This is a genomic window from Vibrio ostreicida (genome assembly GCF_013074385.2).
Lineage (GTDB): Bacteria > Pseudomonadota > Gammaproteobacteria > Enterobacterales > Vibrionaceae > Vibrio > Vibrio ostreicida.
In genome coordinates, this window is sequence record NZ_JABEYA020000001.1 from 57,672 (window position 1) to 288,357 (window position 230,686).

Below are 230,686 nucleotides of genomic sequence, written 5' to 3' on the forward strand. Positions count from 1 at the left end.
AAGTGGCCGCCGCCGTTGCGCTTACTCGTCGATTTGCTGTGATCTCGGGAGGTCCGGGAACCGGAAAAACCACGACAGTGACCAAGTTGCTTGCGGCATTGATTGCTCAGGCTACACAGAGTGGGAAGGTACCCGTGATCAAACTGGTCGCTCCAACAGGTAAAGCGGCCGCTCGGCTAACCGAGTCGATAGGCAAAGCGATTTCTGAACTGGCCGTCTCTCCGGAACAAAAAGTCAATATCCCGACCGATGCGAGCACACTTCATCGCTTGCTTGGCGCCTTGCCTAATAGTGTGGAGTTCCGTCATAACTCCGCCAATCCTTTGCATTTAGACATACTGGTCGTTGATGAGGCTTCTATGGTCGATCTTCCGATGATGTATAAGTTGGTGGATGCACTGCCTAAACAGGCAAGGTTGATATTGTTAGGAGACAAAGACCAGCTCGCCTCGGTTGAAGCGGGTGCTGTGTTGGGGGATATTTGTTCATTTAGCCATCTTGGGTACAGTTCGGCTCAGGCAGCTCAATTAATTCAGCTGACTGGCTATCAAACCTTTACACAACAATTAAATACGGGCCCAACACTTGCCGATAGTTTATGTATGTTGCAAAAAAGCTATCGTTTTGATGCCCGCTCTGGCATTGGGCAACTTGCCAAAGCCGTTAATTCAGGTTTGATCGATCAAGTGGATTGGGTGTGGCAAAAAGATTTTGCTGATATCGCGACATTTCCTGTCGACGGCCAGCATTATAATGCGATGATTCAGCTTCTCGTGGGTGAATATTGCCACTACCTCAAGCGCCTCACTGAGTTGAAGGTAGACTTAAAGACTCAGGAACCAGAACCGATTCAACACAGAGCGAAAGCGGCACTTGATCTGTTTGCCCGTTGCCGATTACTTTGTGCGCTTAGGGAGGGCGATTTTGGCTTAACAGAGCTCAATGTGCGCATTGAACGGGCCTTGAGTAAGCGTAAACTTATTCAGCTAAAGGAAGAGACTTGGTATCATGGTCGACCCGTTATGGTTGTACGCAATGACTATGCACTTGGACTGTACAATGGTGACATCGGATTATGCATAAGGGATGATTCTGTTGGTGAAAACAGGCTACGGGTATTTTTTGAGTTGCCTGACGGCTCGGTCAAATCCTTTTTGCCCAGTCGAGTTCCCGAACATGAAACCGCCTACGCGATGACCATTCACAAAGCTCAGGGAAGCGAGTTTGAGCATACCTTGATGATCTTACCACCTGACTTTACACCACTGTTGACGCGTGAATTAATCTACACGGGGATCACCCGAGCGAAACGACGTTTAAGCCTTTACACGAATAGAGAAGTGATGGTCCGAGGGGTAAGAAGCACGACCGCTAGAGCCAGTGGCCTCGTTCAACGGTTAGGGTAACGCAGATGTTAGGGGTGGGCAGCGTTCAACAACCATCCTTGGTTATTGACAGCGATTACTGAATGGCTTGGCTGAAAGAAATACTTCGGATGCGGTATTTCTCCTGATAGTTGAGTATAAATGCCTTTAACCCGTTATTGACAGGGAAAACGCAATGTACATCTAGCCCTTCAAGCAGTTCGTTATCTGCCATATCCCAGAAACTCTGTATCGAGTTGCAGATGATGGTTTTCATTGGTTATTTGCTCTAAGTAATGTTGTGATATACCTCAAGCAATCCATGCGACTTAATCAGAAAGCGCTCTGATCAAGCTGAAGACGAGTCCAATTAAGAGCGAATTTTAACCAGTTGAGCGCGCAAAATAAAGTGAAAAAATAGCAAGACCATACTTTTGTTGCCAATATCCCATATCGATAGGGTTGGTAGAGTTAAAATTCTAAAGTTCAATCGCCAGTACCTTTGATTTTCTTTGGTAATTATACAGGTTTTGTTTTTTTGACGGTAAGAAGTCGACGTCCATTTCATTAAAACCTTGTTCTCGGAACCAATGCAGGCTCCGCGTGGTTAAAACAAAAATATGTTTTATCCCTTGGGCTTTGGACTGAAGTTTTATGTGGTTGAGGAGCAAGACACCTCGGTTTCCATCTCTATATTCTGGGCGTATTGCCACGCAAGCCATCTCGGCCATTCTTTCGCTTGAGTAGGGGTAAAGGGCTGCGCAGCCAATGATAAGGCCGTCTTTCTCTATGATGGTGAATTGATGTATTTCTTGCTCGAGTTGCTCTCTTGAGCGCCTGACCAATACGCGTTGTTCTTCTAGAGGTCGAATTAAATCAAAAATTCCACCGATATCATCGATACCGGCCTGCCTGACTTGTTCGGCGCTGGCTTTCACGATTTGTGTCCCGATACCATCCAGAGAAAAAAGTTCCTGAAGTAAGGCTCCATCAACTTTGTAGCTCACCAGATGGCTGCGTGGTACGCCAGCCCGACACGCCGCGGTTGCCGCTCGCAAAAATCGTAGTGTGCCAGAAGAATGTTCAGGTGTTACCGAGTTGTGCTGTTGTAATTTTTCGATAAATTGGTCGGCTTCACGTGGAAAGAGTTCGGCGACGGCATTGCCATGTTCATCGATGACCCCTTGCTCTGAACAGAAACCAATCAGCTTGTCAGCACCTAACTTAATGGCCACTTGAGTTGCGAGTTCTTCAGAGAGTAAATTGAACGATTCTCCCGTGACAGAGCTCGCTATTGGGCCTAACAAAACGATCGACCCTTGTTCTAACATACGGTCAATACCGGCAACATCAATGCGCCTTATTTTCCCACTGTGGCAATAATCTACGCCCTCGTCGATCCCGAGTGGCTGGGCAATGACAAAGTTCCCACTCACCACATTCAACTGCTTACCGGCCATCGGTGTGTTGCCCAAGCTCATTGATAATTGCGCAGTGATGGCCAGTTGCAGTTGTCCCGCAGCTTGCATGACCATATCAAGCGCGACTTCATCGGTGATACGAATACCCTTGTGATAAGGCGTCTCGTGCAGGTTCAGCTGAAGCTGACGATTAATTTGCGGGCGTGCGCCGTGAACAAGAACGACTTTCACCCCTAGACTGTGAAGCAGTGCCAAATCACTGATGATATGAGAAAAATTATTGTCAGCCAGTGCTTCGCCACCCAGCATCATCACCATGGTTTTCCCTCTATGAGCGTTGACATAGGGAGCCGATTGACGAAATCCTTTGACTAATTCAGTATTACGTAACTTCACATTACACCCAAATTTGAATTTATATCTAAAAATAATGCAATTTTATTCCAATGTGAGCAAGTGTTTTTTTTTGAACAATTATCAAATAATCGAATTCTAGAGTAGATAGATGCGTTAATGCATGTTAATGATATTCTTAGTATCTAGGCTAATTACTAGTAAAGTTAGATATTTAAGTTAATAATTATAATAGTAGTCACTAGGCTTGGTTACTGAATTGTCAACTACAACATAGGCATATCTCTATTCATGAAGAATAAAATCATAGAGCGTGGTTTGCTCATGCTCGCTGTCACTCTTGTTATTGCGTTGCTTGTTGTGAGCAAAGTTTTGTATGACATTTATCAAGATGGACAGCACCCCAATTCTATGGTTTATGGCACTTGGGTCGAGCAAAACGTTGCGCCATACTCGGCTGACAGGTTTGTACTTGGTGAGAAAGGCGTGATCATTGATAGTGGTATTGTGGATACCCAATTTACATTCAATGGTGATCATGTCGAGTTCAACGTGGGTGATGAAAAACGTCGTTACAAGCTCCTCAATCAACAATTTACCGAAATGAGGATGATCTCCTCCCTAGAATACCAACCTGTCTATCGATTGTTAGAAAAGTACAAAAATAACCTTCGTTAACGTCTATCTGATTGCGCTTATCGTTCGAGTTTGTCATCCTCTATTTAAGGCTCGAAAGGAATAAAATCAGTGTTCAAAAAATATCTCCCTATTATGCTCGCAAGCACATTATTTGGGTGCGCACAACCTCAGGAGCGCGCTCAGCAATATCTTGATGGCGAATTTAACTCTGTACTCAATAAAACCAATCGTTTGGTCTCTGACAAACCTCGGGATTTCACCGAGTTTCATAAACAAGCTCAACAGGTGGTTGAAAATTCGCCCTCTATGGCCAATATTTATCAGCCGTTGTACGAGCGCCTTAATGAATGGGTTATTGAAAGTGGTGATCCTGCCCAACTGAACGACTTTGGCGTTCAGACCGCACAACTTGGAGGCGGTGATAAGAAAGGTAACGTTTTGTTCACTGGTTATTTTTCGCCAGTGATGGAATTACGCCATGAGTCAGACGATGTGTTTAAGTATCCCGTCTACGCAAAACCGGAGTGTGATTCTGATTGCCCGACACGCGCCCAAATCTATGATGGGGCGCTTAATGGATTGGGACTTGAACTCGGCTACGCAAAAAATAGGATTGATCCTTTTCTAATGGAGGTACAGGGAAGTGGTTTTGTCCACTTTGAGGACGATACTCTTGAATATTTTGCTTATGGTGGCAAAAACAACAAGGCCTACATTAGTATTGGCAAAGTTCTGATAGAACAAAATCAAGTACCGCGAGAAAAAATGTCCATGAAAGCCATTAAGCAGTGGGTCACGTCGAATGACGAGGCGACGGTTCGTCAATTGCTTGAGCAAAACCCCTCTTTTGTCTTCTTTGAACCGCGAGCGGATGCGCCAGTGACCGGAACCGCGGGTATTCCTTTACTTCCAATGGCATCAGTTGCTGGCGATCGCTCCATTTTCCCCATGGGGACCCCTATTTTAGCGGAGGTACCCTTGCTGAACGCCGATGGCACTTGGAGTGGATCACATCAATTGCGGTTGCTGATTGTTCTTGATACCGGAGGGGCGGTGAAACAAAACCACCTCGATCTTTACCATGGTATGGGAGCAAGAGCTGGAATTGAGGCGGGTCATTACAAGCACTTTGGACGGGTCTGGAAATTGGGTCTAGAGAACTCACTGACTAAAGCGCCTTGGGCATTGCCACCAGAAAAGTTACAATAGTTTTTACCGCCCATTTTGAGGGGCTCTAAACTAGACTTTTCAATAAAGAGTGCGTATAAATCGCACTCTTTATTTTTGTACCACCATTAGGCAGAAGAACAGTACCATGCGTGACCTCGATACACCGGCTTCAGATAATTACGATCAACGTTTTGGCGGAACCCGACGTTTGTACGGAAAAAACGAAGTGGAAATCCTTCGCGCAGCACATGTTTGTGTGATCGGAGTGGGTGGCGTTGGTTCTTGGGCGATCGAGGCTTTAGCTCGGACAGGAGTCGGTGAACTGACTTTGATCGATATGGACGATGTCTGTGTCTCTAACATCAATCGCCAGATTCACGCTATGACAGGTACAATAGGGCAAAGCAAAATTGAAGTGATGGCTGAGCGCGTTAAGTTGATCAATCCAGAATGCCGAATTAATCTGATTGACGACTTTATTACACCAGAGAATCAACAAGACTATTTAAGCAAGTCCTATGATTATGTGCTGGATGCGATTGATAGCGTCAAAGCGAAAGCCTCATTACTTGCCTTTTGCCGAAGTAATAAAATTAAAGTGATTACGACAGGTGGTGCGGGTGGTCAGGTTGATCCAACGCAAATCAAAGTGGCGGATTTGACAAAAACGATCCAAGACCCGCTGGCAAAAAAAATCAAAGATACACTACGTCGGCATCATAACTTTCCAACTAATCCCGCTCGCAAGTTTGGCATTGACTGTGTGTTTTCCACTGAGCAACTCAAATACCCTCAGCCTGATGGGAGTGTTTGTGGTGTTAAAGGAACCTCAGAAGGGCCGAAGCGAATGGATTGTGCGAGCGGTTTTGGGGCAGCCACCGTGGTGACAGCATCATTTGGTTTTGTAGCGGTTGCTCGTATTGTCGAAAAACTGATTCAAAAGCACAGAAAATCCTAACCACAGATAAGCGATAAACGTTGCGGAGTAGCCATGATCGTATTACCTAGTTGCCCATTTGGCGATGACATTACTGCCGAAGATATTGTTCAAACAATGCAAGAATTGAAAGGCTGGGAAGACCGTTATCGTCAAGTGATACAATGGGGGAAAACGTTGCCAGTGATGCCGCAAGGCTTAAAATCACAGCAGGTTACGGTGTCCGGTTGTGAAAGCTTGGTGTGGCTTGTGAGCCAAAAAACGGATCAGCGTTGGTATTTTTGCGCAGATTCTGATGCTCGGATTGTACGTGGGCTGATCGCGATAGTGATGGCCGCATACAACGGAAAAACGACTTGCGAAATTGAGGCGTTTGAGATTGATGATTACTTTAGCAAGCTTGGTTTAATCGCGCATCTTAGCCCATCACGTGGTAATGGATTATGGTCAATAGTTACTCATATTAAACACTTATCTCAGCCGACAAAATAAGATGGACAGTCTTCGCTGAAGCAAAACAGATCCATGATGCTTTCACTCTTTTACCACCTTAAGTTGGTATTGTTTTGTCGGCTGTTAAAATTTAACCATCCAGTTATTAATGCGTTATAGAATACAGGGTGTTAGAACGCTTGTTGTCACTGAATAAAGGCTGTACAATTCGCGCCCTTAATTGATGTTACGTCGCTTGTGAGGCTACATGACCACTGCAAAAATCAATCTACTGGACTTTGATCGCAAAGGTATGCGTAAGTTTTTCGCCGAAGAGTTGGGCGAAAAAGCGTTTCGTGCTGATCAGGTGATGAAGTGGATCTACCATTTCGGTGTCGATAACGTCGAAAACATGACCAACATTAACAAAAAGCTTCGTGAGAAATTACTCAGTCGTTGTGAGATAAAGGCACCTTATGTCGCCGATGCTCAGCATTCATCTGATGGCACAATTAAATGGGCGATGAAGGTCGGTGATCAAGATGTAGAAACCGTCTATATACCCGAAGATGATCGTGCGACTCTCTGTGTTTCATCACAAGTCGGCTGCGCACTCGAATGTAAATTTTGTTCGACAGCTCAGCAAGGTTTTAACCGTAACCTAAAAGTCTCGGAAATCATCGGTCAAGTCTGGCGAGCGGCACGAGAAGTCGGCCTAGAGAAAGAAACAGGTCGTCGCCCAATCACCAATGTCGTTATGATGGGGATGGGTGAACCACTATTGAATATGAAAAACTTGATCCCAGCTCTCGAAATTATGCTCGATGATCTCGGCTTTGGTTTATCTAAACGCCGTGTGACCGTATCAACCTCAGGCGTAGTGTCAGGTCTTGATCAAATGACAGGGCAGATTGACGTCGCGCTGGCGATCTCTTTGCATGCCCCTAATGACCAACTTCGTAGTGAAATCATGCCGATTAACGACCGATGGGATATTCAGGACTTTCTGGCTTCGGTTCGTCGTTATATTGCTTCTTCGAACGCCAATCGGGGGAAAGTGACCGTTGAGTATGTATTGCTTGACCATGTTAACGACGATATGGATCATGCTCGTCAACTGGCTCAGTTAATGAAAGACACACCTTGTAAGATTAACTTGATTCCATTTAACCCTTATCCTGGCTCGCCATATAAGAAACCAAGCAATTCTCGTATTGATCGGTTTCAGAAAACATTGATGCAGTATGATCTTACTGTTACTGTGCGTAAAACTCGTGGTGATGATATTGATGCGGCATGTGGTCAGTTGGTCGGAGAGGTGATCGATCGAACAAAACGCACAGCTGCGATTCGAGCGGCGAAGGGTGAAACAATAGACGTTAAGGCCGTCTAGAGACCATTTTTATTAGAAAGCCAGAGATAAACTCTGGCTTTTTTGTAAGTATAAATTACTCAATTTAAGAAAAATGCTGAAAAACCTTGAACTGCTTGTAATTTATGAGCCTTTCGTATGTTGTTTCATCTCTGATATCTATTAGAATTAAACATTAGTGCTTTAGAGTTTTAAACTCTGCAATTTTAGTGGAGCGCTTTTAGGCAAATTGGTGAGGGCTTATCCTCAAAATACAGAACTCTGAACGAAATCAGCACAACCAATGAATAACAACAAACGTGCTATTGCTCAGCCCCCAGAAAGAGACGTTAATGAATTATGAGTGTTGAACTAGAAATACCTCAGGTGCAGGAAGAAAATAAAGTCGAAGCTGGTACGATTTTAATGCAAAAACGCAAAGAGCTTGGCCTAAGTCAGCAGCAGATTGCTGACAGATTGCGCCTACGTCGTTCCATTATTGAAAATATTGAATCGAACCAGTTTGAAAGTGAACAGGTTGCCACCTTTACTCGAGGATATTTAAGATCTTATGCCCGAGTGGTTGGCATTGATGAATCGGTGGTGTTATGTGCACTAGATGATTGTGGAGAGGCACAACATCAAGAGCATGAAATGCAGAGCTTTTCTCACAAAACTAACAAGCAGAAGCATGATAGCCGCCTGATGAGCTTGACCTGGGGCATTGGCGCGATTGTAGTCGGTATTTCCGTCTTCTTGTGGTGGCAAAATCAAGAAAAGAGCGTACTGGAACTCACTACGTTAACGCTGCAAGAAGAACAGGTTGAACAAGAATTGGCCGACAATCAAGCCTTAGATTTTTCAGCGCTCGAGCCGAACACGAATCATGACGCTGTTGATCCCGACACATTGATAGAACAACCCCTTGAAGAAGTGACGTCCACGGTCATGCCATCACAACCTCAATCGGCGGAGAAAGCGATCAGTGATGCTGCTACGATGACTGAGCCTCAAGCCCCCCAGGCAGCCTCGATACCAGTGAGTGCAACACCGACGGTTGAGGCTGTTGCACAGCCAGAGCAACCACCGCGCAATGTTTCCGAAGTGACAACCAATGAGTCTGTTGAAACCTCGGCTGCCGAGGTTGTGGCCAGTTTGCTTGAAATGACGTTTAGCGATGATTGCTGGGTTCAGGTTAAAGATGCGACGGGAAAAACACTCGCGACAGGAATAAAAAAAGCAGGACAAGATCTAAAACTGAGTGGTGAAGCGCCCTATAACGTGATTCTAGGTGCTCCGGAAAGTGTTTCGATCATATTATCAAGTGAACCTGTCGACCTTTCTGGGTATACTTCAGGCAAAGTCGCAAGATTCACCTTACCTTAGAAAGAAATATGCAACACGAATCTCCTATTAAGCGCCGAGCATCGACACGTATATATGTCGGTGATGTCCCGATTGGTGACGGCGCACCGATTGCTGTGCAATCGATGACAAATACCAGAACCACAGATGTTGAAGCGACTGTGGCGCAAATTCAGTCACTGGAAAAGGTCGGAGCTGATATTGTTCGCGTTTCGGTGCCTACGATGGATGCCGCTGAAGCGTTCAAACAAATTAAGCAGCGTGTCAATATCCCACTGGTTGCCGATATACATTTTGATTACCGAATCGCCCTCAAAGTTGCAGAGTATGGCGTAGACTGCCTGCGTATAAATCCAGGTAATATTGGCAATGAAGAGCGTATTCGATCGGTTGTCGACTGTGCACGTGATAAAAACATCCCGATTCGAATCGGTGTTAACGGCGGCTCTCTGGAGAAAGAGATCCAGATGAAGTATACGGAGCCAACTCCGGAAGCCTTGTTTGAATCAGCGATGCGCCATGTGGACATTCTTGACCGTCTAAATTTTGATCAATTTAAAGTGAGTGTCAAAGCCTCGGATGTTTTTTTGGCCGTAGGGTCTTATAGATTGTTAGCGAAAAACATTGATCAACCACTTCACCTTGGCATCACAGAAGCTGGTGGAGCGCGGGCCGGTGCGGTTAAATCAGCGGTTGGACTTGGGATGCTTCTGTCTGAGGGAATCGGAGATACATTGCGTATTTCACTGGCCGCTGATCCCGTTGAAGAAATCAAAGTGGGTTTTGATATTCTTAAATCACTGCGCATTCGCTCGCGAGGGATTAATTTTATTGCTTGTCCAAGCTGCTCTCGCCAGGAATTTGATGTTATTAACACAGTGAATGCTCTTGAAGAGCGCCTTGAAGACATCATCACTCCGATGGACGTGTCCATTATTGGTTGTGTGGTAAACGGACCGGGTGAGGCTGAAGTCTCGCACTTAGGGCTGGCAGGCAGTAATAAAAAGAGCGCCTTTTATCAAGACGGAAAACGTCAGAAGGAGCGTTTTGACAACGATGATCTAGTCCGTCAACTAGAAGCAAAAATACGAGCTAAGGCTTCGGTGATGGATCAACAAAACCGCATCGATGTAAAAATAAAAGAGTAACCCTAACGCTAAGGTCGTTAGGGGAACAATAACTTTACGGTAAATATTGTGGCAAAAACAATTCAAGCAATTCGAGGCATGAACGATTGCCTCCCAAGCCAATCGCCTTTGTGGCAGAAGGTAGAAAATACAGTAAAAAATGTCATCAGTGCCTATGGGTATAATGAAGTCCGTATGCCGCTTGTTGAGTCAACGCATCTGTTTAGTCGTGCGATTGGTGAGGTGACAGACGTTGTTGAAAAAGAGATGTACACGTTTGAAGACCGCAATGGCGATAGTTTGACCCTGCGTCCCGAGGGCACAGCAGGCTGCGTGCGTGCGGGTATTGAAAACGGACTGCTTTATAATCAGGAACAGCGCCTTTGGTATATGGGGCCAATGTTTCGTCATGAACGCCCACAAAAAGGGCGCTATCGTCAATTTCACCAGTGTGGGGTTGAAGTTTTTGGCTTAGGTGGCCCTGATGTCGACGCAGAATTGATTATGATGACTGCACGACTCTGGCGTCAACTGGGTATCGATAAACATGTTCGTTTGGAACTCAACTCCATTGGCTCACTTGACGCACGTGCCGACTACCGAAGCGCATTGGTTGGTTTTCTAGAAAAGCATATTGATGTTCTAGATGACGATTGTAAACGCCGTATGAAGACGAACCCACTTCGCGTTCTTGACACGAAAAACCCACAAGTTCAGGCCATTCTCGGCGACGCACCTAGACTGTCTGAGTACATTGACCAAGAGTCTCAACAACATTTTTCTGATCTGTGTGAACTTCTTGACGCGGCTGGTATCGAATACACGGTGAACGAACGCTTAGTTCGCGGCTTAGATTACTATAACCGCACCGTATTTGAGTGGATAACGGAAAGTTTGGGTGCTCAAGGTACGATTTGCGGCGGAGGCCGTTATGACGGTTTAGTCGAACAGCTCGGAGGCAAACCGACATTTGGCGTCGGGTTTGCGATGGGACTGGAGCGTCTGGTGTTGCTGTTAGAGACGCTTGAACTGACGTCTGTTCGTCGCGATGTCGATGTTTACATGGTAACCGCAGGCGAAGGAACGATGATGGCAGGCATGAAACTGGCTGAATCCTTACGTGAGCAGGTTCCTGGCCTGAGAGTGATGAATCACTTTGGTGGTGGAAATTTCAAGAAACAGTTTAAGCGCGCAGATAAAGTGGGTGCTGCAGTTGCTCTGGTTCTTGGCGAAAATGAAGTGATAGACAATTCAGTGGTTTTAAAAGATTTAATTGGCGGTACGCAAGAAACCTATACCCAGACAGAAATTGCAAGCAAGCTGGCAAGTTTGGTTTAGATAGATGGTCATTTGAAAGGAGCGATGATATCGCTCCTTTAGAAATTTATGAGGACAGGAAGTGGAACTCTACGATACTGAAGAACAACAAGTAGACGCAATTAAAGATTGGTTTAGAGAGAACGGTAAAGTTGTCATTGTGGGTGCAGTGTTAGGCTTAGGTGGCTTGTTTGGTTGGCGCTATTATCAAGACGCACAGATCGCCGCTCAAGAAATGGCATCGGATAGCTACACTAACGTTGTCCAGATTTTGGCAGAGCAAGGCGCGCAGGGTGAGTCGGCCGTACAAGAATTTATTGAGTCGAACCAAGAGACACAGTACGCCGTTTTAGCGGCGCTTCAATTGGCGAAAGTTCAGGTAGAGGCGGGTGATCTTGATGCCGCTCTTGCTCAGCTAGATTGGGCTCAATCGGCGACGACCGATCAAGCTTTGGTGTCAGTGATTGCTTTTCGTATGGCGCGTGTGAATGCTGAGCAGGGCGAATTTGATACTGCGATTTCTAACTTATCTTCCATCAGTGATGAAAGTTGGGCAGGACGGGTTGCTGAGCTGAAAGGTGACATATTACTTCGTAAAGGCGATACAGAGGGTGCCTACGCGGCTTACACTGAAGCTCAACAAGCCGATGATGCCAGCCAGACATTACAAATGAAACTGGATGATTTGGCTAAATAAGGTGTAATGCGTGAATAAAATGCTGAAAAGGGCCCTGTCTACTGTGGCTATACTGAGTGTCCTAGCTGGGTGCGCCAGTGAAGAAGACACAGTGATCATGTCCCCAGTACCTCAGGTTAAAAGTGAATTCACACCGAAAAGTGAATGGAGTACGAGCGTAGGCAGTGGCGTTTCTAATTACTTCTCGAAACTCTCCCCAGCCTATGCTTATGACAAAGTATTTGTTGCAAGCCGTGATGGTATTGTTAAAGCGCTGAATCCAGAAAATGGTCAGACACTTTGGCAACAAGACCTTGAGCAAGAAGTGTCCGCTCGTCTTTCTGGAGGCATTACTACCGGTTATCGTCAAGTCTTTATCGGCAGTGAAAATGGTCAGGTTATTGCCCTCAATGAAGAAAACGGTGAGGTCAATTGGCGTGTTGATGTCGATGGTGAAGTACTTACGGCCCCTGCGACAGACAGCAATTTAGTGCTGGTGCATACCGCCAAGGGCATGCTAATTTCACTCGATCAGGCGACTGGCGATCTTAAGTGGTCGATAAGTACAGAAGTACCGACTCTGACTTTACGTGGTAATAGTGCTCCCATTACTGTATCTGGCGGTGTGTTTTGGGGAACGGCGGGTGGTCGTTTAGCTGCGGCTATCGTCGAACGTGGTCAGTTAATTTGGCAACAGCCAATTGGCACACCACAAGGGTCAACGGAAATTGATCGTATGGTTGATGTTGATGCTAAGCCGCTCGTACTGGGAAGTACGTTATATACGGTAGGGTACAATGGTCAGTTAACCGCCATTGACTTACGTTCAGGAAAAGTGGTTTGGAAACGTAAATATTCTTCTGCGACAGACTTAGCCAGTGATGGTGGGCGTTTGTATCTGGTGACGGATAAAGATGATCTTATCTCAGTGGATGCACGCAGTGGTACTGAACTTTGGAGCAATGATCAACTGGAACACCGCTTATTAACGGCCCCAGTGATTATCGACGGTTACCTCGTTGTGGGAGATAGCGAAGGTTACTTGCACTGGCTCGACCGAGAGTCGGGAGAGTTTGTTGCCCAACAACATGTTAGCAGCAGTGGTTTTGCTGTTGAGCCAATTCGTGTTCCAGGTGGCTACGTTACTGTGACGCGTAATGGTGATGTAAATAAACTCACGCTCAACTAGGTGAGTTGATCTGTCGAAAAAATTGAGTTCGAAAGGTCAACACCTTCGAATAATCGTGTGATATAATTCACACTAGGCTCCTGGCTGTTTTCAGTCTGGAGCCATTTTATTGAATAGAACATAAGAAATTCTGTAGTTATAGGTAAGAACTGGCCCTGCGAACAGTCATTACCTATAACTGCATGAGTCAGTATATTGTAGAGGTTGTTATGATACCTGTTGTTGCTCTGGTAGGGCGTCCGAACGTTGGTAAATCAACGTTGTTTAATCGATTAACACGAACTCGTGACGCTTTAGTTGCCGATTTCCCCGGGTTAACTCGTGATCGTAAGTATGGTCAAGCTAAGCTGGGTGAACATGAATTCATTGTGATTGATACTGGTGGTATTGATGGCACTGAAGAAGGCGTGGAAACCAAAATGGCGGAGCAATCTCTGGCAGCGATCGATGAAGCTGACGTTGTCCTGTTTATGGTAGACGGTCGCGCTGGTTTAACCGTCGCCGATGAAGCGATCGCCCAGCACCTGCGCAAGATTGAAAAGCCTGCGATGCTGGTTGTTAACAAAGTCGATGGTATTGATGCCGATGCCGCCAGCGCTGAGTTCTGGCAACTTGGTGTTGAAAAAATGTACCAAATTGCGGCTGCTCATGGCCGTGGCGTAAGCGCATTGATTGATCGCGCGCTCAACCCCTTTGCTGAAAAGATGATCGAAGACGCTCAAGGTGAAATCGAAGATCTGACAGGCTTGATCGATGCGGAAGAAGAAAAATTAGACTTCAGTGAAGAAGAAGCCGAAGAAGAATTTAAGCGTCTTCAAGATCAGCCGATAAAACTGGCGATCATCGGTCGGCCGAATGTAGGCAAATCGACCTTGACGAACCGAATTCTTGGTGAAGAACGTGTTGTGGTTTATGACATGCCCGGAACCACTCGTGATTCTATTTATATTCCTATGCAACGCGACGAGCGAGAGTATGTTCTGATTGATACGGCAGGCGTTCGTCGTCGTAAGCGTATCAATGAAACCGTTGAAAAGTTTTCAGTCGTCAAAACGTTAAAGGCGGTAGAAGATGCCAATGTTGTCTTGCTGGTGATTGATGCCCGTGAAAATATTTCTGATCAAGATTTGAGCTTACTTGGTTTTGCGCTCAATGCTGGTCGTTCAATCGTTTTGGCTGTTAATAAATGGGATGGTCTGGATAGTGATGTGAAAGATCATGTCAAAAAGGAGTTGGACCGCCGCCTAGGGTTTGTTGACTTCGCCCGCATACATTTTATTTCTGCACTGCATGGCACTGGTGTCGGTCACTTATTCGAATCGGTTCAGGAAGCGTACAAATCGGCTACGACAAGAGTCGGGACTTCTGTCTTGACCCGTATAATGAAGACGGCGACGGAAGATCACCAGCCGCCTATGGTTCGCGGTCGACGAGTGAAACTGAAATACGCACATGCTGGAGGGTATAACCCTCCCATTGTTGTGATTCATGGTAATCAGGTCAATGAGTTGCCAGATTCTTATAAACGTTATCTGATGAATTATTACCGAAAATCATTAGAGATTATGGGCACGCCCATTCGTATTCAATTCCAAAGTAGTGATAATCCCTTTGAAGGGAAGTCAAATAAAATGACGTTGTCTCAGGAGCGAAAACGAAAACGCCTAATGAGTATGATGAAAAACAGAAAAAAATAAAATAGGCGCCTGACGGGCGCTTTTTTCTTTCCTGAATATATTATTTTCATCATGGTAACCATGTCAGCAAGGCTTAGAGTGATCACGAGATATATAAAACTGGCTGAAAATTATAATTGAAACCTATAGACTTCAACCCTCTAATCTTACCCTTTGGCGGTTTGAAAAGCCCATCGTCATTTAAGTTATTCAACCTTACTGATTAAGCCCGACAGTGATGGCTTGTTACCGAGACGACCAGCTAAACGAGCGTTTAGTTGAGCACTGAACATCGTCCCAAGACACGCTTTTATACCATGCGCGACAGATTGATCAAGTCAGTGAATATGTTGGTCATTGGTCGAATGCCTTTGTCAGCAAAGAAGTGGAACCTGTCGCCTGAAGGTAGCCAATTGCAATAAAATGTTCAGTCGATGGGGGATTGGGCAAATCCAAGAGCGGTTGGCCTAAATCGGTAGTGTGTTGGACAACACTGAAGTGCCATACAGCAAACGACCGTATCATAAGGTTAAAAACCAGATTCAATCGATATTTTTTGGAGAGTTTACAATATGTACGATTTTAGCCCCACCATTACTTTGTTCTGCCATCAGATATGGAAAGTAGACGCTAAAATACTGCTATTGCAGAGTTCTGACGAAACGATGGATGTCGTAACCCACCAAACGCCTTTTCACCCAGTCAGCCATATTTGGCCAGATCACCCTGCAGATAAAGGCACTCTTAATGGTTGTCCAGTGTTGGATTGTAAGACAGGTGCTATAGAGCAGAGCAGAGCAGTGGCAAGCTTTATGTGGGTGAGGCGATTCCCGTGAAGCGAGACCAAGCCGGTTGGGTGTTTGTGGTCGTTCATTGTATGGCGAAAGAACACAATCAGTTTGTCGTCGGAGAAACCGTTATGTTGGCCGTTGATAAGCCTTACCAGCTCTCACTCAGCCGTGGACATAGCGCAGGGCACCTCGCTGCCTTGGCGTTAAATAAGGTATTAGACACACATGGTTATTGGCGTAAAGTTGCAGATCGAACCGACTGTCATGGGTATTATGACTTCAACAGTTATGCACAAGAATCGAGTTTTGTAAAACCGGACCAATGTCTTGATACCTATCGTTTAGGTAAAACATTACGAAAACGAGGTTTAAACAGTGCCGATGTGCTTGAGGATTTGGTTGCGATAGAAGCACTCGTTAACCAACAAGTTAAACAGTGGCTTAGTCTAGGCTCAGATATCGACATAATATGCTGTGGTAGGGGGTTAACCGATTCGCGCTACTGGAGGTGTGATCTTGGAGAAGAAAGAGTTGCACAAATGCCATGTGGTGGTACGCACGCCAAAAACTTGAACGAATACAAGGGTATTTCTGTGATATTAAGACAAATTGACGTTCAAAACATTGAGATGGTGACTCACGCAACAGCGGAAAAATGACATTACGATCTTTTTATTAAATTCCAATAAATTGATTAATTTAACCTAATATTGGTTTTTAATTCCACTTTAAATTCAAATGCAGAATATGTAACTTATGCTTTCGGTGAGTGGTGATATAAATATTCTTTTTTGGGGTGATCGCTGATCAACATGGGTTTCGCCGATGATCGGGATAGGATCTTGGATCAAGACCTTTCGCCGGATCACTTTAAAGACTCTTTCTGATTCCCACACGCTCCGTCGTATTTCTAGGTGAGATTATTGGTCGTAGTGCTCCCATTGATGCCGAGGGCATCACGTTGATGTTTTGTTTTCATGGATACGCAGAGATTAGAGAGCGATTTTCAGCGTCTTGATTGAACGTTGCGGTATAGCGGGTCACTCTGAACACCTCTATCAGTGAGAGTGGTGTATGCCTGATAGGAAAGACGATGATTTTTGTGGGGAAATGACTGGCGAGGAGAGCGGTGTATGACAATGGGGTAATTAGTGCATTCGGTCATGCTAAATTATTTGACGATAGAGTAGATTTCCCCATCAGATAAACGCGTGATGATTGTGTTACCCGATGAGGCCTCTGCGGCACGGGAGATCACTTTGCCCTGAGTATCTTGAGTAATAGAATACCCGCGTTTAAGAGTGGCCAAAGGGCTGACGGTATCGAGCTTTTCGGCTGCGAGTGCCAGCTGATGACTTTGATTGAGAAGCTTACGTTCCATGGCATCACGCAGCTTGTGTTCACTCCTGAGTAACGCAGATCTTTGCGCATTAACATCCAACAGTGGTGAATGAAGTTGAAGCTTGTAAGACTGGCGCTCAACCTTTTGTTTCAGTGATGAAAAATAGCGTTCTAAAGCTCGCTTAAGGCGCAGTTCTAAATCATCAAGTTGTTGACTTTGACGTTGAAGCTGATAAGTCGGGTGCTGGCGCTCTAGTCTGTGTAGTAAAGAAGAGATCGTTTGTTGACGTTGAGCGAAAAAATGGCGTAGCTCACTGTGCAATTTTTGTTGACGAGCGCTCAGAGCCTGCATTTTATGGCTGTTGTCACGACTGACAATTTCAGCGGCGGCTGAAGGCGTTGGAGCGCGCATATCTGCGACAAAATCGGCAATGGTGACATCAATTTCATGACCGACGGCACTGATGATAGGGATTTGGCTGGCCGCAATGGTACGAGCAACAATCTCATCATTAAATGACCATAAATCTTCCAGTGAACCACCACCTCGACCTAGGATCAATACATCACATTCGTTGCGGCTGTTAGCGCACCCGATCGCCTGAGCAATTTGAATCGCAGCCTCTTCACCTTGTACTAGAGTCGGGTAAACGATAACAGGAAGAGAAGGATCCCGCCGCTTCAAAACATCGAGAATATCAAACAAAGCGGCGCCCGTTTTAGACGTAATAACCCCAACACATCGCGGATTTTCAGGAAGCGGCTGCTTATTGGTCTGAGCAAATAGGCCTTCACTCGCCAGTTTTACTTTTAGCGCTTCAAATTGCTGCTGAAGGCGGCCATCCCCTTCGGGTTGCATGCTTTCAATGATCAATTGATAGTCGCCACGCGGTTCGTAGAGAGAAAGGCGCGCTTTCACCAACACTTGATTACCGTTGACAGGTTTGAAACTTACTCGGCGATTATTCCCACGAAACATGGCGCATTTGACCTGCGCGCGCGAATCTTTGAGCGTTAGGTACCAATGACCGGAGACAGGTGAAGAGAAATTAGAAATCTCCCCGACTAACCAAACAATACCCATTTCATTTTCCAGTAATAGGCGCACTTCAGCATTGAGACGAGAGACAGTGAAGATATTTTGATTAGTTAGAGATGACACGGCTAATTCTCGTAGGCGTGGGTATGGAAGTTAGCGGCAATATAATACATATCAAGGGGGTAAATGCAAGAAAAAAAATAAAAAATTTGTGGCCAAGCGATTGCGTTAGCCGTATAATCCGTCCGCAATATCTAATCCAAACGCAACTCAGTTTATCCAACGTGTTGCCCTCATTATGCGAAACGATGAGAACGGATTACTCTTTTACTCCTCTACTTGTGAGATATTGCAAATGCTAAGAATTGCCAAAGAAGCGCTGACATTCGATGATGTATTGCTAGTGCCAGCACACTCCACCGTTCTCCCAAACACAGCTGATCTTCGCACTCAGTTGACGAAAAATATCGCACTGAATATTCCGATGATTTCGGCGTCAATGGACACAGTGACCGAAGCGCGTTTAGCCATTGCCTTAGCTCAAGAAGGTGGCATCGGCTTTATTCATAAAAACATGTCGATTGAGCAGCAAGCGAACATGGTTCATCAGGTGAAAATCTTTGAAGCAGGTGTTGTTACACACCCTGTTACGGTTAATCCTGATGCCAGTATTGCTGATGTGGTTGCCCTGACTCAAAAACATGGCTTTGCCGGTTTCCCTGTTGTTACTGAGACCAACGAATTGGTAGGCATTATCACAGGGCGTGATGTGCGCTTTGTGACTGACCTTTCCAAAAAAGTCGATGCAGTTATGACACCAAAAGAGCGGCTGGCGTCGGTTAAAGAAGGCGCGACACGAGCAGAAGTGCAAGAGAAAATGCACGAAGCGCGCGTTGAAAAAGTCCTAGTGGTGAACGACGAATTTCAGTTGACCGGTATGATCACCGCTAAAGATTTCCATAAAGCTGAGCGCAAGCCTAATGCCTGTAAAGATGACCGTGGACGATTACGCGTGGGTGCCGCAGTCGGCGCAGGTGCGGGTAATGAAGAGCGAGTTGCTGCATTGGTTGAGGCGGGGATCGACGTTTTACTTATCGACTCATCGCATGGTCATTCGGAAGGGGTGCTAAACCGCATCAGAGAAACACGTGCAGCTTACCCAGATTTGGACATTATCGGTGGCAATGTGGCGACGGGGGCAGGCGCAAAAGCTTTGATTGACGCTGGAGTCAGTGCCGTTAAAGTCGGCATCGGCCCAGGTTCTATCTGTACAACGCGCATTGTTACTGGCGTCGGGGTTCCTCAAGTCACGGCCATTGCTGATGCGACTGAAGTTGCGAATCAACATGGTATACCTGTCATCGCTGATGGCGGCATCCGTTTTTCAGGTGATATTTGTAAAGCCATTGTTGCTGGGGCCTCTTGTGTCATGGTGGGTTCAATGTTTGCTGGGACCGAAGAGGCACCGGGCGATGTGATTCTTTACAATGGCCGTTCTTATAAAGCCTATCGTGGAATGGGCTCGCTTGGGGCGATGTCTCAAGGCTCTTCAGACCGTTACTTTCAGTCAGATAATGCGGCAGACAAATTAGTGCCAGAAGGTATTGAAGGGCGCATTGCTTATAAAGGCCGTCTGAAAGAAATTGTTCACCAACAAATGGGTGGGCTCCGTTCAAGCATGGGCTTAACCGGCAGCGCAACGATTGAAGACATGCGTACAACCGCTGAATTCGTGCGTATCTCGGGAGCGGGAATGAAAGAATCTCATGTCCATGACGTGCAAATTACCGAGGAAGCCCCAAACTACCGTCTGGGTTAATTCTAATCTCGATGAAACCTCACTGATAAGGTTTGTGTTTCTTTGCATGACAGATAAAGGGGCGACGTTGTACTTCGCCTCTATGTTAAAAACTATGATCTTGACTTTTAGCTAACGAGTTTCTCAGCTTTGACTTGAGTTAAGATCAACAATAAGACTGCGCAAAATGACTAAAAATATCCATGACCAACGTATTCTGATCCTCGATTTCGGCTCTCAATATACTCAGCTTGTTGCACGCCGTGTTCGTGAAATTGGTGTGTACTGCGAACTTTGGAGCTGGGATGTACAAGAAGAGGATATTCGTCAATTCAATCCAGATGGCATTATTCTCTCCGGTGGCCCTGAAAGTGTTACCGAGCAAAACTCGCCTAGCGCGCCTCAGTATGTTTTCGACTCAGGTGTACCAGTATTCGGTGTTTGTTACGGAATGCAGACGATGGCAGAGCAATTGGGGGGCAAAGTGGCAGGCTCAACCGAACGTGAATTTGGATATGCCCAAGTTCAGGTGTCAGGTGAGTCGGCACTATTCAACGATCTTGAAGCGACACAAGATGTCTGGATGAGCCATGGCGATAAAGTGGTCGAAATTCCGGCAGGCTTTGTCAAGGTCGGTGAGACCGAGAGCTGCCCTTATGCGGCGATGGCCAACGAAGAGAAGAAATACTACGGAGTACAATTCCACCCAGAAGTCACGCATACCAAACAAGGTTTACAAATGCTGGAGAATTTCGTTCTCGGTGTATGTGGTTGTGAGCGTTTGTGGACATCGGAATCGATTATTGAAGATGCAATCGCTCGCATCAAAGAACAAGTCGGTGATGACGAAGTTATCCTTGGTTTGTCTGGTGGTGTGGACTCATCGGTGGTTGCTATGCTGGTTCACCGTGCCATCGGCGACAAGTTAACCTGTGTATTTGTTGACAACGGTCTCCTTCGGCTGAATGAAGGTCAGCAAGTCATGGATATGTTTGGGGACAAATTCGGCCTAAACATTATTAAAGTTTCAGCGGAAGAGCGCTTTTTAGCTGCTCTGGAAGGTCAGTCTGATCCAGAAGAAAAACGTAAAACGATAGGCCACGTATTCGTTGATGTTTTTGATGAAGAATCGAAGAAACTTAAGAATGCAAAATGGCTAGCCCAAGGTACGATTTATCCCGATGTGATTGAGTCGGCAGCCTCTAAAACAGGTAAGGCACACGTGATCAAATCGCATCATAACGTGGGCGGGCTACCTGACGATATGGAAATGGGTCTTGTAGAACCACTACGTGAGCTATTTAAAGACGAAGTGCGTAAGATTGGCCTAGATCTCGGGCTTCCATATAATATGCTGTACCGCCATCCATTCCCAGGTCCAGGGCTAGGGGTTCGTGTTCTTGGTGAAATCAAGAAAGAATACTGTGACTTGTTACGCCGTGCAGACGCTATCTTCATTGAAGAGCTGCATGCCGCAGACTTATACAATAAAGTCTCTCAAGCATTTACCGTGTTTTTGCCAGTGCGTTCGGTTGGCGTGATGGGGGATGGACGTAAGTACGATTGGGTTGTCTCGCTTCGTGCTGTTGAAACCATCGACTTTATGACCGCACACTGGGCACATCTACCATACGACTTCCTCGGTAAGGTTTCTAACCGCATTATCAACGAAGTTGAGGGCATTTCTCGGGTTGTTTATGATATTTCAGGTAAGCCGCCTGCAACCATTGAGTGGGAATAGTCAGGGTACACGAATATAATTCGTGAGTAAGTTGTTGAAAGCGTTAAAAGCCAATGGTTGATTCTGTTGGCTTTTTTAGTTTTAGAGGTAGTTAGGAACGTTGGTAGAGACATTTGCATCGATGACTTACGACATAAATATTACTTCATTCATGATTCTGTTTGGAAGAAGCGTGAATAACCCAGTCAGAGCCAACCCTAAAACGTAAAGCCGCTTCATCATTTTTTGATGTTTTGAAATCTGGTGTTGTCTGGCTGCCTTAATCGCCTCATATAATGTCCAAATTGTAAATAATGACAATAGATGTATTGGACTGAAGAGCCCGATGAGTTTTATTGAATGAATCCAAAAGCTACTAATACTCACATAGAGCATAAGCAGAACCCACAAATAACCGACATACTTATGAGACTGATTTCCTTTCTTTGTGAAAAGCTGCCAAGCGCCTAAGACGATGGCAAAAAACGCAGCGATGGCATGTAGCGGTATTGGGGGGGGGGAACCAATAGATGTTGTATATTCATAAACTCTCGCTTTTATATCAAACCATGTGAATGGTTATGTATAGGAAGTCGTTCAATCGTTGCGTTGGCACTTCTACGGAAAGGGGAATGAGAATTGGGCTGGCTTTTTCATTCTTTTACGTGCCCAGGTGCCCACATTGTACGAATATCCAGCCTAAAACTTACTGGTGAAGCACGTTTTTGCGAGAGACTCTTCATTTTCTTATATTTTCTTGTTTCACACTCTGATAATAAACCAAGGTGACTCGCAAAATTCTCTCTTGTACTTCATCGGCTCATGCAAGGTAAACGCCTTTTTTCTACTCTTTTTTCATGACTAAAAAAAAGGAAAAAATGATGCAGAGCTTTGGCTATATGGCAGCGATAACCACTTTGAGTCTTACTTTACCCGTCGCTGCGGAGATTAATATACAGCCTGATCCCAATAACCCCGTCGGTTATATTGTGGCTCGCGACGACATTAATGAAGATGAGGCAAGAAAAACCGCCGATCCTATGTATCATATTTGGTCACAAGCATTGAGGACCGTGCCGAACAGTCTGGTTGCTGATATTGCTCACGGACGTGGAGATAATCCGGACAACGTTAAACGTGCTGAGAGGGTATTTTCGCAAACCGAATGGGTATTCCTTACCCAGATGGCGGCCCCGGAATATACCTATGACCGTTTTCTAAAAGCGATCGGAAAATTTCCAGCCTTCTGCGCTGAGTATACTGATGGTCGGAACTCAGAGGCTATTTGCAAGCGCTCTATTGTGACTGCATTTGCGCATTTTGCTCAGGAGACCGGAGGGCATATTGCCAAAGATAATGTGTCTGACAACCCATTGGGGTTGGAAGAATGGCAGCAGGCCTTAGTTCATGTTAGAGAAATGGGGTGGGATGAAGGTCAGGTTGGTTATACGACAGGGTGTGGTCAGGATGACTGGCAGAATCGTAAATGGCCATGTGCAGCCGTTGAGGGCTATTTTGGTCGGGGTGCCAAGCAGCTTTCGTATCATTTTAACTACGGTGCTTTTTCTGAGGCGATGTTTGATGGGGACGCGACTCAGTTGCTAAACAGTCCACGCCAAGTTGCAGATACTTGGCTAAACCTCGCATCAGCAATCTGGTTTTTTCTTACGCCACAAGCCCCCAAACCGGCAATGCTGCACGTCATCGACAGGACTTGGTCGCCGTCTCAGCGTGAAATTGATGCAGGGATTGGTTACGGGTTTGGCACAACGATAAACATCATTAATGGTGGAATTGAATGTGGCGAGCAAAATAGAGATAAAGGCCAACCTGTCAATCGAATACGATATTGGCAAGGTCTCGCTGCTCATTACCAGATTCCGATTGAGGCGGATGAAAAAGACACTTGTTGGCAGCAAACTCCCTACGGCAGCCTCAACCTTAACGGAGCGAAGGATGTGCTTTATACCAACTGGGATGCAAATTGGAAATACTACCCTGATCGTCCGGAGGGGCATTCGTTTGAGTGCGAATTGGTTGGGTTTCAGACCGCATACTCAGCATTGGTCGCAGGCGATTATGAAAAGTGCGTGACGAACTTTTACCAATCACACACAAATTGGCCAGAGGTTCGTGTGGTTGGTCAATTAGAACCCACCGATCCCAAGGCAGATAAAGTATGGAATGCAAGCAAGGTTTATCTGGCGGGTGATGCTGTGATCCATCAAGAGATGGCTTATAAAGCAAAATGGTGGACGCAGGGAGATAACCCCAAATTAGGAGGACCTTGGGAAGCGTTCTAAATAAGTGATTAACGACAACAGCATCATGGATTTAATCAGTCAAATCATGAAATGCAGGTTTGTTCCATCTTCCAACGCTGTTGTCTTCTATTTTTGTGCGCTTTTTTTGGAATCTAAGATTGCAACGACTGTGGCTGTGTTTTTGACGTCACGCGATTACACTTCGCGCGAATTTTTATTTACGTTTAAGGTGCGAGATGTCAACACAATTGGCTAACCCGGCCCCGCTGGGCTTGATGGGGTTTGGTATGACAACCATCCTGCTTAATATCCACAATGCAGGTTTTTTTCCCATTGACTCCATGATTTTGGCGATGGGGATTTTTTACGGTGGTCTCAGCCAAGTACTGGTTGGTATGATGTGTTTTAAACGTGGAGATACGTTTGGCACAACCGCATTTACTTCCTATGGTCTCTTTTGGTTAACCTTAGTCGGTCTGATCGTTATGCCGTATATGGGGCTTCCCGCGAGTCCAGCGGGCTTTATGGGATGGTACCTATTGCTCTGGGGTGTCTTTACTGGTTTTATGTTTATTGGCTCTCTGTGTTACCCAACCGCAAAACAAGTTGTGTTTGGATCTTTGACCGTTTTGTTCTTTTTATTAGCGCTGCGTGATTTTACAGGTAATCATGTCATTGGCATGATTGCAGGTTTTGAAGGTCTCTTTTGTGGTGCCAGTGCTATTTACTTCGCCATGGCACAAGTACTTAATAACGAATTTGGACGAACGGTTTTACCTGTCGGAAAACCAAGAATTCAACGTAAGGCACTCAAACTGGCGCAAGCGTAAATGATATGAATTGAACAACAAGCGTTGTTATCGACCAAGATGAAAGGGGTTAGCCATTGGCTAACCCCTTTTATTACCACTACTTTTTTCTTAGATTTCCAAATTTAAGTTGAAGGTTGTTCAACCGGCTTGGATTCGATTTCTGCTGTTGGTTCTTTGCCTGTCTTGCGACGGTATTTATCTTCCCAGTAATCTGCCCCTGTTATGCCAAGCTTGACAGGGTTGAAAGTGTAATCTGTTACGCCTTGTTTCTGCTGCTCTTCATAGTCATGGAGTGCTTTTAGTGCAGGCTTAGACATAAAGAAAATTAATACAATACCGACGATATTTAGCCAGGCCATCAGACCCACACCCACATCGCCCATCGCCCATGCAAGATTAGCTGTCTTAACTGTACCGTAGAACACAACTGCGATGAGTGCCAATTTTAGTACGAACATCAGGCCGTTAACTTTGATATGACGACGGATATAGGCCACATTTGTCTCTGCAATGTAGTAATACGCCAAAATAGTGGTGAAAGCGAAGAAGAACAGGGCAATAGCGATAAATGGCTTACCGATACCAGGAAGCGTACTTTCGATCGCCATCTGTGTAAATACTGGCCCGTTTGCCGCAATATCGGTGGCTATATTTTGGACGAGAAAGCCTTCTGCACCATGAACATTGTAAGCACCAGTAATAATGATCATAAAAGCGGTCGCAGAACAAACCAGTAACGTATCAATGTAAATCGAGAACGATTGCACCAAACCTTGTTGCGCTGGGTGATCGACGCTGGCGGCAGCTGCGGCATGAGGCCCGGTTCCCTGACCTGCTTCATTTGAGTACACGCCTCGTTTTACTCCCCAACCGATGGCAGCACCGAATCCAGCCATTGGAGTAAATGCATCGCCAATAATCATGGAGAATACGCGAGGTACTTCGCCAATATTAAGCAGGATGATAATGAAGGCTGTGATGATGTACGCCAAGGCCATAAACGGTACAACGATCTGGGTGAAGTTGGCGATACGCTTGACTCCCCCAAAAATGATGAAAGCAAGAATAACCGAGACAATGGTCCCTGTTAATATTTTGGCAAAGCTAAATGTTCCTATGGCTGTTTCAATCATCGCTCCGGAGCCAAAGGCCGCTTCTACTGCATTACCGATACTGTTCGATTGAACACCCGGCAGCAGGAATCCACAGGCAAAAATGGTTGCAATCGCAAAGATCCATGCGTACCACGTCTGCCCCATAGCTTTTTCGATATAGTAGGCTGGACCACCGCGAAATTCGCCGTTGTCTTCTTCTTTATATATTTGTGCCAATGTTGATTCTGCATAAGCGGTAGCGGCACCAAAAAAGGCCACGACCCACATCCAGAATACTGCTCCTGGCCCACCGAAACCGATAGCGGCCGCGACACCGGCAATATTGCCGGTGCCGACACGGCCAGAAAGTGAGACGGCAAGCGCCTGAAAAGAAGAGATGCCTTTAGATGAGCTTTTGCCTGAAAGAAGCAGGCGCCACATTTCGCTGAAGTGACGGATTTGGACAAATCGCGTCATGATTGAATAGAACAAACCTGCGCCGAGACACAAATAGATTAGTGCCGGACTCCAGATGATCCCATTCAGAAAATCAACAAATGACTGCATAAGTATTTTCCTGTTTAGTGTTGTTATGGTTGTTTTCTGAACAGGATATTAACCTTTTTGTAACTCAAATGTTAATAGATTTATTCTATAAAGTTGTTTAGCGTGAACTTAGACACAAAAATCCAAATTGATTATATAAATTAGTGTTCTACAAGAAAATATTTATTGAAATGCAAATTATTGTGTTCTTTTTGTTCAGTTTTTTGGTTGTGTTTACAAACGAATGACAGGCTTATTTATATTTATGTTGTTTGACCTTCGCAGAGGGGTCAAAGGTAAAACAGTCCCATAGGTTAAGGCATTCACCCATAACGAGCGAGGCTGAGCTCTTGATATTGGGTTTGCTTTTTCTGGGTTATGATCTGAGTAAGTATGTCAGCTGAACCGCAAGCCATTGTCCAACCTAGCGTTCCGTGCCCAGTATTTGTGAACAAATTACCGAATGGTGTTTGACCAATAATAGGTGTACCGTCGGGAGTCATCGGACGAAACCCTGACCAGTACTGTGCTTGTGATAAGTCAGTACCTTCAGGAAACATCTGGCTGACGACATGGTTAAGCGTTGACAGTCGTTTATTTGGCAAAGTGGTATCAAATCCAGATAATTCCGCAGTTCCTGCTACACGAATTCGTTGGTCAAATCGCGTGACCGCAACCTTATACTTTTCATCCATAATGGTCGAACGGGGAGCACTGGCCTCATTAACGATAGGCAGTGTTAGTGAATAGCCTTTGACAGGATAAAGTGGCACTTTGATCCCAATGGTGTTGAGTAGGGATTTAGAGTAGCAACCCATGGCGACCACAAAGTTATCAGCCTCGATATGACCGTCAGAAGTCGTGACAGCGGCGATGCGACGGTTTTCGGTCTTGAACCCCGTAACTTCAGTATTAAATAAGAAGGAAACACCAGCGGTTTCAGCCATCGCTTGTAACTGCTGACAAAACAGATAACAGTCTCCAGTCTCATCTTGCGGTAGGTAAAGTCCACCAGCAAGGTGGCCTTTTACATTGGCCAGCCCAGGTTCCTGAGTCAGGCAGCCTTTTGCATCCAGCAGTTGGTAACGGGTGCCGCTTTCTTCGAGTAGGGTAATATCTTTTTCGATGGCCTTGAGCTGTTGCGTGTGTCGAAAAATTTGCAGTGTGCCTTGAGTTCGTCCCTGATAGTTGAGGTTATGCTCTCGGTTTAATTGGGCTAAACAGGTCCGGCTATGATTAGCGATCCCTAACATACGGGCTTTATTGATACGGTACTTATCCCATCGGCATTGATACAGCATTTGAGTTGCCCATTGCAACCAATCTGGTTTAAAGCTGGGCTTTATTTTTAAAGGTGCGTGTGGAGCTAGCAGCCATTTAAGTGCCTTGGCTGGCACCCCTGGGGCAGCCCAAGGCGATGAGTATCCATAAGAAATCTGCCCAGCGTTAGCAAAGCTGGTCTCCTCTGCGCTACGAGGTTGGCGATCAAGTACGGTGACTTCGCAGCCTGCCTGAGAAAGATACCACGCACTGGTTAATCCAATGACCCCGCTTCCTAAAATCACGACTTTCACAATCTACTCCACACTTTATCCTTTTGTTTAGGGTGGTCGATTTACATTACATTTACTATGCATAAAAATTAACACTACCCTTTAAAATTATTAAACGCTCATGAAATCTGTGTTTCTAAATGGCATTAATTTGGTGTGTCTTGTCTCGAAACACCAAAGCCTTACCAGTGCCGCCCGACAACTCAACCTTACAACGGGTGCCGTCAGCCAGCAGTTGCAGGCAATCGAGCAACGGCTGGGTTTTTGTGTTTTTGAGCGTCATGCGAGAGGTATCCGCCTGACGGTGCGAGGACGAGTATTGATTGACGCGGTGATGCCGCATTTGGAGGCGATTGAAGAGCATGTCGTTCAGCTGATGCAAGTGATCGACACGAAGCAAATCCGTTTAAAGTTGACCCCATCGTTAGCATTCAAGTGGTTGGTGCCCAGACTAGAAAATTTCCAAAAACGTTACCCACAAATCCAGATCCATACCTTTGCAGAAGGGGCGTTAGTGGATAGTGATATTCACGACTATGATCTGGCGATTGATTATGGCCCTTTGCCTTATCAGCGCAATGATGCTGAGTTGTTAATGGAAGAATCACTGCTTCCCGTAATGAGTCCAGACTATTTCAATCATTGCTCTCATTTAACCGCTGGTGCATCAGACCATCATTGGCAACAAGTCACTTTATTACACGACGCAATGCCATGGCTAGGGGCGGCCAAAGATGGTGAGTGGCGTTACTGGGCGTCTGCTCACCAGCTTCATTTTGATACGCAACAAGGCCATTTTTTTAACCGGACAGACATGGCGATGTCGGCGGCTGAAGCGGGAGTTGGTGTCGCGCTGGCAAGAGTCGCTCTGCTTGGTGATGCGCTCAAACAGAAAAAGCTGGTGGCCCCCTTTCCTCCTATTGCCGCCAATGCGGGGTACTTTCTTATCACTCAGCGTGATAATTCTGATACACGACGGTTTAAGCATTGGTTAAAACAACAGATTATTGACGATCATTAGGTAAATTAATCTGGCGAGCGCAGGGCTTCACACTACACTTAGGTGTGTGCCGTAACTCTTGAATTTACTGGTGTATTTGGGGCAGCGTATATGGAATCAACGCAAAATCAATGCCGCTATCAAAACCCTGATGGTTGGTGTTGCGATCAGCAGTGTGGGGAATCTGGATTATGTTATTGGCACGATCCAGACGTCGATAAAAGCAAAGACGATATAAAAGATAAATTGGAACAGTGGGCTGCAGAAGGAAAGCCGCTCGATGGATTTCAATTAGCAAAAACGCATTTGGCGGATATCAACCTCGTCAATCGTGGATCCAAACAAGGGTATTCCTGTCGAAATGCAGACTTTTACCGTGCCGATTTGTCGGACGCACATTTTTTTGGCCTTGACCTGAGCGGTTCTTCACTGATGAAATCGAGGATGATGGGCGCCAATTTGCATTGTGCTAATCTTGATGGCTGCAACTTGCTTGGGGCGGATCTAGGCCGAGCGAAACTGGAAAATGTTGAATGGGGTCGTCGCTTAAAGCAAGAAGTCGAGGCGAAGCAAGCGCGCAAAAAGCGGCAATATCAGCAATCCAGAGCGCTTTATCAGGAAGCTGAAGAGGTGTGTAGAAATATTCGTAAACAAAGTGAAAAGCAAGGGTTGTTTGAAATGGCGGGGGATTTTTTCAAGCGCGAAATGCGTTTCCGGCGTTATCAGCTACCTAGATTAAGTTTAAAGCGCATGGTTTCAAAAGTGGTCGATCTCTTTTGTGGCTATGGGGAAGATCCCATGAGAGTGGTGTTGTTTTCTATCTTCCTGATTTTGGTGTGTGCGTTAGCCTACTTTTTTCTTGATACTGCGGGAGCACACCCCATCTATGAGGACCTGAGCGGCTGGCAGTTTTATCTGTTTGAATTTTTAAATTCGCTCTACTTTAGTGTCGTGACCTTTACCACACTTGGTTATGGTGATATATCACCGATAGGTTTTGCTCGTTTTATCGCCGCCTTTGAGGCCTTTCTCGGCAGTTTTACGATGGCACTTTTTGTGGTGGTGTTTGTGAAAAAAATGACGCGCTAGAAACGGCAATAGTCCGATTAAAGGTCAAGGAGAGTGGGTTTATCTTTTACGCACGATGCTGACATCTGAAGTTGGGTAACTGCAGCAGGGCAAAATATAACCCTGTTCAATATCTTGATCAGAAATGCCACCCTTGGCACACATGCTGATAGCACCGCCCAGTTTTTTTATTTTGCATATACCGCAACATCCAATGCCACATCCTCTCGGAAGAAGATAACCTTCTTGCTCAAGTGTGGCGAGAAGCGAGGTGTTTTCATTGGCATTTTGTGAAACCACCTCGCCATCAATGGTGATGGTAAACTTAGTCATTTGGTGTCATTTGTTTTTCTAAATATTGGTGAGCTACCCCTTCGAGAATTTTTCCGGTCAGGTATAAGGTGGTTCTCGCAACTTGCTTGACACTTTCACGTTCCTCATCACTCGATACCCAATCCAAAATAGCATTCTCTACATCCAAAGCATGTTGCACATCAATGTCGGCATGAGCGATAAAAAAAGTCATTTGATTATCGCTCAGGCCGAGGTTTGTTTTGCATACCTCCAAAAGGGGTTTCAATTGCTCATAGCTGTCTTCGGCCCAGAAACTGTACCCCAATCTGGCTATGGTGCCTTGTTTCATCGCGACACTATCCAGATAGCCACTCAAGGCTTCGGTGGCTGGTAGGGGAGGTGAAAGTAAAACCGTTTCCTCAACGCCAATCGATTTGAGGTCGTGCACGACCATATTTTCATGGCCTAACTCTTCAATGGCATGTTTAAGTGCAAAATGAATCAGGCCAACTTTTTTGTTGTCTTCTTGAAAAACAGCACTGGCCTGATTGATGGCGTTGTACTTGGTGTAATGATAAATCTGGATCAACGTCAATATGTAGAGTTCGGGGTCTTTCATTTCCATCGCAAGTTTAAAGAAGGTGCCGTTTTTTATTTCATCCCATTCCTTATTACATAACGCCTTGAGTTCTAATATAAAGTCAGACATGTTTTTCCCTTTTATAGCTTAAAGATACGTTTGATTAAGAACATAAATACTGACATCGCACTCAAACCTTCGACAGAGTCCCAGTGTTCCTTGATTTTATTTTGACTAATTTCATAGATATCGATGGCTTTATATTCAAGCTTCATCCCTAGAAATTGCGTCCAGTGTTTGGCGTAAACAAAAACATAGTTATCGTTTGCATGTATTTTTTCGATTGAGGCAGAGCCTTTGGGAAACTTGTGGTTATAGTGTTGAAAATAATCGATAAACCCTTGTCTACCGTTATCCACAAAATTGCTGTTGTTGATGTAGCCTTCATCCATATACTGTTCACAGTTTGAAAGGTTTCTGTTGATGAAAACATCGGTGTAAAAATCGGTGACTAACGTGATGTTGTTTTCCATGTCATTAGATACTCTGCTGATTGTCTATTCTCTGAGAGATAAAATCGATAACCTCTTGCGGATTGGTGATCTCAAGTTTGAGTCGTTTGATGATGTCATCAATGATATTGACCTTGAATAAATGGTAGGTTTGCGCCCTTTCCTCGATGAAAAAATCGATATTCTCATTACTAAAATTGATATTCTTACGCTTCATTCGGGGTTTGGTGTAAGTAATGGCACGTTGGATCCCCATTGGAATAAGGATCGAAGTTGAAGAGATCACGGCCAGACAATGCGCGACCATTCGACTGCTTAATCCGTGGACGTTGTCGACAATAAGTCTTGAATATTCGATGTAATTATCCTTGAAATCCTCGCCGAGAAATGAAGTGAGCTTTGGCTCTTCAATGTAGTGACAGACTTCAAATGGAAACATGCGTATTCTTTGGCTTGCGACCATTTTTCCATTAAAAAAGAAGGCAAAAATATAGGCATCGAAATCGTCTTTTTCTAATAGCAGGTTGTCTTGATAGCAAGAAATAATCGATTCATTTTTCTGCGAATAGACCTTACCTCTGAGTGCGGATAATTGGTTTAATTCCTCTTCAGAGGAGATCAGTTTTACCGCAACGTCTTTTTCTACAAACTGGTTTTTGACCATATAGCTTAACTGGTGGCATTTCTGTTCGATGCGCTTAAACCCATTATCTTTTTTGACGGTGCTGACATTCGATTCGATAACCATGGCTATTGACCCTTATAACTTTATGCGAAACTGATTGCATAATTAGGCTAGTTTGCTTCAGTGATAAGTCAAATAAGGTGTGTCATTATTGTTATTAATCCGGCAACGGAAAGAAAAATGATATGAAATTTATATAATAATCATTGGTTTGACGTCACCGTCTGCGAATAAATAACGCTTACCTTGAGACTCAGCGCTACCGTAAAGTGGCTGTTCAATCGCACAAACATCGATGTTTGTCTCAATAATTGAGTCGCGTCGCCGATACATTGCTGACCAACGTCAGAGTCTTCAGTTGGAAGTTGTCGAGAATAGTTTCGATAAGACAGGCATTTAATCGTCCGAACTCGACGTTAATCTTGCAATTTGTTGTGCAATTTATCAACGGTGAAGGAAAGTTCACAATTCGGGGTTATACTAGGTAAGGACAAGCATCTTATATTGAACTTGGTTTTTATTATCAGGGTGTTTAATTTTTTTGGCATATTTATTGTTAAATGAGATAGTTTTACATTCGCTTAGGTTATAAACTAAAACCTGAATACCTCGAGGCGACAGATGATAGGTCGCTACGCAATACGGAATCCGGTTTGCGTAAATGTCATTGATACCGGGAATGAGTAAAATCGAATATGAGCGCTTCAAGCAGTACAATTCTTACAGAAAGTGGTACCAACGAACTTGAAATCATTGAGTTCCATCTCGTTAAGAAGATGCCAGACGGTTCTAAGAAAACCTGTTATTACGGTATCAATGTCGCCAAGGTGCGTGAAGTGATTCAGGTGCCTGAAACGACCGATTATCCGAACGCGCAGCCACATATGATAGGGGTGTTTTCATCTCGAGATGTGTTGACACCCTTGGTTGATCTTGCTGGATGGTTGGGTGTGCCGACCAGTCAGGAAATCGATAAAAAATTTGTGATTGTGACCGATTTCAACCGAATGACAAACGGCTTTCTCATCGATAGTATCAGTCGTATTCACCGTATTTCTTGGAACGATGTTGAATCGCCGAGTCAGTTCCTTGAGGCGGGTGAGCAAGATTGTGTCGTTGCTGTGGTCCGTAAAGATAGCAATCTGATCATGATTCTGGATTTCGAAAAAATCATTGCTGACATCAATCCGGAACTGAGTATGGGTAAATACGATGTGACGGCGGATAAGAGTGTTGATTTGAATCAGAAAATGATTGCAAAACGGAACTCTAAGACGGTGATGGTGGTGGATGATTCGGCCTTTATTCGCAGCATGATTCAAGATACCTTAAGTTCAGCGGGTTTTAATATCATCGCCTGTAAAGACGGTGGTGAAGCGCACGAGAAGTTGGTAGAAATTGCTGAGGTGGCGAAGAAAGACGGGATAGAGGTAACGGATATGGTCAATGCGGTGGTGACTGATGTTGAAATGCCACGTATGGACGGCCTGCACTTGGTCAAACGTCTTCGCGAAGCTGATGCCTATAAAAATCTGCCGATCGTCATGTTCTCATCGCTAATGAGTGAAGACAACCGCGCCAAAGCTCTGGCATTGGGTGCGAATGACACCATTACTAAACCAGAGATTGGACGCATGGTTACTCTAATGGATCAGTTTATCTTTGCTTAAGATGTTGTTCCTCGTTTAGCGGTGAACAGGTTTGAGCTTCGAGCTGGGCGACTTGATTGTCCAGCTCTTTTATTTTTTCCGCCATCAAGGTATGGCATAGAGCCGCTAATTTGCGTGCTTCTTCAATTTTATAGCCAGAGACATCAATAGGCTCCAACATTTCGGTGATCACGATACCATTGTGACGGCGGTTTAAATCTATTTTGTTATGGATGGTACTGACACACATTGGAGTAATTGGCACGCCAGCTTCGATGGCCATTCGAAAAGCCCCCGTTTTAAAAGGCAATAAACCACGTCCATTGCTGCGTGTTCCCTCTGGATAAACCCAAATTGATAAATCCCGTTTCTTAATCGCTTCGGCAACTTGTTTGATGGTTCCCCGTGCCTGCGATTTGTTCTCTCGATTAATCATGATGTTGCCAGTAATCCAGTAAAGTTGGCCAAAGAATGGGATCCAAAGCAAGTCCTTTTTACCTAATGTCACCGTACGTGGGCGCAGCATTCCGGGAGAAGTCACAAAGTCATAGACGTTTTGGTGATTAGAAATATAGACACTGTTGCTGGAGGTTGGCGCATTTTCCAGACCTCGCTGAATTAAGTTCAAACCAACAAGCTTGTGTAATTGGTGAAACCAACGACAGAAAAAATACACATGTTTTGGGTCCCTTGGGCTAAAAAGACAGCACACCAGAGCCGATAGAGTAGTCACGACAATAAATACCGCAGCCAAAATCAGACGAATAATACCAAGCACAGCAGGTTCTCCTTCTTAGATGAGTCGTCTACTCAACCCATACTAGCCATTCAATGGCTCGGAGTTTTAACTCTATTTACATAAAATGCAACCGTTTTCTAGACACCTCTCCATAGGGCTAGCTTTTTATAACCCCTTCGGGGTATTGGGGGGTGGCTGAATCTTCACATCAATGAAATGAGGTTCTGGTCACCGCCATCTTGAATTTCTGGTGAGGGAGATACTGTCTCGGGCAGATCAGGTGACGATTTTGTGGATATGGTGTGCGTTATATAAATGTATCGAGAATGCTGGTTTTTTACTCCCTTGCGGTTAAATATTGGCCAGCAGAATATCTTGCTATTATATTGAGGTTTAACACTGTTATTGTTGGTTATTTATATTGATTTCGCTTATTACTCTCTGGAATTTTTATTCATTTTCATATTTGTGTCTAACTTAAATATTTATAATTACCAGTGGTTTAAGTTATGAAGTCAGATGCATTATTCCAATTTTTGATTGTTTGGGGTAGAATATTTACTCAGTATTTGTGATTTAACATTCAAATTATACTATTAACTGTTTGCTTTTTAAGGGCTTTTATTGTCAGTTTAATGTTAACTTTCCATGTTGTTTAATAGATTACATGCCAGTTTGTGAAGGTTTTATTTTATAAAAATTTGGGTATTTAATAATCACCCCTTATAGCTGTGAGTCTCATTGGCCGTTCAGGAACGTGACTGTTAATGGGAAAATAATGAATAAAATGGCTCAAAAAGGAATAGAGCATATGCACAACATCATAAATAAAACCAAAGGGATATTTGCCCTTTCATCAATAGCAGTGGCCATGATCAATGTGACATCTGTTCACGCGACATCGGCAATGGCGATCAACGAGGCTGATCTCCCAACCAAGTATATCGTCAAATTTAAACCGCAGACCCCAGCCCCTTTTTCAATGTCCCGTTCTTTGGTCTCTCCGGTTAAAACCAGCGAAGCGGTTCTCGATCAGGTTAAAGCTCGCAACGTTGAAAAACTCGACAATCAATCGCTTTACAGTGTCGAAGTGGATAGCGAAAAGCTGAGCACATTGCGCGCAAGCAGTCAGGTTGAGTACGTAGAAATCGATCCCCCTCGGTATTTACTCAGTGAAACAACGCCCTGGGGATTTAATACGGTCAACGCTCAGGTATTAAGTGACGCGAATGCGGGCAATCGTACTGTGTGTATCATCGATTCTGGTTACGATATCAGTCACAATGACTTAAGTGGTAACCGTGTTAGTGGCACCAACGACAGCGGGACCGGATCATGGAGCGCTCCGGGAAATAATAACGCTCATGGTACCCATGTTGCGGGGACGATTGCAGCCATCGCCAATAGCCAAGGCGTTAAAGGTGTAATGCCCAATCAAAACGTTAATCTGCATATCGTCAAGGTGTTTAATGAGTCAGGCTGGGGATATTCTTCCAGTTTGGTTAAAGCTATTCAAACTTGTGCTGATAATGGGGCAAATGTGGTCAACATGAGTCTAGGGGGCAGCCAGTCGAGCAGAACCGAACAAAATGCGCTTCAGTCACTGTATGATCAAGGTGTTCTCCTGATTGCGGCTGCCGGGAATGATGGTAACACCGCCCACAGTTATCCAGCGTCTTACGATGCGGTAATGTCGGTGGCGGCGGTGGATAACAACAACCAACATGCTGCTTTTTCGCAAGCGACATCTCAGGTCGATATTGCTGCACCAGGGGTAGCGGTGTTGTCGACAGTGACGGTAGGGGAAGGGATTCTTTCTGATATAACGGTTAATGGCGCCAGCAGCTTTGAGCGTGGTGTGGTACCACACAACCGCAAGGTGCTGGAGTTAGGCGATTACATCTCTGCTCCTATTGCTGGGGCGGTGAGTGCGCCGATTGCGACCTGTGATATTTCCTCGGGCAGTTACAATTGTGGTGATATGGCGAATAAGATCTGTTTGACTGAGCGTCTTGAAAATCAGGCTACGGGGTTTCGTCCTGAAATCAACGCGGTAAAAGCGTGTTACAACGCAGGTGCCAAAGCCGCGATTGTCTACAGCAATCAGTCACTTCAAGGTCTACAAAGTCCGTTTGTACTTGATGACAACGACCGCTACCATATGGTTTCTGTGTCGATTGACCGAGATTTTGGATTAGAGTTGGCAGACAAAGCGGGCCAAACTGTGACGGTCTCAACCACAAAAGGCAAAGATTACCAGTATTACAATGGGACATCGATGGCAACACCGCATGTCACTGGCGTCGCAGGTTTGGTATGGAGCTATCACCCTAACTGCAGCGCTCAACAGATCCGTAAAGCTTTGGTTGCCACTGCGACGGATATCGATGTCGCAGGCCGTGATAATCGCACAGGTCACGGCATGATCAATGCTGAGGCAGCAAAAAGCTACTTGGATGCAGGCTGCAATGGTAATGTGAATCCTGTTTTGGATAATGGTGTGGCGAAAACGTCTCTGTTTGGAGACAGTAAATCAAGCATGATCTATACATTTGATGTGCCTGCCGAGGCGACGCAAGCCAGTTTTACTCTAAGTGGTGGAAATGGTGATGCAGATTTGTATGTGCGTCTCAATGGCGAACCAAGCGAGAGCATCAATGATTGTCATTCTGAAACATCAACCAACAACGAAAGTTGTACGGTTAATGTGACCTCTTCAGGCACCTATCAGGTATTGGTCTTCGGTTTTACGGCCTACAGTGGCGCTTCTCTTGTTGCAACACATAACGGGGCGAACAGTGGTGAAATGCCGACGACTTATACCAGTACAGAAAAGGTTGCGATTCCGGATAACCAGCCGACGGGGGCAATCAGCGAGTTGGCGGTGATCCGTTCTGGTGATGCAGGAATGGTCAATGTTACTCTTAATATCAATCATACCTACATAGGGGACTTACTTGTCACTTTGACATCCCCATCGGGTGAAAATTTTGTGCTCCATGGCAATACAGGCGGCACCGAAGATAACATCAACCAAACTTATCAAGCCGATTTTACGGGGGTGGAGTCCAAAGGAACATGGACACTCAGCGCTGTCGATAGTGGCTTTAGGGACTCAGGTAGCCTTACAGGTTGGGCCCTCGCATTTAAGTAAGGAGTCATTATGAAGAAGCGAACGCGACTAGGATTCTATTGTGCCGGAGGTATCAGCCTACTGATCACCTTAATCCCCTTGAGCAGCTGGGCAGACAACCCTGGATTTCCCCCTGTGGATAACCGGCCTGAACAAGCGGCTGAGCAAACAAGGTTTTTTGTTAAGTATCATCAGGGTACAGAGCAACAGGTGCGGGACCTTCTTCGATCCCATGATATTGATGTTGTTGAACAGCTCAGCGCGCAAAGCGTGCTGGTCATATCAGCCAAAAAAGAGAGCATCGAAAAGATCAGTACGGATAAGCGCGTCGATTATGTTGAACCAGAGCCCATTCGGCGTCTGTACTCTCAGTAGATTTTTCTATTGTTCCATGAACATCACGCTCGATTCGGGCGTGATTTTTTTGTATATCAGGTGCTTGAGATAAGTGTCATAAAGCGTTTTGTTAAAAATAGTATTGCTCATGTCATTGCCAAACCGCCGAGGTGACTGTGACTGGTTACTCATTCTTTTGTGAAAAGTCGGTGCCATCATAGACAGCTACTCGTCGCATAGGCACTCTGAAACGAAACGTTCTGATTTACCGTACATTTCATGAAAAAAACGACGCATTTACCCTCCCGACTGTACATGTTTGTTGCTGCGGCGATCGCAGTCTGGGTGACCTTGCTTCCTCAATTCAGTGTTTATCAGATTGCAGGTCTGACTCACTGGGTCATCACCCAATTTGATGATCAGGTGATTGTATTTTCGACATTGGTGTTTTTAATCTGTGTGGGCTTAAGCTTATCTCCACTGGGCAAAGTCCGTTTGGGAAATGAGGCCCCTGAGTTTGGTTTTATTTCTTGGGTGGCGATGCTGTTTACCACAGGTATGGGATCTGGCCTGATATTTTGGGGGGTGGCCGAGCCCGTTTTTCATCTGGCTTATCTGCCACCAGTGACGCAAATAAATGACGAAAAAGACACCGCGCTTGCGCTGACTTATTTTCATTGGGGCGTCCATGCTTGGAGCCTTTACGCCCTTGCCGGCTTGCTAATGGGCTGGCTAGCCTACGTTAAACAAAAGCCGATGCGAGTGAGTGCCACTTTTTCTGCGCGTCATTCCACTTGGCTGGGTGTGGTCGATTTAATCGCGGTGCTGGCTATTTTATTTGGTATTGCAGGTGTACTGGCGAATACGATGGCACTGGTAGAACAAGGCATTAAAAGCTTGACGGGGACCCGCGCTGATCTGACTAACCTAAGAATTGGCTTAACACTGGTGATGGGAGCGTTATTTACCTTGTCCAGCACACTGGGACTGGAGAAAGGGATTAAACGCTTAAGTCATTTTAATATTGCTCTGATGCTCGCCTTGCTGAGTTTTGTTTTGGTCAATGTTAATCTCACTGGTGTGGTAGAACGCCTGTTTAGCTCAGTTCAGTCCTATGCCTTATTACTCCCTGAGTTGTCGTTGTCCGCTCTGCAAGGAGGAGAAAAATGGAGTCAGGATTGGACAGTCATCTACCTAATTTGGTGGATTGCTTGGGCGCCTTTCGTTGGCCCCTTTATCGCCAGAATTAGCCGTGGCCGCAGCGTACGCCAGTTCTTGCTGTGTACGGTGATGATCCCAACGATGGCATCCATCATTTGGTTTTCTTCTTTTGCTGGTGCGGTGTTTGAAAGCCATTACCTTGATGATGTAATGAGGGCGGTTAAACAAGACTACACCCAAGGCCTGTTTCAATTTTTTAAATACCTACCTTTTACTGAGATCTTATCGGCCACAGCCTTGCTGTTGTTACTCACTTTTGTTATTTCGAGTTCGGATTCGGCCATCTATGCCGCTGGTATGTTGACGGGAGATGAGCGTACTAGCAGCAAAATTAGTTGGTCGGCAATTGTGGTGACAATGGGAGTGGCGTTAGTCGTGATTAACGATGTTGACCTGAATAAGCAGGTAGCCATTGCTGGGGCAATTCCTTTTACTCTAGTGATGCTGTGCCAGCTTTTGGTTGTCGTGTCCGACAAAATCGTGGCCTTATTTAAAGGGAGTCGTGCGGCTCATTAACATATCTAGCGGGTGTGACCTTCTCCTTAGCGTACCCTATGTACCGAGTTGTTGCCTTGGTTTTACTCATATTCCTTTTAATCTGGCCTTTGGGCTTGGCGAGCAAAAAGTGACCATCTCAGAAGCGGATGGTCACTGAATTAAACGTTACTTATCGTTGCTCTGCACGACATTCTGGGCAATGAGTCAGGCGAGTCCAAATCTTGCGATGGCGAGGGAAAACGTGTTGGCAGTCTTGCTGAGTTCGATAATTGGTAATTTCACCGTTATCTATCCGGCGCAAATAACTTGTTACTTCTCGCTTGACTAAAGGAGCGTAAAAATACAGACCAAGGACATTGGGTACCGCAATCAAAAATACCAGAGCATCCGAGAACTGTAAGACAGCATCAAGATGAATCATACTACCCAAAGCGGCGAAACTGCAGAACATCAGCTTAAATAGTGACTTTGTGGAGGGTTTCTCACCGAACAAGTATGTCCAGCCCTTTAACCCATAATATGACCACGCGATGGTGGTCGAAAATGCAAACAATAGGGCTGCAATTGCCAGTGGGTAAGGCGCCCAAGTGATGTGATGAGCAAAGACTGCTGAGGTCAACTCTATCCCTACTAAGTCACCGTTAATTAACCCAGTTGGGTAAGCGGTAGCGATCACGACGAGCGCACTCAAACTGCAAATAAAGACAGTATCAATCAGTGGTTCAAATAAGGAAACCAATCCCTCAGAGGCGGGCTCATCAGTTTGTACGGCAGAATGTGCAATCGACGAGGACCCTATACCAGCCTCATTGGAAAAGACGGCTCTCTGGAATCCGACAATAAGCGCACCGACTGCTCCGCCACTCGCACTTTCAAGGCTAAATGCACTTGAGAAAATTAAGGCAAATGCAGCAGGTAAGTGGTCGACACTCATGGTCAAGATCACGCAGGCAGAAACAACATATAGTAAAGCCATGATGGGCACTAATTTGGCGGTCACTTTCGCAATTGCGCTAATGCCGCCCAGAATCACCATCCCGACGAGTCCAGCCATCATGAGGCCGAACAGCCATCCTTTGTCTGAAAAAAAACTTTCAGTGCCTCCGGTGACAGCCAGCAGTTGTGCATAAGCCTGATTAGACTGAAACATATTGCCAATCCCTAGGCAGCCAACCACCAGAGCGAGTGCATAAAAGCCGCCAAGGCATTTACCCAACTTCGGATAGTGACGAGATTTGAGATAGTGCTCAAGGTAGTACATTGGACCACCAGAAATGCTGCCATCCGGGTTAACTTTCCGATACTTGACACCGAGTGTGCATTCGACAAGTTTAGTCGACATACTAAGAAAGCCAGCCACGACCAGCCAGAAGGTTGCTCCCGGGCCACCAAGGCTAATAGCGACCGCCACTCCACCGATATTGCCGATCCCAACGGTACCGGAAATGGCGGTAGCAACAGCCTGAAAATGGGAAATTTCACCCGTCGCATTTGGGTTGGTATAGTCTCCACGGATCAGGCGGAATGCCGTGGGTAGCCCCCTGAGATTGATAAAACTCAGATACAGGGTAAAAAATACCGCTGCAAGGCTAAGCCACATAACAATGATTGGGACGGGGTACCCCAAAAGGTTGATTTTATAAAACACGAACGATGAGAGCTGTTCGGCAATGGGGGCAATGGTGGTATTTACGATTTGGTCAAAATGGAGGGAGGGCTCAGAACTGTTGGCAAAAGAGGGGAAAGAAAAAATAATCAGGAAAAGCCAAAGTAAAAACCGAGTATGGTGATTGGGTGGGTGTACTTGCATGATTCAAATCCTACCAATTTGAGAAACGTAAGATTTCATCATATTGAAAAGGTCGGATGACTTTTAGAGCCAGAAGTGTGTTAGAAATGGTGACAATAAGTTAATAAACTATTGATAATTATAATAAAATGAAACATTTATTTTACATGAAGTTCGGTCGGGGAACCAGCCTACAAACGCAGATCAAAGACATGATCATTGCGACAATTCTTGATGGACATATTGTCGCAGGAGAGGCTTTGCCCTCGTGCCGAGAACTGGCGAAAGCACTTGGTGTTTCGCGAAATACCGTTGTCTTAGCCTATGAAAAATTGATCGAAGAAGGCTATGTTGTTTCTCTCGAGAGGAAAGGTTTTTTTGTTCACAATACCTATTGCGAAACCTCGGTGGCACCAGCTGTTGTGCCCGCCTCAGACCAAGGCAGTGTTGACTGGAGTACTAAGTTCAGGCAACGCCCTTCTGACCAGCCGCATTTACATAAACCTGATATGTGGAAGCAATGTAAATACCCGTTTATTTATGGTCAACCGGATCCGGAGTTCTTTCCTATTAGAGAGTGGCGAGAATGCACCCAACGTGCCACCCAGAGCTTACAGGCCAGAGACTGGTTAAAAGATGGTGTTGATGAAGATGACCCGCTATTAATTGAGCAGTTGAGGACACGAATTTTGGCACGCAGAGGGGTCCGTTGTCATAAGAGTGAGATTCTGTTAACAGTCGGAACACAGCACTCTTTGTATTTACTCAGCCAATTGTTGGGAGGGCAAGGGGTAACATTAGGGGTGGAGAACCCAGGGTATCCAGATGTCCGTCATATTTTTGAACTGAATCAAACGCAGATGTGCGATCTGGAAGTGGATGATCATGGTCTGAAGGTGAATGCGTCTTTAAATGAATGTGATTACGTATTTGTAACGCCGAGTCATCAATCTCCCACCACAGTCACTTTGCCACTTGAACGTCGTCTTAGCCTTCTAGAGCAAGCGGCTGAGCATGATTTAGTGATTATTGAAGATGATTACGAATGTGAACTGAACTTTTATTCAACCCCGACGCCAGCGTTGAAGAGCCTTGATAAAGAAGGGCGAGTGATTTACGTAGGCAGCTTATCAAAAACGTTGGCACCAGGTTTACGGGTTGGGTATCTCGTGGCACCGACCGCATTGATCGATGAGGCTCGGGCGTTGCGACGCCTCATGATGCGTCATACACCTGCAAATAATCAAAGGACACTGGCGTTCTTTCTTGCTGGCGGGCACCATGACACTTTGATTCACCGCCTGAGACAGCGATATACCGAGAGGGCTAACATTCTCACCTTGTCTTTGCAGGAGTACTTACCCACGGTAGAAGTGACTCCGTCATTAGGGGGAAGTGCAATGTGGCTCAAAGGACCTGTGGGGCTCGATTGCGCTTATTTGCAGCAAGAAGCGCTCAAACTTGGAGTTTACATTGAAACGGGCATCCAACATTTTGAAGTCAGTGCTATAAATGATGAGTCGCGGCGACATTTCCGTCTCGGTTTTTCATTGATTAAAACGGACCGCATCAGAGAAGGGGTCCGTTTATTGGCTCGGGTGATGGAAACGGCATGCGCCGCTCCCACGGTTATGCCACAGGCATAAGCATTTTTTCTTCGACTTCTGTCAGAGCCTTATCTATGCTTTGCGCGATTAGGTCGAGTTCGTGTTGCTGAGTGATCAAAGCAGGGCTCAAGCAAAGCGTATTATTGAGAGTACTAAATGAACGGTTAGTTCGGCCGATAATCACGCCTTGTTTTAGGCAATTGGCCACCACAGCAGCGCTGATGCTTTCATCGACGGGTTGCTTGGTTTCTCTGTCGATCACCAGTTCAAGGCCGACGAACAAGCCTTTACCGCGTACATCTCCAATAAGGGAATGCTTGTTCTTCAGTTCAAGCATTTTTGTTTTGAGGTACTCACCCTGAATACGTGCATTGTCGACTAAATTTTCCCGCTCTATGATTTCCAAGTTGGCCAGTGCTGCGACAGGACCGGCGGTACATCCACCAAAGGTTGATATGTCTCGGAAATAATCCATGCGGCTGCTGGTGTCATCATCATGGATCATCTGATAGACACGTTCAGTGGTGACGGTACAAGAGATGGCGGCGTAGCCTGATGCGACACCTTTGGCCATGGTCACAATGTCAGGCTGGATGTCATAATGTTGGTAGCCAAACCATGTCCCAGTACGGCCCAAACCACAAACGACTTCATCAATGTGCAGTAAAACATCATATTGACGACAGATTTCTTGAACCCGTGTCCAATAACCGGCTGGTGGCTCAATCACGCCACCTCCTGCGGTGATCGGTTCTAGACAAATAGCGCCGACGGTTTCAGGTCCCTCGCGCAGAATCACTTGCTCGATTTCATTGGCAACCCGCAGGCCATAATCGTCGATGTCACCCCACTGTGAACGGTATTCACAGCAATGCGGGACGCTAACAAAACCGGGGGTAAAAGGTCCATACTGTTCGCGTCTTTCTTCCTGTCCAGTGGCACTCAAGCAACTGATGGTGGTGCCATGGTAGTCTCGATCGCGGTAAAGAATTTTGTGTTTTTTCCCACCGTATTTTTTCGCCGCAATTTGTCTGACCAGTTTAAAGGCTTTCTCGTTCGCCTCAGAACCAGAGTTAGAATAGTAAACTCGACTGAGACCTGGCATTTTCTCCAGTAATTTCTCGGCAAAGCGAGTCGCGGGGATATTGCCAGCCGTTTGCGCAAAATAGTTCATTTTAACCAGTTGATCTCTCACCGCGTTGGCGATGTCTTCTCGTCCGTAGCCCACATTAACTGACCAGACTCCACCAGAGACGGCATCCAGATACTGCTTACCATGGATGTCCCAGACATACATGCCTTCGCCCCGTTCGACCATCATAGGTTTGGCTTGATCTGGTTTCATATGGTGCCAGACGTGGTCAGTATTACTGTCTATCAGTGATTGAATCTCGATGTCTTTCATCATCAGTCCCTTATGGTGGTCACTTATTGGCGCTCAAAGGCATTGCCTGTTGTTCATTCAGCAGTGACTTTAGCCGTGAAGTTCGAGTTTACTGAGTTGGCGACGGACAATACTAGAGCCAGATAACCGCAGGATTTAAGTCCAGTTCTGGTACTAAAAAAACACCCAGACTGGCTCTACGCCGACTAAGAGGTCTCGCCTAAAGTAGCCTTTCTGTTAATGGTTAAGCTGGACATTATGGATATCATCTCGCTATCGACTACCACAATGATACTTGCGACTATCGTGGTGGTTATTGCCTCTTTACTCTCTAGCCTTACAGGAAGTGCGGGCGGCATATTGATGTTTTCAGGGATGAGTGTCTTTATCCCTCTTAGGCCACTTATTGCTATCCATGCGTCGATTCAGGTGGTCAGCAATGGTATTCGTGCTTGGCTACTGCGTCGCGATATTCGCTGGGCTATGTGTGTGCCTTTTTTTATTGGAGCATCATTAGGCGCAGCGCTGACCACCCGTTTGCTGGTCGAGTTGGTCAGTGATGTTTTTGCTTTATACCTGCTTCTAGGCTTGATCGGCTATACCTTGTTCAAACCCAAAAGATTGCCCGCCCTCAATATCAAGGATAAGCAGTTTTTCTGGGTGGGGTTAGCTGCAGGTAGCCTCGGAATTATCGCTGGGGCAGTAGACCCTTTACTTACGGCGTTTTTTCTGCGCGATGATTTATCTAAAGAGTCGATTGTCGCTAATAAGTCACTGATGCAGTTATGGGTGCATCTCACCAAAATACCCGCGTTTCTTTACTTGGGTTTTTCATTTGTTGATAACGCGGGCCTGATCGTTATTTTTTCATTGGCGGCCTTACTGGCGACCAAATTAGGGGTTTTTCTACTGAGAAAAGTCAATACTGGGCTGTTTTTACGATTGATGTGGTGGGCTCTATTCGTCTCCGGCGCGCAATTGGTCTACCAAATTACCTCAATACACCTTCATTAATATAGGAGAGATTTATGACATCGGCTTATCAGGTAAAAAATCCTTACACTCAAGAGTGCATTGGTCAGTATCAATTTAATACTAAAGAAGAGATTGAAACCAGCCTGTCACTGCTCAAGAAAGGGCGTAAGACTCAGTCGGAGTTGCGAGCATTTCAACGTGCTGACATATTACGCAAACTGGCTGGTTTGTTAGAAACACATGCTGAGTCTTTGGCCAGAATGATCACTGAAGAAACGGGAAAAACGATTGCCGATAGTCGAGTAGAGCTGACCCGAGCGATCAATACAGCAATTGCCAGTAGCGAAGAAGCGAGGCAGATTCAAGGAGAAGTGCTGGATTCGGATGCGTATGCACCAGCTAGGCGTCGCACGGGTATCGTACGTTTTGTCCCTATTGGAACGGTGTTGTGTATCACTCCATTTAACTTTCCGATTAATATCGCCATGCACAAAATTGGCCCTGCTTTCGCAGCGGGTAATCGTATTGTATTAAAACCAGCACCAATTAATCGGGCTTCAGCAGAGAAGCTCGTCGTACTTTGCTACGAAGCGGGTATCCCACAAGATGTTCTTCAGTTGGTGGTCCCCGATATTGAAGAAATGGCTGGCTTAGTTAGCCACCCTGATATTGATGCGATTAATTTTACTGGTGGTCACCCAGCGGCAGAGGCAATTGCCGCTCACGCAGGCTACAAGAAAATGTTGTTTGAATTGGGGGGAAGCGATCCGCTTATCGTCATGCCTGATGGGGATCTCGATGCTGCGGTTAATGCGGCTATTCATCAACGATTTGCAACAGCAGGGCAACGCTGTACCGCGGCAAAGCGTTTATTTGTTCATCAAGATGTCTACTCACAATTTCGTGATCTTCTGGTGAAAGCCAGTAGTGAGCTTGTGGTGGGAGATCCTGCTTTGGACGATACTTTTGTTGGGCCGCTGGTCAATGAAATGTCGGCCAATCATATTCACTCTGTGATAGAGCAGTCGATAAAAATGGGTGCGAGTGTTGCTTTGGGTGGCCATCGTGAAGGCAATATTATTTTTCCGACTATTTTGGAAAACTTACCAGACGATTGTCCAGTGATGACAGAAGAAGTCTTTGGTCCAGTGATCCCACTGCGTGCATTTGAGTCGCTTGATGAGATCATTCCTGTGATCAATAGCAGTGATTACGGCTTGCAAGCGGGTGTGTTTACGCATGATCTTAAAGTGATTGATCGCCTGTTTGACGAATTGGATGTTGGAACGTTGGCCACTAATGATGGACCGGGTTTCCGAGCTGAGCATTTTCCTTTCGGTGGGGTGAAAAAAAGCGGTATTGGTCGTGAGGGGATCAAATACGCGATCAGAGAAATGTCGGTGACTAAAACGTTAGTTTTGTAATTCCATTTTTGTCGTCGTTAAGCACATTGTCTCCTTTGGAATCGGGAAGTCGGCTTTTTTACAAGCCGGCTTTGTGCGAGAGAGCGATGGTGTTACCTTGAAATCTTATTAATAGGATAGATAATAAAAGCTATAAATTTCATTAACTTAGGTTTGTATATTTAATTTCAATGCGTTTAACGTGAAGTATCACAAAATAAAATATTAAACCTGTTTTATATGTGCGTTGTGAGGTAACTTGCCGCCAGTTTTCAAGAGGACTTAAATAATGAAAAAGAAAATAGCGCTCATTTGTTTTGTTACTTGCCTAAGTGCCCAGACTCAAGCTGAAAATAACCCAGAGATCTTCGATGCTACGCCAGAGGGAGTCTTGACTAAATTCGAGTCAATGCATCAGGTGCGTGACCGTATGAAACAAGACGGTTACACACAACACCGTTGCGGTATTCAGTCTATCAAACAAGGGACGCCAGCTCAGCAGCAAGCTGAAACACCTCATAGTCAGATTCAATGTTTTTACTCTAAGCCAGGGGCACTGCCGAGCGAGGAATCCGAATTGGCTTACTGGCACTTAAACATTGCGTATAATTCACAAAGCAAACTGTACAAAGCAGGCAATGAGTTTACCGACTATTATCAAACACACATTTATACTCATGAACCGCTTTATCTGTTGGACGCTGGACCACATTATTACAGTGAGCGTGCTCGTTTACAGGCGATGGGGATGACAATTGGAGAGTGCAATCTTCAGCAAATTTATTACTTTATGAAGCCTACGGAAAGTACATATCTATCCCATGTAGCATCTTGCCCTGTTTATCAGGCTGAGGGAGAGTTGTCTGGTCATATTAAGGTTGAGATCGACTACACCTCAGACAACATGGGTTATAGCGAAAAGTCAGTGAATTTTGTCTCACTCTAGCTGGGATTTAATCGCGAAAAATACGGGGGCTTAGAAGCCCCCGTATTACTATGTTACTCGTCATATCAAACAAGGAAGACCAGCGGAGTTATATTCTCTCAGCTGAAGGTGCGTTGCTTGTCTCATCACATTTTTTGAACATGAGTCCATAGCGGTGGGTCAGCTTACCATCAATAGTATCTAGGGTGATTAAACCACTTTTGTCACGGGCACGACGATTATCGACTTTAATTTCTGTTTTAATCACAACGGGTTCAGTGGCATTGCAGGATGACCAAACCAAGCTTTCTAGACCAATACGGTCACTGAGTTGGTAGTTGTCTGAAATTGGACCAACAAACTCAGTACGAAGGGTGGCTTCTTGACGTGCACCAGCAAAGAAGTAAGAAGAGGTTTGTTTAGCGCTGACTTGGGCGTCCAAATCTGCGTAACCGCGGTAGTTCACGTCGGCTAGAGTAAATGAGAACCCATTTGGAATGCCTAGTACTGCTGTCACCTGACAGGTCTTTCTGTTTTCGCGTCTTGAGATATCAGGGCCGGCTTCAGCAATATATTCATCAAAGCCGAGGACAAAAGACTTACCATCTGGGGCAATGGTTGAAGAGACGGTTCCAAAAGGACAACCACTCCCTGAACTTTGTAAACTTTGAATATTGACTTCCACTGAATCAAAGTGGACGATTTCAACCTGAGCAGAGGCCTGTGAGATCATCACAGCGTTTGATGCTGCTAGTAGCGTCACAAAAGAGAATTTCTTGTTCAATTTTAACTCCTTTTAATTGAGGGTGCTATTGCTAAAAGTCATTTTAATTCAATGGCTTGTATTTATTTTAGAGCCTAATCTATATTTCTTTAATTGTCTCATTCTCGCGTAACTAAAAAGTAACGAGATTGAGAATTTGAGGTTAGATACTCAGTTTTGGGCTCAGCAATTTATGCACCTTCTTGATTACAAAAAAGGGAGAGATTACGAAGGAAATTCGTCACTTTTCGATGGAACGGCCTCAAGCGTCAGGGTAAACGTCATGCCTGCCTTCGTGTTATTTTTCGCCCAAACGTGTCCCTGCATTTCTTTAAGATGGTTGGCGGTGATCGCTAAGCCCAAACCCAGACCTTCTCCCACTTTTTTGTTGGTCTGGAAGGGTTCAAAGATATGTGGAAGTCTGCTTGGATCCACCCCACACCCATTATCGATGACCTCAACGTTGACCTGCTGATTTTGACGGTGTGCGTTGATCGTAATATGGGGTAAGGTTTGGTCTTTTATTGCATCAATGGCGTTACTGATGAGGTTTCCTATGACCTGTCTTAACAGCCCTTCGTCTCCCATCACTTGAGCGCATTCAGGCTTAATCCTCAATCGGACTTCAATGGTGTTAAGAGCGTCTTGTTCCAATAGTAAGACCTCTTCCACAACCTGAATCAATGAAATGGGTTGATTGTAATCAAGGCGTTTAAAGGCAAACGATTTGAGTTGAGACGTCATACTGACCATACGGTCGATCAGTGTTTGCACCAGCTTCATATTGGCATTGAGCTTTGCGGTTTCGCCTCTTTCCAATAGGAGTTGGTTACTGGACAATAAGGTTTTTAGCCCCGTTAGAGGTTGGTTGAACTCATGAGTGATTGCGCTCGACATTTTACCTAAAGCGGCCAGCTTACTGGCTTCAATTAGGTCTTCTTGTGCTTGTTTGAGTGCTTGGGTCCGCTCTTCAACTCGTTTCTGTAATTGCTGATTCGCGGATTCCAGCGCGACTTCTGCTTGTTTTCTCTTACTGATATCAATAACAGTGCATAAGTAGTAGTACGATGAATACCAAGCAAATGGGCTGATTGAAAAGAGCACTGGGAAGTGGCTGCCATCGCTTCGCTGTGCCATGGTTTCGACTCGGCTTACTTCTGCCAGTTCACCATGCTGGGCTAGATTGTGCAGTAATTGTAGCGCGGTCGAGTTCGGGTTCCCTGTATCAAAAAGCTGCCAAGCTTCAAGATAAGGGAGCATTCCATCGGAGAGATTAAAATCGCGTTTTGCCATTGGGTTAAGGGTTTGGATGGCACCATGCTGATCGAGGAGCAGTAGACTGACGTGCGTTTTATTGATCATGCCACTTAGGCGTTTTTCTGATTGCTCAATTAATGCCTGCATATGGATGGCATGGATTTTTTTCTGGTGCCCTTGATAGCGTATTACGAACAACAACAGAATAAATAAACACATCAGTGCACTGAGCCAGCCCACCCAACGAACCGTTTGATCTAAAGAGGCGATTGACTTGAGGTAGGTTAATTGCCAACCGAGATCATCCAGCGTGACGGACTGACTGAGGTATTTCTGCTGGTTCAGCTGCCAAAGAGTGATCTGAGTTTGATTGTGGAGGGTGACAATCTCAGAGGTTTTTTTGTGAAATGAACGATTAAGCCATCTGTAGTTCAATGATTTACTAAAAGGTAGAAAAAACTGTGCTCGTGAGTTTTGGAACCAGACCATGTCTTTATTGGTGACCCATTGATCATGGAGCAAGCTCAGATCAACTTTGATAGCGGCGATGCCAGCCACCTCTAAGCCCAGGTAAACGGGCGCGGCTAAGAAATACTCGGGGGTTTCCCCCCGACTTTTCGTCACAATCGATACGTGATCGCGCTCTTGACTAATTTTCGCCGCAATAGCGTGGGAATCGGAGTGGCTAATTGAACTGTTTTCCTTGCTTGATACCATAACCTCTCCTTGTTTAGAAAGCAGATACCAACCTTTCGTATTTGCTGCTTTGTCGAGTTGAATCAGTTGTTTTTCAACCTGTGGGCGCAACGTTGTATTGCCCCTCAGGTATCGTTGGCTGAGTGTGTCATGGGCAATCAAGTAGGGTAGGGGGGAAAACCGTTTTAAAGAGCGGCGGACCTCAATAATATAATTGAGCAGATTTTGCCCTACTTCTTGTCTGAATTGCTCTAACTGCCATTGGGTGGCGGCTTCTTCACCGGCCCATTTGGCCAGTCCCATCAATAAACTGGCGACGAGTAAAAACCAGCCGCGATGTTGTCCCATCATTCTATCGTTCCTTATACTGGGAGGAGAAAGACGATAGGGTAGGGTAAATTTCAAATGGATCTCTGTACTGTATATTTTGTTGGGTGACTTGTTGTTTTAATTGAGATAATGATCCTTTTCGTTGGTACGATTTTTTCATACCGTGTCCGAAAAGAGACCAGAGAGACGCAAATATGGAAGTTAGCACTTCACCGAGTATCGCGTTAGTTGAAGATGATCACATTGTTCGTGTGGCCACGAGTCAATGGCTGCAACTGGCGGGTTTCGACGTTACAACTTTTGAATGCGGACAGGGCTTACTCGATCGGGTCAATGAATGTCAATTTGATACCATTATCAGTGACGTTCGGTTACCCGATATTGATGGCGTCGCACTGCTCTCAATGAGCAAAAAATTGCAGCCGGACGTCCCGTTCATCCTCATTACGGGCCATGGTGATGTCGCCTTGGCGGTAAAAGCCCTCCAACAGGGGGCCTATGACTTCATTGAAAAGCCTTTTGACCCAACTCGTTTGTCAGAAACCGTGGCTGAGGCGGTTGGGATCTACCAACATGGGCGAGAGCGGCAGGAACGTGCGTCTTATCTCAGCAATATGGCGGGGATTGAGCAGGTTTTGATTGGCCGCAGCCGAGTAATGTGCGACTTGCGCGAACAAATCGCGAAGGTGGCGGAGATTGATACCAATGTGATTATTTATGGTGAGACTGGGTGCGGTAAAGAATTGGTTGCGACGTGTTTGCACCAGTTTAGTCACCGTCATCGTCATCAATTTGTTCCACTTAATTGTGGGGCAATCCCTGAGAACCTTCTTGAAAGTGAGTTATTTGGTCATGAAATCGGGGCGTTCACTGGGGCGGCAAAACGCCGAATTGGTAAGTTTGAATATGCAGACAAAGGCACGGTATTTCTTGATGAAATTGAAAGTATGCCATTAGCTATGCAAGTGAAAGTCTTACGCTCATTGCAAGATAATGTGGTTGAGCGTGTGGGAGGAAATCGACAAGTGACGGTCGATGTGCGCGTGATCTCAGCGGCAAAACACGATTTGTTGAATCACCCAAAATTTCGTCAGGATTTATTTTATCGCCTGAATGTGGCGCAATTGCATTTACCAGCACTGCATGAACGGGAAAAGGATACGTTGTTATTGTTTGATTATTTTACCCAGCAAGCAAATTCAAACACTCGACAAGCCAGTGAAGCCGATAGGCAGGCCTTACTTTCTTACCGCTGGCCCGGAAATGTGCGAGAGCTACGCAATATTGCAATTCGTTTTGCTTTGGATCACTCGCTTACGGTGGGCGATATCCTAGCTTGTCGGCCCATAACGTTGTCTGAGTTACCCACAGCTGGGGTCCCGCTGTCGGTTCAAGTACAAAGTTTTGAGCGTAAAGTTCTTCATGATGCGTTGGTGCGTCATCAGGGTAAGATTCACGATGTCATGCAGGAACTGTCATTACCACGGCGAACTCTGAATCAGAAAATGGTGCGCTATGCTCTCAATCGTAGTGACTATGTTGGCCAATAAGCAATAAATTGCCTATTGATTTCTGGGGCAATGATAGGGGTAGGTCACACTATCGACCTGTCTGAGCAATCTCGCTCCTCTGTGGCTCATTTTTACGTTTTTCTATCAGCCATTTTTTGCTCATGGCTGCCATCCAATATAAGAAAAAAACAGCTCATCTGAGCTGTTTTTTTAACTTTATTTATTAAAAATCAACATCTTAATTTTTGGCATCCGATTTGCTCTATACCGATGTGATTAAAATAGAACAGATATTGATTGGATAGGGAGACATCACATGAAACCGAGCACATTTACTAAAGCCTTGTTGTTAACCGTGAGCTTACTTGGCGTAGGGGCCAAGGCGTTGGCTAACGAACGCAGTTACATACTTGCCACTGCCTCTACCGGTGGGACCTACTACCCTGTTGGTGTTGCTCTGGCGACCCTGAGTAAAGTCAAACTAGCTCCGCAGCATCGTTTTTCTCTGTCTGCGATAAGCTCTGCTGGATCGGGGGAAAATATTAAGTTACTTAACGATAATGAAGCGCAATTCGCCATTCTACAAGGTTTATACGGGGCGTGGGCTTGGTCGGGGCAGGGGCCTTATCAGAACCAAGGGCGTCAGGATAAGTTGCGCTCGGTTTCTATGTTATGGCAAAACGTTGAGCATTTTATTGTTCGCTCTGAGCTGACGAAAACTGGGACGGTCAGTGATTTGAATAATTTTGATGGCAAAAAGTTTTCCATCGGCAAAAAGAACTCTGGGACTGAAAACTCAGGTCGCCAAATCATGAAGGAGCTGTCGGTCAACCCTGAGTCGTTTAACTTCGCCTACATGGGTTATGGCAGCAGTGCCAGTGCTCTGCAAAATGGCACGATTGATGGTATGAATACACCTGCGGGGGTGCCGGTTGGCGCGGTTACTCAGGCTTTCTCTGCGCTTGGACAAGACATTAAAATTTTATCATTTACTGAGGCTCAGATCGCACAGGTCAACAGAAAATATAATTTGTGGACCAAGTATGAAATACCGGCCAATACTTACCCTGGCGTAGAAAAAGCAGTGACGACAATAGCTCAGCCAAATTTTCTAGCAGTTCGTGGTGATATTTCGGAAGACGATATTTATCAGTTGACGAAAACTATATACGAAAATCTACCGTTCCTTCAGGGAATTCATAAAGCGACCAAAGCAATGGCGATTGAAAAAGCTCTGGATGGTTTACCCGTGCCGCTTCATCCGGGGGCCATGCGTTATTACAAAGAAGTTGGGGTCTCTATTCCACCACGACTGATGGTCAACTAAGTTCTCCGAATCTGACTTTCTTAGTGCGCTTACATCAGGGCACATTTTCAATTTATGATGATCGATACTCCGAGCGTTAGGCCGGAGTGCGAAGGACTTTGTTATGAATGCTTCATTACAACAAGAACTAAAACAGTTCGAACTGCCGACTAGGACTGATTTCCCTTGGGTGACTCGGCTTATCACTGTATTGGGCGTGGCTTTATCATTGCTTCATATTTGGTTCAATACGCTATCGACATTGCCTGAGTTATGGGTATCGGCAACACATTTTACCGGTTTTGCCGTGATTTGTGTGTTGTGGTATCCGGCTCATATGTCTTTAAAGGCGAGTAAATTCGCTTTAGCGGTGGATATGGGGATTGCACTCGCGGCATTGGCTTGTCTTATTTATATCCCGTTTGCTGAGGACGCGCTTTATCAACGTGGGGTGAAGTTTGTTGCCAGTGATTGGGTGTTTGCGTTGCTTGCTATTGCCATTGTTGTTGAATTAATTCGACGTACCATGGGTTGGTTTATCCCAATATTGATTCTCGTTTGTCTGAGCTATGTCGTGTGGTGGGGGCAATTGGCGAGTGGTATTTTCCACTTCCCTGGGTTGAGTTTGGAAACCCTGCTTTATCGCAGTTTTTATTCCTCAGAAGGGATGTTTGGTGCTATTTCCCGAATCAGTTGGTCTTTTGTCTTCATGTTTATTCTCTTTGGTGCTTTCTTGGTGCGTTCTGGGGTAGGAGACTACATTACTGACGTGGCGAGGGCGGCAGCAGGTAAGGTGGTTGGTGGTCCCGGATTTATTGCTGTATTAAGTTCGGGTCTGATGGGGTCTGTGTCTGGTTCGAGTGTGGCCAATACGGTTTCAACCGGAGTGATCAGTATTCCTTTGATGCAAAAGGCGGGCTTTCCTCCTCGATTTGCTGCTGGCGTTGAAGCTGCCGCCTCGACGGGGGGGCAGTTGATGCCACCTGTCATGGGGGCAGGGGCTTTTATTATGGCCTCGTATACTCAAATTCCTTACGTGGATATTATCACGCTTTCTTTTGTTCCAGCGCTGGTGTATTTCTTGTCGGTGGCATTTTTTGTGCGTATCGAAGCCAAACGAAGTGGGGTACAAAAGGTCATCACAGGCGATCAATCGTTAGTTCGAGTTCTGGTGGCGGGGTGGCCTAACCTGATTCCACTGATGGTGCTTGTCGCCTTATTGGTTCAAGGTTTTACACCGACTTATGCGGCAGGCTTGTCGACTATCTCTGTGGTGGTTGCGTCTTGGTTTTCTAAGAACCACAAAATGGGTGTGACAGCGATCATTGAAGCCTTGGCTCAAGGGGCAAAAAATATGGCGACCACGGCAGTGTTGTTGGTCGGTATAGGTCTTGTTGTTAATGTGATCAGTACTACGGGTATCGGTAATACTTTTTCGCTGATGATCGGTGGCTGGGCGAATGGCGATTTGTTTCTCATGATTGCTTTGATTGCACTGGCGTCTTTAGTACTCGGGGTCGGATTGCCAGTGACGGCGGCTTACATTGTCTTGGGAACTTTGTCCGCTCCGGCTTTATATCAGTTGCTGGCACAGCATCAATTGCTTGACCTATTGGTGGCGGGGCAGTTACCTGAACAGGCGAAAGCTATCTTTATGCTGGCGGCCCCTGATAAAATGGCGTTACTCAACTCGCCTATGAGCCTTGAAACAGCCAAGCAAATGGTGGCTTTGGTGCCTGCTGATTTTATGGAAACCTTACTGGAACAAAGTTTGGGAGTCGAAACAGTGGCTCTTGCGCTCTTGTCCGCTCACCTGATCATTTTTTGGTTATCTCAGGACAGTAATGTCACTCCGCCCGTGTGTTTGACGGCGTTCGCAGCAGCGACCATTGCCAAAACACCACCCATGCGGACAGGTCTTACTGCATGGAAAATTGCCAAGGGACTATATTTGGTCCCCTTGTTGATCGCTTACACCAATCTGGTGAGCTGGGATGTGACGACCGTCCTAATCACAGGTGGGTTTGCCATTGTGGGGACTTACGCGTTTGTCGCTGCAATGGAAGGTTATCTTGAAGGTAAGATCAACGGATTGACCCGTATCGTATTAGTGATTGTGGGATTGTTACAAGTTTGGCCGGAGGTGTCTGATTGGTGGCGTTTGGTTGGTAGTGCATTGTTCATTGCTATCTTCGTATTCAGTGGCCGCCAACTTATTCCCAAATCTACCACCACTGAGACAACGGCATCCACTAATGCGGTAAACAATGATGAGTTGAAGCCGTCGACCTAACCGACGGCTTAACCATAAAAGCGGGTAGGCTATGGATTGCTGCTTTCTAATTGCTTAACCCGCTGTTCTAATTCTTTGATTGATTCTATCAGGATAGGAATCATGCCTTTGTAATCGACTTTGAGATAACCAGAATTTAGATCCATATGAACCAGTTCTGGGTAGATGGTTTGCAGTTCTTGGGCAATAACCCCTATCTCTGGTGAGTGGTCTCCCTCAACAAATGAATACTTGTACGCCTTTATTTGGGTGACGTCAGACAGCGTATTTTCGATTCTTTCAAGGTTTTTTTTGAGATTCTCATCACTGAAGCGCAAGAATACGTGGTCATGGATATTGTGGTAAGAACGCTTTCCTGGCGCAAAATAAGAACGGCTACTATTGCTGACATGGAAGACTTTCCAAGTTGAGAAATGACTTTCTGCGGGTTGTGGCACTGTCCCGATCGGGCACTCATCCTTAAGTAAGCGGTAGGTGCTTTCGGATACATTGACGTAGTTGAAATAGGCGTTCTCAATTGGGATTTCGAGGCTCATAAGCGGCCAGTTATAGACCTGTTCATTCTCAGCCCATTGCCATTCATCATTACCTTGATCGTAACAGAAAACCTTAAAATCTCGTGCAAAGCTTGGCAGTGAAAGGGCGGCAATGGTTATAAAAAGTAACGGCTTAAATACTTTCATAGTAGTCATCCATGTGTGAAAAGAGGTCGGAATTATACTTGCGAGATATTAATATGAAATTAATTTCATATTAATAATGTGTGGTTTGACCACTGGTTTGAGCAATAACAAAGAAAACAGTGATTTTATTGTGTCAGCGGTTATTTATCTGATGACCCATCTGTGGATATCGATCTAGACGGTATTTTGTTTTCTCCTATGAGGCGACAATGAAAATGTCCCTGATTTCTATCGGAGTAGGACGGGAGCGCCAATTTACTCTGCATTCGGGGTTCGCCGCCTTCAATCAAGCAACGCGATCAAACGGTTAGCACGTTTTATTCATCACCAGAATTTGGTCAAGATAAAAAGTGGTACACGAGCGTGTGTACCACTGGAAACGACGGTGTATATTTTCCAAAGCAAGGAAAAGCCTGTACTTGTCGCTGATATCACTACGTTAATACGAATCGATACGCACTAAAGAATAGGCAGAAGCTATTAACCTATTTCATGAAAAAACGTCAATATAATCAAGCAATCGAGTTTCACTATAGCGTTAAAAACCAGTCGAAATAATGGGTAACTTTAGTATTGTTTGGATCGCAATATCATTGCTAATATGAAGGGTTGGAAACGGTCACTGAATCACTAGGATCGATGCCCTAATGATCAAGGTCGTCAAATCACATGAGAGCCGTCGTCAGTCATCATACGCCTAATTGAGCATTTTATGCCTGATAATATACTTGGATGGTACATAGTGGTCCCACCCTTGTACTTTGCAATAGTCGACAGCTTGCGATTGTGAATACACACCAAGCTTATCTTTAATATTGTCTAGATACTTTCTTACCGTGTTGACTTGGAGAGTGAGTCGAGAGGCAATAGATTTTAAACTATCCCCTTTGAGCATAAAGAATAACACTTCCCACTCTCTGTCCGTGAGAGTTGAAGTCGGGGGGTTCAGAATGATCGAAGCCGGTTTACTGCCAAAGGTTGTGTAGATATCGGTGTCTAGTTTTTTCGCGGGCTCTGCCCAAAAAAAAATGCCTTCCACTTGGCCATTTTTTAGAAACGGCTTTTTATGAAAAATCCATCCTTCGAGTATTTTGTTTTTCCCAAAAGGGTGAATCTCAATTGAGCTTTTTGTTTTATTCGTTTCCAATACCAATTGGTCATGCTTTTGAAAGTCGTCTTGATATTCGTGTGTTTCAGTCGGCAGCTCGCCGTCGTAGCGGCCTGCTATGTCAAAGGACTTGGCTAAGTTCTGCATACACCGATAGGCTGGATTGATGTAAATAAATCGAGAATGGGTATCCTTTAGCCCACAAGGCCAATCGAAGCTCTCCCAAAAAGCGATAAGATCTGAAGATAATTGCATAGTGACCCCCTTTTTGGTGTTGAATGGTAGTGATATAAATTAAGTTGCACAATGGGTCTGCGGTTTTTTTACGTCAGTATGTTTGCTCAGTTTCATTTAGCAGTGATTACAATGATTTTTTTATCAATTTTTTGTGCCGACCACTCGGAAGTTGATGACTGATAGGTGAGCCTAACTTTTTATAGCGGCGGATGATTTTGCGCCCAATCCCTATTTTGCATTCGACCTAATTCATCTGTTAATCTTCGGTGGTATAACACCTAATGTAATAATAAATAAAGGTAAACGATGGATATCACTCAGTTGGATACACCCGCTTTAATTGTCGATTTGGATCTGATGGAACGTAACCTGATCACTATGCAAAAACGTGTTGAGCAGTTGGGTTTGACATTGAGGCCGCACACCAAGGCTCACAAAAATCCGGCTATCGCTCGTAAGCAGATTGATTTAGGTGCGTGTGGCATCTGTACGGCGAAGCTCGGTGAGGCGGAGATCATGGCAGAGGGGGGAATTAGCGATATTTTGATCACCACCCCAATAGCCGGAGAACAAAAGATTCGGCGTTTGATTAAATTGCATCAAACGTACCCATCTTATCGATTTATTCAGGTGATTGATCACCGTCAACATGTTATCGATATCTCCCAAGCGGCAAGGGAGGCAGGTGTGTGTGTTCCTGTCATGATTGAAGTTGAAAGTGGGCAGCAGCGTTGTGGTGTGGAAGTCGGGGATGCGCTACTCACATTGATTGAAATGATCAACGAGACTGAAGGAGTAAGCTACGCAGGTTTACAGGCGTATAGCGGGCATTTACAGCACGTAAAGGGCTATGAAGATAGGCAAGCTAAAGCGCGTTCAGTAGTCGAAGGTTTATTTGATTATATTGAGAATGTACTGACACCCAGAGGTTTAGCCCCTGAAATTGTTAGTGGTGGTGGAACGGGCACTTACGCTGCTTATGATGGGCTTGGTTTTACTGAGATTCAAGCGGGATCGTATTTGTTTATGGATACGGCCTATCAGGCAATTGGGGACGAAAGTTGCCATGAGAAAAACAACCAATTTGGTGTTTCTCTTAAAGTACTGAGCACCGTAGTGAGCCACCCTACGTCACAAAGAGCTGTGATTGATGCCGGCATGAAATGCCTCTCAATTGACTTGGGTATGCCAAAAGTGGAAGGCAACAGCCAGCTTACCTATCAAACGGGTGGCGATGAGCATGGTATTATTCACATAGACGAAGGCCATGAACCACTGATGATTGGACAGCGGATCACTCTACTGCCCAGCCACTGTGATACAACATTAAATAACTTTAACACCTTATACGCAATCAGATCTGGGGTCGTTGTTGAGCAGTTCCCAATCCTAGGGCGTGGTCGTTCCGATTGATTTTCTTTTTCCGGAAAAAAGGCGATAACTCAGTGAGTTACCGCCCTTGCCAAACGTTTGGTGGAGCTGGCGGAAAGTGCTGCCAAAGTCTTTTATTTTTCTTTATTTTCAATATCTTACTTGGAATTGATTTTTTTGTTTTGTGTCAGTTTAGTACTGAAAATATGGATTGATTACTTTGAAATGTCAACTGGGTTCAGCTCCTGCTTAGGGAGTTGAACTGACGTTCGATAAAGAAGTAGATAATCACAAAGAGCAATAGCTCTTTGTGCCTTCTATTATTGGTTAGCTCAGGTTTAGATTAATACCAATTCTTGTTTTTGGTGTGCTCTACTGCATGAGTTTTGAGCTGAGTGCTCAATAAAACACATCAAGCTCTATCTTCTCGATCTCATTCTTGCTCAAATTTAATTTGTTAGGCATAGCAATAGAGTTATCAAAGATAGCTTCGGTTATGTGTTTTGGGAAACCTTCAGGTAATCGGGCAGCGAGGCGCTCAATTGCTTTAGGTAATTCAGTTTGCATGTTATCCAATATGCTTTGCATGTCCATCAATAGCGCCTATAGCCCATTGGAAAACTTGAAACTTCATGAAGTTATATCTGTCTTCCAGTGCATTTGATGAGCCTTCAAGTAGCTTCATAATATCGGCTATTCCTGGTCCCCCATCACTTTCGTACTTTATAGATGAAGGGATCCCTTTAGCTTGACAGATATCTTCCTGAGGAAGGCGCAGTAGTTGTGTACGATCCTTAATCCAACGTCTATCAAAGCGCTCAACAGCAATGGCTTTATAATTATGGGTTGTGATGATCTCGACTTTCGGAACATCAAACCCTAGCTCTCTAGCTAACTCAATACAGATGAACTCATTCTCGACACTTTCAGTCAGATCTAAAATAGAGGTGGGCTGTTTAATCTCACCAATAGGTAGCTTAATGATATGGCTTGTAGGTGTGTTCCCTTTAGGCAAACACCAAGCTCCATTCAACCTTAGCAATGCGGTTTTTTCTTGAGCGCCAGCAACCGATATTCGGAAGTCATCTTCTTCCTTAATCATACCTAATGGAATATCGGAATGATGGGCAGCTAAGATTTTTTCAAGCCGAGATTCATCAAGAAGTTCGTATGACAGTTTGTTTTCGATATATGGTTGACTTGGTGGGAGCAGAGCAATGGCACCTACGCTGTCTTTACCAATTTCCTTTAGAAGATCAAAAGGCTGATTTGAAGCTGTTTGATAGCGAGCAACAATCCTATTACGTATAGCAATATTGTCTGGTAGTAGGTTGTCGAAGTAGTTGATAACGGCATCAGAAGTTATCGTAGGTACTTGTAGCTTAAGAGATAAAGATAATGGGCGAGATTTGTCGTTACTTAGCCAAGACTCATTATATTGAAATTCATGAGAGCCATTGTTTTGTTAGAGTACCGACTAACTCACCATTCATGTAGGCATTAAGTTGCTGCATTACCAATCTTCCTCATCAACAGTACTTTGACTGTTTTTTGCATCTTTTGTTTCGATTTTAAGAGTGAGATCTAATGCTTGGATGAGCTTGAACATTGTTGAAATAGTTGCCTTTTCTGGTCTATTTTCAAAGTTCGAAATGGTTGCTTGTTTTATCCCTACTTTTTTTGCCAGTTCAGACTGAGTCCACTTATTTTTTTGGCGTATTAGCAGTAAAGTATTGGCTAATTGTTGTGGGCTATAAATCACAAGTTGTCACTCCTTACAATGAAGTTTTATCCGCACTAGAGGGTATGGGCTATACTATCCCAACAAAAGGATATATGCAGTATTATACCTTGAGGGGGATAAAGTAGGGGTGTCAAAGCCTTTAGCTTTGACTTATCTATATTACAGGGTGATATTTAGCATGGATGAGCTTGAGTCAGTAAATCAAAGATAATCCTAAGAGGACAAAACCTATTAAATTGTCCTTTTGATGGGGTATTTGATAATGAAAACAATAGTACAAATAATGCACGAATTGTTTATGAGTTTACTAAGTATCTAAAGGAAGCCAAGCGCTTAGATGACTCGACTATTGATGCAGGGCGGGATCGCACTTTGTTAGCCACTATGATCTAATAGGCTCAAACCCACAAATCGGTACCACCTTTGAGCCTCATAGAACACCTTTCGGTTGTCGAAGGTACGCGGTCATCCATCAATCAAAAGCATGATTTCGTTGACATTATTTTCCTTGTCATTAGCGCCATAACTGCTGGTAGCGAGGGCTGGCAAGATATTGAAACCTATGGTGAACACAAACTTGAATGGCTTAGAAAATATCGACCATTCGCTCACGGTATCCCTCGTCGGCACACTATCGCAAGAAAAGATTACTAAGATCGCCGCCGCCGTCAGTCTGAAGGAATAAAGAAAGCCAAAGAGGACGGTGAATACAGAGGACGCCAAGCAGACTCAGAGCTACACGAAAAAATCTATCAGCTACGAGTTATCAACAAGCTGAGTATTAGTGATACCGCCAAACTCACCAATGTTTCGGATCGTACAGTAATACGGGTAGCGAAGAAGTTAGCAATTCGTTCATTGGGATAATGAAGCTTAGCGTACGTTTTCGTTCCATTGGGCTTCAAACCCCATAATAGGTACACCAGATTGATACACTAATTGCAGTGTACCTTTGGGTGTACCTAAAAAGCAAAGAAGCAGTAGGAAGACAAAAGACTCTCAAGACGCTAAATCATTGATTTTACTGTATTTCAGACAAAAAAAGACGCCCTAGGACGTCTTTAAATGTAGAATTGGTGGAGCTGGCGGGAGTTGAACCCGCGTCCAAAAACCATTCATCATTGGTACTACATGCTTAGTCGATCTTTAATTTCACCAGCAACCTGCGAACCGACACGCTAGTTAAAGGCTAACCTGAATTATAATTCGCGCTTTTCCTCTCAGGTGGGAGAATCCGCGCTAGCTAGTTTGGGTTTGATCTCTTATTGGTCCCCGTCTTACGAGCGGAAGCTAGGGTAAGAGAGCTCTGAGCAGGTTATTAAGCTGCTAGTGCGTAGTTTTCGTCGTTTGCGACTATTTTTTTGCGGCTTTTAACGTGGCCAACCGCCCCACGGCATGCACCTCAGACTTCAAAATTCCTGTCGAATCCTAAATCAGCCCCAAGTGTTATTTGCATAGTACCAGAAAAGCATTGCCTGTCTAGCACTGTGCGTTTAAGTGCTTAAAATTAGCGCAAATTACTCTTCATAATCCGTGCTTTATCTCTCGCCCAATCTTTTTCTTTCATATCAGTACGTTTATCGTGCAGCTTTTTACCTTTCGCTACGCCAACTTTAATCTTCGCCCAAGAGCGAGACCAGTAAAGTGCAGTTGCGACAAGTGTCATGCCTTCACGGTTAATACGACCGATAAGGTTGTCGAGCTCTTTTCTCGACATGAGTAGTTTTCGGATACGTGTTGGGTTCGCCACGATATGAGTACTCGCCTGAGTGAGCGGAGTGATCGTCATACCACTGATGAATGCTTCGCCATCTCGGATGTAGACGTAGCTTTCTGCAATATTGGTTTTGCCTTCACGCAGGGATTTTACTTCCCAGCCTTGTAGCTCAAGCCCCGCTTCTATTTCATCATCGATAAAATATTCGTGGCGAGCTTTCTTATTAAGCGCAATGGTATTACTACCGGCTTTTGATTTTGATTTTTTCTTTACCATAATCCCTGCATTATACGGCCAGACCGCTCGTTATGAAATCCCTTTGTTTACGCTCAGGTCAAATAAAAGTAAAATCAAGTTATACCTGTTGTAAAGGTGTGTGCTACGAGGAGTCTTTATGAAGCAAGTCAGTCGTTCCGCTTTGGTGTCTTTTAGCGCTGAGCAGATGTTTAAGCTGGTTAATGATGTCGCCAGTTATCCTGACTTTCTGCCCGGATGTTCAGGCTCTAGGGTGATTGAGTCCCACGATTCGGCAATGGTGGCCGCCGTCGATGTCTCTAAGGCTGGAATAAGTAAAACCTTTATTACGTCCAATCAGTTAGTATTGGATGAGGCTATTTTGATGAATCTGGTCGATGGCCCTTTTAAAACGCTTAAAGGGGGATGGTTTTTCACCGCACTCGATGATCAAGCGTGTAAGGTCGAGCTTAAATTGGAATTTGAGTTTTCCAGCAAAATGATCGAGCTGGCGTTTGGTAAAGTTTTTAATGAACTGACCAGTAACATGGTGAATGCGTTTACGCAACGCGCCAAACAGGTGTATTCGTGCTATGAGTATTGAGTCTGACATGATTCATGTTGAGGTGGTTTTTGCTCTTCCAGAGCAGCAGCGTGTATTTACTTTAGTGGTCAATAAAACCATGACTGTGGCAGAGATAATTCAGCAATCTGGCGTGTTAGAGCAATACCCGCAGATTGATTTGAGTAAAAATAAAGTGGGTGTGTTTAGCCGCAACGTGAAACTAGATGCCACTGTGAGGGATAAAGATCGGATTGAAATATACCGCCCTCTATTGGCTGACCCAAAAGAAATTCGCCGAAAACGAGCAGAGCAGGCGAAAGGCTAGCTGTTTTTTGCCCGATTATATATTCCCCTATTGTTGCTAAAAACTTAGTCAGGGCTGGTATGTTAATGCCAACCCTGACTAAGTTTGTTAGTTGATACTTTCAAAGAAATCAGGGCTAGCTGTGTAGTCACCATCGACTTTAACCAGTTGGCCTTTCGGATTAAAGTTGACGATTAGATTTTTCTGAACCGACTCCTGATGGCCTTCTGTATGATGATAGATATAGTACCAAGTATCAGGGTAGCCATTCTCAATCAGCATCGGCGAACCCATAACGAAACGCACCTGTTCTTTGGTCATGCCAAATTTTAATTGTTCTACGGCTTGCTGTTCAACGTAGTTTCCCTGATTTATGTCAATTCGATACACTAGCTTTTCTAGTACAGAGCAGCCAGTCAGGAATGTCATAGAGAGTGGTAACGCGATCAGCCACTTTTTCAATTGCATATGAATAAATTCTTGTAGACGAAGTGTGTTAAATTGAGCCGATAATAAACAAGCTAAGCGCTAATGTAAAAAGCTCATATGACTTTGGACTATTTAAGACCTCGATTTTTGAATTTAGTTGCAAACTCAGACCAAATTTTAATGAATTAGACAACTTGGTCTGTGCTGAGATGCTCACTTTTATGCGGCAACAAGCAATTCTTTGGCGTTGGCCAAGGTTGATTGCGTTATCTGACTTCCTCCGAGTAGGCGGGCGAGTTCAGAAATACGTTGTTCTTTATCGAGAGAGTGCATCAAGGTTTCTGTTTTACCTGCTTTCGTTTGCTTGGCCACAAATAACTGTTGGTGACCGCATCCTGCGACCTGAGGTAGGTGCGTTACACACAGTACTTGAGTGGATTCGCCCAGTTTACGCAGCATTTTACCGACAACGGCCGCCGTTGGGCCGCTGATCCCCACATCTACTTCATCGAAAATCAGACTGGGCGTATCGACTTTCTGAGCGGTAATCACTTGGATGGCCAATGAAATCCGTGACAATTCACCTCCAGAGGCGACTTTAGCAATAGGTTGCATTGGTTGCCCAGGGTTAGTGGTGACGACAAAACAAATGTTGTCCATGCCTAAAGGGGAAGGGTGAGTCCCATGATTATCGATCTCAATTGAGAATTGAGCTTTTTCCATACTCAGTTCATGCATGCTGGCAGTGATGAGTTTATTGAGTTCTTTAGCGTAGCGGCGGCGTGATTTATGTAATTTTTCGGCAGCGGTGACAAATAAAAGGTACTTTTCTTCGACGTCTTGACCAAGTAGGGTGAGTTTGTCATCAGAGCAGTCGAGCGCCTCTATCTGTGCCAAAAGATCTTGATGATGTGCATAAAGGCCTTCAGGGAGGACGTGATGCTTGCGGGCTATCGACAAAACTTTGGAAAAACGTTGCTCTACGCGAGCTATTTGAGCCGGATCGACCTCAATTGTGTCAAGATAAGAACGAATTTCGCTGTTCGCTTCTTCTATCTGTATAATGGCTTCAGACAACATCGTTGGTAATTCGGCCAATGTGGGATCCAGCTCGGCCAATTGGATCAGGGAGAGATTGGCTGATTGGAGAATACCAAGCGCATTAACCTCGTTGCCTTCGTCAATAAGTTCGATGGCTTGTTGGCATGTGGTGGCCAATTCTCCACTATTGGAGAGTCTTTTGTGTTCTTGCTCAAGTTGCTCATATTCTTCCTCGCCAAGAGAGAGTTCGTCAAGTTCCTTAATTTGGTACTCAAGCAGTTGTTTTTGAGCCAAATTAGCCACACTGTTTTCTTTTAGTTGTTTGAGTTTGTTGTCGGCTTGACGCCAGTTTTGATAGGTGTCACGTGTGTTTTTTAATCGACTACTGTGGCCTGCATATTGGTCGAGCATGGCCATTTGGTGATCGCCTTTCATTAACTGATGGTGAGCATGTTGCCCGTGAATATTAATCAGCATTTGGCCAAGAGTTTTGAGTTGCGAAAGCGGAACTGGGCTGCCATTAATAAAGGCTCTTGAACGGCCTTCTTTGCTAATGATACGGCGTAAAATACAATCGCTGCCTTCTCTTAGGTCATTGTCTTCTAACCAGCGTGTTGCGCGGAGATTGTTTTCAAGAGTAAATGCGGCGCTGACCTCAGTTTTTTCTTCACCTTGGCGCACCATACTGCCTTCTGCCCGACCACCTAGACAAAGTCCCAACGCGTCAATGGCGATAGATTTACCTGCTCCGGTTTCACCTGTGATGGTGGTCATGCCGTGAGATAGTTCCAGCTGAAGAGATTTTACAATAGCGAAATTATTAACACTTAGATGAGCCAGCATTTTGTTTACCTTGTTTAAATGAACAGTACTGTATAAATAAGCAGTATATACTGTTTCTTTATACAGTAAAGGTGAGTGTTAACATTTTTGTGAGCAACATTAACACGGCGTCATTTATCTATGGGTATACGGCCATAACAAGGCTGACTCAGTGGGTCAACCTAGGGATGCCCTCAGTTTGATGGGTGATCAGGGTTTGCGTGGCTAAGGTAGGAACTCAGAACAGTTTGCTCGACCAACCGAGTTTATTGCGCAAAACATGGTAATAACTATAGTCTTTCGGATGGATTAACTGAAGAATATTTGGGCTTTGATAAATATGTACTTCATCGCCTGGGGAGACAGGCAGTGAAACCTGACCATCACAACTGACTTCCTGAGTACCGCGGTTATCTGGCGAAACCAAGAGTTTTATCCGTCGCTTGCCATCGACGACTAAGGGGCGACTTGATAGCGTATGTGGAAACATAGGAACCAAAGAAATGGCATTGAGGCTAGGAGACAAAATAGGCCCTCCGCCGGAAAGAGAATAGGCGGTTGAGCCTGTTGGGGTCGAAATGATTAGACCGTCAGCGCGCAGAGAAAAGGCAAAACTGTCATCGATGTAAACTTCGAATTCGATCATATGGGCGATTTGACCGGGGTGAAGAACGGCTTCATTGAGGGCCGCATTATGACTTTTCACTTGACCGTGTCGGTGGACCTCTGCTTCGAGAAGGAAGCGTTCTTCTTTAATAAAATCGCCATCGATGACGCTTTTCAGTGCAGTCTGAAAGTTTTCTGGATCCAGATCGGTTAAGAAACCCAGATTACCTCTATTTACCCCGATGACGGAAATATCAAATCGTGAGAGGACGCGTGCGGCACCGAGCATATTGCCGTCACCCCCGACGACGATTGCCAGATCGGCGGCTTGTCCTAGTTCGATCAGACTCGCAAAGTGCTCATTGGGGATATCATTCAAGATATCAGCCAATCTATCATCGATAAAGACTTGATATCCCTCTGATTTCAGCCAGATATACAGTTCTCGATGAGTCTGAATAGCTTGCTGATCTCTTGGTTTTCCAATGATGGCGATCACTTCAAATGGCTTTTTCATAGGTTTTCCGCACTAAATGGGCTTGATTCGACAATCTTCATCCCCATAATAATGGCAAGTTAGCGATTTGTGCGAATTTTTATGTATCTGAAAGCGAGAAACGTGAGGCTTTAGATACAGATGGCATTGAGTTCTGGAGATATCATGAGTAACGAAGAAAATAAGATTAACGAAGAAGAGCTAGTGCAGCAGGAGACTGAGCAAGAGGTTGAGGCTCAAGTGGTTGGTACAGAGGCTGATATTGAATGGAATGAAGATATTCAGCACGATGAGCAAGAGTCAAAAGTGGCTCAGCTTGAAGCTGCACTTCTAGCCAGCGAAGCGAAAGTTAAGGATCAACAAGATGCGGTGCTTCGAGCGAAAGCGGAAGTGGACAATATGCGTCGCCGTACTGAGGGCGAAATCGATAAAGCTCGTAAATACGCGCTAAACAAGTTTGCAGAAGAGCTGTTGCCTGTTATCGACAACTTGGAACGTGCTATTCAGGCTGCGGATGCTGAGAATGAAGCCGTGAAGCCAGTAATAGAAGGCGTCGAGCTGACTCACAAAACCTTCGTTGATACAGTGGCTAAATTTGGCCTTAGAGAAATCAATCCAGAAGGGGAAACCTTCAATCCTGAAATGCATCAGGCGATGTCGATACAGGAAAGTGCGGATCATGAATCGAACACAGTGATGTTTGTTATGCAGAAAGGCTATGAGTTGAACGGACGAGTCATTCGCCCTGCCATGGTCATGGTTGCCAAATAAGCGCGGGGGGAACCCCAATCTATAAAAAGAGAGGCTCAGTCCTCTCTTTTTTTATTCTAGCGGCTGAAAAATTAAGCCTTTGATTAAACGAATTGTTCTTTGGTCTAATGTAGATTGGAAATTTAATTTCCGATTTGAAACTTGTAACATTATCGTAAACAAACCCTTTATCTTGTAACGTTTGTGTGTATTATGTGCGAGCTTCGCCTCGAATTTGGGCGAAATAAACTATAAAACCATAAAAATACAAACACAACATTCTGGAGATAAAGGATGGATAAATCTCTTTCGAGTAAGATTTTTATTGGCTTGTTCGCAGGCCTGCTGATCGGTACTGCGATTCAGTATCTATTTAAGGATATTGCGGTCTTTGATGTCTATATGTTAGGGGCTGCGGAAGGTGCTGGCGGGATGTTCGTCTCACTGATTAAACTTCTTGTTGTTCCGCTGGTTTACGTTTCGATTGTCTGCGGTATCGTTGACCTGAAAGATATTACCGCGTTTGGTCGCTTAGGCGGAAAAACATTTGCCCTTTATATCGTCAATACGATTATTGCGATTACTGCAGCGCTGACTGTCGGTTTGATATTCCAACCGGGTGCAGATGCCAATTTGGCAGGAACCATCTCAGAGACGGTCAAGCTCACTGCAACTGAAACACCGGACATTTTTTCACTGGTCGTGAATATTGTCCCAAGTAACCCCGTTCAGGCATTTGCCAACGGTGATATGTTACAAATCATCTTTATGGCAATTTTGACAGGTCTTGCCATTCAAGCTCTCGATTCACGCGGTGGCCCCGCGATTCGTACTTTTAAGATGGCTAACGAGATCATGATGAAGCTGGTAGGCTTGGTGATGAGTTTAGCGCCTTATGGTGTGTTCGCGTTGATGATTCAATTGGGCGCGACGCTAGATGCCAATACGTTGATGTCGGTGGCAGGGTATGTGGCGCTTGTCGTTGCGATGCTGGTATTCTGGATTTTTGTCTTCTACCCTATGGCGGTAAGCATTGCGACTGGAACCTCACCAAAAACGTTCCTACGTGCTACCCGTGAGCAGATTTTGTTCTCTCTATCGACAGCCAGCTCAAACGCGACCATTCCAGTGACAATGCGTACCTTAACCGAGAAACTCAATGTTTCTAAGTCAGTGGCGGGTTTTGGCGTTCCTCTGGGTGCAACGATGAATATGTCTGGGGTATCAATTTACATCGCACTAGCAACCATTTTTGTTGCTAATGCCTTTGGTCAACCAATCAATACAGCTGATATATTCACGCTTGGTCTTACCATTCTTCTTCTGTCTATTGGTGCTGGTGGAGTACCTGGTGGTGGTGTTGTCATGGTTGGCGTATTATTGCATCAGCTGGGGCTACCACCAGAAGGTCTTGCTATTGTCGCTGCCGTTGACCGTATCAATGATATGTTCTGTACCTCTTCAAATGTTGTCGGTGATACTGCGGTTAACACGATCGTCGCCAAATCTGAAGGTGAAATCGGTCAACAACAAGAAGCAAACGTTGATGCAAAACCCGCTCAAACAAATGCATAACGCTTATTGATTGAATGAAAAAGCGAGGCCAAGTGCCTCGTTTTTTATTTTTGGGCATCGATTGGACGAAAGGTGATGAATGAAGGCTAAAAAATTGTAATTTTTTTTACTCTATACCTTGAAATATCAATTCTAGCCCTTATCTATTGTGCATAAGTAAACAATCATCATTATTTTAGTTTGTGAATAAGGGTTGAAACCCTATTCTCCATCCCCACATAGGGGATATAGCAAAGTCAAAATAGAATTTATTCGGAGATAGCCTGATGGGTAAAATCATTGGTATTGATTTAGGTACTACTAACTCTTGTGTTGCTGTATTAGACGGTGACAAGCCACGTGTAATTGAAAATGCTGAAGGCGAGCGTACAACCGCTTCTGTCATCGCTTACACCGATGGCGAGACGCTTGTAGGTCAGCCTGCAAAACGTCAAGCAGTTACAAACCCAGAAAATACGCTATTCGCAATTAAGCGTCTTATTGGTCGTCGTTTCGAAGACGAAGAAGTTCAGCGTGATATCGAGATCATGCCTTATAAGATCGTTAAGGCTGATAATGGTGATGCTTGGGTTGAAGCTCAAGGCGAAAAAATGGCAGCACCTCAAGTTTCTGCTGAAGTTTTGAAAAAAATGAAGAAAACCGCTGAAGATTTCCTTGGTGAGGAAGTCACTGGCGCTGTTATCACAGTTCCTGCTTACTTTAACGATTCACAGCGTCAAGCAACAAAAGATGCTGGCCGTATTGCAGGTCTAGAAGTAAAACGTATCATCAACGAACCGACGGCTGCAGCGCTTGCTTACGGTTTGGACAAGCAGGGCGGTGATCGCACTATCGCTGTTTACGACTTAGGTGGTGGTACATTTGATATCTCTATCATCGAAATTGATGAAGTGGAAGGCGAAAAAACCTTTGAAGTGTTAGCGACAAATGGTGATACACACCTCGGTGGTGAAGATTTCGATAATCGCATGATTAACTATTTGGTTGATGAGTTTAAGAAAGAGCAAGGCATTGATCTAAAAGCTGATCCACTGGCAATGCAACGTGTTAAAGAAGCGGCAGAAAAAGCGAAAATTGAGCTTTCTTCAACGACTCAAACTGATGTTAACCTTCCGTACGTGACAGCTGATGCGACCGGTCCCAAGCACATGAATGTTAAAGTAACACGTGCGAAACTAGAATCTCTAGTTGAAGACTTGGTACAACGTTCTCTTGAGCCCCTAAAAGTGGCACTAGCAGACTCAGATCTCTCTGTTGGTGAGATTACTGACGTCATCCTAGTGGGTGGTCAGACACGCATGCCTATGGTTCAAGCTAAAGTCACTGAATTCTTCGGTAAAGAGCCACGTAAAGACGTGAACCCTGATGAAGCGGTTGCAATGGGCGCTGCTGTTCAAGGTGGTGTACTAGCTGGTGACGTTAAAGACGTTCTACTACTAGACGTTACTCCTCTATCTTTCGGTATCGAAACGATGGGCGGCGTGATGACTAAGCTGGTTGAGAAGAATACAACCATTCCAACGAAAGCTGATCAAGTTTTCTCTACAGCTGAAGACAACCAAAACGCCGTAACTATCCACGTTCTTCAAGGTGAGCGTAAGCAAGCGACTTACAACAAGTCTCTTGGTCAGTTCAACCTAGAAGGTATTCAACCAGCACCACGTGGCATGCCACAAATCGAAGTAACATTCGATCTAGATGCTGATGGTATCCTGAACGTATCTGCTAAAGATAAAGCGACGGGTAAAGAGCAGAAGATCACTATCCAAGCATCAGGCGGCCTGTCTGAGGAAGAGATCGAAGCAATGGTACAAGAAGCAGAAGCGAACAAAGAAGCGGACAAAAAGTTCGAAGAGCTAGTCACTGCACGTAACCAAGCGGACCAAATGATTCACGGTACTCGTAAGCAAGTCGAAGAGGCTGGTGAAGCTCTACCTGCAGACGAGAAAGAGAAGATCGAAGCAGCTATCACGGCACTAGAAGAAGTTAAGTCTGGTAACGACAAAGAAGCTATCGACGCTAAAGTTCAAGAACTTATGCAAGCAGCTCAAAAGCTAATGGAAATCGCTCAGCAGCAAGCTCAACAAGCTGGCGCGGAAGCGGGTGAAGAACCTAAGCAAGAAGACGATGTCGTTGATGCTGAGTTTGAAGAAGTTAAGGAAGACGGCAAGAAGTAATTCTTGAACCATCTGACTTAATTTGTATGCGGGCGTTTGAGGTAACTCATACGCCCGTCTGTTTGTAATTAAATGTCTTTCCAGATAAGCACTTTTCCACAAAGCCTTTATCTAGAACGATACAAACACCGAGCGACAATCAGTCGTTTGCAGTAATAAATTGGTGACGAAGAACATGTCAAAACGTGATTTCTACGAAGTATTAGGCGTCGGCCGTGATGCATCAGAGCGAGATATTAAAAAGGCGTATAAACGCCTTGCAATGAAATTCCACCCAGATCGTAATCAGGGGGATGAGTCAGCGCCGGAAAAATTTAAAGAAGTGAAAGAAGCATACGAAATCCTTCTCGATCCACAAAAAAAAGCCGCTTACGATCAATATGGTCATGCAGCTTTTGAACAAGGTGGCATGGGAGGTGGTTACGGTGGTGGCGGCAACGCAGACTTTGGTGATATTTTTGGTGACGTCTTTGGCGATATCTTCGGTGGTGGTCGCCGCGGTGGTGGCGGTCAGCAACGTGCTCAGCGAGGCGCTGACTTGCGTTATAATATGGAGTTGTCGCTTGAAGAAGCCGTTCGTGGGGTATCAAAAGAGATTGAAGTACCCACGTTAGCGAATTGCGATAGCTGTGAAGGAAGCGGTGCTAAAAAAGGCTCAGTGCCTGAAACTTGTGGTACTTGTCATGGTCATGGCCAAGTCCAGATGCGTCAAGGCTTCTTTGCCGTTCAGCAAACCTGTCCTACGTGTCATGGTCGCGGTAAGATCATAAAAGATCCGTGCACTAGCTGTCATGGCCAAGGGCGTGTTCAAAAGACTAAGACCCTGAATGTGAAAATTCCGGCGGGAGTGGATACTGGGGATCGCATTCGTTTGTCCGGCGAAGGTGAAGCCGGAGAAATGGGAGCACCCGCAGGTGATCTGTATGTACAGGTACATGTAAAAGAGCATCGCATTTTTGAAAGAGACGGTAACAACCTTTATTGTGAAGTGCCGGTGAGCTTTGCTATGGCCGCCTTGGGTGGTGAACTTGAAGTGCCGACACTCGACGGACGTGTTAACTTGAAAGTGCCTTCGGAAACGCAAACAGGTCGCATGTTCCGTATGCGTGGCAAAGGTGTCAAGGGAGTTCGCGGTGGCGGTATCGGTGATCTGATTGTTAAGTTAGCCGTTGAAACACCCGTCAACCTGAGCACCCGCCAAAAAGATCTTCTGAAGGAGTTTGAAGAATCTTGTGGTGGTGAGGCAGCGATTAGGCATAAGCCTAAGTCAGAAGGCTTCTTTGATGGTGTTAAAAAGTTTTTTGATGATTTAACCAGCTAGTACCTCGACTTAATGACGTTAAGCCTGCATCTAATGCAGGCTTTTTTATTTGTACTCTATCGCCAGCATGGTGCAGGAAAGATCGTATTTTGTGCGTCTACGCTGAGGTACTCTACCCCGTGCTGACTTAAGCAAGGATCTTTATTTTGCTGTGCGAAAGGTTGAGCAATTGCTTTTATCGTATAAGCAACGTGCGCTGAACTGATGATGGAAAATGTAAAGCGTTGTGGCTCCGATTGGCAAACCAGACAAACCCCTTGCGAAATGAGTTCTCCCCAGTGATAACTGCCGTTATAACTGGTTTCTAATTCGAGTTGAAGCATCGTCAGATCTGTGATGGCGGTGTAACGGTGGGACTGACGTATCACCTCCTGATAGTTGGGGTAGGCCACCATAACCAGAACGCTTATCAACATAATCACAATCAGTAATTCGAGTAATGTCATTGCGATTAAACCTTGCCTAACTAAGTTACAACCTTCTCTTTGATTCATGCCGAATTGTCTCTGGTTTCTGCCTCTTCACATTGTTTTATGATGTTAGTATTTCGACAAGTATGGTTCTTATTGCCGATTGTGTTTCATAAGGAATTGAGGAATGTCTCGGGGCTTTACATTTTTTGAGTTGATTATCACCTTGTTGCTCATAAGCTTGATGGTGTTGGAAGTGAGTGGGCGTTTAAACTCACTGTCTCCTTCGTTAAAAATGGCCAGACTCGCCACAGAATTAAAAGGATTCATATTGCTGGCAAAGTCTCAGGCGATTATGCGACAGCAATCTGTGTGGATACATCTGGAATGGCCAGAAGTCGGACCCTATTGGCAACTAACACTGACAGATAGCGCCAAATTAAATGAAGGCGTGGTTATCTTACGTTTGTCCGGTAAACCTTTTTCAGGGCTGAAATTGAAGAGTAATTACAGCGATAACCAAATCAGTTTTGATCCGTTTCATGGTCGACCCAAAAACGGCCGCCTGACTTTTTATTCCGTGCAAGCACCACAAGAATCGCTTCAAGTCAGGACGTACTATCGGTCAGCAATGGTCAGGGTTTGTGCAAGTACAGAAAAGTACCTTGATTATGAGACGTGTTAGATGCCGAAAAAACGGCGTCAAAAAGGAAGCGGTCTCGTTAGTTTTTTGATAGCTTCCTCCTTGAGTGTCATAGTGACAGCATTAGCCATCAGTCTATTGTTTTCTAGCTTGAAGAGGACTTCACTAAGACATCAGGAGCTCAGCTTATTACAAAGCATGCACAGTGTTTTATCTATGATGAAACGGGATTTACTGCGTGCAGGGTATTCTGGTAGCGACCTTGGTGTTACGAAGCTAGAGGGGGCTTCCCAAACTTATTTCATTCTCCAAGATCAGCACCGTACCTTAATTGCCGTCGCCTACGCGTCCACAACGACCAACTCAAGGAGGATTTACACTAACGTCGTTTACCAACGTAACGACAAGCACCCGCAAAAGTTAAGAATTTGTGCAAAACAATTACCTAGAGTTATCACGGTAAATGAAGCGAGTAACTTTAACGCCCACTTTGGTCATACGTGCAATACACTGTTTGATGCCGAGCATATTATAGTGACTCATTTTGAGATCCGCCAATATGACTCATTGTCCCGCACTCATCTGCCAAGCATGCTTAGAATTACTCTTGAAATAGCGGTACGTGCCTCCCCATGGATAAAAAAATCATCGTCGTTTGTTGTTAAACAGAGGAATGTGTAAGTGCTAGCTTACAGAGGGGCTGCCACAATGATGTTAGTCACTTTACTTGTGATAGCGACCTCCATTATCGTCATGGGTAGCGCACGCGCTTTGTTCTACCAAATCCAGCAAAGTCACAATGAGGTGGCGGCTAGGCAAGCTCATTGGCAGATAGAAGGAGGGCTGGAATGTGTTTATAGCCAAGTTCAGATATTAGATGATCCATTTGCTTTGAAGGGGTTATCTCAATGTCAGGCCGCCATGCAGTTGGATTCGCTCTCTGTTGAAGTCGGCATACCCATAGTGGTTCGTGCCACCCGTGGTTTTATGACACATCAGAAATCATTCAGATTGCCGCAGCTGACAATCAAAAGCCCCATTACGGCTGTCTCAGATCTGATCATTAATGGCGCAATCACGGTCTCTCCGGAGCCAGGCAACCGAGTGGCGCCGCATCGATGGGCCTGCGTATCCGTTCGATACCAGAATCGATTCTTTGCCACCAGTTATAGTACGCTGCATCCTTACCTGACTGCAAAGTCTTCACGGTACTTCCCTCAAAGTAACGCTCAAGGTCAACATCAATGTGCCCCGGAGTCTTACACGGATTTTACGTGGCAGTTATCGTCAACGAGTAATGATTTTGTTCAGGTTCATAAGATTGATGCGTTCCACGAGGTATTTAATGTGCCGCGCACACGTTGGTTGACCGTGATGAAAGATGAGTCAACGTTTGGCTACATCCCCAGCGGGCTGATGAAGCTCTCAGTGAAGCAGGCGAGCGATTTACCCGTGGCACAGTTTATTTCCGATTGTGGGGAAGCGATCGTGAAGCAAATTCAAAATAATAAAAATGCTCTCTGGTTATATGGGAGCTGCGAGCTTGAGCCGAAAGATTTAAGGAATATCAATGCAGCGATACGTTCCTATTTTAAGGGGAGTGGTATTTTACTTGTGATTCACAATGGTATTTTATCAATCAGTGGAGATCTGGCTTTGAATGGGCTGGTCTATCAGCTGATTACCGATGAGTTTTGGGCTTATGATAAGACCGCGCGTCTTGTGGATTGGTCTAAGACAAAAAATGATGATCGTATAGCAAGCACTATTGACGAGATACATGCATTCTCTTTGCCAATCGTTAGGGGCGAACAGTCAGTGAGTTACTTTCAAAATGGGGCTTTTTTTCCAACCGGTGGATTGATATTGGATGCACCAAATACGTATGCTGTTGTGAACACATCATTGAATACTCAGTACCAGAAACAGATCACTGAGCGGCTAGCTCGCAAGTGGCATGGTCGCCAGTGGGTTAGTGGGTCGTGGAATGATCAATAGCTCTAAAGGAGGGAGTCTAATTGAAGTGTTGATCGCCTCTGTGTTATTAGCGATCAGTGCCTTGTCGCTGCTCAAACTACAGATTTATATTGAATCCAATGCAAAGGCTTCTGAACGAAAAATGACAGCACTGTCTATTGCAGAGTCAGTATTGGAGCGATATACCATGCCAGATGAGTTCTTTAATCAGAGCCACGATTTTTTGACACTCAGCCCGTTTGCTTGCCAAGCCTCCCCGTCTTGTCAGGCACCGACAACAGAGCAATATCAAACCCATTGTCAAGTAAGTGCTGTTGTGAATATGGGGACCCCTTTTTATCGAGTGGATGTTGAAGTCTGTTGGTGGGATCGCCACGGAAACAAGCAGTCGGTCAATCTATCGACTGGCGTGTCGAAATGACGTGAAATAGACTGACTAATAGCTAAGTTGCAATAGAAATTCGATTAACATGGTTTTAATAATGTGACTACGGCTAGGCCATGACACTAAGGAACACATAGGTTTAGTGATTATGCTTATCTGTGGCAATTTTATAAACGATGGCGACCATTTTTCGTTATTTTATGTATTTTAGCTGAGTTTTTCAGTCTGTAACCTTATGCCAAGATGCAAAAAAGTTGACTCCGTCTGCTAAAGCCATACACTTTTTATCTTTGACGCCTAAAAAATAGGATTCAGTTTTGTCACATCAACAATTTACACCCCAAGATCAATATTTTATGCGTCAAGCTATCGCGCTTGCCGAACAAGCAGAATCTGAGGGAGAGGTCCCTGTCGGCGCTGTATTGGTGAAGGATGGTGAGATTATTGCAAAGGGGTGGAACCAATCTATTGGTCATCATGATGCTACCGCGCATGCCGAGATGCAGGCTTTGCGACAGGCGGGCCAAACCTTGATGAACTACCGACTAATCGATACCACGTTATACGTGACCCTAGAGCCCTGCCCAATGTGTGCGGGTGCGTTGCTCCATAGCCGGGTCAAGCGTGTGGTGTTTGGTGCGCCTGACCTAAAAGCGGGTGCGGCGGGGACGGTACTCAATCTTTTTGAACATCAAGCGGCCTATCACTATGCGGAAGTGGAAGGTGGCTTAATGGAGCATGAGTGCCGTGAACAGCTTCAAGCGTTTTTTAAGCGTCGTCGAAAAGAGAAAAAAGAGCAGAAAAAGCGGGAAGGCTAGGGGGTTTAAGCAAACACCCGATTCAGGTGTTTGCCAAGACAATTCAGGCACAGATAAGTTGCATAAACGCACGATGACGAGCGATCACTTTCTTCTTGTTATTGCTGATCATTCTTTTACGTCGATTTGCCGAAACGGTTTTATTAATGCGTTTGGATCGCATTGTACGTCTCATAAGTTCTCTCCTATTCACTGTAAATTAAGATAGCAGGCCTTCTTTTACCAGCCGATTGTTACCGTTTAAATAATATCGCTTTTCATTTTCTATCTGCCTTATGTATGGGGCAAGATTCATTAATTCAAGGGCGTACAATGAGGTAAATGGTACGCACTGAAATTCAACGATGTTAATTGGTTTCGATTGGTCTTAGGTCAAGAGCACTTGATACTGAGTTTCGTGGTGCCTCAATCACGGTAAGATCGTCGAGGCTCAAATCACTATTATCAGAAGACTTTTGGGCCAAGTGCCCGATGATGCTTTGATAATAACGTCGGATGTTTTCTACATAGTTTTTAGCTTCATCTCCCCGTGCGTAGCCATAGCGTGTCTGGCTGAAGTACTTTCTTTGTCGCAATAAGGGTAGACGATCTTTCACATCGGCCCATGAATCAGGGTTCCCTCCTTGACGTTTGGTTAGACGTCTCGCATCCATCAGATGGCCGTAGCCGACGTTATAAGACGCTAAAGCAAACCACATTTTCTCGTGATGCTCGATGGAATCGGGAATACGATCCACCATTCTACGTAAGTATTCCACGCCGCCACGAACAGACTGTTGGGGATCGAGTCGATTGGTTACGCCGACACTTTTTGCGGTCGGAAGGGTCAACATCATCATGCCACGAACCCCAGTTGGAGATTTGGCCAAAGGATTCCAATGTGACTCCTGATAGGCTAAAGCGGCAACCAATCGCCAGTCAAATTCATCAGAATACTCCTTAAACAACGGAGACCATTGAGGAAGCGTTGAATCAAGAGCTCGAATAAAGGCTCGGGTATCAACATAGTCAAAGGTACCAATATGACCAATGTACTTTTCTTCCAAAGACGCCAAATGACCGGATTGCTTGATATAACCGAAGAATTCAATCATTAAGGCGTATAGGCTTTCATCTTCAGAGCGTCTTACAAACCACGAGATAGGTTGATCTTCTGTTAATTCAAAGGCAAGAGCGATATCTGGGTAGATACGTTGTGACAGAGAAACTTCAACTGAATCTGCAACTGTGAACATCAGCTCGCCGTTGGAGACTTGCTTGAGTAAGTCGCTGACTTCCGCTTCGGGGTCGACTTCAAAAGGAAAGTCAGGATGTTGTTCCTCTCTGATGGCACTTAATGTTTGCTTGATGTGGGAATCACTGATGACCTTTAACATGGGGGTCTTGTCATCAGGATCACGTCGCTGAGGTTGTCGATTAATCAGTTGAGCGAGGTTGCGTGGCCTCCACTGGCCCTTTTTATACACCACCTGTTGGCTGACATAGTAGTACGCAGGGCCAGGGCGAAAGTTAGCCACTCGCTCGGGAGATTGAGTCAGACCTGCAGCAATCATATCAATTTCGCCATTCTTTAGTGCGGGGTACAGTGAGGAAATCCGGTACGCAGGTTTCATTTCCAATTGAACACCCAGTTCATTGGCAAATTCTCGGGCAAGCTCGTAATCCAATCCCGCGGGGCCATCTGGACCAATATAGTAGGATAATTGGTTATTTAAGGTCCCGACTCTTAACACGCCGCGTTCGCGAATTTGGTCTAAATCATTTTTTGGCTCTGATTCAATTTGGCATCCAGAGAGCATCAAGACGGAAAAAAGTAAGGTAATGATTGATGTCCATCGGGTCAAATAAGGCTTTTCCATTGAGCAGTCTCTCAAGCTTAAAGTAGAGCATTTATATCAAAGTAGGAAAACAAGGCAAGTCAATCAGACCGAGTTCGAGGCAAATATTCGCAAATAGGAGACCTGCGGCAATTCAAACTTGACAAAAAAAATGACGCAAACGGTTGCTTTTGGTGTTACATCACAAAAATAATTCCTTTATAATGCGCCCGCATGAGGAGGTGAAATCGGCATAAGTTCGTACTGCATTGACTGTTGGAATCTATGCCAATATCACCTTAATCAATTGTATAAGAGACCTAAGCACATGAAAATTTTGCGTGGCTCCCCAGCTCTTTCTGAGTTTCGTGTTACCAAACTGTTGGAACTTTGCCGTGAACAAGCTCTACCTGTAACAGGCGTTTACGCAGAGTTTATGCACTTTGCTGAACTGACTGCAGAGCTGAATACTTCTGAAGCAGATAAACTGGAAAAGTTGCTGACTTACGGCCCAAGCATTGAGGAACATGAGCCTCAAGGTCTTCTTTTCCTTGTCACGCCTCGTCCAGGAACCATCTCACCTTGGTCTTCTAAATCGACCGATATAGCCATCAACTGTGGTCTTAAACAAGTTAAGCGTCTTGAACGTGGTACTGCTTACTATTTGACAACCACATCACCACTGACATTGGCGCACACCGAACAACTGAAAGCGCTGATTCACGATCGTATGGTGGAATCGGTATTTACTCAGTTTGAAGATGCCTCTGAATTGTTTACTGAGGCAAAACCAAAGCCTGTACTGGATGTTGACGTCTTATCAGGCGGTCGTTCTGCGTTGGTCGAAGCAAACGTTTCCCTAGGTTTAGCACTGGCTGAAGATGAGATTGACTATTTGGTCGAGAGCTTTCTCAAATTAGGGCGTAATCCGAACGACATTGAACTTATGATGTTTGCTCAGGCAAATTCTGAGCACTGTCGCCACAAAATCTTTAACGCTGATTGGACAATTGATGGGGTCGATCAAAGTAAATCATTGTTTAAAATGATTAAAAACACTTATGAAACCACGCCAGAAAACGTCTTATCGGCCTACAAAGATAATGCAGCAGTAATGACAGGCTCAATGGCTGGCCGATTTTTTCCTGACCCGACATCTCGCCAATACCAATATCATCAAGAAAATACTCATATTCTGATGAAGGTAGAGACACACAATCACCCTACCGCCATTTCGCCTTGGCCTGGTGCCTCAACTGGTTCTGGTGGTGAGATCCGTGATGAAGGGGCTACGGGAATTGGTGGTAAGCCTAAAGCAGGCTTGGTTGGGTTCACAACATCGAACTTGCGAATCCCCGGTTTTGAACAACCTTGGGAAACAGATTTCGGCAAGCCAAACCGTATTGTCAATGCGCTGGATATTATGCTGCAAGGGCCTTTAGGCGGGGCTGCATTCAATAACGAATTTGGTCGGCCTAACCTGCTTGGCTATTTCCGCACTTATGAAGAAAAAGTCACCTCTCATGCGGGGGAAGAAGTTCGCGGTTATCATAAGCCAATCATGATTGCTGGTGGCATGGGCAATATCCGTGACGGTCATGTCCAGAAGAAGGCGATCCCTGTCGGCGCGAGTCTTATTGTTCTAGGGGGGCCGGCAATGAACATCGGCCTTGGCGGCGGTGCGGCATCCTCTATGGCTTCTGGTCAATCCGCTGAAGATTTGGATTTTGCCTCTGTCCAACGTGAAAACCCGGAGATGGAGCGCCGATGTCAGGAAGTGATAGATCGTTGCTGGCAGCTGGGTGAAGACAACCCGATAGCGTTTATCCACGATGTTGGGGCTGGTGGTATCTCAAATGCTTTGCCTGAATTGGTTGACGATGGCCAGCGTGGGGGGCGCTTTCAGCTCCGTCAAGTCCCTAATGATGAGCCTGGAATGAGCCCGTTGGAAATTTGGTGTAACGAATCACAGGAACGTTATGTGATGGCTGTTGCACCTGAAAATATGGCGACATTTGAAGCCATTTGTCGACGCGAACGTGCACCTTACGCTGTGGTTGGGGTGGCAACAGAAGAACGCCACCTGACGTTGGACGACGCGTACTTCGATAATACGCCCATCGATATGCCGATGGATATCTTGTTGGGGAAAGCACCCAAGATGCATCGCGATGCGGCTACGTTAAAAGTGGAGAGTCCGGCAATGGACCTCCAAGCTGTTGAGCTTAACGAGGCGGTAGACCGGGTACTTCGCCTCCCAGCCGTTGCGGAAAAAACCTTCCTTATTACGATTGGTGATCGCTCCGTGACTGGGTTAGTGGCGCGAGACCAAATGGTGGGACCGTGGCAGGTGCCAGTTGCTAACTGTGCCGTTACAGCTGCAAGTTATGATACATACCATGGTGAAGCGATGTCGATGGGAGAGCGGACACCAGCAGCATTGCTTGATTTTGGCGCTTCTGCACGTTTGGCGGTCGGGGAGTCTTTAACCAATATTGCAGCCACTGATATTGGTGATATTAAACGTATTAAGTTGTCTGCGAACTGGATGTCCCCCGCGGGTCACCCCGGCGAAGATGCGGGGTTATACGAAGCGGTAAAAGCTGTCGGTGAAGAATTATGTCCGGCGTTGGGACTGACTATTCCTGTCGGTAAGGATTCGATGTCAATGAAGACCCAGTGGGATGAACAGGGTGAACACAAAGAAGTCACCTCACCGCTGTCATTGGTGATCACTGCCTTTGGTCGAGTTGAAGACGTGCGCAAGACGATTACCCCTCAGTTGCGGACGCCATCGACGCTAAAAGGCTTGGGCGAGACGTCCCTCATGCTGATTGATTTGGGTAATGGCAAAAACAGACTTGGTGCAACAGCGTTGGCGCAGGTATACAAGCAGTTGGGCGATAAGCCCGCTGATGTCGATAGCCCCGAGCAGTTAAAAGGTTTCTTTGATGCCATGCAGTCTCTTGTTCGTCAGGAAAAGGTCGTCGCTTATCACGACAAAGGTGACGGTGGTTTATTTGTTACTTTGGCTGAAATGGCTTTTGCGGGTCATTGTGGCCTGAATGTTGACATGACAACGTTGATTACCGAGGGAAATATTTTAGCGACTTTGTTTAATGAAGAACTTGGCGCGGTTATTCAGATCAAAAATGAACATTTGGATTCCGTTCAGTCTATCCTCGCTGCTCATGGTCTTGCGACGTGTTCACATATTATTGGCTGTGTCGAAGACTCAGATCGTATCACTATTTCGTGCTGTGATTCATTAATCCTAGATCGATCTCGCACGGAATTACGTGCTATCTGGGCTGAGACGACGCATAAGATGCAAGCTTTGCGTGATAACCCTGATTGTGCAGACCAAGAGTTCTTAGCGAAGAAAGACAATGATGACCCTGGCCTGAATGTCACGTTGAGCTTCGATGTCAATGAAGATATTGCGGCGCCAAGTATTGCCGCTGCAATGGTCAATACCGGTGCTAAGCCTAAGATGGCGATTCTACGAGAGCAAGGTGTTAACTCTCATGTAGAAATGGCCGCAGCATTTGATCGTGCCGGTTTTGAGGCGACGGATATCCACATGAGTGACATCCTCACCGGCCAAGCCGTGCTTGAACAGTATCAAGGTCTGGTCGCTTGTGGTGGCTTCTCATACGGTGATGTCTTAGGTGCAGGGGAAGGTTGGGCGAAGTCAATTTTGTTTAACTTACAGGCTCGTGAGCAATTTGAACGTTTCTTTGCCCGTCAGGATAGTTTCTCATTAGGGGTGTGTAATGGTTGTCAGATGCTGTCCAATCTCAAGGAGCTGATTCCGGGATCTGAGTTGTGGCCACGTTTTGTTAGAAATGAATCTGAGCGTTTTGAAGCGCGTTTCAGTTTAGTCGAAGTACAAAAGTCGGATTCCGTCTTTTTGGAAGGAATGGCAGGGTCCCGCATACCGATTGCGGTCTCTCATGGGGAAGGGCGAGTTGAAGTCCGAGATGCCAATCACCTTAATTCGATTGAAGCTTCTGGAACCGTTGCTTTGCGTTACGTTGATAACCATGGGCAACCGACTCAGCAGTATCCGAATAATCCGAATGGGTCGCCTAATGCCATCACAGGGCTGACGACGACTGATGGTCGAGTCACGATTATGATGCCGCATCCAGAGCGTGTATTCCGTACTGTTGCCAATTCTTGGGCACCGCAAGATTGGGGTGAAAACGGCGCATGGATGAGAATGTTCCAAAATGCGCGTAAGCTTATTGGTTAAGTTCTGTGTCCTCTTAGACTCGAAAGAATGTCGATCGTTTGAGGCACTTGAACGAACTTGAGGCGGTATAAGCATCCCCACTAACTTTGTTCGTGGGGATTTTTATGTTTGCTCAAGAGTTGGTGCTGGCCTGCACAAAAAGCCGTTTGGCTGGGACTACAACGTAATCAATCGACTAAGGAAGTGTGTCGTTCTTTTGACCTAGCTCTTCAACCCGAACAAACATAAACCCTACTATCAATGGCGCTTAGTCGGCCTGATGGCTACCGAGCAAACTCTAGCAAACTCTAGCAAAGGCGAGAAAGCATAAGTCACTGCATTTTGCCGGATAAAAGAAAGAACCGAACGTTTCCACACTCAGTCCTTTTTGCCCCTACAGATACCCGGTTAGATATAAACATTGGTGCTTATCAGAGCGGCATTAGAGCGAGAGGCCGGCATTTTTTGTCAGCTAACGGATGAAATAGGGAGTGAAGACTGGTCAATAAGAAAGTGAATTTTTACAGCAAACTCGTCTTTTTTGTGCTCTAATACCCGGCTTACCGAGGGTGGTGTTAAACAGTCGAGCTTAAATGGCGTTGTCAAATTGACCGAGTCCCTGATTTATCCCTTAGGAAATAAAAGTAATGTCTAAAAGTAAAAAATTCGCTATCCGTGTGACTGAAAAACGTGAAGGTTGGTGCGCCGAAATTACGCGTCAGGTGACGTCTCGTAAAACCGTTGTTTCAAAGCGTGAAATGGGTTTTGAAACTCAAGAGCTTGCCCAAGCATGGGGTGAAAAAGAGCTGGCTGATTTCATTAAAAATCAAACAGAGCGCAACGCACGTAAATCAGCACAAAGGAAAGCCCGAAAAGCGGATTAATTGACTCGCTTTCCCGATAGGTAAAGGATGACTTTTGTAACAAAAAGGTTGGCTTAAACGCCAACCTTTTTGTTCTTTAATCCGTCAAAAAGATGTTTGAATTGAAAGCGATGGCTGTGTGGGTAGGTTGGATAACTACTGGGTACGACTTTGGCGCGAACAGCAGTGAAAATGTTGCCTTCTGATGAACGAGGAATAATCTCAGTCATTTCTTGCGTTTTGAATTGGACTGATTAGGTGAAAAGCGATTATGGCAGAGAGATATGATGTCATACTTGCCTGATAATAAAAGATGTTGAGGATAAATTATGAGTTTAGAGCGTTTCGAGGCAATGGATACGTTTATTTTGTTAAGCATGGTCAATATGAAGCTAAGAGATGAGTTTAGTGATATTGATAGCCTAGTTAAATTTTATGATATTGATAAAGAAAAACTCGTGAATAAGCTGGCACAGGCAGGCTTTGAGTACCTAGAAGATACTGGTCAGTTTCGTTAGTCGCTAGATAGCTCATCGTCCCTGAGCCGAAAAGTTTTAAATACTGGCATGCTTTTTCCCAATGAGCCAAGCAACACCTTCACCCCGAATCAGGCGGTCTCTATATTACTCCTCAATTTCATTCCATCGCAGACTGTGTTCGCAACAAAGCAGAGCTAACAATGAAAACGCAGAGCTAATACTGAAATTGGCAATTGGCTTCGGTACTTAACGAGAGTTGAGTGACCTTAAACCCTTTTTTCGCTAGAAGTTGTAGGAGGCTTTGCTCACCTAACAAATGCAGAGTTCCGACGACTAAAATATAGTCACCAGTGCTCTTTTTTGTCCAGATAGGCTGGGCAAGCTTATCAGCCCAGTCATTATTCCGACGAGTGATAAGGGCTTTTTCTAATTCCGGCGACATCTCTGAAAGTTCAGCAAATTCATTGAGTTTTTTTACGTCGCCCGCTTTCCAACTTTTAATTAAACAGTGGGTGGTATCTTCGGAGTGATCAAACTCTTCAATGGTGCTGATCAGCAGCTCTTTGCCCGATTGCTCCAGTTTGGTAAGAAGATCAATTTGAAACTGGATGGATTCGAGACCAATGATGGGAAGGCTACTTTGCTCTGCTTGTGCAATTAACTTTCTATCGACACCATCTGAAGCTTGGTAACCAAGATATTCAATTTGACGCATTTGAAGAGCTAGAGCTGTAGCCCAAGGGGGGGATAATAATAACTCTTGTGTGTTGAGGTTTAGCAGGTTTGCTAACCCCTTGAGTTCGTCTTTCTGTTGGGGGGCTAGAACATCTTGGCTTTGTATTCGCGTGGGTGGGTACTTGACCTCAGTGGTCTCTCTGATATCACTCTCAATGATTAAACCATCACTGGACACCAATTTATCGGTCAACGTTTTGGGTAATGGATACATGCTCTCATTACCGATATGCACTGACCCGATGATCAAATAATTTAACTTCCCCTTTTGTGCTTTCCAATAGAGCGGCTCCGCCATTGTGCTTGTGCAAGAAATAAGGGTTAAGCTAATGAATAATAATTGCCTCATGTTGTCCAGTCACCTTCAGGAAAAATTGTTGATTTGGATCTTTTAACGTTGATTAACGTTGGATATACGAGTTGTTAATCACAAATTAGTCTTTTATTTAAATGTGAAATGATTTTAACCCATTCAGAGTTGTGAACCAAAACTTAATAATATCTTAAGTATGATAAATTTTTGAGACCTTTCTCTCAGTAAGGGTGTTAAATTGATTGTGTCGCTTTTGACGTTTATGTTAAGTATATGTTAATTAAGGCTTTTGCGTTCAACTCTGTCTAATGCATTGAATTAGATCACGATTGTGGTTTCATGATTTTACGTTTTTTGATCATCAATCTATCGTTTACTGATATTAAATCTATCACCCTGTTAAGTGGGCTCGGTTTATTTTGTAGAGGTAAATATGATGTTGAAATACAGTTTTTTTGCACTTTCTATGCTCGCTTCATCTGTGAGTGGTGCCACGTCTCAAGTATCCCAACAGTATGTGGTTGATACCCTTGCAGAGCAACTCAATATTGATTATGAAATCATCACAAACCATGGCGCTGCGAATGGGCTTGCATGTCAGGATCTTGGAGCTGAATGGGCATCGTGTAACCAAGTTAATATGACATTAGTGAATCAAGGTCGAGCGGTTGATTCTAAAGATTGGGAGATTTATTTTCACAGTATTCGTTTGATTCTGGATGTCGACAATGAGCAGTTCAAGATCACCCATCTAACGGGTGATTTGCATAAGCTAGAGCCTACAGAACAATTTGATGGCTTTGCTTCTGGTGAAGAGGTAGTACTTCCTTTAATTGGTGAGTATTGGCAGCTTTTTGAAACAGATTTTATTCCCGGGGCGTTTGTTTCCTCACCAAACAGTAAGCCGAAGAGAATCGTTTCTTTAGATACGGAAGACGTTGGTTCATTTGTGTCTGGATTGGAAGGTGAAAACCTTAAGCGTACTCCGGACGATAATAATGTGTTTAGTGATGCGATTTCTCGTTTCAATCACAACAGGGGGCTTGCAAAAAAAGAGGTGACGGCTGCACTACTGCCAACCCCCAAACACATTCGTTCCAGAGGATGGCCAATTGATATTTCCGATGGGCTTGCTTTACCTGCAACGCCATTTTCAGAGGACGAATTCAATGCAATTCGTGCTCGTGCTGAGGTAATTGGCGTTGATCTTAATGGCAACTTTCCTATTCGTATTGTTATTGCTCCCGCGAGTTTCTCTGCTGAACTTTCAAAATCTGGCGCTTATAAAATGCGGATTAAGCGCAATGGGGTTTCAATCAAAGCGTTTGACCAAGCAGGTGCTTTCTACGCAATGCAGTCCATTTTTGGATTGATTGACATCCAACGTCCTCGTTACTTACCGCAAGTCGTGATTAAAGATGCGCCGCGATTTGCTTATCGGGGGCTGATGGTTGATGTGGCGCGCAATTTCCATTCCAAACAATCGATTTTGGCGACGCTTGACCAAATGGCGGCGTATAAAATGAATAAACTTCATCTCCATCTGACTGATGATGAGGGGTGGAGGTTAGAGATACCTGGGCTGCCTGAGCTGACCAGCATTGGTGCTCAGCGATGTTTTGATTTGGAGGAAACGCAGTGCTTGCTTCCTCAATTGGGTTCAGGTCCATCAACGGATAATTTTGGTAGTGGTTATTTTAATCGAGCGGATTACATAGAAATCGTTGAATATGCTAAGGCTCGCCATATTGAAGTGATTCCAGAGATAGATATGCCCGCTCATGCGCGTGCAGCCGTGATATCAATGGAAGCTCGTTATGAGCGCCTTCGGCTGAAAGGTGATGAACATGGCGCCAAGGAATTCCGCCTGATGGATCCTCAAGATTCATCGAACGTGACGACGGTACAGTTCTACAACAAACAAAGTTTTATCAACCCGTGTTTAGACTCTTCACATCGCTTTGTAAATAAAGTGATGTCTGAGGTTGCTGATATGCATAACGAAGCGGGTATGCCATTGACCACATGGCATTTTGGTGGTGATGAAGCGAAGAATATAAAGCTGGGGTCTGGTTTTCAGGACATCAACGCCGAGGACAAGGTCAGTTGGAAAGGGAATATTGATCTCTCTATTCAAGACAAACCTTTCGAGCAGTCACCACAATGTCAAAAGTTGATTGAAGATGGGACCGTTATAGATTTCAGTCATCTACCCAGTTATTTCGCGCAGAAAGTCTCTGAAATGGTTGCTGAAAAAGATCTTCCTAGTTTCCAAGCTTGGCAGGATGGTTTGAAGTACAGCGAGGGTGCTAACGCCTTTGCAACCAAAAATACTCGGGTGAATTTCTGGGATGTGCTTTATTGGGGCGGATCGACCTCTGTATACGAGTGGGCTCAAAAGGGGTACGACGTGATCGTATCTAGCCCAGATTATCTCTATATGGATATGCCGTATGAAGTGGATCCAAAAGAGCGTGGTTATTATTGGGCGACCAGAGCCACGGATACTCGTAAAATGTTTGGATTTGCCCCTGAAAACATGCCACAAAACGCAGAAACATCGCTTGACCGAGATGGCAATGGCTTTGTTGGCAAGGGAGAGATTGAAGCGGCGCCATTTTATGGACTATCTGCTCAATTGTGGTCTGAAACGGTGCGCAATGATGAGCAGTATGAGTACATGGTCTTCCCTCGAGTACTCGCTGCTGCGGAACGGGCTTGGCATCGAGCTGAATGGGAGAATACGTATCAAGTCGGTGTGGAATATTCGCAGGAAACCAATCATGTTAACAAGAGAGCATTGAAGCGAGATTACAACCGCTTCGCCAACATTCTTGGTCAACGAGAGTTAGCAAAGCTAGAAAAATCGGGTATCGATTATCGATTACCTGTGCCTGGAGCTAAAGTGAAAAAAGGTAAGCTTATGATGAATGTCCAGTTTCCTGGGGTGGAGCTCCAGTATTCTACCGATGGGGAGCAATGGAAAACGTACTCAGATTACGCTCGCCCATGGGTGAAAGGAAAAGTGTTCATTCGCTCGGTCTCAGTTTCAGGTCAACGTTCAAGCCGTGTCACTAGTATTGAATGAAGGTTTGATTGAGATTGACGCTCTCTTTTTGGAGACGAGCACGCTTGATGGCAACTGAAGTCTTTGAAGATAACGGAGGTCTGATGTGCAGCGCCGTTCAATTACATCGGCTTTGCGAAGTGGTACTATTGAAGTAGAGATGCATGTGTTGGGCTGAAAAATGAAACAATGGTATTTACTTTACTGCAAGCGTGGTGAACAGCAAAGAGCTAAGTTACATTTGGAAAATCAAGGGGTTGAATGTTATTACCCGAAAACGCAAATTGAAAAAATTGTTAGGGGTAAAAGACAATTAAGAGCGGAGCCTTTGTTTCCCTCTTATGTATTTGTACGCTTTGATTCAGAAGTGGGCCCCACCTTTACTACTTTGCGTTCAACTCGAGGTGTAGTTGATTTTGTTCGACAAGGTGTTAGACCTCAAATTCTTCAAGGGGATTTGATCTATACAATGAAACAAGCCGAACAATCTCAGCAAGAAACCTTTCAAACTTTAATTCCCGCGCTTGGTGAGCGTGTGCGTATTGGTAAGGGAGAGTTTGCTGGGTTCGAGGCGATTTATCAGCAGCCTGATGGCGAGATGCGTTCGATTTTGTTGGTGGAGCTCCTCAGTACTTTGGTGCCAGTCAGCATCGACAATATCTATCTCGAGATCTAGGAGGAAGAGGCACCTAAATGTGCCTCTTTTGTTCAGTCTCAATAGGCGTCATTATGGACGTTGGCAACGGCTCGTCCAGATGGGTCAACGCAGTTTTTGAAAGACTCATCCCATTCTATTGCTTTTGCCGACGAGCAAGCTACTGATGGCCCGCTTGGAACACATTCAGCAGCAGAAGGGAGAGGGAAAAGCTCCTCGAAAATCTCGCGATAGACATAACCTTCTTTTGTTGTTGGTGTGTTATAGGGGAAACGGAAGTTCGCCGCTTCCATTTGTTGGTCGGTGATTTTTGCTTCAGCCACTTCTTTTAGTGTATCAATCCAACTATAGCCAACCCCATCAGAAAACTGTTCTTTTTGACGCCATGCAATTGAATCAGGTAAGTAATCCTCGAAGCACTCGCGCAGAATGTGTTTTTCCATTTTACCGTTACCGCACATTTTATCTTTGGGGTTCAGGCGCATCGCAACATCGATAAATTCCTTGTCTAAAAAGGGAACCCTTCCTTCGACGCCCCATGCTGCTAGAGACTTGTTTGCTCGCGCGCAGTCGAACATGTTGAGTGCGAGTAATTTACGTACGGTTTCTTCATGGAATTCTTTTGCGTTGGGCGCTTTGTGGAAATACAGGTAGCCACCAAAAATTTCATCGGCGCCTTCACCTGAAAGTACCATCTTGATGCCCATCGCTTTTATCTTTCTTCCCATCAAGTACATAGGGGTTGATGCACGTATCGTCGTCACATCGTAAGTTTCAATGTGGTAGATGACATCGCGAATGGCGTCCAAACCTTCTTGAATGGTATACGTCATTTCGTGATGCACCGTTCCGATTTTGTCTGCGACTTCTCGCGCCGCTTTTAAATCCGGAGCATCTTCAAGCCCAACTGCAAATGAATGAAGTTGAGGCCACCAAGCTTCAGACTTTCCATCATCTTCAATACGCATCGCCGCATAACGTTTCGCGACTGCAGAAGTAATCGAGGAATCCAATCCTCCTGAAAGCAACACCCCGTAAGGGACATCAGTCATAAGTTGTCGCTTTACCGCCGCCTCTAGGGCTTGAGTTAGCTCCTCTTTGCTGGTGGTGTTACCTTCAACGGCAGCATAATCATTCCAGTCGCGTTTATAATAACGTTGAGGCGCGGTTTCGCGGCTGGTGTAAAAACTGCCGGGAGGAAACTCACTGACGGTTCGACAAACTGGCACTAGGGCCTTCATTTCCGAGGCGATGTAATAGTGGCCATGCTCATCATACCCCTGGTAAAGTGGGATGATACCGATGTGATCGCGTCCAACAAGATAGTGATCTTTTTCTTCGTCATACAGCACGAATGCAAAAATACCATTCAGTTCTTCAAGCAATGACTCACCCATGTCTTGATACAATGCTAGGATGACCTCGCAGTCAGAATCTGTCTGAAAGTCATATTGACCTTCATAACGGGCACGCAACTCTTTGTGGTTATAGATTTCACCATTGACGGCAAGTATGTGTTTTTTGTCAGCGCTATACAGGGGTTGTGCCCCACTATTTAGACCAACGATGGCAAGACGTTCATGGGCTAGAATGGCTTTGTCCGATGCATAGATCCCAGACCAGTCTGGGCCGCGATGACGAAGCGTTTTGGACATCTCTAATGCAATCGGACGCAAAGCCTGAGCATCACTCTTTATATCTAAAATACCAAAGATAGAACACATACCAATTCCTTTTTTAATCAATTTTATCTGCTGGCTCCAATTTGCCATTCTGATTAAATAAATCAATACTTATCGATTAAATGGTTTAACTACATGGCTATTGATTAGATATTTTCTATAAAAAATGGGATAAAAGTAAATCTTATCCATATTGAGGTTGATTTGTGACCAGTTTGAAAGGTGTCAAAGGATAGGCAGTGAGTGTCACTGCCTAAGTCGACTGACTTTATAGCGTGTTAAACTTAGGTTTGAGCTGTTTGCAAACATTACGAGCAAAACCACTTCCTGCTTCGCAGTAGAGACTAAACGCAGCGTCGGCACCACTTTCAAGTAGGTTCTCTAATTGATCTGGGTAATCAGCAATAGCCGCAATTTGTCCCTTAAATCCTTTCTTTTTTAGTTGTTCGAGAGCTGTTTGATTACCTTGATGGTGGGGCATTGCCAGCAGGACCAGTTTTACTTGGGCGGTATCCAAGATACGTTCCCAAAAGTCAGGGTCAGTCGCATCACCTTGGATAACATTGCGGTGCTCTGACTGATGTTCGAGCGCCGCGTCTTCTTTTATTTCGATACCAAGACAAACGTTACCGTAATGACACAGAAGCTCATCGTAAGCACCGGTGCCTATTCTGCCCATACCTAAAATGAGTACTTGTGCATTTCCAGGATTAATTAGTTGATCTCGAGAGTGGAGTCTTTCTGCGGCGTGTTCTTTGAGCCAGTGTCCACAGCGCCGATACAGTTCATGCCCTTTGCGGTTGAGCGGAGAAGCGATAATAAACGACATCGACACTGACATTGCGAGCGCAACTAAGACATCCGACTCCATCCACCCCATCTTAAAGGCAAGCCCGCCAACAATTAAACCAAATTCGCTGAAGTTAAAGAGACTCAACGTCGCGAGTAGCGACGTTCGAACTCGAAACTTGAAGGCATTGAGTACCAGAAAATACAATCCGCCTTTGAGTGGGAGGAGGAGGAGGAATAAAATGGCGAGCGCAAAACCGGATAAGTTCGGTTGCGCAGCGAGACCAATATTGAGAAAAAAGCAGACGAGAAAAAGCTCTTTAAGATTAAAAAGAGATTTTGACAGTTCTGAGGCTTTGTGATGCCCTGCGAGCAGCATTCCTAGGATTAAGGCGCCAAGGTCAGGCTTCATTCCCACGAATTTGAAAAGGCCCGCACCTACGACCAACGCAAAGAAAATGCCAGAGAGAACTAGCATTTCACTATGGCCGACCCAATCGAGAATTTTATAGAAAGCAGGACGAAGCAAAGGCAAAGCAAACAATGCAATCGCATACCACTGTGGCAACTTCCCTGTTGAAGCGGTGAGAAAGACAACGGCAAAGATATCTTGCATGACCAAAATACCAATAGCGAGCGTGCCGTAGGTTGCGTTCATTTCTCCTTTTTCTTGTAACGATTTAACCGCAAATACGGTGCTGGAAAAAGAAAGAGCGAAACTCAGTAGGACGACCTGTTCGATCGACATGTGGACCAAAGTGCTAACACCGGCGAATTTAAAACACAGAAGGACGAGACTAAACAAGGCGGTAGAGAACAGGTTTTGTATCGTCGCACCAGCCCATATTTCTTTTGAAAGCAGTATCTTAACGTCCAGTTTTAGGCCAATGGTAAACAGAAGCAGGGTCACACCGAGATCGGCGAGTGTGATGATGGTTTGATTGGTTTGAAAACCAGCGGCGTGAAGCCCAAATCCAGCCAGAAGAAAGCCCACGAGAGGAGGCAAGTGACATTTAAGGGCGACAAAACCGGCGATAAATGCAACGGAAATTAAAATGAGTTCCATATAGGTCTTATTCTTATTAAAAAAATGGGTTACTTAATACTGTAACCCATTATTTTAGAGTCAACTGATTGTTTAGTCGATCAATCTTCGAGAAGCTTTTGCAGAAGAATACCATTAAGCATAGCGCGTTTGATCATTGCAAAAGCACCGATGGTCGGGTACTTATCGATTTCAGAGGCGACAATCGGCAGATCTTTATGGAAAGTAGGGAGGGATTGATTTTCGACATTGCGTCTGATAGCTGGAAAAATAATATCTTGACAGCGAGTAATTTCGCCAGCGATAACAATCTTTTGTGGATTAAACAAGTTGATCGTCATAGCAATGGCTTTACCCAACTGATTACCGACTCGAGTTAAACTTTGAGCAGACAGTTCATCGCCCATGTTGGCATGGTCACAAACCTCTTTGATGGTAATAGAATCTAAGCCTGAAAGACTCGACCCATACCCTTGTTTGATCAGTTTTTGGACCCGTGTGATGATGGCGGGGTTGGCTGCGACGGTCTCCAGACAGCCAAAGTTACCGCACTGGCATTGCTCACCTAACGGATCAATTTGAATATGACCGATTTCTCCAACGTTGTGGTTAAAGCCAAGAAAAACGTTTCCATTGACGATGATACCAGCACCTGTTCCTCGGTGAACACTGACCAAAATAGAATCCTGACAGTCTTGGCTGGCACCAAAATAGTGTTCCGCTAATGCCATTCCTCGGACATCGTTGCCGACAAAACACCTTACATGGAACTTGTGTTCCATTAGCTCTGCTAGCGCTAAATTATCAATGGAAATATTTGGCATGTATTCTACCACGCCCGTTTCTGGGTTGACTAAACCTGGTAATACTATGCCTATTGAAATCAAGTGGTTAATGACCATCTGATTAGATTTTACAAATTGCTTGAGGTGGGAGGTTAGGCCTTCAACCAAATCTTCCTGATTGGAATAGAAAAACTCCTGATAGTCAGAAATGAGCTCTTGACCACCGAGATTGTATAAACTGAATTGAAGATAATCTCGGCCCAACCGCACAGCGATTGAGTGAAAGGGGTCGACCTCGGTGGTCAGAGAAATAGCCCTTCTTCCTCCCGTTGAGGCTTGCTGCGCCACTTCTTTTATAAGACCCCGTTCTAACAGTTGACGAGTGATTTTTGTTACGCTTGCGGGTGCTAACTGACTGACGTCAGCGACCTGAATACGAGAGATGGGGCCTTGTTGGTCAATGAGCCTGTATACGGCTGCACTGTTGAGTTGTTTAACGAGATCTACGTTTCCTATTTGTCCGCCATTCATGCTTCATTTTGCTCATATTGTCCATTCACTATGGTCGCCTGAACCTTAAAGTCACGGTCAAATATCGCCAGGTTTGCCACCATGCCTTGTTCAATCTGGCCTAGTTGGTCGTCGACGCCTATTGCCTTTGCAGGATACAAAGTAGCCATGCGGAGTGCTTCATTCAGAGCGATACCGACTTGCTCAACGGTATTTTTTATTGCTTCGATCATGGTCAGCGCTGAGCCGCCTAGTGTGCCGTTTTCATCCACACATTGACCATCACGGTAATATACTTTCTTACCAACAAAAATAAAGTAATCCATGTCAGCACCTGCAGGAGCTGTGGCATCCGTCACTAATACCAACCTTTCCCCCATTATTTTGTGGGCAATACGAATGTTGGCATAATCGACGTGGAAACCATCGGCAATGACACCAGCGTAGACTTCTGGTGTGTCGTAGATAGCACCAACGACTCCTGGTTCTCTGCCCGTCATTGGTGTCATCGCATTAAATAAATGAGTCGCAAATGTAATTCCGTCATCAAAGCTTGCACGTGCTTGAGCATATGTGGCGTCAGTATGGCCGATGGAAACAACAATTCCTGCACGTTTCAAACGCATAATATGCTCGGGGTCATTGTGCTCCGGAGCGAGTGTTACCTTGGCGATAATGTCCGCGTTGTCACAGATAAAATTGATCATGCTGTCGTTGGACGGGCGAATATGGTCAATGTTATGGATGCCTTTCCTCTTCTTGTTGAGAAAGGGGCCTTCCAAGTGCAGCCCGAGTGACTGGTTTTTATATTGGTTGTGATAGTGGCGAGCCGCTTTTACAGCCTCTCGGATGTCTTGATCAGATGACGTGATCAGTGTAGGAAGAAAGCTAGTACAGCCGGACCTGAGGTTAGCGTTATGCATTGTTTCCATGGTCTTTGAACTGATGTCGTTATTAAGCATCACCCCACCACAACCGTTTAACTGTAAATCAATAAACCCAGGACTGAGGCGGGCACCATTTAAGTTCTTAATCTCGATACCTTCGGGGAGATCAGTGATTGGGCACACTGATTCAATCGATTGATCTTTGATGACAACAGCATGATCAACCAGAATGTCGTTGCCAGTGAAGATGGTACAGTGAGTTAGCGCATACATGGTTACCCAATCCTTATCGATTTGAATTTTTTAGTTATTATTTGTGTCTGACTATACTGGTTGTCAGAGAAAATGTACGTTATTGGTGAACTTCAATTAGGCTGAAAAATATGTTTATCAATTGGTTTCGTATTGTATATGAAAGTATCAGCAATCACATTCAAAAGCTTGTCCTGCATAGGTCACAAGGCCGAGCTCTAGCCTGATTTTTCTTTGTGCCCAGAATTTAGTTGGGGAGAAAGGAGGCAAGATTAACGTTACTTTTGGCGAAACATTATCATTTTTTATATTGTAAAATAAGTTTTATGATCTCGCTAGCAAAACACTCGGATTGACGGCAGTGGAAGTGATAGAAATCACAAATAATAAGGTTTTAATTTGCGAGGTAAAATTAATTCCATAAACTGAACGGTACTAAATTGAGTGGCTAAAAAAAGTTGTTCAGATAAGAAATTATAAATCCTTTAGGGGGAACTCAATGTGAATGTTTTCGGATATTTCCAACAAGTAGGTAAAGCGCTAATGGTACCCGTTGCCACGCTGCCTGCTGCAGCAATATTGATGGGACTTGGCTACTGGTTCGACCCAACTGGGTGGGGAGCGAACAATGCATTGGCAGGTTTCCTTATTAAAGCGGGTAGCGCCATTATCGATAACATGTCTTGGCTGTTTGCTGTCGGTGTGGCGTATGGTATGTCAAAAGATAAAGATGGTGCTGCCGCTTTAGCTGGCTTGGTGATGATGTTTGTTGTTACCAAATTGCTCTCGCCGGATGCAGTGGCACAAATTCGATCCATAGACGTAAGCTCGGTCCCCGATGCATTTGCTAAAATTGAAAATCAGTTTGTCGGTATCGTCGTAGGGATTATTTCAGCGGAAATCTATAATCGATGTTCTCACGTCGAGCTGCCTAAAGCGCTAGCGTTTTTTTCCGGTAAGCGCTTGGTGCCTATTCTCACTTCCTTCGCAGGGATCCTTCTTTCATTCCTCCTTATGTATCTGTGGCCGACCATGTATGGCGAGTTGGTGAGTTTTGGTAAGAGTATTCAAGGCATGGGTGAAGTGGGGGCTGGTATTTATGCGTTCTTCAACCGCTTGCTGATTCCTGTTGGATTGCATCATGCATTAAATTCTGTGTTTTGGTTCGATGTTGCGGGCATTAATGATATTCCCAATTTCTTGGGGGGAGCCCAATCCATCGCTTCTGGTACAGCAACGGTTGGCGTGACAGGTATGTATCAAGCGGGTTTCTTCCCGATAATGATGTTTGGTCTTCCTGGCGCAGCATTGGCGATTTATCATACTTCCACAGCTAAAAACAAACATAAAGTTGCGTCAATAATGATGGCGGCAGGCTTTGCTTCCTTCTTTACCGGAGTGACAGAACCGCTAGAATTTTCGTTTATGTTTTTAGCGCCTCTGCTGTTTTTGTTGCACGCGGTATTAACTGGAATTTCTGTCTTTATTGCTGCAAGTATGCACTGGATTGCGGGTTTCGGTTTTTCTGCCGGGCTAGTGGATATGGTTTTGTCAACTCGTAATCCTTTAGCCGTCAACTGGTATATGTTGATTGTTCAAGGTTTGGTATTCTTCGCCATCTACTACGTCGTGTTTCGAACAGTGATTGTGAAATTTGATCTTAAAACACCGGGTCGCGAGGACGATAGTGATGAAGGTGCTGTCATCACTGACAATTCCTCTGAATTGGCGAGACAGTATTTGAAAGCCTTGGGCGGACATGAAAACCTGACTGGAATCGATGCGTGTATCACTCGTTTGCGCCTTACCATAAAAGACGCTAGCGTCATCAATGAAAAAACCTTAAAAGCACTTGGTGCGTTGGGGGTGGTTAAGCTAGGGGCTAACAATCTTCAGGTGATATTAGGGCCTTTGGCTGAAATCATTGCTGGTGAGATGAAAGCGATCAGTGTCAGTGATGATTTAGCGGATATTACGTTGCCTCAATAGAATAGAGACAACCAAATACCGAAAGCCTTCCCTGTGGAAGGCTTTTTTTATGGTGTTTTTTTGGCGGTTTCATGACCTAAAGTGCGCCAGAAAAGACTAATTTGATGAATATTTGCCAATAAACGTTGGGTTATAGTTGTGTATTAACGAAGAATTGTGGATCATGGCAGCCTAGATACTTGGAGCCACAATTAAGTGGTTTCTCGTGACCACTTTCTCTGACAATACTAAAATAATTGAGGTGCTATAGATGAGTGAAGCTGAGGCTCGTCCATCGAACTTCATTCGCCAAATTATCGATAAAGATTTGGCGGATGGTAAACACACTAGCGTGCATACTCGTTTTCCACCGGAACCGAATGGTTATCTTCACATTGGTCATGCTAAGTCAATTTGTTTAAACTTTGGTATTGCTCAGGACTATCAGGGTCAATGCAATTTGCGCTTTGATGATACGAACCCTGAAAAAGAAGACGTCGAATACGTTGAGTCGATTAAGAATGATGTGAGCTGGTTAGGCTTTGAGTGGGAAGGTGAGGTTTGTTACTCTTCGAACTACTTTGACAAGCTATATCAGTACGCGGTTGAATTAATTAACAAAGGCTTAGCGTATGTTGAAGAGCTGAGTCCTGAGCAAATTCGTGAATACCGTGGAACCCTAACCAAATCAGGTCAGCACAGCCCGTACCGTGAACGCAGTGTTGAGGAGAACCTTGAACTGTTTGAGAAAATGCGAGCGGGCGGTTTTGAGGAAGGTCAGGCTTGTCTGCGAGCGAAAATTGATATGAGTTCATCCTTCATGGTGATGCGCGATCCTGTGCTTTACCGAGTTCGATTTGCTGATCATCATCAGACGGGTGATAAGTGGTGCATTTATCCCATGTATGACTTCACTCATTGTATTTCCGACGCCATAGAGGGGATTACTCATTCTTTATGTACTTTGGAGTTTCAGGACAACCGCCGTCTGTACGATTGGGTTTTAGATAATATTACCATCGAATGTCAGCCACATCAGTATGAGTTTAGTCGACTGAATCTTGAGTATACAGTGATGTCGAAACGCAAGCTCAATCAACTGGTCATTGAAAAGTTAGTCAGTGGTTGGGATGATCCCCGTATGCCAACCATTTCTGGGTTGCGCCGTCGTGGTTTTACCGCAGGCTCTATCCGTGAGTTTTGTAAACGTATTGGTGTTACTAAGCAGGACAATATGATTGAGATGGGTTCTCTTGAATCCTGTATTCGTGATGATCTTAATGAAAACGCCCCACGAGCAATGGCGGTTTTGGACCCAGTCAAAGTTATTATAGAAAACGTTGATGAATTAGGCGGAGAGTCATTGACTATCGCTAACCACCCAAATAAACCAGAGATGGGCGAGCGGCAAGTTCCATTTACCCGAGAAGTCTGGATAGAACGCGAAGACTTTCGTGAGGAAGCCAACAAGAAATACAAACGTCTTGTATTGGGTAAAGAAGTTCGATTACGCGGTGCTTACGTCATAAAAGCAGAACGTGTAGAGAAAGATGCTGAGGGTATGATTACCACCATCTTCTGTAGTTACGATAAGGATACCTTGGGTAAAAACCCTGCTGATGGAAGAAAGGTGAAAGGGGTTATCCATTGGGTATCCGCTGAACAAGCGCTACCTGCTGAGATACGTTTATACGACCGCCTATTTACGGTTCCAAACCCTGCAGCGGCAGATAATTTCACCGAGACTATTAATCCGGATTCTCTTGTGACCGTTAATGGTTTCGTAGAGCCTAGCCTTGCAGGTGCAACGGCAGAGACAGGCTACCAATTTGAGCGAATGGGTTATTTTTGCGCGGATGAAAAAGAGTCTAAATCAGACGCCTTAGTTTTCAACCGAACAGTGGGTCTGCGCGACACTTGGGCTAAAATCGAAGCACAGTAAATGTTAGAAGCATAAAAAATGCCAGTCGTGTGACTGGCATTTTTATTTGTCTCAGAATGATAACTCGACGCTCACCTTTTTGCTTTGTGAGCATCAGGGTTAGTTTTACAGCTACCATCGATGCATTTACCGTACAGATATAAGCTATGATTTGTTAATATCACATTGTACTTGTTGGCAATCTCTTTTTGGCGCTCTTCAATCAAATCATCTGAAAACTCAATGACTTCTCCGCAGTCTAGGCAGACAAGGTGGTCATGGTGATGTTGTGTAGACAGTTCGAAAACTGATTTACCACCCTCAAAATGATGGCGAGTAACAATGCCTGCATCATCAAATTGGTTCAGCACCCGATAGACCGTTGCCAAGCCAATCTCTTCACCAAGATCAATGAGCTTTTTATACAGTTCTTCAGCACTGATATGTTGGCAGTCTGGCTTTTGCAGCACTTCTAGAATCTTCAGCCTCGGGAGGGTAACTTTGAGACCGGCATCTTTCAGTGCTTGGTTGTTGTCTGACATAAACTTTCCTGTTGATGATCTGCGGTAACGTACAGAGTGCAATATTCCCGTTATTATAGGTTAGTACAAGGTAACAATAAACCACGAACTTCAAAGGGTTACTAATGTTTTTTTTGTAATTTAGGTAGATATCACTGATAAATCAGGTTGGACCAGTTACAATTATTTAACCTAACGTTTTTGGCACTGCATTTAGGAATATTAAGCATGAATCAATTACTGGCTAAACTATACAAGCCGAGAATCGTTAAGTTAGCCCTTAACATCTGGCCTCCTTTCTGGGGTGCGGGCATCAGGATTATTTCGATCAGTGAGGATTTTCGCCAAGTACAAATAAAACTTAAGCTGCGCTGGTGGAATAAGAATGCCAATCGGACCCAGTATGGCGGTAGTATCTTCTCTTTGACAGACCCTGTGTACTCTTTGATGTTGATGGGGATCTTAGGCCCTCAGTATTATGTATGGGATAAAGAAGCCAGCATCAATTTTATTAAACCCGGAAGCAGCGATCTCTACGCTGATTTTCATGTATCACAAGATTTGTTAGATGAAATTTTAAACAAGACGGCGAATGGTGAAAAGTGTTTCCCTGAATTTGTGATTTTTGTAAAAGATAAGCGAGGGGATGTCGTGTCTGAAGTACAACGTAAACTGTACGTGCGGAAAAAGCCCGAATACAGGGAAGAGGAGCAAGAAAAAAAGCAAGCAGCATAAAAAAACCTCCAATTTGGAGGTTTTTGAATTTAGCCTTCTAGTTCGGCTAAGCACATTTCTTCGTGTATTTGTTTACACCAATTGGTGACGCGGTCATCGGTTAGTTCAGGCTGACGGTCTTCATCGATACAAAGGCCGACAAACAGACTATCGTCGTCAGAAACTAAACCTTTAGATGCTTCAAACTCATAGCTTTCTGCTGAAGTATGACCAAGAATAGTCCCACCTTTTGCTTCCACAATGTCACGAACTGTCCCCATGGCATCACAAAAATATTCTGCGTAATCCTCCTGATCACCGCAACCAAAGATGGCCACCAGTTTGGTCGAGAAATCAATTTGTTCAAGCTCTGGGAAAAAGTCATCCCAATCGCACTGTGCTTCACCGTAGTACCATGTTGGGATACCCAATAACAGCAGGTCGAAGTTATCAATATCTTCTTTACTGCTTTTGGCGATATCTTGCACATGAATCAGTTGTTTACCTAGTTGCTTTTGAATCATTTTCGCAACCGCTTCAGTGTTACCTGTGTCACTACCAAAGAAGATACCTACACTTGCCATAGATTCATTACCTTTACTATTTGCTGTTGTGGCTAATCAAAGAAAGCTTAACCTAATCCCGTGCCTTCCCAACTTAGCTGGATGAGGCCTTTGGCAACAAACCCAGCGCAGCCAAGGAAAAGAACGAGCCACACAATACGACGACCAAAAGGGGGGACATTACCCGCTTTCAGGACATCTTTAATTGCCATACCAATCAGAAAGAAGATAGACGCAAAAAGAAGGTCGAGTCCAATCGACTCGAGCATGTTCATATAGTCGTAAAGCATGGAGCCTCTATATGCCAGAATAATTGCGCAGAACTATACCATTGTTAAAAGATAAAGTTAACGGTCAGTATACTTTGGATCTCTCTCATTCTGCTTTTATTCAATAAACTTTCGAATTGCACGTAGTACTTCTTTTGGTTTTTCGGCATGCAACCAGTGTCCGGTATTGCCAATGACATGTGCTCTCGCATTAATGAACTGTTTTTTTACGTCATTCTGGTGTTCTTCGGTTAAGTAATCTGAGTTGCCACCCTTAATAAAAAGGGTAGGGTTGGTGATGGTATCTATTGGGTCCCAAGCGAGAATCTCATGATAGTTTTGCCAGAGGCTGGCGACGTTAAATCTCCAATCCAAATGCAGGCCATTATTGTAAAGAGATTTACTAAGGAACTGCCTTACGCCTTCGAGTTCGATATGTTCGGCTAGAATGTCTAATGCTTCCTTACGTGACGTTGGCTTACTTCCTATAACGGCATGTAACCCAGCAAACACATTATCATGGCGACGTTGGCTATAACCCACGGGCGCCATATCCAGAACCACCAACTTACTCACCTTTTGTTGCGTGAGTTCAGCAAGCTTCATGGCGACCTTTCCACCCATTGAGTGTCCAATTAAGCTATATTTGTCCAGTTTTAGACTGCTGAGTAAGCGATCAACGTCTTGAGCCATCGCGGCGTAGTTATGGTTCAAAGATTGAAACGAAGCACCGTGATTGCGTAGATCGACGCTGATGACTTGAAAATCTTTGCGAAGATCACGGGCGAGGAGACCGAGATTATCAAGGTTTCCAAATAACCCATGGATCATAACGACGGTGTGACCCTCGCCTTCTATTTTGTAGTTAATCAGTTGTGACATTTTATTTTATTCGTGACCAGTTTAACGTTGAACCTCATTCCGCTTAAGATACCAAATCTGAAACTCGCATCTTGAGGGGACTTGGGTATATAATCCTTCAGAGTTTAATCATAGAGATTGTGAAAAGCGAATGAAAACAATAGAGGTTGATGAAGATCTATACCGTTACATCGCAGGTCAAACCAAACATATCGGTGAAAGTGCGTCCGATATCTTGCGTCGCCTTTTAGGTGTTGACGAGCAGACACAACCCTCAGTTTCAGCGGCCACTCATCTGCAACCTAAGGGACTTGTAGTCAGTCGTGATGCTGGGAATGAAGATAAAGTGGATAGCGTTAGAGCAATGCGAACATTGCTTATCTCCGACGATTTTGCCGATCTTAAAAAAGCCATTGATCGTTTTATGCTCGTGCTTTCTACGTTAAACCGTATTGACCCGAAAGGATTCTTGGAAGCGACTCAAGTTAAAGGTCGTAAGCGAGTATACTTTGCCGATAATGAGCAGACTCTTCTGCAAAGTGGGACAACGACGAAACCAAAAGCCATTCCGGATTCTCCATTTTGGGTGATTACAAATAACAATACCAGCCGCAAAAGGCAGATGGTTGACCAACTCATGGCGAGAATGAACTTTCCTGCTGATATGATTGAGAAAGTGACAAACTCAATATAAAAAATTCCGATTTCAACCTCATAATGTTCATGTTCCTATGAGTATTATGGGGTTTTTTGATGCTTATGATTTTAGAAAGGATATCAAATGGCAATGCACCCGCGTGCTGGGAAAAAAGCGTTACAGCAGGATTTGCACAATATCCCTGCGCTTGTCTCAAATTATTACCTTCTCGAACCGGACCCTAGTAACCCTGAGCATCATGTTAATTTTGGCACTTCAGGCCATAGAGGAACTTCAGACAAAGCTACGTTTAACCAAAATCATATCTTAGCGATCACTCAGGCGATTGTTGAGTTACGAGTAGAATATGGGGCGACAGGGCCATTATTTGTAGGCAAGGATACTCACGCGCTATCGGAACCCGCATTTGCCAGTGTTGTTGAGGTACTGGTGTCAAATGGCGTCACGGTTGTGGTGCAACAAGACAACGGTTTTACGCCGACGCCGGCGGTATCACACGCCATACTGGCCCATAATCTCACTCACCAACACCAGAAAGCGGACGGTATTGTGATCACCCCTTCTCATAACCCACCTCAAGATGGGGGGATTAAATATAACCCAACTCATGGCGGCCCTGCTGAAGATACGCTGACTGTGGCTATTCAAGACAGAGCGAACGCTTTGATTAGAAATGGTCTCTCTGGTGTCAAACGGATGCCACTCATACGGGCACGTAACTCATTTCTATTTGAAGAGCGTGACCTGATTACGCCTTATGTTGATGACTTAGTCAATGTTATCGATATGGAGGCCATCCAGCGAGCAAAGCTTAAGATAGGCGTTGACCCCCTTGGAGGCAGTGGCATTGACTATTGGCGCCAGATCGCTACCACCTATCAACTTGATCTCAGTCTGGTGAGTGATGCTATTGACCCCTCGTTCCAGTTTATGTCTTTGGACAAAGACGGGGTGATTCGTATGGATTGCTCCTCACCATATGCAATGGCTGGACTCCTAAATCTGAAAGACGACTACGATTTGGCTTTCGGTAATGACCCAGATTATGATCGTCATGGAATTGTTACCCCAAAAGGATTAATGAATCCAAACCATTTTCTTGCCGTTTGTATTGATTATCTCTATCGCCATCGTGATGGTTGGCGTCAAGATGTGGCTGTGGGTAAGACGCTTGTTTCAAGCGCATTAATTGACCGTGTGGTGGCTGATTTGGAGAGAGAATTGTGCGAAGTCCCAGTCGGTTTTAAGTGGTTTGTGGAGGGCTTACATCAGGGGAGACTGGGATTTGGCGGAGAGGAAAGCGCAGGCGCCTCTTTTTTGAGAAAAGATGGTACCCCGTGGTCGACAGATAAAGACGGTATTCTCCTATGTTTGCTCGCCGCCGAAATTACAGTTGTAACAGGGAAGGACCCTCAGCAATATTATGAAGTGTTAGCAGCGAAACATGGGGTATCTGAATACACCCGAGTTCAGGCGAGCGCAAATGGGAAACAGAAAGAAGTGTTAAAGACGCTTTCTGCTGAAATGGTCGCCGCAGATACCCTTGCTGGTGACCCCATTACGGCGCGATTAACGCATGCACCGGGTAATGGTGCCCCAATAGGGGGGCTAAAAGTCACAACCGACAGTGGTTGGTTTGCTGCCCGTCCTTCTGGGACGGAGGATATTTATAAAATTTATTGTGAAAGCTTTAAGGGGAAGGCGCACCTTAAGCAAATAGAGCAAGAGGCTCAAGAGATCGTCAATCAAGTTTTTGTTAGATCCGGACTATAGACTGCGATAAGCAGGCTGTTAAGCCGCTAGGTTTCAGGGTGGTGTCTTCCATCACCCTATGAGTCATCAGGCCAATGATCAGGGACGACGAACCAGAACTGCCCACCTCTAGTTTGAGCGTGAATGAAGCGACTGCTGGGTTTGGCGATCGGATGTTTATAGTCTTGTCTACCTGTTGCCCAAAAAGCTTTATCTAAGTCGTACAGAGGTTCGTTTATTAACGCCCATTGACTTTGGTAGCACCACTTTCCGGTGATTTGTTTGGAGTCAAGTGTCCATCCCAAACATTCAGTGGGCACCTTTTCCTCTGAGAAAGGGTTGATGTAGAGGCGCCCCTGCATTAGAAGATGTTCGGATACGTGTTCAAATTCAGGGTGTTGAGACAGAAACTCTTTAGTAGAACTCATTTTGAGTTGGTGATTCAGCATGCGTGCAAGCTTAATATCCAGTTGATCATGGGCATTGGGGCCATACCAAGTGCCCTGATGAAGCAAATAGAATTTTATCGCGACTTCCCAATGCTCGCGTCGGTTGTTTTGATGGTTATGCAAGATCAAATCGATAGCACCGAGCGTTTTTCCACTGGCATGGTTAATTTGCAGTTCTTCGAGTTCAACAGAGTACCGTGTGCAGTGAGAGAGTAATTCCGTGCATAAGTGCTGGTAAAGAAACCCCAACCTTGGATTCCCCTCATAATTGGCCAGCTGAAAAGGCTCGATATCCAATTCCTGTAGGTTTGCAAATGGCCCTACCGTCTTAAAAAGAGGAGGTGTCGACGCTATCCAGTCATAAAAACGTTGGTGCTGATTCATCGTGTAACCCTAGTGATGAGAATGAAGGCTATTGTATCCAGAGGCTAGCATCACTGCCATGGTTGGAATACACTTTGTCACAGTCGAATTGAGAGTAATGAGCGAAAGTAAGCATGAATAACCTGCAGTTGGAAAAATTACTAAATAAAAAATTGTCCCCTCAGCTTTTTAAAGATTATGCACCAAATGGTTTGCAAGTGGAGGGTAAGCAAGAAGTGCGACGTGTGGTCACGGGAGTAACGGCTTCACAGGCACTTATTGATAGAGCTGTAGAATTAGGCGCTGATGCCTTACTGGTTCATCATGGCTATTTTTGGAAAGGAGAGCCGCAACCAATTCGTGGAATGAAAGGCAAGCGCATTCGAACGTTAATTAAAAATGATATCAACCTTTTTGGTTATCACCTTCCATTGGATGTCCACGCGGAACTCGGAAATAATGCAGAGCTTGCTCGCTTGCTCGACATTGATGTTGAAGGTGGGTTAGAAGGGCACGCTCAGTCTGTCGCCATGTTTGGTCGACTAAAAAAAATCATGACAGGCGATGAATTCTCAAAACGAATCGCTCAGGTCCTTAATCGTTCGCCCTTGCATATTGCTCCTGAAAATGCGGCCAAAAGAATTGAAACCGTCGGTTGGTGCACGGGAGGGGGACAAGACTTTATCGAATTGGCTGCCAATCATCGGCTTGATGCATTTATTTCTGGAGAAGTTTCCGAACGCACTACCTATACGGCGCGAGAAATGGATATCCATTATTTTGCGGCAGGCCATCATGCAACAGAGCGTTATGGTGTAAAAGCGTTAGGTGAATGGCTTACTGCTGAACATGGTTTGGATGTCGAGTTTGTTGATATTGATAATCCAGTATAGACCAATAAAAAACAAACAAGGTTGGTTCTAATGAACCAACCTTTGGCTATAAAGATAGCTAACTAGCGGTCATGAATCGGAGCGAAATCACGCTGAGTTTGACCTGTGTACAATTGTCGAGGACGACCAATGCGATTAAGCGGATCGCTGTGCATCTCATTCCAATGCGCAATCCAACCAATTGTTCGTGAAAGAGCAAAAATTACCGTAAACATAGAGACAGGTATTCCTACGGCTTTCAATATGATACCTGAGTAAAAATCGACGTTCGGATAAAGCTTCTTCGACACGAAATAATCATCAGACAAGGCAATACGTTCAAGCTCCATCGCAACGTCCAACAATGGGTCATCGATATTCAGTTCTTTGAGTACATCGTGACACGTTTCACGCATGACGGTTGCTCGAGGATCGTAGTTCTTGTAAACACGATGACCAAAACCCATAAGACGGAACGGGTCATCTTTATCTTTGGCTCGTGCAACGTAATCAGGGATGTTGTCGACGCTGCCTATTTCTTCTAACATTTTCAAGCAAGCTTCATTTGCACCACCGTGTGCAGGTCCCCAAAGTGAAGCAATACCCGCGGCAATACAAGCAAATGGGTTTGCACCTGAAGAGCCAGCAAGACGTACGGTGGACGTTGAGGCATTTTGCTCATGGTCAGCATGTAAGGTGAAGATTTTATCCATTGCACGCGCAACTACAGGGTTGACGTCATATTCTTCACAAGGGTTTGCGAACATCATATGCAGGAAATTTTCCGCATAGTTAAGGTCGTTGCGTGGATAGATGAATGGCTGGCCAATTGAATACTTGTAACACATGGCAGCCAAGGTCGGCATCTTAGAAAGAAGGCGGTAGGCTGTAATCTCACGGTGCTCATCGTTATTGATATCAAGAGAATCGTGATAGAAAGCGGCCAAAGCACCGACAACGCCACACATAACGGCCATCGGATGCGCATCGCGACGGAAACCATGGAAGAAGCTCGCGATTTGTTCGTGAACCATCGTATGTCGCGTGACCGTCTTCTTGAATTGCTCGTATTGATCTCGTGTAGGGGCTTCGCCGTAAAGCAGGATGTAACAGACTTCTAGGTAATCCGCATTATTGGCCAACTGATCGATTGGGTATCCGCGGTGTAAAAGAATCCCCTGATCACCATCAATGTAAGTGATTTGAGATTCACAAGATGCAGTGGCAAGAAAACCCGGGTCAAAAGTAAAGTATCCGTTTGCTCCGAGTTTGCGAACATCTATTACAGGTGTGCCTAAAGCACCTTCCATAATAGGCAGTTCGATAGGCGCTTGACCTTCTACGTGAAGGGTCGCTTTCTTATCCGCCATAACAATCTCCTTTGTTTATTATTAATCCGTCCAGGATATTTGTGTGACAATTTTGTACGTGTGTTCGTTATTAAAGTCAATTTTTCTCCTCCGATGTGTGCACTTGTTTTGATTTTTTACACGTATAAAGTTAAAAATCTGTTCTGTGTAGCAAAAATTGTTACACCAATTGTGCTAAAATATGTGCAGCCGTATAGTGGCGCCGCAAAATTTGGTGGAAACCTTATAAATCCGAGCTTTTAAACTAATGTGAGGTGATGTTTTAAAGCTTTATGTTAACAAATATTTTACAAGTTATTGCGGTTTTTTACCGGTTAGTTGTTAAATAAGTGTTAGATTTTGTAGGTTTGCAATCAAATTTCGTTCATAACAATAAATGCTTCAATGGAGCTGAGTGAGCAAGCCCGTGAAAGAAAGAAAGTCAAGACCTGTTAATTTAGATTTACAGACCATAAGCTTTCCGATCACAGCAATCGCATCTATTCTGCATCGGGTTTCCGGTGTAATTACGTTTGTCGCGATCGGGATTCTTCTTTGGTTACTATCCATTTCCCTGTCCTCCCCGATAGGTTACGCGCAAGCTGTCGATATTGTAGACGGTTTCTTTGTCAAATTTATTCTGTGGGGTATTTTAACGGCTTTGTCCTACCATATAGCAGGTGGCGTGCGTCATTTGCTGATGGATATGGGGCATTTTGAAGAGCTGGAATCTGGTGCATTGAGTGCCAAGGTTGCCTTTGCAGCGACGGCCGTTCTGTCTGTACTCGCGGGGATTCTAGTATGGTAAAACACATTTCATCTTTTGGCCGCAACGGGGTACATGATTACTTGTTGATTCGTGCCTCTGCGATCATTATGACGCTTTATACGATTTATCTGGTGAGCTTTTGTGCTTTCTCAGACATCTCTTACGTCTCATGGACCCAGTTTTTCGGTGGTACTTTTACGAAAGTGTTTACCATGCTGGCGCTCGTATCTGTCTTAATCCACGCTTGGATTGGTCTATGGCAGGTACTTACCGACTATATTAAGTGTGCCAAGCTTCGTGGTGGCTTGCAGCTCGGCGTTATCGCTGTGTTGTTTGGTTACTTCTTTTCTGGTCTTTTTGTTCTGTGGGGTGCGTAAGTGACTATTCCAGTTCGCGAATTTGATGCCGTTGTTGTCGGCGCTGGTGGTGCAGGCATGCGCGCTGCACTGCAAATATCTGAGCAGGGCCTTTCTTGTGCTTTGCTCTCTAAAGTGTTTCCTACTCGTTCCCATACTGTGTCTGCACAGGGTGGTATTACTGTGGCGTTAGGTAACGCTCACCAAGACCATTGGGAACAGCACATGTACGATACCGTTAAAGGATCCGACTATATCGGTGATCAAGACGCGATCGAATACATGTGTAAAAATGGGCCTGAATCCGTCATTGAGCTCGAAAAGATGGGATTGCCTTTTTCACGTTTCGATAATGGTACGATTTATCAACGACCATTTGGCGGGCAATCTAAAAACTTTGGAGGAGAGCAAGCTGCGCGCACTGCTGCGGCAGCAGACCGAACCGGTCACGCTCTTTTGCATACCTTGTATCAGCAGAATATAAAACACAAGACAACGGTTTTCTCTGAGTGGTACGCGCTCGATATGGTCAAGAACGAAGATGGTGTCGTTTTAGGCTGTACTGCTCTTTGTATGGAATCTGGCGAGATATGTTACTTCAAAGCCAAGGCCACCATTTTGGCTACGGGCGGCGCAGGTCGCATCTATGCATCTACAACGAATGCTCATATTAATACCGGTGATGGTGTCGGTATGGCATTGCGTGCCGGTGTTCCAATGCAGGATATGGAAATGTGGCAGTTCCACCCTACGGGCATTGCAGGTGCAGGTGTGCTAGTGACCGAAGGATGTCGTGGCGAAGGCGGCTACCTGTTGAATAAAGACGGTGAGCGCTTTATGGAGCGTTATGCGCCAAATGCAAAAGATCTCGCTGGTCGAGATGTGGTCGCCCGTTCTATGATGATCGAAATCCGTGAAGGGCGAGGCTGTGATGGCCCTTGGGGACCGCATATTAAACTGAAACTCGATCATCTGGGTAAAGAAACGTTGGAATCTAGGTTGCCGGGTGTATGTGAATTATCTCGTACTTTTGCCCACGTTGATCCGGTCAAAGAGCCGATTCCAGTGATTCCAACCTGTCACTATATGATGGGCGGTGTACCTACCCAAGTTTCTGGGCAAGCTATCAAGCAAGATGCTGCTGGAAATGATGTCGAAGTCCAAGGGTTGTTTGCCTGCGGCGAAATTGCTTCTGTATCTGTTCACGGTGCTAACCGCCTTGGTGGTAACTCTTTGTTAGACTTGGTCGTGTTTGGCCGAGCGACAGGGTTGCATCTTGGTGAAACATTGGCGAAACAAGCTGAGGCTAAACCGGCGACCGACGCTGATATTGAACGTTCTTTGGAACGCTACAATCGTTGGGAAAACAGTACGGGCGGCGAAGATCCAGCGCAAATACGTAAAGATCTTCAGCAATGTATGCAAAATAACTTTTCAGTCTTCCGTGAAGGAGATGCGATGGCCAATGGCTTGGAAGAGCTTAAAGTCATTCGTGAACGGCTTAAGAATGCACACCTTGCTGATAAATCAACGGAATTCAACACTCAGCGAATCGAATGTCTTGAGCTAGAAAACCTAATGGAAACAGCATTTGCTACTGCAGTTGCGGCTAACTACCGAACAGAGAGTCGTGGCGCCCACGCTCGTTTTGATTTTCCGGATCGCAATGATGAGCAATGGCTATGCCATTCTATCTATAATCCTGAAACTGAAGCAATGTCTCAGCGCGATGTCAACATGGAACCTGTTCACCGTGAAGCATTTCCGCCAAAAGCTCGTACATACTAAGAGGAGGACACGATGATGAAACTGAAATTCTCTTTGTACCGTTATAACCCAGATGTTGATACAAAGCCGTACATGAAGGACTACACTCTTGAGGTAGAGGAAGGATCGGACATGATGCTGTTGGATGCGCTTATTCTTTTAAAAGAGCAAGATCCTAGCATCTCTTTCCGTCGTTCATGTCGTGAGGGTGTATGTGGTTCAGATGGGCTAAACATGAATGGTAAAAATGGTTTAGCCTGTATCACGCCACTGTCTGCATTGAAAGGCAGCAAAATAGTGATTCGCCCTTTACCTGGATTGCCTGTTGTCCGAGATTTAATTGTCGATATGACCCAGTTTTACGATAATTACACTAAGGTCAAACCGTTTCTTGTTGATGATGGTGCTTTGCCACCTTCTCGTGAGAATTTGCAAAGCCCAGAGGACCGTGCTCACCTCGATGGATTGTACGAATGTATTATGTGTGCCTGTTGTACGACGTCGTGTCCATCATTCTGGTGGAACCCCGACAAGTTCATTGGCCCCGCGGGTCTTTTAGCCGCGTATCGGTGGCTGATTGACAGCCGTGACACAGCGACAGATGAACGTCTGTCAAATCTTGATGATGCATTTAGCGTTTTCCGTTGCCATGGCATCATGAATTGTGTAAGTGTTTGTCCTAAGGGATTAAACCCAACGAAAGCTATCGGTCACATAAAGTCGATGCTGGTGAATCGTTCGGTATAAGTATTGCCTTTAAGTCGTTAGGCCCGCTGTGGGTGACAACCTTAGCGAAGACTAACGACTTGGGGCAAAGATTACAAAAATTGCCAGTTGCATTTAGTAACTGGCTTTTAATAGCTCGGCACAGACCGCAGCAAACGTGAAAACTACTGGTTAAGGGAAAATATGCACAACGGCGTGATGAAGGCGTGGCTCGAGTCTTCACACTTGGCTGGCGCCAATGCAACGTATGTAGAAGACCTCTACGAACTGTATCTTAGCGACCCCGACTTGGTTAGTGAGGAATGGAAACGTATTTTTGATGACTTACCCAAGTCACAAGAAGAAGTGGTTGAACAACCACATTCGCGTGTCCGTGATTACTTCCGACGACTCGCTCAAGAGACAAAGCATTACAGTGTTCAGGTGAGTGACCCAGATGTCGATGCTAAGCAAGTAAAAGTACTCCAGCTGATCAATGCGTACCGCTTCCGCGGTCACGAAGCCGCTCAGCTTGACCCTCTGGGTCTCTGGCAACGCCCCACTGTGGCGGAACTGGACCCTAAATTCCATAATCTTACCCAAGAAAACCTTGAAGATTCCTTCAATGTCGGTTCATTCGCTGTTGGTCAAGACACCATGCAGTTGAAAGACATCTATTCTGCGCTTAACAAAATTTACTGTGGTTCAGTTGGCGCTGAATACATGCATATGACAGACACTGAACAAAAGCGTTGGATTCAACAACGTCTCGAATCAGTGGGCGGGTTACCTGCATTCAGCAAAGAAGAAAAGCATACTTTTCTTGAAGAGTTGACTGCTGCAGAGGGCCTAGAGCGTTACTTAGGTGCAAAATTCCCAGGCGCAAAGCGCTTTTCGTTAGAGGGGGGTGATGCACTCATTCCCATGACAAAAGAGTTGATACGTCACGCGGGTAAGAATGGCATGCGTGAGGTAGTGGTGGGTATGGCTCACCGTGGTCGTCTCAACATGTTGGTCAATGTTCTGGGCAAAAAGCCTCAAGACTTGTTTGATGAATTTGCCGGTAAGCACGATGATACTTGGGGGACAGGTGATGTTAAGTATCATCAGGGTTTCTCTGCTGACTTTGCTACCCCTGGTGGCGATGTGCATCTGGCTTTGGCGTTTAACCCTTCTCACTTAGAGATAGTTAACCCTGTGGTTATTGGCTCTGTAAGAGCACGTCAAGACAGACTTGGCGACTCTGATGGCAGCACTGTTCTGCCAATTACAATCCACGGTGACTCGGCTGTTGCAGGCCAGGGTGTTGTAGCTGAAACATTTAACATGTCATTGTCTCGCGGTTTCCATGTTGGTGGAACGGTCCGGATTGTGGTGAATAACCAAGTGGGTTTCACCACATCAAACCCACGTGATACTCGCTCGACCATGTATTGTACCGATATCGCGAAGATGGTTCAGGCACCTATTTTTCACGTAAACGCTGATGACCCAGAAGCCGTGGCATTCGTTACCCGCATCGCTTTAGATTACCGTAACGAATTTAAACGCGATGTTGTGATTGATTTGGTTTGTTATCGTCGTCATGGTCACAACGAAGCAGACGAGCCTAATGCAACTCAGCCTTTGATGTACCAAAAGATAAAGAAACACCCAACGCCTCGCAAACTCTATGCTGATGTACTGACCGATCGCAATGAATGCGACTTGGAAAAGGCCACTGAGCTGGTTAATGAGTATCGTGATGCACTAGATCATGGTGAAGTCGTCGTTAAAGAGTGGCGTCCAATGGTTCTGCATTCTGTCGACTGGTCGCCCTATATTGGCCACGACTGGGATACTGAATGGACGAGTCAGGTTGGTACGCAAAGATTAGTCGAGTTGGGTCAGCGCGTGTGCTCTTATCCTGACAGTCATAAGTTGCAAAGTCGCGTGAACAAACTTTACAACGATCGTAAAGCGATGATCTCAGGAGAGAAAGCGATTGACTGGGGTATGGCAGAAACGTTGGCTTACGCTACTCTTGTTGATGAAGGCAAACGCATTCGTATTTCAGGACAGGATTCGGGACGAGGAACCTTCTTCCATCGACATTCTGTACTTCACAACCAGACTGATGCCAGTACCTTTGTTCCGTTATCGAATATTCATGATAAACAAGGGCCATTTCAGGTTTTTGACTCAGTTTTGTCTGAAGAGGCGGTTCTGGCGTTTGAATACGGTTATGCAACCGCAGAACCCGGCGGTTTGACCCTTTGGGAAGCTCAATTTGGTGATTTTGCAAATGGTGCCCAAGTTGTTGTCGACCAGTTTATCTCCTCTGGAGAGCAGAAGTGGGCCCGCTTGTGTGGTCTGACAATGTTGCTGCCTCATGGGTATGAGGGGCAAGGGCCGGAGCACTCGTCGGCGCGTTTGGAACGTTACCTGCAGTTATGTGCTGAACAAAACATGCAAGTTGTTGTGCCGTCAACACCCGCACAGGTTTACCACATGATTCGCCGTCAGGTCGTCAGACCGATGCGTCGGCCTTTGATTGTGATGTCGCCTAAGTCTTTGTTACGTCATCCTTTATGTACCTCAACGATTGAGGATTTGGCAGACGGAACATTCCAGGCTGCTATCGGCGAAATTGATAAACTTGATCCTTCGAAAGTAAAACGTGTGGTGTTCTGTTCCGGTAAAGTTTATTTCGATTTGTTGGAACAACGTCGTAATAATGAACAAGAAGATGTTGCCATTGTTCGTATTGAGCAACTTTACCCGTTCCCAATGGATGAAGTGAAAGCAGCGATAGCCCCATACACAAATGTCGAGGATTTTGTTTGGTGTCAGGAAGAGCCACAGAATCAGGGCGCTTGGTATTCGAGCCAGCATAACTTTAGAGCGGCTACTCCAAAGGGTACTGACCTGAAATATGCTGGTCGACCAGCCTCAGCTTCACCAGCTGTCGGCTATATGTCAGTACACTTGAAACAACAGAAAGCGTTGGTTGAAGACGCACTTAACGTGAATACAAAAACTTCGGATTAAGAACTAGAAGTGAAAGGAAGAAACAGACATGACAATTGAAATTCTGGTTCCAGATTTACCTGAATCTGTCGCTGATGCAACAGTAGCAACATGGCACAAACAACCAGGCGATTTCGTAGAGCGTGACGAAGTCTTGGTTGATATTGAAACTGACAAAGTCGTACTAGAAGTCCCTGCTCCAGAATCTGGTGTTCTTGAGGCGATTATCGAAGAAGAGGGTGCCACGGTACTTTCTAAGCAGTTAATCGCTAAGATCAAGGAAGGTGCGATCGCGGGTGAACCAACCGGAGACAACACCGAGAAATCTGAAGCGTCGCCTGATAAACGTCACAAAGCGTCCTTAACCGAAGAGAGTAATGATGCATTAAGTCCAGCAGTGCGTCGTTTACTGGCAGAACATAATCTTGATGCGAGTCAAGTTAAAGGTTCGGGTGTCGGTGGTCGTATTACGCGAGAAGATATTGAAGCGCACTTAGCCAACGCAAAAGCCGCGCCTAAAGTGGATACTCCTGCAGCGGTAGAAGTACCTGCCGCAGCACGAAGCCAGAAACGTGTTCCTATGACACGCTTGCGCAAAACTGTGGCAAACAGACTGCTTGAGGCTAAGAACAGTACAGCAATGTTAACGACGTTCAACGAAGTTAACATGAAGCCAATCATGGATCTGCGTAAGCAATATAAAGATCAGTTCGAAGAGCGTCATGGTATTCGCCTTGGTTTTATGTCTTTTTATGTTAAAGCCGTAACGGAAGCGTTAAAACGTTTCCCTGAAGTGAATGCGTCGATAGACGGCGAAGATATTGTTTATCACAACTACTTTGACATTAGTATGGCAGTGTCGACTCCTCGTGGTTTGGTTACACCCGTTCTTAAAGATTGCGATACATTAGGGTTCGCTGGTATCGAAAAAGGCATTAAAGAATTGGCTCTTAAAGGACGTGATGGCAAGTTGACCGTTGATGAGCTCATCGGTGGCAACTTTACGATTACTAATGGCGGTGTGTTCGGCTCTTTGATGTCAACACCAATTATTAATCCACCACAATCGGCTATCCTTGGAATGCACAAAATTCAAGACCGCCCAATGGCGGTAGATGGTAAGGTGGAAATATTGCCAATGATGTATCTGGCTTTGTCTTACGATCATCGTTTAATTGATGGCCGAGAGTCAGTGGGATTCTTAGTGACGATTAAAGAGTTGCTAGAAGATCCAGCACGTCTTCTATTGGACGTCTGATATCAAGGTAAGACCTTTTGGCTGGATATGCATAGCATCCAGCCTTCAGTAAATCGTTAACATCATATTCGTTGTGACGATTAAATTGAGAAGACCCTACAGACGTCAAAAAGGCGTCATGGACATAATAATCCCTTAAGGGAAAATAAACGGAATATCAAAATGAATTTGCATGAATATCAAGCCAAACAGCTGTTTGCAGAATTCGGTTTGCCTGTACCGGAAGGCTTCGCCTGTGATACACCTCAAGAAGCGTTTGATGCTGCTGGTCGTATATCGACAGAAAAGAAAGTCGTTAAATGTCAGGTACACGCTGGTGGACGTGGTAAAGCAGGTGGTGTCGAACTTCACGATACTAAAGAAGGTGTTAAAGAGTTCGCTCAAAAGTGGTTAGGCAAAAACCTAGTCACTTATCAAACAGATGCGAATGGCCAGCCAGTAACCAAGATTTTGGTTGAAGAAGCGTCAAATATCGCCAATGAATTGTATTTAGGTGCCGTTGTTGATCGTGCGACTCGTAAAATCGTTTTTATGGCGTCGACGGAAGGTGGTGTCGAAATCGAAAAAGTTGCCGAAGAAACGCCGGAACTTATTCATAAAGCGGCGATCGATCCGTTAGTGGGGCCTCAAGCTTATCAGGGTCGTGAACTGGCATTTAAGTTGGGTCTGTCAGGCAATCAAATTAAGCAGTTCGTGAAAATTTTCATGGGTCTTGGTGACATGTTTGCCCAGTACGATCTGGCTTTGCTTGAAATCAACCCGCTTGTTATTACTGGTGACGGTGATTTACTGTGTTTGGATGGAAAAATTAACATTGACTCGAACGCGATGTATCGTCAGCCAAAGCTTCGTGAAATGCATGATCCTTCTCAGGAAGATGAGCGTGAAGCGCATGCGGCACAATGGGAGCTTAACTACGTAGCTCTTGATGGCAACGTCGGTTGTATGGTGAATGGTGCAGGGCTTGCAATGGGGACGATGGATATCGTTAATCTCCATGGTGGTAAACCTGCTAACTTCCTTGATGTTGGGGGCGGTGCGACCAAAGAGCGCGTTGCAGAAGCATTCAAAATTATCCTTTCTGATGACAATGTGAAAGCGGTACTCGTTAATATATTTGGGGGTATTGTGCGTTGTGACATGATCGCTGAAGGTATTATCGGGGCAGTGAAAGAGGTGGGTGTAAGCGTGCCTGTTGTTGTGCGTCTAGAAGGAACAAACGCGGATCTTGGCCGTGACGTTCTTGCTAATTCTGATGTTGATATCATTGCTGCTGAGTCACTTGCTGACGCAGCTCAGAAAGTTGTTGCTGCTGCGGAGGCGAAATAATGTCTGTATTAATTAACAAAGACACCAAAGTAATTTGTCAGGGTTTTACCGGTGGGCAAGGTACTTTCCACTCTGATCAAGCCATTGCTTATGGTACGCAGATGGTCGGCGGCGTTTCTCCTGGTAAAGGTGGTCAAACTCATCTAGATCTACCAGTTTTCAATACCGTTCGTGAAGCGGTAGAAGCGACGGGTGCGACTGCAACCGTTATTTATGTGCCAGCTCCTTTCTGCAAAGACGCTATTCTAGAAGCGATAGACGCTGGGATTGAGCTTATTGTGACGATCACGGAGGGCATTCCAACCACCGATATGATCGATGTCAAAGTAAAGCTAGAAGAAACCGGCGTTCGTATGATTGGACCTAACTGTCCAGGCCTAATCACGCCAAACGAATGTAAGATCGGCATCATGCCAGGTCATATCCATAAAAAAGGTAAAGTGGGTATCGTCTCTCGTTCAGGGACTTTGACTTACGAAGCCGTCAAGCAAACCACAGATGAAGGCTTCGGTCAGTCTACATGTGTGGGTATTGGTGGAGACCCTATTCCAGGTTCAAACTTCATTGATATTCTTAAGTTGTTCCAAGAAGATCCTGAAACTGAAGCGATTGTAATGATTGGTGAAATCGGTGGAACTGCGGAAGAAGAAGCTGCTGCATTCATAAAAGAAAATGTTACTAAGCCAGTGGTTTCTTACATTGCTGGTGTGACGGCTCCTCCGGGCAAGCGCATGGGACACGCAGGTGCTATTATCTCAGGTGGTAAAGGTACAGCTGAAGATAAGTTTGCCGCGCTTGAAGCTGCAGGAGTTAAAACGGTTAAGTCCTTAGCTGATATCGGTAAAGGTTTACGCGAGATCACTGGATGGTAATCCTAGCGGATTATCTGTAAGTTGTTTAGTAAGGCTTGGCATGGTGCCAAGCCTTTTTTATTACTGGTGGACATTGAAGGTATGAGTGCGGTTCAATTGGATAAGTATAGAGCGACAGTCAGATTGGCAGTGAGATAATATTGTTTGTATCCTCCATTTGCTTTTATTCGCGTTGGCGTTGTTTTTCCAATTGTTCGACTCTAGCGATTAAATCAGCGACTTGGTTCTCTAATTTTTCAATTTTGTTGTTGTCATTGATGGTTTGTGCGGCAATTTCCACTTTGGGTACTCGATTCGATTGTTTCCAACTTTTTATCGCAGCAATTAAGGCAGGGATAGGGACAGGGCGACTTAGTCGTGCTTTCACCAGTGCGATCGTGGCTTCTTTTTTTTCTTCGCGGAGTTGCGTTAATATGTCTTTCAACTCCTGACTGATATCTTGTGTCAACATTTGACCTCCCTTGTTGATGTAACCTCATAATACTCAGATAACCCTTTGAAAGCGAATGGGGAATCGTTTGTTATGTTGTGAGAGATCACTTACATTCATTGTAAGAGAAAATACCGTCTTGTTTCTGTTATTCGCTTGATTTCTATCTATTCTATTGATTTATATAGATAATTAAGTCCGGCTTGCTTTTTGGTCATAGAGGTGATGTTGGTAATATGTTGAGTCTTTTTACAGGTCAGGTAAATTAAGCCTGTCGCAAGGATAGTGACCTTCTACAAGCAGTAAATGTGCTATTGGCAAACATAAATAATGCACACTTTCGGTGGACATTCGCTATCCGTGTGATGAGGATATAGCGGCTACAGTAACTAACGGTAGTACTTGTTATAGAAAGTTTTTCTTTCCCTTTTATAAGTAAACGTATTCATCCAATACCGATTTATTACGTTTTTGTACTCTGGTCGTCTCCTCACTAACAACGACAAAAATAACAACTTAAATCAAAAATATAAAGTATCAGTTGGTATGGCTTTGTTTCACTGTGTGAAACCTCGAAATTGCCCCCTGCATTGTAGGGGGCAATTTTGTAGTAAATCGTTAGAATGATATCTGGGAGATATGGCTATTTCGTTGCCTACCGATATTTGATATTGCACTGGCCGAACTTCTGATATGTCTTTTATTGCTCCCAATTGATCTTATTCAGTTTTCGACGATTCCTTCGTTTTATATACGGTGGGGAGGGAGGTCTATACGCATCAATTGAAAGCCTTGCATGACGACTTTTCCTTCATAGCAGTCATCCCCAAGCGCTGAAAATTCAAATTGATAGATAGAATGCCAGCGCCAGAGGCCATCAGGTGTTTTGAGTTTATGGCATTTGAGAGCAACACTGATGAACTGCAGGTCTAGTTGATTGCATTTGGAGATAGCAATCGTCTTAGCGAGTTCAGCTTGTCGTCTTTGCTGCCAAAATAGCGAGCAAACAAATACCAGCAGTACAATTGTGATAAGATCTCCAACCATTGTTAGCCTTTCGTTTCCGTTTGCAAATGAATCAGCGCTTGAGCGAGCTCCTGTGAAGGCGCGGAATGAAGAAGTGGCAGCAATACCATTCTGAGCTCAGGCAACATTACCAAATCTGCAAACAATTGATTGAAAAGGTCTTGGTTTCCTGTTTTTGCCAGACTGAGCAGAAACTGTTCCGCGTATTTAGTGTTGGCTAATAGGTGCCAGTTGCGTCCGGCAATGCCAATCAGTACCTCTTGATGACTCAGGCGTGCAGAGGCTAAAATTCTTTCCAGTAATGGGGCGGAGTACTTTTCTTTAGCACCCGACAATGCGCGGGTTAAAGCTCCAATTAAGAAAATGTCTGGATCTTTTTGTTCGATTTCTTTGCAAGTGATTTCTTGCAAACGCTCTGCTAATTTATCGGATAGTAAAGTATGTTCGAGAGCGCCGAGAACGGCATAAAGAGGTTCATTTGGCAGGTGTCTGAGAGCTTTACGCAGGTTAACACCATTCTGCTGTTGATCAAGACGAGCGCAAATATCCGTCACGCCCTGAAGGCCGATGGTCTGCCAATTTTCCCAGCCCAAACCCCCGGAGAAATACTGCTGAGCATGCTCATAATATTGACTGCACGGTAGATCAAGTTTAGCGCTAATCTGGCTATTGAAAACCGCCATTTTGTCTTCTGCTGGTTTGAAAGTATAGGGATTTTTAGACAGTTTTTGTTGTTGTTCTTGTGTCATTTCCTGACTTAGGCGGGTCCCCATTGCTTCGACGACGAATTTGATAAAGTGACCAACGTCGGCTTGTTTGAGAAGACCTCGTTCATCAAGTTCGAACTTAAGGAACCAAATCCATGGCTGTTTATGCTGGTTCCAATAGGCAATGGCTAAATGGGCTTTGCGTTGTAAAGGGTAGGGATAAGGTTGGAGTCCTCTTTCAGCATTAGAAAATGTAGTGTTGTCTATATGTTTTATCCGGCGTCCCAGATCATAGACCTGATATTGGCATTGGCTATTGGCTAATAGCTTGCTAAGAGTATGAATTGTTTCCATTGCTGAATAGTCCTAACTTTCTTTACCCTATAGATGGTATTCTTATGGCCAATTTCAAGGCCACTAGATTAGGTTTATGATAAAAGAACAGCGAGTACTGTCGCTTTTAGAACAATTACCCGCGAGAATGCAGGAACTTGGCTTGTGGCAACAAGAGTGTCCAGCGATTGATGTATTACAGAGCATAGAACCATTTTCGATGGACAAGCTTAAACCCGAGGAGTGGCTTCAGTGGGTATTTTCCCCAAGAATTCTGGACATGATTGATAAAAAGAAGCCGCTGCCGCAAGGGTTTTCTATTGCCCCTTATTTTGAGGAATGCTGGAAGGACAAGGCGGAAGTGACCGTTATTCTTGGTTTATTGAAAGCAATTGATGAGGCATGTGCTTGATGCTTGACATTATTTTTCAAGATGATTATTTCGTCGCAGTTAATAAACCTGCAGGTATGTTGGTTCATCGCAGTTGGTTAGATCGGCATGAAACTCAGTTTGTCATGCAGACTTTACGCGATCAGATAGGGCAGCATGTTTTCCCTCTTCACCGATTAGATAAGCCCACGTCAGGTGTGTTGATTTTTGCTCTATCAAGTGACGTTGCTGCGCAAGCGATGCCAATGTTCGCCAATCATCAAATGAAGAAAACGTATCACGCGATTGTGCGAGGTTGGATAGAGGAACCGGGCAGGCTGGACTATGGACTCAAAGTTGAACTCGATAAAATTGCTGACAAGCACGCTAGTCAGGAAAAAGAGATACAAGAAGCGGTGACTGAATATAGCCCGCTTGCAAAAGTTGAAGTGCCTCATTCTACTGGGCAATTTCCCACAACCCGTTACAGTTTAGTCGAACTGCAACCCCTTACAGGAAGAAAGCACCAGTTGCGACGGCATATGGCTCACCTCCGCCATCCTATTGTCGGCGATACAACGCATGGGGATGGCAAGCATAATAGACTATTTCGAGAGGTGTATGCAGCGCACAGGCTTTTGTTGCACGCATCAAGTTTGGAGTTTATTCATCCCTATAGTAAAGAAACGCTGAAGATAAACGCGAGCGTTGATGAGACTTGGCGAAACCTTATCAAAGAGTTTGCTTGGGAGCTGGCCTAGCCATGCACTGAAAACAAAAAAGCCCTCAGTTAAGGGCTTTTATTTGCTGTTTGATATAACCGCTGGTTATTTTTCTAGGTAGTTGCGTATGGCTTTCTCAATACCTTGAGCATCTAGACCCAGTTCGGTATGCAGTTCCTCCTGAGTCCCTTGAGCAATAAATTGGTCAGGTAGCCCTAGATTAAGGACTGGTTTAACCATTTTCTCTTGCATCATAAACTCGATAACACCAGCACCAGCACCACCAGCAACGACGTTCTCTTCCACGGTGACAATGATGTCGTGGTCGGAGACAAGCTGCTTTATCAGCGTGTGGTCAAGGGGTTTAACAAAGCGCATATCTGCCACGGTGGCGTTGAGATTTTCTGCAGCCTTGAGAGCACTTTCTAAGAAGGTACCAAAGTTGAGTATCGCAATTTTTTCGCCTTGACGAACAGATCGTCCTTTACCGATATCAAGCAGAGTAAACTCTTGTTCAATGGCCGTGCCTATGCCAGTTCCTCGTGGGTAGCGAACCGCACTTGGCCCTTGGTATTTATAACCAGTATACAACATTTGACGGCACTCATTTTCATCACTTGGTGCCATGATGACCATGTTAGGAATACAGCGCATAAAGCTAAGATCGAAGGCGCCCTGATGTGTTTGTCCATCCGCCCCCACAAGACCTGCTCGGTCGATGGCAAACATAACAGGCAGTTCCATAATGGCAACATCATGGATTAATTGGTCGTAACCTCGTTGTAAGAAAGTAGAGTATATCGCGACGATAGGTTTATTGCCTGCAATGGCCATCCCTGTTGCTAAGGTTACTGCGTGTTGTTCCGCGATGGCGACATCAAAATATTGCTCAGGATATTCCTTAGAGAAGCGCACCATGCCAGACCCTTCACGCATGGCGGGGGTGATCGCCATAAGCTTTGGATCTTGTGCCGCCATATCGCAAAGGAAATCACCAAAAATTTTGGAAAAGGTTGGTTTGCTGCCGTTACTTTTGGGCAAAAATGAGTGATTTGGGTCGAACTTGGGTACGGCATGGTAGCCAATTGGGTCTTTTTCTGCGGGTTCGTAACCTTTCCCTTTTTTGGTCATTATGTGTAAGAATTGAGGTCCTTTGAGCTCCCTCATGTTCTTTAATGTTTTAATTAACTCATTGACGTCATGGCCATCAACAGGGCCAATATAATTAAAACCTAATTCTTCAAATAGTGTTCCTGGCACCACCATACCTTTGAGGTGTTCTTCGGTACGACGAACTAACTCTTTAATCGGCGGGAAGCCAGATAAGACTTTCTTACCTCCTTCACGAATGGAAGTGTAGAGGCTTCCGGATAAAGCTTGAGCCAAGTGATTGTTCAGGGCGCCTACATTTTCAGATATGGACATTTCATTGTCGTTAAGAATCACCAGCATATCTGAGTGTACATCGCCAGCGTGATTCATGGCTTCAAATGCCATGCCTGCCGTGATGGCTCCATCACCAATGACACTGACTATTTTACGGTTTTTCCCCTCTTTCCCCGCACTGATAGCCATGCCTAAAGCCGCACTGATTGAAGTCGAAGAATGCCCAACAGACAAGGTGTCGTATTGGCTTTCGTTTCGCCAAGGGAAAGGGTGAAGACCGCCCTTCTGACGGATGGTTGACATCTGGTCACGACGACCGGTTAGAATTTTATGCGGGTAAGCTTGATGACCGACATCCCAAACCAACTGATCAAATGGTGTGTTGTAGATATAATGCAATGCAACGGTTAACTCAACGGTTCCTAAACCCGAAGCCAAATGTCCACTCGACTGGCTGATGGAGTTGAGTAAATAGGTACGAAGTTCATCGCACAACTTGGGTAGCGCTTCTTTTGGAAGACTACGCAGTTCTTCTGGCGTATTGGCCAGAGCCAGTGTCGGATATTTCGAAATATCAAGAGTCATAATAATGCGCGCTTATAGTCTTAGTTCTTGCGCTCGACGACGTATCGGGCGAACTCTTCGAGAAACTCGGTATTGTATGGGATAGCATTCAAAGCTTGAAGCGCTTCATGTAAAAGATTGTCAGCTTTATTAATAGCGCCGTTCAAGCCCAACAGTGAGGGATAAGTACTTTTATCCAATTGTTGATCAGAGCCTTGAGGTTTACCTAAGGTTTCTGTATCACTAATGATATCCAGTATGTCGTCTTGCACTTGGAAGGCAAGGCCGACAGCATCAGCGTATCGATCTAAAAGTGGGAGAATATCTCTACCCTGACTTCCTGCTGCGAGGGCACCGAGACGAACCGCACACTTCATGAGTGCACCAGTTTTGTTACGGTGGATAGTTTCCAACGCTTCCAAAGAGACCTGTTGGCCTTCTGCGTCTAGGTCTAATGCCTGTCCCAAGCACATCCCTCCAGCACCAGAGGCTTCGGCCAAGACTTTTATCATGTTTATACGATGCGGTTCTGCGTTTGGATTCAATCTACCATCAGCCAAAATACTAAAGGCTAAAGTTTGTAGCGCATCTCCTGTTAAAATAGCGGTCGCTTCATCGAATTTGATATGGCACGTTAGTTGGCCACGACGTAAATCATCGTTGTCCATAGCGGGAAGATCATCATGGATCAATGAGTAAGCATGAATACACTCGACCGCACAAGCGGCAGTGTCTAAGTCTTCGAGCTTACAGCCAAGCATTTGACCTGTGATATACACTAGGAAAGGGCGTGCGCGCTTTCCGCCTAAAAGGAGGCCGTAACGCATGGCTTCAATTAGAGTGTGATTCTGGTGAGGTAACTGACTCAGCCATTGCTCTAACTGGTGATTATTTCGTTGTTGTAGAGAGGTTAACGCCTCGTGCATAGGGGCAATCTTCTGTGGTAATTATTCTGGCTGAGAAGTGAATGCTGACAGCGGGGTTTCATCATCGTTTTGCAGCAGTATACTGACGCGCTGTTCAGCATCATTTAGCTTACTCTGACCTTCTCGAGCGAGTGCAATGCCTCGTTCAAACTTTCTCAGGGCATCATCAAGAGCCAGATCGCCATGTTCTAGGTGCTCAACAATGGAATCTAATTCTTCAATCGCTGCCTCAAAGGACATGTTTTCTGGTTTCTTAGTTGCCATAATGTTTCTAAGTTTGAAAAGATGGACGAAAGTTACCTTAGCCAGTAATAATGGTCAAATTTAACCGAAGAAAATTGTTAGAAAAATCGATCTTATTCAGTCAATATTATCTTTAAAGTTAACGTGACTCGGTTTGCTTGGTTTACTATGCGGTTAAAACATCTATATTAGTGTGAGTAACATACCAATAAAACACTAAAGATCTTAAGATGTTGCCGATATAGTCTTAGTACGTTTTGGATAGCATGAGGAGTGTTCTGTGGATTTAGCGACGCTGGTAGGGCTTATTGGCGGTTTTGCTTTCGTGATCATGGCGATGATCCTTGGCGGAAGTATTATGATGTTCATCGATGTTACCTCAATACTGATTGTCGTAGGTGGCTCGACCTTCGTTGTCCTAATGAAATATACCATGGGGCAATTTTTTGGTGCGGCAAAAATTGCTGGCAAAGCGTTCATGTTCAAAGTGGATGAACCTGAAGACTTGATTGCTAAAGTTGTTGAGATGGCTGACGCGGCAAGAAAAGGGGGGTTTCTTGCTTTGGAAGAAATGGAGATTACCAACAATTTCATGCAAAAAGGCATCGACTTGTTAGTGGATGGACATGATGCAGATGTCGTGCGTGCGGCATTGCAAAAAGATATTGTCTTAACGGATGAACGTCATGACTTTGGTTGCAGTGTGTTCAGAGCTTTCGGTGATGTGGCTCCGGCAATGGGAATGATCGGGACGTTGGTCGGTTTAGTCGCGATGCTTTCAAACATGGATGACCCAAAATCGATCGGTCCAGCAATGGCCGTCGCTCTGTTGACCACATTATACGGCGCAATTTTGTCCAATATGGTTTTTTTCCCTATTGCGGATAAGCTGTCACTTCGACGTGAGCAAGAAAAGCTGAATCGTAGATTGATCATGGATGGCGTTCTTGCTATCCAAGATGGGCAAAACCCACGTGTTATCGATAGCTATCTCAAGAATTATCTCAATGAAGGTAAACGCATTCTCGATGTAGATAACGAGTAAGGAAGCCGCTATGGAAGAAGAAGAGTGCAAATGTCCACCTCCCGGTTTACCTCTGTGGATGGGTACGTTTGCTGACTTGATGTCTCTTTTGATGTGTTTCTTCGTACTTTTACTTTCGTTTTCTGAAATGGATGTGCTTAAGTTTAAGCAGATAGCGGGTTCAATGAAGTTTGCTTTTGGTGTTCAAAATCGGCTGGAAGTGAAAGATATCCCAAAGGGAACCAGTATTATTGCTCAGGAGTTTAGGCCTGGTCGCCCTGAGCCCACTCCTATCGATGTCATCATGCAGCAAACAATTGATATTACTCAACAAACTCTCGAATTTCAGGAAGGGGAATCCGACCGAGCTGGAGGAACTCAGCGTGACCAAGGTAAATTGACAGGCGGTCAGTCTCCTGAAACATCAACACAGACCAACCAAAATACTGAGTCAGACAGTCAACAGCAGCAAGAACAACAAGCAGAGTTGTCTCAGGAACTTGAAACTGTCATGGAAAGCATTAAAAAAGCGCTCGAACGAGAAATAGAGCAGGGGGCCATCGAAGTGGAAAACCTCGGTCAACAAATTGATATTCGTATTCGTGAAAAAGGGGCCTTTCCGGAAGGTTCTGCGTTTTTGCAGCCTAAGTTTCGTCCTTTAGTCAGACAGATTGCCGACTTAGTCAAAGACGTCCCCGGTGTTGTGAGGGTCTCAGGACATACAGACAATCAAAGGTTGGATTCTGAACTGTATCGTTCCAATTGGGATTTGTCGGCGCAGCGTGCGGTGTCTGTGGCACAAGAGATGGAAAAAGTAAGAGGTTTTGACCACCAAAGACTTCAAGTTAGGGGAATGGCAGATACGCAGCCACTGGGCCCAAATGATACTGAAGCTCAGCGGTCGAGAAATCGTAGAGTTGAGATCAGTATCTTGCAGGGAGAGCCTCTTTACAGTGAGGAAGTGCCCTCTTTACCTAATTCTAATTAATACTAAGGCGAGCGAAATGCTCGCCTTTTTTCTGATCTTTCATTCATGTATACTCTTGCGCCCTGAGTGTACAGAGCGCGTAACTAATACGTGGATATCTGAAAAAGCGCCATTGTTCGAATTTGTTAACTTGTGAAGTGATTTATGAAATTTATCGTTAAGCCCCATCCAGAAATTTTTGTAAAAAGTGAGTCGGTCCGTAAACGCTTCACAAAGATCCTTGAGTGTAACATTCGTAATATTATAAAAAGCCGGACAGAATCTGTTGCCGTCTTCAATCGTCGTGATCATATTGAAGTTACCTCGGATTCGGATGCTTATCGCAGCGAAACCATTGAGATCCTCACACAAACGCCTGGGATTCATCATGTATTAGAAGTGCAGCAGTCGGATTTTAAAGATCTGCATGACATTTTTGAACAAGTGTTGGCCCTAAATGGTGCAAACATCAAAGGAAAAACCTTCTCAGTTCGCGCAAAGCGTCGTGGTCAACATGATTTTACCTCGATAGAACTTGAACGTTATGTTGGTGGTGGTCTTAACCAGGCCGTCGAGAGCGCAAAAGTAAAGTTGAGCAAGCCTGATGTGACGGTGAACGTTGAAGTTTCTGGAGATAAGCTGAATCAAGTCCTTACTCGTTATAAAGGGTTGGGAGGATTCCCTCTTGGAACACAGGAAGATGTCCTCAGCCTTATCTCTGGAGGTTTTGACTCTGGTGTTTCCAGTTATCTGCATATTAAGCGCGGTTCGAAAGTCCACTATTGCTTCTTTAACTTAGGTGGACCAGCCCACGAAATTGGTGTTAAGCAAGTATCGTATTATTTATGGAATAAATACGGTTCGTCTGCGAAAGTTCGTTTTATTTCGGTAGATTTTGAGCCCGTGGTGGCTGAAATTTTGGAGAAAGTAGAAAACGGGCAGATGGGTGTGGTGCTCAAACGTATGTTTATGCGCGTAGCGGGCAAGATCGCAGATAAGTTTGGTATTCAAGCATTGGTCACCGGTGAAGCCATCGGTCAAGTTTCCAGCCAGACGTTGACGAACCTTCGCCATATTGATGGTGTGACAGATTCATTAATTCTTCGACCACTGATCAATTGGGATAAGGAAGACATTATTAATCTCGCTCGTGATATTGGTACGGAAGATTTCGCTAAAACCATGCCTGAATATTGTGGCGTTATCTCGAACAAACCCACGGTTAAAGCAGTACAAGCCAAACTTGAAGCAGAAGAAGAAAAGTTCAACTTCTCTCTTTTGGATCAAGTGATAGATAATGCTCGCCTAACAGACATACGTGATATTGCCAAGCAAGCGGAAGAATCGGCTCCCGAAGTCGAACAGGTTGAAGCCGTTGAACAGCATGCCATTATTGTTGATGTCCGCAGCCCCGAAGAAGAAGACGCTCAGCCTCTAGAGATTGATGGGGTTGAAGTGAAGCATATCCCATTCTATAAACTCGGTAGTCAATTTGGGGAATTGGATCAATCGAAGACTTATCTTCTCTATTGTGAAAGAGGAGTGATGAGTCGTCTCCAAGCCCTTTACCTGCAAGAGAAGGGATTCTTTAACGTTAAAGTCTATCGCCCCTGATATCCACATTGGCTGAGAATGAGAGACGCAAATCGCTATTGATTTGCGTTTTTTATATCCGCTTAGAAAAGTGGACAGGGTTTGGTCTTTTTTAGATAAAAAAACACCGCCCATAAGGCGGTGCTAAATAATTTGACAGACAGGTCAAAATAAATACAGGAAGTACAGCTTTCGGCACCCGAGGGCGACAAAAACTTGGTAGAAACCTACCTAACTCGAAATACGAGCTTGCAAACACAACATCGCAACAATATGCCAATTGATTCTCGAAGAGAATCAAGCCGTTCAGGCTCTTGCTGCGATAGGGAATATAGAATTTCTCTGGCCGTCAGGCAATGGACATTTTATAATGTTTCAGATTAAAAAAACTAATCCACTTTATGGAAGAGCGCTATGTCTAGAAGATTGCCACCTTTGAACTCTCTAAAAGTATTTGAAGCCGCTGCTCGTCATTTGAGTTTCACTCGATCAGCGGAAGAGTTATTTGTGACTCAAGCCGCAGTTAGTCACCAAATCAAAGCATTAGAAGAGTTTTTGGGCTTAAAACTATTTAGGCGACGTAATCGTTCATTGTTGTTGACTGAAGAGGGGCAAAGTTACTTTTTAGACATCAAAGATATTTTCACTGCCATTGCTGAAGCAACAGATAAAGTATTAGAGCGCAGTGAGAAAGGAGCATTGACTATTAGTTTACCGCCTAGCTTTGCGATTCAATGGCTTGTTCCTCGGCTAGCGGATTTTAATCAGCAAGAGCCGGACATTGACGTCCGAATTAAAGCGGTCGACATGGATGAAGGTTCCCTGACCGATGATGTCGATGTGGCAATTTACTATGGACGAGGCAATTGGCCAGGAATGCGAGCAGACAAATTGTATCAGGAGTTCCTTATACCGCTGTGTTCGCCTTCGTTATTAATGAGCAATAAACCATTAGAAAGACTAACGGATCTGCAGCAGCACACGCTTTTGCATGACACTTCTAGGAAGGACTGGAAACAGTTTGTTAAACAGCATGGGGTTGAGGGGATTAACGTCAATCATGGGCCTATATTCAGTCATTCAACTATGGTGCTTCAGGCGGCGGCTCATGGTCAAGGCATCGCATTAGGCAATAATGTTTTGGCCCAGCCAGAAATCGATGCGGGTCGTTTGATCGCGCCATTTGACCAAGTATTGGTGTCTAAAAATGCTTTTTATGTTGTATGCCATGAGCAACAAGCTGACATGGGGCGGATCGCGACGTTTCGCGACTGGATGCTAGCCAAGGCGCAAAGCGAGCAAGAGGAGCTATTTGATGACTGAGTACCTGATTGATGGTGAACAAGACCATCCGACCTTTATTTTCTCCCATGGTGCAGGTGCAGGCATGGAACACAGTTTTATGTCTTCTGTGGCTAAAAGTCTGTCTCAAAAGGGAATACAAGTTGTTCGCTTTAATTTTCCTTACATGACAAAGCGTAATCAAGATGGAAAGAAACGCCCTCCCGATCGTGCGCCTAAGTTACTTGAAGCCTATAAGGCTGTCATTGATGATTTGAACTTAACTGGGCCCGTTGTCATAGGTGGTAAGTCTATGGGGGGCCGTATGGCAAGTTTACTTTCTGATCATAACAAGGTTGCTGCTGTGGCGTGTTTAGGTTTTCCGTTTCACCCACCCGGTAAGCCGGATAAATTTAAGGGCGATCATCTTGCCGTTATGTCTAAACCATGCTTGATTTTGCAAGGTGAAAGAGACACGTTTGGTCATCGAGAAGCGTTGTCAACATACCTTTTATCTGATGCGATAACCGTAGAGTTTATTCCTGATGGTGATCATAGCTTTAAGCCTAGAAAGCGTTCAGGCCATACGGAGTCTGGCAACATTGCTCTTGCTGTTGAGAGTTTAGCCAATTTCATCTTCGAGGTTTATGATGAAAAGTAAGTATTTACTAGCCTTAGGTGGCCTACTTTCCGGAGGTGCAGTGGTTTTGGGCGCTTTTGCTGCACATGGTTTAAAGCATATTCTGTCATCGGTTATGCTCGATGTTTTTGCCACGGGGGTTCAGTATCAGTTGATTCATGCACTCGCGATTTTATTGTGTGGCATCTTACTCCAGCTAAAATTGTCTCCGCGGTCACAAAAATATTTCGCCCTTGCGACAATTTGCTTTATTATCGGCATCTTTTGTTTTAGCGGCAGCCTTTATGCAATCTCTTTAACAGGACTCACTTGGTTTGGTCCCATCACCCCATTGGGAGGGATAGCTTTTGTGTTAGGTTGGGGGTTGTTCGTTTATGCATCACTACAGATTAAAGAGGTGGATCAGTGAAACAATTAATGCTCTATTGCCGCAGTGGTTTTGAGAAAGAGTGTGCGGGTGAAATACAAGATCGTGCCACTAAGCTAGAAGTGTTCGGTTTTCCTCGTCTTAAAAAGAATACGGGTTTTGTGCTTTTTGAGTGCTACCAAGAGGCCGATGCTCAGAAACTGGTTAAAGAGCTGGATTTTAAGGCGTTGATTTTTGCTCGTCAGATCTTTGCGGTCGCGACCGAAATTATCGATTTGCCGCGAGAAGACCGAATTTCCCCTATTTTGGAACAACTGTCGGCGATAGAAGGCCTGCCTCGTTGTGGTGATCTTCGCATCGAGACACCTGACACAAATGAAGCCAAAGAATTGCTTAAGTTTTGTCGAAAGTTTACCGTACCCATGCGCCAAGCTATGCGAGGGAAAGGTATCTTATTGGCGAAAGACAGTCCCAATAAGCCTGTACTGCATTTGTGCTTTGTGGCGTCAGGGCACTGCTTCATCGGTTATTCTCTACCAAACAATAACTCTCAATTTTTTATGGGGATCCCGCGTTTAAAGTTTCCCTCTGATGCTCCAAGCCGTTCAACTTTGAAGTTAGAAGAGGCGTTCCATGTATTTATACCTCGTGAAGAGTGGGATGAACGCCTCGCTTCGGGTATGTGGGGGGTTGATTTAGGGGCGTGCCCAGGTGGATGGACTTACCAGTTAGTGAAACGTTCGATGTTTGTCCATTCAGTCGACAATGGCATGATGGCGGATAGCTTGATGGAAACTGGGCAGGTGAAACATCATCAGGAAGACGGTTTTAAGTTTGAGCCTGCGCGTAAGAACATCACGTGGTTGGTCTGCGATATGATTGAAAAACCTTCCCGTGTTGCACAGTTGATGGGGGAGTGGATTATCAGCGGTTGGGCTAAGGAAGCCATTTTCAACCTCAAGCTGCCGATGAAAGGACGTTATGATGAAGTGTTAGAGGACATCGATAACCTGAAAATCTTTCTGAGTGAAAATGGTGTTAAATTTAAGCTTCAAGCCAAGCATCTTTATCATGATCGTGAAGAAATTACGGTGCATGTCCAGTGCCTCTCAAACATTTCCCCAAGATAGCATCACCAATACGCCACTGTTGTCCTGACCGATTGAGGTAGGACAATAGGGGCACGCTAGAGTGTATTCTATGGTGAAAGGGAGGTCAGGGTTTGTTTCCTCCCTTAGCATGAAAGCGCAGGTCTTGAAGATTAAAGCCAAGTTCAATATCACTTTTAAGTGCGGATATTTGTCGGCATTTCCTTGCTAAGTGGATATGCTCAGCCAGTTTTTTTCTGTATTTTATGGTCAGTGTCTCACTGGAGAATGCTTGCTCTATGGTGTCATACTGAGTCAAAATGTCTTTGGCCGCTTTTGGGCCAATACCCGGCACACCAGACAATTGGCTCGAGTTAATTCCAGTGAGTCCCCAGTAGTCAGCAAGTTGCCATGGTTGTACACCAAATTCCTTTTCAACAAATGGGGCGTCTAACCAGCGGTGCTGAAAATAATCGCGTATCTGCAGGCTTGGTGAGAGTAATTGGCAGTAACCTTTATCGGTTGATATAATTGTGACCGTTTGGTTGTGGCTGGCCACTTTCGTCGCCAATGTTGCGATAAGATCATCAGCTTCATCGCCGTCTGATAGCAAAGAGTCGATGCCGAGTTCCCACCAAGCTTGCTGAATCGTATCAAGGCCGCTAAGTAAAGGGGCTGGCATTGGTTTTCGATTTTGTTTGTATTCAGGTAAGAGTTCTGCCCGCCACCCTCTATCTTGCAAATGGTGGTCAAACACGGCGACAATGTGAGTGGGTGTGGTTTCACTAAGAATTCTATTCAGTGTTTTACCTGTTGTAGCAATGGTTCTTGGAATATCGTTGGGGTCAGGTTGTGCTGAGTGGACCCGGCGAATCAGGTTCAGAGCATCAATGATAACAAGGTGAATAGACATAGAAATCAAAAAATAAGGGCAATTAAGCCCTTATTGTATCGGATGGTTGCCAGATTACCAGTCGCTAACTAGCCGCAAGTCTTAATTTGGTAGCAAGGTTCGTAAGCGGTATTGCCCGGTAGTTTCATGCGATCCTGACTGACAAAATCTTGCAGCAACTTGTCCATCTTTTTCATGAGCGCTTCATCGCCATCTAGAACAAATGGACCATGTTGTTCAATTTCCCGTATGCCCTCTGCCTTCACATTCCCCGCGACTATCCCTGAAAATGCTCGCCTTAAGGCGGCAGCCAGATTTTCAGGTTGCTGATTAAGGTGAAGATCGAGACTTGCCATATTCTCGTGAGTGGGTTCAAATGGCAATTGGAACTCGGGGGCAATTTTCAGTGACCAATTGAAACTGTATGCATCACCAATATCTTTGCGGTGCTGGCGTACATCAGTCATTCCTTGTTTCATAGCCCTAGCGACTCTTGCTGGGTCATCAACAATAATCTGATAGTGTTTTTGAGCTTCACTACCGAGTGTATCGGCAATAAATTTATCAATTGAACGAAAATAGGCTTCACTCTCTTTCGGCCCAGTCAAAACAATGGGTAAAGGCTGACGCGCGTTATCAGGGTGCATCATAATCCCTAAAATATACAAAAGCTCCTCGGCGGTGCCCGCGCCGCCTGGAAAAATGACGATTCCGTGAGCTAACCTGACAAAGGCTTCTAGACGTTTTTCAATGTCCGGCATAATAACGAGTTCATTCACGATTGGATTAGGTGGCTCTGCGGCAATAATGGAAGGCTCGGTTAATCCTAAATAACGCTGGTCATAGTAACGTTGTTTTGCATGACCGATCGTCGCGCCTTTCATTGGCCCTTCCATGGCGCCGGGGCCACAACCAGTACAGATGTTGAGTTCCCTTAACCCTAGCTCATTACCAACTTCGCGTGTGTACTGATATTCTGTTGCATTTATGGAATGTCCCCCCCAGCAAACCACTAAGTTGGGGGTAATACCTGGAGTAATCGCGCCCGCATTTCGTAGAATGCCAAAAACCAGGTTTGTGATATGGCTAGCATTGGTTAGGTTTAAGCGTTGGCTGTCAGCGAGGTGCATATTGACATAGACGATGTCTCGCAATACAGAGAACAAATGTTCCTGAATCCCCTTGATGATATTGTCATCGACAAACGCGTGATCTGGAGCGTTACTTAACTCGAGTTTAATACCGCGTTCACGGCGTACAACATTAACATCAAAGGAACGGTATCGATCGAGCAACTCTTTGGAGTTATCGGTATGGCTACCGGAATTTAATACGGCAAGTGTGCAATTGCGGTAGAGTTGGTACAAATCACTGGCGGCGGTTTTCTTAAGGCGCTCAACTTCAAGTTGAGAAAGCAGATCCATACTACCAGCCGGACTGATATGAGTGATCATAATGACCTCCTAGACGAGAGAAGAATTTTTGTGAAACGTTATTATTGTGGGTTAATCTCTACATTGATGTCACTCAATGAAATATAAATGAATGATTAGTGACATTCTAAGTCTAGCACGTTTTTTTTAGGTTAGTATTCTAACTATTTGATATGAATGAACCTATCACGAATGATATGCCTGAATAAAGAGAAAGGGCTATTTCCAAATCAGTTGATTGGGGCCAGAATGGGAGGCCTCGTTGAGAAAACGGTTTAGGCGTTCAAGGACCCCTTCTGGCGTGTCAGAATCTTTAAAAGCGGTACTGGAGGTTGACATGGTAATTGAGAGATTTTGCTCTCTGAATTTAAACGGAAGTTTGGCCACTTTTCTTTGAATAGTTTGTATGGTGTCAAAGCAGTCATTGTCGATACTGTCAGGCATTAAGACAATAAACTCTTCACCAGAAAATCGTGCGACGGTGTCTGTGTTTTTAAACTCACTTTTAATGGTGCGTGCGATGATTTTCAGTGCCTTGTCACCCGCTGTGTAGCCAAAGCTATCGTTTATCGCTTTAAAACCATCCACATCAAGCAAAATCACTCTAAGGTTGTTTTGAGTACGAATCCAGCGACGATACTCTAGTTCAAGCCGATCGTTAAAAGCAGTACGGTTATAGATCTTCGTCAAGGGGTCGAGGAGAGCTCGTTTGGTTTGATCTTCTAAACGTCGTCGATAATCTTGGGTAACGTCAAATAAAGCCTCCAGTTGATTCTTACCAAAACTCATATGCTCTATCAACGTCTGTTCTCGTTGCTCTGCATGATGGAGGCGATCGGAAAGCGAAGAGAGTTTAGCCAGCAATGGCCTCATATCCGACTGAAGCGTTTCAACAGAGCAAGCTTGCTCGACCTTATTCTTGCTTTCAGAGACGAGCTCATTGAGCTCGCTATTGATGCTCTGACGATGTTCGAAGTAAGTCTGGCTTTGATCCACATCTTGAGAAGCTCGGTTTAATGACCGACAAAGCGACGAATTGACTTGCTCAAGAAATTTTTCTGAAGTTTGACGTTCATATTTCGTTCCCTGAATGACCAATTTCATGACCTGTAGAATTAACTCGAGTAATGAATGTGTGTTGACACCTATGAGCAATTTGGTTCGGATGTCTGCCAAAAGTTCACCTGACTCACCCTCGAAATCCAGTTCGGTTATGACATGCTGTAATTCATCAGACAGACTCAACAAAAGTGCTTTGTCAGTGGCATTAGCGATATGACTGATAGTGGTATCAGGGTTTGAAGTGATGATCTTCAAAGAACGTTCATAAATCGCCAGCAGTTGTTGAGCTGAATTTGTTGTTGGGCACCTGATTTCATCAGAGTAGTTGAGGAGGTCGCGAAGGTCCCGTTTTATTTTTGCAGGGAGCCCAGTGACGCGGAGCAAAGCTTCACCGCTATTCTTGACCTGTGAATTTAATTGTTCCGTTTGTGTTGCTAAAGCGAGACATTGTTGTTTAAGTAAGCGTTCAAGAACGGCAAATTGAGGAATAAGAGCACTGACATCTTTTTGTTGTTCTAGTGCTTGTCTAAGTTCGCTGAGGCCTGAGTTGAGTCTTGGGTTTTCTCCCATACAAGCTTCGCTGAGTGAGGCAAGGATGCGCTTCAGTACTTTTTGTTCTCGATTAAATTTGAACGAAGTATCTCTTTGTGCCAATCGAACTTGTTCCAATTGAGACTTGAGGTTTTGTAACTGCAACTGAATATCTTGCCCAAGGACGCCCATGAAAATATAAACTCAGTGTTGGTAAAGCCAAACCAGACCTTATTTAGTAATCTGAAGATGATATCAAATTAAAAGGTGCCGTCACGCTAAAACAATGTATTTGGGTGGTTTTTAATCACCTTTTAACAATTTTTTGATGCTTTCCTCATTTTGATATGAAGAGTGTACTTTTATGAGGCCCTGACCAATAGAGTGCTGACAGGCTTGGCGTATATTATTGGTCGCTAAACTTGCGGCTGGTGCGTTTTCTATCGCTTTAAGATACACCCACTGGCTAGATTGTTCTTTGATGCTGAGAGTTCTTGCCGTACTGGTCGACATCAGCAAAATATCAAGAAGCTCCTTGTCATTGATTGCAGTGTAAGCTCGGGGGAGAAACGGATAGTCGGCTATGCCCATGCGAATGATATTGCTTAAAGAGTGTTTTTCGGCAAATTCATTGACCCATTCCTGAGTTTTGAGAAATATTTGCTCTGGAGCATCTGCATCTTCGCTATTGGGCTCGATATAAAGTAAGTTCGCGTCTGAAAAGTGGTAAATTCGGGCGGGGCTTTGAATCTTTTCTTTCAAAAATAGGCCAAATGATTTTTCCAGTTTAAGTCCCTCTGAGTAGCCGTGTTGAAGGTACATGTTACGTAAGAACGGCACGTCAATCATCACAAAGCGAAGCCTATCGTTAAGTGGTTCGTGGATTAATTCACCTACATGCCACTTTTCAAATGTGTGGCTACTGGCTTCCAAAGAGGCTGGAAGTTTGGCGTTGAGCATACGCAGGTTTTTCAGCCCTGAACGGGAATGGGTGTAAATATTGTCGTTCAGTTCATCAATCTGATCTTTTTGCACGCTCATAATGTGTCCGCGGCGTAGAAGGAACATAAACAACAGTGCGCTGGTAATGAATAAGGTAAACGAAATTTTCTGATACTTATGGTACTCATTTTCGATGTGTTGCAGAGTTTCTCGTTGGCCGACTAAATGCAAAGTTTTTTCGACGATATTTTTTTGTTGTCGGAAATCGTCTTCATTGATGAGGTTAAGTTCTTGCTGCTGGATTGTAGCCAAGGCATTGTATTGCTGAAGGTAGTGCAATGCTGTTTTATAATTACCAAGAAGTTCATACCCATGAGTGAGCATTTTATAAGCATTCTTTTCAATGGAAATATTTTTTATCTCAAGGGCTATGTTGAGCGCTTCGGTTGCTTTCGCGATAACCTCTTTTGGGTGCCTTTGATGAGAGGCTAACCCGGCCTCTAGTATGAGCGCCTGTGCTTTAAGCTTGGGTATAGTGACATACTCCAGAAGTTCTTCAGCCCGTTGTAAATATTGTTCAGCAAGTGGAAAGTTCACCAGTTGCAAATAGGTTTTTGCCAGTGATAAGCGAATATCGATAACATTATTGATGTTGTTCTGTGCTCGCTCGTGATCAATGGCATTAAAGTAGTGTACTAATGCTAAGTTGTAGCGGCCTTGGCGATAGTAGATATCACCCATACGTTTTAGAATGGGTGGCAGTAGGGGAGAGTGGTCATAATTATCATAAAAGTCAGCCGCTTGAGATAGGTGGTCGGTTGCTTTGTCCAATACGCGTCGCTCGTAAAATAGTTGACCCAATAAGCGGTTGACTTCAGCAAGCTGCAACCCCGAAGTATCCTCGATCGCTCCCCAGTAACTGGTCAGTAGTTCAGAGAGGGCTTTGTTATAGACTTTGTGTGCCAAATAATGTTGACCTAAAGTAATGTGGTAGGCAATGGTAATGTGCTTGTTATTGGATTCTTCGACATAGGTTTCTACCTCTTGGTATCGCTGTTCAGCCCGCGCAATATCGCCGGTTGCTGAAGCAATGTCTCCTTTGAGCATGGTCAACTGGTAATTGACGTTGTTTGCTAACTTTTCAGGCGTTTGGATGGCGGAGTAAGATTTTTCAAAGGCACTTAACGCTTTCTCTGCGACAACGGCATTGCCATCAATCTTCCAGCGTAGCCTAATATCCAGTAATTGGAGTTCAAGGCGAAGATACGGTAGTTGGTAAGTGTTAGTGAGAGTCTTTGCCTCATTGAGGTGCTTGAGGGCTGCGGAGGGGTTATCGAGGTTAAACTCCGCACGCGCGAGAATTTTTAGAGCATCAATGGTGGAGCCTGGAGTCCGCACACGGCTATCGGATTCATCGTGTGACATAGCCGATGGACTTTGTTCCGGTTTATCGGTTAACTCTCGCTGATTAAGATAACTCGTGGTTAACTGTTTGGATTGTTGGGGTACGATATCGACTAAAGTGCTGGCTTCGTTGAGGATAGCCGATGAATAAACGGTGGATGCCACAATATCGAGTGGCAGAACGAGAACAAGTAATCCGAACAGCAGCTTCCAGCGAATAATATGCATCCTTTCCTTTAATCCTTATTGGTGAGCCATACGTTTGTGACGAGGTGGTTGTGTTTGTTCCGTGGAACGATAGGGGCAGATATCCAGCCCACTATGACCGAGGTAACGTGTTTAAACCGTCCGGGTTTACGGATGGCAGCAGATAATCTCTGCGAAAATACGGTCATCATATTGTTCATGACATTCATTGTGCTCATAAAATGATACCAAATATCGTAGCAGAGCTTCTCGATTGATTTTTTGACCTTGATATGAGATCTCGACACTTCCCCTGTCAGGCCCATTGGTGATTAAACCGCGGGATTTAAGTAAATGGTTGCGTAAGCTTTCCTGTACTCTTTCTTCATTGGTTGCCCCCTCAAATAAAGACGTACTCAATACATAGCGGCTAATGTCAATGTCCTTAATATTGAGGGTGGTACGGTCAAGGTTTCGTGGTACTGATTGTAAAAGAGATGAGTCATAAACATTCACGTTCGCTGCGTCTTGGCTGACTGTTAAGCTTGCCAGTTCATCTACGTTCGAATATTTGCTCATACTTTGCTTTTATTTGAATTAGAATGTCGGGAATTTTACGCAATCTTATCGTTAAAAGCGAACATTCGAATATTTTATTGGAGAAGCTAATGGCTGATACTGCCTTGCAAGCGTTATACTCGTTCAGTGAAAAGTACCGTCAGGAACACCTTGAAAAATTGGGGCACCTGCCAAGAGCTGAGGAATTGGTTGGTCTTGCCTCGCCCTGTGTTGAATCAACTCAAGATGGTTTTGTCGAGTGGAAGGCTTATGTCCGAGAGCATTTGGCGGATTTTAGTAACGCAGAAAACGGCATTGATCTTACCTTACATGACGATATTAAAACCTTCTATGGGAGTCAATATAGCGCCGATATGAATGCTAGTTGGCAGGGCAATACACTCACACTGCTGCAGGTTTGGAGTGATGAAGATTTTGTTCGGTTGCAAGAAAATATGCTAGGTCATTTGGTCACGCAGCGTCGATTAAAGCTCAAACCCACAGTGTTTATTGGTACGACTGATGCAGAACTTGATGTCATATCAATTTGTAACCTCACTGGGCATATCATTCTTGAGCGTTTGGGAACCGATAAACGTGATCAACTCGCAGAGAATATTTCTGAATTTTTAAGCCAATTGGAGCCTTTAGTATAACTATGTACGTTATAGAACTTCAGTTTGAGTGCTTTGATAATACGACCATTTCTGCTGTAGATAAGGCGATAAATGGCTTAATGGACGCTTGGCGCTACAATGGTCAGGTACTGGGGCGGGAATTTCCAATTGTGATGGGCGATGGCGAATTTTTTGTTCGAGTTGTTTGCCCCGAAGAAGACAGTCTACACCCTCGCTATCATTCTGATTTCGCCAAGCTATGTTTAGGCCGATTGTCTGACGCCAGCTTGCTGGCACCTAAGATGCGTTTGCTGGGACGTGATCTTAACTCAGAGCAAGCGGCTGAGGAGGAGCGACCGGAGTGGCAAGTGTTATATACGACCTACGTTCACACATGCTCTCCTCTTCGTAGTGGCGACACTTTGTTACCCATCCCATTGTATCGCAATTCTCCAACATTGAATGGTGATCACAAGGCGGTAGTGAAATGGCAAACGGAGTGGCAAGCTTGTGATGAAATTCAGATGGCGGGTGGTTGTCGGGCGGAGCATGCGGCACTGCACGAAATTTGTGATGTTGACAGCGTTTTGTTTAAACGTGGTTGGGAATTACGCGGTCGCATTGAATACCTGACTAAGGTGCCTACGTACTACTATCAATACCGTATAGGGGGCAAGAGCCTTGACGATGAGAAGGCACGCCTATGCCCCAAATGTCAGGGCGTTTGGCGACTAGAAGAGCCTTTGCACGATATTTTCCATTTTAAATGTGATGATTGTCGGATCGTGTCAAATCTCTCTTGGGATCACCTAAAGTGACATTTCGATGTGTCATCAAAGCTCGGACCCAGCTTAGGAAGGGTCCGTATGGTTATCTTGGTCGTGATTATCCCTATCTTGTGGATTCTTTTTCTCGTCGGTCTGGCCAAATTTCATCTTAGCGGTGTACTTTAATGCCATGATATTACCGATAATCACGCTGAGCACGATAACGATAATGACCCAAGGATTGGTGAGTAACTCCATTACGGCACCTGCTGTTCAATATTGTTGATAAACTGAGTGTAGATCTTTTTCAGGTCAACTAACACGATGTCCTTGCCCAAAAAAGATGCTGATTGCAGTTGTTGCTTGAGAACTTTAATTGTGAGTAACTGAATGCAGGACTTAGCGGTAGCTGCATGGCTGATGTGCCAAGGTTCCGGGGATACACCACCTTGGTCTTTTGCATAAGGGAAAAAGAAACCGAACATGTTGACATGGTTACTCAGCCATTGATAAAAGTTACTTTGGTGGCCACTGTGGTACTCCCATGGTTCCAATTTAAGTTGCTTTTCCTTGGGAAGGCTATAACGATCAAAAACATCGAAATCAGTCCCCCAATGATGGCGGCTTGCTCCCGGTAGTGCCGACCAACGTAAAATCGCCGACACTTTTTGTGTATCAGAAAGCAAGGTAGGGTTCAGTCGATGGGCTTCACTATCTAAAATAGCACTGCGGCCAGACATCTTGTTGTCCCAAATGGTGCGTTGGCGTTCAAAGTCGCGAAAGCCACTTGCGATGTTGAGATTAAACCCAGCCTCAGCAGCCGATTGCTTGAGAGCCAACAAGTCTTCAGACACATTCGGGTGCACCAAAAAGCTTTTCTGACCGACCATGGTTTCCACTAGGTGCGTCGTGACTTGCCCGGTGAGTTGTTCAGGTGACATGATCACGTGAATAAATGTTCCAAGGTTTTCTGATACATGTCGGTAAGTTTCTCCAAATCGTCAATATTGACGCATTCGTTGACTTTGTGGATGGTCGCATTTACAGGACCTAACTCAACCACTTGCCCGCCCATGCGTGCGATAAAGCGACCGTCGGAAGTACCACCTGTGGTCAAAAGTTCTGGTTTGGTTTGATTGACTTTATCGACAGCGTCTACGACGGCATCCAATAATCTGCCCGTATCGGTAAGGAAGGGATCCCCATTGAAAGTCCACTTCAAGTCGTAGTCTAGTTGATATTTTTTCAGTATTTCATTTACTTGAGAGACGATCTTGTCATTGCTCAGTTCTGTGCTGTATCGCAGGTTAAATTGGATATTGAATTCACCCGGTATGACATTGGATGCGCCCGTTCCCGCCTGCACGTTTGGGATCTGAAAACTGGTTGGTGGGAAATACTCATTACCCTTATCCCACTCAGTGGTCGCTAATTCGTTTAGAGCAAGCAGAGATTGGTGTACTGGATTTTTAGCGAGGTGGGGATAGGCCACGTGGCCTTGAATACCTTTTATGATTAAATCGCCAGTGATTGAACCACGTCTGCCATTTTTCACCACATCGCCCACGACGGTGGTACTGGACGGTTCACCAACGATACACATATCAATGTTTTCGCCGCGTTCCATCAAAGCTTCAACAACGCGAACCGTTCCATTGATAAAAGGGCCTTCTTCATCAGAAGTGATTAAAAAGCCAATCGAACCATGATGGTTCGGGTGAGTGTGAATAAACTGTTCTACCGCTACGAGCATACTGGCTAGTGAACCTTTCATATCGGCTGCACCGCGACCATGTAAAAAACCATCTTGAACGGTCGGCTCAAAAGGAGGAGTGTCCCATTGTTCAATGTTTCCCGCGGGGACCACATCTGTGTGGCCTGCAAAAGCAAAAAGCGGGGCCTCATTCCCACGACGTGCCCAAAAGTTGGTCGTATCTTCGAATATCATTACTTCAATATTAAAACCAAGAACCTTGAGCCGTTCGATCATCATGGATTGGCAGCCTGCATCTTCTGGAGTGACGGATTGGCGGCTGATGAGGTCTTTTGCGAGAGCCAGTGTCGGGCTATCAGTCATTGTGATGTTCCTTGTTGCTTTGCGGAGTCTCTAAGCAAAAATGTCAGAGTATTGTTCAGCTTTGAAGCCAATATGGTGGTCTTGCCCTGCAACCAAAATGGGCCGTTTGATCATGGCTGGCTGTTCTACGAGCAATTTAATCGCGTTGATTTCATTAAGGGTGTCTTTTTGCTCTTGGCTCAACTGACGGAAGGTGGTTCCGCGTTTGTTTATGACTTGTTCCCAACCCAATTGTTGAAAAAAAGTCTCAATCATCGTTTCGTTCACGCCTTGCTTTCGATAATCATGAAACTCGTATTGTACGCCTTTGGCATCAAGCCATTTTTTTGCTTTTTTAATCGTGTCGCAGTTGGGGATGCCATACATGGTGATTGTCATAGTGAAACCTTTACAGAGACGTTAGTTATTTTTTATTTGGCCCCTTGCATCCTAGCAGGAAGTAAGAGCAGAGACAAAAAGTGCTGTATTCGAAGCTTCTCAACTAAAAAATCAACGTCTGAACGGGAAGATATGTGGACATATTGATTGAGCTCAATACTCGGTTAGATAAAACAGAAATAATAAGGTCAGATAGATAAAGGAGGTATGAATGGAACTGAGTTGTGCTTTTGCCAAACGCTTATATTTGGCGCTGCTTGTACAAAGCCTTGATAGACCAAATGTGCCTACACTCATCGAAAAAACGGGTTGGCCTCGAAGGACGATTCAAGATGTTATTAAATCACTACCGAGTATTGGGATTGAGCTGATATTCGTGCAGGATGGTCGAAGACATAATGATGGTTACTACCAGCTGTCAAACTGGGGGCCGTATGATGAAAAATGGTTACGCGATAAAGAAACGGATATCGTTGCTAGTTTAGTGGCGAGAGGGTAATAGGATTGTGATACGTTGACTTCCCCATGAGCACGCCACATTTAAGTCTGAAGTGTCTTAGTACGTATACTATTATTAACGGTAAGGCCGTTATAGAATTTTTAAACTGCGTACAGGCTGACTCTACTCACTTTTACCGAGTGATTGGGTGGAGTCTGCTAGCCAGATAGAGTTGGCGTCCAGATAGACAAGCAGTCGTAACATTGTGGAGGGAAATAAGTGATGGGATTTTTTTCATTCTTGCGTAGGTCCAACAGAAGAACTCCGAATAACATAGTGGATGAGTATGTTGTTCGGAGTTTAATTGATAAACATTGGTCATGCCGTTCCTTTCAAAAGGGAGCGTTACGCGGCACGGCGTTGTACAAAGGAATCGTTTATCGCGGCGATCCAGGGTGGGCCAATAATGGAATGCAGTTCTTTTTCGAAAATGGCTTTACTCAGCAGAATGAACAAAATGTTGACTGGGAAAAGTTTTCGGGTCGATTTGCTGGTGGTCATACAGGAAAAGTGGGTATTTCTACGACGACTGATTACGATTACGCGGCGAATTGGGCACCCACTGACGTCTATGTCATTGACTTAAGTCGACACCCTTTTGCCTATGATGTTAATCGAAGTGCTCAGCGATCACCCAATCCCGTTGACCGATATCATGTTGAGCCAGTTCAATGTGAAATTAATGTGGCTAACTGGGTCAATGCAGAAATGATATTTGGTCATTATAATAGAAACACGCGTGTCTTTACCAAAAATCCGAGATATGAGGGCGCGTTGGTACTTGGTGTATAGCGCTTTCTTAAGGTTCGGATGACTAGGGTTTGCTTGGTCAAAGACATTGAGTCGAGACAATCTCATGACGGTCTACTAAGTTAACACGGGCTTGCTCAAGCTGCTTTGAAACGATTGATTTACAGATAGTATTTTTTCTATATTGCTTTACATTGAACTGAACTTAATCGATGTCTAGAGAATGCGGTGAGATACGCGATAGAGCAATATGATAAACATGGCTTTCTTAAAGCCCCGAAATGTTTACTGCTTGGCTGGTTATTTATGGCGAAAGCTTGGGTGGTATTTGTTGTCGCAGGGCTAAGTAGGTCGACCGGAAATACGATTATAAATATTATTTATCCCGATTATTCAATGCTATACCTTGGTTTAGCGATGGGCCTGCCTAGCGTTGTTTTGATGTGGATGATCAGTATGCGCAGCCCCGAAAGAAAATGGTTAGTCCGTATTTTTAGTTGGGGGAAATGGATAACGTTATCCATTGCAGCGGCGCAGCTCAGTCAAACTCTATATCATGTGTACCTTCATCATGGTGCTTTCAGTTGGCCAAACGCCCTAACACTTCTGTTAATATTGTGGTTTATGATGTATATCTACACGAGCCGTAGTGTTCGAGACTGTTTTAATTCAACGTCTCTGAGCTAATGTGCTTGAAATACCGTTATAAAACAAGAAACCAATATGCTGAGCAACCCGTCAAGTATGAGGACATAGCAATGATCACCCCTCAAAGTGCAATTATTCCGGAGTCTGGGCCTTTTGCTCAGTACACGCTACTAAAAGTATCACAAAACAGGGCTGCTGTTCTTGAGCAGTTAAAGCGTTTACCTCAACTTGTTGAAGACATTAATCAACGCCACCCTGACGCAGGTATGAAGTTGTCTATCGCTTTTACTCTTTCATTTTGGAAACACCTTGGGGGGAACGTACCTCCCGAATTGATCGCATTTCCACCGTTGGGAGAGGGCGATACCCAAGCTCTTGCTTCTGATGCTGATGTGCTGATCCACTGTCATTCGAATCGGCACGACCTCCATTTTTATGTCTTGAGTCAATTACTAGAAAAGACCGCTGATTATCTGAATGTTATTGATGAAACCTATGGTTACCGTTATTTAGATTCGCGTGATATGACAGGGTTCGTTGATGGAACCGAAAACCCCAAAGGCGATCAACGCCAGCAAGTTGCCATTGTTCCTCAAGGGGAATTTTCGGGAGGTAGCTATGTAATGGTGCAGCGTTTTGTGCATAATTTACCTCCTTGGAATAGGCTGAATGTTTCCGCTCAGGAGAAGGTAATAGGGCGGACGAAAACGGATTCAATCGAATTGAGTAATGTGCCTTCAGTGTCGCATGTTGGACGAGTTGATATAAAAGAAGAAGGTAAAGGTCTAAAAATTGTTCGACATAGTTTGCCTTATGGCAACGTAACTGGTGAACATGGCCTTTTGTTTATTGCTTACTGTAACACACTGCATAATTTTAAAGTTATGCTGGAGAGTATGTATGGTATGACGGATGGAAAAACTGATCACATGTTGCGTTTTACCAAAGCCGTTACAGGCGCCTATCTATTTGCCCCCTCTGTTGACATGCTACAACAATTAACTCTCAAATAAGATGAGTCGCTAAGTCAATTTCTTCACTTTTGTTGTTGACCGAGCCAGTCGCTCGGTTTTCCCCCAAGCTGATGTCCTTATCAGCGTAGCATCCAAGCTAGATGTTTTAGCGAACATCAACATTTTAAAATCAAAGAGCAATATACACTAAAGAAATTCACTTTGAGCCGATATATAGAAAGGCCTTAGAGGAATTTGTTCAAATATGTCTATCACGGTTAATACCAATGTTTCAGCAATGACGGCTCAGCGACACATGAGCAGCGCGACAAAGATGCTGAACCAATCCCTAGAAAGGCTGGCTTCTGGGTATCGTATTAACAGCGCTAAAGATGATGCGGCAGGGTTACAAATCTCCAATCGGTTAGAGTCTCAGATGCGTGGTTTGGATGTTGCTGTGCGGAATGCGAATGATGGTATTTCTATCATGCAGACTGCGGAAGGGGCAATGAACGAAACAACGAACCTTCTTCAACGCATGCGTGACCTTTCGTTACAATCAGCAAATGGTTCTAACAGTCATGCTGAAAGGGAAGCGCTACAAGAAGAAATGGCGGCTCTGAATGATGAATTAAACAGAATTGCTGAAACTACCTCTTTTGGTGGTCGAAAATTGCTCAATGGCACGTTTGAAAATGCATCGATGCAGATTGGTGCAAGTTCAGGAGAAGCGGTAAAAATCTCGTTGAAAAACCTGCGTTCTGATAGCTTGGAGATGGGTGGTTTTAGTTATCTGTCGGCTAAGAAAGCAAGCAGTAATTGGACGGTTTCTCAAGGTAGTCAGAGCTTAGTCATGCAATATACTGATGCTAATGGTCAGCAGGAATCGATTATAATTGACGCTAAAGTTGGTGACGATATTGAAGAGCTGGCCACTTATATTAACGGGCAGAGCTCTCAGGTTTCTGCATCGGTTAATGAAGAGGGACAGCTGCAATTGTTCATGGCTGGTGATGAAACTTCTGGGACAATTTCATTCTCTGGTGGTTTGGCTAGCGAATTGAATATGGGCTTGATGGGTTATGAAGTGATTGATAATCTAAATATTTCTAGCTCGGGAGGAGCACAAAGAGCGGTCTCTATCATAGATACTGCGTTGAGTTTTGTTGATAGTCACCGCGCTGAATTGGGCGCAATGCAGAATCGCTTTACGCATGCGATTAACAATCTTGACAATATCAATGAAAATCTAGCCTCATCGAATAGCCGCATAAAAGATACAGACTATGCGAAGGAAACGACTCAGCTCGTTAAGCAGCAAATCTTACAGCAGGTTAGTACATCCATTCTTGCACAAGCCAAACAGCAACCCAACCTTGCCTTGACCTTATTGGGTTAATTGTCAAAAAAGAAAATATTATCGACAGTCGCTGTCAAATCTTGAGCAAAAAATACATTATTTATACATTTTTTATTGTTTGGTTGTATTTTAACCATCAAGACCATTTTTTTTTAAAAAAACGAAGAATATTACTCAAGGTTTTCGAAAATGAGCCGTTAATAAAAGTAACTTTGAGAGAACTACTTTGGTTTTCCGAGACGTCGGAAACCGGTTAAATCGGAAAATCAAACGGAGAAATCACCATGGCAGTAAATGTAAACACCAACGTAGCAGCAATGACCGCACAGCGTTACCTAAATAGTGCAAATAACGCACAGCAATCTTCAATGGAACGTTTATCATCGGGCTTTAAGATTAATAGTGCTAAAGATGATGCAGCAGGTCTACAAATCTCTAACCGATTAAATGTTCAAAGTCGTGGTTTGGATGTCGCTGTACGTAATGCAAATGACGGTATCTCTATCGCTCAAACCGCTGAAGGTGCGATGAATGAATCAACCAATATTCTTCAACGTATGCGAGATTTGTCCCTTCAATCGGCGAATGGTTCAAACTCGAAATCTGAGCGAGTAGCGATTCAGGAAGAAGTGACAGCACTGAACGATGAACTTAACCGAATTGCTGAAACCACGTCATTTGGTGGTAACAAGCTACTTAATGGCACATTTTCCACAAAATCATTCCAGATTGGTTCTGATAATGGTGAAGCGGTCATGTTGACGCTCAATGACATGCGTTCTGATAACGTTGGAATGGGTGGTACGAGTTATCAGGCAGCAAATGGTAAAGACAAAGACTGGACAGTACAAGCGGGTGCCAATGATCTCGCGATTACCCTGACAGATACTGATGGTCAGCAGCAAACTATCAATATCAATGCTAAAGAAGGTGATGATATTGAAGAATTGGCAACCTACATCAACGGTCAAACAGATATGGTAAAAGCTTCTGTTGATGAAGAGGGTCAGTTACAAGTTTTTGCAGGAACAGACAAGGTTGATGGTGCAGTGACCTTTGGCGGTGGTTTAGCTGGCGAGTTAAGTATCGGTCAAGGTCAGGCAGTTACCGTTGATAGCATCAATGTGACTTCTGTAGGTGGAGCTCAAGAATCCGTAGGCATCATCGACTCAGCCTTGAAATATGTCGATAGCCACCGTGCACAGCTGGGGGCTTTCCAGAATAGATTTAGTCACGCAATCTCTAACTTAGATAACATCAACGAGAACGTGAATGCGTCTAAGAGCAGAATTAAAGATACCGACTTTGCTAAAGAAACGACATCACTCACGAAATCGCAGATTCTGTCTCAGGCTTCAAGTTCCATACTTGCTCAAGCAAAACAGACACCAAATGCGGCACTGAATCTTCTCGGATAAACGCATCCTTTAACGAAAAAAATCCAGCTTCGGCTGGATTTTTTTTATTTCTGCAAAATATTGATTTAAATAAAATTTCTAATCCTTCTTAGAAAACACGAGAAAAATGTTTAAATTTTCTCTAAAGGATATATTTACTCAGCCGTTACAAGACTGAGAGAAATGAGATGTACCAAAGTGAGGTGAGAGACGCTGAGGTGCATCATCCTTAATGCCTAAGGAGATCAATATGGCAATTAACGTAAACACTAACGTGTCTGCAATGACCGCTCAGAGATACTTAAACAGTGCATCTGACGGTATGCAAAAATCGATGGAGCGTCTATCGTCGGGGTACAAAATAAACAGTGCCCGTGATGATGCAGCAGGCCTTCAAATATCCAATCGTTTAACATCGCAAAGTCGTGGTCTTGACATGGCGGTGAAAAACGCAAACGACGGTATCTCAATTGCACAGACAGCTGAAGGTGCAATGAATGAGACAACCAATATCCTTCAAAGAATGCGTGATTTATCACTGCAGTCCTCTAATGGTTCCAACTCCCGTTCAGAACGGGTTGCGATTCAAGAAGAAGTCACGGCTCTGAACGATGAACTTAACCGAATTGCTGAAACCACGTCATTTGGTGGTAACAAACTGCTCAACGGTTCATTTGGGAGCCAATCATTCCAGATCGGTGCAGGTTCTGGTGAAGCTGTGATGCTTAGCATGGGTAATATGCGTTCTGATACCACAGAAATGGGCGGCAAAGCCTATGTCGCACAGCAAGGGACAGATGCAGATTGGGCCGTTTCTCAAGGTTCAACGGATTTGACTTTGGGCTATACTGATACCTATGGGGAAGCTCAGCAAATAACGATCAACGCAAAAGAAGGCGATGATATAGAGCAGCTTGCCACTTATATTAACGGTCAAAGTCAAGATGTGAAAGCCTCGGTTGGTGAAGAGGGGAAGTTGCAACTGTTTGCTGCCGAAAATAAGGTTGCTACCGACGTAACAATAGGTGGTGCTTTAGGTGGCGAAATTGGTTTTGGTGCTGCTGAAAATAGAACGGTCGCCGATGTTGATGTTTCAACGATTGCGGGGTCTCAGATGGCGGTCTCGGTCATTGATGGGGCACTCAAAACCGTTGATAGCCAAAGGGCTGAGCTTGGTGCTTTCCAAAATCGTTTTGGGCATGCTATCAGCAACCTTGAAAGCATTAACGAGAATGTGAACGCATCGCGCAGCCGAATCAGGGATACGGACTATGCAAAAGAAACGACTCAAATGACAAAGTCGCAGATTTTGCAACAGGCAGGTACTTCGGTTCTGGCTCAAGCAAAGCAGTCACCATCGGCAGCTCTTAGTTTGTTAGGTTAATTGACAGGTAGGAGCGAGCTTATTGGCGGTAATTTTATTACCGACCTCTAAGGTGGAAGGGAGATTGTTATGGAAATACCATCCAACACATCGAACATCCAGCCTTACAGCTCAGAAAGTGGCACTAAAATTGCTTCAAAATATGATGGTGCACAACACGTTCCCTCACAGAGAGAGCAGGTTTCAACTTCCGAGACGAGAAAACAAACGACGGAGGCCGTTGAGCAAGCGATTGAGGTATCTCAAAAGCGAGAAAAGCTTAACAGAGAAGAGCGGCAAAGAGTGGTACAACAGATGAATGAGTTTATCTCATCCATCAACACGGGCTTAGCTTTTCGGGTTGACGAAGAATCGGGGAGAGATGTCGTAACAATTTATGAAGCGGATACTGGCGATATTATTCGCCAAATACCCGATGAAGAAATGTTACAGATACTGCGGCGACTAAGGGAACAGACAGCCCGATATTCATCAGGGCTGGTGAACCAGACGGTATGAACATATTTTGAGGTGATTGAATGAGCTTTGGTCCTGTAGGGATGAATTCTGGTATGGATATCAATGCCATGGTCAGCAAAGTTGTTGATTCGGAGCGTGTACCAAAACAGCAACGAATCGACAATGAGCGCGACAAAATTGATTCTAGTATCAGTGCCTACGGCCGGCTCAGAGAGTCGCTGGATACGATGAAAAACTTGATGGCAAGTTTTAGGCAAGAAAAAGCCTTTGCCGCAAGAAAAGTAGAATCTACGGATGATACTGTTGTGTCCGCAACCGCAACCACTGATGCTATCGCTGGTAGATATGCTGTTGATGTGTTGCAGCTTGCTCAGGGTCATAAAATCGCATCTGATGTATTGCCTGATGATGCGAGGTTTGGCCCGGGTAAGCTGCAGATTGCGCTTGGTGATAAAAAGTTCACAGTAGAGGTAGAGGCCAAATCGACATTGGTCGATATTGTCCGTACGATTAATGGAGACAAAGCTAACTCAGGTGTTCGTGCCTCAGTCATTAATGATGTTGAAGGCCCGCGTCTTATTGTTGCTTCGAGTAATTCTGGTGAAAAAAATGCTCTGACAATGAGTGCAGATGCAACGCCAGACAATTTACTCAAAAAACTCGAATACAAAACACTGGAACAACGTGTTAAAGATCTTGAAAACGCTCGTTCTGTGGCGCAAGACTTAATCAATCCCCTTACTCCTGAAGAACAAGTCATTGCCGATAATATCGCTCAAAAGAATCTTGATGCGGCAAAGGTTGTCGATCAAGAAATTGCAGATACGTCCAAGCAAGCCGCAATCGCAGTCGATCCCAACGCAGCAAAAGACGCCAGTGCGAGCAATGCTCTATCGGATGTTGCTGCCGCTGCTGCCGCTGCTGCAGGGACAGCGGCAAATCAGTATTTGAAGCCAGAAGAGCGTATTCCCGGCTGGACAGAAACGGCATCAGGCACTTTGCTGGACTCTTACTGGGAGCCAGAGCCTCAGCTGGATGCTAAAGCGTTGGAAAAAGCGCCGGATATTCCTGGTTGGAGTATTACTGCTTCAGGTACTTTGACCGATTCATATGTCACTCCAAAGGAAGCTCAGGCGGCATTAGATGCTTATCAAACTGAGCTTGAAAATACACTGGCTCAAGAAAGCGCAGCTTTGCGAGCGCGTGTTGAGGCCGGAGAGCTGACCCCTGAGCAAGCGAAAGAAATAGAACGGGCACAATTACCTGAAGATGAGAGAACATTCTTAGACCGCATAGACAAAGCCCAGGCTGATCTTAAATCGGCTCAGGATTCTTTTGATGCTTATGATGGGATGAGTCAAGTACAGGCTGCTCAAGATGCAAAAGTGCTGCTTGATGGCGTTGCTCAGCTTGCCAGTGATAATAATATTATTGAAGATGCTATCGAAGGCGTGGATCTTACCCTCAAAGGGCGTTCAGAAATTGGAAAAACGCCGTCAGAAATCGATATTGAGTATGATCGTAGAAGCGTCCGAGATGATATTGAACAGTTTGTTGCTGCATACAATCAGTTTTATCAGATTTCTAAGGATTTATCTGGCGTTGACCCTCGAACGGGGATGGCAGGGCCTCTTGCGGGCGACAGTGTCGTACGAAGTGCAGATTCGCGGTTAAAATCTGTGTTTTCTTCAGCGGTAGAGCCCGCGCCGCAAGATTTAAAATCGTTAACAGAATTTGGAATCACCACAACTCGTCAAGGGACACTAGAAATCAATTACGATTTACTGGACCGTCAGTTAAATAACAACTTTAATAAACTGGAAGACTTCTTTGGTGGTAATCAAGGGTTTGCTAAAAAAGTAGAAGATGCCATTCAGGGCTTGACCGGCGTGACTGGTTCGATCCGAACCCGAGAGCGGAGTATGACAGAACGAAATTATCGTCTTGACGATAACCAATCCGCTTTGGATCGCCGCATGGATAGCCTAGAGAAGCGTACACACGCCAAATTTTCGGCGATGCAAGACGCAACATCCAATATGCAATCGCAATTAGCGGGTATGATGAATGCACTCAATGGATGACTTCTTGACTAACCTAGCATCTCTCTGTGATTTAGATCACGATATTGACAGTATTCTTGGGATGGAAGAGATAAATTCTGAAGAAATTACTCATCTGGTCGATAAGAGGGAACAAATATTGCTAACCTTGATCAGTACTATTGAGCAACACCAAGAGTTTGCGGAGTTGCAAGAATGGCAAATGGCCGTTCAGCGCACCCAACTCACAATAACGTTGATGCAAAAAAAAACGGCTGAACTTGGTCACCATTTACAAAAGTACCGTTATGGTAACAAGTCGGTACAGCAATACAAAAAATTTTTATAAAGAGGATTGTTATGCGTGGTTCATTACAGGCTTACAAGAAGGTATCGGTAGATAGCCAGCTCAGTGCTGCCTCCCCGCATAAAATAGTTCAAATGCTGATGGCGGGGGCCATAGAACGTCTAATTCAGGGAAAAGCAGCCATGGAACAGGGTAATATACCTGTTAAAGGCGAACGACTTGGAAAAGCGTTGGATATCATTATCAGTTTACGCAGTTGCTTATCTATGGATGATGGCGGAGAGATTGCGGAAAATTTAGATCAGCTTTACGAGTTTATGATCACTCAAATCACGGAAGCAAATCATAAAAACTCACCACAACCTCTTGATGATGTTATTGACATTATTCGTGAAATCAAAGCAGCTTGGGAGCAAATCCCACCTGAGTATCACAATTTGACCGCGACAGAGGTAGGCACCTAACGCCTACCTCAACTCTTGATGTGGTCGTGTCGTTTCATAACAAGCTTTTGGGGAAATGGTCACATCAGCCAATTGCTTGGTTGCCTTTATTTTTTTATCAAATAGAATAGAAAAACTTAGTAGCCCTGTGGCTTTTTTGTTGCTGAAATTTATTGATTGTCTATCGCTAATCATGATCTATAGTTAGGTTAGACGTTAGAACACTAATAACAGCCAAAACGTTTCAAGATAAAGGCAATAATTCTCCCCTATGCAAGGTTTAGCAAAGCTACTCGTGATCGAAGATGATGCACAAAAACGCATCAATCTAAGTAACATTTTAGAATTTGTCGGAGAGCAGTGTGAGTCCATTGACTCCGAGCAATTAGAGTATATCAACTGGTCAGATACGTGGGCTGGTTGTATTGTAGGTTCTCTTAAAGAGCAGAGTTTCCCTTCCGAGTTACAACAAAAATTATCTCAAGCCAATCATATCCCATTACTTGTCGTGGGCTCGCATCACTATCCGGTTGAATCATTGACGCAGTACGTTGGTGAATTGGAGTTTCCTCTTAATTTTCCACAAATGAGTGAAGCACTTCGCCATTGTAAAGACTTTCTTGGTCGCCATGGTGTTAGTCTGACGTCCAGTTCAAGAAAAAATACATTGTTCCGCAGTTTGGTTGGGCAAAGCTCGGGGATTAAAGAAGTCCGTCACCTTATCGAGCAGGTATCTACGACAGAGGCCAATGTTCTGATTCTTGGAGACTCAGGTACAGGCAAAGAAGTGGTGGCAAGAAACGTTCACTATCACTCTGCACGTAAAAGTGGACCATTTGTTCCGATTAATTGTGGCGCGATCCCTGCTGACCTTCTAGAAAGTGAATTGTTTGGTCATGAGAAAGGTGCATTTACCGGGGCCATTACCTCCAGAAAGGGGCGATTTGAACTTGCGGAAGGCGGCACCTTGTTTCTTGATGAAATCGGTGACATGCCAATGCCAATGCAAGTTAAATTATTGCGTGTATTGCAAGAGCGATGTTTTGAGCGTGTTGGAGGGAATTCTACTATTCGTGTGAACGTAAGAGTGATTGCTGCAACTCACCGTGATTTGGATAATATGATATCTGAGGAATCTTTTCGGGAAGACCTTTTTTATCGACTCAATGTCTTTCCTATTGAAATGCCAGCGCTTCGTGACCGATTAGAAGATATTCCGTTACTACTTCAAGAATTGATGACTCGACTTGAGTCTGAAGGGGCTCAGCCGATTTACTTCACTCCGCGCTCTATCAATTCCCTGATGGAGCATGATTGGCCAGGGAATGTTAGAGAGTTGGCTAATCTTGTGGAACGTATGATTATCTTGTATCCAAATAGTATGGTCGATGTCAATCATCTTCCAACGAAGTACCGGTATACCGATATCCCTGAGTTTCAGCCGGAAAACAATGTATTCATTTCAGTTGAAGAGCAGGAAAGAGAAGTCCTGCAAGATATTTTTTCTGAGGAATTCACTGTTGGAGAACCGAATGGTTTGCTAGAGAATGCCCATTCTGCACAAGATTTACCTCCTGAAGGGGTCAATCTTAAAGAGATGTTAGCGGAGCTTGAGGTGACTATGATTAATCAGGCACTTGAAGCGCAAGCTGGTGTGGTAGCAAGAGCTGCAGACATGCTCGGAATGCGCAGAACAACATTAGTTGAAAAAATGCGTAAGTATAATGTTGAGCGCTAGTATCGTCAGTTTCTAACCTGTCAAAATATCGACTTTCAATTAACCTTTTGAAATTAAAAGAAAATAGCCCGGCTTGCTTCTTGCATGTCAGGCTATTGTAGTTTTTTGAGGCAGAAATACGACATGCAATCAGCTAAGGTGACCATGAGTCCGAAACCACTTGGGACATTAGAAGAACAAGTCGAACGTTACAAGCAAGTGTTAGATGTTATGCCGGCAGGCGTGATACTGCTTGATACGCAAGGCGTTGTTCATGAGGCGAACCCTGAAGCCTTACGTTTACTCGAAACGGATCTGGTTGGTCACAAATGGTTTGACGTTATTCAGCAGGCGTTTGCGCCGCGTGATGATGATGGACATGAAATATCCCTACGTAATGGCCGAAAAGTAAGGTTGGCGATATCCGCGTCAGCGACAGGTCAGCTCATTTTAATTACTGATTTAACTGAAACACGCTTATTACAATCACGTATTAGTGATTTGCAGCGTTTATCTTCGTTGGGCAGAATGGTTGCTTCTCTGGCTCATCAGGTTAGAACGCCGCTCTCCAGCGCGATGCTTTATGCCTCAAATTTAAGCGCCCCCAATTTACCTCCCGTGACCAAAGATCGGTTTCAGAGCAAGTTAATGGATCGGCTGCAAGACTTAGAGAAACAAGTCAATGACATGCTGCTTTTCGCAAAAGGGGGAGATAATAAAGTGGTTCAACCTTTTACTCTCTCAGAGTTGGTTGATGAATTTTCACCAATGATCGAAACGGCCCTTAAGAATAATCACATTGACTATCACCTAGAAGTAGAACAAGAAGATACCCAACTTTTTGGTAATTCAAATGCTATTGCTTCGGCTCTTAGCAACCTAGTGATGAATGCCATTCAGATATCAGGTAAAGACGCGCAAGTTGATGTTTTTTTTCGTCCTGTCAACAACGAGTTGAAGATATCGGTGCAGGATAGCGGACCTGGTGTACCCAAAGAGCTAAAAAATAAAATAATGGAACCTTTCTTTACGACTCGTTCGCAAGGGACAGGACTGGGTTTGGCTGTTGTGCAAATGGTCTGTCGCGCGCATGAAGGCAAACTAGAATTGATTTCTGAGGAAGGCGATGGTGCATGTTTCACAATGTGTATTCCTCTTGGGCGTGCGGCGCATGCTGACCACGATACAATGGATGGAGAAAGATAATGGCACAAAGTAAAGTACTGATCGTAGAGGATGACGAAGGTCTTCGTGAGGCCTTAGTCGACACTTTGGCATTGGCCGGATATGAGTGGTTAGAAGCAGACAGTGCTGAGGATGCGCTGGTTAAACTTAAAACTGAATCCGTTGATATTATTGTATCTGATATCCAAATGTCGGGTATGGGGGGGTTAGCGTTATTGCGCAGTGTTAAGCAGCATTGGCCTAACTTGCCTGTGCTTTTGATGACGGCCTACGCTAATATCGAAGATGCCGTTTCGGCCATGAAGGATGGCGCTATCGACTATATGGCGAAACCGTTTGCACCGGAAGTTTTGCTCAATATGGTTAGCCGTTATGCTCCGGTCAAATCAGACGATAATGGGGATGCGATCGTCGCTGATGAAAAAAGCCTAAAACTTTTGGCCATGGCAGATAAAGTTGCCAAGACAGATGCTAATGTCATGGTGCTTGGCCCGAGTGGTTCGGGCAAAGAAGTCATGTCTCGTTATATCCATAATGCTTCCCAAAGAAAAGAAGGGGCATTTGTTGCGATTAACTGTGCCGCCATTCCCGATAATATGCTGGAAGCGACTTTGTTTGGGTACGAAAAAGGCGCGTTCACTGGGGCTGTTCAAGCATGCCCAGGGAAATTTGAACAAGCCCAGGGTGGGACGATCTTACTCGATGAAATCAGTGAGATGGATCTTAATTTGCAGGCAAAGCTGTTGCGGGTATTGCAGGAACGAGAAGTCGAACGCTTGGGAAGCCGAAAAAGCATCAAGTTGGATGTTCGTGTTCTTGCGACCAGCAATCGAGATCTTAAACTTTATGTTCAAGATGGAAATTTCCGAGAAGATTTGTATTACCGTTTAAATGTTTTTCCAATCGCTTGGCCTGCTTTGTGTGAACGCAAAGGAGATATACCACCTCTAGCCACCCACTTGGTCGAGCGGCATTGTAAGAAGCAAGGGCTGCCTGTCCCGACACTTTCAGAAGAGGCGATGGGGAAATTATTATCATATTCTTGGCCGGGCAATGTTCGTGAACTGGATAACGTTGTTCAAAGAGCCTTGATTCTCAGTGAGAATGGCCGTATTACCAGCGATCACGTACTTTTGGAAGGGCTTGATTGGCAGGACGCTGGAAGTTTACAGCAAGTGGTTGAAACCGGTGATATAGGCGTGCCATATATTGCACCCGTAGCGGAGTTAGAGAATCCATTTGCTAATGGCGCAGGCCTAGGAGGTGAACTCCGAGAGCAAGAATATGCGATCATTTTAGAAACATTGTCAGAATGTAATGGACGCCGTAAAGAAATGGCGGAAAAACTGGGTATTAGCCCGCGAACATTGCGATATAAGTTAGCTAAAATGCGTGATTCAGGGATTGATATTCCAAACTGAAGTGTTAATTTTACTTTTATCATTGGTAATGGCACGTTGATTGCAGCGTCATATTTATAACGTACATATTAGTCAAAGAGTTGACTTTCGAGGTTTCGATGAAAATTGATGGTTTCCAAAGTGATCTGCAAGCCATGATGTTTGAAGCAATGAATACACAGCCAGCGGCAACCGGGCAGAAAGTCGGCGCTGATTTTGGCGCTTTGCTCAATAATGCTATCAATAACGTCAATGGATTGTCTAAAACCTCCAGCAATTTGCAAATGCGATTTGATCGGGGTGATGAGGATGTCTCTCTATCGGACGTAATGATTGCCAGAAATAAATCCAGCGTTGCATTTGAGGCAACGATTCAAGTACGCAACAAACTCGTTGAAGCGTATAAAGAATTGATGAACATGCCAGTATAACAAGTAGGTAAAGCCTGTGGTCGAGCAAAATCAGTCAACCGATCTCGCTGTCGCCGATGGTGGTGCAGACACTGCGATGGTTGCAACACCAACTTTAGATGATGACATCCAAAATACTGATTTGGATGAGCAGAGCTCATCTAAATTTGATATGGCCGTCGGCGATTTGGATTTAATGCGTCAGGTGGTCCTTGTCGTATCAATCTCTATCTGTGTTGCTTTGATTGTCATGTTGTTCTTTTGGGTAAAAGAACCAGAAATGCGTCCATTGGGGGTATACGATACTGAAGAATTGATCCCAGTTTTAGATTACCTTGATCAGCAAAAAATTGATTACAAACTTGATGGGAATACCATCACTGTCCCTGCGTCTGAATACAACTCGCTCAAACTGGACATGGTTCGTGCCGGCCTAAATAATGAAAAACGGGCAGGCGACGAAATATTATTGCAGGACATGGGCTTTGGTGTTTCACAGAGATTAGAGCAAGAACGCCTCAAACTGAGCCGAGAGCGTCAGTTGTCAAAAGCCATTGAAGAAATGAAGCAGGTTCGGAAAGCACGAGTGTTACTCGCTTTACCGAAACAAAGTGTGTTTGTAAGACATAATCAAGAAGCCTCTGCCTCCGTTTTTCTTACGCTGCGTACCGGAACCTCATTAAAGCAAGAAGAAGTGGACTCTGTTGTTGATATGGTGGCGAGCGCTGTCCCTGGCATGAAGCCAACGCGTATAACCGTTACTGACCAACATGGCCGATTACTCAGCTCTGGCTCGCAAGACCCAGCTTCTGCCGCTCGTCGTAAAGAACATGAACTGGAGCGTAAGCAAGAGCAAGCGTTAAGAGAAAAAATAGATTCGGTTCTTATCCCAATTCTAGGATTTGGCAATTACACCGCTCAGGTCGATATCCAGCTCGATTTTAGCGCAGTAGAACAGACACGTAAGCAGTTTGACCCCAATACCCCGTCGACGAGAAGCGAATACACTCTCGAAGACTATAATAATGGTAACGTTGTTGCAGGAGTTCCCGGAGCTCTGAGTAACCAGCCACCCGCTGATGCCTCTATCCCTCAAGATGTGGCACAAATGAAAGATGGGTCGTTGTTAGGTCAAGGGTCAGTGCATAAGGAGGCAACGCGTAATTACGAGTTGGATACCACGATCAGTCATGAACGACGTCAGACGGGCATCGTTAATCGTCAAACTGTAGCGGTTGCGATCAAGGATCGAGCTATTGTCAATCCAGAGACTGGAGACAAAACGTATCAACCTTTATCGGACGCTCAGTTGCAGTCGGTCCGTCAGGTGTTAATTGGTGCGGTTGGTTTCAACGAAAATCGCGGGGATTTGCTCAATGTATTAAGCATGCAGTTTGCTGAACCAGAAATGGAAGTTATGACAGATGTGCCTATTTGGGAACACCCTAACTTCAATGACTGGATTCGTTGGTTCGCAAGCGCGCTAGTGATCATTGTGGTGATTCTTGTGTTGGTTCGCCCAGCGATGAAAAAGCTCCTCAACCCAGCTTCGGATGAAGACGACCAGCTTTACGGACCGGATGGTTTGCCGATTGGGGCAGATGGAGAAACCAGCTTGATTGGCAGTGACATGGATGGAGGTGACCTATTTGAATTTGGGTCAGGTATAGATTTACCTAACCTTCATAAAGATGAAGATGTGCTGAAAGCAGTTCGGGCACTGGTAGCAAATGAGCCAGAACTAGCCGCACAAGTTGTGAAAAATTGGATGGAAGATGCCTAACGAAGTCGCACCTCAGGGAGAAAACGGTGGCGAAGTAACAGAGAACACCGTGGATATAGAATCAATACCGGGCGAAGAACGCGCAGCAATACTATTACTCAGTTTGAATGAGGAAGACGCTGCGGGAATAATACGCCATTTAGAACCTAAACAAGTTCAGCGTGTGGGTAGTGCTATGGCCCGAGCCACCGACCTCAGCCAAGAAAAGGTGGGTGCAGTCCACCGCGCTTTTCTTGAAGATATTCAAAAATATACCAACATCGGTATGGGTAGTGAAGACTTTATGCGTAATGCCCTTGTTGCGGCATTAGGTGAAGATAAAGCGAATAACTTGGTGGACCAAATTTTGCTCGGAACTGGTTCTAAAGGGCTGGATTCTTTGAAATGGATGGATCCGCGCCAAGTGGCTAGCATAATTCTCAACGAACACCCTCAAATTCAAACGATCGTATTATCCTACCTAGAACCGGATCAGTCAGCAGAAATCTTGACTCAGTTCGCTGAACGTGATCGGCTTGATTTAATGATGCGAATTGCCAATCTCGAAGAAGTTCAGCCTTCAGCGTTAGCGGAGCTCAATGAGATCATGGAGAAACAATTTGCAGGTCAAGCGGGGGCTCAGGCTGCAAAAATTGGTGGCTTAAAAGCTGCAGCAGAGATCATGAACTACATGGATAACAGCATGGAAGGTATCCTTATTGATCAAATGCGTGATCAAGATGAAGACATGGCGACCCAGATTCAGGATCTAATGTTTGTATTTGAAAATCTTATCGAAGTTGATGATTCAGGCATTCAGAAACTGTTGCGTGATGTTCCGCAGGATGCCTTGCAACGTGCACTGAAAGGGGCTGATGAAGCGCTGCGCGAGAAAATTTTCAAAAATATGTCCAAACGTGCTGCTGAGATGATGCGTGATGATCTCGAAGCGATGGCTCCGATTAAAGTCTCTGATGTAGAGTCAGCACAAAAAGAAGTGTTGGCTGTTGCGCGTCGTATGGCCGATTCGGGTGAAATTATGCTTGGCGGCGGTGCCGATGAGTTCCTGTAAATAACAAGTGAGTAAGGTCTCTATGTCTGGGGAAAGAAAACGTGGTTTTTTACGTTTAGAAAGTGATGAAGAAATTCTCAAGCCCGAGCGTTGGGGAATGCCTGATTATACATCGCAGACTCAAAAGATGGCGAAAGAGACGGCGATGAACTATGACCCAAGCTGGATGCCATTGCCTGCTGTGTCAGAAGAAGAAAAACCAACAGAACTCACTGCTGAAGATATAGAGGAAATTAAGCAGCAGGCTTATCAAGAAGGCCTACATCAAGGGCAAGAAGCGGGTTTTAAACAGGGTTACGACAAAGGCAAAGAACAAGGGCTAGACGAAGGCCACCAAGAAGGACTCGAATCGGGTAAAGCCGAAGGTATGGATGCGGGTCAGGCGATTATTCATCAACAAGTTCAGACATTTGTCACACTGGCCGACCAGTTCTCGCAACCGCTTGAACTTATGAACGCTCAAGTCGAAAAACAATTAGTGGATATGGTGCTGACGTTAGTCAAAGAAGTGGTTCGAGTTGAAGTTCAAACCAGTCCTCAAGTGATTTTAGATACTATCAAGCAATCTGTGGAGTCTTTGCCTATTTCAGGCCATGCCATCGTATTTAAACTGCATCCGGAAGATGTGGAGATTGTGCATTCTTCTTATGGAAAAGAAGCGCTGGAATCTCGTTGTTGGACGCTCATGACTGAGCCTGCACTCAACCGAGGTGATGTACAAATTGAAGCGGGTGAGTCCAGCGTCAACTATCGACTCGAAGAGCGAATTCGCAGCGTGCTTCAAAATTTTTGCGGCGTGAACCGACATCAAGGTGGTGAATAATGTTGCCCTTGGCTGAGCGCCTGTCCCAGTATCAATCCCAAGGTTTAACGTGTCGAGCTGTGGCCTCAGGAAAGTTAGTAAGAGTTGTTGGATTGACCCTCGAAGCAACAGGTTGTAGGGCGCCGATTGGTAGCTTGTGTAAAGTAGAAACGATGCATGGTGACATGGAAGCGGAAGTGGTCGGTTTCTCAGGCGACAACCTGTACCTCATGCCAAGTGAACAAATTACTGGGATACTCCCTGGTGCTAGAGTGACACCTTTGACGACTGAAACAGGCTTACCTGTTGGAATGGAGTTATTGGGAAGAGTCATTGATGGTGTCGGCAACCCTATCGATGGGCTTGGGCCCATTTACACCGAAAGGCGAGCGGCTTTTAATGCAGACCCCATCAATCCTCTGGCGCGCAAGCCTATTTCTGAACCACTCGATGTAGGAATCAAAGCAATTAATGGTTTACTAACCGTGGGAAAAGGTCAGCGTATCGGCCTTTTTGCAGGCTCTGGGGTGGGTAAATCCGTGACCTTAGGCATGATGACCCGAGGAACAACGGCGCAGGTTGTTGTGGTCGGATTGATAGGAGAGCGTGGCCGTGAGGTGAAGGAGTTTATCGAAGAAATTTTAGGGGTAGATGGTCGTCAGCGTTCGGTTGTTGTTGCTGCACCGGCAGATTCCTCCCCTCTCATGCGATTAAAAGGTTGTCAAACCGCTCTAACGATTGCGGAGTACTTTCGTGACCAAGGTTTAGACGTTCTTTTGCTCATGGATTCTCTCACGCGTTTTGCACAAGCTCAGCGGGAAATCGCTTTGTCGGTTGGAGAGCCACCTGCCACTAAGGGTTACCCACCTTCTGTGTTTGCCAAGTTACCTGCGTTGGTTGAGAGGGCTGGAAATGGCAATCTAGATCAAGGTTCAATTACCGCTTTCTTTACGGTACTCACTGAAGGGGATGACCTTCAGGACCCGATTGCAGATGCGTCAAGAGCAATTCTTGATGGGCATATCATCCTGTCTCGGGAGATGGCGGATGCTGGACACTACCCCGCTATTGATGTTGAAAAGTCCGTTAGTCGTGTTATGCCGCAGATCACCTCTGAGGAACAAATGCTGATGTCTAAAGCTGTCCGTCAGGTTCTCTCTATTTGCAGAAAAAATCAAGATCTTGTGTCGATTGGTGCTTATAAACCAGGTTCAGATCCAGCGATAGACAGTGCATTTACGTTGAAGCCGCGTTTGGATGCTTACTTACAGCAAACGATGAAAGAGACGGTGCCTTACAGTATGTGTATCAATATGTTAAGCCATCTCTTGCAAGGGGAGTAGTGCTGAATGGACGATGCGTTAAGCTTCCTTTTGGATCAGGCAAACCAGCGCGAAAATGATGCGGTGCTGGCATTGAGCCAAGCTCGAGTAGAGTTGGAAGGTTATTATCAACAATTGGAGCAGATCGAAACTTACCGCGTTGATTATTGCAACCAATTGATAGAACGGGGTAAAAAGGGTTTGTCGGCTAGCGAATATAGTCATCTCAATCGCTTTTTGACAACGCTGGATGAAACGTTATCTAAGCAGAAGCAAGCAGAGGCTCATTTTAAGTCGCAAGTGGAAAGCTGTGAGCAAAACTGGTTTGAATGTCGGAAGCAACGTCGTTCTTATGAATGGCTCATTGAAAAAAAACAGGCAGAAAAAGTGCGTCGGCAAAATGTTTTAGAACAAAAGCAAATGGATGATTTTTCCACACTAAGATATTCACGTCGATCGACTAATTAATATCACACTCAATCGCTAATTACATTTGTTCTATTGGCCCAATTTTTGCTTGTTTACATGAAGAACGGCGGTTCGAAGTAAAAAGAGTGGTTTATCTGCCGCCATTGACATCAACCTCGTGCGAGAGATTTATATGAATGTGAACCTACCACCAGTGTCAGAGACATCTAAAGTTGCCGCCTCTTCGGCCACGTCAGCTGAGGCTGGCGAGGAGGTGACGCAGGCAGAAGGTTTCTTTGCTAAATTGGCAGCCCTTATCAAAGGCGACACTTCAGACGTCATCGCATCAGACTCTGAAGGCGGTGAGAGTGATCAACAAGGTAGCGAAAGCACCAAGGTGTTGCTAGATCAGGAAACTGAAATTGTCAGTGACGCGCCTTCTGAAGAGAAGGATTCGCAAGAGATAAGTGATAAAGCTCAATCAGCACTTGCATCTGACAACCCTCCACCGGTTGAACTGTTGTCTTCGGAAGAGGTGGTCTTGTCTGGGGGTTCCGACCAATTACTGATGGCAGATGGTCATACGGATAAAAACAGCAAAGCAGAGAAAATTGTCTCTGAAAATGAGGCGTTGCTTGGGCGTTTAGATGATGCCAATAAAGCGTTACAGCCGAAAGACGGCAATGAATTGCCACAAAAACTGAGACAGAAAAGTATCGATGAGGACGTCAGTAAGGTAATAACGTCTGATGAACGCCATCGACAAGCTCTACCCCTCGAAATCGAGGACCTTGGGTCCACCACCGACGAAAAGATCATTGAATCTCAGGCTTTGATTCAAACGCTAGAGATACCTCAAGATGCAAAACGTTTTGTTGAAACAGAAAACAAAGTTCTAGCTCCAACCCCAGTGACCATTGATGATCAAGCTGGCGATATAAATGCGGCGATCATAAATCAAACCGTTAAGAGTGAGCTTGGGCAAGAATTGACTCTTTCTGAAATTGAGTATGTTAAAGAGCAGCTTAAATCCCAAGGTATGTCGGAGACCGAAATACAACAAGTGGTATTGGCCGTTCAAGCTAAAATGACCACTGTCAAAGATATTGATACCGATGGTAATCAACAACCATTAACGTCAGGTAAGCTCACTCAGCCCGTACCGAGTATTAAAAATGAGGCGGTAGCTGTTGCTGCGGGAACTGCAGCAACGGCTACTGCCATACCTTGGGGGGCGTCATCGGCGGAATTGCTGAGTGATGATCCTGCGGTACAATCTGACATGAAAACAAAAACACAGCCAGCCCAACTGGCACAGTCAGTGCAACAAGCTCTGAGTTCGAATAGCCAACAATTGCCTTCTACGCAACCTTCCCTCCAGCAAGTTCAGCCGTCTACTGCGATACCCTTACCGAATGAATTAGTTGTTAGTCAGATCCAGAATACAGCGGTTTCACCAGCAGCAAGTGAGCACGCTTTACTAAAAGCCGCTCTTGGTGCAAAAGCGACCAGTCAACTTGGCAAATTCGTTACTGGAGAAGGCAGCCTAGGGGAGGCTAAAGAAACCAGCTTTGCCCAACAACTTTCTCAGGTTTCTGGTCAGCAAAGTTTGACCGCTCAGAGCCCAATTCGCGCTGATCAGCAGGTTGCCCAAGCGCCTTTACAGTTAAACCGAGATTTGGCGGGAGAACAGGTCGCTGAGCGGGTACAGATGATGATGTCTAAGAACCTCAAGAATATCGATATTCGGCTTGACCCTCCTGAGTTAGGGAGGCTCCAGATTCGAATGAGTATGACAGGAGAAGGAGCCACGGTGCATTTTACGGTCGCCAACCAGCAAGCTCGTGATGTGCTTGAACAATCGATGCCGCGCCTTCGAGAAATGCTTGCCCAGCAAGGTTTACAACTTGGTGAATCTTCCGTTCAACAACAGTCGTCAGGCCATCAGCAAACCCGTAACGGGGCAGAGAACAATGTGGCAAATGGTCAAGGCAGCAGCAATCAAGATTTTTCAGGTGAAGAAAACCTTGAACCTGACATCAATCTTGATTTGAATGTCGCAACAAAGCGTGATGGAATTAGTTATTACGCTTAAACTTTAGAAAAGTTAGCATATTAGAGATGGTACAGACATGGCAGACGAAGAAATAGAAACAGAAGCACCCAAAGGTAAAAGTAAACTTTTGATCATCATTATTGCCGCTGTTGTATTATTGCTTGGTGGTGGAGGTGCGGCTTTTTTCCTGATGGGGTCAGACGACGCAGCCGCTGATCAATCTTCTCAGCAGGCACTGGCTACACCCACTGAACCTGTATCTTATGTCAACATTGCGCAACCCTTTTTGTTTAATGTCACTGGTGATAAAAAAGATAGATTGGTTCAAATCAAAGTCCAGCTCATGGTCCGTGGTTCAGAAAATGAAAATTTGGCGCGTTACCACTCGCCGTTGGTTGAAAGTTCGTTACTGGGTACCTTTGCTTCTGCGACCGCCGATCAACTTCGGAGTGTCAATGGGAGAGTTGAGCTGAGAGAAAAAGCAACAGAAGATATAAAAGCGAGCTTGACTCGCGCAGTAGGGCAGCCCGTAATTGAACGAGTGCTGTTTACCGATTTTGTAATTCAGTAGGTGAAGCGTGACCGATCTATTAAGTCAAGACGAGATTGATGCGTTACTTCATGGCGTCGATGATGTTGATGATGGAGATGATGAGCAAGGTGGAGGAGCATCGGATCCGACCGTAGACTTCGACTTTTCATCTCAAGACCGTATTGTCCGTGGTCGAATGCCTACGCTCGAGTTGATCAATGAACGTTTTGCTCGTCATTTACGGATCAGTTTATTCAACATGTTGAGAAAAACCGCTGAGGTCTCAATCAACGGCGTCCAAATGATGAAGTTTGGCGAATACCAAAATACGTTGTACGTTCCTACCAGTTTAAATATGGTTAGGTTTCGCCCTTTGAAAGGGACGGCGCTTGTCACCATGGAAGCGCGACTGGTATTTATTTTGGTCGAAAACTTTTTTGGTGGTGATGGTCGTTTTCATGCCCGTATTGAGGGGCGTGAGTTTACCCCGACAGAACGTCGAATTGTACAACTATTGCTCAAGATAGTCTTTGAAGACTACAAAGAAGCGTGGTCCCCAGTCATGGGCGTTGAGTTCGAGTATTTGGATTCTGAGGTTAACCCAAGTATGGCGAATATCGTCAGCCCGACAGAAGTCATAGTCGTCAGTTCTTTCCATATTGAAGTCGATGGCGGTGGCGGTGATTTCCACGTTGTCATGCCTTATTCCATGGTTGAACCTATTCGAGAACTTCTTGATGCGGGTGTTCAATCGGACAAGATGGAAACAGATGTCCGATGGAGCTCGGCATTGAGAGAAGAAATCATGGATGTTCCGGTAAACTTCCGTGTTAATTTACTTGAACAAGATATTTCTCTGCGGGATCTTATGGAACTGCAGCCAGGCGATATTATTCCGATCACTATGCCGGAAAACGCGACCATGTTTGTTGAAGAGCTACCGACATTTAGAGTGAAAATGGGCCGTTCGAATGATCAACTTGCGGTTCAGGTATCGGAAGAAATTAAACGCCCAGATGTGGTGAAAACAGATATTGCTTTCCTTGGGAAAGATGTCATCTCTGAATTGGAAGAAGATGATGGTGAATATGAAGATTAACATTAAAACGATAGGTAACCGTTATGGAACCGAGTGAAGACCAAAAATTGGCCGATGAATGGGCTGCTGCTTTAGGAGAGGATCCAGATGCGCCGGATGTCGATGTCGATGAAGTTATGTCTGCTCAATTGGATGAGTTGGAGGATACATCACCGCCGGGATCACCTTCTGGATCGCCGATTTCAGAAGACGAACGACGTAAGCTAGACACGATTCTCGATATTCCAGTCACGATTTCAATGGAAGTTGGCCGATCACAAATCAGCATTAGAAACCTGCTTCAACTTAACCAAGGTTCCGTAGTCGAATTGGAACGTTTAGCAGGGGAGTCTCTGGACGTGTTAGTGAACGGTACATTAATCGCTCATGGTGAAGTCGTTGTCGTCAATGATAAATTTGGTATTCGTTTGACCGATGTGATTAGTCAGACCGAGCGAATTAAGAAACTAAGGTAGGGTATGAGCAGTTTGCTGAATCGATCTTCTCCGGCTTTTTTTGCCTTATTTTCGTCGTCTGTATTGGCTGAAGACAAGACGACGACCCCCTTGGACTGGGGGACCACATTTGGTTCACTCATCTTTGTGGTTGCCTTTATTTTATTTCTAGCCTGGTTGCTTAAACGTATGCGGGTTCCAGCCTTGATGACTCAAAGTGGCTTGAATGTCGTACGACAGATTTCAGTGGGTACCCGTGAGCGAGTCATGATAGTTCAAGCAGGTGAAGAACAGTTTCTTATCGGCGTTACTGCCCAGTCGGTTCAACTTATTTCTAAGCTGGAGAGCCCTTTGTCTCCAGAAGAGCTAAATAAGTCTGCTTTGGCGGGGAGCCCTTTTGCCAGTCAACTCACTCAATTGTTGAAAAAGAATGATAAACACTAATCGTATTATCGCTATTTTATTAAGCTTTTGGGTTGTACTGTTCTCGAGTGCAACTTGGGCAGAAGATGAGCTTGCGACACCGATACCGGATCGTGCGGCTTCTTCAGAATCGATGACTGTGTCAGCGATGGAAAAAGATCAAGGTGCAGCTCGGTCGGCTTCATCAGCAAGCTTTAGTGGTGGTGGCGGGATTCCAGCCTTCACGATGACAACCAACCCTGATGGCAGTGAAGACTATTCGATTAATCTTCAAATTCTGGCGTTAATGACCATGCTGGGTTTCTTACCAGCCATGGTCATCTTAATGACATCATTCACTCGAATTGTTGTGGTGATGTCCATTCTTCGTCAGGCGATGGGTTTACAGCAAACGCCGTCTAATCAGGTGATTATTGGTATTGCCATTTTTTTGACTTTTTTCATTATGTCTCCCGTACTGAACAAAATAAATGATACGGCCATCCAGCCCTATATCAATGAGCAGATCACGGCACGTGCGGCATTTGATTTGGCTCAAATTCCGATGAAGGATTTTATGCTCAAACAGACTCGGCTCAAAGATCTCGAAACGTTTGTTAACATCGCGGGCTCAACCGCCACAGAACCAGAGCAAGTCCCTATGGCAATTTTAATACCAGCGTTTATCACGTCTGAATTGAAAACCGCTTTCCAGATTGGCTTTATGTTGTTCCTGCCGTTTTTGATTATTGATCTTGTCGTTGCCTCGGTCTTGATGGCCATGGGTATGATGATGCTCTCACCCATGATTGTCTCCCTCCCGTTTAAGCTGATGTTGTTCGTATTGGTTGATGGATGGAACTTAATTTTATCAACCTTGGCGGGTAGTTTTGTTGCCTAGTAGCTGGGGGAAATATGACACCAGAAGTCTTTGTTGAGCTGTTCAGGGATGCACTTTGGATGGTACTTCTTATGGTCTGCGCCATCATCATACCTAGTCTATTAATTGGTTTGATTGTCGCTATTTTTCAGGCCGCGACCTCGATTAACGAACAAACCCTGAGTTTTTTGCCGCGTCTTATTGTCACTTTGCTGGCGCTAATGATGTTCGCTCACTGGATGACCCAGATTTTGATGGAGTATTTCTTCTCAATTATTGAACGTCTCCCTCTGGTCTTATATTAAGGCGGTTTGGGATGGAGTATCCAACAACCATTGTTCTGGAGTGGATAGCGAACTATTTTTGGCCATATACTCGCATTGCTGCAATGTTGATGGTGATGTCAGTTACCGGCGCTCGTTTTGTTTTTACGCGAGTACGTCTATACTTGGGTTTGGCAATTACCTTTGCGATTATACCCGCTCTCCCTACGGTACCTTCCACTATTGAACTACTTTCGTTTCAAGGGTTTATGACTGTTCTTGAACAGATTGTTATTGGTGTTGCCATGGGTACAGTGACGCAATTCATGATTCAGACTTTTGTTATTTTGGGACAGATCATCGGTATGCAATCCAGTCTTGGTTTTGCATCAATGGTTGATCCAGCAAATGGACAAAATACGCCACTCTTGGGACAGTTGTTTATGTTCCTCGCCACGATGTTTTTCCTTGCCACAGATGGCCACCTTAAGATGATCGTACTGGTGTCTATGAGCTTTAAATCATTGCCAATTGGCAGTGGTTCCTTAAACACCATTGATTTTAGAGAACTCGCCTTGTGGTTGGGAATTATGTTTAAAACGGCGTTGAGCATGTCTTTATCTGGCATTATTGCCTTACTGACCATCAACCTTTCTTTTGGTGTCATGACTCGAGCGGCACCTCAATTGAATATCTTCTCTTTGGGTTTTTCATTTGCGCTTATGGTTGGGTTATTACTTTGTTGGTATATCATCGCCGGTCTTTACAGTCACTATGAACTATTCTGGTTACAGGGAGAGCAGCAAGTGTGTCGTTTTATCAGGCTAGATTGTTAGGGGGCTAAAATGGCAGAGTCAGATGGTCAGGAACGTACCGAAGATGCCACGCCCAAACGCTTGCAACAGGCCAGAGAAAAAGGGCAGGTTGCTCGTTCAAAAGAGCTTGCATCGGTGTCGGTGTTGGTTGTTGGGGCGATAGCTCTTATGTGGTTCGGTGAATCTTTAGCAAGAGCTCTGTTGAGTGTAATGACTCGATTGTTTGATTTATCACGAGAAGAAATTTTCGACTTATCTAAGCTGTTCGATATATCCACGGGTGCATTGGCAATGTTGTTTGGGCCATTGATGCTGATATTAGTGGTCTTGTTTATTGCTGCCCTAGCTGGGGCAGCAGGTATTGGTGGGATCAGTTTTTCGGTTGAAGCGGCGATGCCGAAATGGTCAAAGATGAACCCTTTGAGTGGCCTGAAGAGAATGGTGGGGCTGCAAAGTTGGGTGGAATTGATTAAATCCATTTTAAAAGTAGCTCTTGTTTCAGGTGCGGCGTTTTATCTTATCAATGCAGCACAACAAGATCTGTTTCAGTTAAGTACGGATGTTTATCCGCAGAATATTTTTCACTCTTTGGAAATCTTGCTTGATTTTGTGTTGTTGATCAGTTGTTCGTTACTGATTGTCGTGGCTATCGATATCCCGTTTCAGATTTGGCAACATGCCAATCAGTTGAAAATGACCAAACAAGAAGTAAAAGACGAATATAAGGAAACTGAGGGTAAACCGGAAGTGAAAGGGCGTATTCGAATGCTGCAACGCGAGGCGGCGCAGCGAAGAATGATGGCGGAGGTCCCTCAGGCTGATGTTATTGTGACCAACCCCGAGCACTTTTCCATTGCGTTACGTTATAAACAAGATACGGATAAAGCCCCGATGGTTGTGGCCAAAGGCATCGACCATATGGCGCTTAAAATCCGGGAAGTGGCTCGTGAGCATGATATCTATGTTGTCCCCGCTCCACCACTGGCACGAGCGCTGTATCACTCTACAGAATTAGAACAGGAAATTCCTGATGGTTTGTTTACAGCAGTGGCTCAAGTTCTCGCCTATGTATTTCAGCTCAAGCAATATCGCAAGCGCGGAGGGCAAAGGCCGGATTTCAAATCGTCCGATTTACCCATTCCTTCTGAGTTAAGGCAGTAAATCTCGGACTTAAAGAGTCGTCTTAGCAACTGACGTTATTTCTCTGGGACCGACAGCAAGACGAGCAGAGCGCCATCGCCACCAAATTCTAATGGGGCCTGATGAAAAGCCATGACATCGGGGTGTTGTGCTAACCAAAGAGGGGTTTTTTGTTTCAGTATGTGTTTGCCAATACCGTGTTGTACGCAGGCACAGGTGGTTTCGTTCTTCACACAATAGGCGATCATCGCACCTAGTTCGCGTTTTGCCTCTTTTTGGGTCATTCCATGCATATCAAGAAATACGTCAGGGACATAGACGCCACGTCGTAAGCGTTTGACTTCGTAATGAGAGACATCGTCTCTGGCATAACGCGTTGGGCCTTCTTGATTGAGTAAAGGAACAAATTCATCAGAAAAATAAAACTCAGTATCGCTGGCCTCACGGGCGTTACGTTTACTCTCTTTTTGTTTAGTATTTTTTTTTGGTTGCTGGACTATGGTATCCTGTGGCAACTTTTTTACGCCTTGTACTGCATCCCTGAAAAGGGCGAAATCCTCATCAATTCCGGTGTCTTTTTTGCTCATTCGGTCATAAATACATAGTTAAAATGCGATTAGCAGTATTGTAGCGCTTTTCGGAGGCAATTTTGGATAAGATTTTTGTAGAAGAAGCAGTATCTGAGTTACACACGCTTCAAGATATGATTCGTTGGACAGTGAGTCGTTTTAACGCCGCGAACTTATTTTATGGTCACGGTACCGATAATGCTTGGGACGAAGCTGTGCAGTTAATCCTGCCAACGCTTTATTTACCGATTGATGTGCCTCCGCATGTATTGAGTTCCCGTTTAACAACGAGTGAACGCATGCGTATTGTGGAACGAGTAGTCAAACGGATCAATGAACGAACGCCAACCGCTTACCTGACTAACCGAGCGTGGTTTTGTGGTCTGGAATTTTTCGTCGATGAGCGAGTTTTGGTGCCGCGCTCACCCATAGGTGAATTAATTCAAGCGGAGTTTCAACCTTGGCTTGTTGAAGAACCGACACGGATTATGGATCTCTGCACGGGGAGCGGGTGTATTGCGATTGCTTGTGCTTATGCCTTCCCTGACGCAGAAGTGGATGCACTTGATATTTCGACAAATGCGCTTCAAGTCGCGGAACAAAACATTCAAGATCATGGTATGGAACAGCAGGTTTTCCCTATTCGTTCTGATTTGTTCCGTGATTTACCTCAAGAGAAGTACAACCTGATTGTGTCAAACCCTCCCTATGTGGATGAGGAAGACATGAACAGTTTACCGGAAGAGTTTACTCATGAGCCAGAGTTAGGGCTTGCTGCAGGCACCGATGGCCTGAAGTTGGTCCGTCGTATTCTTGCCAACGCTCCGGATTACTTAACTGACGATGGCATACTTGTATGTGAAGTCGGGAACTCTATGGTCCATATGATGGAACAATATGCTCATATTCCATTTACTTGGATTGAGTTTGAAAATGGTGGCCATGGAGTATTTATGTTGACGAGAGTGCAGATGTTACAACATAAAGAAGAATTTTCGCTTTATAAAGATTGATTGTACGCAAAGGTTACTCGCACACGCCATGTCAGCCTGTATTGTACTTGGTTCAGGCTTGGCGTTGTTTATGTACACCGAATGAGATTTAGGGGTTTACATCAAAGCGCAATAGAGAGACTATGAATTTATTAATTATTGCAGTGTAAACTTATGTATACAATCAAGTGAGGCTACATAAGTGAATAAAGTTTGAGGAATTCATGGCAGGAAACAGCATCGGACAACATTTTAGGGTCACAACATTTGGTGAAAGCCATGGTATTGCATTAGGGTGCATTATTGATGGTTGTCCACCAGGCCTTGAAATAACAGCGTCAGACATTCAAACTGATCTCGACCGTCGTCGGCCAGGGACTTCTCGCTATACGACAGCCCGTCGAGAGCCTGATGAAGTGAAAATCTTATCAGGTGTTTTTGAAGGAAAAACCACTGGGACTTCCATTGGTTTATTGATCGAAAACACGGATCAGCGTTCGAAAGATTACTCTGAAATTAAAGATAAATTTCGCCCTGGGCATGCAGATTATACCTACCATCAAAAATATGGTGTGCGCGATTACCGAGGGGGTGGGCGTTCTTCAGCGCGTGAAACCGCAATGCGTGTTGCCGCAGGGGCGATTGCCAAAGCCTACTTAAAACAAGAGTTTGGTGTTGAAATTCGCGCCTACCTAGCGCAGATGGGAGAGGTTTCCATTGATAACGTGGATTGGGATGAAATAGAAAATAATCCTTTCTTTTGCCCAGATGCCAGTAAAGTTGAACAATTTGACCAGTTGATCCGTGATCTTAAGAAGCAAGGAGATTCGGTTGGCGCCAAAATTCAGGTTGTCGCGACCAACGTTCCTGTTGGGCTCGGTGAGCCAGTGTTTGATCGACTTGACGCGGATATTGCTCACGCTTTAATGAGTATTAATGCCGTGAAAGGTGTGGAGATTGGTGACGGCTTTGATGTAGTGAGTCAAAAAGGGAGCGAACATCGTGACGAAATGACCCCAGATGGTTTTGCAAGTAATCATGCAGGTGGCATTCTCGGCGGGATTTCTACTGGACAAGACATTATTGCCAATATTGCATTAAAACCTACATCGAGCATTACTGTACCTGGTCAAACCATCACTAAAACAGGTGAGAAAACACAATTGATTACCAAAGGTCGCCACGATCCCTGCGTCGGTATTCGAGCAGTGCCGATTGCGGAAGCGATGCTAGCGATTGTGGTTCTCGATCACTTGCTGCGTCATCGTGGGCAAAACCATGGTGTCGCGACAGAGACACCATACATTTAGTCAAATCACCAAAAGGACTGCGTCAAGTGAGTCCTTTTGGTGCAAAGTTCAACGGCGTATTTTCTTTTGTAATACGCTTAATGAAGCGAGCCTTCGCTATCAAAGTGAAACGAGGGCAATCGCCACTTGAATCGGACGGCAGCCATTCTTAGGAGGTAGCCGATGACCAGAGTCAATCCTGTCGAGATTACATCATTGACGCCACACTCTAAAAGAACAAGATATAACCCGGAGGCTATTAGAGCGACAGAAGCATACAGCTCTTGGTGAAGAACGAGCGGTGTTTGACGACAAATCAGGTCACGCAACAGGCCACCAAATACGCCGGTTACTAGGGCTGAGACCATGCAAATAATGACATGGAGGCCCATTCCCATGGCGACTTTTGTACCGATAAGGCTGAATACAATAAGACCCAAGGCATCTAAACGTATAAATAGCCCTTTTAATTTGATTACCCACTTTGCTAGCCCCGTTGTCACGACACCAGCAAGGCAAGTGATCACAAGAAACTCTGGGTTTTCAACCCAACCTAGAGGGTAGTGGCCTAGCAAAATATCACGCACTGTTCCACCACCAATCGCAGTCGCACTGGCGACTAACATGACGCCAAACCAATCCATTTTTCTGCGACCTGCACTTAAAGCGCCGGTCATGGCCTCAGCCGTGATGCCAATGATATATAGAATGCTCAATAACATTGTCTGCCCTTAATCCGCTTACTGATAGGTAGTTATCAGTCATGGTGATTTCCAACGGCAGTGTAATCTGAAATGTGACCTGTGACGAATGAGATTTTGTAGATGTGAACTGAAGATTTACATTATTTATTCTAATATCAATAATAGGGTGAAGGATTGCATTTAAGAGAAAAAATGCGAAAATATGGGCGCTAGGCCTGACCGTTGATCTAAACCATGAACCATCATTATAAAGACCTGATTACCATTTTTAACGTGACCTTTCTTGCCGAATATAATACTCGCTTAGAGCGTGGGGGGCAGGAACCTATTTATTTACCCGCCAACGAACTGGCTATGAATCATCGCATTTTTTTCGCGAATGGTTTTTATGCGTCCGCTTTGCATGAAATTGCCCATTGGTGTGTGGCGGGTCCAGAACGTCGTTTACTTGAAGATTTCGGTTACTGGTATGAGGCTGATGGTAGGACTCGAGATCGTCAGGCCGAGTTTGAGAAGGTTGAAGTTCGTCCTCAGGCTTATGAGTGGATCTTCTCATTAAGCGCGGGGTTTGCCTTCTCTGTCAGCTGCGATAATTTAAACGGTGATTTTGAGCCCGATCGATTTGCTTTTATGAAAAAAGTCCATCGAGAAGTGGAAGGGCTATTTGAACAGGGTTTCCCCGATCGAGTTCTTCGATTTTCGCAAGCGCTGCGAGCGTTTTATCGTACGCCAAAGCTGACTTTTTCTATGTTTGAAGTCGAGTAGGCAGACTTCTGAAGCGGCTAGGCTTAGAGTACCGATTGGAGCAATCCGTTTTACGATGAGTTCATTGGTCTCCTTGTCGCCTTAGCACGTGTTTTTATTCTGTTTCCCTTGGATTTTCTGCGTTTAACTGACGACGGTATACACTATGCTGTCGTCTTTAGCCCTGTTTTGCTTAGTGTTTGCGTTGGATTTCTCAATGTGAGAAGCTTGATGTTCTTTTTGAGAATCAAACTGAATTAGGCGTGAGCAACATGATTATTGAATATGAAGAGCAGCTTTTTGAGCTAATTGACGCTCGTATTTCTTCGGCATCTGATGATGAGCTCTTTGCTGGTGGTTATCTGAGGGGACACATTGCCCTATCAGCGGCGGCATGTGAAGAAGACGGGACCAATGACGTCAAGATTTTGAAAGCGCGAGTCAAAGCAAGCTTAGATGATGCGCGCTCAGAGCTCACTCCTGCTGACCGTATTATCGTCAACGATTTATGGCAAGAGTTGGTCAATAACATTTAATCCAGCACACTATTTATTACAATCTATAAGGGCTTGTTCGAAGATTTCGAACAAGCCCTTATAGATTTTAGAGTTGTTGTTTTTGTTAACGGAAGATAACCTAGTGGTCATATTTCGGCATAGATAAAAGGAGTAATACTATGAAAATCATCGCTTTTGGAGCATCAACCAGCTCCACATCCATTAATAAAAAACTAGCGATCTACGCAGCGCAGCAAATTCAGGGAGCAGAGGTCACAGTTCTTGATCTCAATGATTACCAAGTCCCCATGTTTAGTGAAGATACCGAGAAAGAAATTGGTCAGGCCGAAGGGGCAAAGCAATTTCTCAACGACTTATCACAAGCTGACGCCATGGTTGTTTCGTTTGCTGAACACAATGGCTCTTACCCAGCTGCCTACAAAAATCTATTTGATTGGGCTACCCGAATTGAACGCAACGTTTTCCAAGAAAAGCCCGTTGTTTACCTTTCGACATCACCGGGTGCGGGGGGCGGGCAGTCAGTATTAGCGGCGGCAACTGGTTCAGCGCCTTATTTTGGAGCGAAATTGAAAGCGTCGCTTTCTGTTCCTAACTTTTATGAAAATTTTGATTTGGAGAAGGGAGCCTTCCGCAACCAAGATATCGCGCTTGAAATCAGACAAGCGGTGGAACAACTAACGCAACCTACCGAAAGTTAATGGAAACGCCTCTTTTAAAGAGGCGTTTTTGCAATGGGTTAATATTCGGTCATGGCCTTGCCTTTTCGCAGTTTTCTTACCCACATGCGACTTGGGTGTAATTGTTCGAGGACATCGATTGGCAGCGGTAGAGGGTCACCACATATTTGAGACGCGAGTGTTTCTGCGAGTAGGGGCGATGAACTCAGACCGCGTGAACCCAGTCCCAGCATACAAAATAGGTTTGGATAGATAGGCACGTTTTTCGCCTGATCCTGATTCGTTTTCTGTAGATTTTGGTAAACAGCTTTAGTTTGGCCCAAATCACCGACATTTCCAATGAACGGCAGGTGGTCACGACTGACACAACGAATACCTTGTCGTGATTGATTCCCAGAAGTGTTGACTTGTTTTGGCCATTCTTGATTGGGTATACATTTTCGTAGCTTATCGCCGTTGGTCTGCTGTGCCGCCGGATCAAACAAATGATCGAGATTGTTGCGGTCGTAGCTTGCGCCAACGCAATGATAGCGTGTCGCGGGGTTGACTGGAGTCATATAACCATCGTAACACAGTACGGTGTTGATCTTTTGCAAGTCATCGTTGGTGGGGACATGGCTCACTTGCCCTTTAACTTGTCCAAGTGGGATATGGGATGTTTGCTCTAGTTGGGCAAATTGGTGGCCATTGGCGACGACTACAGTGTCATGGATAAAACGCTTTTCACCACTGACCAAAGCCCAATTGTTATTGTTTTTATCCCATTCCAATGCTTGAATCTTGGTTGCAAACTGCGCCTTAAAGCTTGGTATTGAAGACAGTTGTGTCATTAAACCTTGAGTCATTTGCACAGGGCTGAGCCATCCGCCAAGCGGATAATGAACACTCGCGACGTCGATAGGGAGTCCGATTTTTTCACTAGTTTGTTGTGCATCTAGACGATGAACCAGTTGAGTGTCAAAGTTGCCTTGCAGCATTCTTTCGAGCTTAACTTCCGCCTCATCATTCCACATAAGCTGCGTAACGCCACACCAATCATACTCAAATTCTATGGTTTCAGCGATTTGTTCAACAAATTGCTTGGCAAATAGAAAGGCGGGCGCAAAGACTCTTGATACGCCTTGATGTGAACCATTTAATAGCGGGTATACGGCGCCTTGATGATTGCCAGATGCTCCTTGAGCGGCCAATTCATCCTGACAGTAAAGAGTCACGTTTTTGCCACGACGAATGAGGGCCTTGGCTAGAGTTGCGCTCGCAATGCCGCCGCCAATAATAGCAATGGTGTCACTTGCACTGCTTGTTTGTCGATGAAACCAAGGTTTATAATTGGTTTGTTTGATTTTGTTCGTCAAACGGCCAGCAAGCATGTCTCGTTTGGTTCCAAACCCTTTGACTTTTTTGATATCAAAGCCCGCGTCAATTAAACCGCGACGAACAAACCCTGCTGCGGTGAAGGTAGCGCAGGTACAATCTATTCTTGCCAGTTTTGCCATTGAGTCAAACAAATCTTGATTCCACATGTCGGGGTTTTTGCTAGGTGCAAATCCGTCCAAGAACCAAGCGTCAACGAACCCTTCCTCAGTGACAGGTACCATGGGCATGCAATTTTTTATATCACCAAACCATAGGTCGAGTGTAATGGCCCCGTCTTCCAAGATTACTCGGTGACATTCAGGAACCGCAATCGGGTAATGTTTTTGCAACTTCTCCGCATAGTTTGCCAGCTCCGGCCATGCATTATGGGCTTTTATGAGGTCTATTTGGCTCAAGGGATATTTCTCAAAGCTCACGAAATGCAGTTCTTTGAGTGGCGAATCTGGATTCTGCTGCTTAAATAAATCAAACCATTGCCAAACGGCTAAGAAATTTAAGCCTGTGCCAAATCCTGTTTCAGCAATAACAAAGCGGCGTTGGTCATATGTTTGCCATCTTTGAGAGAGATGATTCTGGTGTAAAAAGACGTATCGGGTTTCTTCCAAACCGTTAACGTTTGAAAAATAGACGTCATCAAACTGGTCTGAAACCGGTGTTCCAGCATCGTTCCAGCCTAGTTGAGCATTGGTTATTGAGGTCATAGAGTCGGAAATATGTGAATAAAGACTAGAATATGATTGCAATTGTACGGTTTTAAGGGAAAGCTGACCACTTTTCTCCGCTATCTTAGTTATTATCTAGCGGATTTTTGAATTATAGGAATGTCATAATGAAACGAGTCGTAATCACCGGTATGGGTATTGTTTCAAGTATCGGTAACAACGTCGAAGAAGTTTTAGCGTCTCTAAAAGCAGGTAAATCTGGTATTACTGCCTCTGAGCAGTTTAAAGAACAAGGTCTACGTTCGCAGGTTTGGGGTGATCTGAAAATCAACCCAGCAGAGCATATTGACCGTAAACAGATGCGCTTTATGGGTGATGCGGCTGCGTATGCATACCTATCCATGCAGCAAGCAATCGAAGATGCTGGCCTGACTGAAGAACAGGTTTCTAACGACCGCACAGGTATCGTAGCAGGTTCTGGTGGCGCATCTGCACTGAACCAAGCGCTAGCTGTTGATACTATGCGAGCGAAAGGAGTGAAACGAGTGGGTCCTTACATGGTCCCTCGTACCATGTCTTCTACGGTTTCTGCGTGTCTTGCAACGCCATTTAAAATTCGTGGCGTAAACTACTCAATGAGCTCAGCTTGTGCGACCTCTGCACACTGTATCGGCCACGCGATGGAGCTTATCCAGCTTGGTAAACAAGACGTCGTATTCGCTGGTGGGGGTGAAGAGCTAGATTGGTCTCAAACTATGATGTTTGATGCAATGGGCGCACTATCAACTAAGTACAACGAAACGCCAGATAAAGCTTCTCGTACTTACGATGCAGATCGTGATGGCTTCGTTATCTCTGGTGGCGGCGGTATGCTGGTTATCGAAGAGCTTGAACACGCTTTGGCTCGTGGCGCAAAAATCTATGGAGAGGTTGTTGGTTACGGCGCAACTTCTGATGGCTATGACATGGTTGCGCCATCTGGTGAAGGCGCAGTACGTTGTATGAAAATGGCGATGCAAGACGTGGACAAAATTGACTACGTAAATACGCACGGCACATCAACGCCCGTTGGTGATGTAAAAGAGTTAGGTGCGATTCAAGAGTTATTTGGTGACAACAGCCCTGCAATCTCTGCAACAAAAGCGATGACTGGTCACGCTCTAGGTGCTGCTGGTGTTCACGAAGCCATTTACTCAACGCTCATGCTAGATAACAGCTTTATCGCACCAAGTATTAACGTTGAAGCGTTAGATGAAGCTGCGAATGGTCTAGATATTGTGACTGAGAAGCGTGACGCAGAGTTAACGACAGTGATGTCAAACAGTTTTGGTTTTGGTGGCACTAACGCGACGCTAGTCATCAAGAAATACCAAGGCTAACGGATCGTAGACACCATTTTTGATGAAATGGTGTCGGTCTTTGGGCTGTGCTTTTGTGGTACAGACATGGACAGATTGAGAGTGGTTCAAACCCCCAGTATTCTCTAAATGTGCCCGGCTATTGCTGGGCATTTTTCTTTATCAGTAAGTGCTCGACAGGTTACTTGCTTTTCTGCACAATCATGCCAATCACAACTGAATTTTATTATAAACATGAAAATCCTAATTGATGAAAACATGCCCTATGCTGAATCACTTTTCAGTCAACTGGGCGAGGTGGTTTTAAAACCGGGGCGGACATTTACAGCGGATGATCTGATTGACGTTGATGCATTAATGATTCGTTCTGTTACCAAGGTTGACGCTAAACTCCTTTCAAAAGCAAACAAATTGTCATTTGTCGGAACCGCGACGGCTGGCATGGATCATGTTGAGCAAGAAACATTAAAAGAGAAAGGCATCTTTTTCACTGCTGCGCCAGGTTGTAACAAAGTGGGTGTGGCAGAATACGTGTTTAGTGTGATGACGGTATTGTCGCAGCAGCGAGGTTTTTCTTTATTTGATAAAACAGTGGGCATTGTTGGTGCCGGTCAGGTCGGTAGCTACCTTCAACATTGTTTAGAAGGGATGGGCATTCGGGTTATGTTGAATGACCCTCTAAAACAAGCACAAGGCGATCCACGTGCCTTCACGCCTTTAGATGAGTTGCTCTCTCAATCAGATATCATTACTCTTCACACACCGATGACACGCTCTGGTGAGCACCCCTCGTATCACTTGATCAATGAATGTGTCTTAAATGCGTTACGTGGCGACCAGATTTTGATCAACGCGGCCCGAGGAGCTGTTGTCGATAATCAAGCACTTAAGGCTAGATTGTTGCAAAACGATGGTTTTATTGCGGCTCTGGATGTTTTTGAATTCGAGCCGGAGGTTGATATGGAACTCTTGCCTCTGTTAGCATTCGCCACCCCTCACGTTGCAGGTTACGGTCTAGAAGGAAAAGCACGTGGTACGACGATGATTTTCAATTCTTATTGTCAGTTCCTAGGCAACACATTACGAGCCAATGCGAGTGATTTGCTGCCAGTCGCCCCAGTGCCACGATTGGTTTTGGATCGTGAATGGGATGAAGCTACGCTGCATAGTATTACACAGCTAGTCTATGATGTGCGTAAAGACGATGCCTTGTTCCGTCGTGAGATCAGTCGTTCAGGTGCCTTTGACCTGATGAGAAAAAACTACTGGGATCGCAGAGAATATAGCGCCGTCACATTGGTGGGTGATGATTCATGTCGTCTACCACCATTAGAAAAACTAGGTTTTCAGGTTGAGGTAAATCAATGAGCCAGCAATATAACGTTGCCGTTTTAGGCGCAACCGGCGCAGTCGGTGAAACTATTCTAGAAGTACTACAAGAACGTAAGTTCCCAGTTGGTGAAATTTTTTTGTTGGCAAGTGAACGTAGCGAAGGAAAAACGCATCGTTTTAATGGTAAAACGATTTACGTAGAAGATGTTGAAAAGTTTGATTGGTCACAAGTTCATATTGCTTTGTTTTCAGCGGGTGGGGAACTATCCGCCAAGTGGGCGCCTATTGCTGCAGATGAAGGTGTTGTTGTGATTGACAACACATCGCAGTTTCGTTACGAGTACGATATTCCGTTGGTGGTGCCTGAGGTTAACCCTGAAGCGATCGCAGAATTTCGCAATCGAAACATTATAGCTAACCCAAATTGTTCGACCATCCAAATGTTGGTGGCGTTGAAGCCAATACATGATGCCGTCGGTCTTGAAAGAATCAATGTCTCCACTTATCAGTCGGTTTCTGGTGCCGGTAAGGCAGGCATTGATGAATTGGCGGGGCAGACGGCAAAACTACTCAATGGTACGCCAGCAGAGAGTGAGCAGTTTTCGCAGCAAATCGCATTCAACTGTATTCCGCAGATTGACCAATTCATGGAAAATGGTTACACACGAGAAGAAATGAAGATGGTGTGGGAAACACAGAAAATCTTTAATGACTCGGGAATAACGGTTAATCCGACCTGCGTTCGTGTGCCCGTATTCTATGGCCACGCAGAAGCGATTCATCTAGAGACCTGCTCACCCATTGATGCACAGGAAGTGACTAACTTACTTGAGCAGCAAGAGGGTATTGAAGTCTTCCATGGCGAGGATTTTCCGACTCAGGTCCGCGATGCTGGTGGTAAAGACCACATAATGGTTGGTCGTATTCGTAATGATATTAGCCATCACAGTGGAGTAAACTTGTGGGTTGTGGCTGACAATGTTCGAAAAGGAGCCGCGACGAACGCAGTCCAAATTGCTGAGATTTTGATTCGCGATTATTATTAAGCGACACAGCAGATAGACAATCAGGCCCCACTCTTCAGTGGGGCTTTTTTAATCAGAATCGAATATTTTATGTGAGATTCGTGCGATTATGGCGCCAGCCACACATTTTTTCGCACTGCGCCTATAGTTTTAGCCTGTTTATCCGATATATTTAACAGATCATGATATTAAAATTTTATTGAGCACATAGCTGAGCCTTCTATGCTTCGAATTTTTAAGCGTCTGCTGCTGCCTGTAGCATTAGTAGCCGTGACTCAGACACCAATGGTTAGTGCAGAAAGTATTCGCCTTAAAGGGCCTGACGGTGAGTTGCAGAACTCGCCGCGCTATTCTGATTTTACCCCGGAAGACTTGCGCAACAACCAGCCTTCTCGTTTTTACGGGCCAACTAATTCTCAAGAAACGCTGTGGGCTATTGCTAGTCGTTTGCGGCCGTCTTCAAATGTGAGCGTTCAACAAACATTACTTGCCGTCTATCAACTCAATCCACAAGCGTTTGATAATCAAAATATCCATGAATTGATTCCCGGCAGTACTTTGCGCATTCCTTCACTGGAGCAAGTCCAGAGCGCCTCGACTCAAGAAGCGGTCAATATTATGGCTGCTCATCAGGCCCGTTTGTCGAACGTACCTGTTGTTCGTCCTTCTGCTCCACAGCTCAAACCTCAAATAGAGGCAGATAAGCCAACGGCGTTGCCATCAACGGTGGAAACACCGATGGTAAAAGACAACATGTCAGCGATGGAACCGAATGCCGATTTAGCCAACATTGCCAGACAAGAGCGCAAAGCCCAAGTTTCGACACTAGAGAACCAACTCGAAAACTCTGAAACTGAGATGATGGCGCTGGAGGAGAAAAATCATAAGTTACGCTTGATGCTAGCCGATGTTCAATCCGAAGTGGATGTGTTGAAAGATGAACTCGGTGATGAGGGGCGTATTCGCAGTGAAGTAGAAAAACTGCTGGAGGCCGAACGTATGCGTTTGGCTGACGAACGTAAGATGCAGCCATCATCGCTTGATAATATCTTATCAAATACAGCGTTTGTTGCCGCGATGGCGATCATTCCAGGTTTACTGATTGGTTTATTGATTATGATGTTGCTTGGACGTCGTAAAAAAGAGGCCACAGAAGTTCCTGAGACACAAGATAAACCAGCGCAACCTATTACCCCTCTAGCACCCGAGTCGCTCAATGAAGACGTCGATGATGAATTGCTTCTCGATGATGATTTGTTTGGCGAATCTTCTGACCAAGAAGAGGATTTGTTCTCGGACGATGCGTCCGATGGTGAAGAAACTGAAGGAGAGCCGGACGTCTTTGCTGACTTGGACGATAACGATTTGGACTTCAATCTGGAAGGTGAGGATGGTGAAGACCCGTTTGCCGGCATTGGAGATGATGGCGAGTTGGACGAAACCCTCGCCGATATCGACGCAAGTGATATTAGCGTAAATGCTGATGATAAGGCCTTAGGGCTCGAAGAAATGGAGCGGGCGCTTGATGAGGTTGCTGGTGAGGATGCTCTAGAGGAAGGCGAGTTTGATCTATCTGATGACGAGTTTTCGCAAGATGAGCTGGATTCATTGTTGGCAGAAGACGAAGAAACGGAAGACCTCGGCAGTGGAGAATTGGATCAATCTTTACTGGACGACCTATTTAGTGAAGACGATTCAGAACAAGATGATGATTTAGACATTAATTCATTGTTGGACGAATCTGACGATGGGTTTGATCTCAGTGACACTGAGGATGAGAGTGACAGCATCCTGGATGATAGTGAACCGGAGTTGGCATCAGATAGTGAAATCGATGATCTTTTTGCTCAAGCTGAGGCTCAGGCTGATTTGGAGCAACTGGAAGCCGAAGCTTTAAACGGTGAAGATACCGCCTTGCTTGATGAAATGCTTGACGATGATGCAACAGTGGTCAGTGAGGGCAGTACGGACTTACTCGATGAGCTAATCAATGAAAGCGATGAAGCGGGTACGGATGCTGAAGAGGCCCTGGACGAAAATGTAGGCAGTGAACTCAGTGCTGATAGCGATGACTCGCTGTTCGATGAGCTGATTACTCAGGATGAAACAATAGGTTTAGATATTGATTCAACAGAGACGTTGGATGAATTTTTGACTGATGACCATATTGACGATATCGGATCGCTTGACGAGAGCACGGAACTGTTAGATGAACTCGTTGAAGACCAAGAGCAACCATCGTTGCTCCAAGATGAAGATCTGGGAGACGAAGGCACTGACTTGTTTGAGGAGTTGTTGGAAATTGAAAATCAACAAATTGACTCCAATGAACAAAGTGAAGAAGCCTTGCTTGAAGAGACGGGACCGACAGACACGAGTGATGATGGGTTCTCTAGTGAAGATTTTATTGATGACATGCTCAGTGTTGCCCCTGAGGGTGATCCGCTCTTAGATGAACTTAAACCTGATGTCTCTGAATTAGAGGTTGCAGACTCAGAGGCTTCTGATACAAACCTTGCAGAGCCAGAGCCAGAGCCAGAGCCAGAGCCAGAGCCAGAGCCAGAGCCAGAGCCAGAGCCAGAGCCAGAAGATGAAGACGATTGGTTGACATCGGCCATTGACGAGGTTGAACAGCCGAACGATTTCGTTCAGGAGCAGGATGTAGAGGAAACACCTATTGACACTGAGACAGAGTCAGTGGTGGATGATGATCCTTTGCCTACAGGAACCGGTGAGGATGAAGACTTATCGGTTCTACCGATAGGAGATGTGGAAAGTACGCATACGAAGGAGGAAGATCTCGTTCTTCCAGAAGCGCCTTTATTGAAAGAAGATGGACTCTTTCCTGAAGAAGAACAGGCTATAGAAGAAGATTTACTTGCTCAACAGGAGCTGACAGAGTCTTCTCCTCAAGAATCTCAAGAATCTCAAGAATCTCAAGAATCTCAAGAATCTCAAGAATCTCAAGAATCTCAAGAATCTCAAGAATCTCAAGAATCTCAAGAATCTCAAGAATCTCAAGAATCTCAAGAATCTCAAGAATCTGTAGCGCAGATGCCTGAAGCGATTCCTAACGAGTTTGGTGTACCTGAAGATGATGATTGGTTAGTTGACGACATTGATGATTCACCTGATTTGGACGAGCCTGAAGAATCGCCTGAGCCTGAAGAGATCACCGAACCGGAACCTTCAGCCGCGATTGATGATATTGATGATGCATTGGAGCTGGGTGAGCCTGAAGAAGCGCTTCAGCCTGAAGAGGTTACCGAACCGGAACCTTCAGCCGCGATTGACGATATTGATGATGCATTAGAGTTGGATGAGCCTGAAGAATCGCCTCAGCTTGAAGAGATCACCGAACCGGAACCTTCAGCCGCGATTGATGACATTGATGATGCATTGGAGCTGGATGATTTTCCAGAGTTGCCGGAGCCTGAAGAGGTCACCAAACCGGAACCTTCAGCCGCGATTGATGACATTGATGATGCATTGGAGCTGGATGATTTTCCAGAGTTGCCGGAGCCTGAAGAGGTCACTGAACCGGAACCCTCAGCCGAGATTGATGACATTGATGATGCATTGGAGCTGGATGATTTTCCAGAGTTGTCGGAGCCTGAAGAGGTCACCAAACCGGAACCCTCAGCCGCGACTGACGATATTGATGATGCATTGGAGCTGGATGATTTTCCAGAGTTCCCGGAGCCTGAAGAGGTTACCGAGCCGGAACCTTCAGCCGCGACTGACGACATTGATGATTCACCTGATTTGGACGAGTCTGAAGAATCGCCTCAGCTTGAAGAGATCACCGAACCGGAACCTTCAGCCGCGATTGACGATATTGATGATTCATCTGATTTGGACGAGCCTGAAGAATCGCCTCAGCTCGAAGAGATCACCGAACCGGAACCTTCAGCCGCGATTGATGATATTGATGATGCATTAGAGTTGGGTGAGCCTGAAGAAGCGCTTCAGCCTGAAGAGGTTACCGAACCGGAACCTTCAGCCGCGATTGACGATATTGATGATGCATTAGAGTTGGATGAGCCTGAAGAATCGCCTGAGCCTGAAGAGGTTACCGAACCGGAACCCTCAGCCGCGACTGACGACATTGATGATGCATTGGAGCTGGATGATTTTCCAGAGTTGTCGGAGCCTGAAGAGATCACCGAACCGGAACCTTCAGCCGCGACTGACGACATTGATGATTCACCTGATTTGGACGAGTCTGAAGAATCGCCTCAGCTTGAAGAGATCACCGAACCGGAACCTTCAGCCGCGATTGACGATATTGATGATTCACCTGATTTGGACGAGCCTGAAGAATCGCCTGAGCCTGAAGAGGTCACTGAACCGGAACCCTCAGCCGAGATTGATGACATTGATGATGCATTGGAGCTGGATGATTTTCCAGAGTTGTCGGAGCCTGAAGAGGTTACCGAACCGGAACCTTCAGCCGCGATTGACGATATTGATGATTCACCTGATTTGGACGAGCCTGAAGAATCGCCTGAGCCTGAAGAGATCACCGAACCGGAACCCTCAGCCGAGATTGATGATATTGATGATGCATTGGAGCTGGATGATTTTCCAGAGTTGTCGGAGCCTGAAGAGGTCACCAAACCGGAACCTTCAGCCGAGATTGATGACATTGATGATGCATTGGAGCTGGATGATTTTCCAGAGTTGCCGGAGCCTGAAGAGGTTACCGAGCCGGAACCTTCAGCCGCGACTGATACATCGCTCGAGATCGATGATGATGACTTGCCGGAATACGATGAAGACGATGCGTTGGCCGATGCTATCGAGCAATCTCAACATGATGAACCGGTTTCACAATCTGAGCCAGTGATTGAATTGAGAGACGAGGATTTACCCGAGTATAATGAAGAAGACGCACTTGCCGATACTTCGAATGAGTCGTTGCAATTAGCTGATTTGGACATTCCTAAATATGGTGAATCTGCTCCATTATCGGGCTCAGACGATATGGCTGATTTGGACTTGCCTGTCTCTGAGGTTCACTCTGAGGAAGGACTGCCTGATGAGTTTGAAGAACATGACACCATTAATGATGGTTTTGACAATGATGACGCTGTCGATTTCAAACTTGATGAACTTGAACTCCCTTCTCTCGAAGAAATCCCATCTGAATCGGCTCAAGAACTCGCTCATAATGCATATAATGAGCAAACGTTTGATGAATTGCTTGCAGAACATCCACCTGAGCAAGGTGCTAGCTTTGATTTTGATTCACCCGTTGATTCGGTGATGTCAGACAGTGCTGGTATGGATATTGATGCCATGCTTGAGGTCGGTGGAGAAGATTGGAATGGTTTCAGTTTGTCGTCTGAGCAGCAAGCACAGATCACTGATGATATTCCAGAGGATGAACAAAAAGTCTGGGATGCCGATAACCGGCCTGAGCAAGCTCAAATTTTAGATGAAAACTGGGAAGATCAGCCAGAAATGGATGATTTGGTCACTGACAAGGGGCAATTCCGCAGCATCGATGACCTTATGGCAGAAGTAGAACAAGAAGAAAAGCGGGAGTTTGAAGAGGAAGACCTAAAACTAGAGGTCGGACTGAGTGATTTTCCGGATGTGATTGGTGATACTGGCGATGTAGACGTCGATAACAATTCAGAGGCTGCTGGAAAGCTTGATCTGGCCAAAATTTACCTAGAAATGAATGACTCCCAAGGGGCGATTAAACTACTTGAAGAAGCGATTGTTGACGGCAGTGATGAGATTCGTCGTGAGGCCAAAAATCTTATTGATGAAATTAACGGTCGCTAATCTCGTTGAGATTGAAGGGGGTGCCTATGGCTGCCCCTTATCTTTTTCTGCAAAAATGTTTATACTTCCCGCCCCATTTTTTAAGAGAAAATCCTGATGAGAATTGCTTTAGGTATTGAGTACAGCGGCACGCAATACTTTGGCTGGCAGCGACAACGAGACGTGATAAGTGTCCAAGAGAAGCTGGAATGCGCACTCAGCACCGTCGCTAATCATCCAGTTGACGTGCAGTGTGCAGGTAGAACGGATGCGGGAGTGCATGGCACTGGGCAAGTTGTTCACTTTGATACAACAGCAATTAGAAAGCCGATGGCGTGGACTATGGGTGTGAATGCTAATCTGCCAAAAGATATTGCTGTGCGCTGGTCACAAACGGTACCAGACGATTTTCATGCCCGTTTCTCAGCAACGGCTCGTCGTTATCGATATATTATTTTTAACAGTCCCTTTAGACCAGGCATCCTTTCATCCGGTGTCAGTCACTATCATGGGGAGCTGGATGTCGTTAAAATGCAGGAAGCGGGTCAGTTTTTATTGGGTGAAAATGATTTCACGTCATTTCGTGCGGTTCATTGCCAGTCACGCAGTCCTTGGCGTAATATCATGCACCTTAATGTCACGCGGCACGAGCAATACGTTGTCATTGATATTAAAGCCAATGCGTTTGTACATCATATGGTGCGAAATATTGCAGGGAGTTTAATCTGTGTGGGTCGCGGTGAACATAAACCAGAGTGGATGCACTGGCTTTTAGGAATGAAAGATCGCAAGTTGGCTGGCGCGACGGCCAAAGCTGATGGACTTTATTTGGTCGCGGTCGATTATCCGCAAGAGTTTTCACTGCCAAATCTGCCCGTTGGCCCACTATTTTTACCAAATAACCTGAACTAATATGTGATACATTGTCAAACTAATCAGTTCTTTAGGGCGTGGGACACTAGTGTAAACAATAGGTACAACCAGTTTTTTGTCTACACTTGGCATTTTATGTGCTTTAATCCTCTCGCGTAAATTCAGAATTTTGTCCTTCGCACCGTGCGGAGGCGTTGAGAGAAAAAGGTCTTCCATGAGTTGGCTTGAAAAGATTTTAGAAAAAAGCAACATTGTAACTTCACGTAAAGCATCCATTCCTGAAGGGGTATGGACTAAGTGTACATCATGTGAGCAGGTACTTTATCACGCTGAACTAGAGCGTAACCTGGAAGTTTGCCCTAAATGTGACCATCACATGCGAATGAAAGCGCGTCGTCGTTTGGAAACATTTCTTGATGAAGGCAACCGCGTTGAAATCGCCGATGAACTTGAGCCTCAAGATAAGCTTAAGTTTAAAGATTCTAAGAAATATAAAGATCGTATCTCCGCAGCTCAGAAAAACAGTGGGGAGAAAGATGCGCTCTTGGTCATGAAAGGTGAACTGTTAGGCTTACCGATTGTTGCCTGTGCATTTGAGTTTTCCTTCATGGGCGGTTCAATGGGCTCGGTGGTTGGTGCTCGTTTTGTTCGTGCGGTAGAGGCTGCGATTGAAAATAACTGTGGACTCGTGTGTTTTTCTGCCAGTGGTGGTGCTCGTATGCAAGAGGCATTAATGTCTTTGATGCAAATGGCGAAAACCAGCGCGGCTCTTGAACGCTTGTCTAAGCGTGGGTTGCCTTTCATTTCTGTGATGACTGACCCAACCATGGGTGGGGTTTCTGCCAGTCTTGCTATGCTGGGTGATGTGAATATCGGTGAACCTAAAGCATTGATTGGATTTGCTGGTCGTCGTGTGATTGAACAGACCGTGCGTGAAGATCTGCCTGAAGGTTTCCAGCGCAGTGAGTTTTTGTTGGATCATGGCGCTATCGATATGATTGTAGACCGACGAGAAATGCGTCAACGAGTCGGCAGTCTGATGGCTAAAATGACCAATAAGCCGTCACCTCTGGTTGTTTCTGTGAACGCTTCACAAAATGAAGCGACTTATTCTGTACCAGAAGCGGACGAAAAAGGGTAAAGTAACTCATTAACAAAGTACCACAATTACTGGTTAAAGTTAGATGAGTCAAACCCAAGTTCCTCAAGCCACATCCCCCTTAGCGATGTGGCTTGATTATTTAGCAAACTTACATACCTCTTCGATAGATCTCGGCCTAGAGCGAGTTTACTCTGTTGCCGAAAAAGCCAACCTGCTAAAACCAGCCAAAACCGTTATTACTGTAGCGGGAACCAACGGAAAGGGCTCCACATGTGCACTCATGGAAGCGATTTTGTTGGACGCGGGTTATTCTGTCGGTGTTTACAGTTCTCCTCACTTAATCCGATATAACGAACGCGTACGCATCAATGGCCAAGATCTCGTAGATGAAAAGCACTCCCAAGCGTTTGATTATATAGAGCAACATAGAGGCAATATCAGTTTAAGCTTGTTTGAATACGGCACTTTAGCCGCCTTACGTTTATTCCAAGTGGAGAATCTTGATGTTGTGTTGTTGGAAGTTGGTTTAGGCGGACGTTTGGATGCCACTAATGTTGTGGAGCACGATGTATCAGTGATCACCAGCTTAGCCATTGATCATGTAGATTGGCTAGGCGATGATATTAACGTCATTGGCTATGAAAAAGCGGGTATATTTCGGCAAGGTAAGCCTGCGATTTGCGGCCAACCAAAAGCGCCAGCGACGGTGGCCGCTCATGCAGATGATATTGCCGCTGACTTGTATCAAGTGGATATTCAGTATGCGTACCGTCAACTGAGCGACACCATCTGGCAATGGTCTCACGGTAGTTTTACATTAGACAACCTGCCAGTTCCCAATCTTCCGATACAGAATGCAGCGACGGCATTAATGGCTTTGGCATCCACCAATTTAGATCTGAGTGATGTCAATATCGTCAACGGGCTGACTTGCGCTAAATTACCGGGAAGAATGCAAACCATTAGTACTCAGCCGACGGTCCTCTTAGACGTTGCGCACAACCCCCATTCGGCGGAGTATTTGGCGCAACGAGTTCGTCACGACTATCCAGAGAAAGTGATTCATGCGGTTGTCGCCATGCTTCATGATAAGGACATCGCAGCGACCCTTGATGTGCTTTCTCCAATCGCTTCCTATTGGTACCCTGCTTCATTGTCGATGCCAAGAGGAGCCAAAGCGGAAGAGCTTTGCCAGCACTTACCCAGCAACACTGATAAATTTTCAAGCCCAGTTGAGGCTTTTCAATCTGCGATGACAAAAGCAAATACGAAGGATGTCATTCTGATAGTCGGTTCTTTTCACACAGTAGGCGCAGTGCTTGAGCACTGGCAAAAAAAAGGAGCATAAATGGCGAGTAAGTTTCAGAATCGTTTGGTTGGCACCATCATGTTGGTGGCAGTAGGGGTTATTGTGCTGCCCGATGTTCTCGATGGAAAGAAAACGCATTACACAGAAGATGTCGCCAGTATTCCAATAAAGCCGGATTTAGATAGTGACATTGAAAGTTTTGAGGTGCTTGAGCCGGTCGACGACAGCACTAGCTTACCTGATACTCCTGTTGAAGTCGTGACTACGGAATCAGATCTTAAATCGCCAGAACGTTCTGATAATCCCCCTTTACCGGTAAAAATAAAGCCAGTACCTGAGCGTAATGAGTATCAGGATAGCGCTTGGATTATCCAGTTGATGGCACTGAAAAATGCTGACAACGCCAAAAACGTGGTGAAGGATCTACAAAAACGTGGCTATCAAGCGCATGCAAAACTCGATAGAGGGTTTACTCGAGTGATCATTGGGCCTGATGTTTCAAAGAGTAAGTTAGAGCGGCAGGTTATTGAACTGGAAAAAATCACCGGTTCGAAGGGCCAAATGCTCAAGTTTAAGCCATTAAATCCATAAGAAAACGTTTGCGTCAGCGTTTTTTCTGTTAAAATGCGCGCCAACTTAAGATGTAAGAGTAAATGAATACATTAGATATTATCATTTTGAGCGTGATTGGCCTTTCGGCATTGATCAGTTTGATACGTGGCTTCGCTAAGGAAGCATTGTCTTTGGTTATATGGTTTGGGGCATTTTTTATTGCCAGTCAGTATTATACTAAATTGGCGATTTACTTCTCCAATATCCAAGATGATATGGTCCGCAATGGAGCCGCGATTGCCGTTTTGTTTGTTTCTACGCTAATTGTCGGTGCGATAGTCAATTACGTCATTGCACAATTGGTTGAGAAAACAGGCTTATCGGGAACAGATAGAATACTGGGGGTCGTTTTTGGCGGCTTAAGAGGTGTTTTAATTGTTTCTGCGGCGCTATTTTTTATGGATGCGTTTACATCGTTTCCAGACTCCGAGTGGTGGAAAGGTTCTCAATTGGTACCGGAATTTAGCCGAATCATTGCGCCTTTCTTTGAACACTTGAAAACAACATCTAGTTTCTTATCTGGCGTGTAGTAACGCGCCAGCCATTATAGAAAATCGAGGGTTAGGACATGTGTGGTATTGTTGGAATCGTGGGCACAACGCCTGTAAACCAGTCTATTTATGACGCATTGACAGTGTTGCAGCATCGTGGTCAAGATGCCGCGGGTATTTGTACCATAGAAAGCAATCGTTTTCGTCTGAGAAAGGCGAATGGTTTGGTCAAAGATGTATTCGAAGCCAAACATATGCAGCGCCTTCAGGGCAACGTGGGTATCGGTCATGTTCGTTATCCAACAGCAGGTAGTGCCAGTGCTTCGGAGGCTCAACCTTTCTACGTCAATTCTCCATTTGGTATTACCCTCGCACATAATGGCAACCTAACCAATGCCGCAGAAGTTCGAGAGAAGCTGTTTGAGAAAGATCGACGACACATCAATACCACGTCAGACTCTGAAGTCTTGCTCAATGTTCTCGCCCATGAGATTGATACAGTTAAAGGGAATGTGACAGCGGAAGATGTCTTTCGCGCGGTGACTAGCGTCCATAGGACAATACGTGGCGCTTATGCGGTTTCCGCTATGATTATCGGTCATGGTATGATCGCGTTTCGCGACCCAAATGGCATTCGTCCTCTTTGTCTCGGTAAACGAGAGATAGAGAGTGGTATTGAATATATGGTTGCCTCTGAGTCCGTGGCTTTGGATGCTGTTGGGTTCGACTTCATTCGTGATGTTGCACCGGGTGAAGCAATTTACGCTACGTTTGATGGTCAACTGCATACTAAGCAATGTGCAGATAATCCGTCGCTGAATCCTTGTATCTTTGAGTTCGTGTACTTTTCTCGGCCAGATTCGTTTATTGATAAAATTTCGGTTTACAGTGCGCGCGTTGAAATGGGAAAAAAACTCGGAGAACGAATTAGAGATGATTACAGCCATCTGGATATCGATGTCGTTATCCCAATACCTGAAACCTCTTGTGATATTGCATTGCAAATAGCGCAGGCGATTAATCAGCCTTATCGTCAGGGTTTTGTCAAAAATCGCTATGTCGGTCGGACATTTATCATGCCAGGCCAGCAACAGAGAAAAAAATCGGTAAGGCGCAAGCTCAATGCCATCCGTTCTGAGTTTAAAGATAAAAACGTACTTTTAGTGGATGATTCAATTGTGCGGGGTACGACGTCTGAGCAGATAATAGAAATGGCTCGTGATTCAGGTGCAAACAAGGTATTTATGGTATCAGCTGCCCCAGAGATTCGTTTTCCGAACGTATATGGTATCGATATGCCGAGTGCCAACGAGTTGATTGCGCATGGTCGCGATAATGAGGCTATCTGCCAGCAAATCGGTGCTGATGAATTGATTTACCAAACACTCGAAGATCTCGTGACGGCTGTAGGAATGGGTAATACGGCCATTTCTAAGTTTGAGGCGTCTGTGTTTAATGGTGAATATGTTACGGGTGACATTGACCAACAGTATCTGGAATTTTTAGAATCGCTACGCAGTGACGATGCACAAGTTCAACGTGGGATCCAGCAAGAACTCGCTAACCTTGAACTGCACAATGAAGAGGCTTAGGAGCGGAAGCCATTTTGTATGACTTATTTGGCAAAGGGTTGACGCTATGACGTCAACCCTTTTTTATTTTCAGGATTTGACACGATGGATCTGAGCAAGCATAAACATTGCTGATGCACTTATCACAACGGACGGCCCCGCAGGGGTATCGAAGTACCAGGACAAACCTAACCCCAGCAAGACGGCGATCACGCCAATTAAAGAAGCGGTAACGGCCATCTGCTCTGGAGTGACAGAAAACCGTCGCGCTGTTGCCGCAGGGATGATCAACAATGAAGTCATAATCAGCGCGCCAACAAACTTCATACCGATAGCAATGACGAGCCCCACCATGATCATCAGAATTAGGCGCATGAGATCGACGTTGTGTCCTTCAACAGCCGCTAAATCTTCATTGACGGTTGTCGCCAGTAGAGAACGCCAACAGCAGATAAGTACGCTTAAGACGAACACGACACCAGTATAAATATATATGAGGTCTGTGGGCGTGACCGCGAGCAGGTCACCGAATAAGTAACTCATTAAATCAATGCGCACATTATCGAGAAAACTAATCGCGACTAGGCCGAGTGACAGAGCGCTGTGGGCGAGAATTCCCAAAAGGGTGTCCGTCGCGACCAGTTGCTGTTTTTGCAGAGCAACAAGAATAAATGCCAATGCCAAGCAACATATAACGAGGGCCAGATAAAGGTTAATTTCTAATAAAAACCCCAGTGCTAACCCCATGAGAGAGGCGTGAGCCAAAGTATCACCGAAATAGGCCATTTTCCGCCACACAACAAATGACCCCAGTGGGCCGGCAATCAGAGCAATACCAAAACCGGCTAGTATAGAGGGTAATAAAAACTCAATCATGATGGTGACCGTGTAAGTGGTGTGAACAATCAGATGCTTCTCCTGAAACGGCTTCTCCGGCCAAATCATGGTGATGGTGCTGATGTTGGTGATGATAGAATGCAAGAGATTCGTGTCGAGTTTGACCAAACAAAGCGATGTAGTTAGGGTGCTTGGTAATATCGGCTGGAGCACCAGAGCAGCAGACATGATGATGTAAACATATGACGTCGTCAGTTTTGGCCATCACAAGATGCAAATCATGAGAGACCATAAATATGGCGCAGTTAAAACGGTGTCGTAAGGTATCAATCAGTTCATAAAGATCGATTTGACCCTGTACATCGACGCCTTGTGCAGGTTCATCCAAAACGAGTAAATCTGGCCTTTGCAAGAGAGCACGAGCAAGCAATATTCTCTGATTTTCACCACCAGATAGGGCATGCATATTATTTTTTATTAAATGCTCTGCTCCAACCAGCTTCAGCGCATCCTGCAGTTCTTGTTTACTGTATTTACCCGCCAGTTGCATAAATCTTTTAACGTTTAGTGGTAGTGTGTCATTGAGCTGAAGCCTTTGCGGGACATAGCCAATTTTTAACGCTTTTTTTTGCGTGACGGTCCCAGTGAACTGTTTCTGCAGGCCAAGTAGTACTTTAACCAAAGTGGATTTTCCTGCGCCGTTCGGGCCTATCAGTGTCGTTATTTTTCCTCTTTTGATGGAAAGGTTAATATTGTCTAGGGCTTTACGTTCACCGAACTGAACACTCACTTGTTGAAGTTCGACCAGTGTCGACATTGTGGAACTCATTTGCAAATTGATATTGTTATAATGTAACATTCGATCCCCTTTAATGCCAGAGACAGTGTGACGGAATTATGAAACAGCTTATCCCTTTGCTAGCTATATTTTTTATAGGTAGTGTTAACGCCAATACTATATTGACGAGTATTAGACCTATTCAAATGATTAGCTATGAGATTACTCAAGGAGTCACTGAGCCTGACGTATTACTCGATTCAAACACTTCTCCCCACGATTATGCACTCAAACCATCAGATATAAAGCGTATTCGTAGTGCTGATTTGGTTATTTGGTTTGGCCAAGACTTAGAACCATTTTTGAGCAAGGTACTTGAAGGGCAAACCAACATTCTAACGATTAGTGAGATCGAGGGCTTAGAATTGCGGGAGTTTTCTGGGAATGAGCATGAACATGACAGTCATCATCACGGTTCACATGATCCACACTTCTGGTTAGGACAAAAGCAAAGCCTACATGTGGCTAAGGCTATTAGTCAAAAACTCAGTGAAGTGGACCCGAGCCACAAAGAAAAATATCAAAGCAATTATCAGGCTTTTGTAACTAAGGCAAATCAATCATTTCAAGAATGGCAAGAGGCTTTAGATCCTGTTAAATCGGTGGGCTATTACGTGTTCCATGATGCCTATGGGTACTTCGAGCAAGATTATGGTTTGAATCACCTTGGTCATTTTACGGTTACCCCAGATAGAAAACCAGGTGCAAAAACACTCATCCATATCCGTAAAACATTGGCCAAAGGTGACGCCAAGTGTGTTTTCTCTGAACCTCAGTTTACGCCAGCGGTTATTGAGTCGGTGACTCGAGGCAGCAAAGCAAATATAGGAGAGCTCGATCCACTGGGCTCTCAAATATCCGTAGGCCCGAATAGTTATTTTGCTTTTCTTCAGTCGATTACAGACAGCTTTACTCACTGTTTGCGTCGTTAATCGTGACAGGAAAAAAAGGAAGCGAAATGGCTTCCTTTTTTATAAATACATTATTTATGGTAAATTTTTGGAACTAACGTCTTGTTTATAATTTAAATTCCTAGATAATCGTTGATAGTCTCTGCACACCAAATACAAGCGTAGTCCAAGTATTTATTGGCTGAACGCGGACTGTCTGATTAATAGGGAATCGTGATGAAGAAAGCGTTTTGCTTTGTATCACTGCTGATTATCGCTCGTCTTGCCATGGCGATGGATTCCTCCGTATCCGTTTTTTATCCGCTGCCCACTCAGCTTCAGGGCAAAGCATTTGCAGCAAAATCACTCTTTCTTGGTGGCGATGGTGGAATATGGTTTCAGGACATGCAAAATCATGTTTTATTTTTTGATGGTCAGAATATTTTACCCAAGACAGGTTCTGCACTTAGCGTGGATTCTGAGCATATTGCCTTTGTCGATGGCGAATTTTGGTCGTTCTCCGGTCATCAAGTCTATCGTTCTTTGCCAAATAAAACCCGTCAACACGTTTTCAATTTAACTCCAGGTAGTGTCATCGATCGTATCGGGACATCCGAACGATTCATTTGGTTATCGGATAGAGATAATTTCTATACCTACCATCTTGATACACATCAAATGTCCACTTACTCGTTAGTGAGTATCGATCAGCTTAGCCAGTCTTCAAACTTAGTGGTGACTGCGGCACAGTTTTTAGAGTCTCAATGGGTTCTTGGAACGAGTTCAGGGGCTTATTTTATCAATGACGGCCAGTTAGAACACCTTGTCGACGCCGGTAAACGTTCGATAGACACGCTCTACTTTTCAGAACAACGCAAAGAATTGTTGTTAGGGACTCGCCACGGGCTGGTTATTGTCAGTCTCGATAGTCTTGAAAACAGCGCACGCGTCATGCCTGATAGTCACGTATTGAGTGTCACTGAAACATTGACGGCCTACTGGGTCGGCACGGAATCTGGCCTTATTCGCTATCCGTTTGTGAGTAAAGAGGCGGAGTATGTGTCAAAGTTTCAATCGGTTAGCAGTGCGCCGCTTGGTAAGAAAGTATATTCGCTTCTTAATGACAAACGAGGAGGTGTGTGGGTTGCGACTGAAAGAGGTGTGCACTATTTTTCGATTTTCTCACAACATTTTGAGCGCTTTTCTCCGTCTTTTGTACAGGCGATAGGACCGGAGCAAGTGGTGAAAGTCAAACGCAGGAAAAATCAAGGCGGCTACTGGATGATCACTGATAGCGGTATTTATCAGCTGCAGAGCACACCCAATATTTCACACCAGCTTTTCTATAAAGGAAAAGTGAATGATGTCCTCGAAATGGGAGGGCTTGTATGGCTAGCCACCCAAGATGAGGTGATATGTATTGATACTCAATTTGGCAGACGTGTTGCTGAGTGCCCTCCAAATTCTATCAGAACGCTGGCGGTGGAGGCGTTCGCGGTGGATAAGTCCAACGGAATATGGGGAGTAAGTACCGACAAAATATGGCGTTATGACACAGTGGCGAATAGCCTGAGTCAATATGGCTCTCAGTGGGTGCAATCTCAGTATTTACCCGCTCAATTGACTGAAGTCTTGAACACTCAGAATGAAGAATTAGTGATAGGTACTGAACACGGTATTTATCTTCTGCAAGAAGGGCAGGTGTCTTTTATCAATGAATCCCAATCTTTTGGTCGGGTATTAAGTATTGTTCAACTTAAAGAACGAATGCTGTGGGTAGCGGGTACTTATGGGCTGTATAAACTCGACATCAATAGCTTAGAATTAACACCATTGGCGTTGGTTGACCAACATATTGCACCGAAATGTTTGGTTAAAAACAAGACAGGTGTATGGCTGACCTCTTCGTTGGGACTCACACATTATGACCAATTCGGAAACATTAAAGCTCATTATGGTGAGCCTCTTGGCTTAATCAACAATGAGTTCAAAGTCGGGTTGTGCAGCACTGTTGTGGATAAGCCATACAGTTTGTTTTTGGGTTCACGGAACAATTTGATAAGGGTCGATACTCACCAGTTACAGCTCGATACATCCCCTATTGTCTCTGTGATATTAAGCCAGATCTTGGTCAATCAAAACTTACACTCATTGGCTGGTATTGATTATCAGCCCCTCAATGTTGAATTTGGCCAGACAATCTCTTTTCAGTTTGGCGTTTTACCTCAAGTGAATATTGTTTCCCTTCAATATCGATTGACCAACCGCCAGCCATGGCAATCTCTGGAGGGTATGACATTATTTATAGAACATATTGCGCCCGGTCAGCATCAACTTCAGGTGCGCTCTATCGTTGATGGTCAGGCCTCTGACACAATCAATCGATATGGCTTCACCGTCGAAGAGCCGTGGTATATTAGCACTTATGCTATTTTCGTTTACGTTATCCTGTTAGTCGTGATGATTTTATTCGTGGTGTATTTGCGCTCAATGTTTATGTTGAAAACGAATCGTGAACTGAGGTTTCAAGTTGCTCTAAAAACCAGTCAGTTGAACCATCAAACTCGTATCTTGCTGACGAATAATACGCAACTTAGAAAGCAGTTAGAGGTTAGGCAAATTTTCTATCGACAATCTATAGAGCAGCTTAAAGCCTACTACCAGCCCCCACATGATCCTGAGGAAGTAAAAGAATCATTAAACACCATCGTATTTTCGCGGCCAGATAGATGGTTGAATCAAGGAGCAACAGAGAACCTCGATGAATATCTAATCTGTAATCTTTCCTTATTATTACGTTCGGCTCTGGACGGATGGAACGAGGAACTGGCGAACAGCAATCTTTCCATTGATGTGAGTTCTTCACCAAGACAAGACCTTTATGCCTTGTTAAAAGTCTTTAATTTGGATGTGGTATTTAATGTTTTGATCGCTAACATCCTTTGTCGCAGTCAATCAGCAACATTTCATTTAAAGTTGCAAGACCAAAAGGTCGTGTTTACCTCCGTTGACGATGGCCAAGCCATATCAGAGTTATCAGAGTTCTGGTGTGAAATTGAGGGTCTTGTCAAACAGAGTGATGGAGAGAGCCAATTAACTTATGTGGAGAACCGCAACCTTGTTCAACTTTTCTGGGCAGATGGGTGCCAGCTGAATGAAAAGCCAAGCCAGCCTTTGGCGGCGGTGAAGCCACTGGGAGATAAACCTAAATCAAGCTGGCTTAAAAAACTTCAACACCTAGTGGACGAACATTATGCTGATCCTGATTTTGGTACCTCTGCCGCCGCCAGAAAAATGTTTGTCTCTGAACGAAGTTTTCAGCGCCGATTCAAATCTGCGATGCAGCGTACCTTCATGGATTATGTCACAGAAGTGCGACTTGACCACGCATGCAGGCGTTTGCTCGCGGGAGAAAAAGTCTCAGATGTTGCCTTTGAATGTGGTTTTAATGATCCCTCCTATTTTGGTCAAAGATTTAAACATCGTTTTGGCGTTTCCCCTTCTCAGTTTATCGCTGAGCAGGAAGGGGCAAGAGAGCTAACGTAGTGGTGATGGAGAGTTAGGAAAAAAATCGCGGCATAACCTTTGACGGCTATACCGCGGGCGCCAATGACACCTACGCTTGCTGCTAAAGTGGCACGGGGTGCACCACTTCTGGAATTCATTGTCTGCAAAGAAATCGCTTCTCTGGCCTGATTAACTATAAAGTTAATCAGCACTTCAACTTATAAATTTAACGCCAATATGACATGATAAAAGCGACATTTCTGCAAGATAATGAAATTATTTAACTTAAATTAAATTTTTGTCTCGCTAGAGTTAATGCGGTGAGGGTGGCAACCGTCAGCATTCGTTGTTTTAACAATATTGACGTGGGTTATATTAACGAAAGTAACGTTTCATCTATGCAATGTTTGATTTCGAGCAATATTCACAAAATTAACCTGGTATAAGATTTAAAAATATAAATAGTAATCCTTCTCATTGTTATATTTATTGGCCTTTCTATGAAACTTTCACAATTAAATCACGGACAAAAAGCAACCATTACAGGGTTTTCGGGGCTATCAAGCGACGTAAGAAAAAAACTCATGGTAATGGGTTTGTTACCCGACACACCGGTGACCCTTATTCGAAAGGCTCCGATGGGGGACCCTCTTCAGGTCGAGGTCAGAGGCGTTTCTCTTGCAGTAAGAACAAATATCGCCAATGCAGTGAACGTGGAGGTTGACCGTGAACTATAACATTCTAACGGTTGGCAACCCAAATAGTGGAAAAACAACACTATTTAATGGTTTGACTGGGGCCAAACAGCAAGTGGGTAACTGGGCTGGTGTAACGGTGGAGAAGAAAACTGGACGTTATCCGCATTCCGGAGACGAGTTTTTGCTCACTGATCTTCCCGGTATATATGCACTTGACAGTGGTAATGATGGAAACAGCATTGATGAATCGATTGCATCTAGAGCTATTTTGACCCATCCGGCGGACTTGATTATTAACGTTGTTGATGCAACTTGTCTTGAACGCAGCTTGTATATGACTCTTCAGCTAAGAGAATTGGGTCGCCCCATGTTGGTGGTGTTGAATAAAATGGACGCGCTTAAACGAGAGCGGCAAACTATCGACGTCAAATCGTTGGAAAACATGCTGGGATGTCCGGTTTTTGCCTTGTCGGCAAATAATCGAATTCAGGTGCAAAAGCTCAAACAGCATTTACATAAAGCTGTAGTTCAGGGCGTCGCTCTTAATGAGTTGAAACTCGACTACCAGAAAGATTTCGAAAATGCGATAGAAAAAATCAAACCGATATTCGAGAAAGATGCGTATGTTTCAGCGCGTGCTTTATCCATACGTAGTTTCGAAAACGATAGACTTGTGCTCAACAATCTTTCTCAGCTAGAACGAGACAATATTGCCATGGTACGAGAAAGCGTGGAGCTTGATATTGATTTGTTGGTGGCTGATACCAAATACACGTTCTTGCATCAACAGTGTCAGGATGTTCGGAGATCTGAAGGTAAACTGAGCCATAGCTTTACTCAAAAAGTCGATAATGTTGTCCTAAACAAATGGGTTGGTGTGCCATTTTTCTTTATTGTGATGTACCTGATGTTCATGTTTTCGATCAATATAGGCAGTGCATTTATTGATTTCTTTGATATTGGTGTCGGTGCTCTATTGGTTGACGGTGGACACTACCTACTCGATAACCACTTGCCAGTATGGCTGGTGACTCTGATAGCCGATGGCGTTGGTGGTGGCATTCAAACGGTGGCGACCTTTATTCCTGTTATTGCTTGTCTATATTTATTTCTCGCAATTTTGGAAAGTTCTGGTTACATGTCGCGTGCAGCTTTTGTCTTAGATAAAGTGATGCAGAAAATTGGTCTCCCTGGTAAAGCGTTTGTGCCTTTAGTATTGGGTTTTGGTTGTAATGTCCCTGCTATTATGGCGACACGTACACTCGATCAGGAACGAGAAAGGAAACTGGCCGCGTCCATGGCACCTTTTATGTCTTGTGGCGCTCGGTTACCAGTCTACGCTCTTTTCGCTGCCGCGTTCTTCCCACAAAGTGGACAAAATATTGTTTTTGCTTTGTACCTGCTGGGCATTTTGGCGGCGGTGTTTACAGGCATTGTGTTAAAGAAAACCTTGTATCCTGGTTCCAGCGAAAGTTTTGTTATGGAGATGCCAGACTATGAATTGCCCACGGTGCAGAATGTCGTCATTAAAACGTGGCAGAAGCTCAAACGGTTTGTTCTTGGCGCTGGTAAAACCATTGTGTTAGTTGTAACTATCCTGAGTTTTCTTAATTCTGTAGGCACGGATGGTTCATTTGGACATGAAGACAGTGATGCATCGATACTGTCAAAAGTGTCACAAGTTGTGACCCCAGTGTTTGCGCCCATTGGGATTCAAAAAGAGAATTGGCCTGCAACCGTGGGGATTATCACTGGTATTTTTGCCAAAGAGGCGGTGGTCGGTACACTCAATAGCCTCTATGCTCCGAGCACGAGTGAAGACGCGGAGTATAATTTGCTCGCGAGCTTAGAAGAGGCGGTCATGTCGATTCCAAATAATCTCGCAGGGTTGAGCTACTCTGACCCCTTGGGTATTGAGGTGGGTGATCTGACAAACACTGAAGATGTGGCGCAGCAGCAGGATGTTGACGCATCGATTTTTAGTAATTTAAACCAATACTTTATTTCTAGCCATGCTGCATTTGCTTACCTTATATTTATCTTGTTGTATACGCCATGTGTTGCCGCTATGGGCGCTTATGTCCGCGAGTTTGGTCAGAAGTATGCGCGCTTTATCGCGCTTTGGACAATGGGTTTAGCTTATGGGGGGGCCGCACTTTACTATCAAATCGCTCATTTCTCTGATCATAAGGTCTATAGTGCTGGCTGGATTGCAGGTATTCTTCTGGTGTCGTTAGTGATCTATCGTGGTCTCAAAGTGGCTGGTCAACGTCAACTCACTTGTTCAGAGGCGCAAGTGGTATGATTCTTCAATCATTGAGAAAACATATCGAACAGAAAGGTTGTGTCAGTCAGGTTGATCTCGCTAAGCGATTTTCGCTGAGTGAAGACGGGGTTGCTGCCATGTTAGAGGTTTGGGTGAATAGAGGAAAAATCTCCCGCCTCGTTGATACGAACAAGTCAGGGCAGGTGACTCGTATTCGTTACTCCGCAAACCGGGTTGAAGGGCTATCTTTGACTGTGATTATGTAAATTACCACCGCAGGCATGACGGCGGTAAGCCGTCATTGAATCAATGAATCAGAGAGTGCGTTCTGTATGTCACTTATCATGGTTTGCTGTTGCTGTGGTGCCCGATATTCGCCGAGAGTATTTCCCCACACTGGTTCTGGCCATGCAAGATCATTCTTAAAACGTGCAATATGATGGATATGTAGCTGAGGGACTCTATTCCCTATCGCACCTAAGTTAAGCTTGTCTGGTTGGAACGTTTTTTCGATAGCTAAACTGACTGCCCGAGATTCCAGCAAAAATTGTTGCTGATCTGAGAGTGATAGTTGATGAAGTTCCGTGAGGTTTTCACGTTTTGGCACAAGAATGACCCAAGGAACTGCGTTGTCCTTATGGAGAAGCACAAGACACAAAGGCAAGTGACCAATGATATCGGTATCCTTGAGTAACTGTGGGTGAAGTTCAAAATTCATAGGTGGCCCTGTTATGTTAAGTGTCACTATTCCCCAGATAAAAGAAAAGGTTGGTGTGTATGCACCAACCTTTAACTGTGTGAACTTTACATGCGTTCAAGGGTATCAATACCCAGCAGCGATAAACCTTGTTTAATGGTATTCGCAGTCAGGGCTGAGAGCTTAAGGCGACTTTGTTTAACAGAGACATCTTGAGCATTCAGCACTGGGCAGGCTTCGTAGAAGCTAGAGAACTGACCTGCGAGTTCGAATAGATAACTACACATGATATGAGGTTGCCCTTCACGAGCAACGGATTGGACCGCTTCTTCAAACTGAAGTAGCTTGGCTATCAAGGTTTTTTCTTTTTCATCAGTGATCTTTATTTCACCGGGCAAGTTATCCATAGGGAGACCGGCCTTAGCGAAAATGGATGCAACACGTGTATAAGCGTATTGCATGTATGGGGCGGTGTTTCCTTCAAATGCGAGCATGTTGTCCCAATCGAACACATAGTCAGTTGTTCGGTGTTTCGAAAGATCTGCATATTTTACCGCTGCCATTGCAACAGTATTGGCAATATTTTGTTTCTCAGCGTCTTCCAACTCTGCGTTTTTGGATTCAATTAGCTTGATGGCTCGCTCTTGTGCTTCATCGAGTAGGTCTGCTAAACGGACTGTGCCACCGGCTCGTGTTTTAAATGGACGGCCATCTTTACCTAGCATCATCCCAAATGCGTGATGCTCAAGAGAGACATTCTCCGGAACATAACCTGCTTTGCGGACGATGGTCCACGCTTGCATAAGGTGCTGATGTTGACGGGAGTCGATGAAATAGAGAACCCGGTCAGCACCGAGGGTTTCGTAACGGTACTTTGCGCAAGCGATATCGGTTGTCGTATATAGGAAACCGCCATCCCTCTTTTGGATAATCACACCCATAGGTTCGCCGTCTTTATTTTTGTATTCATCAAGGAAGACGACTTGAGCCCCATCATCCTCTTGGGCTAACCCTTGTTTTTGGAGATCGGCGACGATACCAGAGAGCATATCGTTGTACATACTCTCTCCCATAACGTCATCACGATTTAGGGAGACGTTAAGGCGGTCATAGTTTCGTTGGTTCTGGATCATGGTAACATCCACCAACTTTCTCCACATTTCTGCGCAGTATTGGTCACCACTTTGAAGTTTGACAACATAGTTGCGTGCTTTGACGGCGAACTCTTCGTCTTCATCGTAGAGTTTTTTAGATTCTCGGTAGAACGCTTCGAGATCAGAAAGCTCCATAGAGACTTCGCCAGATTCTTTCTGAACACGCTCTAGGTTTGCAATTAGCATCCCAAACTGAGTTCCCCAATCTCCTATATGGTTTGCTCGAATGACATTATGGCCAAGAAACTCAAGGGTGCGGACAACGGCGTCACCAATAATTGTTGATCTCAGGTGACCGACGTGCATTTCTTTTGCAACGTTCGGGGCTGAGTAGTCTGCTACGATGGTTTTCTGTGTTTCTTTACTCACACCAAGGCGTTTATCAGCCAGTGCGGCTTCTGCATTGTTGGCAAGAAATGCTTCACTTAAGAAAATATTGATAAAGCCGGGACCAGCGATTTCTGTTTTGCACGCGATACCATCAAGGTCAAGAACGTCCAGAACTTTTTGAGCAAATTCTCGCGGGTTCGCACCGAGTCTCTTTGCAACACCCATCACACCGTTTGCTTGATAATCACCAAACTGTGGTTTGGCTGATTGGCGAACCGCAGCAGGGCTGCCTTTGGGTGCGCCTGCGGCTTCTAAAGCCTGAGATACTTTGTCGTTAATAAGTGCTTGGATATTCACACGTGATTCCTTCAATTCTTGAGAATTGGTTTGATATGCAAATTGACTTCAGTCTTGTTGAGATAGCTTGCTGAACTTAGCCACGGTTGCGGGATGCATATCGTTTTGAGTTAATAAATTGGAGCACATAATATCAACTTTAAGTCATCTCTTACAGGGAGTGTTCTGCGAAATTTTCTACTTTTGTTGAGTAACTTGCTACTATTGTCGATAAATCAATATATTGGATGGATAAAATGTCTCAAAGGCCGTTAGATGTAGAACTGATGCCGTTTCAATTGAAAGCGAAACTGAATGATTTTATGGATAGAATTCAGGGGCTAAGTGAAAAGCTGGCGATTGATTTGAGCGCGTTGCAGGCTGATCATATTGCTTTAAGAGTGAATGATTTATCTCTGGCTGAACAAGTGCACAAAGAGTGGTTAAAAGAAGGTCGTGAAATTTCGACTGCGATCATTAATGGCCGCCCGATTATTGTGATTGAGTTTGATCAGCCTCTGACTGCCGCACATTGGACGATTGAATGTCTTGAATTGCCATATCCTGCGGCTGGCAAAATCTACCCAGTGCAAAGTTGGGAGCATGTAGAATTCGTTATGCCTTCTTTAGCGTGCAGTGCTGAGCAGTTTTTGGAGGACATAAAACGGCGTTTTCCAAGCTTTGACAATCAATGGGATTCACTAAAAGAGCAAGGGGTAACCGTTAAGCTTTCCAGCCCAAAAGGAGAAGGAGAACGACTTGATAACCCGACAGTGGCTTTTAAGCATGAAGGGGTCTGTATTAAGCTTCACCCCTATTCACTTAAACAAATTGTGGCCTCAGAGCAGTCAACCTAGGTCAGTAGCTTTTGGGCGTAACTGAAATTGTTCAATTGAGCCTATCTCCAACCCGAGGTTCAGCTCAGAGGAATGGCGGTGCGAGCTGCCTTGTGTATGCATGATAAGTCGATTGGCTGTCCTTGGCTTTAATTGGGTGACGATAAAACGAATCATGTCGGCGCGAGTGAGCTTTTTGAGGGCCTCAAGGACCTTTTCTTTTTGATTGAACTGACTGTCTTTATTTCCTATCGATACCCATAATCGCTGGGCTCGGCCACGAAGAGTGGTGTCAGGAGTAGCAATTTGGTTCCAGAGGCCTCGCTTAGTGCTATGCCATTGATAATCATTGAGCTCAAGTAAAATCATATAAAAAGCGTTGAGAAACTCATCGATGGATTGGATAAGCTCAACGGGTGCTGCATTGGGTGACTGAACGTAGAGTACGAGGCCTGGGTGCCGATTGAGCGGCATGTTTCCCGTTCCCACCATATAGCCCAGCTGTTGTTTGGTTCTGATTTCATTAAAAAAAGTAGCCGACATCAAGTGGTTAGCGAGAGAATAGAGGGCGATGTTCCGAGGAGCGATATCGAGACACTGGTAGTACACCACAATAGCGGAATCGGCTTGTTCGCAGTCGATCGAGTGATGAAACGTGCCACTTTCGCCAAGCATCACTAAGGGGCGCAGCGATTCTTCATATTTTTGGTTAGGGACGCTTAAAGCATCTTTCAGTGTGTCACCCAATTTGATCGCATCGGCTTGAGTCCAATCACCATAAACAAACATTTCAATATGCAATTGAGCAAGAATCTTTTCAACAAATTCAGCCAATTCGGTTACTTCAATTGTTTCTAGGGCTTTCAATAGTTCGGCGTAAGGTGGATTGTTAGGTTGTAATAGTCCGGTCATCGCGTTGAACAATTGAGATATAGGTTTATCTTGTGCTGCGTTGCGCCAGTTTCTCAACATTTGGGACTTGATCGTGGTAAAACGTTGTTGGCTGAATTCCCGCTTTGCAAAACGCCGCAAAATCATGGCCATCAACTCAGGTTGTTTTTTACTAAACCCAGAAAGAGTGAGAGTGACACCTCCCTGATGGGCGTACATGTTGTAACCCATACCAGCGATTTCAGCTTGGTAAGTCTCTGTTGATAGTGAGTCCAAAAACATTTCCACACACAGACGTGTTTTCACAATGTTTTGGCTATTAGCGACCGCATGGGGACTGTCTATGGCGACGTAAATCACCCCTTTGGGAACACGAAATTGATGATCTTGTAGGTGCCAAAGCTTGAATCCAGGTAAGTCCTCTATGATGCTGGGTGTCGTCGAGCGTAATTCAATGTCGAAAGGTTTTAAATCGTAACAAATAAATGGGTTCTTTTGGGGTAAGGCAAAAGCGAGAGGGCTGACCTTTCCAAAATGGTCCATTTGCTCATCTGTCAATCGATTGACACTGTATGGTGTCGCATACCAATCTGCTTGCTGGTCATAATCTCGTCCCTGTGCGATGACGGATATACGAAGGTTTTGCGGCGTAAAATAGTCGAGCAGACTCTTTAATTGATTTTCATCGTATCGGTTCATGACAAAGTCGCCATAGATGGTATCTTCTGGCGAATAATGCTGCATATTGACGACAAGGTGACTGACCAGATCCATCGGTTTCGTGGGTTCTTGAAAGCGGAATGCTGACTCAAGTACCGCTTGTTTTTCGAGATAGCGCCATTGTGCAAAACCTTCACGGCTTACCAGCGCGAGATAAGAAAATACGCCCTGTACAATATCTTCAACGTAGTTAAGCCCTAACGCTGTTAACGCGCAGCTAACCGTAAATTCACGATAATTGCTACCACTGGTCCCGCCTCCAGCAGTGAGAGACGTGATCCAGCCCTTTTGTTTAAGCGCCAGCATTAAGCTGCCTTCAGCTTCGTCGCCGAGTAAATGTGCAAAGTAGGAAAGGGGCTTTTGGCGATAGTACTGATCCATGCAAGGGAAAGGGAATGTAAGTATCAGTTTTCGAATATCCTTGATGGGCTCTACATTGACAATAATTTCAGTGGATTGCTTGCTTGTGTATGGAACATTTATTGTTTTACCGGACAGGTTATGGTTGGGAATATGACAAAATCTTTCTTTAATCCAATCCTCAAGTTCTTGCAGAGTTTGTGGCCCCATAATGGTAAGAGTCATGAGATCCGCCGAGTATTGTTGATAGTGAAAATCAACAATTTCATCGCGAATGGACTGGCCATTTCGATCCCCAAGCGTTTCAAGGTTCCCTACCGAAAATTTAGAGAAAGGATGCGCTGGATTAACCAGCTCTTTGTGTACTTGATACAAGCGACGAGAATCATCTTTTAGTTTGAGTTTATATTCAGATTCTACGGCTTGACGTTCTTTGTCCAAGGCTTCTTGATTAAAAAGTGGTGAGGTAAAAAACTGACTGAACCTATCCAGACTTTGCTCGAAAACGTTCGGTGATACATCGAAGAAAAAACAGGTATGCTCGGTTCCCGTCCAAGCGTTATTGCTGCCACCGTGTTGATTAATATAGTGTTGAAATTCGCCTATTTTGGGGTACTTTTCTGTCCCCAAAAAAAGCATATGTTCAAGATAGTGAGCTAGGCCTTGTCTGTCTAAAGGGTCATCGAAATGACCGACGTTAACGGCGAGAGCTGCGGCTGATTTTTGCGCATCTCTGTCATGGACCGCTAGCACTCTAAGCCCGTTATCCAACGTGAAATAGCGATATTGGTTGGTATCATTGGGGCTTATATGCACAAGTTTACTCCGCTTATGGTCGCTAAATAGTAGTATGAACGGGATGTGGACGACTGCCAACTCGGGTTCAAAGAAAGATAAGCATACACAATTTGTTAATTCATCACTAAAGATTGTTAAGAAAGTCCAAGTCTTTGGCAAGGCACTTGATATAATTATTTTTATAGGGCACAACGCTAAGATAATAAAATTGCGCTTAGTAAGCGCGGCAAAAACAGGTAATAGGAACACAGCCATGAAAATTTTTATTATGCGTCATGGGGAAGCAGAGCATTACGCAGAATCAGATGCTCAGAGATCATTGACTGAACGGGGTCAAAAGAATTCCGTCCAAGTCGTACAAGAGTGTGTGAAAACAGGCCATAGTCAGTTTGATTGTGTTTTGGTTAGCCCCTACCTACGAGCACAACAAACTTGGCAGGCGGTATCGCATTTGTTTTCAGCCAAGAAAATCCTCACTTGTGATGATATTACTCCCTACGGAGAGTCTTCTCATGTTGCAAACTATGTCGAGGCTATCGCGGAAGTAGATAAATTGACCTCGGTGTTACTGGTCTCCCATTTACCCTTAGTGGGATATTTAACTGCCGAATTTGTCCCCGAAATTGCGCCCCCCATGTTTACGACTTCTGGCATTATCGGTATTGAATATCACTTAGATAAACATGTTGGAAACGTCATCTTTAATCGGCAATCAGAGTCGTAATATCTGTCGCTTTCGTCTTAGCGGATTCAGCCATAAAATTGACATTGCTTGTGGACTGGAATTTGCATCCTGTTTCAAGTCTTTAAATTAATAAGAAATAGTAGCCTGCTCTTCTATGAAGTTTACGATGCCATTCGCGGATAAAATACCGCCAATCCCTCAAAGAGCGATGCCAGCCATCGGTGCGCCTATTATGGTTTTAGCAAGTTTGGCGATGGTGGTGCTACCCATACCCCCGTTTTTGCTCGACTTGTTTTTTACGTTCAATATTGCGTTAGCTATGGTGGTCTTGTTGGTCACTGTTTACACGCGTAGGCCGCTCGACTTTGCTGCATTTCCCACGGTTCTTCTTATTTCCACCCTGTTGCGATTGGCGCTAAACGTAGCATCGACACGAGTTGTGCTTCTCTACGGCCATGAAGGCACTAGCGCAGCGGGTAGTGTAATTGAAGCGTTTGGTAGTGTTGTCATTGGGGGCAATTATGCAGTGGGCCTAGTCGTATTCCTTATCCTGATGATTATTAACTTTATGGTTGTGACGAAAGGTGCGGGCCGAATCTCTGAAGTCAGTGCGCGTTTTACCTTAGATGCATTGCCCGGCAAGCAGATGGCCATTGACGCCGACCTTAATGCCGGCTTGATTGATCAGGAACAGGCGCGGACTCGCCGTCAGGAAGTGACCAAAGAGGCCGATTTTTACGGTTCGATGGATGGTGCATCAAAATTTGTCAAAGGGGATGCGATTGCTGGTATTTTGATCCTCTTTATCAATATCATTGGTGGTTTATCGATTGGCATGACTCAGCATGGTCTGGGCTTTAGTGAAGCGATTCAAATATTCACATTGCTGACGATTGGTGATGGTTTAGTGGCGCAGATCCCGTCTCTGTTGCTTTCTATCGGCGCTGCTATCATGGTCACCCGTCAAAATACAGATGAAGACATGGGCCAGCAGGTTGTCTTTCAGCTTTTTGACAACCCGAAAGCACTCATGATCACCGCGTCTATTTTAGCGATTATGGGTATTGTTCCTGGCATGCCCCACTTTGCTTTTTTGCTATTAGCGAGTTTAGCGGGCGGGGGGGCTTACTGGATGTACCGCAAGCAGAAAAAAGCGCTTGAAACGGCCAACCTTCCAGCGGCCCCTGATCAAGAAGCACCAACACCTAAAGAACTCTCTTGGGATGATGTTCAACCCGTTGATATTATTGGTCTTGAAGTCGGTTATCGTTTAATCCCCTTGGTCGATAAAGATCAAGGCGGAGAATTGCTTGAGCGTGTGAAAGGCGTCCGTAAAAAGCTGTCTCAAGATTTCGGTTTCTTGATTCCTGCTGTACATATCCGAGACAACCTAGAGCTGACGCCAAACAGTTATCGGATCACTTTGATGGGGGTGGCTGTGGGTGAAGCAGAAATTCGACCAGATATGGAATTGGCAATCAATCCAGGTCAAGTTTACGGGCTAATCGAAGGGGAGCAGACCATTGATCCAGCTTTTGGGCTAGAAGCTATTTGGATCAAGGCAGAGCAGCGTGAACATGCTCAAGCACTAGGGTACACCGTCGTTGACTCCTCAACGGTTTTGGCGACTCATTTGAGCCAATTATTGACCAATAATGCTTCGCAATTGATAGGCCATGAAGAAGTTCAAAATTTACTGGAAATGCTGGGAAGAAGTACGCCTAAGCTCGTGGAGAATTTTGTCCCCGACCAGTTGGCGTTAGGTGTGGTTGTTAAAGTTCTTCAGAATTTATTGAATGAGGCGGTGCCGATTAGAGATATCCGCACCATAGTTCAAACCTTGGCAGAATATTCAAGTAAGAGTCAAGAACCTGACATCCTCACCGCTGCCGTTCGAATATCACTTAAGCGATTAATTACTCAGGAAATCAATGGGATAGAGCCGGAGTTGCCGGTCATTACCTTGATTCCTGAGCTGGAACAAATATTGCATCAGACAATGCAAGCATCTGGAGGAGAGTCTGCGGGAATTGAGCCCGGCTTAGCTGAACGATTGCAATCTTCTTTGGCTCAGGCGACACAGGAGCAAGAGCTAAAAGGAGAACCAGCGGTACTGCTGACTTCTGGTGTATTGCGCTCGACACTGGCTAAGTTTGTCAAAAATACGATTCCATCGCTCCGAGTACTCTCTTACCAGGAAATACCGGATGAGAAACAGATACGTATAGTACAGGCCGTTGGCAATTAGCACTAATGCGTCAATAAACGGATATCGACTTTGAAGATTAAACGATTTTTTGCCAAAGACATGCGCACAGCTCTACTCCAAGTCAAAGAGGAGTTGGGGGACGACGCCGTGATAATGTCGAATAAAAAAGTCGCGGGTGGTGTCGAAATTGTAGCCGCAGTTGATAACGAGACGGCGGCGGCTCGATCGGGCTCTCATCGCGCTCAGCCCCTCTACCAAGCCCCTCAGGCTCAATCAAACGCTAACAAATCACGGTCCTCAAAGCGACGTTTAGACGAGGATAGAGTCAGCTTACAAAGTAAAGCCGATTCTGGCCGTTCGATGACAAAGCGCTTTGCGAACATGCTACATCAGTACAGTAACGAAGCGACACAGGAAGACGGTCAGAGTGGAGACAATCAAGATTCGCTATCAGCCTTGCTTAAGCGTCAGTCTCAGAATCGCAATGGTAACCACGATGATCGTGACGTTAAAGTTCGGGAAGATTCTCCTTTAGCTAGATTGATCGCAGAAGACCGCGATAAAGGCAGTGCTTCTCCAAGGTTAGACCCATCCCGTTTCGAACGCGGTCGCGCAGATGAACAAAACGAACAAGTGCAGGGCTCAGATCTTGAGGATATGCGTGAAGAAATGACATCGATTCGGCGGCTTCTTGAGCACCAAGTCTCTGGGTTAATGTGGCAGGAAGTTGAGCGGCGTGAACCTCTTAGGGCGATGTTAATAAAGCGATTAGAGCGTATGGGGGTGTCTTCCGAACTCGCCGACCAACTTGCTTGCTATATCCCTGAAGAGACCCCACCGACGAAAGCGTGGAAAGCACTGTTAGGTTTAGTCTCGGACCAAATCCCGATCTCGAAGCAAGACATCTTGAAGCGAGGTGGTGTGGTTGCTTTATTAGGCCCAACTGGCGTCGGTAAAACCACCACGGTGGCGAAATTGGCAGCAAGGGCGGCCATGGAGTTTGGGCCGGATAACGTAGCTCTTGTCACGACGGACACCTATCGCATCGGGGCGCATGAACAACTGGCCATTTATGGCCGCATTATGGGGTGTGCTGTAAAAGTTGCTAAAGATTCCAAAGAGTTAGCCGATGTAGTTTATCAACTGAGAAACCGTCGTCTAATTTTGGTTGATACTGCAGGTATGGGGCAAAGAGATGTCCGTTTGTCAGAGCAACTCGATACCTTGATGCAAGATAGCGGTGAAGTGATTCACAGTTATCTAGTACTACCAGCCACAGCGCAGCGAAAAGTATTACAAGAGACATTAGACCATTTCAAGAGAATCCCTCTTTCTGGTTGTATTTTGACGAAACTCGACGAGTCCTTAAGTTTGGGGGAGTTTGTCAGTGTAGTGGTACAAAATGCGCTACCTGTTGCTTACATTGCTAATGGGCAGCGAGTACCAGAAGACATAGTGATTGCACAGCCTAAGTATTTGGTGGCTAAAGCAAACGAACTTTTAGAGAAGTCGACAGACGACGAGCCTCACTACTGGAATAGTGAAGTAGAAGGGTTCTAGGCGGCGGACGATTATGACAAAAAATATGATACAAGACCAAGCAAGCGGTTTACGCCGCTTAACCCAACCTTCCCTGACCAAGGTGATTACTGTCACAGGCGGTAAAGGTGGCGTGGGAAAATCAAATGTAACTTTAGGTCTGGCCATTTGCATGGCGCGTCAGGGCAAAAAAGTCATGGTGTTGGATGCTGATTTAGGTTTAGCCAACGTTGATGTGATGTTAGGGATTCGAGCAAAACGAAATCTTGGACATGTTCTGGCTGGCGAATGTGAGTTGCAAGATGCTATTGTAGAAGGACCCTTTGGGATTAGAATTATCCCAGCGACGTCGGGGACTCAGTCGATGACCGAGTTGTCGCATGCGCAGCACGTTGGTTTGATACGTGCGTTTGGCAGTCTAGAAGATGAAATGGATGTCTTGCTTATTGATACAGCGGCAGGTATTTCGGATATGGTAGTGAGCTTTTCTCGTGCGGCTCAGGATGTGGTAGTGGTAGTTTGTGATGAGCCTTCCTCTATCACAGATGCTTATGCTCTTATCAAGCTGCTGAGTAAAGATCATCAGGTCCAACGATTTAAAATTGTTGCAAATATGGTGAGAAGTTACCGAGAAGGCAGAGAATTGTTTGCAAAATTGACTTTGGTCACAGAGAGATTTTTGAATGTTAGCCTTGATCTCGTAGCATGTATTCCATTGGATGATAAAGTTCGACAAGCTGTTAAAAAACAAAAGATTGTTGTGGATGCATTCCCTCGCTCACCTGCGTCATTAGCATTGGGATCATTAGCAAATAAAGCGCTAACTTGGCCAATTCCGAAAACACCGAGTGGACATCTGGAGTTTTTTGTAGAACGCTTACTTCATAGAACAGAGATGTTAGAGGAACCATTTGGTGAATAAGGCATTGACCTATGACCAATACGCAAATCAAAATAGTCAACGAGTCTTTCTAGAAAAGCACTCGGTGCTTGTGAAGAGAATTGCTCATCACCTTCTGGGGCGTTTGCCACCGAGTGTGCAGGTGGAAGATCTTATTCAAGCAGGGATGATCGGTTTATTGGAAGCTCAAAAGAACTACGACGGTACCAAAGGAGCGAGTTTTGAAACGTATGCTGGTATCCGCATACGGGGTGCTATGCTTGATGATATACGTCGTGGAGACTGGGTTCCACGGTCAGTCCATAAATACAGCCGGGAAATCAGTCAGGCTATTGCGCAACTGGAAGGAGAGCTAAATCGCGATCCAACTGATGCGGAGGTTGCCAAGCACATGGAAATGAGTCTAAAACAGTATCATGGTGCTTTAAACGACATAAATTGTTCTCGTTTGATAGGTATGGAAGATTTAGGCGTTTCGGAAGACGCCATTTCACACGAAGACGCTGATGAAGAAAATCTCCCATTTCAGGGGGTTGCAGAAGAAAATTTTCGAACCGCCTTAACAGAATCGATAAAATCACTGCCTGAAAGAGAAGCACTAGTACTTTCACTTTATTATGATGAAGAGTTAAACTTAAAGGAAATCGGCGAAGTCATTGGTGTTAGCGAATCACGCGTTAGCCAGATACTTAGCCAATCAATGCAGCGTCTGCGCACGAAATTGAGTGTTTGGACAAATAATGACTAGAAATCACTGATATCGAACTCAGTGGAGGCAATTTTGAATAAAAATATGAAGATCCTTATTGTTGACGACTTTTCAACAATGCGCCGTATTGTTAAAAACTTACTTCGAGACTTGGGTTTTAATAACACCCAAGAAGCGGACGACGGCTTGACGGCGCTACCAATGCTCAAAAAAGGTGATTTTGAATTTGTTGTTACAGATTGGAACATGCCAGGGATGCAGGGTATCGACCTTCTTAAGCACATTCGTGCTGATGAGGAGCTGAAACATTTGCCAGTATTAATGATAACGGCAGAAGCCAAGCGCGAGCAGATAATCGAAGCGGCTCAAGCGGGGGTTAACGGGTACATAGTGAAACCATTTACGGCTGCTACGCTAAAAGAAAAATTAGATAAAATCTTTGAGCGTTTATAAGTCAACCTGATGACGAAGCACGCGAAAGGCTAATTCAGAATGATTTCATTAGAACAGGCAAAACAACTCGTAGAATTATTAGAAAACGAGCAGCAACAAGACGCGGACAAACTTGTAAGCAGTATTGTTGAAGGCGCTTCGAATCCTATGTTACAGGAAATAGGAGAATTGACGCGTGATCTTCACGAGTCTCTCAAGCAGTTCAATCTGGATGATCGCTTGAACGAGATAGCAAATGATGAAATCCCTGATGCCAGGGATCGCCTTCAATACGTCATTGAGAAAACAGAAGCAGCAGCGAACAAAACGATGGATGCGGTTGATCGCTGTATGCCAATAGCAGATAACCTCCATGGTGGGTTGCTTCAAGTCCGACCCCAGTGGAATGAATTGATGCGTGGCCGAATCGAACTTGCAGATTTTAAAGGACTTTGCCATAGAATCGATGAGCTGCTCTGTGAGGTGGAGGGAGACAGTTCTGAGTTGAAAGGTCAGCTGACCGAAATTCTTATGGCGCAGGATTTTCAGGACTTAACAGGGCAAATTATCAGTAGGGTCATTACACTGGTTAATGAGGTTGAGAAACGTCTTGTTGAAATTCTAACCGCTTTTGTCGCTAGCCAAGGTGAAGAAACGGTAGAGAAAGAGAAGAAGAATACATCATCGATAGACCCTGAAGGGCCTATACTCAACCCTCATGAAAGAAATGATGCGGTTTCATCACAAGACGAAGTCGACGATTTGCTCTCAAGTCTTGGGTTTTAGAGGTAATTTATGAGCTATGAATTAGACGACGACATTCTACAGGACTTTTTGGTTGAAGCAGGCGAGATTCTTGAGCTTCTATCTGAACAGCTGGTAGAGCTTGAGAATAACCCTGATGACAAGGATTTGCTCAACGCAATTTTCCGTGGCTTCCACACGGTTAAAGGTGGCGCAGGATTCTTATCATTGGCTGAGCTGGTTGATACTTGCCACGGTGCTGAGAACGTATTTGATATCTTGCGTAATGGTCAACGTCAAGTTTCTGCTGGGTTAATGGATACGATGCTGACCGCGCTAGACACCGTCAACGAACAGTTTCAGGCCGTTCAAGACAGAGAAGCCTTGCCAACGGCGGACCAAGCATTGCTCGACGAATTACATCGTTTAAGTAAGCCTGAGACGGCAGATGAAGCCGAACCTGCTCCACCTGCTGAGCCTCAAGCGGCAGTAGACTCTGAGCCCGCGGCTCAAGACCTTGAAGTCGCTCCTCCAGCAGGCGGCGCAGTAGCTGCTGATTCAATCGATGAAATTACGCAAGATGAATTCGAAAAGTTGCTTGATCAACTTCATGGTGAGGGTAGCGCTCCCAGTGATGTGGAATCAGCACCCGCACCAGCTCCGCCAGCCAGTGATGCAAGCGGGGATATCACGGATGATGAATTTGAAAAGTTACTCGATCAGCTTCATGGTTCGGGTAAAGGCCCAGGAGATGAGGAGGCCGCACCACCTGAGGCGCCAGCAGAGAATAAACCGGCGGCTTCGGCACCAGCTGCGAGTGATGCTGACAGTAACCTTATGACGGATTCCGAGTTTGAAAAGCTTCTTGATGACCTTCATGGTTCGGGCAAGGGGCCGGCTCCTGAAGATGGCGATGCTCCGTCAGCACCTGAAGTGGTGAAAGCACCGGAACCTCAACCTGTAAAAGAAGCGGCCAAGCCTGCTGCGCCTAAACCTGCTCCAGCACCCGAGCCTGCGCCAAAAGCGGCACCACCGCCAGCCCCCGCAGCAAAGGCGGCACCACCCGCGAAGAAAGAAGCGTCAACACCCGCGAAGAAAGCCCAAGCCGAAGCGACGGTTCGTGTCGATACCTCTACGTTGGACACCATTATGAATATGGTAGGCGAATTGGTGTTAGTTCGTAATCGATTACTGAGTTTAGGTTTAAATAGTGCCGACGAAGAGATGTCGAAAGCGGTTTCGAATTTGGATGTGGTTACCGCCGATCTTCAAGGTGCGGTAATGAAGACTCGGATGCAGCCAATTAAAAAAGTATTTGGCCGTTTCCCTCGCGTTGTACGCGATTTGGCTCGAAGTCTTAACAAAGATATTGAACTGGAAATGCGAGGAGAAGAGACTGACCTAGATAAAAACCTTGTAGAGGCACTCGCTGACCCGCTGATTCACTTGGTTCGTAATTCGGTGGACCATGGGGTCGAAATGCCTGATGACCGAGTTAAATCAGGAAAGCCTAGAACGGGTAAAGTGGTCCTGTCTGCATCTCAAGAAGGTGACCATATTCAACTGGCTATCGTTGATGATGGTGGCGGTATGGACCCTGATAAACTGCGAGGGATCGCAGTAAAACGCGGAATTATGGATGAGGATGCCGCGTCTCGCTTAACCAATAAAGAGTGCTTTAATCTTATCTTTATGCCTGGTTTTTCCAGCAAAGAGCAAATTTCGGATATCTCCGGACGTGGTGTGGGTATGGATGTTGTTAAGACAGCGATCAATACACTTAATGGTTCGATTGATATCGATTCCGAGATGGGGAAAGGGACTAAGATCACCATCAAGGTGCCACTAACGTTGGCGATTCTACCTACACTGATGGTAGGTGTCGCAGGTAATCCGTTTGCTTTGCCTTTGGCCAGCGTTAACGAAATCTTCCATTTGGATTTGAGCCGCACTAACGTTGTCGATGGTCAACTGACGATTATCGTTAGAGAAAAGTCAATTCCATTGTTTTATTTGCAGAACTGGCTTGTCCCTAAAGCCAGAACCGCGGAATCGCGCACAGGTCATGGTCATGTTGTGATAGTCCAACTGGGCGGTCAACGAGTTGGCTTCGTGGTGGATACGTTGATTGGTCAAGAAGAAGTCGTAATCAAACCATTAGATAATTTGCTTCAAGGAACGCCGGGTATGGCGGGGGCAACGATTACTAGCGATGGGCATATTGCCCTTATTCTGGACGTTCCAGATTTGCTTAAGCAGTATGCCGCTGCTTCTCGGATCTAAGTCGCAGATAAAAAAGGATAGCTATGGCGATTAAAGTTTTAGTAGTAGATGATTCGAGTTTTTTTCGTCGCCGAGTGAGTGAAATAATTAACTCAGAGCCTCGATTGGAGGTGATGGATGTGGCGACAAATGGCAAAGAAGCGGTCGAAAAAGCCATCAGGTTGAAGCCTGATGTTATAACTATGGATATTGAAATGCCAGTGATGGACGGTATTACTGCCGTTAGAGAAATCATGGCTCAAAGCCCAGTCCCTATCTTGATGTTTTCTTCGTTGACCCATGATGGAGCAAAAGCGACATTAGATGCTCTTGATGCAGGGGCACTGGATTTCTTGCCTAAAAAGTTTGAAGACATTGCTCGAAATAGAGACGAAGCGGTTTCTTTGTTGCAGCAGCGGGTGATTGAAATATCCTCTCGGCGAGCGTTAATGCGACGTTCTACCTCTAAACCTGCTTCCTCTGCTTCTTCTAATAACGCTGGCAAACCAACCACTGTATCGCGAACTGCGCCAGTTGGTAAAGTAGCCAGCTCTGCTCGATTTAAAGCAACGGGGAAAAAGTATCAACTAACGGCCATTGGCACGTCGACGGGAGGCCCTGTCGCCTTACAAAAAATTCTGACTAAGTTGCCAGCGAACTATCCACATCCTATCCTCTTGATTCAACACATGCCTTCAACATTTACCGCGGCGTTTGCGAGTAGGCTTAACTCCCTTTGCAAGATTCAGGTCAAAGAAGCGGAAGATGGAGATGCACTGAAACCTGGGGTTGCCTACTTGGCACCAGGAGGGAAACAGATGATGATTGATGGTCGGCCAGGCTCTGCGAGGTTGCGTATCATTGATGGCGGCGAGCGCATGAACTACAAGCCGTGTGTTGACGTCACTTTTGGCAGTGCGGCCAAAATATATTCAGAAAAAGTCCTCTCTATGGTGTTAACCGGCATGGGGGCCGATGGGCGTGAAGGGGCACGCATGCTTCAAGGAGAAGGCGCGACGGTTTGGGCTCAAGATGAAGACAGTTGTGTTGTTTATGGTATGCCGCAGGCTGTTGCTAAAGCGGGTATCTCCACAGAAGACCTACCCCTAGACCGCATCGCTGAGCGAATGTTGGTTGAAGTCGGGTTGTCGTAGAGGTATTTCATGATTGTGTGGAGCATTGCAAACCAAAAAGGCGGGGTTGGAAAAACAACGACGACAATTACCCTTGCTGGTCTTCTTAGCCAGCAAGGCAAAAGAGTTTTATTGGTCGATACAGACCCACATTCATCTTTGACCACTTATCTTGGTTATGATTCTGATGGCGTCGAATCGAGTTTATTTGATCTCTTTCAATTGAAAGACTTTAGTGAACAAAGCGTGATGCCCTTAGTCATGCCGTCAGATATTGAGGGCATTGATTTGATTCCTGCGCATATGTCGCTGGCGACGTTGGACCGAGTGATGGGTAATCGCAGTGGAATGGGATTGGTCCTCAAACGAGCGTTGATGGCCGTACAGGATCACTATGACTTTGTCTTAATCGATTGCCCTCCGATACTTGGTGTTATGATGGTTAATGCGTTAGCAGCGAGTAACCGTATTCTTATCCCTGTTCAAACTGAATTTTTGGCGATGAAAGGCTTAGAAAGAATGGTACGTACTCTGGCTATCATGCAGAAGTCGCGTAATAAAGCATTTAATGTCACCATTGTACCAACCATGTATGACAAACGTACCAAAGCGTCATTACAAACGCTTCAACAACTTAAAAAAGACTATCCTAATCAGGTTTGGACGTCGGCTGTGCCGATCGATACGAAATTCAGAGATGCAAGTTTGAAGCGTCTCCCCGTTTCTCACTTTGCATCTGGTAGCCGAGGTGTTTTTGCTTATAAACAGTTGTTAATCTATTTGGAGAGGTTGACGTTGAATGAGTAGCGATACACTTCTTTCAAGTGAGCAGGCATTGGATGACTACTTCACGGCTTTGTTGGATGAATCGACTAGCGGAGAGAGTTATGCTGAATCTTCTTCTAGTACTGATGCTGTTTTAAACGAGGCTGATTATGAACTTAAGCCCTCACTGCAGTCTGTTGAAGAAAAAAGTTTCTATCAAGTACCAGTGGCTGAAGTAGAAGTCCCTAATCTGGATGATGTTGAGCGATTGCTAGAGCAATTGGAAACAACCAACCCAGTGGCCGAATTGCAACTTGAAGAAGTGATGGAGCAAAACACCGCTCAAATCGCTGAAGCGAAAGAGGGGCTCGAAGAAGTTCAGGAGTGGCAAGTTGAGACTTCGGAAGACATCAACCTTGATTTAGACATCGATACGGTTGAGGTAGACGAAGAACAAATTTTGGTTGAAGAGCCTCAATTAGACCAATATGTTACTCCAGAGCCAGAGCCAGAGCCAGAGCCAGAGCCAGAGCCAGAGCCAGAGCCAGAGCCAGAGCCAGAGCCAGAGCCAGAGCCAGAGTTGGAACTTTTGACTCAGGCCGATGGCGGTGAGCAGAAGCAATGGCATTCAACAGAACGTAGCATTGACTTTCAGGTTCTTTACTTTGATGTCAATGGGGTCACGTTTGCTGTGCCTCTTGATGAGCTTGGTGGGATACACCAGTTAGGTGAACTCAATCATCTGATCGGGCGACCCGATTGGTACCTTGGTCTCCAGACTGGTCGTGATGCTCAGCTTGATGTGGTCGATACAGCAAAATGGGTGATGTCTGAAAAGCTTAGCGATGGTCAATATAAAGATGAATATCAATATATTGTGATGCTAGACGAAAGTATGTGGGGTCTAGCTTCAACCCAATTAAAGGGAACGGAATCACTGAATCCAGCTAAAGTGCGTTGGCGTAAAACTGCCGGTAAGCGCCCATGGCTGGCAGGGATGGTTAAAGAAAAAATGTGTGCTTTGATCCATGTTGAAGCATTGATAGCTATGCTTAATGCAGGACTTGATGTTAAAGCCCTAGATAAATAGAACATTTATGCCGATTTAGGCTTAGAGAGGAATAGGTATGTCTCAAACTAATGAAGTAGAAGTAAGAAAAGATCAGTCCAATGACGAAGTACTTCAGTGGGTGACGTTCCAGCTTGAAGAAGAAACTTACGGTATCAATGTTATGCAAGTACGGGAAGTACTTCGTTACACTGAGATTGCCCCTGTGCCTGGAGCGCCAGACTACGTGCTGGGTATTATTAACTTGCGTGGTAATGTTGTCACTGTCATTGATACCCGTTCAAGATTTGGGCTGATGGAAGGGGAAATTACGGATAATACGCGTATTATCGTGATTGAATCCGAGCATCAAGTCATTGGGATCTTGGTTGATAGTGTGGCGGAAGTGGTTTACCTACGTTCTTCTGAGATCGATACCACGCCAAGTGTGGGCACGGATGAAAGTGCTAAGTTTATTCAGGGTGTCAGCAACCGTGATGGTAAACTGCTCATATTGGTTGATTTGAACAAGCTGCTTACCGATGAAGAGTGGGATGAGATGGCCCATCTATAATGAATTTGGTGGTAATAGCGAATGCGTCTATCATCGCTGGCGTGGTTGTATTTGCCCTCCTTTTGATGGTTGTTGCGCTGTTTAGATTAAAGAAAAGCCAGAAAGCATCGGTCGAACATTGGCGTCAGCAGGGTCGACTTTTAGACACGGAATTGCAAAAAGCAAACAAACAGCTTTTAGAAGTCCGCTCCGTTGTTGTGGGTTTGGGACAACGGGTCAGTGAACAACAGGACGTGATCGGTCACCTAAATGAAAGAATCGCTGAATTAGAGCAGGATGATGGTGACGGAAGGTTGTACTCCCGCGCTTCAAAAATGGTTGAACTGGGTGCTGACATCAACGAACTGATCGAAGAATGTGAGCTTCCAAAAGCGGAAGCTGAATTGATGCTTTCTCTGCAAAAAAAAATCGCTGGGAAAGAAAAAATCCCTCCTTTACAGTCGGCATCGGCAGCAAATAAAACCGTCGGGCGAAGAAAAACGTCAAGAAAATAATGCATGAACAAGGGGCCCTCTGCGCCCCTTTTTGTTTGAATCTTGGCTTTATCCCTCAAGACTATGGCTAGTCTTAACATTATTAACAGATTCTTACTTAGTTTCGTGATTCACACGGACCTAATTCTATTCTGTGTTCCCAAGGCTGTGTTAATATAGCAACTCGAAATTCAAGCAGTGAATACCCATGTTAGAAGTATCTCAACTTTCCGCCACTAGAGATGAAAGAACCCTCTTTCAAGACCTGTCTTTTACTCTGAACTCGGGTGATTTAATTCAAATAGAAGGGCGTAATGGTGCAGGAAAGACAACCTTACTTCGGGTTATTGCTGGACTTGGCGGTGGTGACAGCGGTGAGATCCTTTGGCAGGGCTTAAACATTCAAACTCATCGTGATATTTACCATCAGGATATGTTGTTTTTGGGGCATCAGACTGGAGTAAAACGCGAGTTGAGCGCTTACGAGAATTTGGTTTTCTATCTCAAGGTGAAAGCTCAGTCAGACATAGATAAAAGCGCCGTGTTTGATGCGCTCGCAAAAGTCGGTTTAGCTGGGCTAGAAGAGATACCGGCCGGGCAGCTATCTGCTGGTCAGCAGAGACGGGTAGCGCTCGCACGGCTATGGCTGAGCGATGATAAACTTTGGGTCTTGGATGAACCTTTGACTGCTATTGATAAACAAGGTGTTAAGGTGTTAGAAGCGTTGTTTCTTAGCCAAACAGACAAAGGTGGGATTGTGTTAATGACGACTCACCAAGACATGTTTTCAGATAATGCCAAACTCAGAAAGATAAAGTTGGGTGAATAAACATGTTTTCAACGTTTAGCACGATTATCCGGCGCGAGCTACTGATTGCCTATCGCCGTCAGGCTGATATCTTTAATCCACTTTGGTTCTTCATCATTGTTATCACGCTGTTTCCTCTGAGTATCGGCCCTGAGCCGAGTATACTTGCGCGGGTTTCGTCTGGGATTATTTGGGTAGCTGCGCTACTGTCAGCGCTTTTGTCACTCGAGCGATTATTTCGGGATGACTTTCAGGACGGGGCGCTGGAACAAATGATGTTGATTCCCGCGCCTTTGCCTCTGGTGGTGATCTCAAAGGTGGCCGCGCATTGGATGCTGACGGGGTTGCCGCTGATCGTGATCAGCCCACTACTGGCCCTCTTACTCTCACTGGATATGGAGTCTTGGATCGCGGTTGTCTCTACGCTGCTTCTAGGGACACCGACATTGAGCTTTATCGGTGCGATTGGTGTTGGGCTGACGGTTGGTCTACAAAGAGGGGGAGTTCTGTTGAGCCTCTTGATACTTCCGTTGTATATCCCAGTTTTGATTTTTGCTACATCTGCGATTGATGCGGCGTCTATCGGTATGGCGTATAACGGTCAACTGGCGGTGTTGGCGGCAATGTTTATAGGTACGTTGACCCTCACGCCCTTTATTATTAGTGCCGGATTGAGGATAAGTGTCAGGTAGTTTGTTTCCTGAAAGACACTGCTCCAGTGTGAGATATAAAAATGAATAATTGTCATGGTGAGTCATTCCGTCACCAAAGGCGAAACTAAAGCAAGAGTGAGAATAACGATGTGGAAATGGCTCCATCCTTATGCAAAGCCAGAATCGGCTTACCAGTTAAGTGGTAAGTTACTGCCTTGGTTTTTAGCTATAGCACTGATGTGCCTGCTAACAGGAACCCTATGGGGATTGGCATTTGCCCCGTCAGATTATCAACAAGGGGATAGCTTTCGGATCATTTATATCCATGTACCAGCAGCGATTTGGTCTATGGGTGTCTATATGTCGATGGCGATCGCCGCATTTGTTGGCCTAGTTTGGCAGGTGAGGCTATCTGATATGTCGGTATCAGCAATGGCGCCAATAGGGGCAGTTTACACCTTCATTGCACTTTTTACCGGTGCCATATGGGGAAAACCAATGTGGGGTGCATGGTGGGTTTGGGATGCGCGTTTAACCTCTGAACTGATCCTCTTGTTCCTTTATCTCGGGGTGATTGCGCTTTATCACGCTTTTGACGACCAGAAAACCGCGGCAAAAGCCGCTGGGTTACTGGCTATTGTTGGAGTGATCAACTTACCTATCATACATTTTTCCGTTGAGTGGTGGAATACGCTTCATCAGGGGGCGACCATCACCAAATTTGCCAAACCCTCAATTTCTAACGATATGCTTTGGCCACTGTTGCTGAATATATTAGGTTTTGCATTTTTCTTTGTTGTTGTGGCCTTGGTTCGTTTACGAAATGAAATCATCAAAAACGACAGTCATCGTCCATGGGTGATGGAATTGGCGGCCAAACAGTCTCAGGAGGGCAAATAAGCCATGCATTTTGAATCTTTGAGTGATTTCTTTGCCATGGGAGGTTATGCCGGGTTTGTCTGGAGTGCCTTTGGTCTTACTTTCTTATCCATGTTTATGTTACTGGTTGTCAGCCTTCGTCGTGGTAAAACACTGCTCAAGCAAGTCCAGTCAAAAGTCGATAGACAAGCGCGCATTGCCGCGGCAAAAAAATCGGAGAACACGCTATGAACCCAAGACGCAAAAAAAGATTGGGATTTGTCCTTGCTTTGTTTATTGGTATCAGTGCAACGATAGGGTTGATGATTTACGCTCTAAACCAAAATATGGATTTGTTTTATACGCCAACTGAATTGGTTGATGGTAAAGCGGATGGAACCAAACCAAACGTAGGCGAGAGACTGCGTATCGGTGGGATGGTTGTGATGGGCTCGGTCAAACGTGACCAGAGTTCTTTGCGTGTGTCATTTGAATTGAGGGATGTTGGCCCTACAGTGACAGTCGTGTATGACGGCATTCTGCCGGATCTCTTTCGCGAAGGGCAGGGTATTGTAGCGCAAGGTGTGCTCACTGATGCGAGAACGGTTGAAGCTTTCGAAGTGCTGGCCAAGCATGACGAAGAGTATATGCCACCAGAGATAGCAGAGGCCATGCAGAAAAACCACCAACCGCTTCAATATACTGAACAACAGAAACAAGGAAATGGTCAATGATTGCTGAAATAGGCCATTTTGCGCTGATTGTCTCGCTCGCCATGGCAGTTTTACTGAGTATTTTACCGCTAGTGGGAGCGTCGAAAAACAATAGTGTGTTAATGAATACGGCAAGGCCACTGTCTTGGGGCATGTTTTTATTAATACTACTGTCTTTTGGTATTTTGCTTTGGGCGTTTTATACCAATGATTTTACATTGAAGTATGTGGCGACCAACTCAAATAGCCAGTTGCCTTGGTATTATCGTCTTACCGCTGTTTGGGGAGCGCATGAAGGGTCTCTGTTACTCTGGGTTTTGATTCAGGCGGTGTGGACTGTCGCGGTCGCTACTTTTAGTCGAGGTATGCCCCAGGAGTCGGTCGCGCGCGTATTAGCCGTTATGGGTATGATCAGCGTCGGCTTTTTACTCTTTATTATTGTCACGTCCAATCCATTTTTACGGACCTTACCGTTTTTCCCTGTCGATGGCCGGGACCTTAACCCGCTGTTGCAAGATCCTGGGTTAATTATTCATCCTCCGATGTTATACATGGGTTATGTCGGCTTCTCTGTGGCTTTTTCGTTTGCTATCGCCTCACTCTTGACTGGCCGTTTGGACACCGCTTGGGCGCGTTGGTCACGCCCTTGGACTACCGCGGCGTGGTTGTTTTTGACTCTGGGTATCGCTCTGGGCTCTTGGTGGGCATATTATGAGTTGGGCTGGGGAGGATGGTGGTTCTGGGACCCAGTCGAAAATGCGTCTTTTATGCCTTGGTTGGCAGGGACGGCGTTGATGCATTCACTTGCGGTGACGGAAAAACGTGGCACGTTCAAAGCGTGGACGGTATTGCTGGCCATCTCCGCTTTCTCATTAAGCTTGTTAGGGACTTTCCTGGTACGCTCGGGCATTTTGGTATCGGTCCATGCGTTTGCGTCTGATCCATCACGAGGCATGTTCATTCTTTTCTTTTTGGTTTTTGTGATTGGCGGTTCATTGCTGCTGTTTGCTCTGAAAGCCTCCGCGGTACGTGTTAGAAGTAATGTTGAGCTAATCTCTCGTGAGAACGTACTACTGTCCAACAACATCTTGTTGATAGCAGCTTTAGTGGTGGTGTTGGTGGGGACACTACTACCGCTAATCCACAAGCAAATCGGCTTAGGTTCTGTCTCAATTGGAGCCCCTTTCTTTAATATGTTATTTGCTTGGTTGATGATCCCATTTTCATTTCTTTTGGGGATTGGTCCTTTGGTTCGTTGGAAGAAAGACAAACTTTCGACGTTGCTTAGGCCCATGTTGATCTCTGGGCTGGCGTCTTTGGTTCTCGCCGCAGGTTTTGTCTATTGGCTTGCCGATTTTTTCCAGTTTATGGCGTATCTTGGCTGGGTGATGGCGTTGTGGATTATATTGATGCACGGCTTTGAACTGCATGAACGAGCAACACATCGTCACCGTTTCTTAGTCGGCATTAAAAAACTGCAACGCAGCCACTGGGCAATGATGTTTGCTCACATAGGTTTAGCGGTCAGTATTATCGGTATAGCGATGGTGCAAAACTACAGTATTGAACGTGATGTTCGTCTGGCACCGGGTGAAAATTATCTTATTCAAGGGTACGATTTTTATTTTGAAGGGCTAAAGGAAAAAGACGGTCCTAACTACGATGGGTATATTGCAGAGTTTAAAGTCAGCCACCAAGGTGAATACATCAATACGCTCTATGCAGAAAAGCGTTTCTATCGCACAGCACGCTCAATGATGACGGAAGCGGCCATCGATCGTGGTGTTACTCGGGATCTTTACATTGCGATGGGAGAGCGCTTGGATGACAACAAATCATGGGCAGTACGAGTGTACTATAAGCCTTTTGTTCGCTGGATATGGGCAGGTTCGTTGTTGATGGCTTTAGGTGGTGCGCTAGCTATTAGTGATAAACGCTACCGCTTTAGAAAAAGTGCAAAGCCTCAGGAGGCATCATGAACAGAGCCTTGTTATTTGTTCCCTTGATAGCTTTTTTTGCCCTAGTGATCGTATTTACTACTCAGTTGGTGAAAAACTCTCATGGGGATGACCCCACTAAGCTTGAATCGGTTTTGGTGGGAAAACCCGTTCCTGAATTTCGTTTAGAAGATTTGGCCGAACCCGGTAAGCTTTATGACCAGTCGATTTTTCAAGGCGAGCCTCTGTTACTGAATGTATGGGCAACGTGGTGCCCTACGTGTTATGCAGAACACCAGTATCTCAATGAGCTTGCCGCAGAGGGTGTCAAAATCATTGGGTTGAATTACAAAGATGAGCGGACCAAAGCGGTTGAATGGTTAATCAAACTGGGGAATCCATACCTTATCAGTTTGTTTGATGGTGATGGCATGTTGGGTCTTGATCTCGGCGTTTATGGTGCACCTGAGACCTTTTTAATTGATGCCCAAGGTCATATTCGCTACCGACATGTCGGTGATGTCAATGTTCGTAACTGGAATGAAACACTGAAGCCAATTTATCAAGGTCTTATTGAGGAGACAGCAAAATGAAAGCCATGATAACGGCGTTTGTGTTTGTGCTTGTATTGCCTTTCACTGTGGGAGCTGCGATCCAGATTTATGAATTTGACACGCTCGAGCAAGAACAGCAGTTTAAAGAACTAGGCAGTACACTCCGCTGCCCGAAATGTCAGAATAATACTATTGCTGACTCTAATGCTGAGTTGGCGGTTGACCTGCGTCAGAAGGTCTATGAGATGACAAAAGCAGGTAAATCTAAACAAGACATTGTGGATTACATGATTGATCGTTACGGTAATTTTGTTACCTATAAACCGCCTTTTACGCCTGCGACCTCTATTTTATGGCTTGGGCCTTTTTTTGTGGTGGTTTTTGGTTTTGGTGTCATTGTCTTACGAACACGTTCCCGCCGAGTGGCGTCTGAATCCGAAGCAATATGGACCGCCGAAAAAGAGGTACGTTTGAACAAGCTATTGGATAATGACCAAGGAGATAAACCGCAATGACATTATTTTGGGTAGCCTCGGTGATTATTGTTGCCTTAAGCTTAATATTAGTAGCTTGGCCTTTTTTGATTAAAAAAAGCAATAATGATCTCGTCTTACGTGACGAATTAAACAAAGCTTTCTACAAAGATCGGCTTACCGAATTGGACGAGGAATCTCAAGAAGGTCTGGTCAACAATCAGCAAGAGCTGATCGAAGATTTAAAACAGTCACTATTGGATGATATACCCGAGGAAAATAACACACGTATTAGACAATCCCTCTCTCCATGGATGATACTTCTTCCTTCACTGGTTATTGTTGTGGTCCTGTCTTATGGTTTGTATATGAAGTTTGGGGCCGCCAACAAGGTATTGGAATGGCAGCAGGTGAGTGCTAATTTACCCGCTCTATCGAAAAAGCTGATGGCACCGCAAGAGGCAGCATTCACTGATGAGGAAATGCGCGATTTAACATTGGCGCTGCGGACACGGTTACATTACAAACCCAACGATTCAACAGGGTGGCTATTACTGGGCCGTATTGCATTGGCAAACCGCGATGTTGAGACATCGATTGGTGCGATGAAAAATGCCTACCGACTCGAACCTGAAAACGGCGATGTAAACTTGGGTTATGCTCAAGCGTTAATGCTATCAGGCGATGAGTTGGACCAAAATAGCGCGCGTACTATTCTTGGTCAGTTGGTTCAGAGAGAGTACGTCGATGTTCGGGTTTTTTCACTGCTCGCGTTTGATGCTTATGAACGCAAAGACTATCCAGCCGCGATGCGTTACTGGAGAGTGATGCAGCAAATGGTAGGGCCCCAAGATAGTCGCTATGAAATGTTGAGCCGCAACATTGAAAACGCGCAAAAGCGCATTGGTGCGCCTTTGGGGCAAAGCCAGTCGGTGACTATTTCACTGTCAGATAGTGTCGATATTGATCCTAAATCGGCTTTGATTGTGTCTGTGCATACGGCGGATGGTGCGGCGATGCCCGTTGCCGCGGCCCGCTACCCATTAGGCGCTTTTCCGCGTACCGTTATACTAGACGACAGTAATAGTATGCTTGCTGAGCGAAAACTGTCTTCACTGGATTCTTTAATGGTTCGTGTCCGCCTAGATGGAGATGGCAATGTTGCGACCAAACAGGGGGACTGGTTTGGAGAGAGTAAAGTGGTTAAACTAGGCGATCATGTTGAAGTCATCATTGACTCACGTTACCAATAATATCGGTCACAGATCGACAGAGGCTGGCGCAGTCATCCGCCTTTTTACGGAATGGTAAGAATGAACAACAGTAAGTGTCAAATATGGATAGTGGCTTTGGTCTCACTCGTCTTGCTTGGTTGCGCGAGCTCGCCGACGCCATCAGAAGGTGGTGAGGATGCAACGTCGTTTGAATCACAAGTGAATGATCCGTTGGAAGGTTTCAATCGCACTATGTGGACACTCAATTATGACTACCTTGACCCTTACCTTGTGCGTCCTGTTTCTTTGGCTTATGTCAATTATGTCCCTAACCCGCTACGCCACGGTGTGTCTAATTTCCTTGGCAATCTCGACGAACCCTTTAGCGTCGTCAATAACCTTCTTGTGGGGAATGGCATTAAAGCCGTCGATCACTTTAATCGGTTTTGGATTAACAGTACCTTTGGTTTGTTAGGCTTGATTGATGTCGCCTCCGCGGCGGGGATTACCGATCATAATGAAAAGGCATTCAGTGATGTGGTTGGTTATTATGGAGTGGGGGATGGCCCATATGTTATGGTTCCGGGCTATGGCCCTTGGACGGTACGTGAATCAACCGATCTTGTTGACAGCACCTACCTGCCACTATCTCTACTCAATTTCTGGGCGGGTTTAGGTAAGTGGGCAATCGAGGGGATGGAAACCCGTGCGGCATTAGTGTCACAGGAAGCGTTGCTCGATAACTCTCCGGATCCTTATGCGTTAACGCGTGATGCCTACTTACAAAGACAAGATTTTAAGGCGGAAGTGAAAACACAGGAATACGATGCAGACGAAGAAGCCTATCTCGATGACTATTTGGAAGAAGGGTTTTGACAACAAAAAAGGCTTGGGTTAGACCAAGCCTTTGAACGTTTATATTGTATTTATCTTAGAACTTGTAGTTCGCTTGAACACCTATTAACCAGATGTTGCCTTTCGTCTCACCGATAAATTGCCCAGCAATATTTTGCGCCTCATCATCTGATGTGTACCCGCGAGATTCTGTGATAGGCGCATCTTTCGCGAGGATGTAGGTTAATCCACCATCTAGCGTTAACTGTTTGGTAAACTCGTAGCTCGCCCCTAGGCTTAGCCATGTACGATCGGTTTCTGGAATGGTAATGGTGCGGTTTTTATCACTGACTGCTGAGGTATCATAGGCAATACCGGTTCTTAGTGTCAGCTTCTCATTGAAGCTATAGGTCGCCCCTGCCGCTAAACGATAGTTATCATCCCAGTTTTCTATTTTAACAACTTGCGAGTCCAGTGTATCGAGATCCGCATAAAGTTGCTGGAAACTACTCCAGTCTGTCCAATTTAAACTAAAGTGTATTGCCAGTTCCTCGTTTAATTGATGCAAGCTCGCTAGTTCAAGAGTGGCTGGCAATGTTAAATCCATCGACCCAGTGTCTTCTTGAACTTGAAATGTTGTTTTATTGAGAATTTTAGCGTTACCGGACAGCTTCAGATCAACGGCGGATTTGTAAGTAACACCTAGTCTATGTTCTGGCGTTACTTGCCAAGCTGCTCCCAGTTGCCAGCCCCAAGCCGTGTCATCGCCTTCCATATATTTTAGGGTTCGT

Annotated in this window: 205 protein-coding genes, 1 other RNA gene and 6 pseudogenes (2 of these 212 only partly in view); 148 read left to right on the plus strand and 64 right to left on the minus strand. The window is 45.0% G+C overall.

The window, feature by feature from the left end; all coding sequences use genetic code 11:
- A protein-coding gene (gene recD, locus HLM86_RS00235; RefSeq protein WP_170882244.1) for an exodeoxyribonuclease V subunit alpha crosses the window boundary here: on the plus strand, positions 1-1,406 show its 3' portion. The gene continues 697 nt to the left of window position 1, outside the view; only the last 1,406 of its 2,103 coding nucleotides appear in the window; its start codon lies beyond the left edge, outside the window; it ends in the stop codon at positions 1,404-1,406.
- Between the two features lie 55 nt (positions 1,407-1,461).
- On the opposite strand, the gene HLM86_RS00240 is transcribed toward recD, so the two are convergent.
- Complete coding sequence (locus tag HLM86_RS00240) at positions 1,462-1,641, minus strand: SPRY domain-containing protein (RefSeq protein WP_076585822.1); 180 nt, start codon at positions 1,639-1,641, stop codon at positions 1,462-1,464.
- A gap of 202 nt (positions 1,642-1,843) precedes the next feature.
- Positions 1,844-3,181, minus strand: a complete 1,338-nt coding sequence (gene argA / locus HLM86_RS00245) for an amino-acid N-acetyltransferase (RefSeq protein WP_170882210.1) — start codon at positions 3,179-3,181, stop codon at positions 1,844-1,846.
- Between the two features lie 249 nt (positions 3,182-3,430).
- On the opposite strand from argA, the gene HLM86_RS00250 reads away from it, so the two are divergent.
- The 12 genes and pseudogenes from HLM86_RS00250 to HLM86_RS00305 all read left to right on the plus strand — a co-directional run bounded on the left by HLM86_RS00250 (position 3,431) and on the right by HLM86_RS00305 (position 16,468).
- Positions 3,431-3,817, plus strand: a complete 387-nt coding sequence (locus tag HLM86_RS00250) for a DUF2850 domain-containing protein (RefSeq protein WP_076585817.1) — start codon at positions 3,431-3,433, stop codon at positions 3,815-3,817.
- Between the two features lie 69 nt (positions 3,818-3,886).
- The gene (gene mltA / locus HLM86_RS00255; protein WP_076585815.1) at positions 3,887-4,987 is read left to right on the plus strand and encodes a murein transglycosylase A; all 1,101 of its coding nucleotides are present in this window, start codon (positions 3,887-3,889) and stop codon (positions 4,985-4,987) included.
- A 106-nt stretch (positions 4,988-5,093) separates the two neighbouring features.
- Positions 5,094-5,906, plus strand: coding sequence for a tRNA cyclic N6-threonylcarbamoyladenosine(37) synthase TcdA (gene tcdA / locus HLM86_RS00260; protein ID WP_076585813.1), 813 nt, complete (start codon positions 5,094-5,096; stop codon positions 5,904-5,906).
- 33 nt (positions 5,907-5,939) lie between these two features.
- A complete protein-coding gene (gene csdE, locus HLM86_RS00265; protein WP_170882209.1) occupies positions 5,940-6,377 on the plus strand; it encodes a cysteine desulfurase sulfur acceptor subunit CsdE in 438 nt (145 codons plus the stop codon).
- A 208-nt stretch (positions 6,378-6,585) separates the two neighbouring features.
- Complete coding sequence (rlmN, locus tag HLM86_RS00270; RefSeq protein WP_076585809.1) at positions 6,586-7,710, plus strand: dual-specificity RNA methyltransferase RlmN; 1,125 nt, start codon at positions 6,586-6,588, stop codon at positions 7,708-7,710.
- A 318-nt stretch (positions 7,711-8,028) separates the two neighbouring features.
- On the plus strand, positions 8,029-9,054 hold the full coding sequence (gene rodZ / locus HLM86_RS00275; RefSeq protein ID WP_170882208.1) for a cytoskeleton protein RodZ: 1,026 nt from the start codon (positions 8,029-8,031) through the stop codon (positions 9,052-9,054).
- Positions 9,055-9,062: 8 nt separating this feature from the next.
- Positions 9,063-10,181, plus strand: coding sequence for a flavodoxin-dependent (E)-4-hydroxy-3-methylbut-2-enyl-diphosphate synthase (gene ispG / locus HLM86_RS00280; RefSeq protein ID WP_076585805.1), 1,119 nt, complete (start codon positions 9,063-9,065; stop codon positions 10,179-10,181).
- Positions 10,182-10,229: 48 nt separating this feature from the next.
- Complete coding sequence (gene hisS, locus HLM86_RS00285; RefSeq protein WP_170882207.1) at positions 10,230-11,498, plus strand: histidine--tRNA ligase; 1,269 nt, start codon at positions 10,230-10,232, stop codon at positions 11,496-11,498.
- 61 nt (positions 11,499-11,559) lie between these two features.
- Positions 11,560-12,174: a YfgM family protein gene (locus tag HLM86_RS00290; protein WP_170882206.1), complete on the plus strand. Its 615-nt coding sequence runs from the start codon at positions 11,560-11,562 to the stop codon at positions 12,172-12,174.
- A gap of 19 nt (positions 12,175-12,193) precedes the next feature.
- Positions 12,194-13,342, plus strand: a complete 1,149-nt coding sequence (bamB, locus tag HLM86_RS00295) for an outer membrane protein assembly factor BamB (protein ID WP_170882243.1) — start codon at positions 12,194-12,196, stop codon at positions 13,340-13,342.
- A 209-nt stretch (positions 13,343-13,551) separates the two neighbouring features.
- Positions 13,552-15,039 carry a ribosome biogenesis GTPase Der gene (gene der, locus HLM86_RS00300; protein ID WP_076585797.1) on the plus strand — a complete coding sequence of 496 codons (1,488 nt, stop codon included), beginning with the start codon at positions 13,552-13,554 and terminating at the stop codon, positions 15,037-15,039.
- Between the two features lie 551 nt (positions 15,040-15,590).
- Positions 15,591-16,468: pseudogene (locus HLM86_RS00305) on the plus strand (alanyl-tRNA editing protein).
- A 512-nt stretch (positions 16,469-16,980) separates the two neighbouring features.
- Here the strand turns inward: HLM86_RS00305 and xseA are convergent.
- Positions 16,981-18,312 carry an exodeoxyribonuclease VII large subunit gene (xseA, locus tag HLM86_RS00310; protein WP_170882205.1) on the minus strand — a complete coding sequence of 444 codons (1,332 nt, stop codon included), beginning with the start codon at positions 18,310-18,312 and terminating at the stop codon, positions 16,981-16,983.
- A 232-nt stretch (positions 18,313-18,544) separates the two neighbouring features.
- Between xseA and guaB the strand changes: the two genes are divergently transcribed.
- Both guaB and guaA read left to right on the plus strand, forming a co-directional pair.
- Positions 18,545-20,008, plus strand: coding sequence for an IMP dehydrogenase (gene guaB, locus HLM86_RS00315; protein WP_076585790.1), 1,464 nt, complete (start codon positions 18,545-18,547; stop codon positions 20,006-20,008).
- A 166-nt stretch (positions 20,009-20,174) separates the two neighbouring features.
- The gene (gene guaA / locus HLM86_RS00320; RefSeq protein WP_170882204.1) at positions 20,175-21,728 is read left to right on the plus strand and encodes a glutamine-hydrolyzing GMP synthase; all 1,554 of its coding nucleotides are present in this window, start codon (positions 20,175-20,177) and stop codon (positions 21,726-21,728) included.
- A 126-nt stretch (positions 21,729-21,854) separates the two neighbouring features.
- Here guaA and HLM86_RS20385 read toward each other — a convergent pair whose 3' ends face one another.
- Positions 21,855-22,268, minus strand: a complete 414-nt coding sequence (locus HLM86_RS20385; protein ID WP_367947040.1) for a DUF2306 domain-containing protein — start codon at positions 22,266-22,268, stop codon at positions 21,855-21,857.
- 320 nt (positions 22,269-22,588) lie between these two features.
- Here HLM86_RS20385 and HLM86_RS00330 point away from each other — a divergent pair.
- Together HLM86_RS00330 and HLM86_RS00335 are read left to right on the plus strand one after the other, a co-directional pair.
- A pseudogene (locus tag HLM86_RS00330) lies at positions 22,589-24,001 on the plus strand (chitinase); the annotation flags it as partial.
- Positions 24,002-24,207: 206 nt separating this feature from the next.
- Positions 24,208-24,801, plus strand: coding sequence for an acetate uptake transporter (locus tag HLM86_RS00335; protein ID WP_170882203.1), 594 nt, complete (start codon positions 24,208-24,210; stop codon positions 24,799-24,801).
- 104 nt (positions 24,802-24,905) lie between these two features.
- Here the strand turns inward: HLM86_RS00335 and HLM86_RS00340 are convergent, their stop codons facing one another.
- A complete protein-coding gene (locus tag HLM86_RS00340) occupies positions 24,906-26,444 on the minus strand; it encodes an alanine/glycine:cation symporter family protein (RefSeq protein WP_076585774.1) in 1,539 nt (512 codons plus the stop codon).
- Between the two features lie 302 nt (positions 26,445-26,746).
- The gene (locus HLM86_RS00345) at positions 26,747-27,997 is read right to left on the minus strand and encodes a D-amino acid dehydrogenase (RefSeq protein ID WP_076585772.1); all 1,251 of its coding nucleotides are present in this window, start codon (positions 27,995-27,997) and stop codon (positions 26,747-26,749) included.
- A 100-nt stretch (positions 27,998-28,097) separates the two neighbouring features.
- Between HLM86_RS00345 and HLM86_RS00350 the strand changes: the two genes are divergently transcribed.
- Both HLM86_RS00350 and HLM86_RS00355 read left to right on the plus strand, forming a co-directional pair.
- Positions 28,098-28,997, plus strand: coding sequence for a LysR substrate-binding domain-containing protein (locus HLM86_RS00350; RefSeq protein WP_076585770.1), 900 nt, complete (start codon positions 28,098-28,100; stop codon positions 28,995-28,997).
- A 90-nt stretch (positions 28,998-29,087) separates the two neighbouring features.
- Complete coding sequence (locus tag HLM86_RS00355; RefSeq protein ID WP_076585768.1) at positions 29,088-30,065, plus strand: ion channel; 978 nt, start codon at positions 29,088-29,090, stop codon at positions 30,063-30,065.
- A gap of 39 nt (positions 30,066-30,104) precedes the next feature.
- On the opposite strand, the gene HLM86_RS00360 is transcribed toward HLM86_RS00355, so the two are convergent.
- From HLM86_RS00360 to HLM86_RS00375, 4 genes are read right to left on the minus strand one after another with little or no spacing between them, the layout of a single operon-like run.
- Positions 30,105-30,377, minus strand: a complete 273-nt coding sequence (locus HLM86_RS00360; protein ID WP_076585766.1) for a 2Fe-2S iron-sulfur cluster-binding protein — start codon at positions 30,375-30,377, stop codon at positions 30,105-30,107.
- Positions 30,370-31,047 carry an iron-containing redox enzyme family protein gene (locus tag HLM86_RS00365; protein WP_170882202.1) on the minus strand — a complete coding sequence of 226 codons (678 nt, stop codon included), beginning with the start codon at positions 31,045-31,047 and terminating at the stop codon, positions 30,370-30,372. Before HLM86_RS00365 ends, HLM86_RS00360 begins: the two co-directional genes overlap by 8 nt.
- An 11-nt stretch (positions 31,048-31,058) precedes the next feature.
- On the minus strand, positions 31,059-31,451 hold the full coding sequence (locus tag HLM86_RS00370) for a nuclear transport factor 2 family protein (RefSeq protein WP_170882201.1): 393 nt from the start codon (positions 31,449-31,451) through the stop codon (positions 31,059-31,061).
- A gap of 4 nt (positions 31,452-31,455) precedes the next feature.
- Positions 31,456-32,178: a hypothetical protein gene (locus tag HLM86_RS00375; RefSeq protein WP_170882200.1), complete on the minus strand. Its 723-nt coding sequence runs from the start codon at positions 32,176-32,178 to the stop codon at positions 31,456-31,458.
- 632 nt (positions 32,179-32,810) lie between these two features.
- On the opposite strand from HLM86_RS00375, the gene HLM86_RS00380 reads away from it, so the two are divergent.
- Positions 32,811-33,785 carry a chemotaxis protein gene (locus HLM86_RS00380; protein ID WP_076585758.1) on the plus strand — a complete coding sequence of 325 codons (975 nt, stop codon included), beginning with the start codon at positions 32,811-32,813 and terminating at the stop codon, positions 33,783-33,785.
- Here HLM86_RS00380 and HLM86_RS00385 read toward each other — a convergent pair.
- On the minus strand, positions 33,772-34,542 hold the full coding sequence (locus HLM86_RS00385) for a 1-acylglycerol-3-phosphate O-acyltransferase (RefSeq protein WP_076585756.1): 771 nt from the start codon (positions 34,540-34,542) through the stop codon (positions 33,772-33,774). The two genes, HLM86_RS00380 and HLM86_RS00385, sit on opposite strands and share 14 nt — an antisense overlap.
- Positions 34,543-35,314: 772 nt before the next feature.
- Here HLM86_RS00385 and HLM86_RS00390 point away from each other — a divergent pair.
- The 3 genes from HLM86_RS00390 to HLM86_RS00400 all read left to right on the plus strand — a co-directional run bounded on the left by HLM86_RS00390 (position 35,315) and on the right by HLM86_RS00400 (position 39,709).
- Positions 35,315-37,657: a S8 family serine peptidase gene (locus tag HLM86_RS00390; protein WP_170882199.1), complete on the plus strand. Its 2,343-nt coding sequence runs from the start codon at positions 35,315-35,317 to the stop codon at positions 37,655-37,657.
- A 9-nt stretch (positions 37,658-37,666) separates the two neighbouring features.
- Positions 37,667-38,011, plus strand: a complete 345-nt coding sequence (locus HLM86_RS00395; protein WP_076585754.1) for an ATPase — start codon at positions 37,667-37,669, stop codon at positions 38,009-38,011.
- Between the two features lie 240 nt (positions 38,012-38,251).
- Positions 38,252-39,709 carry a BCCT family transporter gene (locus HLM86_RS00400; protein WP_076585752.1) on the plus strand — a complete coding sequence of 486 codons (1,458 nt, stop codon included), beginning with the start codon at positions 38,252-38,254 and terminating at the stop codon, positions 39,707-39,709.
- Between the two features lie 151 nt (positions 39,710-39,860).
- Here the strand turns inward: HLM86_RS00400 and HLM86_RS00405 are convergent, their stop codons facing one another.
- Positions 39,861-41,501 carry an alanine/glycine:cation symporter family protein gene (locus HLM86_RS00405; RefSeq protein ID WP_076585750.1) on the minus strand — a complete coding sequence of 547 codons (1,641 nt, stop codon included), beginning with the start codon at positions 41,499-41,501 and terminating at the stop codon, positions 39,861-39,863.
- 146 nt (positions 41,502-41,647) lie between these two features.
- On the opposite strand from HLM86_RS00405, the gene pdxR reads away from it, so the two are divergent.
- On the plus strand, positions 41,648-43,126 hold the full coding sequence (pdxR, locus tag HLM86_RS00410) for a MocR-like pyridoxine biosynthesis transcription factor PdxR (protein WP_217702053.1): 1,479 nt from the start codon (positions 41,648-41,650) through the stop codon (positions 43,124-43,126).
- Here the strand turns inward: pdxR and HLM86_RS00415 are convergent.
- Positions 43,110-44,492: an aminotransferase family protein gene (locus tag HLM86_RS00415; protein WP_290312277.1), complete on the minus strand. Its 1,383-nt coding sequence runs from the start codon at positions 44,490-44,492 to the stop codon at positions 43,110-43,112. The two genes, pdxR and HLM86_RS00415, sit on opposite strands and share 17 nt — an antisense overlap.
- Positions 44,493-44,729: 237 nt before the next feature.
- Between HLM86_RS00415 and HLM86_RS00420 the strand changes: the two genes are divergently transcribed.
- From HLM86_RS00420 to HLM86_RS00430, 3 genes are all read left to right on the plus strand, one after another.
- Positions 44,730-45,485 carry a sulfite exporter TauE/SafE family protein gene (locus tag HLM86_RS00420; protein WP_170882196.1) on the plus strand — a complete coding sequence of 252 codons (756 nt, stop codon included), beginning with the start codon at positions 44,730-44,732 and terminating at the stop codon, positions 45,483-45,485.
- Positions 45,486-45,499: 14 nt separating this feature from the next.
- Positions 45,500-46,870 carry a sulfoacetaldehyde dehydrogenase SafD gene (safD, locus tag HLM86_RS00425; protein ID WP_170882195.1) on the plus strand — a complete coding sequence of 457 codons (1,371 nt, stop codon included), beginning with the start codon at positions 45,500-45,502 and terminating at the stop codon, positions 46,868-46,870.
- Positions 46,871-47,138: 268 nt separating this feature from the next.
- On the plus strand, positions 47,139-47,795 hold the full coding sequence (locus tag HLM86_RS00430; RefSeq protein WP_076585741.1) for a hypothetical protein: 657 nt from the start codon (positions 47,139-47,141) through the stop codon (positions 47,793-47,795).
- An 88-nt stretch (positions 47,796-47,883) separates the two neighbouring features.
- Here the strand turns inward: HLM86_RS00430 and HLM86_RS00435 are convergent, their stop codons facing one another.
- Together HLM86_RS00435 and HLM86_RS00440 are read right to left on the minus strand one after the other, a co-directional pair.
- Positions 47,884-48,558, minus strand: coding sequence for a DUF4360 domain-containing protein (locus HLM86_RS00435; protein ID WP_076585739.1), 675 nt, complete (start codon positions 48,556-48,558; stop codon positions 47,884-47,886).
- Positions 48,559-48,762: 204 nt separating this feature from the next.
- Positions 48,763-50,841, minus strand: a complete 2,079-nt coding sequence (locus HLM86_RS00440) for a sensor histidine kinase (RefSeq protein ID WP_170882194.1) — start codon at positions 50,839-50,841, stop codon at positions 48,763-48,765.
- 173 nt (positions 50,842-51,014) lie between these two features.
- Between HLM86_RS00440 and HLM86_RS00445 the strand changes: the two genes are divergently transcribed.
- The 3 genes from HLM86_RS00445 (at position 51,015) to HLM86_RS00455 (ending at position 55,930) form a co-directional block, all read left to right on the plus strand.
- Entirely contained in the window at positions 51,015-52,370 is a 1,356-nt protein-coding gene (locus HLM86_RS00445; protein WP_170882193.1) for a sigma-54-dependent transcriptional regulator, read from the plus strand.
- 277 nt (positions 52,371-52,647) lie between these two features.
- Positions 52,648-53,658, plus strand: a complete 1,011-nt coding sequence (locus tag HLM86_RS00450) for a TAXI family TRAP transporter solute-binding subunit (RefSeq protein WP_076585733.1) — start codon at positions 52,648-52,650, stop codon at positions 53,656-53,658.
- A 103-nt stretch (positions 53,659-53,761) separates the two neighbouring features.
- Positions 53,762-55,930, plus strand: a complete 2,169-nt coding sequence (locus HLM86_RS00455) for a TRAP transporter permease (RefSeq protein ID WP_170882192.1) — start codon at positions 53,762-53,764, stop codon at positions 55,928-55,930.
- A 29-nt stretch (positions 55,931-55,959) separates the two neighbouring features.
- On the opposite strand, the gene HLM86_RS00460 is transcribed toward HLM86_RS00455, so the two are convergent.
- Positions 55,960-56,613 (minus strand): tail fiber domain-containing protein, encoded by a 654-nt coding sequence (locus HLM86_RS00460; RefSeq protein WP_170882191.1) that lies wholly within the window; start codon positions 56,611-56,613, stop codon positions 55,960-55,962.
- 697 nt (positions 56,614-57,310) lie between these two features.
- A complete protein-coding gene (locus HLM86_RS00465) occupies positions 57,311-57,976 on the minus strand; it encodes a helix-turn-helix transcriptional regulator (RefSeq protein WP_076585729.1) in 666 nt (221 codons plus the stop codon).
- A 288-nt stretch (positions 57,977-58,264) separates the two neighbouring features.
- On the opposite strand from HLM86_RS00465, the gene HLM86_RS00470 reads away from it, so the two are divergent.
- The gene (locus HLM86_RS00470) at positions 58,265-59,371 is read left to right on the plus strand and encodes a DSD1 family PLP-dependent enzyme (protein ID WP_076585727.1); all 1,107 of its coding nucleotides are present in this window, start codon (positions 58,265-58,267) and stop codon (positions 59,369-59,371) included.
- Between the two features lie 357 nt (positions 59,372-59,728).
- Here the strand turns inward: HLM86_RS00470 and HLM86_RS20460 are convergent, their stop codons facing one another.
- The gene (locus HLM86_RS20460; RefSeq protein WP_390225130.1) at positions 59,729-59,896 is read right to left on the minus strand and encodes a hypothetical protein; all 168 of its coding nucleotides are present in this window, start codon (positions 59,894-59,896) and stop codon (positions 59,729-59,731) included.
- Between the two features lies 1 nt (position 59,897).
- The gene (locus HLM86_RS20465) at positions 59,898-60,431 is read right to left on the minus strand and encodes a HipA domain-containing protein (RefSeq protein ID WP_390225127.1); all 534 of its coding nucleotides are present in this window, start codon (positions 60,429-60,431) and stop codon (positions 59,898-59,900) included.
- Positions 60,432-60,499: 68 nt separating this feature from the next.
- On the opposite strand from HLM86_RS20465, the gene HLM86_RS20470 reads away from it, so the two are divergent.
- Complete coding sequence (locus HLM86_RS20470; protein WP_390225124.1) at positions 60,500-60,640, plus strand: hypothetical protein; 141 nt, start codon at positions 60,500-60,502, stop codon at positions 60,638-60,640.
- Here the strand turns inward: HLM86_RS20470 and HLM86_RS20475 are convergent.
- Together HLM86_RS20475 and hipB are read right to left on the minus strand one after the other, a co-directional pair.
- Positions 60,600-60,728: pseudogene (locus HLM86_RS20475) on the minus strand (HipA N-terminal domain-containing protein); the annotation flags it as partial. The gene HLM86_RS20470 and the pseudogene HLM86_RS20475 sit on opposite strands and share 41 nt — an antisense overlap.
- Before the next feature lie 114 nt (positions 60,729-60,842).
- Positions 60,843-61,091 (minus strand): type II toxin-antitoxin system antitoxin HipB, encoded by a 249-nt coding sequence (hipB, locus tag HLM86_RS00480; RefSeq protein WP_076585723.1) that lies wholly within the window; start codon positions 61,089-61,091, stop codon positions 60,843-60,845.
- 405 nt (positions 61,092-61,496) lie between these two features.
- On the opposite strand from hipB, the pseudogene HLM86_RS20105 reads away from it, so the two are divergent.
- Positions 61,497-61,715: pseudogene (locus tag HLM86_RS20105) on the plus strand (transposase family protein); the annotation flags it as partial.
- A pseudogene (locus HLM86_RS00485) lies at positions 61,707-61,940 on the plus strand (recombinase family protein); the annotation flags it as partial. The pseudogenes HLM86_RS20105 and HLM86_RS00485, both read left to right, overlap by 9 nt.
- 207 nt (positions 61,941-62,147) lie before the next feature.
- Here the strand turns inward: HLM86_RS00485 and ssrA are convergent.
- Positions 62,148-62,514, minus strand: a transfer-messenger RNA (tmRNA) gene (gene ssrA, locus HLM86_RS00490).
- A 66-nt stretch (positions 62,515-62,580) separates the two neighbouring features.
- On the minus strand, positions 62,581-63,066 hold the full coding sequence (smpB, locus tag HLM86_RS00495; RefSeq protein WP_076585701.1) for an SsrA-binding protein SmpB: 486 nt from the start codon (positions 63,064-63,066) through the stop codon (positions 62,581-62,583).
- Positions 63,067-63,184: 118 nt separating this feature from the next.
- On the opposite strand from smpB, the gene HLM86_RS00500 reads away from it, so the two are divergent.
- Together HLM86_RS00500 and HLM86_RS00505 are read left to right on the plus strand one after the other, a co-directional pair.
- Positions 63,185-63,628: an SRPBCC family protein gene (locus HLM86_RS00500; protein ID WP_076585698.1), complete on the plus strand. Its 444-nt coding sequence runs from the start codon at positions 63,185-63,187 to the stop codon at positions 63,626-63,628.
- Positions 63,618-63,914 (plus strand): RnfH family protein, encoded by a 297-nt coding sequence (locus tag HLM86_RS00505; protein ID WP_076585696.1) that lies wholly within the window; start codon positions 63,618-63,620, stop codon positions 63,912-63,914. The genes HLM86_RS00500 and HLM86_RS00505 overlap by 11 nt, the downstream gene beginning before the upstream one ends.
- A gap of 87 nt (positions 63,915-64,001) precedes the next feature.
- Here HLM86_RS00505 and bamE read toward each other — a convergent pair whose 3' ends face one another.
- From bamE to nadK, 3 genes are all read right to left on the minus strand, one after another.
- Positions 64,002-64,361, minus strand: coding sequence for an outer membrane protein assembly factor BamE (gene bamE, locus HLM86_RS00510; protein WP_076585694.1), 360 nt, complete (start codon positions 64,359-64,361; stop codon positions 64,002-64,004).
- Positions 64,362-64,541: 180 nt separating this feature from the next.
- Positions 64,542-66,206 (minus strand): DNA repair protein RecN, encoded by a 1,665-nt coding sequence (gene recN, locus HLM86_RS00515; RefSeq protein WP_076585692.1) that lies wholly within the window; start codon positions 66,204-66,206, stop codon positions 64,542-64,544.
- A 217-nt stretch (positions 66,207-66,423) separates the two neighbouring features.
- Complete coding sequence (gene nadK, locus HLM86_RS00520) at positions 66,424-67,308, minus strand: NAD(+) kinase (RefSeq protein ID WP_076585690.1); 885 nt, start codon at positions 67,306-67,308, stop codon at positions 66,424-66,426.
- A gap of 144 nt (positions 67,309-67,452) precedes the next feature.
- On the opposite strand from nadK, the gene grpE reads away from it, so the two are divergent.
- From grpE to dnaJ, 4 genes are all read left to right on the plus strand, one after another.
- Positions 67,453-68,058: a nucleotide exchange factor GrpE gene (gene grpE, locus HLM86_RS00525; protein WP_076585688.1), complete on the plus strand. Its 606-nt coding sequence runs from the start codon at positions 67,453-67,455 to the stop codon at positions 68,056-68,058.
- Between the two features lie 273 nt (positions 68,059-68,331).
- Positions 68,332-69,612, plus strand: coding sequence for a dicarboxylate/amino acid:cation symporter (locus tag HLM86_RS00530; protein ID WP_076585686.1), 1,281 nt, complete (start codon positions 68,332-68,334; stop codon positions 69,610-69,612).
- Positions 69,613-69,878: 266 nt separating this feature from the next.
- Positions 69,879-71,789, plus strand: coding sequence for a molecular chaperone DnaK (gene dnaK, locus HLM86_RS00535; RefSeq protein ID WP_076585684.1), 1,911 nt, complete (start codon positions 69,879-69,881; stop codon positions 71,787-71,789).
- Positions 71,790-71,964: 175 nt separating this feature from the next.
- Positions 71,965-73,110 carry a molecular chaperone DnaJ gene (gene dnaJ, locus HLM86_RS00540; RefSeq protein ID WP_170882190.1) on the plus strand — a complete coding sequence of 382 codons (1,146 nt, stop codon included), beginning with the start codon at positions 71,965-71,967 and terminating at the stop codon, positions 73,108-73,110.
- Between the two features lie 56 nt (positions 73,111-73,166).
- Here dnaJ and HLM86_RS00545 read toward each other — a convergent pair whose 3' ends face one another.
- Complete coding sequence (locus tag HLM86_RS00545; RefSeq protein ID WP_254868731.1) at positions 73,167-73,556, minus strand: type IV pilin protein; 390 nt, start codon at positions 73,554-73,556, stop codon at positions 73,167-73,169.
- Positions 73,557-73,707: 151 nt separating this feature from the next.
- Here HLM86_RS00545 and HLM86_RS00550 point away from each other — a divergent pair, with 151 nt between their 5' ends.
- The 5 genes from HLM86_RS00550 (at position 73,708) to tadA (ending at position 77,343) form a co-directional block, all read left to right on the plus strand.
- A complete protein-coding gene (locus tag HLM86_RS00550; protein ID WP_170882189.1) occupies positions 73,708-74,205 on the plus strand; it encodes a GspH/FimT family protein in 498 nt (165 codons plus the stop codon).
- The gene (locus HLM86_RS00555; RefSeq protein WP_290312254.1) at positions 74,206-74,844 is read left to right on the plus strand and encodes a PilW family protein; all 639 of its coding nucleotides are present in this window, start codon (positions 74,206-74,208) and stop codon (positions 74,842-74,844) included.
- Positions 74,845-76,161, plus strand: a complete 1,317-nt coding sequence (locus tag HLM86_RS00560; protein WP_170882187.1) for a hypothetical protein — start codon at positions 74,845-74,847, stop codon at positions 76,159-76,161.
- Complete coding sequence (locus tag HLM86_RS00565; RefSeq protein WP_076585674.1) at positions 76,151-76,561, plus strand: hypothetical protein; 411 nt, start codon at positions 76,151-76,153, stop codon at positions 76,559-76,561. The genes HLM86_RS00560 and HLM86_RS00565 overlap by 11 nt, the downstream gene beginning before the upstream one ends.
- A gap of 281 nt (positions 76,562-76,842) precedes the next feature.
- Complete coding sequence (tadA, locus tag HLM86_RS00570; protein ID WP_076585672.1) at positions 76,843-77,343, plus strand: tRNA adenosine(34) deaminase TadA; 501 nt, start codon at positions 76,843-76,845, stop codon at positions 77,341-77,343.
- 43 nt (positions 77,344-77,386) lie between these two features.
- On the opposite strand, the gene HLM86_RS20285 is transcribed toward tadA, so the two are convergent.
- Entirely contained in the window at positions 77,387-77,518 is a 132-nt protein-coding gene (locus HLM86_RS20285) for a hypothetical protein (RefSeq protein WP_281249457.1), read from the minus strand.
- Positions 77,519-77,690: 172 nt separating this feature from the next.
- Positions 77,691-79,202, minus strand: a complete 1,512-nt coding sequence (gene mltF / locus HLM86_RS00575) for a membrane-bound lytic murein transglycosylase MltF (RefSeq protein WP_170882186.1) — start codon at positions 79,200-79,202, stop codon at positions 77,691-77,693.
- 286 nt (positions 79,203-79,488) lie between these two features.
- Between mltF and purL the strand changes: the two genes are divergently transcribed.
- The 3 genes and pseudogenes from purL to HLM86_RS00590 all read left to right on the plus strand — a co-directional run bounded on the left by purL (position 79,489) and on the right by HLM86_RS00590 (position 84,778).
- Positions 79,489-83,418 carry a phosphoribosylformylglycinamidine synthase gene (gene purL / locus HLM86_RS00580; protein WP_170882185.1) on the plus strand — a complete coding sequence of 1,310 codons (3,930 nt, stop codon included), beginning with the start codon at positions 79,489-79,491 and terminating at the stop codon, positions 83,416-83,418.
- 626 nt (positions 83,419-84,044) lie between these two features.
- Positions 84,045-84,269, plus strand: a pseudogene (locus HLM86_RS00585) (DUF3622 domain-containing protein); the annotation flags it as partial.
- Positions 84,270-84,589: 320 nt separating this feature from the next.
- Positions 84,590-84,778, plus strand: a complete 189-nt coding sequence (locus HLM86_RS00590; protein ID WP_076585666.1) for a DUF4250 domain-containing protein — start codon at positions 84,590-84,592, stop codon at positions 84,776-84,778.
- Between the two features lie 175 nt (positions 84,779-84,953).
- Here HLM86_RS00590 and HLM86_RS00595 read toward each other — a convergent pair whose 3' ends face one another.
- The gene (locus HLM86_RS00595) at positions 84,954-85,823 is read right to left on the minus strand and encodes a TraB/GumN family protein (protein WP_076585664.1); all 870 of its coding nucleotides are present in this window, start codon (positions 85,821-85,823) and stop codon (positions 84,954-84,956) included.
- A 400-nt stretch (positions 85,824-86,223) separates the two neighbouring features.
- Between HLM86_RS00595 and HLM86_RS00600 the strand changes: the two genes are divergently transcribed.
- The gene (locus tag HLM86_RS00600; protein WP_170882184.1) at positions 86,224-88,875 is read left to right on the plus strand and encodes a beta-N-acetylhexosaminidase; all 2,652 of its coding nucleotides are present in this window, start codon (positions 86,224-86,226) and stop codon (positions 88,873-88,875) included.
- A 160-nt stretch (positions 88,876-89,035) separates the two neighbouring features.
- A complete protein-coding gene (gene rfaH, locus HLM86_RS00605; RefSeq protein ID WP_170882183.1) occupies positions 89,036-89,530 on the plus strand; it encodes a transcription/translation regulatory transformer protein RfaH in 495 nt (164 codons plus the stop codon).
- Positions 89,531-89,568: 38 nt separating this feature from the next.
- Here rfaH and asnB read toward each other — a convergent pair whose 3' ends face one another.
- From asnB to nagA, 4 genes are all read right to left on the minus strand, one after another.
- Positions 89,569-91,233 (minus strand): asparagine synthase B, encoded by a 1,665-nt coding sequence (gene asnB, locus HLM86_RS00610; RefSeq protein ID WP_076585660.1) that lies wholly within the window; start codon positions 91,231-91,233, stop codon positions 89,569-89,571.
- 226 nt (positions 91,234-91,459) lie between these two features.
- Positions 91,460-93,046 (minus strand): cation:proton antiporter family protein, encoded by a 1,587-nt coding sequence (locus tag HLM86_RS00615; protein ID WP_170882182.1) that lies wholly within the window; start codon positions 93,044-93,046, stop codon positions 91,460-91,462.
- Positions 93,047-93,126: 80 nt separating this feature from the next.
- Entirely contained in the window at positions 93,127-94,341 is a 1,215-nt protein-coding gene (nagC, locus tag HLM86_RS00620; protein ID WP_076585656.1) for a DNA-binding transcriptional regulator NagC, read from the minus strand.
- Positions 94,338-95,480 (minus strand): N-acetylglucosamine-6-phosphate deacetylase, encoded by a 1,143-nt coding sequence (nagA, locus tag HLM86_RS00625; RefSeq protein ID WP_170882181.1) that lies wholly within the window; start codon positions 95,478-95,480, stop codon positions 94,338-94,340. The genes nagC and nagA overlap by 4 nt, the downstream gene beginning before the upstream one ends.
- 480 nt (positions 95,481-95,960) lie before the next feature.
- On the opposite strand from nagA, the gene nagE reads away from it, so the two are divergent.
- Both nagE and glnS read left to right on the plus strand, forming a co-directional pair.
- Positions 95,961-97,448, plus strand: a complete 1,488-nt coding sequence (gene nagE / locus HLM86_RS00630) for an N-acetylglucosamine-specific PTS transporter subunit IIBC (protein ID WP_076585652.1) — start codon at positions 95,961-95,963, stop codon at positions 97,446-97,448.
- Positions 97,449-97,698: 250 nt separating this feature from the next.
- A complete protein-coding gene (glnS, locus tag HLM86_RS00635) occupies positions 97,699-99,369 on the plus strand; it encodes a glutamine--tRNA ligase (protein ID WP_076585649.1) in 1,671 nt (556 codons plus the stop codon).
- Positions 99,370-99,440: 71 nt separating this feature from the next.
- On the opposite strand, the gene fcrX is transcribed toward glnS, so the two are convergent.
- On the minus strand, positions 99,441-99,890 hold the full coding sequence (gene fcrX, locus HLM86_RS00640) for a ferric iron uptake transcriptional regulator FcrX (protein ID WP_076585647.1): 450 nt from the start codon (positions 99,888-99,890) through the stop codon (positions 99,441-99,443).
- 207 nt (positions 99,891-100,097) lie between these two features.
- Here fcrX and HLM86_RS00645 point away from each other — a divergent pair, with 207 nt between their 5' ends.
- Complete coding sequence (locus HLM86_RS00645; RefSeq protein ID WP_076585645.1) at positions 100,098-100,604, plus strand: DUF4442 domain-containing protein; 507 nt, start codon at positions 100,098-100,100, stop codon at positions 100,602-100,604.
- Between the two features lie 29 nt (positions 100,605-100,633).
- Here HLM86_RS00645 and fldA read toward each other — a convergent pair whose 3' ends face one another.
- The 3 genes from fldA to HLM86_RS00660 all read right to left on the minus strand — a co-directional run bounded on the left by fldA (position 100,634) and on the right by HLM86_RS00660 (position 102,297).
- Complete coding sequence (gene fldA, locus HLM86_RS00650; RefSeq protein WP_076585643.1) at positions 100,634-101,167, minus strand: flavodoxin FldA; 534 nt, start codon at positions 101,165-101,167, stop codon at positions 100,634-100,636.
- 47 nt (positions 101,168-101,214) lie between these two features.
- Complete coding sequence (locus HLM86_RS00655) at positions 101,215-101,436, minus strand: DUF2788 domain-containing protein (protein ID WP_076585641.1); 222 nt, start codon at positions 101,434-101,436, stop codon at positions 101,215-101,217.
- A 96-nt stretch (positions 101,437-101,532) separates the two neighbouring features.
- Complete coding sequence (locus tag HLM86_RS00660; RefSeq protein WP_170882180.1) at positions 101,533-102,297, minus strand: alpha/beta fold hydrolase; 765 nt, start codon at positions 102,295-102,297, stop codon at positions 101,533-101,535.
- 130 nt (positions 102,298-102,427) lie between these two features.
- Here HLM86_RS00660 and seqA point away from each other — a divergent pair, with 130 nt between their 5' ends.
- Together seqA and pgm are read left to right on the plus strand one after the other, a co-directional pair.
- The gene (gene seqA, locus HLM86_RS00665) at positions 102,428-102,970 is read left to right on the plus strand and encodes a replication initiation negative regulator SeqA (RefSeq protein WP_076585636.1); all 543 of its coding nucleotides are present in this window, start codon (positions 102,428-102,430) and stop codon (positions 102,968-102,970) included.
- A gap of 87 nt (positions 102,971-103,057) precedes the next feature.
- Positions 103,058-104,707: a phosphoglucomutase (alpha-D-glucose-1,6-bisphosphate-dependent) gene (gene pgm / locus HLM86_RS00670; RefSeq protein ID WP_170882179.1), complete on the plus strand. Its 1,650-nt coding sequence runs from the start codon at positions 103,058-103,060 to the stop codon at positions 104,705-104,707.
- 56 nt (positions 104,708-104,763) lie between these two features.
- On the opposite strand, the gene HLM86_RS00675 is transcribed toward pgm, so the two are convergent.
- Complete coding sequence (locus HLM86_RS00675; protein WP_170882178.1) at positions 104,764-105,519, minus strand: DUF1853 family protein; 756 nt, start codon at positions 105,517-105,519, stop codon at positions 104,764-104,766.
- A gap of 113 nt (positions 105,520-105,632) precedes the next feature.
- On the opposite strand from HLM86_RS00675, the gene HLM86_RS00680 reads away from it, so the two are divergent.
- Entirely contained in the window at positions 105,633-106,391 is a 759-nt protein-coding gene (locus HLM86_RS00680; RefSeq protein WP_170882177.1) for a Nif3-like dinuclear metal center hexameric protein, read from the plus strand.
- 62 nt (positions 106,392-106,453) lie between these two features.
- On the opposite strand, the gene HLM86_RS00685 is transcribed toward HLM86_RS00680, so the two are convergent.
- Positions 106,454-107,740: a citrate synthase gene (locus HLM86_RS00685; RefSeq protein WP_076585627.1), complete on the minus strand. Its 1,287-nt coding sequence runs from the start codon at positions 107,738-107,740 to the stop codon at positions 106,454-106,456.
- A gap of 394 nt (positions 107,741-108,134) precedes the next feature.
- Between HLM86_RS00685 and sdhC the strand changes: the two genes are divergently transcribed.
- From sdhC to sucD, 8 genes are all read left to right on the plus strand, one after another.
- Complete coding sequence (sdhC, locus tag HLM86_RS00690; RefSeq protein ID WP_076585625.1) at positions 108,135-108,527, plus strand: succinate dehydrogenase cytochrome b556 subunit; 393 nt, start codon at positions 108,135-108,137, stop codon at positions 108,525-108,527.
- Complete coding sequence (gene sdhD / locus HLM86_RS00695) at positions 108,521-108,865, plus strand: succinate dehydrogenase, hydrophobic membrane anchor protein (protein WP_076585623.1); 345 nt, start codon at positions 108,521-108,523, stop codon at positions 108,863-108,865. The genes sdhC and sdhD overlap by 7 nt, the downstream gene beginning before the upstream one ends.
- Complete coding sequence (sdhA, locus tag HLM86_RS00700) at positions 108,866-110,632, plus strand: succinate dehydrogenase flavoprotein subunit (protein ID WP_076585621.1); 1,767 nt, start codon at positions 108,866-108,868, stop codon at positions 110,630-110,632.
- A 15-nt stretch (positions 110,633-110,647) separates the two neighbouring features.
- Positions 110,648-111,358: a succinate dehydrogenase iron-sulfur subunit gene (locus tag HLM86_RS00705; protein ID WP_076585988.1), complete on the plus strand. Its 711-nt coding sequence runs from the start codon at positions 110,648-110,650 to the stop codon at positions 111,356-111,358.
- A gap of 162 nt (positions 111,359-111,520) precedes the next feature.
- Positions 111,521-114,346, plus strand: coding sequence for a 2-oxoglutarate dehydrogenase E1 component (sucA, locus tag HLM86_RS00710; protein ID WP_170882176.1), 2,826 nt, complete (start codon positions 111,521-111,523; stop codon positions 114,344-114,346).
- A 28-nt stretch (positions 114,347-114,374) separates the two neighbouring features.
- Positions 114,375-115,583, plus strand: a complete 1,209-nt coding sequence (gene odhB, locus HLM86_RS00715) for a 2-oxoglutarate dehydrogenase complex dihydrolipoyllysine-residue succinyltransferase (protein ID WP_170882175.1) — start codon at positions 114,375-114,377, stop codon at positions 115,581-115,583.
- 162 nt (positions 115,584-115,745) lie between these two features.
- Positions 115,746-116,912: an ADP-forming succinate--CoA ligase subunit beta gene (sucC, locus tag HLM86_RS00720; RefSeq protein WP_076585615.1), complete on the plus strand. Its 1,167-nt coding sequence runs from the start codon at positions 115,746-115,748 to the stop codon at positions 116,910-116,912.
- Positions 116,912-117,784, plus strand: a complete 873-nt coding sequence (gene sucD / locus HLM86_RS00725; protein WP_076585613.1) for a succinate--CoA ligase subunit alpha — start codon at positions 116,912-116,914, stop codon at positions 117,782-117,784. The genes sucC and sucD overlap by 1 nt, the downstream gene beginning before the upstream one ends.
- A gap of 163 nt (positions 117,785-117,947) precedes the next feature.
- Here the strand turns inward: sucD and HLM86_RS00730 are convergent, their stop codons facing one another.
- The 3 genes from HLM86_RS00730 to HLM86_RS00740 form a co-directional block, all read right to left on the minus strand.
- Positions 117,948-118,235, minus strand: coding sequence for a hypothetical protein (locus HLM86_RS00730; protein ID WP_170882174.1), 288 nt, complete (start codon positions 118,233-118,235; stop codon positions 117,948-117,950).
- A gap of 726 nt (positions 118,236-118,961) precedes the next feature.
- Complete coding sequence (locus HLM86_RS00735) at positions 118,962-119,261, minus strand: DUF3301 domain-containing protein (RefSeq protein ID WP_076585609.1); 300 nt, start codon at positions 119,259-119,261, stop codon at positions 118,962-118,964.
- Positions 119,262-119,263: 2 nt separating this feature from the next.
- Entirely contained in the window at positions 119,264-120,301 is a 1,038-nt protein-coding gene (locus HLM86_RS00740; RefSeq protein ID WP_076585607.1) for a DUF3549 family protein, read from the minus strand.
- A 76-nt stretch (positions 120,302-120,377) separates the two neighbouring features.
- Here HLM86_RS00740 and HLM86_RS00745 point away from each other — a divergent pair, with 76 nt between their 5' ends.
- Positions 120,378-120,692, plus strand: coding sequence for a YqcC family protein (locus HLM86_RS00745; RefSeq protein ID WP_076585606.1), 315 nt, complete (start codon positions 120,378-120,380; stop codon positions 120,690-120,692).
- On the plus strand, positions 120,692-121,411 hold the full coding sequence (gene truC, locus HLM86_RS00750) for a tRNA pseudouridine(65) synthase TruC (protein WP_170882173.1): 720 nt from the start codon (positions 120,692-120,694) through the stop codon (positions 121,409-121,411). Before HLM86_RS00745 ends, truC begins: the two co-directional genes overlap by 1 nt.
- A gap of 66 nt (positions 121,412-121,477) precedes the next feature.
- Here truC and dxs read toward each other — a convergent pair whose 3' ends face one another.
- From dxs to xseB, 3 genes are read right to left on the minus strand one after another with little or no spacing between them, the layout of a single operon-like run.
- The gene (dxs, locus tag HLM86_RS00755; RefSeq protein ID WP_076585602.1) at positions 121,478-123,343 is read right to left on the minus strand and encodes a 1-deoxy-D-xylulose-5-phosphate synthase; all 1,866 of its coding nucleotides are present in this window, start codon (positions 123,341-123,343) and stop codon (positions 121,478-121,480) included.
- A 20-nt stretch (positions 123,344-123,363) separates the two neighbouring features.
- The gene (gene ispA, locus HLM86_RS00760; RefSeq protein ID WP_076585600.1) at positions 123,364-124,248 is read right to left on the minus strand and encodes a (2E,6E)-farnesyl diphosphate synthase; all 885 of its coding nucleotides are present in this window, start codon (positions 124,246-124,248) and stop codon (positions 123,364-123,366) included.
- A gap of 21 nt (positions 124,249-124,269) precedes the next feature.
- Positions 124,270-124,512 carry an exodeoxyribonuclease VII small subunit gene (gene xseB / locus HLM86_RS00765; RefSeq protein WP_076585598.1) on the minus strand — a complete coding sequence of 81 codons (243 nt, stop codon included), beginning with the start codon at positions 124,510-124,512 and terminating at the stop codon, positions 124,270-124,272.
- 259 nt (positions 124,513-124,771) lie between these two features.
- On the opposite strand from xseB, the gene pomA reads away from it, so the two are divergent.
- The 7 genes from pomA (at position 124,772) to rlmM (ending at position 131,493) form a co-directional block, all read left to right on the plus strand.
- Positions 124,772-125,536, plus strand: coding sequence for a flagellar motor protein PomA (gene pomA, locus HLM86_RS00770; RefSeq protein WP_076585596.1), 765 nt, complete (start codon positions 124,772-124,774; stop codon positions 125,534-125,536).
- A 10-nt stretch (positions 125,537-125,546) separates the two neighbouring features.
- Positions 125,547-126,503: a flagellar motor protein MotB gene (locus tag HLM86_RS00775; protein WP_076585594.1), complete on the plus strand. Its 957-nt coding sequence runs from the start codon at positions 125,547-125,549 to the stop codon at positions 126,501-126,503.
- Positions 126,504-126,647: 144 nt separating this feature from the next.
- A complete protein-coding gene (thiI, locus tag HLM86_RS00780) occupies positions 126,648-128,096 on the plus strand; it encodes a tRNA uracil 4-sulfurtransferase ThiI (RefSeq protein WP_076585592.1) in 1,449 nt (482 codons plus the stop codon).
- 393 nt (positions 128,097-128,489) lie between these two features.
- The gene (locus HLM86_RS00785; RefSeq protein WP_076585590.1) at positions 128,490-129,398 is read left to right on the plus strand and encodes a transcriptional regulator GcvA; all 909 of its coding nucleotides are present in this window, start codon (positions 128,490-128,492) and stop codon (positions 129,396-129,398) included.
- The gene (locus HLM86_RS00790; RefSeq protein ID WP_076585588.1) at positions 129,391-130,017 is read left to right on the plus strand and encodes an alpha/beta family hydrolase; all 627 of its coding nucleotides are present in this window, start codon (positions 129,391-129,393) and stop codon (positions 130,015-130,017) included. The genes HLM86_RS00785 and HLM86_RS00790 overlap by 8 nt, the downstream gene beginning before the upstream one ends.
- Positions 130,007-130,405: a DUF423 domain-containing protein gene (locus tag HLM86_RS00795; RefSeq protein ID WP_170882172.1), complete on the plus strand. Its 399-nt coding sequence runs from the start codon at positions 130,007-130,009 to the stop codon at positions 130,403-130,405. Before HLM86_RS00790 ends, HLM86_RS00795 begins: the two co-directional genes overlap by 11 nt.
- Positions 130,402-131,493, plus strand: a complete 1,092-nt coding sequence (rlmM, locus tag HLM86_RS00800) for a 23S rRNA (cytidine(2498)-2'-O)-methyltransferase RlmM (RefSeq protein ID WP_076585584.1) — start codon at positions 130,402-130,404, stop codon at positions 131,491-131,493. The genes HLM86_RS00795 and rlmM overlap by 4 nt, the downstream gene beginning before the upstream one ends.
- Positions 131,494-131,578: 85 nt before the next feature.
- Here the strand turns inward: rlmM and xni are convergent, their stop codons facing one another.
- The 5 genes from xni to HLM86_RS00825 form a co-directional block, all read right to left on the minus strand.
- Positions 131,579-132,364: a flap endonuclease Xni gene (xni, locus tag HLM86_RS00805; RefSeq protein WP_170882171.1), complete on the minus strand. Its 786-nt coding sequence runs from the start codon at positions 132,362-132,364 to the stop codon at positions 131,579-131,581.
- Positions 132,365-132,432: 68 nt separating this feature from the next.
- A complete protein-coding gene (gene ppnN / locus HLM86_RS00810; RefSeq protein ID WP_170882170.1) occupies positions 132,433-133,797 on the minus strand; it encodes a nucleotide 5'-monophosphate nucleosidase PpnN in 1,365 nt (454 codons plus the stop codon).
- A 198-nt stretch (positions 133,798-133,995) separates the two neighbouring features.
- The gene (locus HLM86_RS00815; RefSeq protein ID WP_170882169.1) at positions 133,996-135,561 is read right to left on the minus strand and encodes a GGDEF domain-containing protein; all 1,566 of its coding nucleotides are present in this window, start codon (positions 135,559-135,561) and stop codon (positions 133,996-133,998) included.
- 111 nt (positions 135,562-135,672) lie between these two features.
- A complete protein-coding gene (locus tag HLM86_RS00820; protein WP_170882168.1) occupies positions 135,673-137,943 on the minus strand; it encodes a tetratricopeptide repeat protein in 2,271 nt (756 codons plus the stop codon).
- Positions 137,944-138,069: 126 nt separating this feature from the next.
- On the minus strand, positions 138,070-138,480 hold the full coding sequence (locus HLM86_RS00825) for a hypothetical protein (protein ID WP_076585571.1): 411 nt from the start codon (positions 138,478-138,480) through the stop codon (positions 138,070-138,072).
- Between the two features lie 89 nt (positions 138,481-138,569).
- On the opposite strand from HLM86_RS00825, the gene syd reads away from it, so the two are divergent.
- Together syd and HLM86_RS00835 are read left to right on the plus strand one after the other, a co-directional pair.
- Positions 138,570-139,115: a SecY-interacting protein gene (gene syd, locus HLM86_RS00830; RefSeq protein WP_170882167.1), complete on the plus strand. Its 546-nt coding sequence runs from the start codon at positions 138,570-138,572 to the stop codon at positions 139,113-139,115.
- A 2-nt stretch (positions 139,116-139,117) separates the two neighbouring features.
- The gene (locus HLM86_RS00835; protein WP_076585566.1) at positions 139,118-139,894 is read left to right on the plus strand and encodes a Zn-ribbon-containing protein; all 777 of its coding nucleotides are present in this window, start codon (positions 139,118-139,120) and stop codon (positions 139,892-139,894) included.
- 33 nt (positions 139,895-139,927) lie between these two features.
- On the opposite strand, the gene HLM86_RS00840 is transcribed toward HLM86_RS00835, so the two are convergent.
- Genes HLM86_RS00840 through HLM86_RS00855 form a run of 4 tightly spaced genes read right to left on the minus strand, consistent with a single transcriptional unit; the run spans position 139,928 to position 142,298 of the window.
- Positions 139,928-140,101: a DUF2897 family protein gene (locus HLM86_RS00840; RefSeq protein ID WP_076585564.1), complete on the minus strand. Its 174-nt coding sequence runs from the start codon at positions 140,099-140,101 to the stop codon at positions 139,928-139,930.
- Entirely contained in the window at positions 140,101-140,784 is a 684-nt protein-coding gene (locus HLM86_RS00845) for a M15 family metallopeptidase (protein WP_170882241.1), read from the minus strand. The genes HLM86_RS00840 and HLM86_RS00845 overlap by 1 nt, the downstream gene beginning before the upstream one ends.
- 2 nt (positions 140,785-140,786) lie before the next feature.
- Positions 140,787-141,920, minus strand: coding sequence for a succinyl-diaminopimelate desuccinylase (gene dapE, locus HLM86_RS00850; RefSeq protein WP_170882166.1), 1,134 nt, complete (start codon positions 141,918-141,920; stop codon positions 140,787-140,789).
- Positions 141,921-141,950: 30 nt separating this feature from the next.
- Positions 141,951-142,298 carry an ArsC family reductase gene (locus HLM86_RS00855; protein ID WP_076585558.1) on the minus strand — a complete coding sequence of 116 codons (348 nt, stop codon included), beginning with the start codon at positions 142,296-142,298 and terminating at the stop codon, positions 141,951-141,953.
- 211 nt (positions 142,299-142,509) lie between these two features.
- On the opposite strand from HLM86_RS00855, the gene HLM86_RS00860 reads away from it, so the two are divergent.
- The 29 genes from HLM86_RS00860 (at position 142,510) to flhB (ending at position 170,260) form a co-directional block, all read left to right on the plus strand.
- The gene (locus HLM86_RS00860; protein ID WP_170882165.1) at positions 142,510-142,797 is read left to right on the plus strand and encodes a helix-turn-helix domain-containing protein; all 288 of its coding nucleotides are present in this window, start codon (positions 142,510-142,512) and stop codon (positions 142,795-142,797) included.
- A 276-nt stretch (positions 142,798-143,073) separates the two neighbouring features.
- On the plus strand, positions 143,074-143,589 hold the full coding sequence (locus HLM86_RS00865; RefSeq protein WP_076585554.1) for a hypothetical protein: 516 nt from the start codon (positions 143,074-143,076) through the stop codon (positions 143,587-143,589).
- 186 nt (positions 143,590-143,775) lie between these two features.
- Positions 143,776-144,234 carry a DUF2919 domain-containing protein gene (locus tag HLM86_RS00870; RefSeq protein ID WP_170882164.1) on the plus strand — a complete coding sequence of 153 codons (459 nt, stop codon included), beginning with the start codon at positions 143,776-143,778 and terminating at the stop codon, positions 144,232-144,234.
- Positions 144,235-144,305: 71 nt separating this feature from the next.
- Positions 144,306-145,208: a Dyp-type peroxidase gene (locus tag HLM86_RS00875; RefSeq protein WP_170882163.1), complete on the plus strand. Its 903-nt coding sequence runs from the start codon at positions 144,306-144,308 to the stop codon at positions 145,206-145,208.
- Between the two features lie 205 nt (positions 145,209-145,413).
- Complete coding sequence (locus HLM86_RS00880) at positions 145,414-146,547, plus strand: flagellin (RefSeq protein ID WP_076585548.1); 1,134 nt, start codon at positions 145,414-145,416, stop codon at positions 146,545-146,547.
- A gap of 245 nt (positions 146,548-146,792) precedes the next feature.
- On the plus strand, positions 146,793-147,926 hold the full coding sequence (locus tag HLM86_RS00885) for a flagellin (RefSeq protein WP_076585546.1): 1,134 nt from the start codon (positions 146,793-146,795) through the stop codon (positions 147,924-147,926).
- A 229-nt stretch (positions 147,927-148,155) separates the two neighbouring features.
- Positions 148,156-149,289 carry a flagellin gene (locus HLM86_RS00890; protein WP_076585544.1) on the plus strand — a complete coding sequence of 378 codons (1,134 nt, stop codon included), beginning with the start codon at positions 148,156-148,158 and terminating at the stop codon, positions 149,287-149,289.
- Positions 149,290-149,358: 69 nt separating this feature from the next.
- A complete protein-coding gene (gene flaG, locus HLM86_RS00895; RefSeq protein WP_076585542.1) occupies positions 149,359-149,787 on the plus strand; it encodes a flagellar protein FlaG in 429 nt (142 codons plus the stop codon).
- Between the two features lie 20 nt (positions 149,788-149,807).
- Positions 149,808-151,832: a flagellar filament capping protein FliD gene (gene fliD, locus HLM86_RS00900; RefSeq protein ID WP_170882162.1), complete on the plus strand. Its 2,025-nt coding sequence runs from the start codon at positions 149,808-149,810 to the stop codon at positions 151,830-151,832.
- The gene (locus HLM86_RS00905; protein ID WP_076585538.1) at positions 151,816-152,139 is read left to right on the plus strand and encodes a flagellar protein FliT; all 324 of its coding nucleotides are present in this window, start codon (positions 151,816-151,818) and stop codon (positions 152,137-152,139) included. The genes fliD and HLM86_RS00905 overlap by 17 nt, the downstream gene beginning before the upstream one ends.
- Before the next feature lie 11 nt (positions 152,140-152,150).
- Positions 152,151-152,561, plus strand: a complete 411-nt coding sequence (fliS, locus tag HLM86_RS00910) for a flagellar export chaperone FliS (RefSeq protein WP_076585536.1) — start codon at positions 152,151-152,153, stop codon at positions 152,559-152,561.
- 250 nt (positions 152,562-152,811) lie between these two features.
- Positions 152,812-154,278: a sigma-54 dependent transcriptional regulator gene (locus HLM86_RS00915; RefSeq protein ID WP_170882161.1), complete on the plus strand. Its 1,467-nt coding sequence runs from the start codon at positions 152,812-152,814 to the stop codon at positions 154,276-154,278.
- Between the two features lie 123 nt (positions 154,279-154,401).
- Positions 154,402-155,463, plus strand: coding sequence for a sensor histidine kinase (locus tag HLM86_RS00920; protein ID WP_170882160.1), 1,062 nt, complete (start codon positions 154,402-154,404; stop codon positions 155,461-155,463).
- Positions 155,463-156,863 carry a sigma-54-dependent transcriptional regulator gene (locus HLM86_RS00925; RefSeq protein ID WP_076585530.1) on the plus strand — a complete coding sequence of 467 codons (1,401 nt, stop codon included), beginning with the start codon at positions 155,463-155,465 and terminating at the stop codon, positions 156,861-156,863. Before HLM86_RS00920 ends, HLM86_RS00925 begins: the two co-directional genes overlap by 1 nt.
- Before the next feature lie 98 nt (positions 156,864-156,961).
- The gene (gene fliE, locus HLM86_RS00930; protein WP_076585528.1) at positions 156,962-157,273 is read left to right on the plus strand and encodes a flagellar hook-basal body complex protein FliE; all 312 of its coding nucleotides are present in this window, start codon (positions 156,962-156,964) and stop codon (positions 157,271-157,273) included.
- A gap of 16 nt (positions 157,274-157,289) precedes the next feature.
- On the plus strand, positions 157,290-159,035 hold the full coding sequence (gene fliF, locus HLM86_RS00935) for a flagellar basal-body MS-ring/collar protein FliF (protein WP_076585526.1): 1,746 nt from the start codon (positions 157,290-157,292) through the stop codon (positions 159,033-159,035).
- Entirely contained in the window at positions 159,028-160,086 is a 1,059-nt protein-coding gene (gene fliG / locus HLM86_RS00940) for a flagellar motor switch protein FliG (RefSeq protein WP_076585524.1), read from the plus strand. The genes fliF and fliG overlap by 8 nt, the downstream gene beginning before the upstream one ends.
- Positions 160,087-160,108: 22 nt before the next feature.
- On the plus strand, positions 160,109-160,909 hold the full coding sequence (gene fliH, locus HLM86_RS00945; protein ID WP_170882159.1) for a flagellar assembly protein FliH: 801 nt from the start codon (positions 160,109-160,111) through the stop codon (positions 160,907-160,909).
- The gene (gene fliI, locus HLM86_RS00950) at positions 160,909-162,231 is read left to right on the plus strand and encodes a flagellar protein export ATPase FliI (RefSeq protein ID WP_076585520.1); all 1,323 of its coding nucleotides are present in this window, start codon (positions 160,909-160,911) and stop codon (positions 162,229-162,231) included. The genes fliH and fliI overlap by 1 nt, the downstream gene beginning before the upstream one ends.
- 6 nt (positions 162,232-162,237) lie before the next feature.
- Positions 162,238-162,678, plus strand: a complete 441-nt coding sequence (fliJ, locus tag HLM86_RS00955; RefSeq protein ID WP_076585518.1) for a flagellar export protein FliJ — start codon at positions 162,238-162,240, stop codon at positions 162,676-162,678.
- A gap of 133 nt (positions 162,679-162,811) precedes the next feature.
- Complete coding sequence (locus tag HLM86_RS00960) at positions 162,812-164,713, plus strand: flagellar hook-length control protein FliK (RefSeq protein WP_170882158.1); 1,902 nt, start codon at positions 162,812-162,814, stop codon at positions 164,711-164,713.
- A 37-nt stretch (positions 164,714-164,750) separates the two neighbouring features.
- Entirely contained in the window at positions 164,751-165,245 is a 495-nt protein-coding gene (gene fliL / locus HLM86_RS00965) for a flagellar basal body-associated protein FliL (RefSeq protein WP_170882157.1), read from the plus strand.
- Between the two features lie 7 nt (positions 165,246-165,252).
- A complete protein-coding gene (gene fliM, locus HLM86_RS00970; RefSeq protein ID WP_076585513.1) occupies positions 165,253-166,305 on the plus strand; it encodes a flagellar motor switch protein FliM in 1,053 nt (350 codons plus the stop codon).
- Between the two features lie 23 nt (positions 166,306-166,328).
- The gene (gene fliN, locus HLM86_RS00975; RefSeq protein WP_076585511.1) at positions 166,329-166,760 is read left to right on the plus strand and encodes a flagellar motor switch protein FliN; all 432 of its coding nucleotides are present in this window, start codon (positions 166,329-166,331) and stop codon (positions 166,758-166,760) included.
- Between the two features lie 3 nt (positions 166,761-166,763).
- Positions 166,764-167,183: a flagellar biosynthetic protein FliO gene (gene fliO / locus HLM86_RS00980; RefSeq protein WP_076585509.1), complete on the plus strand. Its 420-nt coding sequence runs from the start codon at positions 166,764-166,766 to the stop codon at positions 167,181-167,183.
- A complete protein-coding gene (fliP, locus tag HLM86_RS00985) occupies positions 167,170-168,042 on the plus strand; it encodes a flagellar type III secretion system pore protein FliP (RefSeq protein WP_076585507.1) in 873 nt (290 codons plus the stop codon). Before fliO ends, fliP begins: the two co-directional genes overlap by 14 nt.
- A gap of 14 nt (positions 168,043-168,056) precedes the next feature.
- Positions 168,057-168,326 carry a flagellar biosynthesis protein FliQ gene (gene fliQ, locus HLM86_RS00990; RefSeq protein WP_076585505.1) on the plus strand — a complete coding sequence of 90 codons (270 nt, stop codon included), beginning with the start codon at positions 168,057-168,059 and terminating at the stop codon, positions 168,324-168,326.
- An 11-nt stretch (positions 168,327-168,337) separates the two neighbouring features.
- On the plus strand, positions 168,338-169,120 hold the full coding sequence (fliR, locus tag HLM86_RS00995) for a flagellar biosynthetic protein FliR (RefSeq protein WP_076585503.1): 783 nt from the start codon (positions 168,338-168,340) through the stop codon (positions 169,118-169,120).
- A gap of 9 nt (positions 169,121-169,129) precedes the next feature.
- Positions 169,130-170,260 carry a flagellar biosynthesis protein FlhB gene (gene flhB / locus HLM86_RS01000; RefSeq protein ID WP_170882156.1) on the plus strand — a complete coding sequence of 377 codons (1,131 nt, stop codon included), beginning with the start codon at positions 169,130-169,132 and terminating at the stop codon, positions 170,258-170,260.
- Positions 170,261-170,295: 35 nt separating this feature from the next.
- On the opposite strand, the gene smrB is transcribed toward flhB, so the two are convergent.
- Positions 170,296-170,826: an endonuclease SmrB gene (gene smrB / locus HLM86_RS01005; RefSeq protein ID WP_076585499.1), complete on the minus strand. Its 531-nt coding sequence runs from the start codon at positions 170,824-170,826 to the stop codon at positions 170,296-170,298.
- 62 nt (positions 170,827-170,888) lie between these two features.
- Between smrB and prmB the strand changes: the two genes are divergently transcribed.
- Both prmB and aroC read left to right on the plus strand, forming a co-directional pair.
- On the plus strand, positions 170,889-171,821 hold the full coding sequence (gene prmB, locus HLM86_RS01010) for a 50S ribosomal protein L3 N(5)-glutamine methyltransferase (protein WP_170882155.1): 933 nt from the start codon (positions 170,889-170,891) through the stop codon (positions 171,819-171,821).
- A gap of 203 nt (positions 171,822-172,024) precedes the next feature.
- Positions 172,025-173,110: a chorismate synthase gene (gene aroC, locus HLM86_RS01015; protein ID WP_076585495.1), complete on the plus strand. Its 1,086-nt coding sequence runs from the start codon at positions 172,025-172,027 to the stop codon at positions 173,108-173,110.
- A gap of 77 nt (positions 173,111-173,187) precedes the next feature.
- On the opposite strand, the gene HLM86_RS01020 is transcribed toward aroC, so the two are convergent.
- Complete coding sequence (locus HLM86_RS01020) at positions 173,188-173,811, minus strand: trimeric intracellular cation channel family protein (RefSeq protein ID WP_076585493.1); 624 nt, start codon at positions 173,809-173,811, stop codon at positions 173,188-173,190.
- A 216-nt stretch (positions 173,812-174,027) separates the two neighbouring features.
- On the opposite strand from HLM86_RS01020, the gene HLM86_RS01025 reads away from it, so the two are divergent.
- From HLM86_RS01025 to HLM86_RS01035, 3 genes are all read left to right on the plus strand, one after another.
- Positions 174,028-174,558: an elongation factor P hydroxylase gene (locus HLM86_RS01025; RefSeq protein ID WP_076585491.1), complete on the plus strand. Its 531-nt coding sequence runs from the start codon at positions 174,028-174,030 to the stop codon at positions 174,556-174,558.
- A gap of 251 nt (positions 174,559-174,809) precedes the next feature.
- A complete protein-coding gene (locus HLM86_RS01030) occupies positions 174,810-175,073 on the plus strand; it encodes a YfcL family protein (RefSeq protein ID WP_076585489.1) in 264 nt (87 codons plus the stop codon).
- A 140-nt stretch (positions 175,074-175,213) separates the two neighbouring features.
- Positions 175,214-175,753: an NADPH-dependent FMN reductase gene (locus HLM86_RS01035; protein WP_076585487.1), complete on the plus strand. Its 540-nt coding sequence runs from the start codon at positions 175,214-175,216 to the stop codon at positions 175,751-175,753.
- Between the two features lie 38 nt (positions 175,754-175,791).
- Here the strand turns inward: HLM86_RS01035 and mnmC are convergent, their stop codons facing one another.
- The gene (mnmC, locus tag HLM86_RS01040; protein WP_170882154.1) at positions 175,792-177,810 is read right to left on the minus strand and encodes a bifunctional tRNA (5-methylaminomethyl-2-thiouridine)(34)-methyltransferase MnmC2/FAD-dependent 5-carboxymethylaminomethyl-2-thiouridine(34) oxidoreductase MnmC1; all 2,019 of its coding nucleotides are present in this window, start codon (positions 177,808-177,810) and stop codon (positions 175,792-175,794) included.
- Between the two features lie 128 nt (positions 177,811-177,938).
- Here mnmC and fabB point away from each other — a divergent pair, with 128 nt between their 5' ends.
- From fabB to purF, 10 genes are all read left to right on the plus strand, one after another.
- The gene (gene fabB / locus HLM86_RS01045; protein WP_076585483.1) at positions 177,939-179,150 is read left to right on the plus strand and encodes a beta-ketoacyl-ACP synthase I; all 1,212 of its coding nucleotides are present in this window, start codon (positions 177,939-177,941) and stop codon (positions 179,148-179,150) included.
- Positions 179,151-179,363: 213 nt separating this feature from the next.
- The gene (locus tag HLM86_RS01050; RefSeq protein ID WP_076585481.1) at positions 179,364-180,497 is read left to right on the plus strand and encodes a 4-phosphoerythronate dehydrogenase; all 1,134 of its coding nucleotides are present in this window, start codon (positions 179,364-179,366) and stop codon (positions 180,495-180,497) included.
- Complete coding sequence (locus HLM86_RS01055) at positions 180,494-181,507, plus strand: aspartate-semialdehyde dehydrogenase (protein WP_170882153.1); 1,014 nt, start codon at positions 180,494-180,496, stop codon at positions 181,505-181,507. The genes HLM86_RS01050 and HLM86_RS01055 overlap by 4 nt, the downstream gene beginning before the upstream one ends.
- A gap of 201 nt (positions 181,508-181,708) precedes the next feature.
- Positions 181,709-187,282: a FimV/HubP family polar landmark protein gene (locus HLM86_RS01060; protein ID WP_171831428.1), complete on the plus strand. Its 5,574-nt coding sequence runs from the start codon at positions 181,709-181,711 to the stop codon at positions 187,280-187,282.
- A 96-nt stretch (positions 187,283-187,378) separates the two neighbouring features.
- Complete coding sequence (gene truA / locus HLM86_RS01065) at positions 187,379-188,173, plus strand: tRNA pseudouridine(38-40) synthase TruA (RefSeq protein ID WP_170882151.1); 795 nt, start codon at positions 187,379-187,381, stop codon at positions 188,171-188,173.
- A gap of 175 nt (positions 188,174-188,348) precedes the next feature.
- Complete coding sequence (gene accD, locus HLM86_RS01070) at positions 188,349-189,275, plus strand: acetyl-CoA carboxylase, carboxyltransferase subunit beta (protein WP_076585473.1); 927 nt, start codon at positions 188,349-188,351, stop codon at positions 189,273-189,275.
- 43 nt (positions 189,276-189,318) lie between these two features.
- On the plus strand, positions 189,319-190,584 hold the full coding sequence (gene folC, locus HLM86_RS01075; protein WP_076585471.1) for a bifunctional tetrahydrofolate synthase/dihydrofolate synthase: 1,266 nt from the start codon (positions 189,319-189,321) through the stop codon (positions 190,582-190,584).
- Positions 190,585-191,136, plus strand: a complete 552-nt coding sequence (locus HLM86_RS01080; protein ID WP_076585469.1) for an SPOR domain-containing protein — start codon at positions 190,585-190,587, stop codon at positions 191,134-191,136.
- 62 nt (positions 191,137-191,198) lie between these two features.
- The gene (locus tag HLM86_RS01085; protein WP_076585466.1) at positions 191,199-191,687 is read left to right on the plus strand and encodes a CvpA family protein; all 489 of its coding nucleotides are present in this window, start codon (positions 191,199-191,201) and stop codon (positions 191,685-191,687) included.
- A 38-nt stretch (positions 191,688-191,725) separates the two neighbouring features.
- Complete coding sequence (gene purF, locus HLM86_RS01090; RefSeq protein ID WP_076585464.1) at positions 191,726-193,240, plus strand: amidophosphoribosyltransferase; 1,515 nt, start codon at positions 191,726-191,728, stop codon at positions 193,238-193,240.
- A gap of 69 nt (positions 193,241-193,309) precedes the next feature.
- On the opposite strand, the gene znuB is transcribed toward purF, so the two are convergent.
- Together znuB and znuC are read right to left on the minus strand one after the other, a co-directional pair.
- Positions 193,310-194,095 (minus strand): zinc ABC transporter permease subunit ZnuB, encoded by a 786-nt coding sequence (gene znuB, locus HLM86_RS01095; RefSeq protein ID WP_076585462.1) that lies wholly within the window; start codon positions 194,093-194,095, stop codon positions 193,310-193,312.
- Positions 194,088-194,873 (minus strand): zinc ABC transporter ATP-binding protein ZnuC, encoded by a 786-nt coding sequence (gene znuC / locus HLM86_RS01100; protein WP_076585984.1) that lies wholly within the window; start codon positions 194,871-194,873, stop codon positions 194,088-194,090. The genes znuB and znuC overlap by 8 nt, the downstream gene beginning before the upstream one ends.
- Before the next feature lie 80 nt (positions 194,874-194,953).
- Between znuC and znuA the strand changes: the two genes are divergently transcribed.
- From znuA to HLM86_RS01125, 5 genes are all read left to right on the plus strand, one after another.
- Complete coding sequence (gene znuA, locus HLM86_RS01105; RefSeq protein ID WP_170882150.1) at positions 194,954-195,826, plus strand: zinc ABC transporter substrate-binding protein ZnuA; 873 nt, start codon at positions 194,954-194,956, stop codon at positions 195,824-195,826.
- Positions 195,827-196,021: 195 nt separating this feature from the next.
- Positions 196,022-199,330, plus strand: a complete 3,309-nt coding sequence (locus HLM86_RS01110; RefSeq protein WP_170882149.1) for an AraC family transcriptional regulator — start codon at positions 196,022-196,024, stop codon at positions 199,328-199,330.
- 461 nt (positions 199,331-199,791) lie between these two features.
- Positions 199,792-200,028: a FeoA family protein gene (locus HLM86_RS01115; protein ID WP_076585458.1), complete on the plus strand. Its 237-nt coding sequence runs from the start codon at positions 199,792-199,794 to the stop codon at positions 200,026-200,028.
- Complete coding sequence (feoB, locus tag HLM86_RS01120; RefSeq protein WP_170882148.1) at positions 200,018-202,294, plus strand: Fe(2+) transporter permease subunit FeoB; 2,277 nt, start codon at positions 200,018-200,020, stop codon at positions 202,292-202,294. Before HLM86_RS01115 ends, feoB begins: the two co-directional genes overlap by 11 nt.
- Positions 202,291-202,521, plus strand: coding sequence for a FeoC-like transcriptional regulator (locus HLM86_RS01125; protein ID WP_170882147.1), 231 nt, complete (start codon positions 202,291-202,293; stop codon positions 202,519-202,521). Before feoB ends, HLM86_RS01125 begins: the two co-directional genes overlap by 4 nt.
- 32 nt (positions 202,522-202,553) lie before the next feature.
- Here the strand turns inward: HLM86_RS01125 and HLM86_RS01130 are convergent, their stop codons facing one another.
- Together HLM86_RS01130 and argS are read right to left on the minus strand one after the other, a co-directional pair.
- Entirely contained in the window at positions 202,554-202,973 is a 420-nt protein-coding gene (locus HLM86_RS01130; protein ID WP_076585453.1) for an HIT domain-containing protein, read from the minus strand.
- 86 nt (positions 202,974-203,059) lie between these two features.
- Positions 203,060-204,793: an arginine--tRNA ligase gene (gene argS, locus HLM86_RS01135; protein WP_170882146.1), complete on the minus strand. Its 1,734-nt coding sequence runs from the start codon at positions 204,791-204,793 to the stop codon at positions 203,060-203,062.
- A 236-nt stretch (positions 204,794-205,029) separates the two neighbouring features.
- Between argS and HLM86_RS01140 the strand changes: the two genes are divergently transcribed.
- Positions 205,030-205,629 carry a VOC family protein gene (locus tag HLM86_RS01140; protein ID WP_076585450.1) on the plus strand — a complete coding sequence of 200 codons (600 nt, stop codon included), beginning with the start codon at positions 205,030-205,032 and terminating at the stop codon, positions 205,627-205,629.
- Here HLM86_RS01140 and HLM86_RS01145 read toward each other — a convergent pair.
- Positions 205,621-208,395, minus strand: coding sequence for an insulinase family protein (locus tag HLM86_RS01145; RefSeq protein WP_170882145.1), 2,775 nt, complete (start codon positions 208,393-208,395; stop codon positions 205,621-205,623). The two genes, HLM86_RS01140 and HLM86_RS01145, sit on opposite strands and share 9 nt — an antisense overlap.
- Positions 208,396-208,630: 235 nt before the next feature.
- Here HLM86_RS01145 and sixA point away from each other — a divergent pair, with 235 nt between their 5' ends.
- The 23 genes from sixA (at position 208,631) to HLM86_RS01260 (ending at position 229,937) form a co-directional block, all read left to right on the plus strand.
- Positions 208,631-209,101 (plus strand): phosphohistidine phosphatase SixA, encoded by a 471-nt coding sequence (gene sixA, locus HLM86_RS01150; protein ID WP_076585981.1) that lies wholly within the window; start codon positions 208,631-208,633, stop codon positions 209,099-209,101.
- Between the two features lie 115 nt (positions 209,102-209,216).
- Positions 209,217-211,310 (plus strand): flagellar biosynthesis protein FlhA, encoded by a 2,094-nt coding sequence (flhA, locus tag HLM86_RS01155; RefSeq protein ID WP_076585444.1) that lies wholly within the window; start codon positions 209,217-209,219, stop codon positions 211,308-211,310.
- A 30-nt stretch (positions 211,311-211,340) separates the two neighbouring features.
- Positions 211,341-212,831, plus strand: a complete 1,491-nt coding sequence (flhF, locus tag HLM86_RS01160) for a flagellar biosynthesis GTPase FlhF (protein ID WP_170882144.1) — start codon at positions 211,341-211,343, stop codon at positions 212,829-212,831.
- Between the two features lie 13 nt (positions 212,832-212,844).
- Entirely contained in the window at positions 212,845-213,732 is an 888-nt protein-coding gene (locus tag HLM86_RS01165; RefSeq protein WP_076585440.1) for a MinD/ParA family protein, read from the plus strand.
- Positions 213,725-214,459: an RNA polymerase sigma factor FliA gene (locus HLM86_RS01170; RefSeq protein ID WP_076585438.1), complete on the plus strand. Its 735-nt coding sequence runs from the start codon at positions 213,725-213,727 to the stop codon at positions 214,457-214,459. Before HLM86_RS01165 ends, HLM86_RS01170 begins: the two co-directional genes overlap by 8 nt.
- 45 nt (positions 214,460-214,504) lie before the next feature.
- Positions 214,505-214,873 (plus strand): chemotaxis response regulator CheY, encoded by a 369-nt coding sequence (cheY, locus tag HLM86_RS01175; RefSeq protein WP_076585436.1) that lies wholly within the window; start codon positions 214,505-214,507, stop codon positions 214,871-214,873.
- A 39-nt stretch (positions 214,874-214,912) separates the two neighbouring features.
- Entirely contained in the window at positions 214,913-215,638 is a 726-nt protein-coding gene (locus tag HLM86_RS01180; RefSeq protein ID WP_076585434.1) for a protein phosphatase CheZ, read from the plus strand.
- Between the two features lie 9 nt (positions 215,639-215,647).
- Positions 215,648-217,879, plus strand: coding sequence for a chemotaxis protein CheA (locus HLM86_RS01185; RefSeq protein ID WP_170882143.1), 2,232 nt, complete (start codon positions 215,648-215,650; stop codon positions 217,877-217,879).
- A 23-nt stretch (positions 217,880-217,902) separates the two neighbouring features.
- Positions 217,903-219,012 carry a protein-glutamate methylesterase/protein-glutamine glutaminase gene (locus HLM86_RS01190; protein WP_170882142.1) on the plus strand — a complete coding sequence of 370 codons (1,110 nt, stop codon included), beginning with the start codon at positions 217,903-217,905 and terminating at the stop codon, positions 219,010-219,012.
- Between the two features lie 9 nt (positions 219,013-219,021).
- Positions 219,022-219,798, plus strand: a complete 777-nt coding sequence (locus tag HLM86_RS01195; RefSeq protein WP_076585428.1) for a ParA family protein — start codon at positions 219,022-219,024, stop codon at positions 219,796-219,798.
- Complete coding sequence (locus HLM86_RS01200) at positions 219,791-220,846, plus strand: chemotaxis protein CheW (RefSeq protein ID WP_171831429.1); 1,056 nt, start codon at positions 219,791-219,793, stop codon at positions 220,844-220,846. The genes HLM86_RS01195 and HLM86_RS01200 overlap by 8 nt, the downstream gene beginning before the upstream one ends.
- Before the next feature lie 37 nt (positions 220,847-220,883).
- Positions 220,884-221,378, plus strand: a complete 495-nt coding sequence (locus HLM86_RS01205; RefSeq protein ID WP_006959436.1) for a chemotaxis protein CheW — start codon at positions 220,884-220,886, stop codon at positions 221,376-221,378.
- Positions 221,378-221,872, plus strand: coding sequence for a DUF2802 domain-containing protein (locus HLM86_RS01210; RefSeq protein WP_170882140.1), 495 nt, complete (start codon positions 221,378-221,380; stop codon positions 221,870-221,872). The genes HLM86_RS01205 and HLM86_RS01210 overlap by 1 nt, the downstream gene beginning before the upstream one ends.
- Before the next feature lie 187 nt (positions 221,873-222,059).
- Positions 222,060-222,680 carry a cytochrome c biogenesis heme-transporting ATPase CcmA gene (gene ccmA / locus HLM86_RS01215; protein WP_076585422.1) on the plus strand — a complete coding sequence of 207 codons (621 nt, stop codon included), beginning with the start codon at positions 222,060-222,062 and terminating at the stop codon, positions 222,678-222,680.
- 2 nt (positions 222,681-222,682) lie between these two features.
- Complete coding sequence (ccmB, locus tag HLM86_RS01220) at positions 222,683-223,351, plus strand: heme exporter protein CcmB (protein ID WP_170882139.1); 669 nt, start codon at positions 222,683-222,685, stop codon at positions 223,349-223,351.
- A gap of 108 nt (positions 223,352-223,459) precedes the next feature.
- Positions 223,460-224,212, plus strand: coding sequence for a heme ABC transporter permease (locus HLM86_RS01225; RefSeq protein WP_170882138.1), 753 nt, complete (start codon positions 223,460-223,462; stop codon positions 224,210-224,212).
- Positions 224,213-224,215: 3 nt separating this feature from the next.
- A complete protein-coding gene (gene ccmD / locus HLM86_RS01230; RefSeq protein WP_076585418.1) occupies positions 224,216-224,422 on the plus strand; it encodes a heme exporter protein CcmD in 207 nt (68 codons plus the stop codon).
- Positions 224,419-224,904, plus strand: a complete 486-nt coding sequence (gene ccmE, locus HLM86_RS01235; RefSeq protein ID WP_076585416.1) for a cytochrome c maturation protein CcmE — start codon at positions 224,419-224,421, stop codon at positions 224,902-224,904. Before ccmD ends, ccmE begins: the two co-directional genes overlap by 4 nt.
- Positions 224,901-226,862 carry a heme lyase CcmF/NrfE family subunit gene (locus tag HLM86_RS01240; protein WP_076585414.1) on the plus strand — a complete coding sequence of 654 codons (1,962 nt, stop codon included), beginning with the start codon at positions 224,901-224,903 and terminating at the stop codon, positions 226,860-226,862. The genes ccmE and HLM86_RS01240 overlap by 4 nt, the downstream gene beginning before the upstream one ends.
- Positions 226,859-227,413, plus strand: a complete 555-nt coding sequence (locus HLM86_RS01245) for a DsbE family thiol:disulfide interchange protein (RefSeq protein WP_076585411.1) — start codon at positions 226,859-226,861, stop codon at positions 227,411-227,413. Before HLM86_RS01240 ends, HLM86_RS01245 begins: the two co-directional genes overlap by 4 nt.
- A complete protein-coding gene (locus tag HLM86_RS01250; RefSeq protein WP_076585409.1) occupies positions 227,410-227,889 on the plus strand; it encodes a cytochrome c-type biogenesis protein in 480 nt (159 codons plus the stop codon). Before HLM86_RS01245 ends, HLM86_RS01250 begins: the two co-directional genes overlap by 4 nt.
- Positions 227,886-229,100 carry a c-type cytochrome biogenesis protein CcmI gene (gene ccmI, locus HLM86_RS01255; RefSeq protein WP_076585407.1) on the plus strand — a complete coding sequence of 405 codons (1,215 nt, stop codon included), beginning with the start codon at positions 227,886-227,888 and terminating at the stop codon, positions 229,098-229,100. Before HLM86_RS01250 ends, ccmI begins: the two co-directional genes overlap by 4 nt.
- Positions 229,101-229,160: 60 nt before the next feature.
- Positions 229,161-229,937: an MlaA family lipoprotein gene (locus HLM86_RS01260; protein ID WP_076585405.1), complete on the plus strand. Its 777-nt coding sequence runs from the start codon at positions 229,161-229,163 to the stop codon at positions 229,935-229,937.
- A gap of 55 nt (positions 229,938-229,992) precedes the next feature.
- Here the strand turns inward: HLM86_RS01260 and HLM86_RS01265 are convergent, their stop codons facing one another.
- Positions 229,993-230,686: the 3' portion of an outer membrane protein transport protein gene (locus HLM86_RS01265; RefSeq protein ID WP_076585403.1), read on the minus strand. It continues 575 nt past the right edge of the window; only the last 694 of its 1,269 coding nucleotides appear in the window; its start codon lies off the right edge, out of view; it ends in the stop codon at positions 229,993-229,995.

Coding starts and splice junctions, on each gene's coding strand:
- dnaK (WP_076585684.1), top strand. CDS start 69,879: ATGGGTAAAATCATTGGTATTGATTTAGGTACTACTAACTCTTGTGTT.
- mltF (WP_170882186.1), bottom strand. CDS start 79,202: ATGGAAAAGCCTTATTTGACCCGATGGACATCAATCATTACCTTACTT.
- fliN (WP_076585511.1), top strand. CDS start 166,329: ATGGAACCGAGTGAAGACCAAAAATTGGCCGATGAATGGGCTGCTGCT.
- aroC (WP_076585495.1), top strand. CDS start 172,025: ATGGCAGGAAACAGCATCGGACAACATTTTAGGGTCACAACATTTGGT.
- HLM86_RS00615 (WP_170882182.1), bottom strand. CDS start 93,046: ATGGAACTCATTTTAATTTCCGTTGCATTTATCGCCGGTTTTGTCGCC.
- HLM86_RS01050 (WP_076585481.1), top strand. CDS start 179,364: ATGAAAATCCTAATTGATGAAAACATGCCCTATGCTGAATCACTTTTC.
- znuA (WP_170882150.1), top strand. CDS start 194,954: ATGAAACAGCTTATCCCTTTGCTAGCTATATTTTTTATAGGTAGTGTT.
- HLM86_RS20460 (WP_390225130.1), bottom strand. CDS start 59,896: ATGCAAACTGAATTACCTAAAGCAATTGAGCGCCTCGCTGCCCGATTA.
- HLM86_RS01055 (WP_170882153.1), top strand. CDS start 180,494: ATGAGCCAGCAATATAACGTTGCCGTTTTAGGCGCAACCGGCGCAGTC.
- fliE (WP_076585528.1), top strand. CDS start 156,962: ATGAAAATTGATGGTTTCCAAAGTGATCTGCAAGCCATGATGTTTGAA.
- cheY (WP_076585436.1), top strand. CDS start 214,505: ATGAAGATCCTTATTGTTGACGACTTTTCAACAATGCGCCGTATTGTT.
- HLM86_RS00375 (WP_170882200.1), bottom strand. CDS start 32,178: ATGGTTATCGAATCGAATGTCAGCACCGTCAAAAAAGATAATGGGTTT.
- seqA (WP_076585636.1), top strand. CDS start 102,428: ATGAAAACAATAGAGGTTGATGAAGATCTATACCGTTACATCGCAGGT.
- glnS (WP_076585649.1), top strand. CDS start 97,699: ATGAGTGAAGCTGAGGCTCGTCCATCGAACTTCATTCGCCAAATTATC.
- fliO (WP_076585509.1), top strand. CDS start 166,764: ATGAGCAGTTTGCTGAATCGATCTTCTCCGGCTTTTTTTGCCTTATTT.
- fabB (WP_076585483.1), top strand. CDS start 177,939: ATGAAACGAGTCGTAATCACCGGTATGGGTATTGTTTCAAGTATCGGT.
- ispG (WP_076585805.1), top strand. CDS start 9,063: ATGCAACACGAATCTCCTATTAAGCGCCGAGCATCGACACGTATATAT.
- HLM86_RS01185 (WP_170882143.1), top strand. CDS start 215,648: ATGAGCTATGAATTAGACGACGACATTCTACAGGACTTTTTGGTTGAA.
- HLM86_RS00455 (WP_170882192.1), top strand. CDS start 53,762: ATGAATGCTTCATTACAACAAGAACTAAAACAGTTCGAACTGCCGACT.
- HLM86_RS01205 (WP_006959436.1), top strand. CDS start 220,884: ATGTCTCAAACTAATGAAGTAGAAGTAAGAAAAGATCAGTCCAATGAC.
- odhB (WP_170882175.1), top strand. CDS start 114,375: ATGACAATTGAAATTCTGGTTCCAGATTTACCTGAATCTGTCGCTGAT.
- HLM86_RS00820 (WP_170882168.1), bottom strand. CDS start 137,943: ATGCATATTATTCGCTGGAAGCTGCTGTTCGGATTACTTGTTCTCGTT.
- flhB (WP_170882156.1), top strand. CDS start 169,130: ATGGCAGAGTCAGATGGTCAGGAACGTACCGAAGATGCCACGCCCAAA.
- ccmB (WP_170882139.1), top strand. CDS start 222,683: ATGTTTTCAACGTTTAGCACGATTATCCGGCGCGAGCTACTGATTGCC.
- HLM86_RS00335 (WP_170882203.1), top strand. CDS start 24,208: ATGTCAACACAATTGGCTAACCCGGCCCCGCTGGGCTTGATGGGGTTT.
- HLM86_RS00555 (WP_290312254.1), top strand. CDS start 74,206: ATGCCGAAAAAACGGCGTCAAAAAGGAAGCGGTCTCGTTAGTTTTTTG.
- znuB (WP_076585462.1), bottom strand. CDS start 194,095: ATGATTGAGTTTTTATTACCCTCTATACTAGCCGGTTTTGGTATTGCT.
- HLM86_RS00905 (WP_076585538.1), top strand. CDS start 151,816: ATGCACTCAATGGATGACTTCTTGACTAACCTAGCATCTCTCTGTGAT.
- rodZ (WP_170882208.1), top strand. CDS start 8,029: ATGAGTGTTGAACTAGAAATACCTCAGGTGCAGGAAGAAAATAAAGTC.
- sucC (WP_076585615.1), top strand. CDS start 115,746: ATGAATTTGCATGAATATCAAGCCAAACAGCTGTTTGCAGAATTCGGT.
- HLM86_RS00815 (WP_170882169.1), bottom strand. CDS start 135,561: ATGGGCGTCCTTGGGCAAGATATTCAGTTGCAGTTACAAAACCTCAAG.
- fliI (WP_076585520.1), top strand. CDS start 160,909: ATGTTGCCCTTGGCTGAGCGCCTGTCCCAGTATCAATCCCAAGGTTTA.
- HLM86_RS00775 (WP_076585594.1), top strand. CDS start 125,547: ATGGAAGAAGAAGAGTGCAAATGTCCACCTCCCGGTTTACCTCTGTGG.
- HLM86_RS20285 (WP_281249457.1), bottom strand. CDS start 77,518: ATGAGACGTACAATGCGATCCAAACGCATTAATAAAACCGTTTCGGCA.
- sdhD (WP_076585623.1), top strand. CDS start 108,521: ATGGTAAAACACATTTCATCTTTTGGCCGCAACGGGGTACATGATTAC.
- HLM86_RS00845 (WP_170882241.1), bottom strand. CDS start 140,784: ATGTCACCTGAACAACTCACCGGGCAAGTCACGACGCACCTAGTGGAA.
- HLM86_RS00600 (WP_170882184.1), top strand. CDS start 86,224: ATGTTGAAATACAGTTTTTTTGCACTTTCTATGCTCGCTTCATCTGTG.
- HLM86_RS00590 (WP_076585666.1), top strand. CDS start 84,590: ATGAGTTTAGAGCGTTTCGAGGCAATGGATACGTTTATTTTGTTAAGC.
- HLM86_RS00645 (WP_076585645.1), top strand. CDS start 100,098: ATGAATCAATTACTGGCTAAACTATACAAGCCGAGAATCGTTAAGTTA.
- HLM86_RS01060 (WP_171831428.1), top strand. CDS start 181,709: ATGCTTCGAATTTTTAAGCGTCTGCTGCTGCCTGTAGCATTAGTAGCC.
- HLM86_RS00550 (WP_170882189.1), top strand. CDS start 73,708: ATGTCTCGGGGCTTTACATTTTTTGAGTTGATTATCACCTTGTTGCTC.
- ppnN (WP_170882170.1), bottom strand. CDS start 133,797: ATGATCACTCATATCAGTCCGGCTGGTAGTATGGATCTGCTTTCTCAA.
- HLM86_RS00840 (WP_076585564.1), bottom strand. CDS start 140,101: ATGGAGTTACTCACCAATCCTTGGGTCATTATCGTTATCGTGCTCAGC.
- recN (WP_076585692.1), bottom strand. CDS start 66,206: ATGCTGGCTCATCTAAGTGTTAATAATTTCGCTATTGTAAAATCTCTT.
- HLM86_RS00415 (WP_290312277.1), bottom strand. CDS start 44,492: ATGAAAGACATCGAGATTCAATCACTGATAGACAGTAATACTGACCAC.
- HLM86_RS00680 (WP_170882177.1), top strand. CDS start 105,633: ATGAATAACCTGCAGTTGGAAAAATTACTAAATAAAAAATTGTCCCCT.
- HLM86_RS00465 (WP_076585729.1), bottom strand. CDS start 57,976: ATGCAATTATCTTCAGATCTTATCGCTTTTTGGGAGAGCTTCGATTGG.
- pdxR (WP_217702053.1), top strand. CDS start 41,648: ATGAAGTTCGGTCGGGGAACCAGCCTACAAACGCAGATCAAAGACATG.
- dnaJ (WP_170882190.1), top strand. CDS start 71,965: ATGTCAAAACGTGATTTCTACGAAGTATTAGGCGTCGGCCGTGATGCA.
- HLM86_RS00675 (WP_170882178.1), bottom strand. CDS start 105,519: ATGAATCAGCACCAACGTTTTTATGACTGGATAGCGTCGACACCTCCT.
- guaB (WP_076585790.1), top strand. CDS start 18,545: ATGCTAAGAATTGCCAAAGAAGCGCTGACATTCGATGATGTATTGCTA.
- znuC (WP_076585984.1), bottom strand. CDS start 194,873: ATGTCGACACTGGTCGAACTTCAACAAGTGAGTGTTCAGTTCGGTGAA.
- HLM86_RS00705 (WP_076585988.1), top strand. CDS start 110,648: ATGAAACTGAAATTCTCTTTGTACCGTTATAACCCAGATGTTGATACA.
- flhA (WP_076585444.1), top strand. CDS start 209,217: ATGAAGTTTACGATGCCATTCGCGGATAAAATACCGCCAATCCCTCAA.
- tcdA (WP_076585813.1), top strand. CDS start 5,094: ATGCGTGACCTCGATACACCGGCTTCAGATAATTACGATCAACGTTTT.
- der (WP_076585797.1), top strand. CDS start 13,552: ATGATACCTGTTGTTGCTCTGGTAGGGCGTCCGAACGTTGGTAAATCA.
- HLM86_RS01130 (WP_076585453.1), bottom strand. CDS start 202,973: ATGAATTTTGAACTTCACCCACAGTTACTCAAGGATACCGATATCATT.
- HLM86_RS00250 (WP_076585817.1), top strand. CDS start 3,431: ATGAAGAATAAAATCATAGAGCGTGGTTTGCTCATGCTCGCTGTCACT.
- HLM86_RS00400 (WP_076585752.1), top strand. CDS start 38,252: ATGAAAAAAACGACGCATTTACCCTCCCGACTGTACATGTTTGTTGCT.
- xseB (WP_076585598.1), bottom strand. CDS start 124,512: ATGGCAACTAAGAAACCAGAAAACATGTCCTTTGAGGCAGCGATTGAA.
- HLM86_RS00450 (WP_076585733.1), top strand. CDS start 52,648: ATGAAACCGAGCACATTTACTAAAGCCTTGTTGTTAACCGTGAGCTTA.
- HLM86_RS00925 (WP_076585530.1), top strand. CDS start 155,463: ATGGCACAAAGTAAAGTACTGATCGTAGAGGATGACGAAGGTCTTCGT.
- HLM86_RS00365 (WP_170882202.1), bottom strand. CDS start 31,047: ATGTCTGACTTTATATTAGAACTCAAGGCGTTATGTAATAAGGAATGG.
- grpE (WP_076585688.1), top strand. CDS start 67,453: ATGAGTAACGAAGAAAATAAGATTAACGAAGAAGAGCTAGTGCAGCAG.
- fliR (WP_076585503.1), top strand. CDS start 168,338: ATGGAGTATCCAACAACCATTGTTCTGGAGTGGATAGCGAACTATTTT.
- truC (WP_170882173.1), top strand. CDS start 120,692: ATGCTTGACATTATTTTTCAAGATGATTATTTCGTCGCAGTTAATAAA.
- HLM86_RS00545 (WP_254868731.1), bottom strand. CDS start 73,556: ATGACATTACTCGAATTACTGATTGTGATTATGTTGATAAGCGTTCTG.
- HLM86_RS00405 (WP_076585750.1), bottom strand. CDS start 41,501: ATGCAAGTACACCCACCCAATCACCATACTCGGTTTTTACTTTGGCTT.
- HLM86_RS00360 (WP_076585766.1), bottom strand. CDS start 30,377: ATGACTAAGTTTACCATCACCATTGATGGCGAGGTGGTTTCACAAAAT.
- HLM86_RS20465 (WP_390225127.1), bottom strand. CDS start 60,431: ATGATTAAGGAAGAAGATGACTTCCGAATATCGGTTGCTGGCGCTCAA.
- HLM86_RS00685 (WP_076585627.1), bottom strand. CDS start 107,740: ATGGCGGATAAGAAAGCGACCCTTCACGTAGAAGGTCAAGCGCCTATC.
- fliS (WP_076585536.1), top strand. CDS start 152,151: ATGCGTGGTTCATTACAGGCTTACAAGAAGGTATCGGTAGATAGCCAG.
- smrB (WP_076585499.1), bottom strand. CDS start 170,826: ATGAGCAAAAAAGACACCGGAATTGATGAGGATTTCGCCCTTTTCAGG.
- guaA (WP_170882204.1), top strand. CDS start 20,175: ATGACTAAAAATATCCATGACCAACGTATTCTGATCCTCGATTTCGGC.
- HLM86_RS00880 (WP_076585548.1), top strand. CDS start 145,414: ATGTCTATCACGGTTAATACCAATGTTTCAGCAATGACGGCTCAGCGA.
- ccmA (WP_076585422.1), top strand. CDS start 222,060: ATGTTAGAAGTATCTCAACTTTCCGCCACTAGAGATGAAAGAACCCTC.
- HLM86_RS00795 (WP_170882172.1), top strand. CDS start 130,007: ATGAAAAGTAAGTATTTACTAGCCTTAGGTGGCCTACTTTCCGGAGGT.
- HLM86_RS00390 (WP_170882199.1), top strand. CDS start 35,315: ATGCACAACATCATAAATAAAACCAAAGGGATATTTGCCCTTTCATCA.
- mnmC (WP_170882154.1), bottom strand. CDS start 177,810: ATGACCTCAATAACCAATGCTCAACTAGGCTGGAACGATGCTGGAACA.
- HLM86_RS00655 (WP_076585641.1), bottom strand. CDS start 101,436: ATGCTTTACGACTATATGAACATGCTCGAGTCGATTGGACTCGACCTT.
- HLM86_RS00745 (WP_076585606.1), top strand. CDS start 120,378: ATGATAAAAGAACAGCGAGTACTGTCGCTTTTAGAACAATTACCCGCG.
- HLM86_RS01110 (WP_170882149.1), top strand. CDS start 196,022: ATGAAGAAAGCGTTTTGCTTTGTATCACTGCTGATTATCGCTCGTCTT.
- HLM86_RS00860 (WP_170882165.1), top strand. CDS start 142,510: ATGGAACTGAGTTGTGCTTTTGCCAAACGCTTATATTTGGCGCTGCTT.
- HLM86_RS00855 (WP_076585558.1), bottom strand. CDS start 142,298: ATGACAATCACCATGTATGGCATCCCCAACTGCGACACGATTAAAAAA.
- HLM86_RS01210 (WP_170882140.1), top strand. CDS start 221,378: ATGAATTTGGTGGTAATAGCGAATGCGTCTATCATCGCTGGCGTGGTT.
- HLM86_RS20470 (WP_390225124.1), top strand. CDS start 60,500: ATGACAGTTTGTTTTCGATATATGGTTGACTTGGTGGGAGCAGAGCAA.
- rlmN (WP_076585809.1), top strand. CDS start 6,586: ATGACCACTGCAAAAATCAATCTACTGGACTTTGATCGCAAAGGTATG.
- dapE (WP_170882166.1), bottom strand. CDS start 141,920: ATGACTGATAGCCCGACACTGGCTCTCGCAAAAGACCTCATCAGCCGC.
- HLM86_RS00890 (WP_076585544.1), top strand. CDS start 148,156: ATGGCAATTAACGTAAACACTAACGTGTCTGCAATGACCGCTCAGAGA.
- HLM86_RS01125 (WP_170882147.1), top strand. CDS start 202,291: ATGATTCTTCAATCATTGAGAAAACATATCGAACAGAAAGGTTGTGTC.
- flaG (WP_076585542.1), top strand. CDS start 149,359: ATGGAAATACCATCCAACACATCGAACATCCAGCCTTACAGCTCAGAA.
- dxs (WP_076585602.1), bottom strand. CDS start 123,343: ATGACTCTTGATATTTCGAAATATCCGACACTGGCTCTGGCCAATACG.
- ccmI (WP_076585407.1), top strand. CDS start 227,886: ATGACATTATTTTGGGTAGCCTCGGTGATTATTGTTGCCTTAAGCTTA.
- HLM86_RS01035 (WP_076585487.1), top strand. CDS start 175,214: ATGAAAATCATCGCTTTTGGAGCATCAACCAGCTCCACATCCATTAAT.
- HLM86_RS00470 (WP_076585727.1), top strand. CDS start 58,265: ATGGATATCACTCAGTTGGATACACCCGCTTTAATTGTCGATTTGGAT.
- HLM86_RS00660 (WP_170882180.1), bottom strand. CDS start 102,297: ATGTCACAACTGATTAACTACAAAATAGAAGGCGAGGGTCACACCGTC.
- HLM86_RS00350 (WP_076585770.1), top strand. CDS start 28,098: ATGAAATCTGTGTTTCTAAATGGCATTAATTTGGTGTGTCTTGTCTCG.
- HLM86_RS00915 (WP_170882161.1), top strand. CDS start 152,812: ATGCAAGGTTTAGCAAAGCTACTCGTGATCGAAGATGATGCACAAAAA.
- bamB (WP_170882243.1), top strand. CDS start 12,194: ATGCTGAAAAGGGCCCTGTCTACTGTGGCTATACTGAGTGTCCTAGCT.
- HLM86_RS01180 (WP_076585434.1), top strand. CDS start 214,913: ATGATTTCATTAGAACAGGCAAAACAACTCGTAGAATTATTAGAAAAC.
- HLM86_RS00790 (WP_076585588.1), top strand. CDS start 129,391: ATGACTGAGTACCTGATTGATGGTGAACAAGACCATCCGACCTTTATT.
- fcrX (WP_076585647.1), bottom strand. CDS start 99,890: ATGTCAGACAACAACCAAGCACTGAAAGATGCCGGTCTCAAAGTTACC.
- HLM86_RS01200 (WP_171831429.1), top strand. CDS start 219,791: ATGAGTAGCGATACACTTCTTTCAAGTGAGCAGGCATTGGATGACTAC.
- HLM86_RS00835 (WP_076585566.1), top strand. CDS start 139,118: ATGTACGTTATAGAACTTCAGTTTGAGTGCTTTGATAATACGACCATT.
- truA (WP_170882151.1), top strand. CDS start 187,379: ATGAGAATTGCTTTAGGTATTGAGTACAGCGGCACGCAATACTTTGGC.
- HLM86_RS00735 (WP_076585609.1), bottom strand. CDS start 119,261: ATGGTTGGAGATCTTATCACAATTGTACTGCTGGTATTTGTTTGCTCG.
- rfaH (WP_170882183.1), top strand. CDS start 89,036: ATGAAACAATGGTATTTACTTTACTGCAAGCGTGGTGAACAGCAAAGA.
- fliP (WP_076585507.1), top strand. CDS start 167,170: ATGATAAACACTAATCGTATTATCGCTATTTTATTAAGCTTTTGGGTT.
- HLM86_RS01030 (WP_076585489.1), top strand. CDS start 174,810: ATGATTATTGAATATGAAGAGCAGCTTTTTGAGCTAATTGACGCTCGT.
- HLM86_RS00920 (WP_170882160.1), top strand. CDS start 154,402: ATGCAATCAGCTAAGGTGACCATGAGTCCGAAACCACTTGGGACATTA.
- HLM86_RS00960 (WP_170882158.1), top strand. CDS start 162,812: ATGAATGTGAACCTACCACCAGTGTCAGAGACATCTAAAGTTGCCGCC.
- HLM86_RS00875 (WP_170882163.1), top strand. CDS start 144,306: ATGATCACCCCTCAAAGTGCAATTATTCCGGAGTCTGGGCCTTTTGCT.
- purL (WP_170882185.1), top strand. CDS start 79,489: ATGAAAATTTTGCGTGGCTCCCCAGCTCTTTCTGAGTTTCGTGTTACC.
- accD (WP_076585473.1), top strand. CDS start 188,349: ATGAGTTGGCTTGAAAAGATTTTAGAAAAAAGCAACATTGTAACTTCA.
- safD (WP_170882195.1), top strand. CDS start 45,500: ATGACATCGGCTTATCAGGTAAAAAATCCTTACACTCAAGAGTGCATT.
- HLM86_RS00355 (WP_076585768.1), top strand. CDS start 29,088: ATGGAATCAACGCAAAATCAATGCCGCTATCAAAACCCTGATGGTTGG.
- asnB (WP_076585660.1), bottom strand. CDS start 91,233: ATGTGTTCTATCTTTGGTATTTTAGATATAAAGAGTGATGCTCAGGCT.
- HLM86_RS00500 (WP_076585698.1), top strand. CDS start 63,185: ATGAAGCAAGTCAGTCGTTCCGCTTTGGTGTCTTTTAGCGCTGAGCAG.
- HLM86_RS00785 (WP_076585590.1), top strand. CDS start 128,490: ATGTCTAGAAGATTGCCACCTTTGAACTCTCTAAAAGTATTTGAAGCC.
- fldA (WP_076585643.1), bottom strand. CDS start 101,167: ATGGCAAGTGTAGGTATCTTCTTTGGTAGTGACACAGGTAACACTGAA.
- HLM86_RS01115 (WP_076585458.1), top strand. CDS start 199,792: ATGAAACTTTCACAATTAAATCACGGACAAAAAGCAACCATTACAGGG.
- HLM86_RS01225 (WP_170882138.1), top strand. CDS start 223,460: ATGTGGAAATGGCTCCATCCTTATGCAAAGCCAGAATCGGCTTACCAG.
- HLM86_RS01080 (WP_076585469.1), top strand. CDS start 190,585: ATGGCGAGTAAGTTTCAGAATCGTTTGGTTGGCACCATCATGTTGGTG.
- fliG (WP_076585524.1), top strand. CDS start 159,028: ATGCCTAACGAAGTCGCACCTCAGGGAGAAAACGGTGGCGAAGTAACA.
- HLM86_RS00445 (WP_170882193.1), top strand. CDS start 51,015: ATGGAAGTTAGCACTTCACCGAGTATCGCGTTAGTTGAAGATGATCAC.
- fliD (WP_170882162.1), top strand. CDS start 149,808: ATGAGCTTTGGTCCTGTAGGGATGAATTCTGGTATGGATATCAATGCC.
- ccmD (WP_076585418.1), top strand. CDS start 224,216: ATGCATTTTGAATCTTTGAGTGATTTCTTTGCCATGGGAGGTTATGCC.
- HLM86_RS01250 (WP_076585409.1), top strand. CDS start 227,410: ATGAAAGCCATGATAACGGCGTTTGTGTTTGTGCTTGTATTGCCTTTC.
- thiI (WP_076585592.1), top strand. CDS start 126,648: ATGAAATTTATCGTTAAGCCCCATCCAGAAATTTTTGTAAAAAGTGAG.
- xni (WP_170882171.1), bottom strand. CDS start 132,364: ATGTCTATTCACCTTGTTATCATTGATGCTCTGAACCTGATTCGCCGG.
- folC (WP_076585471.1), top strand. CDS start 189,319: ATGAGTCAAACCCAAGTTCCTCAAGCCACATCCCCCTTAGCGATGTGG.
- sixA (WP_076585981.1), top strand. CDS start 208,631: ATGAAAATTTTTATTATGCGTCATGGGGAAGCAGAGCATTACGCAGAA.
- HLM86_RS00565 (WP_076585674.1), top strand. CDS start 76,151: ATGATCAATAGCTCTAAAGGAGGGAGTCTAATTGAAGTGTTGATCGCC.
- fliJ (WP_076585518.1), top strand. CDS start 162,238: ATGGACGATGCGTTAAGCTTCCTTTTGGATCAGGCAAACCAGCGCGAA.
- HLM86_RS00460 (WP_170882191.1), bottom strand. CDS start 56,613: ATGAAAGTATTTAAGCCGTTACTTTTTATAACCATTGCCGCCCTTTCA.
- HLM86_RS00420 (WP_170882196.1), top strand. CDS start 44,730: ATGGATATCATCTCGCTATCGACTACCACAATGATACTTGCGACTATC.
- nadK (WP_076585690.1), bottom strand. CDS start 67,308: ATGAAAAAGCCATTTGAAGTGATCGCCATCATTGGAAAACCAAGAGAT.
- HLM86_RS01195 (WP_076585428.1), top strand. CDS start 219,022: ATGATTGTGTGGAGCATTGCAAACCAAAAAGGCGGGGTTGGAAAAACA.
- HLM86_RS00825 (WP_076585571.1), bottom strand. CDS start 138,480: ATGAGCAAATATTCGAACGTAGATGAACTGGCAAGCTTAACAGTCAGC.
- HLM86_RS00730 (WP_170882174.1), bottom strand. CDS start 118,235: ATGTTGACACAAGATATCAGTCAGGAGTTGAAAGACATATTAACGCAA.
- nagA (WP_170882181.1), bottom strand. CDS start 95,480: ATGTATGCGCTAACTCACTGTACCATCTTCACTGGCAACGACATTCTG.
- HLM86_RS01190 (WP_170882142.1), top strand. CDS start 217,903: ATGGCGATTAAAGTTTTAGTAGTAGATGATTCGAGTTTTTTTCGTCGC.
- ccmE (WP_076585416.1), top strand. CDS start 224,419: ATGAACCCAAGACGCAAAAAAAGATTGGGATTTGTCCTTGCTTTGTTT.
- HLM86_RS01260 (WP_076585405.1), top strand. CDS start 229,161: ATGAACAACAGTAAGTGTCAAATATGGATAGTGGCTTTGGTCTCACTC.
- HLM86_RS00340 (WP_076585774.1), bottom strand. CDS start 26,444: ATGCAGTCATTTGTTGATTTTCTGAATGGGATCATCTGGAGTCCGGCA.
- HLM86_RS01240 (WP_076585414.1), top strand. CDS start 224,901: ATGATTGCTGAAATAGGCCATTTTGCGCTGATTGTCTCGCTCGCCATG.
- HLM86_RS01165 (WP_076585440.1), top strand. CDS start 212,845: ATGACAAAAAATATGATACAAGACCAAGCAAGCGGTTTACGCCGCTTA.
- HLM86_RS00430 (WP_076585741.1), top strand. CDS start 47,139: ATGAAAAAGAAAATAGCGCTCATTTGTTTTGTTACTTGCCTAAGTGCC.
- HLM86_RS00505 (WP_076585696.1), top strand. CDS start 63,618: ATGAGTATTGAGTCTGACATGATTCATGTTGAGGTGGTTTTTGCTCTT.
- fliL (WP_170882157.1), top strand. CDS start 164,751: ATGGCAGACGAAGAAATAGAAACAGAAGCACCCAAAGGTAAAAGTAAA.
- HLM86_RS00740 (WP_076585607.1), bottom strand. CDS start 120,301: ATGGAAACAATTCATACTCTTAGCAAGCTATTAGCCAATAGCCAATGC.
- HLM86_RS01020 (WP_076585493.1), bottom strand. CDS start 173,811: ATGTTATTGAGCATTCTATATATCATTGGCATCACGGCTGAGGCCATG.
- HLM86_RS00595 (WP_076585664.1), bottom strand. CDS start 85,823: ATGAGGCAATTATTATTCATTAGCTTAACCCTTATTTCTTGCACAAGC.
- HLM86_RS01140 (WP_076585450.1), top strand. CDS start 205,030: ATGTCTCAAAGGCCGTTAGATGTAGAACTGATGCCGTTTCAATTGAAA.
- syd (WP_170882167.1), top strand. CDS start 138,570: ATGGCTGATACTGCCTTGCAAGCGTTATACTCGTTCAGTGAAAAGTAC.
- fliH (WP_170882159.1), top strand. CDS start 160,109: ATGTCTGGGGAAAGAAAACGTGGTTTTTTACGTTTAGAAAGTGATGAA.
- fliQ (WP_076585505.1), top strand. CDS start 168,057: ATGACACCAGAAGTCTTTGTTGAGCTGTTCAGGGATGCACTTTGGATG.
- smpB (WP_076585701.1), bottom strand. CDS start 63,066: ATGGTAAAGAAAAAATCAAAATCAAAAGCCGGTAGTAATACCATTGCG.
- HLM86_RS00380 (WP_076585758.1), top strand. CDS start 32,811: ATGAGCGCTTCAAGCAGTACAATTCTTACAGAAAGTGGTACCAACGAA.
- HLM86_RS00885 (WP_076585546.1), top strand. CDS start 146,793: ATGGCAGTAAATGTAAACACCAACGTAGCAGCAATGACCGCACAGCGT.
- purF (WP_076585464.1), top strand. CDS start 191,726: ATGTGTGGTATTGTTGGAATCGTGGGCACAACGCCTGTAAACCAGTCT.
- HLM86_RS00370 (WP_170882201.1), bottom strand. CDS start 31,451: ATGGAAAACAACATCACGTTAGTCACCGATTTTTACACCGATGTTTTC.
- HLM86_RS01245 (WP_076585411.1), top strand. CDS start 226,859: ATGAACAGAGCCTTGTTATTTGTTCCCTTGATAGCTTTTTTTGCCCTA.
- pgm (WP_170882179.1), top strand. CDS start 103,058: ATGGCAATGCACCCGCGTGCTGGGAAAAAAGCGTTACAGCAGGATTTG.
- HLM86_RS00440 (WP_170882194.1), bottom strand. CDS start 50,841: ATGATGGGACAACATCGCGGCTGGTTTTTACTCGTCGCCAGTTTATTG.
- HLM86_RS00240 (WP_076585822.1), bottom strand. CDS start 1,641: ATGAAAACCATCATCTGCAACTCGATACAGAGTTTCTGGGATATGGCA.
- nagC (WP_076585656.1), bottom strand. CDS start 94,341: ATGAATGGCGGACAAATAGGAAACGTAGATCTCGTTAAACAACTCAAC.
- csdE (WP_170882209.1), top strand. CDS start 5,940: ATGATCGTATTACCTAGTTGCCCATTTGGCGATGACATTACTGCCGAA.
- sucD (WP_076585613.1), top strand. CDS start 116,912: ATGTCTGTATTAATTAACAAAGACACCAAAGTAATTTGTCAGGGTTTT.
- bamE (WP_076585694.1), bottom strand. CDS start 64,361: ATGCAATTGAAAAAGTGGCTGATCGCGTTACCACTCTCTATGACATTC.
- HLM86_RS01025 (WP_076585491.1), top strand. CDS start 174,028: ATGAACCATCATTATAAAGACCTGATTACCATTTTTAACGTGACCTTT.
- HLM86_RS01085 (WP_076585466.1), top strand. CDS start 191,199: ATGAATACATTAGATATTATCATTTTGAGCGTGATTGGCCTTTCGGCA.
- ispA (WP_076585600.1), bottom strand. CDS start 124,248: ATGCACGAGGCGTTAACCTCTCTACAACAACGAAATAATCACCAGTTA.
- HLM86_RS00530 (WP_076585686.1), top strand. CDS start 68,332: ATGGATAAATCTCTTTCGAGTAAGATTTTTATTGGCTTGTTCGCAGGC.
- sucA (WP_170882176.1), top strand. CDS start 111,521: ATGCACAACGGCGTGATGAAGGCGTGGCTCGAGTCTTCACACTTGGCT.
- HLM86_RS00395 (WP_076585754.1), top strand. CDS start 37,667: ATGAAGAAGCGAACGCGACTAGGATTCTATTGTGCCGGAGGTATCAGC.